This window comes from Eisenbergiella tayi, assembly GCF_001881565.1.
Lineage (GTDB): Bacteria > Bacillota > Clostridia > Lachnospirales > Lachnospiraceae > Eisenbergiella > Eisenbergiella tayi.
On the sequence record NZ_MPDJ01000007.1, the window covers coordinates 1 to 230,686 of the forward strand.

General features: G+C 47.6%; 218 protein-coding genes, 3 tRNA genes, 1 other RNA gene, 2 pseudogenes and 2 other annotated features (1 of these 226 cut by a window edge). Of the genes and pseudogenes, 88 read left to right on the forward strand and 136 right to left on the reverse strand.

Going from position 1 to position 230,686, the window contains the following annotated elements; genetic code table 11:
* On the forward strand, positions 1-873 hold an 873-nt coding region (locus tag BLA28_RS23810; protein WP_071699524.1), incomplete at its 5' end, for an alpha/beta fold hydrolase.
* A gap of 280 nt (positions 874-1,153) precedes the next feature.
* On the opposite strand, the gene BLA28_RS23815 is transcribed toward BLA28_RS23810, so the two are convergent.
* From BLA28_RS23815 to BLA28_RS23825, 3 genes are all read right to left on the reverse strand, one after another.
* Complete coding sequence (locus tag BLA28_RS23815; RefSeq protein WP_044966558.1) at positions 1,154-1,405, reverse strand: Smr/MutS family protein; 252 nt, start codon at positions 1,403-1,405, stop codon at positions 1,154-1,156.
* Between the two features lie 14 nt (positions 1,406-1,419).
* Complete coding sequence (locus BLA28_RS23820) at positions 1,420-1,962, reverse strand: DUF2812 domain-containing protein (protein ID WP_069158406.1); 543 nt, start codon at positions 1,960-1,962, stop codon at positions 1,420-1,422.
* 81 nt (positions 1,963-2,043) lie between these two features.
* Complete coding sequence (locus BLA28_RS23825; protein ID WP_044966561.1) at positions 2,044-2,397, reverse strand: PadR family transcriptional regulator; 354 nt, start codon at positions 2,395-2,397, stop codon at positions 2,044-2,046.
* 686 nt (positions 2,398-3,083) lie between these two features.
* Here BLA28_RS23825 and BLA28_RS23835 point away from each other — a divergent pair.
* From BLA28_RS23835 to BLA28_RS23845, 3 genes are all read left to right on the forward strand, one after another.
* Positions 3,084-4,721: an ABC-F family ATP-binding cassette domain-containing protein gene (locus tag BLA28_RS23835; protein WP_069158408.1), complete on the forward strand. Its 1,638-nt coding sequence runs from the start codon at positions 3,084-3,086 to the stop codon at positions 4,719-4,721.
* Positions 4,722-4,792: 71 nt separating this feature from the next.
* On the forward strand, positions 4,793-5,650 hold the full coding sequence (locus tag BLA28_RS23840; protein ID WP_069158409.1) for a PHP domain-containing protein: 858 nt from the start codon (positions 4,793-4,795) through the stop codon (positions 5,648-5,650).
* On the forward strand, positions 5,643-6,473 hold the full coding sequence (locus BLA28_RS23845) for a Cof-type HAD-IIB family hydrolase (RefSeq protein ID WP_069158410.1): 831 nt from the start codon (positions 5,643-5,645) through the stop codon (positions 6,471-6,473). The genes BLA28_RS23840 and BLA28_RS23845 overlap by 8 nt, the downstream gene beginning before the upstream one ends.
* A gap of 94 nt (positions 6,474-6,567) precedes the next feature.
* Here BLA28_RS23845 and BLA28_RS23850 read toward each other — a convergent pair whose 3' ends face one another.
* The gene (locus tag BLA28_RS23850) at positions 6,568-7,662 is read right to left on the reverse strand and encodes an acyltransferase family protein (protein ID WP_069158411.1); all 1,095 of its coding nucleotides are present in this window, start codon (positions 7,660-7,662) and stop codon (positions 6,568-6,570) included.
* 382 nt (positions 7,663-8,044) lie between these two features.
* Here BLA28_RS23850 and BLA28_RS23855 point away from each other — a divergent pair, with 382 nt between their 5' ends.
* Positions 8,045-9,310, forward strand: coding sequence for an MFS transporter (locus BLA28_RS23855; protein ID WP_069158412.1), 1,266 nt, complete (start codon positions 8,045-8,047; stop codon positions 9,308-9,310).
* Positions 9,301-10,371 (forward strand): ArsR/SmtB family transcription factor, encoded by a 1,071-nt coding sequence (locus BLA28_RS23860; RefSeq protein ID WP_069158413.1) that lies wholly within the window; start codon positions 9,301-9,303, stop codon positions 10,369-10,371. Before BLA28_RS23855 ends, BLA28_RS23860 begins: the two co-directional genes overlap by 10 nt.
* 88 nt (positions 10,372-10,459) lie before the next feature.
* On the opposite strand, the gene BLA28_RS23865 is transcribed toward BLA28_RS23860, so the two are convergent.
* Positions 10,460-10,726 (reverse strand): hypothetical protein, encoded by a 267-nt coding sequence (locus tag BLA28_RS23865; RefSeq protein ID WP_009250103.1) that lies wholly within the window; start codon positions 10,724-10,726, stop codon positions 10,460-10,462.
* Positions 10,727-11,304: 578 nt separating this feature from the next.
* Between BLA28_RS23865 and BLA28_RS23870 the strand changes: the two genes are divergently transcribed.
* A complete protein-coding gene (locus tag BLA28_RS23870; protein ID WP_069158414.1) occupies positions 11,305-12,189 on the forward strand; it encodes an RpnC/YadD family protein in 885 nt (294 codons plus the stop codon).
* A gap of 146 nt (positions 12,190-12,335) precedes the next feature.
* Here the strand turns inward: BLA28_RS23870 and BLA28_RS23875 are convergent, their stop codons facing one another.
* The 12 genes from BLA28_RS23875 to BLA28_RS23930 form a co-directional block, all read right to left on the reverse strand.
* Positions 12,336-13,139 (reverse strand): HAD family hydrolase, encoded by an 804-nt coding sequence (locus tag BLA28_RS23875; RefSeq protein WP_069158415.1) that lies wholly within the window; start codon positions 13,137-13,139, stop codon positions 12,336-12,338.
* Between the two features lie 81 nt (positions 13,140-13,220).
* The gene (locus BLA28_RS23880) at positions 13,221-13,871 is read right to left on the reverse strand and encodes an HAD family hydrolase (RefSeq protein ID WP_044971377.1); all 651 of its coding nucleotides are present in this window, start codon (positions 13,869-13,871) and stop codon (positions 13,221-13,223) included.
* A gap of 18 nt (positions 13,872-13,889) precedes the next feature.
* Complete coding sequence (locus tag BLA28_RS23885) at positions 13,890-14,495, reverse strand: Maf family protein (RefSeq protein ID WP_069158416.1); 606 nt, start codon at positions 14,493-14,495, stop codon at positions 13,890-13,892.
* Between the two features lie 23 nt (positions 14,496-14,518).
* Complete coding sequence (locus BLA28_RS23890; RefSeq protein ID WP_069158417.1) at positions 14,519-16,654, reverse strand: RNA degradosome polyphosphate kinase; 2,136 nt, start codon at positions 16,652-16,654, stop codon at positions 14,519-14,521.
* 15 nt (positions 16,655-16,669) lie between these two features.
* The gene (locus tag BLA28_RS23895; protein ID WP_044971386.1) at positions 16,670-18,163 is read right to left on the reverse strand and encodes a Ppx/GppA phosphatase family protein; all 1,494 of its coding nucleotides are present in this window, start codon (positions 18,161-18,163) and stop codon (positions 16,670-16,672) included.
* Positions 18,164-18,227: 64 nt separating this feature from the next.
* Positions 18,228-19,541, reverse strand: a complete 1,314-nt coding sequence (locus BLA28_RS23900; RefSeq protein WP_069158418.1) for an ATP-binding protein — start codon at positions 19,539-19,541, stop codon at positions 18,228-18,230.
* 23 nt (positions 19,542-19,564) lie between these two features.
* Complete coding sequence (pheA, locus tag BLA28_RS23905; protein ID WP_009250114.1) at positions 19,565-20,689, reverse strand: prephenate dehydratase; 1,125 nt, start codon at positions 20,687-20,689, stop codon at positions 19,565-19,567.
* 234 nt (positions 20,690-20,923) lie between these two features.
* Complete coding sequence (gene folK / locus BLA28_RS23910; protein WP_009250115.1) at positions 20,924-21,766, reverse strand: 2-amino-4-hydroxy-6-hydroxymethyldihydropteridine diphosphokinase; 843 nt, start codon at positions 21,764-21,766, stop codon at positions 20,924-20,926.
* A gap of 71 nt (positions 21,767-21,837) precedes the next feature.
* Complete coding sequence (folP, locus tag BLA28_RS23915) at positions 21,838-22,656, reverse strand: dihydropteroate synthase (protein WP_009250116.1); 819 nt, start codon at positions 22,654-22,656, stop codon at positions 21,838-21,840.
* A 25-nt stretch (positions 22,657-22,681) separates the two neighbouring features.
* Entirely contained in the window at positions 22,682-23,164 is a 483-nt protein-coding gene (locus BLA28_RS23920; protein WP_069158419.1) for an HD domain-containing protein, read from the reverse strand.
* 45 nt (positions 23,165-23,209) lie between these two features.
* On the reverse strand, positions 23,210-23,767 hold the full coding sequence (gene folE, locus BLA28_RS23925) for a GTP cyclohydrolase I FolE (RefSeq protein ID WP_009250118.1): 558 nt from the start codon (positions 23,765-23,767) through the stop codon (positions 23,210-23,212).
* Entirely contained in the window at positions 23,757-25,067 is a 1,311-nt protein-coding gene (locus BLA28_RS23930) for a bifunctional folylpolyglutamate synthase/dihydrofolate synthase (RefSeq protein ID WP_069158420.1), read from the reverse strand. Before BLA28_RS23930 ends, folE begins: the two co-directional genes overlap by 11 nt.
* A 481-nt stretch (positions 25,068-25,548) precedes the next feature.
* Here BLA28_RS23930 and BLA28_RS23940 point away from each other — a divergent pair, with 481 nt between their 5' ends.
* Positions 25,549-25,944: a putative ABC transporter permease gene (locus BLA28_RS23940; protein ID WP_069154434.1), complete on the forward strand. Its 396-nt coding sequence runs from the start codon at positions 25,549-25,551 to the stop codon at positions 25,942-25,944.
* A gap of 326 nt (positions 25,945-26,270) precedes the next feature.
* Here BLA28_RS23940 and BLA28_RS23945 read toward each other — a convergent pair whose 3' ends face one another.
* From BLA28_RS23945 to BLA28_RS23960, 4 genes are all read right to left on the reverse strand, one after another.
* Entirely contained in the window at positions 26,271-27,644 is a 1,374-nt protein-coding gene (locus BLA28_RS23945; RefSeq protein ID WP_044971946.1) for an MATE family efflux transporter, read from the reverse strand.
* Positions 27,645-27,785: 141 nt separating this feature from the next.
* Entirely contained in the window at positions 27,786-28,196 is a 411-nt protein-coding gene (locus BLA28_RS23950) for a PH domain-containing protein (RefSeq protein ID WP_069158422.1), read from the reverse strand.
* 175 nt (positions 28,197-28,371) lie between these two features.
* Positions 28,372-29,202 carry an Rpn family recombination-promoting nuclease/putative transposase gene (locus BLA28_RS23955; protein ID WP_044971948.1) on the reverse strand — a complete coding sequence of 277 codons (831 nt, stop codon included), beginning with the start codon at positions 29,200-29,202 and terminating at the stop codon, positions 28,372-28,374.
* A gap of 262 nt (positions 29,203-29,464) precedes the next feature.
* Positions 29,465-30,361: an AraC family transcriptional regulator gene (locus BLA28_RS23960; RefSeq protein ID WP_069158660.1), complete on the reverse strand. Its 897-nt coding sequence runs from the start codon at positions 30,359-30,361 to the stop codon at positions 29,465-29,467.
* Positions 30,362-30,597: 236 nt separating this feature from the next.
* On the opposite strand from BLA28_RS23960, the gene BLA28_RS23965 reads away from it, so the two are divergent.
* Positions 30,598-31,866 carry a uroporphyrinogen decarboxylase/cobalamine-independent methonine synthase family protein gene (locus BLA28_RS23965; RefSeq protein ID WP_069158423.1) on the forward strand — a complete coding sequence of 423 codons (1,269 nt, stop codon included), beginning with the start codon at positions 30,598-30,600 and terminating at the stop codon, positions 31,864-31,866.
* 54 nt (positions 31,867-31,920) lie between these two features.
* Here the strand turns inward: BLA28_RS23965 and BLA28_RS23970 are convergent, their stop codons facing one another.
* Positions 31,921-34,158, reverse strand: a complete 2,238-nt coding sequence (locus BLA28_RS23970; protein ID WP_169897295.1) for an ASKHA domain-containing protein — start codon at positions 34,156-34,158, stop codon at positions 31,921-31,923.
* A gap of 173 nt (positions 34,159-34,331) precedes the next feature.
* Between BLA28_RS23970 and BLA28_RS23975 the strand changes: the two genes are divergently transcribed.
* Positions 34,332-35,579 (forward strand): PocR ligand-binding domain-containing protein, encoded by a 1,248-nt coding sequence (locus BLA28_RS23975; RefSeq protein WP_069158424.1) that lies wholly within the window; start codon positions 34,332-34,334, stop codon positions 35,577-35,579.
* A gap of 40 nt (positions 35,580-35,619) precedes the next feature.
* Here BLA28_RS23975 and BLA28_RS23980 read toward each other — a convergent pair whose 3' ends face one another.
* The 17 genes from BLA28_RS23980 to BLA28_RS24065 all read right to left on the reverse strand — a co-directional run bounded on the left by BLA28_RS23980 (position 35,620) and on the right by BLA28_RS24065 (position 56,390).
* Positions 35,620-36,258: a corrinoid protein gene (locus BLA28_RS23980; protein WP_044971951.1), complete on the reverse strand. Its 639-nt coding sequence runs from the start codon at positions 36,256-36,258 to the stop codon at positions 35,620-35,622.
* Positions 36,259-36,389: 131 nt separating this feature from the next.
* Positions 36,390-37,520, reverse strand: a complete 1,131-nt coding sequence (locus BLA28_RS23985) for a sensor histidine kinase (protein WP_069158425.1) — start codon at positions 37,518-37,520, stop codon at positions 36,390-36,392.
* On the reverse strand, positions 37,517-38,182 hold the full coding sequence (locus BLA28_RS23990; protein WP_069158662.1) for a response regulator transcription factor: 666 nt from the start codon (positions 38,180-38,182) through the stop codon (positions 37,517-37,519). The genes BLA28_RS23985 and BLA28_RS23990 overlap by 4 nt, the downstream gene beginning before the upstream one ends.
* The gene (locus BLA28_RS23995) at positions 38,179-38,853 is read right to left on the reverse strand and encodes an ATP-binding cassette domain-containing protein (RefSeq protein ID WP_069158426.1); all 675 of its coding nucleotides are present in this window, start codon (positions 38,851-38,853) and stop codon (positions 38,179-38,181) included. The genes BLA28_RS23990 and BLA28_RS23995 overlap by 4 nt, the downstream gene beginning before the upstream one ends.
* Before the next feature lie 18 nt (positions 38,854-38,871).
* Positions 38,872-39,465 (reverse strand): FtsX-like permease family protein, encoded by a 594-nt coding sequence (locus tag BLA28_RS34280; RefSeq protein WP_242880626.1) that lies wholly within the window; start codon positions 39,463-39,465, stop codon positions 38,872-38,874.
* 74 nt (positions 39,466-39,539) lie between these two features.
* Positions 39,540-40,295 (reverse strand): hypothetical protein, encoded by a 756-nt coding sequence (locus tag BLA28_RS34285; protein ID WP_242880627.1) that lies wholly within the window; start codon positions 40,293-40,295, stop codon positions 39,540-39,542.
* Positions 40,296-40,379: 84 nt separating this feature from the next.
* Positions 40,380-40,796 (reverse strand): pyridoxamine 5'-phosphate oxidase family protein, encoded by a 417-nt coding sequence (locus BLA28_RS24005; protein ID WP_069158663.1) that lies wholly within the window; start codon positions 40,794-40,796, stop codon positions 40,380-40,382.
* A gap of 80 nt (positions 40,797-40,876) precedes the next feature.
* Positions 40,877-41,233 carry a winged helix-turn-helix transcriptional regulator gene (locus BLA28_RS24010; protein WP_044971955.1) on the reverse strand — a complete coding sequence of 119 codons (357 nt, stop codon included), beginning with the start codon at positions 41,231-41,233 and terminating at the stop codon, positions 40,877-40,879.
* 114 nt (positions 41,234-41,347) lie between these two features.
* Positions 41,348-42,712, reverse strand: coding sequence for an MATE family efflux transporter (locus BLA28_RS24015; RefSeq protein WP_069158664.1), 1,365 nt, complete (start codon positions 42,710-42,712; stop codon positions 41,348-41,350).
* A 473-nt stretch (positions 42,713-43,185) separates the two neighbouring features.
* The gene (locus tag BLA28_RS24025) at positions 43,186-44,778 is read right to left on the reverse strand and encodes a glycoside hydrolase family 43 protein (protein ID WP_069158428.1); all 1,593 of its coding nucleotides are present in this window, start codon (positions 44,776-44,778) and stop codon (positions 43,186-43,188) included.
* A 162-nt stretch (positions 44,779-44,940) separates the two neighbouring features.
* On the reverse strand, positions 44,941-47,382 hold the full coding sequence (locus BLA28_RS24035) for a beta-mannosidase (protein WP_069158430.1): 2,442 nt from the start codon (positions 47,380-47,382) through the stop codon (positions 44,941-44,943).
* A gap of 9 nt (positions 47,383-47,391) precedes the next feature.
* Positions 47,392-49,863, reverse strand: a complete 2,472-nt coding sequence (locus BLA28_RS24040) for a glycoside hydrolase family 2 protein (protein WP_069158431.1) — start codon at positions 49,861-49,863, stop codon at positions 47,392-47,394.
* An 18-nt stretch (positions 49,864-49,881) separates the two neighbouring features.
* Positions 49,882-50,706, reverse strand: coding sequence for a carbohydrate ABC transporter permease (locus BLA28_RS24045; protein ID WP_069158432.1), 825 nt, complete (start codon positions 50,704-50,706; stop codon positions 49,882-49,884).
* Positions 50,707-50,710: 4 nt separating this feature from the next.
* The gene (locus BLA28_RS24050; RefSeq protein WP_069158665.1) at positions 50,711-51,595 is read right to left on the reverse strand and encodes a carbohydrate ABC transporter permease; all 885 of its coding nucleotides are present in this window, start codon (positions 51,593-51,595) and stop codon (positions 50,711-50,713) included.
* 57 nt (positions 51,596-51,652) lie between these two features.
* Complete coding sequence (locus BLA28_RS24055) at positions 51,653-52,999, reverse strand: ABC transporter substrate-binding protein (protein ID WP_069158433.1); 1,347 nt, start codon at positions 52,997-52,999, stop codon at positions 51,653-51,655.
* A gap of 176 nt (positions 53,000-53,175) precedes the next feature.
* Positions 53,176-54,855 carry a sensor histidine kinase gene (locus BLA28_RS24060; RefSeq protein WP_169897296.1) on the reverse strand — a complete coding sequence of 560 codons (1,680 nt, stop codon included), beginning with the start codon at positions 54,853-54,855 and terminating at the stop codon, positions 53,176-53,178.
* A gap of 11 nt (positions 54,856-54,866) precedes the next feature.
* Positions 54,867-56,390 carry a response regulator transcription factor gene (locus BLA28_RS24065; RefSeq protein WP_069158435.1) on the reverse strand — a complete coding sequence of 508 codons (1,524 nt, stop codon included), beginning with the start codon at positions 56,388-56,390 and terminating at the stop codon, positions 54,867-54,869.
* Positions 56,391-56,880: 490 nt separating this feature from the next.
* On the opposite strand from BLA28_RS24065, the gene pyrB reads away from it, so the two are divergent.
* Positions 56,881-57,801, forward strand: a complete 921-nt coding sequence (gene pyrB, locus BLA28_RS24070) for an aspartate carbamoyltransferase (RefSeq protein WP_069158436.1) — start codon at positions 56,881-56,883, stop codon at positions 57,799-57,801.
* Positions 57,802-57,853: 52 nt separating this feature from the next.
* The gene (locus BLA28_RS24075; protein WP_009250144.1) at positions 57,854-58,288 is read left to right on the forward strand and encodes an aspartate carbamoyltransferase regulatory subunit; all 435 of its coding nucleotides are present in this window, start codon (positions 57,854-57,856) and stop codon (positions 58,286-58,288) included.
* A 117-nt stretch (positions 58,289-58,405) separates the two neighbouring features.
* On the opposite strand, the gene BLA28_RS34570 is transcribed toward BLA28_RS24075, so the two are convergent.
* The 3 genes and pseudogenes from BLA28_RS34570 to BLA28_RS24085 form a co-directional block, all read right to left on the reverse strand.
* The gene (locus tag BLA28_RS34570; RefSeq protein WP_330388887.1) at positions 58,406-58,834 is read right to left on the reverse strand and encodes a class I tRNA ligase family protein; all 429 of its coding nucleotides are present in this window, start codon (positions 58,832-58,834) and stop codon (positions 58,406-58,408) included.
* A gap of 45 nt (positions 58,835-58,879) precedes the next feature.
* A pseudogene (gene metG / locus BLA28_RS24080) lies at positions 58,880-60,091 on the reverse strand (methionine--tRNA ligase); the annotation flags it as partial.
* Positions 60,092-60,170: 79 nt separating this feature from the next.
* Positions 60,171-60,429, reverse strand: a binding site (T-box leader).
* Between the two features lie 186 nt (positions 60,430-60,615).
* Positions 60,616-61,518 (reverse strand): hypothetical protein, encoded by a 903-nt coding sequence (locus tag BLA28_RS24085; protein WP_330388867.1) that lies wholly within the window; start codon positions 61,516-61,518, stop codon positions 60,616-60,618.
* A gap of 649 nt (positions 61,519-62,167) precedes the next feature.
* Here BLA28_RS24085 and BLA28_RS24090 point away from each other — a divergent pair.
* The 3 genes from BLA28_RS24090 to BLA28_RS24100 are packed head-to-tail and all read left to right on the forward strand — an operon-like array spanning position 62,168 to position 64,508.
* Positions 62,168-62,434: a cell division protein SepF gene (locus tag BLA28_RS24090; RefSeq protein ID WP_169897297.1), complete on the forward strand. Its 267-nt coding sequence runs from the start codon at positions 62,168-62,170 to the stop codon at positions 62,432-62,434.
* Positions 62,435-62,452: 18 nt separating this feature from the next.
* Positions 62,453-63,211 carry a LytR/AlgR family response regulator transcription factor gene (locus BLA28_RS24095; protein ID WP_069158438.1) on the forward strand — a complete coding sequence of 253 codons (759 nt, stop codon included), beginning with the start codon at positions 62,453-62,455 and terminating at the stop codon, positions 63,209-63,211.
* Positions 63,201-64,508: a GHKL domain-containing protein gene (locus BLA28_RS24100; RefSeq protein ID WP_069158439.1), complete on the forward strand. Its 1,308-nt coding sequence runs from the start codon at positions 63,201-63,203 to the stop codon at positions 64,506-64,508. The genes BLA28_RS24095 and BLA28_RS24100 overlap by 11 nt, the downstream gene beginning before the upstream one ends.
* A gap of 123 nt (positions 64,509-64,631) precedes the next feature.
* On the opposite strand, the gene BLA28_RS24105 is transcribed toward BLA28_RS24100, so the two are convergent.
* The 3 genes from BLA28_RS24105 to BLA28_RS24115 all read right to left on the reverse strand — a co-directional run bounded on the left by BLA28_RS24105 (position 64,632) and on the right by BLA28_RS24115 (position 67,792).
* A complete protein-coding gene (locus BLA28_RS24105; RefSeq protein WP_069158440.1) occupies positions 64,632-65,807 on the reverse strand; it encodes a MalY/PatB family protein in 1,176 nt (391 codons plus the stop codon).
* Positions 65,808-65,833: 26 nt separating this feature from the next.
* Positions 65,834-67,318, reverse strand: a complete 1,485-nt coding sequence (gene nhaC / locus BLA28_RS24110) for a Na+/H+ antiporter NhaC (RefSeq protein ID WP_009250159.1) — start codon at positions 67,316-67,318, stop codon at positions 65,834-65,836.
* Positions 67,319-67,411: 93 nt separating this feature from the next.
* Entirely contained in the window at positions 67,412-67,792 is a 381-nt protein-coding gene (locus tag BLA28_RS24115; protein ID WP_069158441.1) for a RidA family protein, read from the reverse strand.
* Positions 67,793-68,001: 209 nt separating this feature from the next.
* Here BLA28_RS24115 and BLA28_RS24120 point away from each other — a divergent pair, with 209 nt between their 5' ends.
* The 5 genes from BLA28_RS24120 (at position 68,002) to BLA28_RS24140 (ending at position 73,780) form a co-directional block, all read left to right on the forward strand.
* Positions 68,002-68,676, forward strand: coding sequence for a helix-turn-helix transcriptional regulator (locus BLA28_RS24120; protein WP_069158442.1), 675 nt, complete (start codon positions 68,002-68,004; stop codon positions 68,674-68,676).
* A 73-nt stretch (positions 68,677-68,749) separates the two neighbouring features.
* Complete coding sequence (locus tag BLA28_RS24125) at positions 68,750-69,424, forward strand: response regulator transcription factor (RefSeq protein ID WP_069158443.1); 675 nt, start codon at positions 68,750-68,752, stop codon at positions 69,422-69,424.
* Entirely contained in the window at positions 69,412-70,569 is a 1,158-nt protein-coding gene (locus BLA28_RS24130; protein WP_069158444.1) for a HAMP domain-containing sensor histidine kinase, read from the forward strand. The genes BLA28_RS24125 and BLA28_RS24130 overlap by 13 nt, the downstream gene beginning before the upstream one ends.
* Positions 70,570-70,628: 59 nt before the next feature.
* The gene (locus tag BLA28_RS24135) at positions 70,629-71,303 is read left to right on the forward strand and encodes an ABC transporter ATP-binding protein (protein WP_069158445.1); all 675 of its coding nucleotides are present in this window, start codon (positions 70,629-70,631) and stop codon (positions 71,301-71,303) included.
* Positions 71,300-73,780: an ABC transporter permease gene (locus tag BLA28_RS24140; protein ID WP_069158446.1), complete on the forward strand. Its 2,481-nt coding sequence runs from the start codon at positions 71,300-71,302 to the stop codon at positions 73,778-73,780. The genes BLA28_RS24135 and BLA28_RS24140 overlap by 4 nt, the downstream gene beginning before the upstream one ends.
* Positions 73,781-73,787: 7 nt before the next feature.
* Here the strand turns inward: BLA28_RS24140 and BLA28_RS24145 are convergent, their stop codons facing one another.
* A complete protein-coding gene (locus BLA28_RS24145) occupies positions 73,788-75,530 on the reverse strand; it encodes a bifunctional 3'-5' exonuclease/DNA polymerase (protein WP_069158447.1) in 1,743 nt (580 codons plus the stop codon).
* Between the two features lie 215 nt (positions 75,531-75,745).
* Complete coding sequence (locus tag BLA28_RS24150; protein ID WP_069158448.1) at positions 75,746-76,522, reverse strand: GNAT family N-acetyltransferase; 777 nt, start codon at positions 76,520-76,522, stop codon at positions 75,746-75,748.
* A gap of 279 nt (positions 76,523-76,801) precedes the next feature.
* Here BLA28_RS24150 and BLA28_RS24155 point away from each other — a divergent pair, with 279 nt between their 5' ends.
* Positions 76,802-78,343: an alanine/glycine:cation symporter family protein gene (locus BLA28_RS24155; protein ID WP_069158449.1), complete on the forward strand. Its 1,542-nt coding sequence runs from the start codon at positions 76,802-76,804 to the stop codon at positions 78,341-78,343.
* A gap of 287 nt (positions 78,344-78,630) precedes the next feature.
* Positions 78,631-78,969, forward strand: a complete 339-nt coding sequence (locus BLA28_RS24165; protein ID WP_071699526.1) for a helix-turn-helix domain-containing protein — start codon at positions 78,631-78,633, stop codon at positions 78,967-78,969.
* 161 nt (positions 78,970-79,130) lie between these two features.
* On the opposite strand, the gene BLA28_RS24170 is transcribed toward BLA28_RS24165, so the two are convergent.
* The 3 genes from BLA28_RS24170 to xylB form a co-directional block, all read right to left on the reverse strand.
* Positions 79,131-80,609, reverse strand: coding sequence for an L-fucose/L-arabinose isomerase family protein (locus BLA28_RS24170; RefSeq protein WP_009250172.1), 1,479 nt, complete (start codon positions 80,607-80,609; stop codon positions 79,131-79,133).
* 127 nt (positions 80,610-80,736) lie between these two features.
* Positions 80,737-81,357: a DUF4867 family protein gene (locus tag BLA28_RS24175; protein ID WP_009250173.1), complete on the reverse strand. Its 621-nt coding sequence runs from the start codon at positions 81,355-81,357 to the stop codon at positions 80,737-80,739.
* Between the two features lie 113 nt (positions 81,358-81,470).
* Positions 81,471-82,940 carry a xylulokinase gene (xylB, locus tag BLA28_RS24180; protein ID WP_069158452.1) on the reverse strand — a complete coding sequence of 490 codons (1,470 nt, stop codon included), beginning with the start codon at positions 82,938-82,940 and terminating at the stop codon, positions 81,471-81,473.
* A gap of 363 nt (positions 82,941-83,303) precedes the next feature.
* On the opposite strand from xylB, the gene BLA28_RS24185 reads away from it, so the two are divergent.
* Complete coding sequence (locus tag BLA28_RS24185; RefSeq protein ID WP_069154463.1) at positions 83,304-84,320, forward strand: LacI family DNA-binding transcriptional regulator; 1,017 nt, start codon at positions 83,304-83,306, stop codon at positions 84,318-84,320.
* A 565-nt stretch (positions 84,321-84,885) separates the two neighbouring features.
* Here the strand turns inward: BLA28_RS24185 and BLA28_RS34830 are convergent.
* Positions 84,886-84,993 carry a recombinase family protein gene (locus tag BLA28_RS34830; protein WP_242880628.1) on the reverse strand — a complete coding sequence of 36 codons (108 nt, stop codon included), beginning with the start codon at positions 84,991-84,993 and terminating at the stop codon, positions 84,886-84,888.
* A gap of 468 nt (positions 84,994-85,461) precedes the next feature.
* Here BLA28_RS34830 and BLA28_RS24190 point away from each other — a divergent pair, with 468 nt between their 5' ends.
* Positions 85,462-87,381: an ATP-binding protein gene (locus BLA28_RS24190; RefSeq protein ID WP_069158453.1), complete on the forward strand. Its 1,920-nt coding sequence runs from the start codon at positions 85,462-85,464 to the stop codon at positions 87,379-87,381.
* A 484-nt stretch (positions 87,382-87,865) separates the two neighbouring features.
* On the opposite strand, the gene BLA28_RS24195 is transcribed toward BLA28_RS24190, so the two are convergent.
* The 19 genes and pseudogenes from BLA28_RS24195 to BLA28_RS34890 form a co-directional block, all read right to left on the reverse strand.
* Entirely contained in the window at positions 87,866-88,690 is an 825-nt protein-coding gene (locus BLA28_RS24195) for a metal ABC transporter permease (RefSeq protein ID WP_016359814.1), read from the reverse strand.
* Positions 88,683-89,393 carry a metal ABC transporter ATP-binding protein gene (locus BLA28_RS24200; protein ID WP_016359815.1) on the reverse strand — a complete coding sequence of 237 codons (711 nt, stop codon included), beginning with the start codon at positions 89,391-89,393 and terminating at the stop codon, positions 88,683-88,685. Before BLA28_RS24200 ends, BLA28_RS24195 begins: the two co-directional genes overlap by 8 nt.
* Positions 89,394-89,406: 13 nt before the next feature.
* Entirely contained in the window at positions 89,407-90,417 is a 1,011-nt protein-coding gene (locus BLA28_RS24205) for a metal ABC transporter substrate-binding protein (RefSeq protein WP_069158454.1), read from the reverse strand.
* A complete protein-coding gene (locus BLA28_RS24210) occupies positions 90,414-91,334 on the reverse strand; it encodes a putative ABC transporter permease (RefSeq protein WP_044971592.1) in 921 nt (306 codons plus the stop codon). The genes BLA28_RS24205 and BLA28_RS24210 overlap by 4 nt, the downstream gene beginning before the upstream one ends.
* 26 nt (positions 91,335-91,360) lie before the next feature.
* Positions 91,361-92,131 carry a YlmH/Sll1252 family protein gene (locus BLA28_RS24215; RefSeq protein WP_071699527.1) on the reverse strand — a complete coding sequence of 257 codons (771 nt, stop codon included), beginning with the start codon at positions 92,129-92,131 and terminating at the stop codon, positions 91,361-91,363.
* 9 nt (positions 92,132-92,140) lie between these two features.
* Positions 92,141-93,070, reverse strand: a complete 930-nt coding sequence (locus BLA28_RS24220) for a TIGR03943 family putative permease subunit (RefSeq protein WP_071699528.1) — start codon at positions 93,068-93,070, stop codon at positions 92,141-92,143.
* A 69-nt stretch (positions 93,071-93,139) separates the two neighbouring features.
* Positions 93,140-94,282, reverse strand: coding sequence for a GTP-binding protein (locus BLA28_RS24225; protein WP_071699529.1), 1,143 nt, complete (start codon positions 94,280-94,282; stop codon positions 93,140-93,142).
* 252 nt (positions 94,283-94,534) lie between these two features.
* Complete coding sequence (locus BLA28_RS24230) at positions 94,535-95,332, reverse strand: S1 family peptidase (RefSeq protein ID WP_071699530.1); 798 nt, start codon at positions 95,330-95,332, stop codon at positions 94,535-94,537.
* Between the two features lie 264 nt (positions 95,333-95,596).
* Positions 95,597-95,978, reverse strand: an RNA gene (gene rnpB, locus BLA28_RS24235) — RNase P RNA component class A.
* A 74-nt stretch (positions 95,979-96,052) separates the two neighbouring features.
* Entirely contained in the window at positions 96,053-96,934 is an 882-nt protein-coding gene (locus BLA28_RS24240; RefSeq protein ID WP_071699531.1) for an SPL family radical SAM protein, read from the reverse strand.
* Positions 96,935-97,032: 98 nt separating this feature from the next.
* Positions 97,033-98,727, reverse strand: coding sequence for a nucleoside kinase (locus BLA28_RS24245; RefSeq protein ID WP_071699532.1), 1,695 nt, complete (start codon positions 98,725-98,727; stop codon positions 97,033-97,035).
* Between the two features lie 23 nt (positions 98,728-98,750).
* Positions 98,751-99,533, reverse strand: coding sequence for a Nif3-like dinuclear metal center hexameric protein (locus BLA28_RS24250; RefSeq protein WP_071699533.1), 783 nt, complete (start codon positions 99,531-99,533; stop codon positions 98,751-98,753).
* The gene (locus BLA28_RS24255; RefSeq protein ID WP_071699534.1) at positions 99,530-100,339 is read right to left on the reverse strand and encodes a class I SAM-dependent methyltransferase; all 810 of its coding nucleotides are present in this window, start codon (positions 100,337-100,339) and stop codon (positions 99,530-99,532) included. Before BLA28_RS24255 ends, BLA28_RS24250 begins: the two co-directional genes overlap by 4 nt.
* A gap of 11 nt (positions 100,340-100,350) precedes the next feature.
* A complete protein-coding gene (rpoD, locus tag BLA28_RS24260) occupies positions 100,351-101,544 on the reverse strand; it encodes an RNA polymerase sigma factor RpoD (RefSeq protein WP_009250189.1) in 1,194 nt (397 codons plus the stop codon).
* A 40-nt stretch (positions 101,545-101,584) separates the two neighbouring features.
* Positions 101,585-103,357, reverse strand: a complete 1,773-nt coding sequence (gene dnaG / locus BLA28_RS24265; protein WP_071699535.1) for a DNA primase — start codon at positions 103,355-103,357, stop codon at positions 101,585-101,587.
* Positions 103,358-103,378: 21 nt separating this feature from the next.
* On the reverse strand, positions 103,379-104,389 hold the full coding sequence (locus tag BLA28_RS24270; protein ID WP_009250191.1) for a deoxyguanosinetriphosphate triphosphohydrolase: 1,011 nt from the start codon (positions 104,387-104,389) through the stop codon (positions 103,379-103,381).
* A gap of 216 nt (positions 104,390-104,605) precedes the next feature.
* Positions 104,606-105,598 carry a hypothetical protein gene (locus BLA28_RS24280; RefSeq protein ID WP_242955519.1) on the reverse strand — a complete coding sequence of 331 codons (993 nt, stop codon included), beginning with the start codon at positions 105,596-105,598 and terminating at the stop codon, positions 104,606-104,608.
* 180 nt (positions 105,599-105,778) lie between these two features.
* Positions 105,779-106,096 (reverse strand): WYL domain-containing protein, encoded by a 318-nt coding sequence (locus BLA28_RS24285; RefSeq protein WP_071699537.1) that lies wholly within the window; start codon positions 106,094-106,096, stop codon positions 105,779-105,781.
* Between the two features lie 90 nt (positions 106,097-106,186).
* A pseudogene (locus tag BLA28_RS34890) lies at positions 106,187-106,240 on the reverse strand (hypothetical protein); the annotation flags it as partial.
* A 193-nt stretch (positions 106,241-106,433) separates the two neighbouring features.
* On the opposite strand from BLA28_RS34890, the gene BLA28_RS24290 reads away from it, so the two are divergent.
* The 26 genes from BLA28_RS24290 (at position 106,434) to BLA28_RS24420 (ending at position 130,811) form a co-directional block, all read left to right on the forward strand.
* Positions 106,434-106,742: a DUF6050 family protein gene (locus BLA28_RS24290; protein WP_005934801.1), complete on the forward strand. Its 309-nt coding sequence runs from the start codon at positions 106,434-106,436 to the stop codon at positions 106,740-106,742.
* Between the two features lie 126 nt (positions 106,743-106,868).
* Positions 106,869-107,117 carry a hypothetical protein gene (locus tag BLA28_RS34295; protein ID WP_071699538.1) on the forward strand — a complete coding sequence of 83 codons (249 nt, stop codon included), beginning with the start codon at positions 106,869-106,871 and terminating at the stop codon, positions 107,115-107,117.
* Complete coding sequence (locus tag BLA28_RS24300; RefSeq protein ID WP_071699539.1) at positions 107,110-107,871, forward strand: phage antirepressor KilAC domain-containing protein; 762 nt, start codon at positions 107,110-107,112, stop codon at positions 107,869-107,871. The genes BLA28_RS34295 and BLA28_RS24300 overlap by 8 nt, the downstream gene beginning before the upstream one ends.
* 4 nt (positions 107,872-107,875) lie before the next feature.
* Positions 107,876-108,772 carry a DUF6017 domain-containing protein gene (locus tag BLA28_RS24305; RefSeq protein ID WP_330393297.1) on the forward strand — a complete coding sequence of 299 codons (897 nt, stop codon included), beginning with the start codon at positions 107,876-107,878 and terminating at the stop codon, positions 108,770-108,772.
* 128 nt (positions 108,773-108,900) lie between these two features.
* Entirely contained in the window at positions 108,901-109,392 is a 492-nt protein-coding gene (locus BLA28_RS24310) for a PcfB family protein (RefSeq protein ID WP_071699540.1), read from the forward strand.
* Positions 109,389-111,158 (forward strand): VirD4-like conjugal transfer protein, CD1115 family, encoded by a 1,770-nt coding sequence (locus BLA28_RS24315; protein ID WP_071699541.1) that lies wholly within the window; start codon positions 109,389-109,391, stop codon positions 111,156-111,158. Before BLA28_RS24310 ends, BLA28_RS24315 begins: the two co-directional genes overlap by 4 nt.
* A gap of 134 nt (positions 111,159-111,292) precedes the next feature.
* Complete coding sequence (locus BLA28_RS24320) at positions 111,293-111,508, forward strand: Maff2 family mobile element protein (RefSeq protein WP_005934794.1); 216 nt, start codon at positions 111,293-111,295, stop codon at positions 111,506-111,508.
* Between the two features lie 93 nt (positions 111,509-111,601).
* The gene (locus BLA28_RS24325; protein ID WP_005934794.1) at positions 111,602-111,817 is read left to right on the forward strand and encodes a Maff2 family mobile element protein; all 216 of its coding nucleotides are present in this window, start codon (positions 111,602-111,604) and stop codon (positions 111,815-111,817) included.
* Positions 111,818-111,856: 39 nt separating this feature from the next.
* The gene (locus tag BLA28_RS24330) at positions 111,857-112,726 is read left to right on the forward strand and encodes a VirB6/TrbL-like conjugal transfer protein, CD1112 family (protein WP_071699542.1); all 870 of its coding nucleotides are present in this window, start codon (positions 111,857-111,859) and stop codon (positions 112,724-112,726) included.
* A 13-nt stretch (positions 112,727-112,739) separates the two neighbouring features.
* Positions 112,740-113,309: an MT-A70 family methyltransferase gene (locus BLA28_RS24335; RefSeq protein ID WP_007593032.1), complete on the forward strand. Its 570-nt coding sequence runs from the start codon at positions 112,740-112,742 to the stop codon at positions 113,307-113,309.
* On the forward strand, positions 113,297-113,785 hold the full coding sequence (locus tag BLA28_RS24340; RefSeq protein WP_071699543.1) for an XF1762 family protein: 489 nt from the start codon (positions 113,297-113,299) through the stop codon (positions 113,783-113,785). Before BLA28_RS24335 ends, BLA28_RS24340 begins: the two co-directional genes overlap by 13 nt.
* Positions 113,754-114,134, forward strand: a complete 381-nt coding sequence (locus BLA28_RS24345; RefSeq protein ID WP_071699544.1) for a PrgI family protein — start codon at positions 113,754-113,756, stop codon at positions 114,132-114,134. Before BLA28_RS24340 ends, BLA28_RS24345 begins: the two co-directional genes overlap by 32 nt.
* 1 nt (position 114,135) lies before the next feature.
* Positions 114,136-116,535 carry a VirB4-like conjugal transfer ATPase, CD1110 family gene (locus BLA28_RS24350; RefSeq protein ID WP_071699545.1) on the forward strand — a complete coding sequence of 800 codons (2,400 nt, stop codon included), beginning with the start codon at positions 114,136-114,138 and terminating at the stop codon, positions 116,533-116,535.
* 17 nt (positions 116,536-116,552) lie between these two features.
* Positions 116,553-117,146 carry a nitrogen fixation protein gene (locus tag BLA28_RS24355; RefSeq protein WP_071699546.1) on the forward strand — a complete coding sequence of 198 codons (594 nt, stop codon included), beginning with the start codon at positions 116,553-116,555 and terminating at the stop codon, positions 117,144-117,146.
* 41 nt (positions 117,147-117,187) lie between these two features.
* Positions 117,188-118,174, forward strand: coding sequence for a DNA-methyltransferase (locus BLA28_RS24360; RefSeq protein ID WP_071699625.1), 987 nt, complete (start codon positions 117,188-117,190; stop codon positions 118,172-118,174).
* Positions 118,174-120,378, forward strand: coding sequence for a C40 family peptidase (locus tag BLA28_RS24365; RefSeq protein ID WP_071699547.1), 2,205 nt, complete (start codon positions 118,174-118,176; stop codon positions 120,376-120,378). Before BLA28_RS24360 ends, BLA28_RS24365 begins: the two co-directional genes overlap by 1 nt.
* Before the next feature lie 16 nt (positions 120,379-120,394).
* Positions 120,395-120,631, forward strand: a complete 237-nt coding sequence (locus BLA28_RS24370; RefSeq protein ID WP_071699548.1) for a DUF4315 family protein — start codon at positions 120,395-120,397, stop codon at positions 120,629-120,631.
* Positions 120,624-121,403, forward strand: coding sequence for a DUF4366 domain-containing protein (locus BLA28_RS24375; protein WP_071699549.1), 780 nt, complete (start codon positions 120,624-120,626; stop codon positions 121,401-121,403). The genes BLA28_RS24370 and BLA28_RS24375 overlap by 8 nt, the downstream gene beginning before the upstream one ends.
* The gene (locus BLA28_RS24380) at positions 121,400-123,469 is read left to right on the forward strand and encodes a DNA topoisomerase 3 (RefSeq protein ID WP_071699550.1); all 2,070 of its coding nucleotides are present in this window, start codon (positions 121,400-121,402) and stop codon (positions 123,467-123,469) included. Before BLA28_RS24375 ends, BLA28_RS24380 begins: the two co-directional genes overlap by 4 nt.
* Positions 123,466-124,224, forward strand: coding sequence for an adenine nucleotide alpha hydrolase family protein (locus tag BLA28_RS24385; protein WP_071699551.1), 759 nt, complete (start codon positions 123,466-123,468; stop codon positions 124,222-124,224). Before BLA28_RS24380 ends, BLA28_RS24385 begins: the two co-directional genes overlap by 4 nt.
* 16 nt (positions 124,225-124,240) lie before the next feature.
* A complete protein-coding gene (locus BLA28_RS24390) occupies positions 124,241-126,115 on the forward strand; it encodes a DUF3849 domain-containing protein (RefSeq protein WP_071699552.1) in 1,875 nt (624 codons plus the stop codon).
* A gap of 12 nt (positions 126,116-126,127) precedes the next feature.
* Positions 126,128-127,321 (forward strand): MutS N-terminal domain-containing protein, encoded by a 1,194-nt coding sequence (locus tag BLA28_RS24395; RefSeq protein ID WP_071699553.1) that lies wholly within the window; start codon positions 126,128-126,130, stop codon positions 127,319-127,321.
* A 1-nt stretch (position 127,322) separates the two neighbouring features.
* The gene (locus BLA28_RS24400) at positions 127,323-127,538 is read left to right on the forward strand and encodes a transposon-transfer assisting family protein (protein ID WP_008982715.1); all 216 of its coding nucleotides are present in this window, start codon (positions 127,323-127,325) and stop codon (positions 127,536-127,538) included.
* A 13-nt stretch (positions 127,539-127,551) separates the two neighbouring features.
* Positions 127,552-129,324, forward strand: a complete 1,773-nt coding sequence (locus tag BLA28_RS24405) for an antirestriction protein ArdA (protein ID WP_242955520.1) — start codon at positions 127,552-127,554, stop codon at positions 129,322-129,324.
* A gap of 495 nt (positions 129,325-129,819) precedes the next feature.
* Positions 129,820-130,155, forward strand: a complete 336-nt coding sequence (locus BLA28_RS24415; protein WP_071699556.1) for a helix-turn-helix domain-containing protein — start codon at positions 129,820-129,822, stop codon at positions 130,153-130,155.
* A gap of 140 nt (positions 130,156-130,295) precedes the next feature.
* A complete protein-coding gene (locus BLA28_RS24420; protein WP_071699557.1) occupies positions 130,296-130,811 on the forward strand; it encodes an SLOG family protein in 516 nt (171 codons plus the stop codon).
* Between the two features lie 272 nt (positions 130,812-131,083).
* On the opposite strand, the gene BLA28_RS24425 is transcribed toward BLA28_RS24420, so the two are convergent.
* Positions 131,084-132,031 carry a site-specific integrase gene (locus tag BLA28_RS24425; RefSeq protein ID WP_071699558.1) on the reverse strand — a complete coding sequence of 316 codons (948 nt, stop codon included), beginning with the start codon at positions 132,029-132,031 and terminating at the stop codon, positions 131,084-131,086.
* A 245-nt stretch (positions 132,032-132,276) separates the two neighbouring features.
* On the opposite strand from BLA28_RS24425, the gene BLA28_RS24430 reads away from it, so the two are divergent.
* Complete coding sequence (locus BLA28_RS24430) at positions 132,277-133,317, forward strand: restriction endonuclease subunit S (protein WP_278336451.1); 1,041 nt, start codon at positions 132,277-132,279, stop codon at positions 133,315-133,317.
* On the opposite strand, the gene BLA28_RS24435 is transcribed toward BLA28_RS24430, so the two are convergent.
* The gene (locus tag BLA28_RS24435; RefSeq protein WP_143131519.1) at positions 133,310-134,326 is read right to left on the reverse strand and encodes a restriction endonuclease subunit S; all 1,017 of its coding nucleotides are present in this window, start codon (positions 134,324-134,326) and stop codon (positions 133,310-133,312) included. The two genes, BLA28_RS24430 and BLA28_RS24435, sit on opposite strands and share 8 nt — an antisense overlap.
* Before the next feature lie 320 nt (positions 134,327-134,646).
* Here BLA28_RS24435 and BLA28_RS34835 point away from each other — a divergent pair, with 320 nt between their 5' ends.
* Entirely contained in the window at positions 134,647-135,240 is a 594-nt protein-coding gene (locus BLA28_RS34835) for a restriction endonuclease subunit S (RefSeq protein WP_071699560.1), read from the forward strand.
* On the opposite strand, the gene BLA28_RS24445 is transcribed toward BLA28_RS34835, so the two are convergent.
* From BLA28_RS24445 to BLA28_RS24550, 22 genes are all read right to left on the reverse strand, one after another.
* On the reverse strand, positions 135,233-136,450 hold the full coding sequence (locus BLA28_RS24445; protein WP_071699561.1) for a restriction endonuclease subunit S: 1,218 nt from the start codon (positions 136,448-136,450) through the stop codon (positions 135,233-135,235). The two genes, BLA28_RS34835 and BLA28_RS24445, sit on opposite strands and share 8 nt — an antisense overlap.
* Positions 136,451-136,452: 2 nt before the next feature.
* Positions 136,453-138,021: a type I restriction-modification system subunit M gene (locus BLA28_RS24450; protein WP_071699562.1), complete on the reverse strand. Its 1,569-nt coding sequence runs from the start codon at positions 138,019-138,021 to the stop codon at positions 136,453-136,455.
* Positions 138,022-138,033: 12 nt separating this feature from the next.
* Complete coding sequence (locus tag BLA28_RS24455; protein WP_071699563.1) at positions 138,034-140,799, reverse strand: type I restriction endonuclease subunit R; 2,766 nt, start codon at positions 140,797-140,799, stop codon at positions 138,034-138,036.
* Positions 140,800-140,887: 88 nt separating this feature from the next.
* Positions 140,888-142,306, reverse strand: coding sequence for an NYN domain-containing protein (locus BLA28_RS24460; RefSeq protein ID WP_081365657.1), 1,419 nt, complete (start codon positions 142,304-142,306; stop codon positions 140,888-140,890).
* 65 nt (positions 142,307-142,371) lie between these two features.
* On the reverse strand, positions 142,372-142,584 hold the full coding sequence (locus BLA28_RS24465) for a helix-turn-helix domain-containing protein (RefSeq protein WP_071699564.1): 213 nt from the start codon (positions 142,582-142,584) through the stop codon (positions 142,372-142,374).
* A gap of 169 nt (positions 142,585-142,753) precedes the next feature.
* Positions 142,754-144,121 (reverse strand): relaxase/mobilization nuclease domain-containing protein, encoded by a 1,368-nt coding sequence (locus tag BLA28_RS24470; RefSeq protein ID WP_143131521.1) that lies wholly within the window; start codon positions 144,119-144,121, stop codon positions 142,754-142,756.
* A complete protein-coding gene (locus BLA28_RS24475; RefSeq protein ID WP_071699565.1) occupies positions 144,082-144,411 on the reverse strand; it encodes a plasmid mobilization protein in 330 nt (109 codons plus the stop codon). The genes BLA28_RS24470 and BLA28_RS24475 overlap by 40 nt, the downstream gene beginning before the upstream one ends.
* Before the next feature lie 235 nt (positions 144,412-144,646).
* Complete coding sequence (locus BLA28_RS24480; protein ID WP_071699566.1) at positions 144,647-145,306, reverse strand: SIMPL domain-containing protein; 660 nt, start codon at positions 145,304-145,306, stop codon at positions 144,647-144,649.
* Positions 145,306-145,962 carry a vWA domain-containing protein gene (locus tag BLA28_RS24485; RefSeq protein ID WP_071699567.1) on the reverse strand — a complete coding sequence of 219 codons (657 nt, stop codon included), beginning with the start codon at positions 145,960-145,962 and terminating at the stop codon, positions 145,306-145,308. The genes BLA28_RS24480 and BLA28_RS24485 overlap by 1 nt, the downstream gene beginning before the upstream one ends.
* A 101-nt stretch (positions 145,963-146,063) precedes the next feature.
* Complete coding sequence (locus tag BLA28_RS24490; protein WP_008396798.1) at positions 146,064-146,486, reverse strand: hypothetical protein; 423 nt, start codon at positions 146,484-146,486, stop codon at positions 146,064-146,066.
* Positions 146,483-147,991 (reverse strand): Y-family DNA polymerase, encoded by a 1,509-nt coding sequence (locus BLA28_RS24495; protein WP_071699568.1) that lies wholly within the window; start codon positions 147,989-147,991, stop codon positions 146,483-146,485. The genes BLA28_RS24490 and BLA28_RS24495 overlap by 4 nt, the downstream gene beginning before the upstream one ends.
* 25 nt (positions 147,992-148,016) lie before the next feature.
* Positions 148,017-149,054, reverse strand: a complete 1,038-nt coding sequence (locus BLA28_RS24500; protein ID WP_071699569.1) for an O-acetyl-ADP-ribose deacetylase — start codon at positions 149,052-149,054, stop codon at positions 148,017-148,019.
* A gap of 20 nt (positions 149,055-149,074) precedes the next feature.
* Positions 149,075-149,596, reverse strand: a complete 522-nt coding sequence (locus BLA28_RS24505; RefSeq protein ID WP_071699570.1) for an SRPBCC family protein — start codon at positions 149,594-149,596, stop codon at positions 149,075-149,077.
* 20 nt (positions 149,597-149,616) lie between these two features.
* Positions 149,617-149,826, reverse strand: a complete 210-nt coding sequence (locus BLA28_RS24510; RefSeq protein WP_007046146.1) for a hypothetical protein — start codon at positions 149,824-149,826, stop codon at positions 149,617-149,619.
* Positions 149,827-149,870: 44 nt separating this feature from the next.
* Positions 149,871-150,290 carry a nuclear transport factor 2 family protein gene (locus tag BLA28_RS24515; RefSeq protein WP_006573504.1) on the reverse strand — a complete coding sequence of 140 codons (420 nt, stop codon included), beginning with the start codon at positions 150,288-150,290 and terminating at the stop codon, positions 149,871-149,873.
* A gap of 34 nt (positions 150,291-150,324) precedes the next feature.
* Positions 150,325-150,804, reverse strand: a complete 480-nt coding sequence (locus BLA28_RS24520; RefSeq protein WP_071699571.1) for a flavodoxin — start codon at positions 150,802-150,804, stop codon at positions 150,325-150,327.
* Entirely contained in the window at positions 150,797-151,528 is a 732-nt protein-coding gene (locus tag BLA28_RS24525; RefSeq protein WP_071699572.1) for a hypothetical protein, read from the reverse strand. The genes BLA28_RS24520 and BLA28_RS24525 overlap by 8 nt, the downstream gene beginning before the upstream one ends.
* 4 nt (positions 151,529-151,532) lie before the next feature.
* Positions 151,533-152,219 (reverse strand): AlkZ-related protein, encoded by a 687-nt coding sequence (locus tag BLA28_RS24530; protein WP_050005986.1) that lies wholly within the window; start codon positions 152,217-152,219, stop codon positions 151,533-151,535.
* Positions 152,219-152,524, reverse strand: coding sequence for a hypothetical protein (locus tag BLA28_RS24535; RefSeq protein ID WP_008816144.1), 306 nt, complete (start codon positions 152,522-152,524; stop codon positions 152,219-152,221). Before BLA28_RS24535 ends, BLA28_RS24530 begins: the two co-directional genes overlap by 1 nt.
* Positions 152,525-152,557: 33 nt before the next feature.
* Positions 152,558-153,382, reverse strand: a complete 825-nt coding sequence (locus BLA28_RS24540) for a hypothetical protein (protein ID WP_071699573.1) — start codon at positions 153,380-153,382, stop codon at positions 152,558-152,560.
* A gap of 24 nt (positions 153,383-153,406) precedes the next feature.
* The gene (locus BLA28_RS24545) at positions 153,407-153,871 is read right to left on the reverse strand and encodes an ImmA/IrrE family metallo-endopeptidase (RefSeq protein ID WP_223385148.1); all 465 of its coding nucleotides are present in this window, start codon (positions 153,869-153,871) and stop codon (positions 153,407-153,409) included.
* 140 nt (positions 153,872-154,011) lie between these two features.
* On the reverse strand, positions 154,012-154,440 hold the full coding sequence (locus BLA28_RS24550) for a helix-turn-helix domain-containing protein (RefSeq protein WP_005934745.1): 429 nt from the start codon (positions 154,438-154,440) through the stop codon (positions 154,012-154,014).
* Between the two features lie 152 nt (positions 154,441-154,592).
* On the opposite strand from BLA28_RS24550, the gene BLA28_RS24555 reads away from it, so the two are divergent.
* From BLA28_RS24555 to BLA28_RS24600, 9 genes are all read left to right on the forward strand, one after another.
* On the forward strand, positions 154,593-154,970 hold the full coding sequence (locus BLA28_RS24555; RefSeq protein WP_330393299.1) for a hypothetical protein: 378 nt from the start codon (positions 154,593-154,595) through the stop codon (positions 154,968-154,970).
* Positions 154,967-155,695 carry an ImmA/IrrE family metallo-endopeptidase gene (locus tag BLA28_RS24560; RefSeq protein WP_071699575.1) on the forward strand — a complete coding sequence of 243 codons (729 nt, stop codon included), beginning with the start codon at positions 154,967-154,969 and terminating at the stop codon, positions 155,693-155,695. The genes BLA28_RS24555 and BLA28_RS24560 overlap by 4 nt, the downstream gene beginning before the upstream one ends.
* On the forward strand, positions 155,695-155,937 hold the full coding sequence (locus BLA28_RS24565; RefSeq protein WP_005934741.1) for a hypothetical protein: 243 nt from the start codon (positions 155,695-155,697) through the stop codon (positions 155,935-155,937). The genes BLA28_RS24560 and BLA28_RS24565 overlap by 1 nt, the downstream gene beginning before the upstream one ends.
* Before the next feature lie 208 nt (positions 155,938-156,145).
* A complete protein-coding gene (locus BLA28_RS24570; RefSeq protein ID WP_005934739.1) occupies positions 156,146-156,628 on the forward strand; it encodes a hypothetical protein in 483 nt (160 codons plus the stop codon).
* A 511-nt stretch (positions 156,629-157,139) separates the two neighbouring features.
* Positions 157,140-157,382, forward strand: a complete 243-nt coding sequence (locus BLA28_RS24580) for a DUF6870 family protein (protein WP_071699577.1) — start codon at positions 157,140-157,142, stop codon at positions 157,380-157,382.
* A gap of 213 nt (positions 157,383-157,595) precedes the next feature.
* Complete coding sequence (locus BLA28_RS24585) at positions 157,596-159,230, forward strand: recombinase family protein (protein WP_071699578.1); 1,635 nt, start codon at positions 157,596-157,598, stop codon at positions 159,228-159,230.
* A 15-nt stretch (positions 159,231-159,245) separates the two neighbouring features.
* The gene (locus BLA28_RS24590) at positions 159,246-160,952 is read left to right on the forward strand and encodes a recombinase family protein (protein WP_071699579.1); all 1,707 of its coding nucleotides are present in this window, start codon (positions 159,246-159,248) and stop codon (positions 160,950-160,952) included.
* Positions 160,953-162,560, forward strand: a complete 1,608-nt coding sequence (locus tag BLA28_RS24595) for a recombinase family protein (protein WP_071699580.1) — start codon at positions 160,953-160,955, stop codon at positions 162,558-162,560.
* Entirely contained in the window at positions 162,557-162,952 is a 396-nt protein-coding gene (locus BLA28_RS24600) for a recombinase family protein (protein ID WP_071699581.1), read from the forward strand. Before BLA28_RS24595 ends, BLA28_RS24600 begins: the two co-directional genes overlap by 4 nt.
* A gap of 73 nt (positions 162,953-163,025) precedes the next feature.
* Here BLA28_RS24600 and BLA28_RS24605 read toward each other — a convergent pair whose 3' ends face one another.
* The 5 genes from BLA28_RS24605 to BLA28_RS24625 all read right to left on the reverse strand — a co-directional run bounded on the left by BLA28_RS24605 (position 163,026) and on the right by BLA28_RS24625 (position 166,113).
* Positions 163,026-163,481, reverse strand: coding sequence for a helix-turn-helix transcriptional regulator (locus tag BLA28_RS24605; RefSeq protein ID WP_081365658.1), 456 nt, complete (start codon positions 163,479-163,481; stop codon positions 163,026-163,028).
* Positions 163,478-164,002, reverse strand: coding sequence for an NAD(+) diphosphatase (locus tag BLA28_RS24610; RefSeq protein ID WP_069154476.1), 525 nt, complete (start codon positions 164,000-164,002; stop codon positions 163,478-163,480). Before BLA28_RS24610 ends, BLA28_RS24605 begins: the two co-directional genes overlap by 4 nt.
* A gap of 75 nt (positions 164,003-164,077) precedes the next feature.
* Entirely contained in the window at positions 164,078-165,109 is a 1,032-nt protein-coding gene (locus tag BLA28_RS24615) for a DUF4179 domain-containing protein (RefSeq protein WP_009250195.1), read from the reverse strand.
* A gap of 10 nt (positions 165,110-165,119) precedes the next feature.
* Positions 165,120-165,668, reverse strand: coding sequence for a sigma-70 family RNA polymerase sigma factor (locus tag BLA28_RS24620; RefSeq protein ID WP_044971624.1), 549 nt, complete (start codon positions 165,666-165,668; stop codon positions 165,120-165,122).
* 112 nt (positions 165,669-165,780) lie between these two features.
* Complete coding sequence (locus tag BLA28_RS24625; RefSeq protein ID WP_009250197.1) at positions 165,781-166,113, reverse strand: winged helix-turn-helix transcriptional regulator; 333 nt, start codon at positions 166,111-166,113, stop codon at positions 165,781-165,783.
* A 101-nt stretch (positions 166,114-166,214) separates the two neighbouring features.
* On the opposite strand from BLA28_RS24625, the gene BLA28_RS24630 reads away from it, so the two are divergent.
* Positions 166,215-166,769: a flavodoxin family protein gene (locus BLA28_RS24630; protein ID WP_071699582.1), complete on the forward strand. Its 555-nt coding sequence runs from the start codon at positions 166,215-166,217 to the stop codon at positions 166,767-166,769.
* A gap of 177 nt (positions 166,770-166,946) precedes the next feature.
* Here the strand turns inward: BLA28_RS24630 and BLA28_RS24635 are convergent, their stop codons facing one another.
* Together BLA28_RS24635 and BLA28_RS24640 are read right to left on the reverse strand one after the other, a co-directional pair.
* The gene (locus BLA28_RS24635; protein ID WP_081365659.1) at positions 166,947-167,660 is read right to left on the reverse strand and encodes a class I SAM-dependent methyltransferase; all 714 of its coding nucleotides are present in this window, start codon (positions 167,658-167,660) and stop codon (positions 166,947-166,949) included.
* 175 nt (positions 167,661-167,835) lie between these two features.
* Positions 167,836-169,818: a bifunctional diguanylate cyclase/phosphodiesterase gene (locus BLA28_RS24640; RefSeq protein WP_071699583.1), complete on the reverse strand. Its 1,983-nt coding sequence runs from the start codon at positions 169,816-169,818 to the stop codon at positions 167,836-167,838.
* Between the two features lie 216 nt (positions 169,819-170,034).
* Between BLA28_RS24640 and BLA28_RS24645 the strand changes: the two genes are divergently transcribed.
* Positions 170,035-171,510: a GntR family transcriptional regulator gene (locus BLA28_RS24645; RefSeq protein WP_071699584.1), complete on the forward strand. Its 1,476-nt coding sequence runs from the start codon at positions 170,035-170,037 to the stop codon at positions 171,508-171,510.
* 22 nt (positions 171,511-171,532) lie between these two features.
* Here BLA28_RS24645 and BLA28_RS24650 read toward each other — a convergent pair whose 3' ends face one another.
* From BLA28_RS24650 to BLA28_RS24670, 5 genes are all read right to left on the reverse strand, one after another.
* Entirely contained in the window at positions 171,533-172,117 is a 585-nt protein-coding gene (locus BLA28_RS24650) for a sugar O-acetyltransferase (protein ID WP_069154819.1), read from the reverse strand.
* A 70-nt stretch (positions 172,118-172,187) separates the two neighbouring features.
* A complete protein-coding gene (locus BLA28_RS24655) occupies positions 172,188-172,535 on the reverse strand; it encodes a VOC family protein (RefSeq protein ID WP_009250208.1) in 348 nt (115 codons plus the stop codon).
* On the reverse strand, positions 172,474-173,472 hold the full coding sequence (locus tag BLA28_RS24660) for a hypothetical protein (protein ID WP_071699585.1): 999 nt from the start codon (positions 173,470-173,472) through the stop codon (positions 172,474-172,476). The genes BLA28_RS24655 and BLA28_RS24660 overlap by 62 nt, the downstream gene beginning before the upstream one ends.
* Positions 173,447-174,874, reverse strand: a complete 1,428-nt coding sequence (locus BLA28_RS24665; protein ID WP_071699586.1) for a radical SAM/SPASM domain-containing protein — start codon at positions 174,872-174,874, stop codon at positions 173,447-173,449. The genes BLA28_RS24660 and BLA28_RS24665 overlap by 26 nt, the downstream gene beginning before the upstream one ends.
* 85 nt (positions 174,875-174,959) lie before the next feature.
* A complete protein-coding gene (locus tag BLA28_RS24670) occupies positions 174,960-175,892 on the reverse strand; it encodes an alpha/beta hydrolase (protein WP_069431534.1) in 933 nt (310 codons plus the stop codon).
* A 294-nt stretch (positions 175,893-176,186) separates the two neighbouring features.
* Here BLA28_RS24670 and BLA28_RS24675 point away from each other — a divergent pair, with 294 nt between their 5' ends.
* Positions 176,187-177,521 carry a hypothetical protein gene (locus tag BLA28_RS24675; protein WP_009250211.1) on the forward strand — a complete coding sequence of 445 codons (1,335 nt, stop codon included), beginning with the start codon at positions 176,187-176,189 and terminating at the stop codon, positions 177,519-177,521.
* A gap of 69 nt (positions 177,522-177,590) precedes the next feature.
* The gene (locus tag BLA28_RS24680; protein WP_009250212.1) at positions 177,591-178,295 is read left to right on the forward strand and encodes a DUF6320 domain-containing protein; all 705 of its coding nucleotides are present in this window, start codon (positions 177,591-177,593) and stop codon (positions 178,293-178,295) included.
* Positions 178,296-178,315: 20 nt separating this feature from the next.
* Here the strand turns inward: BLA28_RS24680 and BLA28_RS24685 are convergent, their stop codons facing one another.
* The 6 genes from BLA28_RS24685 to BLA28_RS24710 all read right to left on the reverse strand — a co-directional run bounded on the left by BLA28_RS24685 (position 178,316) and on the right by BLA28_RS24710 (position 183,663).
* Positions 178,316-178,876, reverse strand: a complete 561-nt coding sequence (locus BLA28_RS24685; protein ID WP_071699587.1) for a GerMN domain-containing protein — start codon at positions 178,874-178,876, stop codon at positions 178,316-178,318.
* A 389-nt stretch (positions 178,877-179,265) separates the two neighbouring features.
* Complete coding sequence (locus BLA28_RS24690; protein ID WP_071699588.1) at positions 179,266-179,655, reverse strand: N-acetyltransferase; 390 nt, start codon at positions 179,653-179,655, stop codon at positions 179,266-179,268.
* Between the two features lie 395 nt (positions 179,656-180,050).
* A complete protein-coding gene (locus BLA28_RS24695) occupies positions 180,051-180,707 on the reverse strand; it encodes a CatA-like O-acetyltransferase (RefSeq protein ID WP_071699589.1) in 657 nt (218 codons plus the stop codon).
* Between the two features lie 92 nt (positions 180,708-180,799).
* Positions 180,800-181,723 carry a carbon-nitrogen hydrolase family protein gene (locus BLA28_RS24700; protein WP_071699590.1) on the reverse strand — a complete coding sequence of 308 codons (924 nt, stop codon included), beginning with the start codon at positions 181,721-181,723 and terminating at the stop codon, positions 180,800-180,802.
* A 137-nt stretch (positions 181,724-181,860) separates the two neighbouring features.
* Entirely contained in the window at positions 181,861-182,742 is an 882-nt protein-coding gene (locus tag BLA28_RS24705) for a radical SAM protein (RefSeq protein WP_071699591.1), read from the reverse strand.
* Positions 182,743-182,763: 21 nt separating this feature from the next.
* Positions 182,764-183,663 carry a radical SAM protein gene (locus BLA28_RS24710; protein ID WP_071699592.1) on the reverse strand — a complete coding sequence of 300 codons (900 nt, stop codon included), beginning with the start codon at positions 183,661-183,663 and terminating at the stop codon, positions 182,764-182,766.
* A 152-nt stretch (positions 183,664-183,815) separates the two neighbouring features.
* Here BLA28_RS24710 and BLA28_RS24715 point away from each other — a divergent pair, with 152 nt between their 5' ends.
* The gene (locus BLA28_RS24715) at positions 183,816-184,148 is read left to right on the forward strand and encodes a winged helix-turn-helix transcriptional regulator (RefSeq protein ID WP_069430648.1); all 333 of its coding nucleotides are present in this window, start codon (positions 183,816-183,818) and stop codon (positions 184,146-184,148) included.
* 13 nt (positions 184,149-184,161) lie between these two features.
* Positions 184,162-184,305: an AAA family ATPase gene (locus BLA28_RS33510; protein ID WP_143131523.1), complete on the forward strand. Its 144-nt coding sequence runs from the start codon at positions 184,162-184,164 to the stop codon at positions 184,303-184,305.
* A 141-nt stretch (positions 184,306-184,446) separates the two neighbouring features.
* Here the strand turns inward: BLA28_RS33510 and BLA28_RS24720 are convergent.
* Positions 184,447-184,531: transfer RNA gene (locus BLA28_RS24720), tRNA-Leu, on the reverse strand.
* 176 nt (positions 184,532-184,707) lie between these two features.
* Between BLA28_RS24720 and BLA28_RS24725 the strand changes: the two genes are divergently transcribed.
* A tRNA-Leu gene (locus BLA28_RS24725) sits at positions 184,708-184,791 on the forward strand.
* Between the two features lie 99 nt (positions 184,792-184,890).
* On the opposite strand, the gene BLA28_RS24730 is transcribed toward BLA28_RS24725, so the two are convergent.
* The 4 genes from BLA28_RS24730 to BLA28_RS34305 all read right to left on the reverse strand — a co-directional run bounded on the left by BLA28_RS24730 (position 184,891) and on the right by BLA28_RS34305 (position 188,852).
* Complete coding sequence (locus BLA28_RS24730; protein ID WP_071699593.1) at positions 184,891-186,372, reverse strand: recombinase family protein; 1,482 nt, start codon at positions 186,370-186,372, stop codon at positions 184,891-184,893.
* Positions 186,373-186,550: 178 nt separating this feature from the next.
* Positions 186,551-186,919: a helix-turn-helix domain-containing protein gene (locus BLA28_RS24735; protein WP_071699594.1), complete on the reverse strand. Its 369-nt coding sequence runs from the start codon at positions 186,917-186,919 to the stop codon at positions 186,551-186,553.
* A gap of 167 nt (positions 186,920-187,086) precedes the next feature.
* Entirely contained in the window at positions 187,087-188,139 is a 1,053-nt protein-coding gene (locus tag BLA28_RS24740) for a hypothetical protein (RefSeq protein WP_071699595.1), read from the reverse strand.
* A gap of 17 nt (positions 188,140-188,156) precedes the next feature.
* Positions 188,157-188,852, reverse strand: a complete 696-nt coding sequence (locus BLA28_RS34305) for a hypothetical protein (RefSeq protein WP_071699596.1) — start codon at positions 188,850-188,852, stop codon at positions 188,157-188,159.
* A 150-nt stretch (positions 188,853-189,002) separates the two neighbouring features.
* Between BLA28_RS34305 and BLA28_RS24750 the strand changes: the two genes are divergently transcribed.
* Positions 189,003-189,260 carry a helix-turn-helix transcriptional regulator gene (locus BLA28_RS24750; protein WP_071699597.1) on the forward strand — a complete coding sequence of 86 codons (258 nt, stop codon included), beginning with the start codon at positions 189,003-189,005 and terminating at the stop codon, positions 189,258-189,260.
* Between the two features lie 68 nt (positions 189,261-189,328).
* Here the strand turns inward: BLA28_RS24750 and BLA28_RS24755 are convergent, their stop codons facing one another.
* Positions 189,329-189,934 (reverse strand): helix-turn-helix domain-containing protein, encoded by a 606-nt coding sequence (locus tag BLA28_RS24755; RefSeq protein WP_071699598.1) that lies wholly within the window; start codon positions 189,932-189,934, stop codon positions 189,329-189,331.
* A 229-nt stretch (positions 189,935-190,163) separates the two neighbouring features.
* On the opposite strand from BLA28_RS24755, the gene BLA28_RS24760 reads away from it, so the two are divergent.
* The 4 genes from BLA28_RS24760 (at position 190,164) to BLA28_RS24775 (ending at position 193,206) form a co-directional block, all read left to right on the forward strand.
* On the forward strand, positions 190,164-190,388 hold the full coding sequence (locus BLA28_RS24760) for a hypothetical protein (RefSeq protein ID WP_071699599.1): 225 nt from the start codon (positions 190,164-190,166) through the stop codon (positions 190,386-190,388).
* 46 nt (positions 190,389-190,434) lie between these two features.
* Positions 190,435-190,686: a hypothetical protein gene (locus tag BLA28_RS24765; protein WP_071699600.1), complete on the forward strand. Its 252-nt coding sequence runs from the start codon at positions 190,435-190,437 to the stop codon at positions 190,684-190,686.
* Positions 190,687-190,859: 173 nt separating this feature from the next.
* On the forward strand, positions 190,860-191,819 hold the full coding sequence (locus BLA28_RS24770) for a replication protein (protein WP_207650800.1): 960 nt from the start codon (positions 190,860-190,862) through the stop codon (positions 191,817-191,819).
* A complete protein-coding gene (locus BLA28_RS24775; protein ID WP_071699602.1) occupies positions 191,812-193,206 on the forward strand; it encodes an FtsK/SpoIIIE domain-containing protein in 1,395 nt (464 codons plus the stop codon). The genes BLA28_RS24770 and BLA28_RS24775 overlap by 8 nt, the downstream gene beginning before the upstream one ends.
* A gap of 256 nt (positions 193,207-193,462) precedes the next feature.
* On the opposite strand, the gene BLA28_RS24780 is transcribed toward BLA28_RS24775, so the two are convergent.
* Positions 193,463-193,546 (reverse strand) — tRNA-Leu (locus tag BLA28_RS24780).
* A 281-nt stretch (positions 193,547-193,827) separates the two neighbouring features.
* Between BLA28_RS24780 and BLA28_RS24785 the strand changes: the two genes are divergently transcribed.
* Complete coding sequence (locus BLA28_RS24785; RefSeq protein ID WP_071699603.1) at positions 193,828-196,953, forward strand: alpha-mannosidase; 3,126 nt, start codon at positions 193,828-193,830, stop codon at positions 196,951-196,953.
* A 115-nt stretch (positions 196,954-197,068) separates the two neighbouring features.
* Here the strand turns inward: BLA28_RS24785 and BLA28_RS24790 are convergent, their stop codons facing one another.
* Genes BLA28_RS24790 through BLA28_RS24800 form a run of 3 tightly spaced genes read right to left on the reverse strand, consistent with a single transcriptional unit; the run spans position 197,069 to position 200,617 of the window.
* Positions 197,069-198,343, reverse strand: a complete 1,275-nt coding sequence (locus BLA28_RS24790) for a metallophosphoesterase family protein (protein ID WP_071699604.1) — start codon at positions 198,341-198,343, stop codon at positions 197,069-197,071.
* Positions 198,340-199,629 (reverse strand): DNA polymerase Y family protein, encoded by a 1,290-nt coding sequence (locus BLA28_RS24795; RefSeq protein WP_071699605.1) that lies wholly within the window; start codon positions 199,627-199,629, stop codon positions 198,340-198,342. The genes BLA28_RS24790 and BLA28_RS24795 overlap by 4 nt, the downstream gene beginning before the upstream one ends.
* A gap of 10 nt (positions 199,630-199,639) precedes the next feature.
* Complete coding sequence (locus BLA28_RS24800; protein ID WP_081365660.1) at positions 199,640-200,617, reverse strand: alpha/beta hydrolase; 978 nt, start codon at positions 200,615-200,617, stop codon at positions 199,640-199,642.
* A 650-nt stretch (positions 200,618-201,267) separates the two neighbouring features.
* On the opposite strand from BLA28_RS24800, the gene BLA28_RS24810 reads away from it, so the two are divergent.
* Both BLA28_RS24810 and BLA28_RS24815 read left to right on the forward strand, forming a co-directional pair.
* Complete coding sequence (locus tag BLA28_RS24810; RefSeq protein WP_071699607.1) at positions 201,268-202,089, forward strand: GNAT family N-acetyltransferase; 822 nt, start codon at positions 201,268-201,270, stop codon at positions 202,087-202,089.
* The gene (locus BLA28_RS24815; RefSeq protein ID WP_071699608.1) at positions 202,086-202,649 is read left to right on the forward strand and encodes an HD domain-containing protein; all 564 of its coding nucleotides are present in this window, start codon (positions 202,086-202,088) and stop codon (positions 202,647-202,649) included. The genes BLA28_RS24810 and BLA28_RS24815 overlap by 4 nt, the downstream gene beginning before the upstream one ends.
* 146 nt (positions 202,650-202,795) lie before the next feature.
* Here the strand turns inward: BLA28_RS24815 and BLA28_RS24820 are convergent, their stop codons facing one another.
* The 3 genes from BLA28_RS24820 to BLA28_RS24830 all read right to left on the reverse strand — a co-directional run bounded on the left by BLA28_RS24820 (position 202,796) and on the right by BLA28_RS24830 (position 206,086).
* Positions 202,796-203,986: a DNA glycosylase AlkZ-like family protein gene (locus BLA28_RS24820; protein ID WP_071699609.1), complete on the reverse strand. Its 1,191-nt coding sequence runs from the start codon at positions 203,984-203,986 to the stop codon at positions 202,796-202,798.
* 321 nt (positions 203,987-204,307) lie between these two features.
* Complete coding sequence (locus BLA28_RS24825; RefSeq protein WP_069431497.1) at positions 204,308-204,847, reverse strand: 2'-5' RNA ligase family protein; 540 nt, start codon at positions 204,845-204,847, stop codon at positions 204,308-204,310.
* 207 nt (positions 204,848-205,054) lie between these two features.
* The gene (locus BLA28_RS24830) at positions 205,055-206,086 is read right to left on the reverse strand and encodes a hypothetical protein (RefSeq protein ID WP_071699610.1); all 1,032 of its coding nucleotides are present in this window, start codon (positions 206,084-206,086) and stop codon (positions 205,055-205,057) included.
* 339 nt (positions 206,087-206,425) lie between these two features.
* On the opposite strand from BLA28_RS24830, the gene BLA28_RS24835 reads away from it, so the two are divergent.
* From BLA28_RS24835 to BLA28_RS24850, 4 genes are read left to right on the forward strand one after another with little or no spacing between them, the layout of a single operon-like run.
* Positions 206,426-207,202, forward strand: coding sequence for an ABC transporter ATP-binding protein (locus BLA28_RS24835; RefSeq protein WP_071699611.1), 777 nt, complete (start codon positions 206,426-206,428; stop codon positions 207,200-207,202).
* On the forward strand, positions 207,192-209,246 hold the full coding sequence (locus tag BLA28_RS24840) for an FtsX-like permease family protein (RefSeq protein WP_071699612.1): 2,055 nt from the start codon (positions 207,192-207,194) through the stop codon (positions 209,244-209,246). Before BLA28_RS24835 ends, BLA28_RS24840 begins: the two co-directional genes overlap by 11 nt.
* Before the next feature lie 21 nt (positions 209,247-209,267).
* On the forward strand, positions 209,268-209,951 hold the full coding sequence (locus tag BLA28_RS24845; RefSeq protein ID WP_071699613.1) for a response regulator transcription factor: 684 nt from the start codon (positions 209,268-209,270) through the stop codon (positions 209,949-209,951).
* A complete protein-coding gene (locus BLA28_RS24850; RefSeq protein ID WP_242955521.1) occupies positions 209,941-210,960 on the forward strand; it encodes a sensor histidine kinase in 1,020 nt (339 codons plus the stop codon). Before BLA28_RS24845 ends, BLA28_RS24850 begins: the two co-directional genes overlap by 11 nt.
* A gap of 80 nt (positions 210,961-211,040) precedes the next feature.
* Here BLA28_RS24850 and BLA28_RS24855 read toward each other — a convergent pair whose 3' ends face one another.
* Together BLA28_RS24855 and BLA28_RS24860 are read right to left on the reverse strand one after the other, a co-directional pair.
* Complete coding sequence (locus tag BLA28_RS24855; protein WP_143131525.1) at positions 211,041-212,138, reverse strand: P-loop NTPase family protein; 1,098 nt, start codon at positions 212,136-212,138, stop codon at positions 211,041-211,043.
* 70 nt (positions 212,139-212,208) lie between these two features.
* On the reverse strand, positions 212,209-213,594 hold the full coding sequence (locus BLA28_RS24860; protein ID WP_044971652.1) for a TrpB-like pyridoxal phosphate-dependent enzyme: 1,386 nt from the start codon (positions 213,592-213,594) through the stop codon (positions 212,209-212,211).
* Between the two features lie 74 nt (positions 213,595-213,668).
* Positions 213,669-213,940 (reverse strand) — a binding site (T-box leader).
* 190 nt (positions 213,941-214,130) lie between these two features.
* Between BLA28_RS24860 and BLA28_RS24865 the strand changes: the two genes are divergently transcribed.
* The 7 genes from BLA28_RS24865 to BLA28_RS24895 are packed head-to-tail and all read left to right on the forward strand — an operon-like array spanning position 214,131 to position 218,324.
* On the forward strand, positions 214,131-214,592 hold the full coding sequence (locus BLA28_RS24865) for a Na+/H+ antiporter subunit E (RefSeq protein ID WP_069409900.1): 462 nt from the start codon (positions 214,131-214,133) through the stop codon (positions 214,590-214,592).
* Entirely contained in the window at positions 214,589-214,843 is a 255-nt protein-coding gene (locus BLA28_RS24870) for a monovalent cation/H+ antiporter complex subunit F (protein ID WP_044971654.1), read from the forward strand. The genes BLA28_RS24865 and BLA28_RS24870 overlap by 4 nt, the downstream gene beginning before the upstream one ends.
* Entirely contained in the window at positions 214,840-215,142 is a 303-nt protein-coding gene (locus tag BLA28_RS24875) for a cation:proton antiporter (protein ID WP_009250243.1), read from the forward strand. The genes BLA28_RS24870 and BLA28_RS24875 overlap by 4 nt, the downstream gene beginning before the upstream one ends.
* Complete coding sequence (locus tag BLA28_RS24880; RefSeq protein WP_050018913.1) at positions 215,132-215,692, forward strand: Na(+)/H(+) antiporter subunit B; 561 nt, start codon at positions 215,132-215,134, stop codon at positions 215,690-215,692. Before BLA28_RS24875 ends, BLA28_RS24880 begins: the two co-directional genes overlap by 11 nt.
* Positions 215,689-216,375: an MnhB domain-containing protein gene (locus BLA28_RS24885; protein WP_071699615.1), complete on the forward strand. Its 687-nt coding sequence runs from the start codon at positions 215,689-215,691 to the stop codon at positions 216,373-216,375. The genes BLA28_RS24880 and BLA28_RS24885 overlap by 4 nt, the downstream gene beginning before the upstream one ends.
* Entirely contained in the window at positions 216,372-216,725 is a 354-nt protein-coding gene (locus tag BLA28_RS24890; protein ID WP_009250246.1) for a sodium:proton antiporter, read from the forward strand. The genes BLA28_RS24885 and BLA28_RS24890 overlap by 4 nt, the downstream gene beginning before the upstream one ends.
* Before the next feature lie 3 nt (positions 216,726-216,728).
* Positions 216,729-218,324: a complex I subunit 5 family protein gene (locus tag BLA28_RS24895; RefSeq protein ID WP_071699616.1), complete on the forward strand. Its 1,596-nt coding sequence runs from the start codon at positions 216,729-216,731 to the stop codon at positions 218,322-218,324.
* On the opposite strand, the gene BLA28_RS24900 is transcribed toward BLA28_RS24895, so the two are convergent.
* The 4 genes from BLA28_RS24900 to BLA28_RS24915 form a co-directional block, all read right to left on the reverse strand.
* Positions 218,284-219,147 (reverse strand): MBL fold metallo-hydrolase, encoded by an 864-nt coding sequence (locus tag BLA28_RS24900; RefSeq protein ID WP_071699617.1) that lies wholly within the window; start codon positions 219,145-219,147, stop codon positions 218,284-218,286. The genes BLA28_RS24895 and BLA28_RS24900 overlap by 41 nt on opposite strands.
* Before the next feature lie 58 nt (positions 219,148-219,205).
* Positions 219,206-220,531 (reverse strand): sodium-dependent transporter, encoded by a 1,326-nt coding sequence (locus BLA28_RS24905; protein WP_069154823.1) that lies wholly within the window; start codon positions 220,529-220,531, stop codon positions 219,206-219,208.
* Positions 220,532-220,612: 81 nt separating this feature from the next.
* Entirely contained in the window at positions 220,613-221,179 is a 567-nt protein-coding gene (locus tag BLA28_RS24910; protein WP_044971657.1) for a TetR/AcrR family transcriptional regulator, read from the reverse strand.
* Positions 221,180-221,207: 28 nt separating this feature from the next.
* On the reverse strand, positions 221,208-221,630 hold the full coding sequence (locus BLA28_RS24915) for an RrF2 family transcriptional regulator (RefSeq protein WP_069154524.1): 423 nt from the start codon (positions 221,628-221,630) through the stop codon (positions 221,208-221,210).
* 224 nt (positions 221,631-221,854) lie between these two features.
* Here BLA28_RS24915 and BLA28_RS24920 point away from each other — a divergent pair, with 224 nt between their 5' ends.
* Positions 221,855-222,154: a DUF3892 domain-containing protein gene (locus BLA28_RS24920; RefSeq protein WP_016359822.1), complete on the forward strand. Its 300-nt coding sequence runs from the start codon at positions 221,855-221,857 to the stop codon at positions 222,152-222,154.
* Between the two features lie 80 nt (positions 222,155-222,234).
* Here BLA28_RS24920 and BLA28_RS24925 read toward each other — a convergent pair whose 3' ends face one another.
* The 5 genes from BLA28_RS24925 to BLA28_RS24945 all read right to left on the reverse strand — a co-directional run.
* A complete protein-coding gene (locus BLA28_RS24925; RefSeq protein WP_069154525.1) occupies positions 222,235-223,056 on the reverse strand; it encodes a MerR family transcriptional regulator in 822 nt (273 codons plus the stop codon).
* 114 nt (positions 223,057-223,170) lie between these two features.
* Positions 223,171-225,009, reverse strand: a complete 1,839-nt coding sequence (locus tag BLA28_RS24930) for a glycoside hydrolase family 36 protein (RefSeq protein WP_071699618.1) — start codon at positions 225,007-225,009, stop codon at positions 223,171-223,173.
* A gap of 167 nt (positions 225,010-225,176) precedes the next feature.
* Positions 225,177-225,932, reverse strand: coding sequence for a carboxymuconolactone decarboxylase family protein (locus tag BLA28_RS24935; protein WP_071699632.1), 756 nt, complete (start codon positions 225,930-225,932; stop codon positions 225,177-225,179).
* A gap of 112 nt (positions 225,933-226,044) precedes the next feature.
* Positions 226,045-228,582, reverse strand: coding sequence for a glycoside hydrolase family 38 N-terminal domain-containing protein (locus BLA28_RS24940; protein WP_071699633.1), 2,538 nt, complete (start codon positions 228,580-228,582; stop codon positions 226,045-226,047).
* 19 nt (positions 228,583-228,601) lie between these two features.
* Positions 228,602-230,686 carry the 3' portion of a glycosyl hydrolase family 95 catalytic domain-containing protein gene (locus tag BLA28_RS24945; RefSeq protein WP_071699619.1) on the reverse strand. It continues 171 nt past the right edge of the window, so the window shows 2,085 of its 2,256 coding nt (coding positions 172-2,256); its start codon lies off the right edge, out of view — the gene reads right to left on this strand; its stop codon occupies positions 228,602-228,604.

Sequence of the window (230,686 nt, forward strand, 5' to 3'; positions counted from 1 at the left end):
GCTCAATATGTATCCATCCGATCGGAAAAGGAAAACGCACCCTTACTGCTCTATCTGCACGGAGGCCCGGGGGATGCCGCGCTTCCTCTGGTTCTGAAATATAACCGGGATTTGGAAAAACATTATACGGTTGTCGTGTGGGAGCAGCGGGGCGCAGGAAAATCCTACTATAAATTCGGCCCGGAAGGCATCACTATAGCCCACTTCCTGGAGGATCTCCACACGCTGACCGAATTGCTGCTTAAACGGTTCGGCCAGGAAAAACTTTATCTCGTGGGCCATTCCTGGGGCAGTGTCCTCGGGCTTACCTATATCAGACAGCATCCGGACAAAATCCATACTTATATCGGCTGCGGTCAGGTTATCCATATGAAAAAAGCCTGTCGGGAGGCCTATGATTTCGCGCTCAGCCACGCCGTCGGAAAAGAGCTGGAAAGGCTGAAACGGACAGACTGTTCCTATACCGGGGAGGACTGGCTGCATGATCTCCTCTTTGTCACGGGACTCGTGGTCAAATATAAGGGATCTCTGTATGGAAAAAGCAGCTATAACATGCTGATAAAGCCCTTTTTGTTTTCACGCAGTTACACTCCCGTTGATTTGTACCGCCGCCAGAAAGGCAGCCTGCAGGCAATACGTTGCCTGTGGCAGGAGCTCATGCAGACAGATTTTGAAAACTGCACAAAATATGACGTTCCTGTTATTTTTATAGAGGGACGGTATGACAGCCATGTGTCGTCGGCGCTGATTAAAAAGTACTTCGATACTCTGGAATCCGACAAACAGTTCTTCTGGTTTGAAAAATCCTGCCACTTCCCCCAGTGGAGTGAAAATGAAAAATTCAACAGTATTCTGGCTTCTTTGGCAGAATAACCGTACTTAAAAGAGGAGCAGACTCTTACGCCTGCTCCTCCACATAATCCATATAATCAGCCTCGTCTGCAAAAAGCATATACTGTCCGTTTACACATCCCATGTATCCTTCTCCAACATAAAATCCTTTCATACCGCGGCTCCTTTCTGCTATTATTAAACCTAAACTGTTTACTCGCTTCTCCTGTCAGGCTCCTGTGAGCCCTTCGATGGTTTAAGAATAGCATATACAGAGTCCGATAATCAGGACTTTCCTCTTACCAAACTATGTTATCTCCGACTAATAATCTCTTAATACAAGCTCCGTAATTCCCGGATTAACCCCGCCCTGAATGCGTATGACCTTAGGCTCTCTTCCATAGCTGTACTCTTCCTGAAGCATGCTCCGGATACCCGTGCCGCCGTGAAAGCCATGGATTATCCGCAGCCTGTAGACGCTGCTGTCCGCCTTTTTCAAGGCGGCGTCCACCTCCTGCTTCGCCTGAAGGACGTTTTTTCCATGAAGATCCAGCTCCCATATACCCGCGTTCATATATCCGCCTCCCTTTATGCCCTGCCGCCGGTAACTTTTTTCCTCATCCGGCGCATTCCCCATTGAATCCAAACCAACAGCACAACATAAAATGCGACGAATATAATATTATAATATCTGCCCCCAAAAGACATAACCGTATAAATTGCGGTAAGCACAAGCAGAAGCACACTCAGTAAAATACCCAGACGTTTCCATCTGTCAAGAAGGCTTTGCAGGGATTCTGCATCCGTATATATTTCATATTCTTCTTCCGGTGTTCCCGGAACATATTTCTTCTTAAAATATATCCAGCCGTTATAGGTATTTCCCACATATTCCCATCCCTGCTCTTCGAACAGCTCCAGATACCTTCTCTTTTCCTCCGGAGAATTGACCGCGTCAGGATTATAATCGATCCTGTTGCGGTATACCACACCCGGCTGCCTGGTATAAACACTGAAAAAACAGCCTCCCTTTTTCAGCTGCCAGCCTTTTTCGGACATTTCGTCCAGATGCTCTTCTTCCTTATCATAATCCCATGCCATATATGTCCTGCATGATATTTTGGTATTCATCCTTTAATCCTCCATGTTTCGCGAAGAAAAATTGCCATCCGGCGGGCAGCAGATTTTCTTCTCGTTCTCTCTATACAAATATTAATGCAATGGCCTGCTTCCTGTCACCTTTTCCGCACTTTCAAGCAATTCCGTAAGCCGCAGGATCTCTTCCTCCAGAATCCTTCTTCCTGCACCCGTCAGAACATATTGCTTTTTCTTCACTCCCTGTCCCCGGTTCTGCAGTTCCTCCGATTCTTCGTCAGACTCCATGATCCAGCCCTTCTTTATCATGTTGCTCACAGCACCATACATCGTCCCTGAACCGATCTTCACACGCCCCCCTGACAGCCGTCCTGCTTCCTGCATTATTCCGTATCCATGGTTTGCATGGCTGTACAGACACAGAAGTATGTAAAAATAACTCTCTGTCAGCGGTTCCCTCTTTGGCTCCATACTCTCATCTCCTTTCCGAAGACTATATCGCCTCACGCTATGTCGTCATTCGATATATTATCCTTCTATATCGTATCACGACATATGTCGCATGTCAACATATACTCTTTATTTTATTTTCCCACTTTTTGCCATGCTCTATTATTCCATACTCTCCCATACATACTCTCATTCCTTTTCTCCTACAGCCCTTTTACAATTGCAGTACAGCCATATCCTGTGCCCCATGCCTTCCGCCGGCCGGGGTGTCCTTTTGCTGCAGCTTTCCGTCCCGCCGGTTCTATGTACCCTGCAAAGGCCTTCTAAAAACGCCGGTCCTTAGATTGCGTCCTGTGCAATCTTAGTACCGCTGCGTTTTTGGCAGAGTGGAAACGTGCCTGCGCAGGGTACATAGAACCGGCGGAACGGAAAGCTGCAGCAAAAGGACACCCCGGCCGGCGGAAGGCATGGGGCACAGGATATGGCTGTACTGCCACCTTTTACATAGAATTTTTCAAGAATGGCTTGCAAATTCCCTGTTTTTCTGTAAAATAGGTAAAGGCGGCAAGATACATGACATAATTACCCTCGCGGCAGCCGCCTGGTGGGCGCGTCCGTCCGGCTCGCTGCCCGCAGGAATAAACTAAGAAGAAATTGTCGGTTCATTTCAGTTATGACCGCCGCGTTTTATGGAGGAGCTATCAAACATGATTAGTGCAAGCAATGTAACCCTGCGTCTCGGGAAAAAGGCGCTTTTTGAAGATGTTAATATTAAATTTACGGAAGGCAACTGTTACGGCCTTATCGGTGCCAACGGCGCCGGCAAGTCCACCTTCCTGAAAATCCTTTCCGGTGCGCTGGAGCCTACCAACGGTGATGTCATAATCACTCCCGGACAGCGTCTTTCCGTATTGGAACAGGATCATTTCAAATATGATGATTTCACCGTACTGGATACCGTAATCATGGGCAATGCCCGCCTTTATGAAATCATGAAGGAAAAAGATGCCATCTACGCCAAGGAAGATTTCAGCGACGAAGACGGAATACGCGCCAGCGAGCTGGAAGGGGAATTCGCCGAAATGGACGGCTGGGAAGCGGAATCCAATGCCGCCAGCCTTCTGAACGGCCTGGGCGTGGATACGGAATTCCATTATTCCCTGATGAAGGATCTGAACGGAAGCCAGAAGGTTAAGGTTCTCCTCGCCAAGGCGCTTTTCGGCAATCCTGATATCCTGCTTCTGGATGAGCCTACCAACCATTTGGATCTGGATGCCATCGCATGGCTGGAAGAATTCCTTATCAACTTTGACAATACGGTTATCGTGGTTTCCCATGACCGTTATTTCCTGAACAAGGTCTGCACCCATATAGCGGACATTGACTACGGCAAAATCCAGCTTTACGCCGGCAACTATGATTTCTGGTATGAGTCCAGCCAGCTGCTTATCAAGCAGATGAAGGAGGCCAATAAAAAGAAGGAAGAAAAGATCAAGGAGCTGCAGGACTTCATTTCCCGCTTCTCCGCCAACGCTTCCAAATCCAAGCAGGCTACCTCCAGGAAAAAGGCCCTGGAAAAAATCGAACTGGATGATATCAGGCCTTCCAGCAGAAAATATCCTTATATCGATTTCCGTCCCGACAGGGAGATCGGCAATGAAGTGCTTACTGTGGAAGGGCTTTCCAAGACCATTAACGGAGAAAAGGTGCTGAACAATATTTCCTTTATTGTGGGGCATAATGATAAAATAGCATTTGTGGGAAGCAATGAGCTTGCCAAAACCACCCTCTTCCAGATACTGATGGGTGAGCTGGAGCCGGATGAAGGAAGCTTTAAATGGGGTGTTACTACTTCCCAGGCTTACTTCCCCAAGGACAGCTCCAGGGAATTTGACAACGATTATACCATTGCCGACTGGCTCATGGGATATTCTCCTGTGGATGACATCACTTATGTGCGCGGTTTCCTGGGACGTATGCTTTTTGCAGGGGAAGACGGTGTGAAGAAGGTAAAAATCCTTTCCGGTGGTGAAAAGGTGCGCTGCCTCCTTTCCAAAATGATGATTTCCGGCGCCAACTGCCTGATTCTGGACGAACCCACGAATCACCTGGATATGGAATCCATTACCGCCCTTAACAACGGGCTTATCAAGTATCCCGGCGTGACGCTTTTCGCCTGCCGCGACCATCAGTTTGTGCAGACTACGGCCAACCGTATTATGGAGATCCTTTCGGATGGAACGCTGATTGACAAAATCACCACTTACGATGAATATCTGGCGAGTGATGCCATGGCCAGAAAACGTACGGTTTATACCGCCGATAAGGAAGATGACGAAAATTAATCCAATGAGGGGAAAGCTGCCGTCCTGTACGGAATGCTTTCCCTTTTTTGACAGAATATGAGGTTATCAGCATGCATACAGTAGATTTACATGTCCATTCCACCAAATCCGACGGCAGCCTTTCCCCGTCACAGCTGGTTGATCTGGCCGGAGAAAAAGGGCTGGACGCCTTCGCGCTCACAGATCATGACACGATAGACGGCCTTGATGAAGCAATAGAATATAATTCCGGCAATTCCCTTGAAATCATACCCGGCATCGAATTTTCCACCGAATATATGGGAAAGGATATCCATATTCTCGGACTGTTCATTGATTATAAAATGCCGTCCTTCCGCCAGCAGATCCAGGCTTTTGTGGATTCCCGCATTCTCAGGAATGAAAAAATGTGCAGGAACCTTCAGGAAGCGGGAATCGATATTTCTTTTGACAAGCTGAAAGAAGCCTTCCCCGGTTCTGTCATTACCCGAGGGCATTATGCGAGATATCTTTTGGAGCATGGCTATATAAAAAGCCTCCCGGAAGCCTTCGAAAGGTATGTGGGAGATCGCTGCCGCTATTTTGTCCCCAGAGAAAAAGTAACGCCGGAGCAGGCCGTCCATCTCATTCTTGACGCGAAAGGGCTTCCCATCCTCGCCCATCCTACCCTTTACCATATGGGAAAAGATGCCCTGCAGACCCTGGTCGCCCGGCTGAAGAAGGCGGGCCTTGTGGGGATAGAGGCCGTATATTCCACCTATTCGCCCAGGGAAGAGAGGGAAATGAAACGGCTGGCCGAAAAAAACGATCTTCTGATCAGCGGCGGTTCTGATTTTCACGGGAAGAGCAAGCCCGGACTGGAAATGGCCACCGGCTATGGAAAACTTCAGATTTCCGCTGATATCCTGGAGGCACTGCGATTAAAAAGGAAGGAATTATTTGATGAATAAGGAAACTCATACGCCTAAAATATTATTTACCGACATGGATGGAACGCTTCTGTTAAGTGACAGTACGGTTTCCCCTGCCATGAAGGAAACCCTGAACCGCCTGACAGAGGCCGGCCATAAGCTGGTGCTCACCTCCGGCCGCCCCCTGGACAGCATTCTGGAGGTCATGGAGGCCGCAGACCTGTTCTATCCGGGAACCCTGATTATTTCCAATAACGGAAGCCTGATTTATGACTGCTCCGCCCGTACTCCTCTTATGGAAAAAACCGTTTCCTTCCCCATCGTTGCCGATATCATGGCCATGGCCGATGAAATGGGGATCCACTCCCAGACCTATACGGATCACGAAATCGTATGCAGGCAGGAAGATAAAGAAGTTATCCATTACCGGGAACGAATCCATATGCCCCTTATCACGGCTTCCGACATCCTTTCTGTACTGCCCCGTCCGCCGTATAAGGTCCATTGCATCCACCTCACCGATAAAGACAGACTGGAGGCCTTAAAGGAAAAGGTGGAGCGTAAATATGCCGGGCAAATCACCGCGCAGTTTTCCAATGACCAGTATCTTGAATTTTACAGCCACGAAGCCGGAAAGGGGAATGCTATCCTTGAGGTATGCCGTATATTCGGCATTCCCGAAGAAAACAGCATTGCCGCCGGTGATGCACCCAACGATATTTCCATGCTTCTGGCTGCGGGCACAGGCGTGGCAATGGCAAACGCGGATCCTGATGTAAAAGAGGCCGCCGATTTTATCACGTCTCTGGACAATGACCATAACGGCCTGATTCAGGCCATTGAAAAATTTATCCTGTGCTGACATTTCTGCAGAAGCGTTTATGGAATACCAATAAAACAGGACAAAAACAGGAAGCCGCATCCCCTTGAGATCGGCTTCCTGTTTTTGTCTGCTGTTATTCCAAATTCTCCTTCAGCGCTCTTTCCTCTTTTCCCGCTTTATCCCTCATCCTGCGTTTCAGGAAGTCGTACAGCTCTTTTCCCGCTATCGGAAGAAGGATCATTACCGCCATATACGAAAAGGTTTTTACGGCTCCCGGAAGGCTGTCCAGGAAGGTCAGCTCCGGCAGAAGCATATCAAGGATCAGAGTATGGTATAAGAAAATATACAGCGTATATCTCCCTATATACTGAATAAACTGCAGAATCCTGTTTATACCCTTTTTATTCCACAGCAGCAGGAAGGAACAGCCCGCAAACAAGAAGAGAATGATGGCAAGAGAATAAAGCATCAGGGTAATTCCGGGAGGATTCACCCGCAGCAGCCATCCGAACATGGACTCGTCCCATGCAAAGCGGTCATGCAGAAGGAAGGCCATGGACGCAGCCAAAAGCAGGCCTGCCCCAACAGATGCGATTCCCGCCGTCCTCTTTTCCCTGAAACAGATATGCAGATCGGCCGCCAGCATCCCGGCTGCAAAAACAAAGAAATAGGTGCCTCCCAGCAGATATTTCCCTCCGCCGTAGGTTTCCAGGGCAAAGCTGTGTCTCATCAGGAAGCTGGATGCCATCCAGGCCAGCGCCAGAAAAGCAATACGGAACAGGAAGCTGGCCTTTCCTCTCCTGCAGTTCATAACAAACAGATAAAGCACCGGAGCAATGGCTGTCAGCTGGAGATAAATCAGAACATAATAGAACTGGCCTTCCAGATTGAAATTCAGCGCCCACAGCACATAAGCCCCCAGATTCAGCTGAAATCCCGTTCTGGCGAACTGATAAACAGCCACCGCCGCCAGATAAGGGACAAGAATCCTCCCCAGCCTCCTGAGCACCCATTTTCCGCCCGTCTCCTCAGCTTTCCTGTCCTGCAGGGAATAATAAGCCGTCATCCCCGCCAGGAAAATGAATACGGTTACAGAATAGAAGAATATGTACTGGATCGTTTCATCCTCATACAGAATCCCCTTAACATGATCAACCAGAACCGCCAGAATTGCGAAAAATTTGGCACAGTTAATCCATCCAATCTGCTGTTTTTTCCCTTGAATCATCTAAAAACAATCTCTCCTTTTTTTCAAAACAAGGCCTGCGATTTCTTTTCACATCCTCCTAAGGGTCATCCTGTGACCGGAAGGCGGCCTAAAAGCCTGGGCAATGTCGTAATCTATAGCGGCATAGCTGCAATCCTGTTTTCTCTTTATTTCACGATCTCATAACTGAATTCAGTATACCATCTCTGTTCCCTGAAGGTCAATGCTTTTAGATCGAAAACATGGACGAAAACATAGTCACAAAACAGGGAGATAAATCAAAATTTCTATTGGCGTCTTTATATTTGATTTTCATCTAATATATAATTGACTTTTATCTTATAGTATGATAGTCTTTACGCAAACATATGTTAGAAATATTTCAAATATAAGGAGACAGGATATGAATTTCACTAATTTTAGGAAAAATACCTCTTTTGGTAAATTTTTATGTTCTTTTCTGTTGAACAGGCTGGGGGATTCCGTGGATGTGCTCACGATGAGCTGGCTTATCTATCTGCTCAGCGGTTCGGCCGCAGTTTCGGCACTGGCGATGGGGATCAATTACATACCCTCCATAGTGATTCAGCCGCTTGCCGGCGCGTGGGTGGAACGCATGCACAAGAAAAAGGTCCTGATACTGATGGATCTGGGGCGTTTTCTGCTGGTCATGCTGATTCGGGCTCTGTACCTGGGCAAGATGCTGGCGCCGTATATGCTGCTGTGCATCACCTTTGCGGTTTCCACACTGGAAGCCTTCCGCAGCCCGGCTACTAACGGGGCACTGCCCAGGCTTTTGAAGGAAGAGGAATATGAATACGGGACCTCCATGCTGCAGGGAGGCGGGCGTATTATGGAACTGGCGGGAACCGGGCTGGCTGGTGTGCTGATTGCCTGGCTGGGGATTTATGGAGCACTGCTCGTGGATGCGTCCTGTTTTCTGACAGCGGCACTTTTGATCCTGCCGCTGGGGCTGCAGGAAGAGCTTCAGAAACAGCAGGCTGAAAGCTATGGAAAAACGCTGAAGGAAGGAATTTCCTTTTTAAGAGACTCACGGAAGCTGCTGCTGCTTGTTCTGCTCTGCGGCCTTCTGAATGCGATGCTTACGCCGATGCAGGCGCTGCAGTCCGCACTGGTAAAGGATATTTATCAAAAGGGCGGGGAAACCTTATCCTTTATGGGCGCCGCCCTGTCAGGAGGGATGCTGCTTGGCGCGTTCCTCTATCCTTTTCTTGCAAAAAGGGTGGCAATTGACAAAGCTCTGCTTTTATGTGGTATACTGAATGGAGGTTTTTATCTTGTCCTGGCAGGCTGTGCGCATATTGCCCAAAATATATTTTTTTACCCCATCCTGGGCCTTTCATCACTGGTTTTCGGGGTGTCCATCGGCTTTTTAAACACGGCGCTGGCAGTCATGATCATGAAAGCGATACCGATTCATTATATGTCCAGGGAAACCGGACTGGCAAATGCCCTTTGCCTGGCGGCGGTACCGGCCACCTCCTTTCTCGTATCGGCGGCGGCCAGGCTGGTTAAGGTGCCCGCTCTCCTGACGGCATCGGGAATCCTGTTTCTCCTGATTATGGCGGTGCTGAAGGTCTCCGGGAAATTGAACGAGCTGTTGCCCGACGATTCAAAGGCGGGCAGAAATGAGGAAAAATGGAATTAATCATAAAAAAAGAATGCTGGATGATCCGGGAAGCAATGGAGCTTCTGTTTCTCGCAGCAAATAAAGAAGAGTTTTCAGAAAATAAATATCTGTGGAATCTCAGAAAATTTGAACAGGAGCTGACGGAAGAACTGGCTTTACAGAAAGAATTCCTGGCAATGGCAAAGGAAATCCCGGTAACTCCGGCTATCCGGAAATATTTTGAGCCGTTTCAGAAGGAGGGGCTGGAATGCCTGGCGAAGTGCCTTGTATGGACCTTCGGAGGGGAACAGACAGACAGTGTGGAAGAGATGAAGGCGCTGGCGCTGAACGAGTTCCGGCAGTATCCGCTGGATGATTTCCCGGCCTTTGACCGGATCGGTGAAACTTTAAACCTCAAAAAAGAGGAACGGCGCAGGTTTGCCGCCAGTGTGAAAAAACTGGATCTGGAAGAAAAATTTCAGGGCAGGCTGATCCTGGCGTTTGAATCCTATGAAGAAAGCCTTGATGAGCTGGGGGCGCTGCTGGAAGAGGCATTGCCGCTCCTGCTCCCGTACAGGACACAGATGCAGCGGCAGGCGTTACGGATGCAGCAGGAATGGCAGGCTTATTTTGCCAAAAAAAGTCTGTCGGATTTCTGCGGAATGACGGGCGTATATGTGGACGAAAGCCTGTACCGGGCGGTGGAAATTGTGCCTAACCTGGTGAACGGACCTTTCATGGTCCTAAATATGGACGACGGAGAGCCGCAGGAAGATGTGCTGGTTATCCGAATAGGCTTTTTGATGCGGGAAAAGGTACTGGAATCCTGGTACCGGAATCTTGGGCAGCATGCGTTGGAGCTGCTGGCCGACGGAACGAAAATGGAAATCCTTCTTTACATAAAGGATACGCCGCATTATGGGAAAGAAATAGCGGACAGGTTCGGGCTGACCACAGCCACCATCTCCTACCACATGAGCGAGCTTCTCCAGGAAGGGCTGATCCGGATACGGCAGCAGGGGAAACGGATTTATTACAGCCTGGATAAGGAACAGGTGGGTGAGGTTCTGCGACAGGTACAGAACAGGCTTCTTCTATAGAAACGCCCGTTTTACATACCTGTTTTAAAGGCGGCAGTACCGGCCTGCCGCCCATGTTCTTTCCTCTTGTTGTCTGCCTGTCGAAGCTTCAGCCTTCCACAATCAGATATCTTCCGTCACCCACGTCAAATACCTCATCCGCTTCAAGAATTTCGTCCAAATCAGCACCTTCCATATCAATGCCGGCTTCTTCAAAATAATCCCTGACTTCTTCAGCGGAATCCACCACAACTGCCATACACTCTTCCAGAAAAGCTTCTGCATCTTCCAAATTGGAAGCCACATCTTCTTCAGGAAAGAGCTGACCCTGGTGCTTAAGAAAACACATTACAACCGCGTCATCATAATCGTGCATCTTCTTCCCTCCTTCCTACTTGGTTCTTCTAAATAAAATATACCGTTTCCATAAGGTTTGTGCAAGACTTTTTTCAGAATCAGCATGATTCTTTGTAACGGTTCAGCCCCTCTCCGTCTTTCGGGCCTTCGTTTCCGGCCTGGGGTTCCTTCCCCTCCGCTGCCGGTTCCGTCCATGCAGAGGTCCTTATAGGGGACGCTCTCGCTCGGATAAACACGCAGCGGTACTAAGGCAGCAAAGTACGCAGCCTAAGAACCGGCGAGTTTATACGCCCCTTACAGGATCCTCTGCATGGACGGAACCGGCAGCGGAGGGGAAGGAACCCCAGGCCGGAAACAAAGGCCCGAAAGACGGAGATGAGCTAAATCGTTACAAAGAAAATTCCCGACAGGAAATGTTGAATTTACGTAAAAGTAGTGATAAAATAAACGCAAGCATAAATTTCTAACGAATCTTGGCTATATGTGCCGTCTAATTTCTATTCTCAATTCAGAAACTCTATGCTTACTATCCAACAAAGAAAGCAGGAGCGGCTGAATGAGAAGGCTGCTCCGTACACAAACAGAAAGGAGCAGCTTATGGTAGAAGAACTGCACGTAGTAAGGAATCAAAAGGATACGGTTTTCCGAATGCTATTTCGGGAAAAGAAGGAATTGCTGGAATTGTACAACGCGCTGAATGGTTCCGCGTATAACAGCCCGGACGGCCTGACAATCTGTACCCTGGACAATGCAATATATATGAATTTTAAGAACGATATCTCGTTCCTGCTGGATTCTGAGCTGAATCTGTACGAGCACCAGGCAACGTATAATCCCAATATGCCGCTGAGGGATTTGGTATACATTGCCAAACAGCTGGAAAAATATGCGCGGGATGAGACAATCTATTCTTCCACACTGGTGAAAATTCCGGTGCCCCGGTTCGTTGTATTTTACAATGGCACAGGGGAGCAGCCGGAAAGGCAAATCCTGTGTCTGTCAGATGCTTTTGAAAAAGAAACGGCGGAACCGGAGCTGGAACTGAAGGTACTCATGCTGAACATCAATTTGGGCCACAATAAAGATTTGATGGAAAAATGCAGGACATTGAAGGAATACAGCCAGTACGTAGATCGGGTCAGAAAATATGCAAAGAGCATGCGAATTGAGGAAGCGGTTGAGCGGGCAGTAACGGAATGCATCAGAGAAGGCATTCTGGCAGATTTCCTGTCGGCACAAAGAGCGGAGGTGATAGCAGTGTCAATCTTTGAATACAATGAAGAAGAGGAAATGAGAAAAATCCGTGCAAGCGAGTATAAGAACGGCATGGAAGAGGGAATTGCCCTGGGAATAGAACAAGGAATTATAGAAATCTGTAAAGAAATGAACCTGACCTTTGAACAGACGGCAGAAAAACTGAAACTTCGGTTTAACATCAGTGAACAGGAGGCTCAGGAAAGGGTACGGCATTATTGGGATTGATACTTACGTAATTGGAAGGAACCGAACCGGATATTATAGGAAAGAAAAAAGGCCATCATGGCATCTGCTGTTTATAGGGCAAACCATGATGACTTTTTTGTATTAATTAAGACAATTCTATTTTCATTCTGAGCAGGCTGAACTTGTTATGATTCTTTCCCACATCTCTCCATAATTGTCTTCCACACACCCTTTTCCAGGTAAGAAGGACAGGTAAAACGGGCGGCCGCCTTCACTTCCGGCCTGGCGTTTTCCACCGCATAGCTGAGACCGGCTGCCTGCATCAGGCCGATATCATTCGTATTGTCTCCAAATGCCATGGTTTCTTCTTTGGCAACGCCAAAAACCTGCTGTAATGTCCGCAGGGCATTTCCCTTATCCACCGAGGCGTCCATGAAATCCACCCACTCCTCACCGGCCACGCAGGTTTTAACAAGGCCGCCCCACTGGGGAATTAATACTTCTTCTCCAAGCTGCCGGATGCTTCCTCTGTGGTAAACAGCTATTTTCAGAATTACTTCCTCTTCCGCCAGTACATCCTCAACCTGGCGGAAAATATTATGATATCCATATTTCATCATGTCCAGGAAGAGCCTGTTTTTAGTTTCCAGCAGGCTTCCGTGGGGAGTTGATACGGTAAATTCATATTCGCTGCCAAGGCCGCGGAGCTGTTCCACGATCTGCCTGGCATATTCAGGCTTCATGGCGGTAAGTGCGAGATCCTTCCCCTTATAATATACATGTGCCCCGTTTTCCGCAATGTAACAGATTTGGTCTTCCACCTCGCGGAATACTCTGCGGATGCTGGCAAGCTGCCTTCCGCTCGCCCCGCAGAAAAGGATTCCCCTGTCCGTCAGTTTTTTGATTTCTTCCACCATTTCCGGATACAGGTCGGGTGTGGAATCCGGGATCAACGTTCCGTCAATATCAGAAGCAATTAACTTAATCATGTTTTTTCAGCCTTTCCTGCCGGCGGGCGGATGCTTCCGCCATCGCATGGTTATTGTCATTCTCGGTTCGGACAGCTTTTTCTACAAAAGCGAAAGAAGCTCAGCCGGCCTTTCGATAATCACGTCCGCATGGTTTTCCTCCAGTTCCTGCCTGTCACGGAAGCCCCACAGAACTCCCACGGTAAACATCCCCGCCGCCTTACCGGTCTTCATGTCCACACTGGTATCCCCCGTATAGAGAAAGGCTTCTTTCGGCAGCCCCAGCTTTTTCTGAATCTGATATACTCCGGTGGGATCCGGCTTTTTAGGGACGCCGTCCATCTGCCCCTGTATCCAGTCAAAATATCCTGCGCCAAACAGGGTTTCCACCACCTGAATGCTGTTCTCATGGGCCTTGTTGGAAAGGACTGCAATGCGGATCTGTCTTTTCTTCAGTTCCTCCAAAAGCTCCCTGATTCCTTCATAGGGCCTTACATGGTACATACAGTCCTTCTCAAACAGCCTGGAGTATTCCTCAAACACTTCCTGAAAATGGATAAGGCCGGTATCGCCGGCTTTATCCAGGGCACGGCGCACCAAAACGGCGGCTCCGTCTCCCACAAAATATTTATAATCCGCCTCTTCGAATTCAGGCAGCCCGAATTTTCTTAATGCCCTGTTTCCGCAATAGGTAAGGGACTCTATTGTGTTGGCCAGCGTGCCGTCCAAATCAAAAATTACAGCTTTTTTCATTGCCCCAATGCCTTTCTCCTAAATGAATTCTCTTTTTTTCATTTCCTGATAAAGCCTTCCCACCGGAAGGCCCACCACATTATTATAATCTCCGTCAATTCCCCGGATAAAAGCCGCAAAACGGCCCTGTATCCCATAGGCTCCCGCCTTATCCATCGGCTCCCCGGTTTCCACGTAGCCGGCAATTTCCTCTTCCTTCATGGGAAAAACCCGTACATCTGTACACTCATAGAAGGAAAAGCTCTCTGTTTTCCCCTGTTCCTGCCATACCAGGGAAACGCCGGTATAGACCTGATGAACACCTCCCTGAAGCAGGCGCAGCATCCCTGCCGCCCGTTCCTTATCTCCGGGCTTGCCCAGGATCTGCCCCTGGCAGGCTACTATCGTGTCCGCTCCTATTACCACCAGGGATTCTTCAGCAAGGCTTTCCCCTGCGCCGGCCTGCAGCCTATGATATACTTCCATGGCCTTATGGAAGGAAAGCTCCTGTACCACCTCTCCGGGAAGTTCTTTTTCCGTCTTCTCCTCCCAGTCACTGGGATGAACTTCAAAGTCCAGGCCAATCTGCGTCAGAAGCTCCTGCCTTCTGGGTGATATGGACGCCAGTATTATCTTCTTTTTCATGCCGACAAACTCCTTTTATCCTGTTATTCCATTTCCACATGCTTTTCCGGGATAAAAACCCTGCCGTCATGAGGTTCTTCCTGTGCTTTGACCGCTTCTATCGCTTCCATACAGAAGGCTTCCTGGGAATTGAAGGTTTCTTTTCCCCTGCGATCCACTTTTTCATAGCTGCCGTCCGGCTGAAGCAGATGGGCTTTTACCGTATCCCGAAGCTGTACCTCCAGAATATGCATCACCTTTTCCTTCAGCCTGGGATCCTCCACCGGGAACATGATTTCCACACGCCGTTCCAGGTTTCTGGGCATCCAGTCCGCACTGGAGCAATAGACTTCACTGTTGCCCCCATTTTCAAAATAAAAAATACGGCTGTGTTCCAGGAAGGTTCCTACGATGGAACGGACGGAAATATTTTCACTGACATCCGGAATCCCCACCTTCAGGCAGCAGATTCCGCGGACAATGAGTTCAATCTTCACTCCTGCCGCGCTGGCTTCATACAGGGCGGCTATGATGTCCCTGTCGCAGAGGGAATTCATCTTGGCTATGATATGACCCTGTTCCCCCGCCTTAGCGTTCTTTATCTCTCTGGCGATCAGATACAGGAATTTATCCTTCAGCCACAGCGGGGCCAGAGAAAGCTTATTCCAGGAAAGAGGCTCCGAATAGCCTGACAGCATGTTGAATACAGCTGTGGCATCCTCCCCAATAGCCTCGGAACAGGTCATCATACCGATATCCGTATACAGCTTAGCGGTGGCGTCATTATAGTTTCCGGTTCCCAGATGCACGTAACGGCGGATGCCGTCCTCTTCCCTGCGGACCACCAGAGTTATTTTGCTGTGGGTCTTTAAGCCCACCAGACCGTATATAACATGACAGCCGGCTTTTTCCAGCTTTTTCGCCCATACAATATTATTTTCTTCATCAAAACGGGCCTTCAGCTCCACCAGTACGGAAACCTGTTTCCCGTTTTCCGCCGCCTGGGCCAATGCCGCGATGATGGGGGAATTGCCGCTGACACGGTAAAGAGTCTGCTTAATCGCCAGCACGTCCGGATCCTTGGCGGCTTCTCTTATAAACTGCACCACAGGTTCGAAGGTCTGGAAGGGATGATGAAGCAGGATATCTCCTTCTCTCAGCTTTTCAAAGACACTTCCCTCCTCCATGAATTCCGGTACCGGCTGGGGAACGTACTTCTCTTCCTTCAGATGGGCAAAGCCTTCCATCCCGTACATTTTCATCAGGAAGGTGAGATCCAGAGGGCCGTCGATACGGTAAATATCCTCTTCCTCAATGGAAAGCTCATCCTTGATCATGCGCAGCAGGCGCTTATCCACACCGGCTTCCACCTCCAGCCGGATCGCCTGGCCCCACTGCCTCTTTTTCAGCTGCTTTTCAATTTCCTTCAGCAAATCCTCCGCTTCGTCCTCATCGATGGTCAAATCCGCATTCCTCATGATACGGAAGGGATGGGAGCATACCACGTCATAATTCAGAAACAGTCTGGAAATATTCCGTTCTATGACCTCCTCCAGAAGGATGACGGCCTTTTCACCGGCTTTTTCCGCCGGAATCGGCACAATACGGGACAGGACGCTGGGGACCTGCACCGTAGCGAATTCCAGTTCTCCCTTTTCCTTACGTTTGGAAAGAAGCGCCCCGATATTCAGGGACTTGTTACGAATCAGAGGGAAGGGCCTGGAGGAATCCACCGCCATGGGGGTCAGGACAGGATAGACATTATCATCAAAATAGGCATCCACATAGGCGGCCTGTTCTTCATTCAGATTTTCATGCTGCTCCACAACAGTCAGTCCATTTGCCTTCAGCAGAGGCAGCAGAGAACGATTGTATGTAGAATATTGCTGGGAAACCAGATCATGGGTCACCACATTCAGCTGCTCCAGCTGCTGGGCGGCAGTCAGGCCGGCAATATCCTTTTTGATATATTTGGCATTCACCATATCCTTTAAGGACGCAACACGCACCATAAAAAACTCATCCAGATTGGAAGCGGTGATGCTTAAAAATTTTAATCGTTCAAAAAGAGGGATCTGTTTATCTCTTGCTTCCGACAGCACTCTTTTGTTAAAAAGGATCCAGCTCAGTTCCCTGTTGGTATAGAGCTCAGGCTCCAGATAATCTTTTTTCTCCGCCATAATCTTTTCTCCGTTTTAAATGATTTTTTTCTGCTTAATGACAGGATGCACACTGAATACTTCTTCAAAAAATGAGGCCTTTGCCTCAAACAGCCCTCTCTCCAGAGTGATATCCTCCGCAGTGTTCACAGTGAATATCAGCTGATCCTCCCTGAGGGTGGTTTTGAAATCCTTGAATTTCTGTTTATGGCTTCGATCCAGGCCATTAGCCACGCGTATGATGGCCGTCAGCTTGGCGATAGTCAGATAGGCCTGGGGATCCAGCGTCGTTGTTGTTCCCAGCTCCTCATAGTAATCAAATTCCTGATGGTTATATTTCACCACATTGGCAACGATCTCCCTCTCCTTATGGGAAAGGCCTATGATTTCCGTTGCCATGACAATACTGTAGGAGCATTCGCCCAGATTCACCATGCTGATATATTTTCCGCAGTCGTGGAGCAGGGCGGCTATCCGAAGCAGCAGGCGCTCCCTTTTTCCAAGGCCGTGTACCTTTTTCATGCTGTCAAAGATGGTGGTGCAGATATATTCCAGCGTTTCTCCTCTTCGTCTGCTTCCCATAAATCTTTTGCTGATATTTCGGGCGCATGCCACAATATCCTGCTCGAAATCATGCTTCGGCCCGACAATCTTATTTTTTTCCGCAAACTCGTAAGCAATGCCGTCGCAAAGCGTCACTCCCGGCGCCCACAGCAGCTTCGCTTCCATAAGCAGGGCCACCCGGTAGATAAGGACAGCGGAAATAAATATCAGAGGAATGCTTTCCGTGGAAATTCCGAACCTTGCCGCAATCTCTTCCTTTGTATGTGTGCGCATGATCTGCATAAACATTTCATAGCTTGCACTGTCCACATATCCCGGCGTCTGTGAGCCGGTAAGGCGCTTCTGTATCAGGGCGGAAACATAATCATCCACAATAATGATATTATCAATGGTCCGATCCTTCAGATACATCCTTTTAAAAACGGACAGCTGGCTTTCGATAATCTCTTCCAGCAGCCCCTCATATTTGGACGGCTTCGCGTTCAGCTTGTTCAGCAGCTCCTGCAGGCGGAGTACGCCGAGACGAAGGTTCTGGGTAGCCACAAGCGTATCCTTGTCAAACAGGGACACCTGAATGCTGCCGCCCCCGATATCAACGATGGCCGTTCCTTTTTCGATGATTTTATTAAAATCCTGTCCCTTGAGGGCAATGGATTTATAATCCAGGAACCTCTGCTCGGAATTGCTCAGCACCTCAATGCGGATTCCTGTGCGCTGGCGGATCTGATCCAGCACTATCATGGTATTTTCCGTTTCCCTGATGGCGCTGGTGCCGTAAGCCTTGAAATCCTCCACCTTATAGCCCCGCATGATGTCCACAAATTCCCGGAGGACGCGGCAGAGTTCGTCCACCTTTTCATAGCTGATTTTTCCCGTGGCAAAGGTATCGTTTCCCAAATCAATCCTGTGACGGATATGGTCGATTTCCCGAATGCCGATTTTCGGTGAAAATTCAAATATTTTCATGGATAGCTCATAAGAACCTACGTCAATAGCTGCAAAAGTCTTCACTCCGCATCCCTTCCTTTCCTCACTGCTGCCCGCCGGCAGCGCTTTCGCACCCGGACAGATAATCAATGAACTGCTGCGCTGTCCTTCCGGAAAGCCCTCCGTGGAACAGTTCCCATTTATTGGCTTCTGCAAGCAGTTCTTCCTCCGGCATGGTCAGGCCATAGCGCGCAGCAAGAGCCTTTACAATATCCTGGAACTGGGATTTATCCGGGGCGCCGAAATAAATGGTCACCCCAAACCTGGACACCAGTGATAATTTCTCCTGTACTGTATCATTATTATGCAGATCATCATCCAACTCTCTTTTATCGCTGAATTTCTCACGTACCAGATGTCTTCGGTTGGAGGTCGCATAAATCAGCACATTGGCCGGCTTCTTTTCCAGCCCGCCTTCTATCACGGCCTTCAGATATTTATATTCAATCTCAAAATCCTCAAAGCTTAAATCATCCATATAAATGATAAATTTATAATTTCTGTTCTTGATTTGGGCGATTACATTATTTAAGTCCTGGAACTGATGCTTATATACCTCAATAATGCGCAGTCCCTGAGAATAATATGCATTGGCAATTGCTTTGATGCTTGAGGATTTGCCAGTTCCCGCATCTCCGTATAAAAGGCAGTTATTGGCCTTTTTCCCTTTTACAAAGGCTTCCGTATTATCTACCAGTTTTTTCTTGGCCGTCTCGTAGCCTATCAGATCCCCCAGCTGGACATGGGCGATATTCAGAATCGGCTCAATCAGCGTTTCGTCCTCCTTATGGGAGATACGGAAAGCCTTGTGCAGGCCGAATTTTCCCACGCCATATTCCTTATAAAATTCCGTCAGGGTATCCTTCATTTCCTCCGGCGTCCTGTTTTCCTTGAAACGCACGGCGAGCGTACATATCCTGTCCCGGATACGGGTATTGTATACCTTGCTCTCCTGCATATTCCCTTCATAGGAAAGGACAAGAGAAAAGGCGGGAACCTGCAGCTTCTCCATCATATCCGTAAAATCATAATCAAAAAATTCCTTAAAAATAATGATGTCATGAAGTACGGCCTCGTTGATCGTCCCTTCCACTTTTCCCCGGATTTCACACGCACGGCTGTAGCTGTTTTCGTTGTTCACCAGCAGGTTCGTGAGATAGCAGTGCCAGAGATTGCCGGAAAAGCCATGGCTGCCCGCCATTTCCAAAAGACCATGCATGCAGTCATACAAAAGGGCGCTCTCCTTCTGAACTCCTTCTTCACCGCTTCCGTAATGCTCCATCAGCCATACCATATCCATAAGGAGACTGGTGTCTAACCCAAAATCTTTATATACAATTAATTCTTTCTCTCTCATCCCATATTCCCTCTCTCATCTTATCAGTAATTACCGAGAATTTTCATATTCCTGGCCTCATCCCTCAGTCCGCGCAGGGCATTTTTGACCGCGCTGTCCGCAAGATTTCCGTCAAAATCAATGAAAAACCGGTATTCCCAGTTGCGCCCTTCTATCGGACGGCTTTCAATCTTGGTCATATTCAGGTTATTGTAGATAAAATGAGAAAGCATATGGTACAGAGAGCCGCTTTCATGGGGGATTTCAAAGCAGATGCTCACCTTCTTCGCATCTTTGCGGAAAATCTTCTGATTGGTGATAATGATAAAACGTGTGGAATTGGTGTCGGACTGGTTAACCGGCTTTTTCAGCACCTCAAGGCCGTATACCCTGCCCGCATATTCTCCGGCGATAGCCGCCTGGCTGGGATCCTTTTCTTCCGCCACCTTTCTGGCTGCAAATGCGTTGTTCGGCAGGCTGATCTGCTTCCAGTCATGCTCCGAAAGGAAACGGGCGCTCTGCATCAGGGACTGGGGATGGGAATATACCGTCCTGATATCCTCTATCCTGCCCCCCGGCACTCCCAAAAGGCAATGCTCTATTTTAATAATCTGCTCTCCCACGATATAATTTTCGAACTCCACAAGCAGATCATAGATTTCATTTACAATTCCCGCCGTGGAATTTTCAATGGGAAGCACCGCAAAATCAGCGCTTCCCTCTTCGATCGCACAGCAGGCATCCCGGAAGGTATCCACATGGAAGCTGTTAACCGCATCCCCGAAATACTGATGCATGGCTGCCTGGGAGTAAGCTCCCTCCGCACCCTGGAACACGACGCGTACCCGGTCGTCCCCTAAGGAATCCACGCCGATAAAAGGCAGGCGCCCTATCGTCCCCTTCTCCGTCAGAAGCTGATACTGCAGCTTACGGCTCATGGACATAATCTGCTCGAACAATTCCCCGATTCCGGTCTTGTTAAAATCAGTGTGGGTAAGCGATTTGACCTTGGCAATCTTTTCCTTCTCCCTATCCCGGTCAAACACCTTTTTGCCTGTCTCAATCTTCACTTCAGCCACCTGTCTGCAGATATCCATCCTTCTTTCATACAGGTCTACAATCTGTTCATCCACCGCATCGATCTGCGTTCTTAAATCTCCTAAATCCATGTTTTACTCCTATCCGTCCTCTTTTGCATGCGGCTGTTTCCGCCTGCAAATCAGGGAGGCTGAAAACCTCAGATTCTCAACCCTTCCCTAATCCGGTATATTTTATTTATAGGTAACTATCCAGCGTTCTCCACTGGCGGGGAGGGCGCTGGATAGTTACATTTATAGTACAACTGTTCCCTCTCCATATGCAACAAAATAATATGTTATTTTACATAAACTTTAAATAATTTCCTATTCCAGCACATGACGCTCTCCGCCCATCTGCAGCGTTTCCAGCAGCTGTTTTATGGTTTTCCCCGTAGACGGATGCCTCACATAAGGCGCTATCTCGCATAACGGCACGAGAACAAAATCCCTGTTTTGCATATCCGCATGGGGCACGGTCAGCTTTTCCGAATCAATGATCTGATCATCATACAGAAGCATATCCAAATCAAGAGTCCTCGGTCCCCAGTGGACTTTCCGCTCACGTCCTGCCAGGTTTTCCACCTGCTGCATTTTTTCCAGCAGTTCAAAAGGGCTCAGCAAGGTATAAAGCTCCAGCACGCCATTAAGAAAATCCTCCTGCTCCACCCCTCCGTAAGGTGAGGTGCGGTAAATGGATGACATTTTCCCCGATTTGCATAATGGATGCCTTTTCAGTTCGTCCAGCCCTTTTTCCAGATAATATTCCTTCTCTCCCATATTGGAACCAAAAGCAATGTACACTTTATGCCAGCCTCTTTCAATCTTTACCGACACATCCCCGAAAGGATACGGAATAGGGGCTTCCGGCTTATGCAGCTCCAGCTCCAGCCGCTCCACCAGGGGAAACGTCAGTAAAATTTCCTGCGCCACCCGCTCCGCCGCCCGTTCTATCAGATCATAGGTCTGTCCGGTCATCACCTGGTTTATGAGCTTACATACCTGTCCGTAGTCGGTGGCGCAGTCCAAATCATCCGTCAGGCCGGCCTTTCTGATATCCGTATAAAGAACCGCGTCCAGGAAGAAATGCTGCCCTTTTTCTTTTTCTTCGGGAAAAACTCCATGATGCGCATATACCTCAAGTCCTGTTATCCGTATTTGATCTTTCATCCTTTATCCTCCTGTCAACCCTCCTGTCTGTCTATCGCACAGACGCAAACTTAAAGATCAAAAAGTTACTGTCAGCTTTTTCCTCCCGAAAGAATAGCTTCCGCCATCTGTACCGCCCTTTTATTTTCCTTCACATCATGCACCCTGAGAAAGGAACACCCCTTTATCACACCAAACACGCTGGTAACCAGAGTTCCCTCCATCCGTTCTCCGGCAGGCAGATCCAGCGCCAGCCCGATAACCGATTTACGGGATGTTCCCAGAAGCAGAGGGCAGTTAAAAATATGCAGGCTTTCCAGACTGTTGATAATCTCCAGATTATTTTCATAAGTCTTGCCAAAACCCACGCCCGGATCCAAAATGATCCTGTCATCCCTGATTCCCGCCGCTTCCGCTATTCTCAAGGTTTCCGCCATATCAGAGGCCATGTCCTCCAGAAAATCAGTGTAGTCCGCCTCGGCCCGGTTATGCATCAGGCAGCAGGGCAGCCCGCTCTTAGCTATGGTTTCCGCCATCTTTCCGCCGTCGTATTTCAATCCCCATATATCATTAATCAAATCTGCACCCGCCTGTATTCCCGCCCGGGCCACCTGATATTTATAGGTATCCAGAGAAACCGGGACATCAAAACGGCTTTTGACCGCCTCTATTACCGGAACCACCCTTTCGGCCTCTTCATCATCGGAAATCCTGATATAACCCGGCCGGGTGGACTCCCCTCCGATATCCAGGATGTCCATGCCATCCTTTATCATAGTTTCCACATGCCTCAGCGCAGCATCCAGATGGTTGTATCTTCCCCCATCAGAAAAGGAATCCGGCGTAACGTTCAGGATTCCCATAATATATGTCTTTCCTCTGTCAGCAAACTCTTTTCCGCCTATATACATATCTTTTCCCTCTTCTTTCTTCCATTCACATCCGCAGCAGCAAGTTCTTTTTTTCCCTGCTCCAGTCGCATTCCCCCTCGGCAGGGCAGGCAAAACAGCTCCGGCTCTGTTTATCGGCACGATAGATCAGGCCTGACAGCCCCCGTTCTTCAGCCATTTCCTTATCACGATGCCGAAGTATGGCGGCTAAGATCTCTTCTTTTTCTTCCGGCGTAAAGCCGCAGGCCTCCAAAATTCCCGTAGCCAGCTCCCCGCTGGCCTGTTCATGGGGAACGGCATCCTCATACTGCCGGTAACGCCCGCAGTCATGCAGCAGGGCCGCCGCATAAACAAGCTCCCTGTCAATCCCGCTGCCGCGCTCCAGATTCTCAATCCATGCCAGCCGGGCCACATCCAGGAAATGGGCCATATCATGCCTGCAGAAAATACGCGTTTCCTCATGCGCCCTGTTTTTCTGCAGACATTCCTGATAACAGGCATTCCTGATTATCCTGTTGATTCTGTCCATATGTATCCTTCTTTATCTTTAATCTTTCCAGCGCCTGCCGGGCCTTTATCTCCCCAGCATGTGATAAAAGGTTTCCTGCAGCCCGCTGTTTTCTTCAAATGCGCCTCTTACTGCCACTGTCACGGTCTTACTGCCCGGCTTTTTGACTCCGCGCATGGTCATGCACATATGCTCTGCCTCCAGCATTATCATTACGCCCCTTGGCTGAAGATAATCCATCATGGCATCCGCCACCTGGGCTGTCAGCTTTTCCTGAAGCTGCGGCCTTCTGGCAAATATTTCCACCGTTCTTGCCAATTTGCTCAGTCCCACCACCTTACCGGCCGGAAGATAGGCAACATGGGCCTTCCCGAAAAAGGGCATCAGATGATGTTCGCAGGTGGAATAAAAAGTAATATCCTTTTCCAGGACGATTCCCGCGTTTTCCGCCTGGAACTGCTTGGACAAAGGGACGGCCGGATCCTCATCCATCCCTCCGAAAATTTCTTCATACATCCGGGCGATCCTCACAGGCGTTTCCCTGAGCCCTTCCCGATCCACATCTTCCCCGATTCCCTCCAGAAGCAGCTTCACCGCCTCTTCAATTTTAGACTTATCTACCATGCGTGTCTCTCCTGACTGCACCATTTTCTGCGATTCTAATCAGATCCCCCAGAAAAGAGAGGGAGCCGAAAGCAAGGATAACATCATCTTTCCCGGCCAGCAGCCGGGCCATTTCCACGGCCTCCTCCAGGCTGTCCGCAGCTGTCACATTTCCATGATACCGCCGGACCTCCCCTGCCAGCTCATATGCGGGAACAGCCCTGGGATTCCCCGGAGCAGCCACAGTAATGACGGCCTCCGCATACGGACAGGTACTGCGGATCATTTTTTCTGTTTCCTTATCCTTCAATATTCCCATTATATATATGATTCTTCTATTTGTAAAATAAAACTGTATGGACTCCGCCAGTTTAGCCGCGCCATCCTCATTATGAGCACCGTCTGCCACAAAAAGAGGCTTTTTCCCGATGACCTCAAATCTTCCCTGCCATTTGGCATGCAGCAGGCCCAGCCGCAGTTTTTCTTCCTTCACCGGGAAGCCCAGCTCTCCCAGCCGGTCAAGAGCCGCCACTGCCAGCGCACAGTTTTCTATCTGATAGATTCCAGCCATGGTGATTTCCAGCCCTTTGTGATTCCCATAGCTGAAGCGCTGTTTTTCCAGACCGTACTTTATAGCGGATATTTTATCCGGATCCAGGACAGAAAGAGGGGCCTCTTTCCTCTTACAGGCATCCTCGATCACCTTCATGGCTTCGGGCCGCTGCTTCACTGTCACCACACTGCTGCCCTGCTTAATGATTCCCGCCTTATGCTCCGCTATTTTTTCCAGTGTATCGCCCAGGAAAGCCATATGCTCCATACTGATGGAGGTCAGCACACAAAGAAGCGGGGCCGGAATCACATTCGTGGCATCCAGCAGGCCCCCCATCCCGGTTTCCAGGACAACGATATTACATTTCTTTTCCCGGAACCATAAAAAGGCCAGAGCAGTTTCCATTTCAAAGGCGGTGGGGTGATTTTTCCCTTCCGCCGCCATAGCTTCCGCCGCATCCCGTACCGGTTCCATGAACTTCCCCAGCTCCGCTTTGCTGATATATTTTCCGTTTATCTGAAAACGCTCCCGATATTCAAAGATGGTAGGAGAAATATACCTGCCCGTTTTATATCCGCCCTCCGTCAAAACCGTGGAAATAAAATTCATCACGGATCCTTTTCCGTTCGATCCCGCTATATGTACAAAAGCCAGCTCCTCCTGAGGATTTCCAAGCCTGCCCAGCAATTCCCGCATATTTTCAAGACCCGGAACACAGCCGTATTGTCCGCACTCCTCCGCATAAGCCAGCGCCTGCTGATAATTCATCTTCCTTCTCCTCCTTTGCCGCTGCCATCGTACCTGCCTTTCTGCGGACGCCCTTCTTTTGTTCCTCCAGCCCGTGGCTCTCCCGCCCTTTCCGTCCTGCGGCGGCTGTGTATGTGTGTTCCAATCCATGGGAAAAAACGGGGTGTTTCTAAATGTCCCGTTTCACCGGAATTCTGCCAACGCGGCAAAACTCCTCGCATGCGATTTTAAACACAATAGTCTTAGCTGCTTATGCTCGTCAGACAAGCCGCTAAGGACGGCCGAATTCCGGTGAAACGGGACATTAAGAAACATCACCGTTTTTTCCCATGGATTGGAACACACATACACAGCCGCCGCAGGACGGAAAGGGCGGGAGAGCCACGGGCTGGAGGAACAAAAGAAGGGCGTCCGCAGAAAGGCAGGTACGAAGGCAGCCCTCATTTCAAACACACTATAGCACAATTCGTATAAAAAAAGAATAAGCGGTCAAAATATTAGCATGCAAAAATTATTTAAAGATTTTATCAAATGCGGCATCCTTGGCTGGTGCCTTGAAATTACATTTACTGCGCTTCATTCTCTCCAGCAGAGGAAGATGTCTCTCCAGGGGACTACTTCCTTGTGGATGTTCCCTATTTACGGGGCGGGCTGTCTGTTAAAGCCTGTATGCTCCCTGGTAAAGGGGTGTCATTGGCTGGTGCGGGGCTGTATTTATGCCCTCTGTATTTTTACGGCGGAATATGCTTCAGGATTTTTCCTTCAAAAGAAAGAATTATGTCCCTGGAATTACGGAAGGGCCCGCTGGAATATCGGCAGGGTGATCCGGCTTGATTATGCCCCTTGTTGGATTATTACCGGTCTTCTCATGGAACATGCAATAACGGACAGGAAATGATCCTGTCCGTCTGTAACAGTTCAGCATTTCTCCCACCGTCAGGCCCATGCTTCCTGCCCGATCAAAACTTTCTTTCTCTCCGCTGTTGGCTCCGGCCAGGCAGAGGATCCTGTAAGGGGCGTATAAACTCGCCGGTCCTTAGGTTGCGTACTGTGCAACCTTAGTACCGCTGCGTGTTTATCCGAGCGAAAGCGTCCCCTTTAAGGACCTCTGCCTGGCCGGAGCCAACAGCGGAGAGAAAGAAAGTTTTGATCGGGCAGGAAGCATGGGCCTGACGGTGGGAGAAATGCTGAACTGTTGTGTCTGTCTGCCGGTGCATAGCTTCTTTATATAGAAGAAACGGGCTGCGTTTCCTCTTCGGCAAGCAGCTTATCCCGTTCCATTTTTTTCATGGTAAAACGGTAAGCGATATAAAGGAATATGCCTCCCAGGCACCATGCGCTGGCATTGGCTGCACAGACTCCCTCGTAGCTGAGGAGCTCTGCCGCTACAATTGCCAGGGCTGCACGGCTCACCAGTTCCACGACTCCGCCCATCATCGGCATCAGGGCAAATCCGCAGCTCTGCATGACATTCCTGTAAATAAAAATCATTCCCAGAGGAATAAAGAATGCCCCGCAGATGATGATGTAAGTGCGGGCATACCCAAGTACCTCCGAGCTGTCCCCTGTTACAAACAGCTGAATGATCAGCGGAAGCGCCAATACTACCACTGCGTAAATGATTACGCCGTAAATGGCGGACATCCAAAAGGCAATGCGGCTTCCTTTGCGAATTCGATCCAGATCATTGATACCTCTGTTCTGTCCGCAGTAGGTAGCCATTGTCATACCCATGGCGGCGAATACCTGGGTTACCAGCTGTTCTACCTTGCAGGCGGCGGTATATGCGGCCACTACGGTGGAACCCAGCATATTCAGCGCCACCTGTACCATAATCGTGCCGATCGCCGTAATAGAGAACTGCAGCGCCATGGGGATTCCTATGGAAATCTGGTTGCGCACACACCAGAGATCCAGACGCAGATGCTCCCTGCTCAGAGAAAGCATGGGAACCTTCTTTATCATATAGACCAAACACAGAAGCCCCGATATACCCTGTGAGGCAATCGTAGCTATCGCAGCGCCTGCCACGCCCATCTTAAAGCAGATAATCAGTATCAGGTCTCCCGCAATATTGATCCCCGCGGATAGTATAAGAAAGTACAGAGGGACCTTACTGTTCCCCACTGCCCGGAGTATACTGGAAAGGAGGTTATAAAGTACATTAAAGCCCATACCCCAGCAGATAATAAGAATATATGTTTTGGACATAGCCATGATATCCACGGGCGTTCTCATGACCCGCAGCAGCCAGTCCATGATCAGGACACTGCCCAGGGTCATGACCACGGTAACTATCAGGGAAAGCACTGCTGCGTTGCCCACACTTTTCTTCATTCCTTCCATATCCCCGGCCCCGAAACGCTGGGCCGTCAGAATCGTAAACCCGGTAGTCAGTCCCTGCAGGAAGCCAAGAATCAGAAACATGATAGTTCCTGTCGCTCCAACGGCGGCAAGTGCCTTTACTCCTACATACCTTCCCACAATAACAGTATCCACCAGGCTGTACAGCTGCTGGAATATATTTCCGATAATAATGGGAATTATAAATTTCGTAATCAGTTTAAGGGGGCTCCCCTTTGTCATATCAAGTTCCATTCCATCACTCTCCTTTTATTCCAGTCGGCATTTTTCAAAAAATAATTATATCTTCACAGAAAAAGATGCAGAAAAAATTTTTCCGCATCTTATCTTCCAATCCATTTCTATGAAAGGCGCTCCATTTTATCTCAAGCCCTCTTATACTCTGTCATTGTCAAAGTCACCGTCATCCGCGCCCTCTGCCCCAATATTGAGCATATTCATTGTGCGGCGGCGGATTCTCGCCTTTTCAGAAGCTTCCAATATGTAATTTTTAATAGCTTTTGCATTTTTTATGTGAGTCAGGTGCAGCTGCGGATCCGTTGTGTCACCGGTATAGCACTTCACTGTTCCTATGCCTGCAATACGTTCCATAAGGGACTGTATCAGTTCCACATCCTGAACCTTATACATATAACAGTCATTTTCCTTTTTGTTGAAGAAGCCTTCCGAAACTGTTATCATATCATCTTTAATTGTATATACCGTAAAGGTAAAGGGCAGGCCGAAAAACAGCCATCTTTTTCTCTCCGCAAACTGTACTTCCCCGCTCTTATTATCACTATCCATGGGTTACCTCTTTTCTTTTGCAGACTGCTTAACACCTTCGCGTAAATTATAATAGAAAATATAAAGATTTGCAAAGGTTTTCTTAAGCCGCCTTATAACCGTTTCGATTCAGTCGTTACTGTTCACTCCGTGACCAGTAACATGCAGTTTTCCTCTGATACCTGAATTACAGTCATTACTCCAGTATTTCAGCCACTTCCTCTACAGTGATTCCGCACATTTCCGCAATTTCCTCTTTTTTCTTTCCCTCGGCAGCAAGCTTCAGAACCCTTTTTGTTCTGCTTATACCTACTTTAAGGCCTTCTTCTCTGCCTTCTTCCCGTTCTTTCACTTTTTCTTCCCATGCCTGCATATACCTCACTCCCATCTCTTCACTGGCTTTCAATTTACAGATATGCTCATGGATTCTCCGGAGGACCTCACTTCCTGACTTCCTGACAGTTTCCTCATCCGTTTTCTCCGCATATTCCAGAAACCATGCCAGTTCATCGCCAACTTCTTCCCGGTTCTTTCCCCTTGTATTCAGGAAAATACGCACTGCCCCATCCGGCAAAATACATGACAATTCCTCATCACATCTGGCCCGGAAGGTATACCTGTATTTCCCAAGGCCAAAAACATCATAAGGCGTTATAATTATAATATAAGAATCATTCAGCAAATTAAACCGGATGGAGCCCGGCTCCAGCAGGGAAGAATCCAGCATTCCCTGATAATATCTGCTTCTCTTGGGCAAATCATACTTCAACTGTTTCTGCATTTCCGAATTATAGATAATCCCATCCTCATCCATTGCATACACATCCATACGGATGGAGCGCAACAGAGGACTGACCCGCAGCTCTTTCTCCGTTTCATTTTTAGTCAGAAAAGTGATTTCCTTTCCTAAAATAATCTGCAGGACACTCTTATGGAAATCCTTATCCTCCATAGCCGCATCAAACAAAAAACGATCCAAAAGGGTCAACTCGCTAAGGGGGAGCATTTTGCTTTTTCTCTCCGTCATTCCTATTCTCCTTTATTTTATCATATTTCCGGTAATTCCTTCAACCATTACAGCCAGAAATCATCCATAAGCATCCCTCCTCTTTTGTTCACTATTTCAAATCGGAATCTGTAGGCAGACCTGCCATGATATCTATCGATAAAAAGATAAAATAATTATAATACAAGAACGGAATTTTGCCAATACCAACAACGCTTTCCCATTATATAAAATATATCAGTCCGGCCATTGGCTGAACTGATATCATATAGCTTTTACCCTGTCAGAATAATTCTCTTGTTTCCATCCCATGCCGGTAATTGGTAGGTGTCATACCCGTCTGCTTTTTAAAGGCGACGCAAAAATTATTTTCACTTTGGAAACCGCAGGAAAACGCAATTTCCTTAACCGTTTTATCCCCGGAGCGCAGATAAAATCTGGCGCAGTCCAGACGCATGGACAAAAGGTACTGGTGGGGCGTGATCCCATACTGCTTTTTAAAAAGACGGATAAAATGATAGGGGCTGACAGAAACGCAGCCTGCCAGATCCTCAATAGTAATTTCCTCCATGAAATGCTGGCGCATATAAGAAACAGCCTTGCCCAGTTCCCTGGTGAACCTGTCATCCTGTGCGGCTTCGGAACCGGATACCGTCCTGGCTCCTGTCAGTCCGGACGGGAAGGTAAGAAGATCCGTCACAAAATATCCCAGCAGATTCTCAGCAATCCCCTGTTCGGAAGAAAGGGCTTCCAGCAGCATCCTGAATTTATGAAGGAATACATTAGCCTGGCTGTCCGTTAAGGTAAGCACCGTTCCGTACACCTCCGTAAGATACCGGAAATAGGCTCCTGCATTGATTCCGTCAAAATGAATCCAGTAAAATTCCATTTCACTGTCGGCCCCATACATATGCGGCGCATAGCAATCCATCAAAACCAGCTGTTTCTCCCCTATTTTCTTACGGAAGGCTTTTTCTCCCAGAGATTCCGCATATCCCTGCCCTTTTACCACAAGCATCATCAGAAAGCTGTCATAGTTATTCCGCGCCACACAATATTCTTCATCGCAATAATAATGGCCGAGGCATACCGGATAAAGGAATGTTTTTTTGGCAAGAGGGCTGGGTGTATGGAAATAGGTTTCTGAGAAAGGACCGGGTTCCTGGGTGTTTGGATTCATATAGCCTCCGTCCCGGCTGGCTGCAGCCAGTATTCGTATTCCTACATAAGCCCGCAGACACAGCGCAATTTTTATATACATCATATCAATTATTTAAAATGTAAGTCAACTGAAACTATGGTAAAATCGGATTATAAAATATATTATGCTCCGGTTCCCGTCTCTATTGTGCGGGTGCGTTCTTCTCCCCTGCACAAGGAAGACGTAAGTCGGAACGTAATCACAGGAGGATTGCCATGGAATACCTGATATCGGATAAGGATAAACAGATTCTGAGAGAAACCGCAAAAAAGCAGCTGGAGCTGGCAAATATGGATTCCAACAAAGCCAGAATACAGGAATGGTACAGGCACAATGCCCTGCAGGGAGAAAAGCCTATGATTCACCTGGAAATGGGCACCTTTTCCCAGGAAATCATTCCTCCTCTCCTGAAATGTGAAGGAACTTTTGCGCAGCAGGTGGAAACCGCTTTGTACAGTAACTTTCTGAATCAGGAATTATTTGATGATGACAGAGTGACACCGGATTATTTTCCGATAGAATATGACACTTTTTTTGAACTGTTCGGCATACAGATTCATGTTGACCATACGCAGGATGCCAGCGGTAAGGAAAGCCTGGGGCATCATTTTGAATCCATTATTGAAGATCTGGAAGAGGATTATGAAAAGTTGAAACCCAGCCGTTATGGAGTGAACCTGGAAACGACTGAACAAAAAAAAGCGGCTGTGGAAGAAGCAATTGGTGATATTCTTCCTGTAAAAATGCAGATGTCCTGTCTCTACAGCGTTCCCACTCAAATGCTGGTACATTTTATGAGTATGGAAAACATGATGTTTGCCATGTATGATTATCCGGATTTATTTAAAGAAATGATGGGGCGCATTGCGGACGATACGCTTGCCTATTATAAAATGCTGGAAGAGAAACGCCTGATCCTTCCCACCACCACCTTCGAAGGCGTGGGCCAGGGAACCTGGAGCTTCACCACGGAGCTTCCCGGCTGGGATGAGTGGGAAAGACGCCCGTTCACAACGAAGGAGGTCTGGGGTTTTATGGATTCCCAGGAAACTGTGGGGATTTCTCCTGATATGTATGAGGAATTCATCTTCCCCTGCTATGAAAAAATTGCCTCTTCCTATGGCCTTCTTTCCTATGGCTGCTGTGAACCGGTAGATCCCATATGGGACAAATGCTTAAGCAGGCTTACCAATCTGAGAAAGGTGTCCATTTCTCCCTGGTGCAATGAAGAATTTATGGGAGAAAGGCTGCGGGGCTCCAAGGTGATATACCACAGAAAACCCAGCCCGAATTTCCTTGGGGTAGATCCTGTTTTGGATGAAGACGCTTTCCGTGCCCATATCCGGAAAAGCCTTACGGCAGCAAGAGGCTGCAAAATGGAAATCACTCAAAGGGATGTGTATACCATTCACAACAACATTCCTAAGGCCAGACGTTATGTCTCGCTCATACGGGAAGAAATTGAAAATAATTGGAAAGCCTGAGTCAAATGCCCCGCGGAAAATCAACTTCTCCGCGGGGCATTTTTTATGGGTAACTCAGCTGCATTCGAAATACATATGCTGCATATACAGATCATTAAAAGCTTTATCTGATGAAAGACCTATCTCAGAAGAAATCTTCACAATATCCCCGGCCAGATCCATAGCGCCCTCTTCCCTTCCATAGCGGACGGCACCCTCCAGTGCTCCGTTTCCAATCACCCGGATCTTATCTGCGAAAACTTCCGGTATCAGGCCGATGCCCACTGCCTTTTCAACATCCATCCGATAGCCGAAGCCTCCTGCCAGATATACCTTATCTACATCCTCCGGGCTTATTTCATAACGCAGAAGCAGCGTTTCCAGCCCGGCCCGGACTGCGGATTTGGCCAGCTGAAGCTCGCGGATATCCTTCTGGTAAAAGCAAATCGGCTCTCCGTCCCTGCCTTTTGCCAGTTCAAAGCCGTCCTCCTCATAATCCTCCTCCAGCAAACCCGTTTCATCCACCAGGCCCGCCTGCAGCAGTTCATAAAGAGTCTCAATCGCTCCCGTACCGCAGATACCGGAAGGCGGCTCATTCTGAATGGTCCTTATCTGCGTCCTGCCGTCTTCCAGCTTCACATTACATATCGCTCCCGGTATACTGCCGGAGCCATGTACGATATTTCCTCCTTCAAAGGCCGGCCCTGCCGCCGTGGAGGTAACAAGAATACGCTCCCGGTTTCCGATTCCCATTTCCCCGTTGGTTCCCAGATCAATCAGCATACTTACCTTTTCTGATTCCGCCAGTCCGCAGGAAAGGATATCCGAAACGATATCCGCCCCTACAAAAGTGGAAATACCCGGAAGAATCCAAACCTTTGTCCGGTACATCTGTACCGTGCACAACCGTTCCATGCATAACTGTGCCGTGCGAAACGGTTCCGTCATATTCTCTCCCAGGATCTCTCCCAGCGTGCTTTCAATCCTCTGAATCTGATGAGGAGTAAAGGGGTAAACGCCTAACGTATCACAGGGATATCCCATCAGCAGATGAATCATTGTGGTATTTCCTGCAATTACCACTTTTTCCGGTACAATTTCTCCTCCCCTGGTAAGCTTTTCCAGGCCGGTAAAAAGGTCCTGCCGGATGCTTTCCTGCAGTTCTTCCTTTTTGCCTTCCACGGAGGCCTGGATTCTGCTGATCACATCCGCTCCATATCTTCTCTGCCTGTTAATGCACAGGTAACTGTCTATTTCCGCACCGGAATCCATATCGACGAGCTCCATGGCTATGGTTGTTGTTCCGATATCTATTCCCACCATGACCGGGCCGGAACCGTCAGCTTCCGTTCCATCCGTTTTCCTGTGGGATATGGTGCCGATTATATCCATTTTCTTCTCGGCTTCTTCCTCTGTTACCACCGTCATATCTCCGATCGGATAACAGGTACAGGCCAGACGGTATCCCTGACTCAGCTGCTGCGGAGTGAAGATTCTTTCATCCGAAGGGGTAACCGCTGCCTCTCCCTCCGCCACCCTGATCCGGCATTTCCCACAGGATCCTCTCCCGGCACAGACCGCGGGCACATAAATCCCCTGCTCCCTGAGAATTTCCAGCACGGTCTTTTCGTCTCTGCTTATTAGGATATGGGATTCCCCGTTTGTCCTTACCTCCAGCCTGATCGGGGCCACATGCCTCATTTTGCAGTCTTTGTTGGGGCACTCCCTGCAGTTATGATCCATATGGTATTCCGTGCTGTTTTCCTTCAGCAGATAAATCTGGCAGGTTGATTTTACGGGAGAAAGCATAAAGCTGCCTGTGATATCCATACCCAGAATCGGCCCTGCATCCGTCGCCTCATAGGCGGCCTTCTGTGCTTCCATCCCTATACCGGTCGGCGCTTCCAGCCGTCTGGATATTCCCAGCTGCTTCTCCTCGCAGATACTTCTAACAAGCGGCTGCAGGCTCTCTGAGGCCTGCATGAGATAATCATCTGCGAAAGCATCCGCCAGCATTCCCTCCAGGTATCTGCCCTCTCCGAAAAGTGCTGTGGACCATTCACTTATTCTTTTTCCAACTGTTACAATCAAAAAAAGCGCCCGGGTACCTTCCGGTGCCGCAGGGCTTGCCGCTTCCTTCGGTATTTTCCCGAACTCCAGCACTGCCGCAGGCTCCATTCTTTCATAAGCCTCCTGCGTCATCCTTTCATATTCCTCAAGCACTTCCTCATATATGGGAGAATCCTCATAGCAATCAATCAGGTGAAGGATATTCTCCCTGCTGAACTGTACCGCAAAATCTGTAACTTTCATATCTCTTCCCATCCGCCCGCTTGAACAGGCCGCTCTTTCTTTCTCCTTAACCTTATGTCAATTGGGAAAAACTTAAGAATGTAGGTATTTATTTTAGGTTTATGGAATTTCTTTGTATCACGTGGTATACTCAAACCAGCAGCAAAATAATCCGTTACAAAGGAGATAGCAATATGTCTCAGTCCTTATATTCCGTAGTTGATAAAGATACCCTTCATAATATAGTAGAAGCCTTTTACGGCTGCATCAAGCTCCCCATTCAGGTCATTGATGAAGACGGCAATTTTCTGGAAAGCTTTGGAGACACGGGCAAGTTCTGCTCCTTTTTCCAAAAACATCTTCCTCCGGAAGACACCTGCCAGAAAATGCATGTGGGCGCGAGCAAAAGGGCGATTTCCCTGGGAGAACCCTATATTTTTTCCTGCCATGCCCATTTAAACCACATCGTATATCCCCTGATCTGTAAGGATAAATTCCTGGGTTCCATCCTGCTCGGCCCTTTCCTTATGGACGAGCCTGACTCCACGCTCATTTCCGATATTTCCAAGAAATATCATCTCAATATTGACGACACACTCCGGCTTTTTGAAGAATCCGGATCCATTGCGCTTGTCTCTCCGGAAATGGTCAACCACATCAATAAACTGCTGTTTTTTCTCTTCTGCAACCTGATTGACGAAAGCAAGGAACAGCTCAAGCTGAATAACCGGATACTTTCCCAGCAGTCCAAAATAAGTGAAGCAATCCAGCGGTATAAAAATATGGACACGACAGTCCTGGATTATCCTTATGAAAAAGAACGGGAACTGATCACCAAGGTTAAAACCGGCAACCTTCCCCAGGCAAGGGCTATCCTGAACGATCTCCTGGGCTATGTATTATTTTCCGAAGGGAACAGCCTGGATTATATCAAGGCACGGGCCATTGAATTATGCTCCCTGCTCTCCCGTGTGGCAATAGAAGGCGGGGCGCCCACAGATAATATTCTGAAGCTGAACAACTCTTTTCTGAAAAGCCTTCAGCAGATAGACACCCTGGACCTGCTGTGCGCAAAGCTTCAGGAAATCGTGGAAGCCTTCACGGACAGTCTGTTTGATTATTCCCTGAACAAAAACCGGGAGACTATCAAAAAAGCCATGAACTATATTTCCACGAACTTCAATCATTCCATCACCCTGGAAGAAGTGGCAGATGCCGTTCATCTGCATCCGGCTTATTTCTCTTCCATCTTTAAACAATGCAGCGGTTCCTCCTTCAAGGAATACCTGAACATGGTCCGGGTTGAGGAAAGCAAAAGATTGCTCAGCAACACGGAATACAGCATTATTGACATTGCAGTCGCCTGTGGTTTTGATGACCAGAGCTATTTTTCAAAGGTATTTAAAAAATATACGGGAATGTCCCCCAAACAGTACCGCTGACTGTATCCCGGGGGACTTCCCGTCTCCTTCAAGCCGCTGCTTAATGGGTCAGCACCGCATTTCTGGCAACCTCAGCCGCCGTAGCTGCATCCGGCGTATAGTAATCGGCTCCTATCTTCTTGGCAAAGCTGTCGTTTACCGGAGCGCCGCCTACCATAACAATGTACTTGTCCCGGAGGCCTCTTTCAGTTAATTTATCAATACATTCCTGCATATTGGGCATTGTGGTTGTCAGAAGCGCCGACATACAGATGACATCCGCATGTGCCTCTTCCGCTTTGCTGATAAAGGTTTCCGCATCCACGTCAACACCTGCGTCAATCACCTCAAATCCCGCACCCTTCAGCATCATAGCCACCAGGTTCTTGCCGATATCATGAAGATCACCTTTTACGGTACCGATAACAGCCTTTCCTACCGGCTCATTTCCCACTTCCACCAGCTTGGGCTCCAGAATTCCCAGCCCTGCATTCATGGCTCTCGCAGCTACAAGAACCTCAGGTACGAATACTTCGTTGTTCTTAAATTTTGTTCCGACAATCATCATGCCTGACAGCAGTCCTTCATTGAGAATCTCTTTGGGATCCTGTCCTTCATCCAATGCCTGCTGCACCAGCTCCTTTACAATTTTAGCCTTTCCTTTTTGCAGCATTGCAGAGATTTCTGTGATTTCCACCATTTTTTTATCCTCCTCCAAAACTAATTGTTCCGTCCCTTTTGGTTTTTTACGGTTGATCTCATACTATACTTTTTTGAGTCCATCAATTAGGAAAAATTATGGATAGTATGTATTTTTTTAAGGTAACTGTCTCATATTTTATCCTTCAGTGAAATCACAAACCTCATCCCCGTCGGCTGCTCCATTGGCTGAAACGAATAGGGAAGCTCCATCTCCTTTAACAGTGTGTCAACAATATATAACCCCAGCCCATTTCCGCCGTCTTCCCGGTTACGGGCATAATCAGGCCGGTAAAAAGGTTCAAAGACATGCGGTAAGGCCTCAGCCGGAATCGGCGTGCATTCATTTTCTATAATCAGATCCGATTTTCTGAAGCAGAGCGAAATTGTGCCGCCCTCTTTCGTATAAGCGACGGCATTGGCGAGAATATTGGATACCGCTTTGCCGAACATCCGCTGCGGCAGAACGGCGCAAAAGCCAGCCGATAAATCCAGCCTGAAAATAAGTCCGCGGGCCTTTGCAATCTGTTCGTATGGCTCGCAAAACGGGAGCAGGAATAAGGATAAATCGGTTTCTACCAAAGCTTCGCTTTTCATCGGGCTTCCCAGCTTTGAGGTTTCCAGGATCTCCCGTACCATATCCGACAGCTGCTCCGTCATTTCCTTGCATTCCGGCAGATACGTCTCATAATCTCTGTATTTTCCTATGCCCAGAATCATATTTTCCAGCACGGCATTCAGGGCTGTCAATGGGGTTTTGAGCTCATGTGAAGCCGCCCGCAGGAATTCAACCCTGGAGCGTTCCGCCTCCTGAACCCGTTGTTTTTCCATTTCAAGACTTTCGATGGCTGTCAGCAGATTTTGATATAAATCGTTGATATTATCTGCCAGCACGCCGATTTCATCCTGCGCATGGATTTCGCAGACCGCAGTTTTGTCCATCCTCGCCATCCGTTCGGTGACTGTCGAAATATGTTTGACAGGAACCGTGATCTGTTTCGAAAACAGAAGGGAACACAGAATGGAAACCAGGATACAGCAGCCGAGTGAGATCGGCAGAACCTTAAAAATCATCTGCTTTATATACGGCGTCAGGTTAATGGAACCGGTGAGCATTGTTTCTACATGGCTTGTATCCGCCGACAGCTCCAGCGGTACCTGCGGGGTAAGAAAATACAGCAGCGCATGGGCCATGAATACAATAAACAGCAGAAGCCCCAGAGTATAAAAAAATGTTTTTGGATAAAGCTTTAGCTTTTTCATTTCCTCTCCTCATATTTATAGCCGATTCCTTTTACCGTAATGATGCGGTCGAACCTGCATTTTTTGCGCAGATTTTTAACATAGGTGTCAATCGTCCGGTCAATAATCGGGTTATCATCGCCCCACAGCTCATCGAGAATTTGATTTCTGGAAAGAACCAGGCCTTTATGCTCCACAAACAGCCGCAGCAAATCGATCTCCCTTGGTGTCAATTCAATTTTCCCATCCCTGTCCCAGGCCGAATATCCGGAAAAATCCACTGTGACCTCCCCAAACGTCATCGTATCCGGAATCACACCTTGCCCGCTTCGTCTGAGCAGCGCCGTGATCCTTTTTCCCAGCAGCACCATGGAAAAGGGTTTGGTAATGTAATCGTCCGCCTGCTCATCAAAGCTTTGCACCTGGGTGTCTTCCTCTTCAATCGCGGTAAGCATGAGGACTGGGAGAAGGCTTGTCCGCCGGATTTCATGTAATACGGCAAGCCCCGTTATTTTGGGAAGCATGATATCTAAAACAGCAAGGTCTATCTTTTTTTCCCTGAAAATTTGTATCGCCTCTGCTCCATCGTAAGCCGGAATCGTCTCATGACCTGCGGATTTCAGATACTCGCAGATGGCCTCGTTTGTTTTTTTATCGTCTTCGACGATCAATAGTGCCGCTATAGGAACACCTCCTGTCCCGGAACATCCGCTCTCAGGCAAGGGCTTACTCTCTGCAGGCTGCCGCCCTTCAGCTTCCATACGATATCCGCCCGCTTTGCCAGTTCTCTGGAATGAGTCACTACAATCACACATCTGTCAAGTTTATGGGCGCTTTCCATTAAAATATCTGTTATTTCGGCCGCCGTATCCTCATCCAGATTGCCTGTGGGTTCATCAGCCAGGATAAAAGGAGCACCGGAAGCCAGTGTACGGGCAATAGCCACCCGCTGCTGCTGCCCGCCGGAGAGCTTCAGCACGCTGCGCCCTGCTTCCTCAGCGGACAGCCCCAGTCTCTTCAGAACCGGCAGGGCATCCTGTCTGGCGGTCAATTTCACATTTTCCACAGGAGTCAGGTAATCGATCAGGTTATAGCTCTGAAAAATCAGAGAAACATGCTGCCGCCGGTGATATTCCAGTCCACGCTCCGCGATATCTTCTCCATCGAACAGGATTTTCCCTTTTGCCGGGGAATCCAGCCCGCCCAGCAGGGACAGAAGCGTTGTTTTGCCTGAACCGGACGGCCCGATGATCACGTGCAGCTTTCCCGTTTCAAAGACAGCGTTTATGCCTGATAAAATGATGTTTCCCTTTGTATAGGAATAAAAAACATTCCTGGTTTCTAAAACAGACATTTGATGTTTCTCCTTTCTTCAGCTCATTTTCGCCAGGATTTCCCCCGGCTTCAGCCGCATGACCGCCGCCGAGGATACCCCCACGGAAAAAGTGATGATGGCGAAACCTATGAGATATAGCTTCACCATGCTGTCAAGGCCAACAGACACGCTGAGCGGTTCCGGGAAATCCTTATTAGGTATCGGTTCCCCACCGTTTCCGTTGTCGCTAATCACAACATCCGGATCCATGTCACTCTTCCTGGAAACCTGTACCCCATTTTCGCCTTCATCCGGCTCCTGTATGGACTGTTCCCGGGTATACTGCAGCTGCAGCAGGCTGTTTCCGATCCTGCCTGCAATGAGGCTGCCGGAGAAAAAAGACAATCCAAATGCAATTGCTGCAATTAAGAGCACCTCCGTCAGATATTGGCCGATGATGGAAGCTTTCCCGAAGCCTATGGAAAGCAATACACCTGTTTCGTGAATCCTGCTTTTCGCCCACATGGTCAGGATAAGGGACAGTACGACGGCGCTGACCAGCACGATCAGGAGAAGGAAGGAGGTGATCAGTGTTTGGGATTTTTCAAGCGGGGCTGCCGCTGCCAGGTAGGTTTTATTATCAGCCTCCACCTTGTAGGCCCGCCAGTCAATGGCGTCGTTCTCTTTTAGCTGTGATACGATATCGTCAAGCTGCGCCGGATCATTTACCTCAAATATGACACTTTGAAAGCCTGGCAGGGAATGCGGCAGCCCATCCTGACAGGCCTGAATGCCTGTAAAATTTGATTTTCCAGTTTATCAAAGGAATTTACGTTAACATACGCCTGTACCTGCTTCACCACTTCAAATAATCCAATAATTTTAAGTTCTGTTTTTCCGCCGTCCTCCCTGGTCAAAGATAAGCTGTCTCCGATACCCAGGCCGTTTTTTTCAGCCAAATCACTGCTGATGACTGCCACCTGTCCGCCTCCTTCAGGCACATGGCTGCCCTCAATGAGCTTCAGCGTCCCGCTGCGGAAGAAGCTGTTGTTTTCGGTGCCAGTCACAAACCGGCTGTACACCATATCCCTGTATTTATCCTTGACGGGAACGGTGCCGGGAATCACTTCCAGATTCGTGGAAACAAGGCTTTGCGACATACCGTCATAGCTCTTAATCCCATCCGTTTCCATCACCTTATCTATTATTTCCTGCGTTACGGGACGTTCCGTATAAATTGAAAAATTGCCCTCATCATCTGTCAATCGTTTATAATACGGATTGCTTTCCGAGTAGTCGGGTACTATTTCGAATTCACCGCCCAATGCGTAACGCAAATTGTCCTGCGCAATCTGAGCCGCCTTCTCAATGGAAAGCCCCGTCAGCACAAATGTTGCCATTACCAGGAGAATAATGAACAGCAGGATACTTTTCCCTCTTTTTTTGGTGACGTATAAAAACGCCCGTTTAAGAAAACCCATAAAGAACACCTCCATATTTATTGTACGGACAGGATACCATACCAATATGGAGGCTATATGAAATGGATATGGAATAACAAAGATTTAAATTACAAAATCCTCCGAATGAAAATTACTGTAATATCTTCCTTTGACAGCCGTGAATTTCAAGACACAATAATCGGGATCTGTTACGCCTTCCTTGTAATACATGGTGTCGCCTTCCTGCCACAGCATTTCCTTAGCTTCTCTTGTTTGCAGCACTTCTACATTTCCCGCCAGACATACCCCGCGGAAGAAACGGGTATCTACAAAATAAATGCTGGCTTTTGGATTTTCCCTGTAAAATTTCACTTTGTTTGACGAGGTATTTGTATGAAACCAAAACATCTGGATCCCTTCCCGTACTCTCGGCTTCAGCATTGCCTTTGTGACCGGGAACCCTTCATCGTCAATATAACTCATAAAAACCGTGCCGCATTTATCCGCCATATTTCCTATTGTCTGCTCCGGATTTTTCATCATGATAAAAACCTCCTGTTTTTGTTTTTATTCTAACAGGAGGGGATTTGTTTGTACATTACACACTTTTTTGTGTGCACCTATATCAATCCCTTGTTTTTCAGGAATTCCTCCCTGCCATCCTCCTTCATCAGTTCAATTCCAATTTCCTGCATGGCAGCAATGATGTTTAACATTCGTTCCCCTTTCTCTGTGAGTGAATATTTCACTTTAAGGGGATAGCCCTCATACTGTTCTTTCTGCACCATTCCGAAATTCTGCAGCTCTCCAAGCTGCTGCAGCAGCATTTTCTGTCCGATTCCGACGATATCATTCTGAAGGGCCGACGGGGACGCCGCCCCTTTTCCCAACTGCCACAGAATAATGGGCTTCCATTTCCCGCGAATGATATCATGCGTCAATTCCAACGGACAGGTATAACTATTCCGCATTTTCATGTTAACTGCCTCCATTTAATAAAATAATATCCCAGCCTTTTAAATTTGACAATAGCGCGTCAAGATCTTTCCTTTAACATTGCTCCAAAGCATTCCTTTCTATACCAGTTACATTCATATATCATTACTGATTAATTTATTTGAATACCATTTTTTACCTGCAAAATAGACGAGCCCTGCAATCGCAGGCAAAACCGGAGAAATTGCCTGGCCTATGTAAATTCCTGTGAATCCTATTTGAAGGGGGAATGCCAGAAGCCAGCAGACAGGCAGCCGCACCACCACCGCATCCAAAAGAGCATTGCACATGGCGATATTCGCAGCTCCTGCCCCAATCGCAAAGGAATCGAACGTGTACATGACCGCATATACCAGGCTGTTAACGCTGCAGCAGATACGGAGATACATGACCCCTTCCCTGATAACCTCTGTCCCGGCCGGATCAAAAAGCAGGATAAGGTTTTCCGAAAAAATCTGTACCAATACAACTGCGATAACGGTAACACAAACATTAATCAGCAGGCCGATCTGTGTTGTCTTTTTCACTCTTTCTATATTTTGTGCGCCCATATTCTGCCCCACCATAGTGGTTACGGCCTGCCCGACAGCCCAGCACGGCATCCCCGCAAAGGTATTTATTTTCAGCCCAATACCGGAGGCCGCCGCCACCGAAACGCCAAAGGTATTCAGCATACCGGTGATAATCAGATAAGAAATGTTCACAACTGCCATTTGAACAGCGGTCGGCAAACCAACTTTTAAAATGATGAGCAGCTTATCTTTACGTATGACAAAGCTTTTCAGCTTAAAATCAAATAGAAACCTCTTCCGCTTTAAATGCACCACAGAAATAATGAGAGAGACACCCTGCGAAAAAATAGTTGCGTAAGCCGCCCCCTTTGTTCCCATACCCAGAGGCCCGACCAAAAGCAAATCCAAAATAATATTGACAAGCGCTGCTGCCGCCACAAAAAAGAGCGGGCTTTTGGAATCCCCGAGTCCTTTCATCAGTGAACAAACGGCGTTATAGCCAAAAACAAATATGGTTCCCATACAGATGATTTCCATATAGCTGCAGGCATCTTTCATCGCCTCCGCAGGCACATGAAGAAGGGAAAAAAGAGGGGCGTACAGAAACAGTCCGGCAGCCGTAACAAGGATTGCTGCAAGAAAGGACAGGCTGAATAAAGTACCTATCGTCTCTTTCTGCCCCTGTTCATCCTCCGCTCCCTTATATTGAGCTGCCAGAACCGTTCCGCCCATTGTCACGCCTATACAAATCGAATTGATGATAAAGCCGATCATGGAGGCATTGCTGATAGCGGCAAGACCGTTTTTTCCTACAATACGTCCCACTACCAGCATATCGATAATGCTATATAATGACTGAAGCAGGTTTGCTCCAAATAAGGGAAACGCAAAACGTATCAGCTTTTTGGGAACACTTCCCACCGTTAAATTCTGTTCTTTATTTTCCATTTTTATTTTTCCTTTCAAAATAAGAAAGCAGAGGCCCACACACCCACAGGGGAGGCCTCTGCTTTTCCACACACAATTCTGATAATATTTGTGATGAATAGACAGCAAAAGGCCATAGACAAAACATTGTCTATGGCCGCATATCCAATCTTTGAATTCATTCGAAGGGCAATACAACAAAGGCTCTTAAATCAGAAACTTCTGATCTGAATAGCCCTGCCTCTCAAATAATCCTGTTTATCTGATTGGGCTCCACACAATGTTCTGTCTTACATGCTTGTGCAGAGCCGAGATCAATACAAAACCTTCCGAATAACATTGTGTTCACCCTCTCCTGTTTGATGTCTACATTATAGGCATTTCGTTTACCGCTGTCAATAGGGCTGCCGCATGCCTGTCCTGTCTCTGCATGCCTGCCGCCGCCTGTCCGGCAGAAATGGGACACATGAGTGCTTTCCTTTCAGGTATGGAATTCAGTCCTCTCCGTGATATAAAAACCAGTCGTAATCTGCATAATTAGTAGTTTCTTTTCCGTTGGAGCTGGCATACATTCCAATATATGTACCGGTAAATCCTTCGTTTGTATTGGAGGAAAGAAGACTTCCTTTTACCGGCTTTCCTATGGGACGCCGCTCTGTTTCCTGAAAACCATAGTAAAAGCGGTAGTCTGTTTCACTGCCCTGGATGGACAGGTATATTCTTCCGTCCTCTTCAAGCTCTTTTTCATCAAGCAGTGTACGGATTCCGGATTCTGTCTGGTATAACCGCAGTAAATTGGAATTGTTTATACGGGTTTTTACAAGAGCATAATGGAATCTGTCATCCTGCACCGCCGCAATTCCCGCCTCTTCACCTTCCCCCTGAAGGGTATCACAAGGCTCAAATTCCATTGCTGCCAGTGCCTGGAACACTTTATGCTGCTGTCTTCTGCCTATAAATGCGGGCGTACAGATACTGTGAAGTACCTCTTTTTTCAGGAACAGCCTTAGAAATCCTTTTCTGGCATCTAAAGAAAAGAAGGGCTCCTTACAGGGATGGATGGTATTCCACATAAGGCCTAAAGCGGAAGACTCAAAATTATCACAGGGGATCGGCAACGGGTAGATTACTTCTTCCAGATCAGGCACTCTTTCCGTACTGTTTACCAGTCCATTCTCTGTATCCAAAAGTGGCCAGCCGTCTTCCTCCCAGTGGAAAGGAACGAGGAAGGTCTCTCTCCCCAGATTAAAATGAAAGCCTTCATAGGGGCGGATTCCTAACAGTACCATCCACCACTCTCCCTTTTGTGTCTGCACGATATCCGCATGGCCTACCACAGCGATTTCACTCATTAAGGATACATGACGATGGGAAACAATGGGATTGCGGGGACAGATCTCATAATCGCCGTCAATATTCCTGCATCTTGCCATCATTACACTGTGATTGGTAAAAGTACCTCCTTCCGCAACCAGCAGATAATACCAGCCGTCTTTCTTATAAATATGGGGCGCTTCAATCCACATGCTTCTTGTCTTGCTGCCATCCCAGATAATACTTCGATTACCTTTAAACTGAAAGGTTTCCGGTTCCAGTTCATTTAAGTAGATTCCGTGATGGCCTTCGTAAAGAGGCTCCTCACAAATGAAATTCCCTGTGTACCATATCCTCCCGTCATCATCAAAAAACAGGCTGGAATCAATCCCGTCCGCACCTTGTATAAATATCGGATCGCTCCATGGCCCTGCCGGATCCTTCGCAGTTACGATATAATTATCTCTGCGCGCCTCACGGCCCTCGGAAACAAAGGTATTGATAACATAAAATGTCCCTTCATGATATCGTATCGCAGGAGCCCAGAGTCCCAAAGATGTTTCACAGTTTTTGTAATCCAGCTGCTCCGGACGGTGAATCGCATGCCCTATCTGTTCCCAATGTACCAGATCTCTGCTGTGAAATACCGGCAGCCCCGGGAAATATACAAAGGAGGAGGTCACCATATAGTAATCTTCTCCAACGCGGCAAATGGACGGATCCGGATAAAAGCCGGATAGAATCGGATTCTTGAATGTCTTTGTATTTTTCATTGTCTGTTCCCCTCTCTGCTTTTCATGGACTTTTTACTGCTGATTCCCCATCCCGGACGGAGTGCCGGGATGGCGGTATCTGTAATTATCTTAGCGTCCTCAATATCTCCGTGCCAGTCAGAAAGTGCGGACTTTTTATCAAAAATGGCGGGGTTTAGAGCTTTAAAAATCAATCTCTGTATATTTCTCATCATAGTAAGGCTTTATTCTGATTTTTCCTTTGCTATGCATGCCCATAATCTGAATCCGCTTTTCTACACCGGGTACTAAATCAAAATAGTTATCCTCAAACAGCCAGCCAAATTCATCTCCATCCTCATTTCCAAGGAGTTCGACACAGCGTGCAAATTTTTCTGAGGAAAGAACCAGCATATTCTCCTCTACATGTGCATGAATTCCTGTATCACAGGGGAAATCCAAATGTCGTTCTATATCCACATAATCTATATTTTCTGTCAGCACTTTCCCAGCCTCATCATGAACATAGGCCAACAATATATTTTCCTTACGAAACTGCCCAAACTCATCAAGATAAGTAATCATTTTCGATTCATCCGGTTTTATTACGAATCTTCTGTTCAATTCAGCACTCTTTTTATTTTCCCCCAAAGAAAAGAGTGCTATATTGACACTGCCATTTATTTGTTCAGCCGTATCGTTTACCATCCATACAGAAATTCTGTCATCTATCTGAAAAGAAATCTGAAGAGGGCTATATGCTCTTTTCAATGCATAATATGCCATTTGCGGCTCATTAAAATAATCTATTACTCCATAGGAAATCAGATTGCAGCAGTTATTCAATTTCCATAAAAAATGTCCTTTTGTTCTGCGCTTTCCCATCAAAGAGTCATCTGCTTCCCCTCGCCGAATACGTTCCACATCATATTTTATGTATTCACTATATGAAGCACCCAGATTATGAATTAAAGCTTCCGCATCATCCGCATCATAATAATGCTCCACAGGCCCCACTTTTATCCCCTGTTCTCCACAACTGTGTTCCTCCCATGAACGCGGCCAGGGCAGTCTGTTTTTACGGGTATTCTGTCCGGTATAACCGGAAGGCCATAATTCACTTTCTTCCATCATTCGTCTCATGGTTTTCAACTGGGGAGCTGAAAAACGTGCATTCTCGCTTAAAAAAACAGGATATTTTACCCCGGGAACGTACCATTGGTGCGTATATCCATGGCTGTCCCCTTCTCTGGGATCATTTGCCCATTCTCCGCCGCTCGGACAGTTTATATGATAATATCGATCCGGATCCAGATTTTCGCAGATCTCAGGATAAATTTTTTTAAAAATTTTTTCACCATAGCAGTAAGCACCTGGATACTGAAAATCCCTGGACAATAAAACCTCATTTCCACCGCACCACATAAGGATAGAAGGATGATGTTTCAGCCTGTTCACAAGCCATACTGCTTCTTCCCGGTACAGTTCCAGCATATGCTCTTCCTCATTATACATATTATAGCCCAAATAAAAATCATGCCATAAGAGAATCCCCCTGCGATCACATTCCTCATAGAACTCATCCGGCAATACCTCGCTCTCTCCCCAGATACGCAGAGTATTGCAATTTGCCATTTCCGCTAATGATAAAAGCTGCTCCATACGCTCTTTATGATAACAGCCGCTCATTGTATCCACCTGAGTCAGGTTTGCTCCCCAAAGCTTTACCGCCATCCCATTTATATAAAAATCAAACTGCCCCTTCCTTTCCACTCGGCGAAATCCTATTTTTTTTCTGCTGATATCCAGTAAATCATCTCCCGCCATAAGCCGGATTTCCAGTTCATACAAATTCTGGCTGCCATGGGAACGCGGCCACCACAACATGGGTTCTTCCAAACATATCTCCAATATATGGCTGGCATTTTCCTCTCCCTCTAATACTACTCTTCCTGCCGGATCTTTGATTATATAATGAAGAGTTTCCTTTTCCTGGCTATCATCCCAATAGGAAATTTCCGATATCATTTTCCCCCAGCTAAGAGCAGGATCCATCTGAACTGTGGCAGTTATATCTCTGAAGCCATTTGTTTTCACTTGTTCTAACCAAATATGTCCATATATTCCTATTCTTACTAAATCCGGATGAGGACCGGAAAAATCATGGAATCCGGAACGAAATACCCTTGCTTTACAAAAATCAGGAACATATTCACCATATTTTTCCGGCAGTTCTATTTCTTTTAATACCTGCTCAGGAGCCTTAAATTCCAGACGAAGCCGGTTTTCCCCCTTTTGTACTCCGGTCAGTCCTTCTATCCTGCAGGGCATATATGCGCTCTCATTTCTTGCAACCCTTACTCCATTAAAATAAATATCCGCAAAGGTATCCAATCCTTCCAAAATCAAATTCCAGCTCCCGCTGATATCTTCAAGCGAAAAAATCTTCTCATATCTCCAGTCCGATTTTCCAATCCAACGATCATTATTGAAGCCTTTCAGATTAGGATTTTCAATAATCCCTTCCTGTATTAGCGCATCATGTACCTGACATGGAATATGCCTTAATTTGAATATTCTCCCTGACGTTTCATTCCCTTTTGTTTGGCAAAGAGTCCAGTCTTCATCTAACCGTATTCTGTTCATAACAATCTCCTATCTGCAAAATCTGATTTGCTGTACATTCTTCGAATAAGGTGCTTTTACAGATATCGTTCCATGATTCTGTTTACCAAGAATCCTGACATTTTTCGTCATTCCTGGCAGCAAATCAAAATAATTATCGTCAAACAGCCATCCGAATTCATTGCCGTCACAATTTCCTGTAATCTCCACACATCTTGCAAAATGCAAAGCTTTAATACTCAGTACATTCCCTTGAATAGCTACGGAAATCTCTGGATCCTCAAAAGGAAGATGTCTTTCAATATCTACATAATCGATACATGTATATATATCTCTTCCGGCCTTATCCATCAGACGTGCGAAAAGTATACAATCCTTGGAAAAAAATAAATAATGAGCCAGATCATTAACCAATTCACAATCTCCCTGTTCCACACATACGGGAAGGAACTCCCTGCGTTCAAATTGCTCTGTCCTCAAATTGTACAATCCTGTTTCTATCATCCCATGAAAGTCTTCTACCGAATCATTTACAGCATAAAGCCGAAGACTTTCTTCTCTTGAAAATTGAACCATTACCGGAGAAAGGACACGTTTTGTGGCATAGTAGGGGATATAGCCTTCCTGAAAATAATCAATAATAGCACAAAATACCTTTGGCCAGGTATCCAGCAGTTTACACGCCATATATCCTTTACTGCGTTTTGTAAAATCGGCTTTCTCCCGACTCCCTTTTCTTACCTGTTCACCTATCCGCTTAATTGCTGCCCCATAGGATGCCCCGAAACGATAAAGCATACTATCTGCATCTGTTACATCATAATATTCCCAGTAATTTCCGGAATATCTTTCCCCATCGGCCAGTAAATGAATCCTCTGCCTCCAGTTTTCAGGCATAATTCCCTGGCCTGGCCTGGTCACCTTACCATCATAGCCCGGCTCCCATAAGGCTCCCCGAATTATTTTTTCCAGGCTGTATCTGGCCGGAGGTGCTGTTCGGATACTTTCACTGAGAAAATTCGGGTATTCCTGATAAGGATATTCCCATATACATTCGTATGTATGGCTGTCCCCTTCTCTGGGATCGTTTGTCCATTCGCCTCCATACGGTGAATTAACATGATAATATCTCTCCGGATCCAAACGACGAAGCATTTCCGGAAATGCACTTTTTGCTATCCAATCCCCAAAAGGATACTTTCCTATCAATTCAGCTCCCATAATCGTTTCATTTCCTCCGCACCACATGAGAAGTGATGCATGATGCCGAAGCCTTCGTACCAGCACCTCTGCCTCCTTCACACATTTCATACCATATTCTTCATTGTCTGGATAAGCTCCATGCCCCATAAAAAATTCCTGCCAGATGAGTATTCCTCTTCTGTCCGCTTCTTCATAGAATTCATCCGGAAGAGGGATCCCTTCTCCCCAAATCCTCAGAGTGTTCATATTTGCATTTTCCACCATATCAAAAATACGCTCAGCACGTTCTTTCTGATAACAATGTGTATAACCTTGCATGGGATCCATGGAGCCTCCCCAAAGCCGTACTTTTTTACCATTAATAATAAACGCTAACGGTACAGGCATTTCTATCCTTCGAAATCCAACAGTTTTTTCAATTCTGTCTTCTGTCAAAATTTCCCCGGACTTTCTTACAAGCAGTTCAATTGTATAGAGTTCCTGACGGCCAAATCCTATCGGGTTCCATAGTTTTGGATTTTCTATGTAAATGCAGCCCTCTGCACGGTAACCCCCGTCCAATACCTTAGCCTCCACGCAGATATCCTTTATAATACACCCTTCCATTTTTACTAATATTTGAACCTCTGTATTATCCTCGGAGACTCCCTCCACAGCAAATGATATTTCGCCTCTGTCCCCAATAAGTTTCGCCTGAATATTCTCATCAGTGATTTCCATGTCATCCCATGTTTCCAGAATAATATCATCATATACTCCAACCGGGGTAAAGCCTGGCACCGCTCCCTGATAACTGCTTTCATCCGGCCCATTCTTCAGGGGAAAATCATGTAAAGGCTTACGCAGAAGCTTACATTTTAATACGGCATCTTCCAAATATGTCGGCAGTTCTTCATGTGCCAGCCATTCCATCACCCGATGGAATCGAATCAGCAGTGTATTTTGGTCCTGGCATAAATCTGATATTTCTATGGAATCAGGCAAGTAAAAATCATCATGAGAACCAATCTCTTTTCCATTTAAATAAATTGTTGCAAGAGTATCCAAACCTTTAAATATGAGACGGCTCCTCTTTCCTTTTGGTCTTTCGAAGCAGCACCGGTATTCCCATTCATAGTCTGAAATCCATTGAGCTTCCTGGCACCATCCAAGTTTTACCTCTTCCGTAAGGATCTCATGATCCAATAGAATATCCGCCACCTGAGAAGGCATTTTTCTTATGGCAAGCCAATCTGTTTCTGTCGTTCCCACCTGATGGAGTTCCCAGCCTTTATTGAGTTTTATTCTATCCTTTTCCATTTCTCTCTCCTTATATTTTTATCCTTTAACACTTCCTGCGACCAATCCCTGGATCAGATATTTTGATCCAAAAGAAAATAAAATCAATATAGGAATCGTCCCCATTGATAATGCAAGAATCCTGGCGGCATAATCCGTTCTGTATTCACTGCTGATTAATGCAATGGATAATGGGATCGTATATAATTTTTCCTTGCTGATCATTACAAGCGGAGTCATATAATTATTCCATGACCATAGAAAAAGCAGCAAAAAAATAGTAATTAATGCAGGCCTTATAATTGGAATAATTAATCGGAAAAAAATTCCAAACTCCCGACAACCGTCTACTCTGCCGCTTTCTATAATTTCATCCGGTACAGAACTCCCTATGTACTGACGCATCCAGAAAACACCAAATGCATTCGCCATACCAAATACAATTAAGGGAAACAATGTATTATTCAATCCCAGCCACCTCATTTCCAATACATACCCTATCAAACCCAACTGTTCCGGAATAGCAAGAGTGGCTACAATTACCGCAAACAAAAATTTCTTCCCTCTGAATTCAAACTTGGCAAATGCATATCCTGTGAGAGCGCTTATAACCAGTCCTCCGGCCACATGGCATCCCGCCACTACAATACTGTTCCAATAGTACAGAAGAAAATTCTGGCGCATAACAGTCTGAAAATTCTGAACAAAGTATTTCCCAAAAAACAGCTTTACTCCTGTATAAAGATCCTCACTATAATGAGTCCCCATAACTATCATCATATAAAAAGGCAGCAACGCACATACGGACATCATAACCATGAACAGATAAATCGGTATTTTATGAAGTAATTTTATCCTTTTCATCCTTTCACTTCTCCTTTCTTCCTCCAACCAGTCTGAACAGCACTAACGAGGCACCAGCAATTACAAGGAAAAGACAGTAAGCCAGTGCGGAACCATAGCCAAATTCGAAGCTTCTGAAAGACGCTTCATAGAATCTCATTACCACCGTCATAACTGCCCTGTCAGGGCCTCCGATCGGTTGGCTTGCCGAAGAAAACAAAAGCTGCGGCTCGTCGAAAAGTTTAAATCCATTGATCACACTTGTCGTTATTACAAACACGAAAATAGGCCTTAGCAAAGGAATTGTAATCTTTGTAAAACATCCCCACCATTTTGCCCCGTCGATCCTGGCAGCTTCATACAGTTCATCTGGAATAGAGGAAAGACCGGAAAGGAACATGATCATCATATAACCATAATTTTTCCATACAATCATTAAAATAACCACAATTCTGGACGGCCAGGCATTTCCAAGCCAATAGATACTTTCCACTCCAAACAGGTTCAAAAGGGCATTGATTATCCCGCTTTTCCAATCAAACATCAGCTGGAATATAATCCCCACAGCTACCGGAGTAGTTATGTAAGGCAGAAAATTAATCAATTGCAGACCATTCCTTGTCCTTTTAAAGAAATCTTTCAAAAAAGTTGCCATTAGTAAACCAAGAATAATTTGAATAGGCGTACTGATTACTAAAAGAATAATTGTATTCCACAACGACTTGTAGAAGAACTTATCCTGGGTGAATACTCTTTTGTAATTGGCCAGTCCTATGAAAATGACATCGCCGATCCCATCCCATGAGGTGAAACTGACCCCCAATGAAAACAGAATTGGAAAAAGTCCAAAAGCAATATATAACAAAAAATATGGAAGAATCATTAAATACGGTATTTTTTTTCTCGGCATTACGTCACTCTCCTTTTTCAAAAAGGGATCCACCTTGGCAGATCCCTTTTTATTACTCTATTCCGACAAATCAGGCTGTTTTGTAAGCAATTCATCTTTCATAGATTCCAACAGCTTATCAACTGAAACATTTCCGTCCGAAGAAGCATTTATTGTTTTTAATGCCAGGTTATAAACATCATCAATATCCTGGTCATATCTGCTTGGCAATCTTACCCCCTTAATATTAGGCAATACATCCTGCGCAATCACTTTAAGTACGTCCTGTCCTGCAAAAAACTCATCTGGACGGCTGTAAAAACTCTCATCTTCGTATGCAGGTTTATAAGATGTGAAATTTCCTACATAATCCCGATTCAATTCTCCTCCTTTTTCTGTAAGCCAGAAATACTTCAAAAATTCCACAGCCTCTTCCTTATGAACTGCATCTTTCGGTACAGCGCTTACAGTCCCGCCCCAAGGGAACGGTCCGCCGGGAGGAAGCATAAATCCCCACCTTCCTGAACCATCCTTATCATTAGATTTTATTGTAAATTCCAATGACCAATTGGCACAGGGATAAAAAATATCTTCATTGCGGGCGTAAGAAGCACCTTCCTCTGCAGAATTAAAATCTAATACGTCTATCATTCCAACCTGTTTCATCTCCACAAGTTTTTCTAAAATAGGCCTCATGGATGTGTCCAGATTCAGTTTATTATCAACGATAAACGGTTCCGTGGATTGTCCCTTCAATATTTGTCCCGCAGCACCCAAACTGGACAGCATATAGACGGTACCTCCCGATTTGTCCACTACTTCTTTTCCTTTTTCAATAAAGGAATCCCAATCTGAAAGCATTTTTTCCAATTCCTTTGGATCATCCGTTCCCAGAAATTCCTTTGCCAGTTCCCTCTTATAGGCCAGCCCTGCTACAGACGGACATTCCGGGCCAACATAAATTCCGCTTTCGGATGTCTCAAGGGGGATCAGATAATCCATAACCTGACTGGTATCAAAATTATATGGTTCTTTTGTAATATCTTCCCATATATCCAGGGAAAGAAGCTTTCCCCTGTATGTGGCTTCCAGCCATGCGATATCCGGCATTTCTCCTCCACTGGCAAGAGTCGTCTGCAGCTTTTGCGTCATATCCTTACTTTCTACTGCCACGAGATTTACTTCAATTCCTGTATCCTTTGTGAACTCCGCATACATATTTTTGTTATTATCGCTGGTATCCCAGCACCATATGGTAATTTCCCGCCCATCTTCTTTTTTTCCGCCTTCCTCGTTTTCTCCTGCCTGCGAGGAAACAGAGCTTTCCGTAACTTCACCCCCGTTTGTCTGCTGTCCGCCACACCCTGATAGTATGGAGATGCACATGGCCGCACCTAATAAATACGATAAAATCCTTTTACTCATAACTGCCTCCTTTAACTGTTGCACTTGTTTCTTGTTTATGGGTCCAGTATAGACTGTCGTACTCTTCGGAAAAACAAGAGGTTTTTCATTTTTTTTATACTTTTTTATATTATTTAAATTCAAGAAGAAAATATGGAAGCTTATCTATATAAATCTTTACATTAATTTGTTCTTTTTTATATTTTTCTATCATAAAAAGAAAATTGAATTATAGTTCCCCCACCTTCCCTGCTGTTTATAATCAGCGGTCTGCTATTTTTATATATCAGCCGAAGTCTTCCATTCACATTAAATAACCCTATATGATTTTCCACTTTTTCACTTTCCAGTCTGTTTCTTATTTCCATTAATTCTTCCTGGGTACATCCAATCCCATTATCCTCTACGGAAACAGAAATCCATCCTTCCTTTTCCTTTATGGCAATATGCAGAAAGCATGTCTTATCACTGGGCACAATACCATGGAATACACTGTTTTCAACCAGGGGATAAAGAATCATCCGGGGGATTTCCCTCTTCTCCAGTCCAGACTGTATCTGCCAGACAATATCCGGAACATTCCTATAGCACATCTGAAGAACATGCAGATAATTATCAATATATTCTTTTTCCATTTCCACAGTAGTCATCGCCTGCAAATCTGTCCGCAATAATGATTGCAGCAGTTTGATAAAAGCTTTGGTCAAATCAATGATCTCCTCATAGCTGCACTTACGGGCAAGACAAATAATCGCATTAAGCGTATTATAAATAAAATGAGGATTCAGTTGATAAGAAAGCATTTTTAATTGGGCCTCATATTGTTTTTTCTCACTGTCTACAAGCTGCTCTGTATGCTTCTCTATACTTTCCACCATTTTATTGAAAACATCAGCCGCTTCTTCACACTCATCCTGTGAATGAATCTCTATATGTTCTGTTCTGCTTCCCTGTGCCACGCTCTGCATTCCCCGAATCAATGTATCCAATGGTGATATGATACGCATAAGCACAAGCAGCATAAAAGAAAGCATTACCAATAATATCAGTCCTATTGTTACTGCAACCATTGAATTCATCCGTCTGATAACTGTTTCCAAAGCACGATTATCTATTCTATATTCAACCTTCCATCCTGTCTCTCCAATTCTGTCCATATATATTGGATCCATTGCTTCATGTCCGGTAAGACTGTCAAAGACGGTAACTCCTTCCGGCGTAGTAAGCCGCAGATAAAGTTCTTCATCAGACATCAGTGCTGCATCCATATTTTCCGTGTCTAATAAAATAACCAGCTTTCCCAATCCAACCTTAATTCCGTTTTTATCATAAATTTCATTCACATATGCAATTGTATTTTTTTCGCCAATAATTCCATGGTAATCAAAAATATACCGGGGAGTAAAACCCGATATTCTTTCATTTTTCATAAATTCTTTATAGGGTTCTTCTCCCACCAAATCCCTGTAAGTATTTACCATCTCCAATACTTTACCCTGTCCGTCAACGACAAAAATATCCTGAATTAGACCACCATAAAGCATTTGATATTCTTTCAGTTTCTTTTCCATCGTCTGGATCTGAGCAAAAAACATATAACTGTTCTCAGGTTCCTCTATCTTAAAAATATTCTGCACAGTATCATCAAAGGTAATATTCATAGCATATAATGAAATCTCTTCCAATGTATTTACCTCTTGCTCCGATAGATTCAATACCATATCCCTTCTTTTTTCAATCAGGGAGTTTTCGACCAGAGGTTTCATATAGAAATACATAAATCCGCTGGTAACAAGAACACAAAATATAATAGAAATCAGAACGATCCCCAAAATTTTCCAGAATATTCTTGTCCTTGTCCTATATCTTTCATGCATCTTATTTTTCCTCATTCAAATTCTTTGGGATTTTTTCCTGTTTCTTTTTTAAATACCTTGCTGAAATACTGAACGGTCTGATACCCAACCAAATCACTAATCTCATATATCTTCTTATCTCCTTGCCGGAGCAGTTCTTTGGCACGTTCAATCCGAAGACTGGTAACATAACCGGAAAAAGTAATTCCTGTTTCTTTTTTAAATAAATGAGAAAGATAAATAGGGCTTACATCCAATATCACTGCTGCTTCATTCAGTCCCACATCCTCATGATAATGTGCTCTCATATAGGCCATTGCCTCACGTACCTTACGGGAATACTGTTTTTCTGTACACTCCCGCAAAATTTCCAATAAATATCCAAAACGTTCTGCAGTATTGTAAATACTCTCCTGCAGCAGATTTATCTGAACTCTTTCCAACCACTCATCAAATTCAAAAAGTTTTACCTCATATCCTTTTTCCCTGAAATAATAGGATAATTTTACTGTCGCTTTTTTTAAAGTTTCTATACTCTGCGAATCCGCAATATCTTTACTATACAATTCTTCTATTTTTTTCTTTGCATCCGTATATTTTTCTTCTCTTATATCACGGCCTATAAATTCTACTTCAGTCAATATTTTGTCTTTCAACTCAGATGTACACTCATCCGGTTTCTTCTCCAATAAGCAACTGCCTTTCCTGAAAATACGGTACTGAAGAATATCCGCCCCTTCCCTTCTTGCGGCCAGAATATCCCGATTATTGCTTACCTTTCCTCCCACAGCCACTGCAATCTGTGTATTTAATAATTCTCTGAATATATCCTGAACAGACAATACAAAGTCCCTCAAATATCTCTGCTGTTCCATCTGCGAATTGCTGTCAGGAGACTTCAAAAAAATTATATATTCCCTTTCAGATATTTTCAGACAGATAAAACGATAACTTCCCATTTTTTCCGTCAGCATATCCTGTAAATTTTCTTCCCCGATATCATTTCTCATTTTAAGGCGCCAGATATCAAGCAGAATACTTGTGCCAATCCATTGAAAATATGTCCTCCGGGATACAATTTCTGAAGAAGAGGTTTCCGATGTATAAATTCCTCCGTCTCCTTCAGCCAACAGCTTACCGAGATGGGCTCTCACTGTAATATTTTTAATATCCTGTTCTTTTCTGATAGCTTCTACACATTTATTCAATTCCCGCAGCAACATCTTCCGGTCGATTTCATATTTTAATATAAAGGCCTGTGCTCCCATTTCCAAAGCGCGTTTTGCCAGTTCGAACTCTTCATATGCCGTCAACAATATAAATTTAACATCCTGCTCTCTTTTTCTGATTTCTTCAATCATATCCAAACCGGTCATAACAGGCATTTTAATATCTGTCAAAATAATATCCGGCTGGTAACGCAAAGCATACTCCAATCCTATTTTTCCATTTCTGGCAGACGGCAATAACTCAAATCCATGCTGTTCCCATTGAATAAGACCTATAATGTCTTCTCTGGTAATATCCATATCCTCCACAATCAACACCTTAACCATAACCAGACTCCTCCCTCTTACCCCTTAGAAGTTTAAAATCCCCCAGTATTCATTTTGTTTTATTATACAGGGATTGGTAATATATAAACTTATCTCTATTTTACATTTTTTATACTTTTTTGCCATCATGTTCTCTACATTTTAATAGTATGCAGAAGTACTGCTGTACTCCTTATTATCTGTCAGCTAACCTAACCACAATAGTTTTTTAACAAATTTCAAAAAAAAATTGAAACCATATTTTCAATGTGCTATAATGTCACAAACAGTAAGCAGCTGTAAAAATTGGAGAAATTATGGGATTGTTTAGTAAGCATTGCGGCAACGCTATATTTTTAAATCCATATGGTACACCAGAATATAGGTCGAAGGGAAAATTATTTATTTTCTCTTCGATTTTCTAAAATTAACGCCTGTCAACCCGGGCGTTATTGTTTGCCCAAAAGTATCCCTTTTCTCCACGTTTTCACAGAAAGGAGACCCAATTATCATGAGACATTTAATGAATCCCCTGGACTTTTCCGTAGAGGAACTGGACAGGCTTTTTGAGACAGCCAGGGATATCGAAGGCAACATGCCCAAATATGCCCATGCCTGTGAAGGTAAAAAGCTGGCCACCTGCTTTTACGAACCCAGCACCCGGACCAGGCTCAGCTTTGAAGCCGCCATGCTGAATCTCGGAGGCAGTGTACTGGGCTTTTCCGACGCCGCCAGTTCCTCCGCCTCCAAAGGGGAAAGCGTAGCCGATACCATCCGGATCATTTCCTGCTACGCGGATATCTGTGCCATGCGTCATCCCAAGGAAGGAGCTCCTATGGTAGCCGCATCCGTATCCGGTATTCCGGTTATCAACGCCGGTGACGGCGGTCATCAGCATCCCACCCAGACACTGACGGATTTAATGACTATCCGTACCCTGAAGGGACGTCTGGATCGTCTTACCATTGGTCTTTGCGGTGACCTTAAGTTCGGCCGTACCGTGCACTCCCTGATCAACGCCCTTGTCCGTTATGATAATGTTCGCTTCATCTTCATCTCTCCTGATGAGCTCCGGGTTCCTGATTATATCACTGAAATGCTGAAAGATAAGGACATCCCCTATGAAGAGGTTATGCAGCTTGAAGAAATCATGCCCCGGCTGGATATTCTTTACATGACCAGAGTACAAAAGGAGCGTTTCTTCAATGAAGAGGATTATGTACGTCTGAAAGACTACTACATTCTGGATAAAGCCAAACTGAATCTCGCTCCCAAGGATATGCTGGTACTCCATCCCCTTCCCAGGGTAAATGAAATTTCCGTTGATGTGGACGATGACCCAAGAGCCGTATACTTTAAGCAGGCCCAGTATGGGGTTTATGTGCGTATGGCTTTGATTCTCACGCTTCTGGGAATTAAGGTTGACTCATAATGCGGCATCTTTACTTGCTAAAAGCCCTCTTATCGGGCGGAAAGGTATATATATGTTAAATGTAGGAAAAATCGAAGAAGGGTTCGTACTAGACCATATAAAGGCGGGAACAAGCCTGTCCATATACCGCCATCTGCAGCTGGACAAGCTGGATTGCACAGTGGCAATCATAAAAAACGCCAGAAGCAATAAAATGGGAAAGAAGGATATCCTGAAGGTGGAATGTGATGTGGATATGATGGATCTGGATGTACTGGCATTCATCGATCACAATATCACTGTTAATATTATTAAAAACGGGGAAATTGTTGAAAAGAAAGAACTCATTCTTCCTAAAGAAATCAAAAATGTCATCCATTGTAAAAATCCCCGCTGTATAACATCTATTGAACAGGGCCTGCCTCATATCTTTGTTCTTTCAGATGAAAAGAAAGAGATTTATCGGTGTAAGTACTGCGAAGAGAAATTCGACAGGCGTTCCTTGTAAAGAATGGAATTATTAATAAAAACGGGGATGAAAATCCCCGTTTTTTATTGCTCTCTGTTTCAGTATTTGCCAGGGGCTGCTTACGTAACCCCGGTAAACTGCCCTGCCACATCTGCCTCACCCCGGACAGGCTCTTTCCAGCCTTTCATTTTCTTCCTCCACCAGCTTTTTATCCAGTCTCTGAAACAGCACCTGAATTTCGGGAAGCCGGTACCCTGGTTCCACCTGCTGCCTTTTCCATTCCGGTGACAGCTGCAGCCAGCCACATACCTTTTCGGAAGAAAAAGGAAGAAAGGGATACAACAGCACTGCCAGTCCGGCGATCAGCTGGACACAATTATGCAGGGTATCCGCACAGTCCTTCTGATCCGTATCCCGGGTAATCCAGGGCTGTCTGGAATCAAAATATTTATTCGCATTCCGTACAAACTCGAATATATCATCCAGTGCATCCTTAAACCTCCCTCTTTCAATCTGCTCTCCCACAGAAGCATACAGCCTGTCAGTTTCCGCCCTAAGCTCCTGATTTGGTATTCCTTCCGGCACCGTACCGCCCAGATATTTTTGGATAAATACCAGAGAACGGTTGATAAAATTCCCATATGCGCCCAGCAGTTCACCGTTATGGCTGTTGACAAATTCTCTCCAGGAAAAATCAGCATCCTTCTTTTCCGGCCCGTTTGCCAGCAGATAATATCTCAGGGAATCCCCGTCATATCTGTCCATGATATCTTTTACCCATACGGCATAATTCCGGCTTGTAGATATCTTCTTTCCTTCCAGAGTCAGATATTCACTGGAAATAATTTCATCCGGCAGGCGCCAGCCGTCTCCGTTCGCAATCAAAAGCGCGGGCAGGATAATCGTATGAAAGGGAATATTATCTTTTCCGTGTACATAATAATGCCTGATTTCCTTTTTTTCATCTTCCCCCTGCTTTTCCCCGTCCAATCACCACAGCTGCCTGAACGCTTCCGGATTATCTTTCAGGGCGGCTCTGCTGGAAGACAGATATCCCAGGACATTTTCTGCCCAGATATATATTTTCTTATTCTCATAGCCTGCATGCGGCACTTCGATTCCCCAGTCCAAATCTCTTGTCAGTGCCCTGTCTCTCAGCCCTTCCCTTATATATCTTTCGGAAAAGGTCTGCGCATTTTTTCTCCAGTTTTCATGGCTTTCCACCAAATTTTTCAGTTCCTGTTCCATACGGTCCAGGGCAATAAACAGATGCCTGCTGCTCCGGAAGGAAATTTCAGAACCGCATACGGCACATACGGGATTTTCCAGATTTTCCGCTTCCAGTACCATGCCGCATGCATCACATTGATCGCCCCTCGCTTCACCGCCGCATTCCGGGCAGGTTCCTGTTACAAACCGATCCGCAAGGAAGGAACCGCAGTTTTCGCAATAGGCCTGCGGGACTTCTTTTTCATAAACAAAAGGGCTTTCATACAGCTTTTTGTGGAATTCTTTCACAAACTCCTTATGCTCTTCAGATGAGGTTCGGCCGTAATAGTCATAGCTGAATCCAAGCTTTCTGAAGCATTCCGCAAATTCCCTGTGATAACGGCTGCTGATCTCCTCCGGTGTTTTCCCTTCCTGTCTGGCCCGAAGTGCTACCGGTGTCCCGTGACAATCACTTCCTGAAACATAACAGACCTTATCTCCGGCCGCCCTGTGGTAACGCGCAAGAACATCCGCAGGAAGCAGGGCCGCGATATGCCCTATATGCAGGGAGCCGTTGGCATATGGCCAGGCTCCGCCAATTAATATATCTTTCAATTTTGTTTCCTCATTTCTTAATTTATAGTGATAACGCGGAACGCCGAATCCGCTGTTTTAAGGCAAAAAAAATCCCTCCTCTCCGAAAAATTTCTTTTTCGGGGACGAGAGCATCGCTTCGTGTTACCACCCCAAATTCGCCTGTTCCTCACGGCACAGGCCTTATCAACTACGGACGAGAAATGATTCATCGATAGTCTATCACGTTAACGGGTGAATCCGTCGCAGCCTGAACCATCAGGTTTTCGGTGCGCAGCTCCAGGACCATGTTCAGCCGCCTTTCCTTCATCCGTTCTCACCACCACAGATTCTCTGTAAAAGCGCCAGCAGCCTACTCTTCCCTTCCATGCTTTTTCCTATGAAATTATGTTTCATTATATGAGCCGGTATTCCTTTTGTCAACCGTCCGGCAGAAGACTTTTTTATTTTCATGCTGCTATATGGATTTGTTATGCATCAATGAGAATCAGCCGTTGGGAAAGGAGAAGGTTTTTTATCGCCTTCTCCTTATCAGATTCCAGGAAACATATATCCTTGTTTGGTTAAAGCCAATATTTCCGCACAATTTCCCTGGCGTCTGTTTCACTGATACAGAACCGTTGTTTTATCTTTAACACAGTCTCATCAAAGCTGACCCCCAGTTCTCTGCAGGTTTCGACAATTCCCTTTTCGATTCCCCGTTCCATTCCTTTTCTGATTCCATCCTCTACCAGCATTTCTCCTAATTTAGTCATCGCTATCATCTCCTTTACTCTGCCCAACTCCGTTTCCGTTAAAAATTTATCCGCCAGAGTATACAGAACAGCCTGCATTTTATTCAATTCCAATTCAGTCAGGACTTTTCCAGCTTTTTGGATTATACTCAGGCTTTTTATAATCCGTTCTTCAATCCTCAGACTGCCTGACATAAGAGGTGTCAACAGGAGAGGAACCAGATCCGCCTTTGTCAGTTCCTCTCCCTGTTCCGCTTTTTCTTTCAGTCGTCTGAACAACCGGTCTGCGTTCTTACCCTTTAACTGAACAGTCTTCACTCGATAAAGATTAATTCCTGTTCTTAATACCGATCGGGGATGCCTGATTTTCGCCGAACAGATCACATAGGTGATTACTTCAACATGATTTGCCCGGCTGACAGCAGCCTCGTATTCCCGGAACCGTTCCAGATCTTCTTTTGTAACAGCATCGCTTTCGAATTCCAGATGTATCCAGGCGGCATCCGTCATTACATAATTAAAATCCTGGTACATTTGCCGCGCTTCAAGCATTACTGTCTCGGTAGGCGCAATATAACCGGCCACCCCCTTAATGCCGAGAAGCGGCATCAGTTCTTCACCGAAATATTGAGCAGCTGTTTTCAGAGCCAAATCTTCATGGTGAATGGAATTCTTACCTGGAGCTTTCTTCTCCGTTTGTCCTTTATTTACCTTTTTCGTGCGTTTTTTCACACAGCCTCCTGTTCCGTAAGCCATGTGTAAAATCCTGTCTTTCATATAATTATAACTGATAATCCGACACCGGGCAACCGTATCTTACATGCTGATCTGTTAATATTGACCATATTTCATTATTACACAGAAATTTATCTCTTTAGATATATGTTGAGTAATTGTCCGATTCGGACAGAAAATTGAAGTGCTGATAAAAAAGATTTACCGATTGGGACAGCTGTTTATGACAGGCAGGAGCTTACACAAAGTTCCGGCTGCCGGTGTTTTTTATTATATCAATTGCCAGAGGTAATGTAAATATTTTACAGTAGTTATTTGCTGATAAACATTCTTGAAGCTTATTGTTCATACCGCACCGTACTTTGCTGCAATTAAAGTGCAAAATCCTGTTTTATAAGTGAAATTATTGATTTTATGTCAGAAATTGCCTATAATTAAATACAAATATAACAAAATTTTATAAAATCAAGTATATTTTATACTCATTTTACAATCAAACATATTTACGGTATAATCTTTTTTATATTCCGTTTCCTTGAATCAGGATAGGTACGCAGGAAGGATGAATGATATGACCTCTCAGGAAAGTTGCTGCAAAATAGTAGATTTCCAGGAATATCTTGGAAAAAAGGAATTGGAACTTCAGATGAAACAAATAGTAAATCGGGAAATTATGGTTATTGTCCCCACCCAGTTATCGCAGATTGTATCCGTAGGGAAGAAGCTGCTGCTTGGTGAAACGGTAATCCTGAACCTGAATTATCTTGATACGGAAACAACGCAGAGATTCATGGATTTTGTATGCGGCATCTGTTATACCGTAAATGGAATTCTCACCTGTATATCTGCAGGTATTTATATTGCCAGTGTGGATGACTACATTGACACTGCCATGACAGAATCAAAAAACTAGAGGAGACAGGCTGAAAATATGATTCGAATTGCAATATGTGACGATAACAGGAACGATGCCCAAGACACAAAATCCCTGCTGATGTCCTTTATGGAGGAGAATGCGGCTGCCGCTTTCCAGGTAAAGGTATTTTCTTCCGCGGCCCAGTTGCTGGCCTCCATGTCCAGTGAGCCTCCTTACCATTTATATCTGCTTGATATCCTTATGCCGGACCGTAATGGTATTGATCTGGGGCGTGAAATACATAATTATAATCCTTCTTCACTGGTTATTTATCTTTCCTCCTCGCCGGACTTTGCCATGGATGCCTTTCATGTCTTCGCCTTCCAGTATATCGTGAAGCCAGTCACAAAGGCCAATCTCTTCCCTATCCTCTCAGAAGCTCTTCTGCATCTGAAGGATACCGACACAAGCTTCTTCCTTTTAAAAACAAAAACCGGAATCATGAGGCTGGAATGCTCCAAAATTATGTATGTGGAATACCTGAATCATATGATTGTGGTGAATATGGAGAATGAAAGCATATATAACAGCATTACCATGAGAAATAACTTTGATGAAATTGTAAAGCCTCTTACAAAGCTTCCTTTTTTTATAAAACCGCACAAGGCATTTCTGCTTAACATGAATTATGTTATCTGTCTTCAGGGCAGGGACTTTACCCTGAAAAATTCCACGCTTATTCCTATATCAAGGAATAATTATGCAGCCATCAAAAAGCTGTACATCGACTTTATGCTTAATAAGGGATATGAGGGTAAATACGATGATTTATAGAGATTTATCCATTCTGTGGTGTTTAATTAATATTCTGTTTATCTTCAGCCAGCTTTACGAATCCAGGTTTCCAGGGAAGAAAACATTCTTCCTTAACCTGATTTGTATGGGCGGGCTCATTATACTGAATATGATTCTTGTCCTGAAGATGGGTGTCATCTGGATGGGAAAATATTTTATTCTTACCTGTACAATCCCAAGCTTTTTTTATTTCTTTTATACGTCAAAGGATCGGAACGGGCGTTTCTTTTTCACGTTCTGTCTTGCAGATATCATGGGCTTCTGGATCATGGCAGTTTCCAATCTGATTTCTTATGCCTTCGGGGAAAACTTCCTGCTGATGTTCCTTCTGCGCATATTCATGTTTCTTCTGCTGGAATATTTCGTAGTGTGTTATGTAAAAAAGCCCTATCATCTGATTCTGCAGTTCGTAAAAAAGGGCTGGGGCGGTTTTGCCTTCGCATCAGGTCTGTTCTATCTTTTTTTTGCCCTTATGTCGGGATGGCCCACAAGAATAACGGAACGCCCTCAGGAGCTGCCTTCTTTTATACTGCTTCTGCTCATCATTCCTACCGTATATTTAACCATTTTCGCCCTGCTGTATTATCAGTGCAGGCTGGATACCAGGCTGCAGAATGAAGCCATCCTCCAATCCCAGCTTACCGGGTTCCGTCATCAGCTTCAGATATTCCAGGAAGCGGAAGAAAAAAATAAAATCCTGCGTCATGATCTGCGTCACTATATGAATCAGCTTTCGGTCTGCCTTAATGACGGCAATCTTCAGGCCGCCCAAAGCTATCTGCAGCATTTTGAGGAGTTGTGCAGCGTTTCTGCGGTGACTTGTTACTGCAAAAATCCCACCATGAATTCCACCCTTTCTTATTATGCTTCCAGGGCAGAGGAACTTGGCATCCGTGTAAATATTAATTTTAAAGCAGACTGTAAAAATCTTTCCGATGAAACCGAATTTTCCATCATGATGGCCAACGCTTTTGAAAACGCCATAAACGGTTGTTTAAAAATACCGGAGGACAGGAAACGTGAAATAAGGCTGACCTGCCTGGAGGAATACCAGCTGCTGTTCGCCATCACAAATACCTGTGAGGAAAAGACTGTTCTTTTTGATGAGAACCATATTCCGATATCAGGCAGTCCCGGGCATGGCATCGGAACCCGCAGCATCCTGGCTTATGCCCACAAAAATAATGCTGCCGTGGATTATCAGCTGGAAAGAGGCTTTTTCAAACTGCGTATTCTCTTCCCGCCCGCTCCTGAATCCATGAAACAGCCCGTTTAAGCCCCGGCCTGTTTTTCAGAAGGAAAAAAGGAATCTTTTACTGCTTACAGCTGCCGTAAAACGCCGCAAGCCCCTGCCGCAATGTTTTTCCGCTGCGGCAGGGGCTTGCGTATTTTATGAAATTCAGAACCTCCAGGCTGTTCTCATTCTTTCATATGCTTCTTTCAGAAGGCTTCTGGGAGATGCCAGATTCAGACGGATGTAACCACGGCCCGCTTCACCGAATATGCTTCCCATATACACGGATACGTTGGCTTCCTTAAGGAACCACTGCTCCAGTTCTTCTTCACTCATGCCGGTTCTGGTATAATCTATCCACAGCAGATAGGTACCTTCCCTTGGCAGGATATGAAACGCTTCGAAATGTCCGGCAAAATAATCTCTTGTGAATTTTTCATTTTCATCGATATATTTTTTTACCGCCTCATACCATTCATCGCATTCCGTATAGGCTTTCTCTACGGCCGTAACCGCAAAGATGGTAGGGTTATGCATGCCGATACGGTCTATTGTGGCCGCTATCTGCTCTCTCAGCTCCCGGTTGGGAATGATCATATAGGAAACAATGACGCCGGGTATATTGAAGGTTTTGGCCGGCGAGGTTGCCAGAATCAGCCTTTCATTTATGTCTTCTGTCGCGGAAAGGAAGGTATTATGCTTCACTCCTTCTGCCGTCAGGTCTCCGTGGATTTCATCGGAAAACAGAATCAGATCATTCTTTTTACAGAATTCAGCCGTCCGGATCAGTTCTTCTTTTGTCCAGGAGCGTCCGGTAGGATTATGAGGATTGCACATAATCAGCATTTTAGTCCTCTCATCCACCAGGCTCTCCATATGGTCAAAGTCCAGTTCATATCTGTCTGCGTTTCTTGACAGCGGGCTGGAAAGCATCCTTCTGTCATTTTTGATAATGGCGCTCTGGAGCGGTCCGTAGGCAGGGGTATTCATGATAACCCCGTCCCCTTTTTCCGTATAGGTGTCCACGCAGATACTGGAAGCGATATTGATTCTGGGGCAGAATACGATCCATTCTCTCGGTATCTCCAGCCCGTACTGCTTCCTGTACCAGCGCTGTATGCTTTCAAAAAATTTATCACTTAAATCAGTATAGCCTAAAACTCCCATGTCCAGGACATCACGAAGTCCGTCTAAAATCGGATCCGGCGCCTTGAAATCCATGTCAGCCACGCCGAGGTGGATCATGTCCTTCCGGCCGTATTTTTGGTCCATGGTATCCCATTTGCCGCAATTTGTATTTCTGCGGTCCGTCATGGTATCAAAATCATATTGCATTCCCATAGAAAAACCTCCTCCTGGAATGGTTCTTATGCAGCCTCGTCTTCCTTCTGAAGGGCAAGGTATTCATCGTAATATTCATCGCCGGGTTTAATCTTGGCAATTCCGAATCCGGTAAAGCCCCAGATAATGGCGAAAATCACACCTGTATAGCAAAGGATAGCCCAGGGCAGGTAGGTCAGGGTAGGCACGCCCAGTGTGGTAGCCATGTAAACGCCCGCCGCGGTCCAGGGCACGATGGGTTCCACTACAGTAGCGGAGTCTTCCAGCGTTCTGGAAAGATTTTTGGGCTGCAGTCCCTTCTTGATATATGTCTTTGCGAACATTTCGCCGGGAACCAGAATGGAAAGCTGTCCGTTGCTGGTTACGAAAACTGCGGTAATACAGGAAACGATTGTGGATACAATCAGGCCGCCCGTGCTCTTAACGGATTTCATGAGCTTGTTCAGCACGATATCCAGGGAACCGGTAACTGCCAGGGTACCCGCAAAGCCATAAGCACAGAATGCGATGAGAACGGTATTCAGCATGGAAAGCATGCCTCCGCGTTCCAGCAGTCTCGGGATATCAGGAATCAGAGCCGCCGCATCAAAGCCTGCTTTGGTTACCATGTCAAGGCTGAAGCCGCTGATGGCTGCCGTAAAGCACTGCTGAAGGGAAAATCCCTGGAATATGGTAGCGTTGAAGAATGCAACCACACTGGAAATCAGCATAACCGGAATCGTGGGTTTCTTGCGGATGGAGCCGTAAAGTACAATAACAGGAGGCAGAATTACCAGCGGATTGAACTTGAACATTCCATCAAGGGTGGCAAGTATGGTTTCTACCTTTTCAGGAGTGGCAACTGTTCCGCCGCCTGCCAGAGAAAAGCCGGCTATCGTATAGACGATGAGGCAGATAATACAGCCGGGAATCGTTGTGTAAAACATATGTCCGATATGGTCGTACAGCTTTGCGCCCGCCGCAATGGGAGCGAGGTTTGTGGTATCGGAAAGCGGAGACATTTTGTCACCAAAGTACGCACCGGAAACCACGGCGCCCGCCACCAGAGGAAGAGGCGCGCCCATGCCTGCCGCAACACCCATCAGCGCCACACCGATGGTTCCTGCGGACCCCCAGGAGGTACCGGTACACAGGGATACCACTGCCGTTACCAGGAACGAGGTCACTGCAATGTAGCGGGGGCTGATAATTTTCAGTCCGTAATATACCATCATGGGGATGGTGCCGCCAATCATCCAGGAACCGATCAGAAAACCTACAATAATCAAAATAAAAATCGCGGGCATTGTCTTGGAAAGCTTACCTACGATGGAATTCATGATATCATCCCATGTATATCCCAGAGCAACGGCGATCACAGCCGCCACGGCCGCGGAAACAAGCATCAGTACCTCAGGACTTAAGCCCATAACCGCATATCCTACACCCAGCAGCAGTATCATGGCCAGAATCGGCAGCACCGCCAGGAAAAAGGTCGGTTTCTTTTTTTCTCTTACTTTTTTTTCACCCATATTAGATCCTCCTTGTTTTGCGTAGCAAAATGCGAGACCTCTGTCGAGCAGAGGATTCTCCCCTCTTAATGCGAATTACGCATTTCCTTCCAATTACTTTTCAACCTCAGCAATAACTTCCACTTCACACAAAACATTTTTAGGGAGCGTTTTTACAGCAACACAGGAACGGGCCGGTTTCTCTGTAAAGTATTTCCCGTATACTTCATTAAATGCGGCGAAATCACCCATATCACTTAAGAAGCAGGTTGTTTTGATTACGGACACGAAATCGGTTCCCGCTTCCTTCAGTACCGCGCCCACGTTCTTCATGACCTGTTCCGCCTGAACGGTAATGTCTCCCTGGACAACCTCCCCTGTAGCCGGGTCCACCGGGATTTGTCCTGAACTGAACAAAAGTTCATTGAACAGGATAGCCTGGGAATAAGGACCAATTGCCGCAGGGGCATTTGATGTGTAAATTTTTTTCAGCATTTCTTCCACCTCTTTCTTTGTTTTCTCTTGATGATTGCATTATATCAATAAAATATATTTTAGTCAATACACTTTTGTTTATTTATATTGTATATTGAATAAAATTTTTTTCACTTATTTATTGCACATTTACCCACAGTATTTTATAATGATAAAAAAGGCATAATGAAATTTATTTCACTTGAATTCAGAAAGGTACCGGTGATTATATGGATATTCCTTATATTGAACTGACTGCTACAGACAGGCAGATACTTAACTCCTACGCCCTCATGCTGGACGGACTGGGCGCGTATCTGGGCGAGGGCTACGAGCTTGTGCTCCACAGCCTGGAAAGCCTGGATCATTCTGTTATAAAAATCATCAACGGACATTATACGGGGCGGAAAGAAGGCTCTCCCATCACCGATCTGGCCCTGAAAATGCTGGGAGAACTGGAAAGGGATCCGGCGCGCACCGTGTCTCCTTATTTTAATAAGAACAAATCTGGCGCGCTCCTGCGTTCCTGTACCATCCCGATAACCGGGGAGCATGGCAGGATCATAGGGCTGCTATGCATGAATTTCCATATGGAAAGCCCTCTCTCCACTCTTCTGCAGAACTTTATTCCTCCTCAGGAAAACATTTCCGCTTCACAGCCACCTGCGGAAAACTTTTCGGATAATATAGACGACTTGATTTTATCCGCCCTGACGGAAACCCGCGAAGCCGTTTACAGTGACTCCGCCATTTCCTCCGCCAATAAGAATAAGGAAATAGTGCTCCAGCTTTACCAGAGGGGGATTTTCAATCTGAAGGACGCGGTTATCAAGGTGGCGGAGCAGCTGAATATTTCCAAAAATACCGTTTACATGCATATCCGTAACTTTAAAAACCAATTATAAGAAAAAATATTTTTTGAGCAAATCTTGAGATCTTCACGGCATAATAAAAAGAAACGGTAAGGAAGGCAGTAATATGAGCGGTAAAATCCTGATTGCGGATGATGAAAAGGGACTTGTTTCCATGATGAAGGCTTATTTTGAATTATCCGGTTACCAGGTTCTTACGGCCTGCAGTGGGAATGAAGCATTGAAAAAGGCCGCCTGCTGCCCGGACATTATCCTTCTGGACATCAATATGCCGGATATGGACGGTTTTACTGTCTGTCAGCGCATCCGGGAGCATGTCTCCTGCCCTATCCTGTTTTTAACAGCCCGTGTGGAAACCGGCGATAAAATCAAAGGCTTTACCTCCGGCGCCGATGACTATATTGTAAAGCCTTTTGATCTGGAGGAGCTGGGAGCCAGAGTCGCTGCCCACCTGCGCAGGGAAACACGCATAAAGAAACAGAATGTCCTGCGTTTTTTCGGAGAAATGTCCATCGACTATTCAGGACATCAGCTTCAAATCGGAGAAAACCCTATTGTACTCTCCCGAACGGAATTCGCCATTGTTGAGCTTCTGTCCCTGAATGCAGGGCAGGTATTTGACCGGGAACGCATTTATGAATCCGTCTGGGGGCTGGAAGGCGCAGGAAGCAGCGACACTGTTATGGAACACATCCGCAAAATACGCGCCAAGCTCTCGGCATATACTGACCACAATTACATTGAAACCGTCTGGGGGATTGGCTATAAATGGAATGGATAAAGAAAAAGAATCTGAAACAGTCATTTTTTATTATAACCTGCTTTTTTCTCTGTGCCGGCCTTCTGATGGCCGGACTTTCCTTCTTTCTGTGTACCGGATTGGAGCATAAGTTATCCGGCTCCGGGGGTATCGCCATTTCCCTGGAGGATAACAGCAGCTTCTCTTCTGTCCCTCTGGAAGGAAATCCGTCTTCCTTCGAACGCAACGCCGCGAGTATTCTTACTGTCCTTCAGTTCGTCCTGCCCGCCTTCTGGGTCGTTTTATCCCTGCTCCTTGCGGATATCGTATTCTATAACCTGAAAATAAGACGTTCCCTTGCCCTGCTGCAGGAAGGCGCCGAGCGGATCTGCAGGCAGGATCTTGATTTTGCCATAGAACCGGTTTCCGGGGATGAGCTGGGGCTGCTCTGCCGCTCCTTCGAGGCCATGCGTTCGGAATTAAAAACCAGCAAGCTGACACTCTGGCGGCAAATGGAGGAACAAAAAAGGCTGAATGCGGCTTTTTCCCACGATTTGAAAAATCCGGTTACCGTTCTGAAGGGCTCCGTCCTGCTCCTTCAGAAGGGATTGGATCCCGCACATCCGAATCCGAAGCTGCAGCAGGATTCCCTTAACTTAATCCTGCAGTATACCGGAAGGATTGAAGACTATATCAATGCCATGAGCCACACCCGGGAAATGGAAGCGCTGGACTGCTGTCCGGTTCCTGTCGGCAGCCATGAATTGTATTCCATCCTGAAAAAAAGCCTTCCCATTCTGGCTGAGGATTCCGGAAAACAGCTGGATATAAGGCAATCCGGAGAATCCCGGGAAATGGAAATTGACCGGCAGTTTTTTTATAACACCGCAGAAAACCTTTTCTGTAACGCCCTGCGCTATGCTGATTCACAGATAACCGTGGATATTTCCGGCAGGGACGGATTTCTTTTCCTAACAGTCACGGATGACGGCCCCGGATACCCTGCTTCTGTCCTGCAAAAGGGACCTGCTTTCTTTCTCCGGGACGACACCTCCGGAAACGGGCATCTGGGAGTCGGCCTCGCCGTCTGCAGACTCCTGTGCGAAAAGCATGGCGGAAGCTTAACATTGGAAAACCTTCAGCCAGGAGCAAAGGCCACCGCGGTTTTCAAGAGCAGGAATTCTTGAGCGTTTCTTGAGAATTGTCATATATACTCTCTTTATCAATCGATAAGGAGAGTTTTTTTATGGACATTAAAGTAAATGAAATCACAAAAGTTTATGGCATGGCTGAGAACCGGGTGACAGCGCTGAAGCCTGCAAGCATGGAGATACACAAGGGAGACTTTATCTCCATCATGGGCCCGTCAGGCAGCGGGAAAAGCACTCTCCTGCACATCATAAGCGGTCTGGATTCTCCCACTGCCGGGACGGTAACCTATGACAAAACCGATATCCATCATGGATCGGATAAAGAGCTTTCCGCCTTCCGCCGCCGGAAAATCGGATTTGTATTCCAACAGTTCCACCTGCTTCCCGTTCTGACGGCAAGAGAAAATATCTTAATGCCTCTATTGCTGGACAAGGTGCACCCGGATGAAGGACACCTCATGCAGATTGCCGGATTTCTGGGGCTTCAGGACCGTCTGTCCCATCTTCCTCACGAGCTCTCCGGAGGCCAGCAGCAGCGTGTTGCCATCGCGCGAGCCCTGATCGCCGATCCGGAGGTCATTTTTGCTGATGAGCCCACAGGAAATCTGGACAGCAAAAGCGGCGGTGAAGTGATGGAAATGCTTTGCGAGATTCAGAAGAAACTGGACAAAACCCTTATCGTCATCACTCACGACAAACAGCTGGCAGGAATGGCCCAGCGCCGATTTACTATTGTTGACGGCAAACTCAGAGAGGAGGCGGAATCATGAAATCTTATCTCTCCCTTGCATGGAAACAGCTGAAGGCGGAAAAAATCACTTCGCTGCTTATTTTATCCGCCCTTATCCTTTCCACAGTCACTGCCACCGCCGCAGGAGCATCCATTGGTATATTACAGTCCATGCGGGTACGACAGGCTGAGGGCCTGAACGGAAACCGCTATGCCACCTTCCATCAGCTGACCGAAGAGCAGATGCTGTGCCTGTCTGAAGATTCCCGCCTCGCCGATGTGGGAAGCATCCTTCAGCTCGGCAATACCCGGCTTGGAAGCAGCAGCCTTACCCTCTTTTTACGGGAATACCGCGGAAATGCCCTGGCTGCCTATCCCTCCATCGGCAGAGTTAAAGAAGGGCGCCTCCCTTCCCGCGCCGGAGAAATCGCCCTTTCCGAGGATGTACTGCAGTATCTTGGAGCCGGGAAAAAGCCGGGGGACACCCTCACCCTGTCTTTATCCGTCAGTCTGAAAACAGATGATCAGCCGCCCTATAAATACACACATAACTTCACATTAACAGGCATCCTGGAAAATGATTATCTTGGCTATACAACAGGCACTATGACAGCCCTGGCCGGAGAAGGCAGCGCAGCCGCCCTTCTTCCGGAACGTTATCTTTTGTACTCCACCGACTTTAAAACCAAAAGTACCGGGGACTTCCAGTCCACCATCGATGATTTGGCATCTCAGCTTTCTTTGGATAAGGACAACATCCAGTACAACTGGGTACTACTTGATGCCCTTGGCATCGATTATGCCGAAAAAGGAAGCTCCGATACAGGAAACGGCTTTCCCTTTATGGCTGCAGCCTGCATTTTGACAGGGGGCCTTGTCCTTCTTGCCGCAGGGCTTGTGATTTATAATATCCTGAAGGTTTCCGTCGCAAAGAGGATTCAGGATTACGGAACTCTCCGGGCCATGGGAAGCGAACGGGGACAGCTTTATAGACTGGTAACCCTCCAGCTGCTGATTCTCTTTGTCATCGGGCTGCCGCCGGGAGTTCTTGCAGGTTCGCTTTCCGCAAAGGGAATCCTTATCGCAGCTTCCGGCCTTCTCAATCCCAGCCTGTTCCTGGCCGAAAGCACGCAGGAATTGAATACAGCCATTTCCGGCAGCAGTACAGGAATGCTGTTTCCTATCCTGGCAGGCGTTGGAATCACCCTCCTCTTTTCCCTCATCGCCGCTTTTCCGGCCGCCCGGTATGCTTCCCTTGTTTCTCCGGTAGAAGCTATGTCCGGTGATGCGGTAAAAGTAAGAAGGCCCCGCCGGAAGTCCGGTAAGATCCGCTGTTTTGAAGCCTTTTATGCCAGACTGAACATAACACGCAGCCGGGGACGTTCCCTGATTACCATTCTTTCCATAATAATGAGCATCACTGTATACGTCGCCCTTCAAAGCTTCAGCGGATTGCTGGATACAAGCCGGGCAGTACAGGAAATGCATACGGGAGATTACGCAGTGACGAATGAAACAGGCGGGATCCTGCCGGAAGCGGTGACGGAACTGAAAAAAAGAGACGAAGTAAAGGAATTATATACAACTAAGCTGTCCATATATACCTGGAACAAAGACGGAAGCTTTCCTCTCCCGCTTGATTTCCCCCTGCAGTCCTGGGAAACCTTTCAGATTGCAGGAATTGATGACAGCCGTCTGGAGGAATTCCTGTCCGGCCTCTCTGACCAGGCCGCGGAAGAGGTGAAAAACGGCACAGCCTGTCTGATACACAACCCGATACCGTTCTCCTTTGAAGGGCAGACCGCCGAATCAACACAATTTCAGCCCGGAGATGCACTCACCGTCAATGGAAAGAGCCTGCATGCCGCCGGCATCATAAGCTCTCCCGTCACCATCAATAACGACGGATATATAAACGGTGTACAAATCATTGTTCCCGATTCCGTTTATGATACCCTCACCGGGAAAAACCACTATTCTGAAATATACCCGGTTCTGCAGAATGAAGAAGACTTCGATACTTTTGAAGCCTGGCTGGAACAATGGTGTAGTTCCAATCCGGGAACCCATTGGCTGTCCTACCGTCAATCGGACTCCCAGCTGGCAGAAAGCTTCCAACAGCTTAACTTCCTCTGCTGGGGCCTGATTTTATTCATCGGCCTGATCGGTCTGCTGAACATCATAAATACCGTATATACGAACATCCATACCCGCACAAAGGAAATCGGGGTACAGCGGGCAATTGGGATGAGCGTCCGGAGCCTGTATCAGACCTTTCTCTGGGAAGGGGCTTACTATGGCCTGATTGCCTCCGGAATCGGAGCAATAACCGGCTGGCTGTGCACCTCTTTTGTAAATGCAGCAGCCGTCGGAGCCTGGCAGCTTTCCTCTTTTCCTCTCCTTCCTGTACTGCAGGCCGCCCTGGTTTCCGTCCTCGCCTGTCTTCTTTCCACCGCAGTTCCGCTGCGTTCCATAGCCAAAATGGATATCGTGGGTACAATTGAGGCAATTGAATAAAAGTACATTATTTAGCCGCCCAGCTGTCGGCGGCCTTGGCATCCGCTACACAGGGAACTGAGGTCAGGATATCCGCTCCCGCCCTTTCCATAACCGTTTTCAGGCACAGGGCGGCTTCCTCTCCGTCCTCGCGGGGCACCTCCAGAAGGATTTCATCATGGACAATCCCCACCAGCTTCCAGTCCTTCTCCTTTGTTTCATGATACAAAAGCCCGAGGGCCTTCTTCAGGATATCTGCCGCCGTACCCTGTACCGGAGTGTTTGCCAGCTCCGATACCCCGGAACGTGGTGAAAACAAAAATTTGCGCCCCGTCAGGGTACGGCCCTCCGTAAAATGACCGGCTTTCAGATCATGATGCCACCAGCCTATTCCCGCATAAGCCCTGAAAAAACTGTCCCTGAATTTCACAGCTTCGTCCAGTGTCATGTCCACACCATAGGACTGCGCCGCATATTGCTGTAGCCCGGCCGCACCCATTCCGAAAATCAGGCCGAAATTCACCGCTTTTGCCGCCTGTCTCTGAGAGGCGCTCACTTTTTCCGGAGCCGTATCGGAAATCAGGGAAGCTGTCAGTCTGTGCAGATCCTCCCCTTTTGAATAGGCGCTTTTCATTCTCACATCCCCTGAAATCTGGGCCGCTACCCTCAGTTCTATCTGGGAATAATCGGCAAGGACAAGAATCCGTCCTTCAGGAGCCCTGAAGCAGCTGCGGAAACGTGTTTCCCTTGGTATCTGCTGTATATTCGGGCCCCAGCAGCACATTCTTCCGCTGTATGCTCCAATCTGCCCATACTTCGGATGAAGCCTTCCCGTCACCGGATGGATCTGGGCAGGCAGGGGATGAAGGAAACCGGAAAGCAGCTTGGAGTATTTGCGGTAATCACTGAGCGCCTTTACCAAAGGGTTATTATGATAAGGCGCAAGACTGTAACGTGAAGTGGAAGACACGGAAATCCCGTTTTTCTTCAGCAGCTTCAGAACATAGGAATTACTGTCAAAGTTTACATCCAGGGCTTCCTCCCCTCCCCACAGCGTCAGCTGGTAGGAAGGTTCCCCGCTGTAAGCATACAGCGCCTGAAGTGAGCGCTCATATTGGCTCTGTATATCCGCACACAGCCTTTCCCACTGTTCCAAATCCAGAGAAATTCCGTCATATTCCGCGCGTGCCAGAGCCGGCACACAGGCGAATTCAATATCAGCGATCCTCTCCAGCCCGTTCTCTCTGAGCTGTTCCTTCAGACATTTCCAAAGCTGCAGCAAAATACGGGAATCCAGGGCTGCATAATCCAACTGGGTATCGGTTAAGGCTCCGCTCCAGTCACCCGTCTGCTCCGTTTTATCCAGCTCTGTCCCGAGATAATGGGATGACACCGCCGCAAGGCTCACCTTACGGGGCCCTCCGCAGGGCCGCAGCAATTCCGCAGCCAGCATGGTATCCAGGATATTTTCTGGAAGAATTCCTTCTTTTCTCAAAAACTGCAGATCAAATTTGGCATTATGGAATATTTTCCCCGCCTCCCCCTCCAGGATTTCCCGGAGACACTCTGTTCCCCGGGAATCCTTCAAAAAAGAAAAACAATCAATTAATAATACTGGCATTCCCTCTGCTCCGATCTGCACCAGCCGAAGCCGGTCCTTATGCGCATCAAGGCCTGTGGTTTCCGTATCTACAGCCAGAACCTTGGCTTCTTTGAGCTTTTTCAGATATGGAATAACCTGCTCCGGCGTTCGAATCACTGTATACTCCATGGCCTCCCCTTTCCTGTTTCTTATCTCTCTTCATTATAACAGCCTTGACAGATGCCGGCAACTATAATCACAAACATATGTTCTGTCATTTGTTTTTAAGAAAGGAGCAAATACCATTATATATAAATTGAGTAATTCAAACCATATCAATTTACACTTTGAAGAAAGCTTTAAAATCAGAAACACCCATATACTAAATAGAAATATCCAATAATTTACATATTTTCAGCCCAAAAATGTGCATCTACCATTTTTTTATTCATAAAGCCCAGCTTCTCGGCAAGAACAATGGATTCAGCTCTAAAAGGCCAGCATGACCACGATGGTTTTAACCCTTTCTTAAGGCACTCTAGTATAAATGAATGTGCGCATATAGTTGCCATCCCCTTGTTCCTGTAATTTTCATGAGTAAAAATATCAATTTCTGCTTCTCCTCCCCCGATAAATATCGAAACACATTGACTTATAACCGTACTGCCTTTCATAATTCTACATCCCATTTGCCTGTGAGAATAACCGGTATTTTTTAAAACATTATACTCTCTTAGCTCCTCGTCCTTCATCATTGTTAATGAAAATTCTTCAGGTAATGCACGAACTTCTAAATTGAGAAATTTTTCTTGGCTAAAATCGAAAATGAATCTTTGGATTCGGATAACCCCCTCATCAGAAAATATTTTATCTAAGCACGTTCTCGTCTGCTCGTCAAAGGAAAATAACACCATTTCTTTTTCTGTCATAGCAGGAATAAGTTCACTAAATAAAAAAGATTTCATTTCTAACATAAAATCCTCACTTGAATTTAGTGTATCATAGTATATAAAACCACCATCCGGCAATATAAATATGTTCTCTGGATTTTTCACATTATCAACAAATACTTTTCCACCATTATTTTTTTCTATTACCGAATAGATTATAGGAATACTATGATCTATATTTTTAAAATTTTTAATAGCTGTTTCATATTCATTATTTTGTAAAAGCATCATTTCTTTAATACCTCCATAATTTTTCTTCCTATCATTAGTTATAAATACAACATATCATAGAAAGATTTATTTTTCATTAACAATTTATCTCTCGACTGTATGTTTTAAAATTTCATCTCTCTTTCAGAATGGTTATACTCCTGCTCCTCAGACCAGCACAATTTACAATATAAACAGTTCTTTTTCCGTATTTAATCCGCTCTACTCTTCGTATAATAATAGAAAAGACGTTTTAATGCAGGCACAAACAATCTCAGGCATTACAAGGAGGGAGTACATATGGAACATCTGTTTCAGGCAATCAACAATATTTTCGACTTCGTCATCCCCGTTTCAGACTTCTTTTGGGATTTTCCCACCAATTTCAGCTGGTATGCATCCATTCCTATCCTGGGAAATTTTTCCCTTGCGGTGATTCTTCTTATCGGATCAGGCATTTATTTCACCCTGAAAACAGGCTTTATCCAGGTAACTCATTTCGGTAAAGGCATACGGATACTGGCACAGAAAAAAAGAGATGAGATCGGTATCTCATCCCTGGCTGCTTTTTTCCTGAGTTCCGCCATGCGAGTGGGGCCGGGAAATATTCTCGGAGTAACGGGAGCCATTGCAGTCGGCGGGCCCGGCGCGTTGTTCTGGATGTGGGTTTCCGCTTTTTTCGGAATGGCTACCGCCTATACGGAGGCCGTACTGGCCCAGATTTTTAAAGAAAGGAAAAAGGATGAATTCGTAGGCGGGCTTCCTTTTTATGGGAAGGTTCTGCTGGGCAACAAGCTTTGGGCCGGGATCGCACTTTCCCTGATGTATATCATTTATGCCATGTGCTGTCTTCCCGCCCAGGGTTTTAACGTAGTCAGCTCCATCGGACAGATGGTGGAAATCACCACCGGCGCTTCCCTGGAGGACACTTCGGTATTTTACTATGTGGTAGCCCTGCTGCTCATCGCAGTGACGGCTTATATCGCATTCGGCGGAATCCGTAAAGTTACAAAAGTCACCGATAAGGTGGTTCCTGTGATGGCCGTTGTATATGTGGCTGTCGTTTTTGTACTGATACTTCTGAATCTGCATTCCGTTCCCTATTTTCTGGGGGCTGTATTCGGGGGAGCTTTTACCCCTCAGGCCATATTCGGCGGTGTGTTCGGAACCGTTCTTGTACAGGGCGTTAAGCGCGGGCTGATGTCCAACGAAGCCGGGCAGGGTACCATTACCATGGCGGCGGGCGCGGCGAATACCAATCATCCCTGCGAACAGGGGTGCGTCCAGTCAATCGGCGTATTTCTGGATACCATGGTTATCTGTACGCTTACCGGTTTCGTGGTAGTCATGGCCCACGTTTGGACCGGCAGCGAAGCCGAAGCCTGGTTTGCTCTGGACAGACTTCCCAAATTCCTGGAGTCTGCCAAGGCGCTTACGCCGGGCACCGCCATGAATGCAGTCGTTGCATTTCTGCTCACCTTCTGCTTCTGTCTGTTCGCATTCACCTGCTTAGTGGGAATGATTTCCTTCAGTGAAATTGCAGCTAACCGCATCAGCTCCCGGAAACGTGTTATTTACACGGTACGAATCATAGGGATTATCATCATAGCCTTCGGCATCGCCTGTTCCCTTGCAGGCATTGAATTGGGGAACCTGTGGGCAATATCCGATTTGGGTAATATTTTAATCGTATTCGCCAATGTTCCGCTCCTTTATCTGGGCGCTAAATATGTATTCAAGGCAACCTCACATTATAAAAAGAATGACGGAAGCGCCTTTGATTCCTCTGTTATCGGACACAGCTGCCCTTATTGGGATGAGGAGGCCGATAAGCAGAGCTGATTATTTACTAATTCTCATAATCTATAGATTCTGAAAGCTATCCGGGAAGGAACCTCTCATGTTATAAAAAAGACATGGGAGGCTCCTTCCTGATTTTTTCTCCCTGAAAGCTTCCTGGAATCTTCAAAAACTCTGTTTTTTCTTTTTCGCTCTTCCCTGTGCAAATATTTATTGTATATAAAAGAATGAAATTAATATTTTTAATACATATTCCGAAACAATAAATATTATTAGCATATTGAAAGATAACTTCCATATTTATAGTCTTTAGTAGGGAGGGCAAAACCATGGATAATATTACAAAATTAGTAGGCACCAGGATCCGGGGATTCCGTAAAGAAAAGCGTTTAAGCCAGGAAGAGCTGGCAGAGAAATGCAGTCTTCACCCTACCTATATCGGGCAGCTGGAACGAGGCGAAAAGAACCCCACCATTGAAAGCGTCATGAAAATTGCAAATGAGCTGGAAATACCCATCGATCAGCTTTTTGTCAACATCACCAGTTCCGGCGCAAAGGCTGTGGACTATATTCCGGACCGTATCATGTATCTCGTAGCTGAATTATCTCCGAAGGAGCAGCGGATTATTTATGATTTAATTATTCAGGCGCTCAAATTACGTAATTAAACACAAAAAAACCACAGGAAGCTTTCTGCGCCACCCCACGCGAAAGCAGATCCTGTGGTTTTTTATTTAACATACGGATGGCCCGCAGAGCGCGGCATCCGCTGTTTCATACGGACACCAATGCATCCGTTTTTGTACTTCAGAACTTAAACTGCATTTTTTCAGGCAAAAGGATTTTCTGTAGGATACATCATTCCCTTAGGCTGATTGAAGTTAATTTCATCCATTTCCACACCGATATATTTAAATACTTCATACAGTGTTTTTCCGAAATGTCCGAAAGCAACAGCGCCATGGTGAGGATAATTCTTCTCAACCAGTACATGACGATAGAAACGTCCCATTTCAGGAATTGCGAATACGCCGATTCCGCCGAAGGAACGGGTTGCAACAGGAAGAACCTCACCCTGTGCGATGTAAGCGCGCAGCTTGGAATCCGCTGTGCTCTGCAGACGGTAGAAGGTGATATCTCCGGGGATAATATCTCCTTCCAGGGTACCCTGGGTTACTTCTTCCGGAAGGCTTCTTGCCATGATGAACTGATATTTCATCTCGCAGAAGGACAGCTTGCTGGAAGCGGTATTTCCACAGTGGAAGCCCATGAAGGTATCCTTCTGTGTATAGTTGTATTTTCCTTTGATATCGGATTCAAACATATCGGCAGGAACCGTATTGTTGATATCAAGCAGAGTAACCACATCATTGCTGACAACCGTTCCGATGAACTCGCTGAGCGCTCCGTAAATATCAACCTCACAGGAAACCGGGATTCCTCTCTTGGTAAGACGGCTGTTTACGTAGCAGGGAACGCAGCCAAACTGTGTCTGGAATGCAGGCCAGCATTTTCCGGCAACCGCTACGAATTCACGGCTTCCCTTATGTTCTTCAATCCAGTCAAGCAGAGTCAGTTCATACTGAGCCAGTCTTGATAAGATTTCGGGTTTCTTGTTTCCTGTACCCAGTTCTTCTTCCATATCCTTTACAACTTCCGGAATTCTTTCATCTCCGGCATGATTGTTGAAGGCTTCAAAGAGATCCAGTTCGGAGTTTTCTTCGATTTCCACACCCAGGTTAAACAGCTGCTTAATCGGAGCATTGCAGGCCATAAAATCTTTCGGGCGGGGACCGAAGGAAATAATTTTCAGGTTCTTAAGTCCAACAACCGCTCTTGCAATAGGTGCAAATTCAGCGATCATGTCAGCACATTCGGAAGCGGTTCCAACCGGGTATTCCGGAAGATATGCTTTCAGGTTACGAAGCTTCAGGTTATAGCTGGCATTCAGCACGCCGCAGTAAGCGTCGCCTCTTCCGCTCACCAGATTATCTCCGGTCTCTTCAGCAGCAGCTACCACCATAGCCGGTCCGTCAAATTCCTTGATCAGCAGGGTTTCCGGTGTCTCAGGCCCGAAGTTCCCAAGATAAACAACGATAGCGTTGCAGCCGGCTTCTTTTACGTCAGCCAGTGCTTTTCTCATATCGATTTCATTTTCGATACATACAGGGCATTCATACAGGCCATCCCCGTATTTTTCCTTATAAGCAGCAACTACGGCTTTCCTTCTGGATACAGATAAATCCATAGGGAAGCAGTCACGGCTTACCGCTACGATAGCAATTTTTTCTTTCGGCATGTTATTCATGTCTTTCCTCTCCTTCCGCGGCCACAGGCCGCACTTAAAATAAGGGGGAAGAAGCAGCGGGCTGCTTCTTCACTGGGACACGAAGTGTCCCATGCTCTCCTTCCGCGGCCAACGGCCGCGCTTAAAATTACTTCACAGAAATATTTTCTCCCTTAAGGCCAATATGGCATCCTTCAGGAAGACCGCCCTCGGCATGGCCGATGAGCCATTTGTTCTTCGCTGTGATCAGTGCATCTTCTCCGCCGGCGAAGTGGTTCTCATCAGTCGGAAGATTGGTTCCATCAGGAAGAACGATTGCACAGCGGAAACCGCCTTCCCCGCTGTTGCAGGGTGCATAATGCAGGGTTGTTGCGTACAGTTCAACCGCAACTCCCTTGGGAAGCAAAAAGGCTTCCACCTTGGAGGTGTCATAGGTATAGTCCTCCTCAACATCCGCCTGCCAGCCAAGCAGCAGAATCAGATCCGATGCAGCCACATCGATTTCAGATGTCCTGTGATATTCCAAAGCATTCAGCTTATAATTGTTTCCATTACAGAATCCAATCTGAATAGGCATCTCGCCGTAGGTCACATCCTGAAGCTCCTTATATACAGGAAGAGCTTCCAGCTCAGGAACACTGGGTTCATATACCACCTCTGCGGTGCAGGGAGTCTTTTCCAGTTCCTCCACAAGAGCCGTAAAGTCCACGTTTTTCACTACTTTTCCGTATTTACGGAATGCAGCGTCCGTTACTTTCTTAATTTCCATCCTTCTTTCCTCCTTTCCTTTTCTTCATCCATTTAACTTCCAGCCATCTGTTATCGGCATTGGAAACACTTGAAAATAGCAGCTGCCCGGTAAAGCTTCCTTACCGGTATTCCTTAAATGATTTTATCAAAAAGCTCCTTGCATGCAGGATAAATCTGCCTGAACTGCTGGTATCTCTCTTCGTATTTAGCGGTGAGCTCCGGATCGGGTTCCACCGTTCCCACAACCTTAACCAGCTTGTCCACCGCTTCCTCCACGCTTGCAAATTCTCCACATCCTACTGCTGCCAGAATAGCGCCGCCATAGCCGGGTCCTTCCTCGCTTTCAATCATATCTACCTTAATGCCAAGCACATTTGCCATGATCTTTTTCCAGAGAGGGCTCTTCGCTCCTCCGCCGCAGATTTTGGTTCTTTCAATATGAATTCCCAGGGATTTGGCGACCTCGAAGGAATCCCTCAGCGCGAAGGCAACGCCTTCCAGCACAGCCTGGGTCATGTCGGCTCTTGTCGTGTCCATGGTCATCCCGATGAAGGTTCCTCTCGCATTGGGATTATTATGAGGAGAACGCTCTCCCATCAGATAAGGAAGGAAGAATACATGGTTTTCACCAAGTCCTGTAATCTCCGCCTGTTCTTTGGCATAATCGGAGGTTCCTATGATATCATCCATCCACCATTTATTGCAGGATGCGGCGCTGAGCATGCAGCCCATCAGATGATACTTCCCATCTGCATGCGCAAAAGCATGCAGTGCATTATTGCTGTCCACACAGAAGCTTCTGGAGGATATAAAAATGGTTCCGCTGGTTCCCAGGGAGATATTGCACATGCCATCCCCTACGGTACCGGTTCCCACAGCGGCTGCCGCATTGTCACCGGCTCCGGCAATTACCTTCACATCAGCGGAAAGTCCCAGTTCTTCTGCAATTTCAGGAAGGAGGGTTCCCACCACTTCATAGCTTTCAAAGATCTGAGCCAGCTGCTCTTTACGGATTCCGCAGATTTCGCACATTTCATCAGACCAGCAGCGGTTCTTCACATCAAGCAGCAGCATGCCGGAGGCATCGGACACGTCCGTGCAGTGAACGCCGGAGAGCTTATATGCCAGATAATCCTTAGGCAGCATGATTTTTTCTATTTTTGCAAAATTCTCAGGTTCTTTGTTCTTCATCCACAGAATCTTCGGTGCCGTAAAGCCTGCAAATGCAATATTTGCCGTATATTCAGACAGCTTATCCTTCCCGATCACCTGGTTCAGATAGTCGGTTTCCTCGCCGGTTCTGCCGTCATTCCAAAGAATGGCAGGCCGGATTACCTTATCCTCCTTGTCCAGTACCACCAGTCCATGCATCTGACCGCCGAAGCTGATGCCCGCAATCGAAGCTTTGTCACAATCCGATACCAGTTCCTTTAATCCCGCCATGGTCTGCTCAAACCAATCCTCCGGTTTCTGTTCAGACCAGCCCGGATGAGGGAAAAACAAAGGATATTCCTTTGACACAATCTTCTTGATCGCTCCCTTTTCATCCATCAGCAGAAGCTTAACCGCCGATGTTCCAAGATCCACGCCTATGTATAACATTTTTGCGCCTCCCGTCCTTTCTTCTCCTGTTTGCCTGTTTTACATATCCGCAGCCGCTGTCCCCTCTTTCATTTCTTAAGAACCTGATGCCGGCCGCTCTCTATGTTCCGTCTTACGTGCCCGTGCACGTTACTTTTATGATAAATGATTTTCATCTAAAAATCAATGGGGTTTGTAAATTTCGTAAAAATTCACAATTCACCTTTGTTTTAAGGGGTTCTTCGCTTCCTTTTTTGTTGATTCTGCCGTTTCGTGTTGCACGCACACGGTTTCCGGAGTTCTCAAATTGACTTTGCCTCTTATTTATGATACGGTTAATGAGAATGATCGCAGGAATAAATCGGAAGCAGAGGTGAACAAGAGATGGCTACCATAAAGGAAATCGCCGAACTGGCCGGTGTCTCAAGAGGTACGGTGGATCGCGTCCTGAATAACCGTGGATCGGTGAATCCCCGCACCGCCAGGAAAATCCTGGAAATAGCCCAGGCCCTTGATTATAAACCAAATAAAGCAGGCATTGTCCTTGCCGCCCAGAAAAAAAATCTGAAAATCGGTGTTATCCTTTTCGATACGGGGAATCCATTTTTTGATGATGTCCTGGAGGGCGTGAACCGGAAATCCAGAGAACTTGGCGGCTATAACTGTTCCGTCCTCGTCAGCAGGGTCGGTTTTGATCTGGAGGCCCAGCTGCGTGCCATGGATGAAATGGTTTCTCAGGGAGTCAACGGCATTGTGCTCTCTCCATATAATGATCCTCTCATCTGTGATAAGATAAATGAACTGAATGCGCGGGAAATTCCGGTGATCACCACCAATACCGACATCGAGAATTCCAGCAGACTCGCCTATGTAGGCTGCAATTTCTACCGTTCCGGAGAAACGGCTGCAGGCCTTATGCACTTAATTGCGGGGGATGAGGTCTATGCCGGCATTGTCACCGGCTCTTCAAAGGTTCTCTGCCATACGGACCGTATCGCCGGCTTCCGGGACCGGATCCAGTCCCATTATCCGGGAATACGGATCGTTGACACCATCGAAAACAGTGACGATGAATTCGAAAGCTATGATCGCACGCTGCGTCTTTTAAAGGAGCATCCGGAAATCAACGGCCTCTATTTCGCCGCAGGAGGCGTCTATGGCGGCTGCCGGGCGGTACTCGCCGCAGGCAGGAAGGATATCACCATTATTTCCTGCGATAAGGTTTCCACCACGAGGGAAATGGTCCTTCAGGGAGTTATCGCCGCCACCATCTGCCAGCAGCCTCTTATCCAGGGCACCAAACCGCTGGATCTGATGTTCTCCTGCCTGACCACAGGGGAAAAGCCGGAAAAAGAATATCATTATACTACCGTTGATATCCGTATCCGCGAAAATATTTAAAAAATTGTAGTATAACCTGCCAATCGGGGCGATAGAATTTCATATAAGGAACGCTACAAATGATTTGTGTGTTCCAGCACCGATGATCTGGAAATGCCGTTTGACGCCTTTTCGACACCTGTATCCGATGGGACTTATAAAATGCAGTAAAAAAATATAAAGCTCTGCGTGAGTTAAAGGAAAATATCATTGTTTTTCCTGCCTGAGCCCTTTTCTTTTTTCGGGGCTTCTGCATCTTTTTCTGTCTGTTCTTCCTACTTCTATTTAAAATGGTTGGAAAATATTTGAAATCTGCTGTCAAATAATTTTCCGTTGGCGTTATCCTTGTAAATACGCTTAAACAATCAGTCAGTTTCTTCAATGCGGCGTTCCGTTTGTGTCCGTTGCCGCCGCTTCAAACTTTTACTCTTGCAGGACTGCTTATAGGTCTTGAAGTTTACCGTATACTCTTAATACTCCGGGCGTTCTAAAATATCGGCTACTGTTTCCGTTTTCCAACAATATGGATTATTAGGCAATTGCTTTCTGATTGCTCTGCCTGTCCGCTGAAAATGGATAGTAGGCGTTATAACTCTTTCAGAATACGGGCAATCTGAGACAGCCCGTAACCATCTAAGCAGGGTGTAAATATCCGCTTGACTACTTCTGCGGCTTCACTATCCCACTCCCCCATTGTCTATACCTTTTATTTAGCCGTGGAGTGAGTTAGTACAGAGGGGTTACCATAATTCCTTCACACTCTACACAATCAGCCATTAGTGCTTTTACTGAACTATTTTTTACTATTTGTAAAGACGGTGAAATCTGTTTATGGTATTTTTTAATGACAACATTCAAGACCATCAAAAAGTGCAGCTTATCAGAGTTATCTTCAAGTTCTGGTTTGACAGGCAACAAACAGATAGACCGCCGACGCCCTTCATTCGTTATAGAATGTTACGTAATAGGCGTTGTTTTTCTCTTTATTTATATGGTTTTGCAGACACGATACCGGCATAGGTAAGGATTTTATATTCCCACCCTTGAAAATGCCGTTCTACTGTGTAACATTCGCTAAGTGTGATTCATAATGACGACACTTTCGCTTGTATTTATAGTCACTACACATTATAATAATTTTATCAAATTGGAGGTGTTTATAGTGGGAGAAATTTTACAAGGCTCAAAATTTGAAAAAGATTTTATCGAACGCACATACGCAAGTATCGTTTCAGATATATCTATTGCTTTCTCGGAACTAGTTGCCAATTCCTGGGATGCTGGGGCAACCTCTGTTTTAATAACGCTTCCAGATAAAAAAGGTGATTTTATTGTTATTGAAGATAATGGGTCTGGAATGACTGACAAAGAATTCCAGCAAAGGTGGATGACGATTGCATATAACAGAGTAGCCCATCAAGGTGAATTTATTGAATATAATTCCTCCAAAGGCAAGGCAAAGAGATTAGCTTATGGGCGAAATGGCGTAGGCCGTCATTCTATGCTATGCTTTGACAGTAGTTATCAGGTTGAAACATGGAGAGAGGGAAAGTGCAATAAGTATGTAATAAGTGTAGATGGGGGAGATTCTGCATTCTCAGTGGTAGAACATACAACCACTGAGAAATCCGGAAGTGGTACGCGCCTAACTGTAAAAGCAGTAAAGAAAACGCCCCGCAAATCAGAAGTCATGCAGACATTAGGGTATCGGTTTTTGTTTGATCCAGAATTTTCTGTTTTCGTTAATGATGAAAAAATAGAATTTCAAAATAATATTGCTCCAGTTGTTAGTAAACAAATCCCTTTGAAATTAAGACCTTATGTTGAGGTTTCCATTTATCAAATTCCAGATGGTGAAAAAACTACCGCTACGAACGGTATTGCTTTTTGGGCAGGGACAAGACTCATTGGTAATCCATCGTGGAACATTGGAAATATTCGTGTTGAAGATGCTCGGCGGAAGTTTGCTTTACGACATTTAATTGTCGTGCAAGCCGATTGCTTAATTGATGATGTGCATTATGATTGGTCGTGTTTTAATATCACAGAGCCTGTTAGAGAAGCTTTTGCTGCTGTTACCCGCTTTGTTAGAGATTTCCGCAATGGTTATTATAAAGGAAAAGTAACAGAAGTCAAAAAAGAAGTTATTCGAAAAAACATTGACAGAATAGAAACTTTGCCGATTCCTGCTTTGTATGAATTGAAAGGATTTTTTGAAAATTATTTGGAGCAACGTCCTGAAATTGATATTGAAGAACTAAATATCATTATCAATGCTCTTGTATCTGTATTGCAATCACGCAACGGAATGTCATTACTGGAAAAATTATCAGCGATGGACCTAGAAGATATTGACACTTTAAATGAAGTTCTCAACGAATGGTCTATATCTGATATCCGGACTGTCTTAGATGAAATTGACCAAAGGCTAAAAGTTATTAGTGCAATAGAGCAACTTTGTAATGACCGAACTACTGATGAGCTTCATGTTTTACATCCACTTGTTAGTCAAGCAAGGTGGCTATTTGGAATAGAATTTGATAATCCTAACTACACTTTTAATAAGGCACTTACAACAGTCCTAAAAACGTTATTACAAAGTCAACGCAAGGAAAATATAGATATAGAGTGGGCAAAACGACCTGATTTAGCTATTGGTAGTGACTTTACTCTTAGTTCTGTTTGTGTAGAAGATGTAGATGAAAATGAGATTTTTATAGTAGATAAAATACTAATTATTGAACTTAAAAAGGGTGGTTTTACTATTGGAAGGCAGGAAATGAATCAAGCCGAAGAATATATTGATGCAATTTATAAAGGTAACAAGCTAAATTGCAAACCTAAAATAAAAGCCTTTGTTGTTGGAGATACTGTTTCTCCATCCATAAGCACTAAAAAGACACAAGAAGATTATGGAGAAGTTTATGCCTATACTTATAAGCAATTAGTGCAAACGGCAGGGAAAAGGCTTTTTAATCTGAAAGACAAATTAACTGTAAGGTATCAGGAGCTAAATGCTAAAGATTATCTGGCTGAAATTTTAGGCGAACCCCGCCAAATGAACTTGCCTATTGCAGAATAAATAATAAAAAATACGGGCGCACCACGCTTTTATCAATGGTGTGCCCGTATTTTGATCCTGCAATGGCAACTACCCTATTTTAGGTTGTTGATTAATACTGTTTTATCAGTAGCTGCCTTTAAGAACATGGTTGTATTGTCTGGAACAGGCCACTTTCCCGATGCTGGGAATATAGTCTAAACACTATTCATCCTGCATTTTGAAAAGCCGCATCAGCGGGCATAGAGTTCCAGCTTTTAACTTCTCCACGAATTACCAGACGCTTATTATCTTCGTCAAACTGGAAATCTTTTAATTTGCGTTAGCTTCCGCTCCCCAAATCAACCGTTTTATCACCATCTACACAGAGTAATAAAAACAATCCGACAAAAGATACTAATTTCACATGTCTTTCTGTCCGAAGAATATGTTCCCTGCCCGGCATCGGACTACCGACACTTTTATAATCGTATGGAAAATTCATTTTTACCGGCCGGGCGCCGCCCTATGCCAGCCTTCCCCGAATGGCCCCCGCCGCCCAGAATATAAGGTACATAGCAATATCCACAATCACGATACTCGCTCCCGCCGGGGTTGCCAGCAGAAAGGAAACCGTCATTCCCAGCACGAAGCTGATGACCGAAACCGCTACCGCACAAAGGATCACACTTCGGTAATGTTTGCAGACCCGCATAGCCGTCAGCGCCGGGAAGATAATCAGGCTGGAAATCAGGAGCGCTCCCATCATCCGCATGCCCAGCACAACCGTAACCGCCGTCAGCACAGCCAGAAGCATATTGTAGAGTCCGGTACGGATTCCCGTGGCCCTGGCAAAAACAGTATCAAAGGTCACTGCAAAGATCTTATCATAAAAAAACAAATACAGCACAAGCACAATAACCGACAGCACCGCACTCAGCACCACATCGCTTTTGCTCATGGCCAATATGGAACCGAACATATAGCTGTTCAGATCCGAATTCATGCCCGTCGTGACGGAAACCACCATCACACCGACCGCCAGCGCACCCGTGGAAATCATGGCAATAGCCGCGTCCCCCTTCAGCTTCCCGCTGTCACTCAGACGCAGCAGGATAAAAGCCGCAAGTACCACCACCGGAACGGCGACCGCCAGCGGAGCCATATGCAGCGCCGAAGCCACCGCCAAAGCCCCGAAGCCCACATGGGAAAGTCCGTCCCCTATCATGGAATAGCGCTTCAGAACCAGGCTCACCCCCAGGAGGGATGCACACAGCGACACCAGAATTCCTACCAGAAATGCCCGCTGCATAAAAGGATAAGAAAACATTCTCCCAATGTATTCAAGCATCTGTCAGACCTCCCAGAAATTTTTTTCCCAAACTGCTCTTCTCATAATCCTGTGTGGTTCCGAAATAATATCCCCCATGGGATAAATGCAGGATATGGTCCGCATGTTCCACAGCTTCCCTGATATCGTGTGAAATCATGATGACCGTAATCCCATGCTTTCCGTTCAAAGCATCCAGCACACCATAGAATTCCTCAGCCGCCACCGGATCCAGCCCTGTTACAGGCTCGTCCAGCAGAAGCAGCCGTTTCGTAGCACAAAGGGAACGGGCCAGGAGCACTCTCTGTCTCTGTCCTCCTGAAAGATCCTGGAAGCTCTTGTTTTTCAGTCCGCTGATATTCAGCAGCTCCATATTCCCAAGCGCCCTTTTTTTCTCCTCCGCACCGAAACCGGGCTTCATTCCTCTGCTGTTCAGGCATCCGGACAAAACCACCTCATACACCGAGGCCGGAAAATCCCTCTGTACCGCATCCTGCTGGGGAACATAACCAATCTCCGCGCTCTTCAGCCCGTCTCCGGTAACAATCGTCCCTCTGTAAGGCTTCTTCAAGCCCAGAAGCCCTTTCATTAAAGTGGTTTTTCCCGTACCGTTCTCTCCGATAATGCACAGATAATCCCCGGCATCCACCTGAAAGCTCAGTCCGGACACCACGATCTGATTCTCATATGCAAAAGCAACATCCTTGCAGATGATATACGACATAATCTCTATCCCTTCATTCGTTGAGAGCCTTGTCCAGCTGCTCCAGGTTTTGTCTCATCAAAGACAGGTAAGTCTCTCCCCGCTCCATCTCTTCTCTGGTCAGGGTATGGCAGGAGTGAAGCATCGCTGTTCTGGTTCCCGTCACCTCCGCAATCGCTTCGGCTACCTTTCCATTGGACATCTCCAGCCGGAATACCACTGGGATCTGTTCGTGCTCCACTTCATCTGTCAGAAAAGCTATCGTAGCCGCGCTTGGCTCCGTTTCCGAACTGCAGCCCGGAAAAGCGGCATAATAAGAAAGGCCGTAATTCTTCACAAGATAAAGGAAGGGAAAACGGTCTCCGAATACCAGTGTATGGCGTTTTGCGTTTTCCGCCATCTGACGGTAATCCTGATCAAGCTGTCTCAGTTCTGCCAGATAAGCCTCCGCATTTTTCTCAAAAACAGCTTTTCTCTCCGGATCCAGGGAGATCAGCGTGTCTCTGATTTTTTCCACAAGAAGAATGGCATTGGCAGGCGAGGTCCAGACATGCTCGTCATATTCCCCATGCTCCAGATGGACGCCCTCCTCTTCTTCATGTTCCTCGTGATCATGCCCTCTTACCTGCATTCCCTCCAGGCTTTCCTCCTCAAGAGGCTCCACCCAGGAAAGAAGGCTGTGCGAATATACATCCCCATCATTTCCGGCAAGAAGCTCCTCCACCCACACATCGGATTCGCCCCCTGCATAGAGGAACAGGTCACTTTCCGTAATCCGGATGATATCCCTGGGCGAAGGCTCATAGGAATGGGCTTCCATTCCGGGCTTCAGCAGCATATTCACTTCCACATATTCGCCGCCTATACGGCGGACAAAATCAAAGGGAGGAAAGATAGTCGTTATTACCTGTACCTTCGGCCTGCCGTCAGGAGCTGTTTCCTGCGCCGCCTCCTGCTGTCCGTTCCGGCCGCAGCCGTACAGTGTCAGTATCAGCAGGAGAAGCAGAGACGCAGAAAAAATGATTCCTGTCCGTTTCTTTTTCATTTTTTACCTTTTCTGTATTCAGAAGCCGACTTCTTCAATTCTTCCAAAGTGTCATAGAATTTATGGGAAGTCATGGTCGGATTACCCTTTAACAAATTTCTCTTGAAAAAGCTGTGGATAAAGGACTGCTGGTTTTCCTCTCCGACACGCCTGCTGCCTATAAACTTATCACGCAGCTCGACAATTTCTTCCATCTTTTCCCGAAGCAGCTCGGAACCGGGAATCGCATCCCTGAGCTGAAGGAAGGTGTCTTCGATTGCAGACGCAAGTTCTTCCATACGCTCTTCCCGTTTTTCTCTTTTTATTTCCCGATCGTTATTAGCCACCGCAATAATTACATCCAGACGCTTCTGCAGACGTTCCAGCTCCTGTCTGGCCTGCTCTGCCTTAATAAGGATATCCCGCAGATCCATGGCAGCCTGGAAGGACGTAACAAAATCCGCGATAAAAAGTACGGATATGACCGCCACAGCCAGCACCAGAACTCTTGGCGGAATCATCATGGCAAGACTTTCCACCGGTTTATGGATGAACTGGGTCATCAGAATCGTAAGAAGCCCCCAGCACAGGGAGGACTCCAGACAAATCTGGCCCCTGAAATTAAATTTCTTATGAGAGTAATCCCAATAACGTACCTTAAACAGCGCTTCCATAATCACACCGGTCACATATTCCAGCACGGTGGCACCTAAACAGCCCGCTATAAATATCCCTGCCAGGTTTCCTTTCATGGGGCTGGAAACCAGAAGCATCATAATTGCGCCGGAACCGTACAATGGAAGGAACGGCCCGCGGATAAATCCCCTGTTTACCAGTTTTTTCTGACAAATGGATACGTAGGTTGATTCAAAACACCATCCGAAGAAGCAGTAAAAATAGAAAAAGAAGATCCACTGCGATAACGTATAATGATACATCCAAAAATTCCTCCCCTGTTTTCCTTTTACCGGTATACGCCTGCGGAAACATTCAGCCTGCCCTTCCTTGTTTCCCCAAGGGCGCCATAATAAAGAAATCTTCCATAGCCTCTGGCGCTTACCCTGTCGCCGCTTTTCAGCTGGCAGCTGTTGTTTTCACACAGCCTTCCGTTGACATACACTTTTTTCGTCCGGAATAATTCAAGGCTCTGGTTCCTTGACAGCTGCCAGAGCTTTGCCAGTACGGCGTCGGCCCGTTCGCTGGAAACAATGAGCGAAATTTTCTCCGGTTCCCTCACCGGGAGCTCCATCCCCTGCTCCACGATTTCACAGCGTACATTGGTATGCCTCACCTTATTCAGATTCTCACAGATATAAGGAGCTATCCGCTGTGTACAGTAAAGCCAGGCGCTTTTCCCCTCCAGGAAAATATCTCCCACCGTACTTCTGTCGATCCCCAGATTCATCACCGCCCCCAGGAAATCCCTGTGGGTGAAATTATCCGCGAATTTCTCCAGCAAAGGACTGATTTTCAGAACCTCAACAGGAAAAGGCTCCTCATATCCCAGTTCTTCCGGAGAGCCGAATCTTGCCATCTGTCTTTCACAGCCTTCCCCTCCGCCGGAAAGGCTGAAGGTATAGCTTTTATTTTTCTGCATCGCCTCAAACAGAGCTTCCTGCTCTGCCATGGACAGGAAGCCCGTAAAGGTATATATATTCTGTGCGTATGACTTTTCCGCCAGTTCCAGAAAACGCTTCTTCAGCTGCAGCAAGTCCTTATCTGTTTCCGCCGACATTCCTATCTCCTAAACGAAACTGATGACTTTATCTTTGGGAGCCTTGGCCTTCAGTACACTGGTGGCATGCAGAACCGGCCCTTCTCCGCCGTAATCCGCCCAGAATTCCTTTTCCACCCTGGCGGTCACCTTCACCCAGTCCTGCTCCCGGAATTTTTCCGCTTCTCCGGAAACGCAGACGAAACCGAGAAATGCCATATCCTCCGCGCAGCAGGTCATAGCCATACGGCCCGGCACAAACCTGTCTTTGGGAAAACCGTCCGGCTTCATCACCATAGCTGTAAACTGCACATTTTTCCCCACATACCGATCCAGATGATCCAGGGAATCGATATACCAGATACCATAGCCCATGTCGTCCAGCACAATGGGATCGCTGTTCAAATCGAAGGGAAGATCCTCTTCAAATATCTCGTCGATTTCCCCGTTGCTGTCCTCAAAGATAATATCCGCCTGCTGGTTGATCGCCTTTACATTACGCTTATAGCTGTTCAGATCCTCAATGCCGTCGCAGCGGTTGAAAATGATCATTTCTGAAGCGCGCAGCATCTCCGCAAGCAAAGATTTCATATTGGTAAAATACATGGTAAAGGTGGAGGCGTCAATTGTGGTAATCTGCTGCTCCACGCGCCAATGCCAGGGAAGCTTCATGTTCTTAAAATTCCACATGCCGTTATATTCAATGATAATCCTCTCCGGCTTCACCTTTTTTTCAAGCTCCAAGAGCTTCTCCGGCGTAAAATCCTCTTCCTGTTCCATCAGCTCCAAACAGGCATTGCTGCGTTTCAGCAGCGCCGGATCATACTCATTCTCTCCTTCTTCGCAGAGAATGATCAGGGTTTTCCCCTTTATCTGAAAATATGGCTGATCCAGCGTATAGGTTATAAATTCCGTTTTTCCGCTTTCCAAAAAGCCATTGATAATATATACAGGTTTCATTCTTTATTCCCATCCATGCGCACAGCACGCATCCTGCCTTTCGTAAAAATAGAACCGCCAAGGGCGTATTTAATTCTTTTTAGCGAACAGCTCCGCCAGGGCGTCTTCCTTCAGTTCGGAACCGATAACACAGAACTTACCGGTCACATCCGGTTTTCCTTCCCTCACATTGCTTTCGCCGGGTACATAATCAAAGTATACCCAGGTTTCATCCCCCGCAGGCACCATTCCTTTAGCCCGGAGCACAAAACCGTATTTCTTTTCATCTTCCAGTTCTTCCAGGATCCCGGATATCTCATCCTGGGTGTAAGAAGCGGGTGTCTGCATTCCCCAGCTGGTAAACACCTCATCCGCATGATGATCATGACCGCAGCCGCAGCTGCATTCCTCTCCGTGATGATGCCCGTCATGATCGTGGTGGTCATGGCCGCAGCCGCAGTTCTCGTCATGATGGTGCTCGTGATCATGGCCGCAGCAGTCCTCGTCATGGTGATGCTCATGGTCATGACAGCCGCATTCTTCATCATGGTGATGCTCGTGGTCATGATGGTGTTCATGATCATGATGATGTTCATGCTCCTCCAGCACCTCCTCCATAAGCTCCTTCTCCAGATCCACTGCACCTTCAATGGTTTCCAGAATATCCATGCCGTTCAGCTGCTCCAGCGGAGTGGTAATAATAGTCGCCTTGCTGTTATGTTCCCGGATCAGGGCGACCGCCTGCTCAATTTTAGCCTGGGAGGCTACATCGGTCCGGCTCAGGATAATCGTTCCTGCATGCTCAATCTGGTTAATGAAGAATTCACCGAAGTTCTTGATGTAAAGCCTGCACTTGGAGGCGTCAACTACCGCAACTGCGCTGTTTAATGTGACCTCTTCCCCCATATCCACATTCTGTACCGCCCTGATAACATCGGAAAGCTTGCCTACGCCTGAAGGCTCAATAAGAATTCGCTCCGGATGGTATTTATCCATAACCTCCTTCAGTGAGGTACCGAAATCACCTACCAGGGAACAGCAGATACAGCCGGAATTCATTTCCTTAATTTCTATGCCCGATTCCTTCAGGAATCCGCCGTCGATACCGATTTCCCCGAACTCGTTTTCAATCAATACCACCTGGCTTCCTGCCAGCGCTTCTTTCAGAAGCTTCTTAATTAATGTTGTCTTTCCTGCTCCCAGAAATCCTGAGAAAATATCTATTTTTGTCATATTACACCTCTTTCTCCGTTCCGGCAGACCGGCCTGCCCAAAAAACCAATTTCCTGCTCACGGCCAAATCCGGCTCCTTTACGGCCTGTTATTATAAAAGCAATCCTCTGCCCTTTCCCTGTCCGAAGTGAAAAAGACATCCTCTATATTTTGCCCCGTTTTCCTTCACTTGTCAACCACAGCACGCCCGGCGATTCCCGTTTTAATGATAAAATTTTTATTAAGTACGGATTCCCGCTCCTGCAAAAGCCGTCATTTATAATCTTCCGTATCCCTTTTTACTCCGAATACTTCCTCATACCCCTCATTTATTGTTTCCATGGAAAAAGCGGCCGTACTGTTCCCGCTGCCGCCTTCCAGCATCCCCGCCAGATTTCCGTAACAGTCAAATATGCCTCCTCCCGACATCCCCGGCTGCGATTCGCACTCCAGAACCATGACATCCGCTCCGAACTCCTCACGGTACCAGGCTTTTTCCTTCAATGTCCCTCTTCGGAGCTGATCCCCCACGCCATTTTCCGAACAGCCAAGCGCCAGAAGACTGCTGCTGCCGTCCAGCGTATCAAAAATCCGCTGATGAAGGCTGACCACCGTTGCTTTCTGACCGGCCTCTTCCAACCAGCTTACCGGAACTGTCACGAACGCCATATCCTTCTCTCCGCAGATCCCCGCCAGTTCACCGGACGTTTCCCTTCCCCCCGGGAAAATAACACCGAGAAGCCGCCCTTCCTCAAGCAGATGCCCGCTGGTTGCTATCACAATACGTTCCTCATCTCCGTCCCAGATGATACCACTGCCAAAATAAACATTTCCATTATGTTCCGTTTCCAGCCTTACAATACTCTGTACCGCCATCTCACGCGCCTTTTCCTCATTCTCCCCCTCCAGGCTTTCCGCAAAAACGACCCACTCCCGTTCCTCCCCCTGCACCACTTCATTCAGGCTTTCTTTCTCTTCCATTGGCTCCATCCTGCTGTTTTTACAGCTTCCCAGCAGCAAAGCTGCTGCTCCCAGCAATATACATATCCCCCATTTACCTATACTTTTCATCTATACTCCCATTCGCCCGTCCAAACCGCGGCTTTATTAACCCTCACCATAGCCCATATGCTTTTCATAAGAACGAAAAAGAACAGGACACTGGCCTGTTCTTCCTGAAGGAAGCCGGATACCCACTCATATGAGATCCGGACTCAATTGAACGTCAAATATCCTGCAGCAAGCTGACCGGATCTTCAACCCTCGCGGCAATCGCCAAATGGATAATAAACCTCTGGTTCTATCCAAATACATCCCTTTGGATCATTGTCCACGGAAATAAGCAAAACTGTAAGCCGGGTTATGTCGAGAATAATCATCTATCTAGGACTGCCGTCGCCGGCAGCCTCAAGCGACCTACCTGAAAGCAGGCCGGGCAAGCCTGTCGCTCTCTGTTTGGTCTTGCTTCGGATGGGGTTTACATGTGCCCCGTCTGTTACCAGACGGGCGGTAGTCTCTTACACTGCCTTTCCACCCTTACCAGGCATTCCCCGAAGAGAAGCCCTTTCCGCCGATGGCGGGGCGGTATATTTCTATTGCACTGGCCTTGGAGTCACCTCCACCGGACGTTATCCGGCATCCTGCCCTGCGAAGCCCGGACTTTCCTCACCTGCCGCAGCCCGAAGGCATAAGCAGCCGCGATTATTCATCTTACTTATTTTCCGCGGAACTTTGTTCCATGGAACCTGGTTCCATGTTATACTATATCTTTTTTCCTCCCGCTTGACAACCCTAAAAATCAAACAGGCTCATCTGCGTTCCCGCCAGCTTATCCTCAAACCGGCTCAGATACCTGAAAATTTCATCCGCATCACAGACAATCCCCTGCTCCTTACACACCCTGCGCAGAAGCTTCATAAGCTCCGCCTGATTCGGGGAAGGAACCTCATAGGCATCCCCGTAGGTCTTCACATACCTCTCCCGAAGCCCCGGAAAATGCTCATCCAGCTTCCGGTAAAAATACTGCCTGTCCCCGTCCCGCAGAGTAACCCCCATACCAAAAGTGAGAATCCCATAAGTCTTAGCCCGGCAGCAGTACTCCAGCAGCCCTCTGATATTCTCCTCCGTATCATTGATAAAAGGAAGCACCGGCGTCATCCAGCAAACCGTAGGAATCCCCTCATCCCGCAGAATCTCAAGCACCTCCGCCCGCCTCCCGGAAGTACACACATTTGGCTCAATCACCCTGCACAAATCCTCATCATAAGTCGTCAGCGTAATCTGCACCACACACTTTGTCTTCCGGTTAATACGCTTCAGCAAATCCAAATCCCGCAATATCAAATCCGACTTCGTCTGTATAGCCACCCCAAAACCATATTCATCAATCAGCTCCAGACACCTGCGCGTAAGCCCCAGCCTCTTCTCCAGATGCAGATAAGGATCACTCATCCCACCCGTACCGATCATACACCGCTTCCGCTTCCCCCGCAAAGCCTGCTCCAACAGCTCCGCCGCATTCCGCTTAACCTCGATATCCTCAAAAGGCCTGTCCGGATGCACCTGATAACAGCTGCTCCTCGCATCACAATAAATACACCCGTGAGTACACCCTCTATAAAGATTCATCCCGTTCCCCCCGGAAAGAATCGCCTTCACCTCAACCTCAAACATACCCTTCTTCCCCTATACACCCTTGCCTGCCGCGGAAACAGGCAGGAGACGGCACCCTCTGCCGGGGCGGGACACAAGGCCCACACACCACAGCTTGTCTATACGCGGAAGCAGCTGCCTCCGACAAACTCACGGACAATCGAATTGTTCGGCAGATTTTCACTGCTCACCCCAAGGAAATACTCCAGGAATTTAAGAAGCCTTTTCGCTTCAAAATACTCCGGTTCGTCCTTTCCCACGCTGTAAAGCAGAGGCTCCGCAAACTGCTTGAGCACGGCAAGTTCGTATAAAAGGGCAGAATTGAACATGGCGTCCGCACTTTCCTGGAAAGGAAAGATATTTTCCTCTTCTCCCCTGCGCACGGAGGCCCACATACGCAGTGTATGGGTCGCAGACGCCCCTCTGGTCCTGGCATCTCTCACCATCCTGCGGATCAGCCTGCCGTCAGTCGTCGCTATCCGGTTATGGTCATCTACATTCAGGCTGGTAAGGGCGCTGATGTAAATTTTATATTTGCTCTTCAGCGGAAGGGAATGGGACAGCTGATCGTTAAGCCCGTGAATTCCTTCAATAACCAGAATATCCTCCGGCCCCAGCTGCAGATAATCCCCTTTATACTCTCTCAGCCCTGTTTTAAAATTAAATCGGGGCATTTCCACCCTTTTTCCCGCGAGCAGATCAACCATATCACTGTTGAACTGTTCCACATCTATGGCTTCCAGACATTCATAATTATAATTGCCGTCTTTGTCCCGGGGCGTATTTTTCCGATCCACAAAATAGTCATCCACCGCAATGGGATGAGGCACCAGTCCGTGTGTTTTCAGCTGAATGGACAGCCTGTGGGAAAAAGTGGTCTTTCCGGAAGAGGAAGGGCCTGCTATCATAACAAATTTCACATTGTCACGCTTTGCAATATCTCCGGCAATTTCGGCAATCCTGCGTTCCTGGAACGCTTCCTGCACCAGAATCATTTCCGCAAGATCTCCTTCGCAGATCTTGTCGTTCAAATCTGCCACTGTCTCAATCCCCATCTGTTCTCCCCAGTAATTGGAACGCTCCATGGTATGGAACAGCTTTTCCCTGGGTTCAAAGCTGCCCATCGTCTCCGGATCCCAGCGATCCGGAAGCATGAGAATCATTCCCTCCTTATAGGGAAGCAGATCGAAATACTGCAGATAGCTGGTATCCGGCACCATATAGCCGTAATTATAGTCATAATACCCGTCCAGGCAGTAAACGTTAATATAAGAGCCTCTCCGATAGCGGAACAGCCTGACCTTATCATCCATTCCCTGTGCTTCGAAAAGCGCGATCGCCTCGTCCGTGGGATAAGCCTTCTTGGTAATGGGAAGACCGGCCGCAACCATTTCTGCCATCCGTTCTTTTACCCTGTCAACGAATTCGGCCTCCATCTGCCGCTCTTCTTCTCCGTCTGCTATCACCACCCGTTCCGCCAGTCTTCCTTTAGGAACACAATAGAGCCCGCGGCCAATCGTGAATTCCACGGATACCTCACCCTCTTCAGGAGATCCCGCCACGTCACTGATGGCTTTTATGAGCAGCATCACGGCGCTGCGGACATAAGTATCATGCCCGACCCTGTCTGAAAGTGTCTGGAAAGTGACGGTTACATCCTTATCCACCTTTTTATGAAGCTCCTTGATCTTCCCTCCCGCAACGGCAAGGATGATTCTGTGTTCATATTCCTGCTGATGTTCCTGTGCCAGTGTTTCATAGGTGATTCCGTCTTCATATTCTCTGCATGTGCCATTCACCGTTACTTTAACCATATTTCAAACTCCTCTGTTCATGACTATTCATACCAAAAAGGTTCCTGCTGTCTTGCGGATAAAAGATGGATCGAGGGAAGCTCCCTGCTTAAAAATTCCTTCATGTAGGGAACAAAAATCTGCTCCACACCGAAATGTCCCGCATCAATAATGGTCAGTCCCTGTTCCAACGCGTCTGTTCCGTCATGATGCCCGATATCGCCGGTAATATATACATCAGCGCCCGCCCTTACCGCCTGGCGGATATAATCCTTACCCGCTCCGGGCACCACGGCGGCCTTTCGGACCTTCCTGTCTTCTTCCCCGAACACCTTCACCGTATCCAAGTCAAAGGTCTCTTTTACATAGGAGGCACATTCCCGCAGCGTCATGCATTCCGGCAGAATGCCCACTCTGCCGATTCCCTCCTGGGAAAGCTCATCTTCAAAGGTGATCTCCAGGACACTGCGTTCCTCCAAAGCCAGACGTTCCGCCGCTTCATCCCCCATTCCCATCACATCAAAATTGGTATGGCTGGCATAGCAGCAGATATCGTTGACTATCAGCTTGATAATCCGTTTCCCGGTAAAATCCTCCGCCGTTATCCTGTTTTGGGGCGAAAAAATCAGGGGGTGATGTGTGAGCAGCATATCCGCTCCCGCCAGCACAGCCTGATCAATAACCGCGTCCGTGGCATCCAGCGCAATCATTACGGATTCCACTTCCCGTTCCCGGCTTCCCACAAGAAGCCCCACATTATCCCAGCTTTCCGCAAAGGAAAGAGGGGACAGTTCTTCCAGTTTCGCCATTATCTCACTGCATTTCATAGGCTTTTCTCCTTATACAGCAAAAGCAGCTGTTCCAGCAGCCGCCGTTCCTCCTTCAGCTGTGCAAGCCGCTTTCCGGTCTTATCCGAATATCCTGCATCATCCTTTTGTCCGTCAATCCCCTTCAGAATGCCGGCTGTTTTGTCCAGACAATCCTCCAGATATGAAAAAAGGACCGGATTCCGGCGGATGAGCAGCCAGGAGCCGTATCTGTCACCGGCCTGTTCCCATTCTGTTTCCGAAAATACCGGCCGGTTCCTGAAAAAACTGCGGGCCTCCTCCTCAAGCCTGCCGACAGGGAAGCCTTCCGGCAGATTCCTGAGATTCACAGCCTTCATTACAGCATAATATTTTCCTTCTTCCCAAATCATATTCTCATCTGTAATGAAATATCCTAAATTTCTTAAAGATTTTCTCACCAGCCAGGGCTCTGACTGAGGCTGAAGAATGACCCAGCGCATCCCTGCCAGCTTCTCTGCACCTTCCTCCAGTATTTTCACCGTCAGCCTGCCGCCCATTCCCGCTGCCAGCAGCGTATCCGCTTCCGGCCTTCCCCCGCGGCAGGGAAGGCCGGAAAGTCCGTCGGAAAGCCTTACATCTATGTATGCGGCAAGCCCATATTCTTCCACGTGCTCTCTGGCCCGCTCCAGGGGGCCTTCGTTCACATCCATGGCAAACACATGGGGTGAGATCCCGTTTTGGATCAAATATATCGCCACATACCCATGGTCACATCCCACATCCGCCGGTATACTGCCTTTTTCTACCATAGATGCGACCATATGAAGTCTTTTTGACAATTCCATATTCTTTTTCCTTAATCCAGATAATCCTTCAGCTTACGGCTGCGGCTGGGATGACGGAGCTTGCGGAGAGCCTTGGCTTCGATCTGACGGATACGTTCACGGGTAACGTTGAATTCCTTGCCCACCTCTTCCAGGGTTCTGGCTCTTCCGTCATCCAGGCCAAAACGCAGGCGAAGCACCTTCTGTTCTCTTTCCGTCAGCGTACCCAGAACCTCGTTCAGCTGTTCCTTTAACAGGGAGAAGGCCGCCGCATCCGCAGGTACCGGCACATTGTCATCCTGGATAAAATCGCCCAGGTGGCTGTCTTCTTCTTCACCGATAGGCGTTTCCAGAGAAACCGGCTCCTGGGATATTTTCAGGATTTCCCGGACTCTTTCCACAGGCATGCTCATTTCTTCCGCAATTTCTTCCGGAGTAGGTTCACGCCCCAGCTCCTGAAGCAGCTGTCTGCTCACCCGGATAAGCTTGTTGATCGTTTCCACCATATGCACCGGGATACGGATGGTTCTCGCCTGATCGGCAATGGCTCTGGTGATCGCCTGACGGATCCACCATGTGGCATAGGTGGAGAATTTATAGCCTTTGGTATAGTCAAATTTTTCCACCGCCTTAATCAGGCCCAGGTTTCCTTCCTGTATCAGATCCAGGAACAGCATCCCTCTACCCACATATCTTTTGGCAATGCTGACCACCAGACGCAGGTTGGCTTCTGCCAGACGCTTCTTGGCTTCCTCATCTCCCACTTCCATTCTCTGCGCCAGATCAATTTCCTCTTCCGCAGAAAGCAGGGGCACCTTTCCAATTTCCTTCAGATACATACGCACCGGATCTTCAATGCTGATTCCGTCAGGAACGGTAAGGTCGATATTTTCCATATCCACCTCATCCTCTTCAGACAGAATGATTTCCTCGTCGGGAATATCATCGTCATCCTCCGTAATACGCAGTACATCCACATTACTCTGCTCCAGCAGCTCCAGCAGTTTATCAAACTGATCCTCATTCAGCTGCAGATCGGCAAAATAATCGCTGATCTCCTGGTACTCCAGAATATTCTTCTTCTTTCTGGCAACGCCGATAAGGCCTCTTACCCTTTCCAGAAACTTGGCTTCCGCCGCGGCTTTCTCTTCCGGAGTCATTTCGGTTTCATTCGGGGTATTTGTCTTCTTTGCCTCATCTGCTTTTTCCTGTGTCTTTTTGCCCATTCTTTGTCCATCCTTCCTGCGCATGTTAATATTGTTATCCTTAATTCAGGGAAATATGCGTTTTGCTAAGTTCTTCCAGCGCCTTTTTTCCTTCAATGACGCGGTTTAACGCCTCTACATCTGTTCCCAGACGGCTGGTATTGTATTCATAACTGATTCTTTTTACGGAAACCAGGATATCGTGGAAAGCTTTTTCCTTTTCCTGTAATGTTTCCGGTTCCAACAGCTTTGTATTAAAAAGGGAGGCCACCTCCCGCTGTTCCTCCTCATCGGGAAACAGGCTGATAATCGATGCGGCATTCAGTTCTCCTTTTTCCAGGCCCGCAAACAGCCTCTCCGCCACTCTTACGTAAAGCTCCTCCGTAAAGTCTTCGGCAGACAGGAAGCGGGATATCTTAGGGTATACCTGAGGCTCTTCCACCAGCCAGGTGAGCAGCAGCCGCTGTGTCCTCTTGCTGTTTTCCTCAGGCGTCGTTTTTTTCTGTATGCCGGATTTAGGGCGCTCCACCGGTTTGACCAGACCGGTTTTGGCAGCGGTGTTTCCCACAAGCCTGCGCAGATTCTCAAAGCCTATATGATATTTTTCCGCCACCGCCTCAATATAATTCTCCCGTTCCACTTCCTCGGAAAATTCACACAGCTTTCTGGCGATTTCCCTGTGGAACTTGGTCTTGTCCTCCGGATCGGACAGATTAAATTCCTTCTCCAGCATGCGGATTTCAAACAGAAAGCTGTTTTCCGCATGGTCGATTCTTTCCTGGAAGGCTTCCTTTCCCAGGTTTTTCATAAATTCATCCGGATCCTTGTATGGCTCCAGATTGATCACCTTCCCTGTAAGCCCGGCCTCCTTGAGGATGCCGATGGCCCGCAGTGCCGCCTTCACGCCCGCGCCGTCGCTGTCATAGGACAGCAGCACTTCCTTGGCATAGCGCTTCAGCAGACTGGCTTGTCCTATGGTGAACGCAGTTCCCAGAGACGCCACCGCCTGATCAAAGCCGGCCTGATGCATGGCAATGACATCCATGTAGCCCTCGCACAAAATAATGTTTCCCTTCCGGGAGGTTCTCGCAAAATTCAGTCCGTAGAGGTTCCTGCTCTTGTCAAAAACAGGAGTTTCCGGGGAATTCAGGTATTTAGGAGTCCCGTCCCCCATCACTCTGCCGCCGAACCCGATTACCCGGTGATTGATATCCTCAATGGGAAAAATCACCCGGTTCCAGAACTTGTCATACATGCCATGCTTTTCATCCACATTGCACAATCCTGCCTCATGGATGAGCTCCTGGGAATAGCCTTTGCTGCGCAGATACTGCACCAGGTCATTGCTTGTCTTATTGGCAAAGCCAAGACCAAACTTTTTGATGGTTTCATCTGTCAGCTCACGGTTTCTTAAGTAGTTATACCCAATTTCACCCTGTTTGGCCCGGAGCTGAAAATAAAAATATTTTGCCGCTTCCCTGTTGATTTCCAGCAGTTTACTCCGCTTGCTTTCCGCTTTTCTGGCCTCTTCGGAATACTCGATCTCCGGCAGGTTCACACCCGCACGGTCCGCCAGCATTTTGACGGCCTCCGGAAACGTATAGTTTTCGTATTCCTGGATAAAGGTATACACATTTCCTCCCGCGCCGCAGCCGAAGCAATAGTACATCTGCTTGCCGGGAGATACGGAAAAGGAAGGCGACTTTTCATTATGGAAGGGACACAGCCCAAAATAATTGGCCCCCTTTTTCTGGAGACGCACATAGCCTGAAATCACATCCACAATATCATTTTTCATCCTGACTTCTTCTATCAGTTCATCGGGATAATACATGCCTTCACTCACCTCGCCTGCTTATTTCACTGTCCAGCATTTGGGAATATAAATTTCCTCATACTGCGCAATGGCGAACCGATCCGTCATTGCCCCTATATAGTCACAACAAATCCTTTCCTTCGCTTCCCCTCTTTCCATTAGTTCCAAAAGTTCTGTGGATATTTTATCAATATGATGGAGATAATAATCATATAACGTTTCCACCAGCAGTTCCGCCTTGCTTTCTTCGCTTTTGGCCTGCTTATTGGTGTAAACCCGTTCAAACATAAAAGCCCGCAGTGTCTTCATAGCCTCCTCCACCGGGGGAGACATACAAATGTCATTCCTGCCGAAGCTGTTCGTCACAATATCATGGATAAAATGATCCAGCCGTTCGCCTGTGGTCCTGCCCGCCACTTCCTGCACCGAAGCCGGAATATCCTCTTCTCTCAGGATGCCGGCGCGGACAGCGTCATCACAGTCATGGTGGATATAAGCAATTTTATCCGAAAGCCTTACGATCTTTCCTTCCAGCGTGGCTGGATTTCCTTTGGTCTGATGGTTTCGGATTCCGTCCCGCACCTCAAAGGTAAGGTTCAGGCCCTGGCCGTCCTTTTCCAGGATATCCACGGTACGCACGCTTTGTTCGCTGTGTTCAAAACCAAACGGGCAGACACGGTTCAGCGCACGCTCTCCCGCATGGCCGAAGGGGGTATGCCCCAAATCATGGCCCAGGGCAATAGCCTCTACCAAATCCTCATTCAGCCGAAGCGCTTTGGCAATCGTTCTGGCATTCTGGGACACCTCCAGAGTATGGGTCAGTCTCGTCCGGTAATGATCCCCTTCCGGAGTGAGAAAGACCTGGGTTTTGTCCTTAAGCCTGCGGAATGCCTTACAGTGCAGAATCCTGTCCCGGTCCCGCTGGAAAACAGGCCTGATATCACAGGGTTCCTCCTCCTTCAGCCTTCCCAGGGAATTCCTGCTCAGAGCAGCATAGGGACTTAAATAAACCTCTTCCCACTTCTCCAGATTTTCCCGAATTGTTGTCATCCGTCCCCTTTCTGCCAATCGGCTTAATCAGAGTATGCCGGAAAGGAAACTCTAATCCGATCCCGTTTCCGGACAAAAATAAGCTCACTATCTTTTATATTCTGTGTCAATACCCGGAATCCTTTTATTTTTTTCAAAAAAAATAATTTTTCTTGACAAAAAACAAAAATCCGGCGCTTCTTTTCAGAAAATACGCCGGACTGTCCTGCTGCCATTTTATATCGGAAGGCCCATATAACGCCTTATAGGCTCCTCTCTTCCATTTATTTCATAAATGGCTTCCAAAATCTCCTTTTTTCGAGCTTCTGCCTCATTTTCCGGAAGCCGGACGCATACGTCTTCCATAATGTAGGGGCCGTATTTGAAATGTCCCAGCACCGCACCCCTGATTTTGCCGTCGATGAGCAGATACTGAAGAATATCCATTCCCTCCCTTTTGTACTCCTGCTTCAGGTGATGCTCCTCGCACCGCACCAGGCAGTCGTTCCGGTGAAGGACCAGGATCTTCCGAAAGGGCGTCCGTTCCTGCTTCTGAAGAAGTTCAAAATCCGCGGCAAGATAATAAATCCCGTCCTTCTGTACAAACTGTCCGCCGGCTGTCAGTTCTTCCGCGGCAGCCTTCAGTTCACGCTCCGGGATCCCGTAAAAATCCCTGAAATTTTTTACAGAAGCGCCCACATAGCGGAAAAGGAAACGGGGAAGCACCATTTTCAGGGCTTCTTTTCTGGTAAAATGCTGTACATCCACATCCGGGAACATCTCCTCAAAACGGTACCATTCCCGATCCCATTCCCCGTCAAACTGATCCTCAAATAACACAAAGGACTCCTGCAGCTTATGCAGGGCCGGCGTGATCTGCTTTACCAAAAGCCCGGTCATTTCTTTTATCAGGCCAATATTTAACGGGCCTTCCCTGTCTATCAGCGCGAGAATCAATTCCTGCGTATCATCCGGCTTCCAGGGTTTCCGGTAAAGGCCTGCAAAAAGCTCCATATCTTCTTCCTGAATGAAGCCGATATTCCCTTTCTGGAACCGTCCTTTTACCAGTTCACGGTTCCGCTGCCTTTCCCTGTTATATTCCAAATCGTCAAAACCTGCCCTGTAAACAAGGCAGGGCGGTTCTCCGAATCCGTGCCAGTATACATTCAGCCCCGGAGACAAATCCCGGTAAAGGACGTTATATTCCTCCAAGCCCGCCGGTTTCGTCAAATGCTGCCTTTCCATTCTGAGGCAATTACCCGTTCTTCCCAATCCTCCCGGTTATTCTCATCCCGGCTCTTCTCTGCGGCTGCCATAGCTGTCACTCCTTTTTTGCAACAGTCCGGTTATACCTGAGCTGTTCCCTTTTCTCCTATTATAACACGAGCAACCGGACAACTGTCTGTCCGGTTACTCGTTCCCATCCGGTGTTTCCCCCGGATTATCATATCTGTCAAAAATTCGGGACGCTTCCTTCCTGATATCCTGTCTGAGCTGCTCCGGCTCCAGCACCTCGATATTGCTTCCGAAGCTTAATGCCCATTCCAGAAGAACCGGGTAATTGGTAAAACCCAGATCCTCCACCAGAAGTGTTCCGTCCTCAAGGCGGGTGAAGGAGGAAGGGCCGTATTCTTCAATCAGCCTGAATTTCACACCTTCCGAGAACCGGGCGCGAAGCCTGATTTCATCCGTGAAATACCGGAAAGCATCCAGCTTTTCCTCAGGCACAGTCCGCGGGGAAAAGGTCTCCTCCAGGCACTCCGCCTCCCACAGCCGGTTCAGCTTGAACAGACGGAAGTCTTCCCTCTCCCGGCAGTAGGCGAGCAGATACCAGGAGGACCACTGAAAAACGATTCGGTATGGCTCCGCCAGCCGCCTGCCCTCCCCTTTGCGGTAATAATAAGTAAAGGATTATTGTGCGATAATAGGACTAAATCAGAAAGACCTTGAAAACCAAGGCATTCTGGCTTAGTCCCTTCTTTTTTTGACCGAAAACAAAGGACTTTCACAATAATCAAGCAAGCCGGAGTGTGCCGCTGCACACTTCCGGCAGAAGGAGGATATAGTGGGTGCTATCAAAGTCTTCTTGAAGGAGGTTCTGCTTCCAATCGCGCTTGCGTTCTGCCTCGCGTCATTTCTCAAGCCGATCTATATGCCTGACGGCGTATGTGACTACTTCCTTATGTGGATCTGCGTCGGCTTGCCATTCGGCATCCGGAGGATGTGCCTCTGGCTCGTTCCCAGCGGCTACGGTATCTCCGGCTCAGTCGGCATCTTCGCATTGAACTTAATCATAGGCGGTCTTATCGGAGGACTTGCCTTCTTCATCGGGCTGCTGCTCGGTGTCATTCATACCATCCGAGAAATCATCTGAACTACATCGTAAACGAAGAGGGTTTGTTTCTTCTCCAATTTGGAGTAAGAAGCAAACCCTCTTTTTTTGTTGCCCAAAAGCCGGAATATTTGCTGGCGATGCGGCGAAGGAAAGGAGTTTTTAAGCATGAAACGCATGACAGCCGGTGATCTGCAAGCACTGGAATTGCTGATGCAGACCACACCCGGCTTTGAGCATTTTGACAGCGGCGCGGATGGCATTCTCCCTGAGTGCCGAAGCTGCCGCTTTCACCGTCCTCACTGGAAATATCAGTCCTGCGTGTTTGCGGAGTGTCCCTACTGCTGCAATCCCGTTTCTACACTCAAAAATCAAAGTGGCACATCTGATGCCGGAAAGGAAACCTGTCATGGATAACAAAATCGAAGTCTTCAAGAATGAACAGTTCGGTGAGGTGAGGACGATCCTCGACGGAGAAACACTTCTGTTCTGCGGCTCAGATGTTGCAAGAGCATTGGGGTATGCCAGACCCGGCAAGGCAATTATTGACCATTGCAAGGGTGTCCTAAAACGGGACACCCTTACGAGCGGCGGTACGCAGTCCCTTTCCTACATTACGGAGGGTGATGTTTACAGGCTAATTGTCCATAGCAAACTCCCCTCGGCGGAAAGATTTGAACACTGGCTGTTCGATGAGGTTGTTCCCATGATCCGCAAGACCGGCTGCTACATGACGGAATCCCTGCTGGACCGCATTCAGAAGGAGCCGGCGGTCATCATAGAGCTTGCGCAGACCTTGCTCAAGGAAACGAATCGCGCCAATGCCCTTGAAGCGGAGCTGGGCATCGCAAGACCGAAAGCCGATTACTTTGACGCCTTCGTCAATCCAGATGATTGCACCAACATTCGCACCACGGCGAAGGAACTGAAAATCCCGGAGCGCAAGTTCGTCAAATTCCTGCTTAACGAAGGGTATCTGTTCCGCTCTCCCTCCGGTCAGCTTCTTCCCTACAACAAGAAGAGCAACGAAGGACTCTTCATCGTCCGGGATTTCGTGACCTTCCGCTATACCGGCTCTCAGACCTACTTCACCCCGAAGGGCAAGAACGTCATCCGCATCCGCTACTTTGGAATCTGCGGCGTTGAAGTATCTACGGAAATGGCAGGGTGATCATGTGTCAGTCTATCGCGTCAATAAAACCCGTGACTTCACGGTCATGGGCAATACCCACCTGAGAGATAAGAACCTCTCCCTCAAAGCAGTCGGTCTTCTCTCAAAGATGCTGTCCTTCAACGACGGCTGGCAGTTCTCCACCCGTGGTCTTGCGGCACTCTGCAAGGAGGGTCCCGACGCCATACTTTCGGCACTCAAGGAGCTTGAGGAAAACGGCTACCTTGTCCGTCACCGTGGCAGAGATGATAAGGGCAGAATGGTCAGCACGGAGTTCGACATCTATGAGATGCCGCAAGCCGGTTTGCCACACAGGGATAATCCACACAGGGAAAATCCCGATGTGGAGAATCCAGACGTGGAGAATCCCCATAGGGAAAATCCCGCACAAAGAAATACTATCCAAGTAATTACTCAAGAAAGAAATACTCTCTCAAAGAACTATCAATCCATCAATCTTGATGGGATGGACAGGATGGATGAGCGAAGCGAGTATGAAGAGATTATCAAAGAGAATCTTGACTACAACATTCTCTGTCAGGATCCGAAGTTCGATAAAGACCGCTTCCGGGAGATCATGGACATCATGCTGGATGCCGTCTGCTCTACCGCTCCGACCATCCGTATCAATGGCGAGGATATGCCGCAGCAAGTGGTTAAGTCCCGCTTTCTCAAGCTGAATAGCAGCCACATAGAGTACGTTCTGGAAGCAATGAACAAGAACCCGTCAGACATCCGTAATATCCGGGCGTACCTGTTGACCGCTCTGTATAACGCCTCTCTGACGATAGACAATTACTACTCCGCGCTCGTCAATCATGATTTCTACGGGCAGGACAGATCGGCAGGGTCAAAGAAGCCGAAGACCTACGATTATAGCCTTTGTGAAGACACTCTTTAATGAATACCATCGTGAGCAATGCTCGGAAAGGAGGACAGTGTAAATGAAAATCATCTATCGCCGGATTGTGCCGCCTTAGCTAAGGTAGCATCCCCTCAATCATCTCAAGGAAAGGAGGTATCACTGCAATGCAGGATGAAGTCAACACCAAAGTTGTTGCAATCATGATCAAGGGCGGCAAAATCTCTGCCGAGGTGCTGAAAAAGGCTCTGGACAAGTTCGTGCAGGAGATTGAAAAGGCGCAGAAGCAGATGAAGCAGCCCAAAACCTATCGCGGCAAGCAGTCCATCAAGCACCTAATGAGTCAGAACGCCGCCATCTCCAACATCGAAGTGACGGACGGCAACATCAAGTCCTTTGAGCGAACTGCCAGCAAATACGGTCTGGACTTTGCGCTCAAGAAGGACTTTTCCGTAGAACCGCCCAGCTATCTTGTCTTCTTCAAGGGGCGGGACGTTGATGTCATGACCGCCGCCTTCAAGGAGTTCTCCGCCAAGACGGTCAAGCAGAAGGAACAGCCGTCCATCCGGCACAAGCTGGATCAGGAGAAAGCCCAGAGCAAGGCGCAGCACAAGGAGAAGGTCAAGGTCAAAACCAAGGATCGGGGTGTGGAGCTGTGAGCAAACCCGATGTGAAGAAGCTCATTCTTCTGAACCTTCCGTATGTCTTCGCCTTCTACTTTGCGGATAAGATTGCCGCCGTGTTTCGTCTCGCTCCCGGCACGGAGTTCATCGACAAGCTGACAAACGGCTTTGCTGTATTCGGCACTGCCTTTGCAAATCCGCTTCCCAGCTTTCATCCCGTCGATCTGCTCATCGGTCTGATTGCCGGTGCGCTGCTCAAGCTGGCGGTCTACGTCAAAGGCAAGAACCGCAAGAAGTTCCGGCAGGGCGAAGAATACGGATCTGCCCGATGGGGCAAGCCGGAGGACATCAAGCCGTACACGGACCCGGAGTTCGCTAACAACGTCATTTTGACGCAGACGGAGTTCCTGACCATGAACAGCCGCCCGAAGCAGCCGAAATACGCCCGCAACAAAAATATCCTTGTCATCGGCGGTTCCGGCTCAGGTAAGACGCGCTTTTTTGTCAAGCCAAACCTGATGCAGATGCACAGCAGCTATGTTGTGACTGACCCGAAGGGTACGGTGCTGGTGGAGTGCGGAAAAATGCTCGAAAAAGGAGGCTATGTCATCAAGTCGCTGAACACCATCAACTTCCGGAAATCCATGCACTACAACCCGTTCAGCTACATCCGCAGCGAGAAGGACATCCTCAAGCTGGTCAATACGATCATCGTCAACACGAAGGGAGATGGCGATAAGTCCGGCGAAGATTTTTGGGTGAAGGCGGAGAAGCTGTACTATACAGCCCTCATCGGTTACATCTGGTACGAGGCACCTGATCACGAGAAAAACTTTACTACCCTGCTCGAAATGATCAATGCCTCGGAAGCCAGAGAGGACGATGAAACCTTCAAGAATCCCGTGGACAAGATGTTCGACGAGCTGGAAGCCCGTGACCCGGATCACTTCGCGGTCAAGCAATACCGCAAATACAAATTGGCGGCGGGAAAAACAGCCAAGTCGATCTTAATTTCCTGCGGTGCAAGGCTTGCGCCCTTCGACATCGCAGAGCTGCGGGAGCTGATGAGCTACGATGAGATGGAGCTGGACACCATCGGAGACCGAAAGACGGCGCTGTTCGTCATCATTTCCGACACCGATGACACCTTCAACTTCATTGTGGCAATCATGTATTCCCAGCTCTTCAACCTTCTCTGCGACAAGGCAGATGACGTTTACAACGGACGGCTTCCCGTCCATGTGCGCTGTCTGCTGGATGAGTTTGCGAACATCGGTCAAATCCCGAAGTTTGATAAGCTCATCGCAACCATCCGAAGCCGGGAAATTTCGGCGTCAATCATCTTGCAGTCCCAGTCTCAGCTCAAGACCATCTACAAGGATGCGGCTGACACCATCACGGGCAACTGTGACTGCACCCTTTTCCTCGGCGGCAAGGAGAAATCCACGCTCAAGGAAATCAGCGAGGTGCTGGGCAAGGAGACAATCGACCTTTACAACACCTCAGAAACCCGTTCCAACAACAACTCCTATGGCTTGAATTATCAGAAAACCGGCAAGGAACTGATGTCTCAGGATGAGATCGCCGTCATGGACGGAGCCAAGTGTATTTTGCAGCTTCGAGGCGTGAGACCTTTTCTCAGTAACAAATACGACATTACGAAGCATCCAAAGTACCGGCAGCTCTCCGACTATGACAAGCGGAACGCCTTTGACATCGAGAAATACCGGCAGCACAAGCTGGTGGTCAAGCCCGATGACACATTCGACCTCTATGATATGGGCGAGGTCGATGCAGACTAAAGCCCCGTCGCTGCACTGCGCAGTGGGTAAAGCCTGATGGCTCATCCCAAAGCAGAACAGCGACGGGGCTTCTTTTTTTATGCCCATTTTCAAAAATACACAACCAATCTTTTTCAAATCAAGGAGGAAAATCTATGGCTTTCATCAATCAGGCTGTCACGGTTCTTCAGACGCTCGTTATCGCCCTCGGTGCCGGTCTCGCAGTGTGGGGTGTTGTCAACCTCATGGAAGGCTACGGCAACGACAACCCCGGCGCCAAGTCTCAGGGCATCAAGCAGCTCATGGCTGGCGGTGGTGTGGTGCTGATCGGCACGACCCTCATCCCTCTGCTCTCCGGTCTGTTCGGTTAATCCGGCAGCCGCGCAGAAGCAACCATCGGGGCGGGTGCGGAAAAGGCACTTGCCCCTCACAATTCACCAACGATTTAAGGAGGAAATTCAAGTATGGCATTTATCAATCAGGCAGTTACGGTTCTCCAGACGCTTGTTATCGCCCTCGGCGCAGGTCTTGCGGTGTGGGGTGTTGTCAACCTCATGGAAGGCTACGGCAACGACAACCCCGGCGCTAAGTCTCAGGGCATCAAGCAGCTCATGGCTGGCGGCGGTGTGGTGCTGATCGGCACGACCCTCATCCCCCTGCTCTCCGGTTTGTTCGGCTAATCCACGGCAAGCCCAGCTTAACCGAAGGGTGGTGAAATATTGGGCAGCATTTTAGAAAAGATCGAACAGGCTCTCAAGGATATGCTGATCGGATGGATCGAGAGCAACCTGACCAATATGTTCACCGATGTCAACGAGAAGGTAGGAACGATTGCCGCCGAGGTCGGTCAAACTCCGTCCGGCTGGAACGGCGGCGTGTACCAGATGATCCGGGGACTATCCGAAAACGTGATAGTCCCCATCGCTGGTATCATCATCACCTTCGTTTTGTGCTACGAGCTGATTTCCATGATCACCGAGAAAAACAACCTTCATGACATGGACACTTGGATGTTCTTCAAGTGGTTTTTCAAGGCGGCTGTGGCGATCTACCTCGTGGCGCACACCTTTGACATCGTGATGGCAGTATTCGACATCGGGCAGAATGTAGTTTCCGGTGCAGCCGGTGTCATTCACGGCAACACGAGCATTGACATTGACGCGACGATTGCGCAGATGCGTACCGGCATGGAGAACATGGGCGTCGGAGAACTGCTCGGACTGTCGATAGAAACTCTTCTGATCAGCTTGTGCCTCAAAATCATGGCGATCCTCATTACGGTTATCCTCTACGGGCGCATGATTGAGATTTACTGCACTGTGAGCATTGCGCCTATTCCCATTGCAACCATGAGCAACCGCGAATGGGGCAGCATCGGCACGAACTATCTAAAGGGTCTGTTCGCTCTGGCATTTCAGGGCTTTCTCATCATGGTCTGCGTCGGCATCTATGCGGTGCTGATCAACGGCATGATCATCGCAGACAACATTCATTCGGCTCTGTTCTCTGTGGCAGCGTACACGGTCATTCTGTGCTTCTCGCTGTTCAAGACCGGAAGCCTCGCAAAATCCATTTTCCATGCGCACTAAGGAGGTCGGCAGCATGAAGAAGTACAGCATCATCTACGCCGATCCCCCTTGGGCGTATCGGACTTACTCCAAGAAGGGACAGGGACGGTCGGCGGAAAGCCACTACCCGACAATGTGCATTGAAGACATCAAGGCACTTCCGGTCGGTGAGCTTGCCGCTAAGGACTGCGCTCTGTTCCTCTGGATCACGTTCCCGTGCCTCTGTGAAGCACTCGAAGTGCTGACGGCATGGGGCTTTTCTTATAAGACCGTGGCTTTTGTATGGGTGAAGCAAAACCGAAGGAACGACGATCTCTTTACCGGCATGGGCTACTGGACAAGGGCGAATGCCGAAATCTGCATCCTTGCAACAAAGGGACATCCGAAGCGAGTTGACGCCGGTGTGCGTCAGGTCATCCTCAGCCACATCGAAGAGCATTCCAAAAAGCCGGATGAAGCGCGGGAGCGCATTGTTCGGCTCATGGGAGACCTTCCCCGCGTGGAGCTTTTTGCCCGTCAGTCTCCCGAAGGCTGGGACGTTTGGGGCAACGAGGTCGAATGCACGGCTCATCTTCCTATGGAGGAAACACCATGCTGCGGCTAAGACCCATCTCTCTTCGAGACGCCAACGAGTATGTCCGGCAGCATCACCGGCATCATAAGCCGGTTGCCGGTCACAAGTTTTCCATCGGCTGTGAAGCAGACGGTGAGCTGGTCGGTGTAATCATCGCCGGGCGTCCCGTCAGCCGGTATCTGGATGACGGCTTCACATTGGAGGTTACAAGGCTATGCACCAATGGAGAAAAGAACGCTTGCAGCTTTCTCTACGGTGCGGCGGCAAGAGCTGCTGCGGCTATGGGCTATAAGCGCATCATCACCTACACGCTGGAAAGCGAAAACGGTGCAAGCCTTCGGGCTTACGGCTGGATCTGTCAAGGCAAAGCGGGTGGGCTTCGCTGGACGGGCAAGCGTCAGCCGAAGGAGGATCAATATCCCGCACAAATGAAGCTGCGCTACGAGAAGCAGCTTAGAAAGGAGGAAACAGTCAATGGCATTTGTTCCGGTCCCGAAGGATCTTAACCGCGTCAAAACGAAGGTCATGTTCAACCTGACCAAGCGGCAGCTCGCTTGTTTTTCCATCGCTGCGGCAGTCGGCGTTCCGATCTTCTTTCTGGCGAAGGCACATCTCGACTTGTCTACGGCGGCAATGCTGATGGTGGTGATCATGCTCCCGTTCATCTTCTTCGCGCTTTACGAGAAGGACGGTCAGCCCGCCGAAAAGTATCTGTACCACATCGTACAGTCCATGTTCATCCGGGACAAGGTGCGTCCCTATCGCACAAACAATCTCTACGCTGAAATTCAGCAGAAAATCAAAGAACAGGAGGAATTGCAGCTTGAACAACAGCACAGCAAAGGCAAAGCCTAAGATGACCGTCAAAAACGGCGTCGTTTACGGTGATGCCCTTTCCGCTCAGGAAAAGAAGCGGATCGTCATGCAGAAGAAAAAGGACAGAAAGGCAAAGAAAGTCCGCAAGTCCGCCCAGCAGACCATTCCCTATGTGGAAATGTGCCGCGACGGTATCTGCAAGGTGAACAGCCGCCTCTACACGAAGTCCATCGCCTTTGAGGACATCAACTACCAGCTTGCGCAGAACGAGGACAAAACTGCCATCTTTGAGAACTGGTGCGACTTTCTGAACTACTTCGACAGCTCGATCTTCGTCCAGCTCTCCTTCATCAATCAGAAGGCAAGCCTCAATGAGTTCCGCAAGCGCATCAACATTCCGGCACAGGAGGACGCCTTCAACGACATCCGCTCCGAGTATTCCGGAATGCTGCAAAGCCAGCTCACCAAGGGCAACAACGGACTGGTCAAGAAGAAGTACATCACCTTCGGCGTTGAGGCGGACTCCCTCCGCACGGCAAAGCCGAAGCTCGAACGCATTGAAACCGACATTCTCAACAACTTCAAAATCCTCGGTGTGAGAACCGAGCCGCTGTCCGGCTACGAGCGGCTGAAAGTGCTTCATGACGTGTTCAACATGGACACCAATGAGCCATTCCGCTTTTCCTTTGACATGGTAGCCCGGACGGGACTCAGCACGAAGGACTTCATCGCGCCCACTTCCTTTGACTTCCGTGAAGGCAAGTGCTTCAAGATGGGCAGAACCATCGGCGCGGTGAGCTTTCTCCAAATCCTCGCGCCGGAACTCAATGACCGTATGCTTGCCGACTTCCTTGAGATGGACAGCAACATCACGGTCAATTTTCATATCCGGACGATTGACCAGGCGAAGGCAATCAAGAGCATCAAGATGAAGATCACCGACCTCGACAAGATGAAGATCGAAGAGCAGAAAAAGGCAGTCCGCTCCGGCTACGATATGGACATCATCCCGTCCGATCTCGCCACCTTCGGCGGTGAGGCAAAGCGTCTGTTGCAGGATCTCCAGACCCGCAACGAGAGACTGTTCCTTGTGACCATCCTCATCATGAACACGGCAACCAATCGCCAGAAGCTCGAAAACGCGGTGTTCCAAACCGCCGCCATTGCCCAAAAGTATAACTGTGCGCTCAAGCGTCTTGACTTCCAGCAGGAGGAAGGGCTGATGTCCTCTCTGCCTATCGGCGTCAATCAGGTGGAGATTGAGCGCGGACTGACCACTTCCAGCACGGCGGTTTTCGTGCCGTTCACCACGCAGGAGCTTTTTCAGGGCGGCGAAGCTCTCTACTACGGGCTGAACGCGCTGTCCAACAACATGATCATGGTTGACCGCAAGCAGCTCAAAAACCCCAACGGACTGATCTTGGGTACGCCCGGTTCCGGTAAGTCCTTCTCCGCAAAGCGTGAAATGACGAACGCCTTCCTCATCACGGAGGATGACATCATCGTCTGCGACCCCGAAGCCGAGTATTTTCCCCTCGTGCAGAAGCTCGGTGGTCAGGTCATCCGCATTTCGCCGGTCAGCACGGATTACATCAATCCGCTGGACATCAACACGAACTACTCCGAAGAGGAAAACCCGCTGACGCTGAAATCCGACTTCATCCTCTCCATGTGTGAGCTGATTGTCGGCGGCAAGGACGGCTTGCAGCCGGTTGAGAAGACCATCATTGACCGTAGCGTCCGCATGGTCTATCAGGAGTTTCTTGCAGACCCCAAGCCGGAGAAAATGCCGATCCTCGAAGACCTCTACAACATTCTGAGAAATCAGAAGGAGCCGGAGGCACAGCGCATTGCAACTGCCCTTGAAATCTATGTTCACGGCTCTCTGAACGTCTTCAATCACAGAACGAATGTGGATGTCAACAACCGCTTCGTCTGCTATGACATCCGCGAACTCGGCAAGCAGCTCAAAAAGCTCGGTATGCTGATCGTGCAGGATCAGGTGTGGAACAGAGTTACCATCAACCGCGCCCAGCACAAGGCAACGCGCTACTACATGGACGAGTTCCACCTTTTGCTGAAAGAGGAACAGACCGCCGCGTACAGCGTGGAAATCTGGAAGCGTTTCAGAAAATGGGGCGGCATCCCGACCGGAATCACGCAGAACGTCAAGGATCTTCTTGCCTCCCGCGAGGTGGAGAACATTTTTGAAAACTCGGATTTTGTCTACCTTCTGAATCAGGCATCCGGCGACCGGCAGATTCTCTCGAAGGCGCTGAACATCTCGCCCAGCCAGCAGAACTACATCACCAACTCCAATGCCGGTGAGGGGCTGATCTTCTACGGCTCGACCATCGTTCCCTTCAAGGACGATTTCCCGAAGGACACCCAGCTCTACCGCATCATGACCACCAAACCCGAAGAAACCGTACAGAACTGATAGGAGGATTTTTGAATATGAACAACAAGATGATTACCATTCCCTACGCGGACGCTATCGAATACGGAGAGAATACCTCTGCGCTGTTTAAGGCTCTGTGGGAGCTGACCGATCTGATCCGACTGGAAAGCGATCTCAAGAAGCATCACCGCGCCTACCTCCATGTGAGGGAGGACATCGACGAAAAGGTCAAGGAGGCGCGTCAGATTATGACCAAGGTATCTGTGGATATGATCGGTTTCTATTTCAAGGTTGATGTTCCCGAAAGCAGTAACAGCGATGAGAATACTCCTTTCGCTGACGCAGCGGATGATGAAGCCGTATCTATCCCCAAGGACAAGTATGAGCTGATGATCGACGATCTGCTCACGATGTCCGAAATCATTCAGTGCGTCGCAGTTATGCGCACGCAGGATGTGAAGGCAATCCGCGAGTTCGGCAAGTTCGTCCCTGCTTTCGCTGCCTTTGAGAAGAACCGCCTGAGCCTCTATCGTGAGGCGGCGAAGGAAGCCGAGGACATCTTCGACCGTTGGGCGGACGAGATTGACGATCTCGACGAGGACTTCACGGAAGATGAGGATTACGAGCCGGACGAGTATTACTCCGACTGATGCCCATTGAAATGTTGTCGGGTTTTACAGCCAACATTTCAATGGAAACACAAATCCAACAGAACAGGAGGTACACCACCATACAACTTGACATCATTCATACCGGCGATTGCCTTGAAATCCTGAAAACCCTGCCTGATGACAGCGTTCATTGCTGTGTGACATCCCCGCCGTACTACGCGCTCCGCGATTACGGCATGGATGCTCAGATCGGCAGAGAGACAACGCCGAAGGAATATATCTCGCGCCTGACGGAAGTGTTTACCGAAGTCAGGCGCGTTTTGCGTCCGGATGGAACGCTCTGGCTGAACATCTCGGACACCTACGCCGGGAAAGGCAATCAGGGCGATTTCGTTGACCAGAAGAACCCCAACGGCAGAAACGGTCAGGCTGTGGCTCTCAACAACAAGGTTGAGGGCTGCAAGCCGAAGGACATGATCGGTATTCCGTGGATGCTGGCTTTTGCCCTCCGCGATACCGGCTGGTATCTGCGCAACGACATCATCTGGATGAAGGATAACCCCATGCCGGAGAGCGTCAAAGACCGCTGCGCCCGCTGCTACGAGCATATTTTCCTGTTCTCCAAGTCGAAGAAGTATTTCTTTGACTACAAGGCGATCTCCGAGCCGATTGCCCCCGCAACGGCAGAACGCCTCAAGCGCGGCATGAAGGGCGGCAACAAGTACGGCAAGCCTGTTCCCGGTCAGCCTCAGCCGCAGTCCATCAACCGCCCGCGTGAGCATGGTGAGATCAAGGACGCAGACATCAATCCGCTCCGCAATAAGCGCGATGTCTGGAAGATCAACACCGTTCCCTTCAAGGGCGGTCATTACGCCGCCTACCCTCCGAAGCTGGTTGAAACCTGTCTTCTCGCCGGTTGTCCCGAAGGCGGCATTGTGCTTGACCCGTTCATGGGAAGCGGCACAACCGGCATGGTTGCCTCACAGATGGGGCGTCATTTCATCGGCATCGAGCTGAATCCGGCGTACACCGAGCTTGCCTACAAGCGGATCGGAGGTAAAATCTGATGCCCAAGGAACCGGAACTCAAAGCCCGCGACAAGGTAGTCGTGCGGATGACGCGGGAGGGCGCGGTCGTGGAAAACCTGACGGCTGGCACCGAACAGCGTGTGTCAAAACGGCTGGAAGATGCAGAGCTGGTCAAGCCGGTTGAGACAGCCGTGCCTTCCGAAGCTCTTTCTGCGGAGGAACAGAAAAAGGTGCAGATGCGCCGTCAGCAGCGTCAGTTTCAGACGGAACACGCCGAAGATAACGACACACAGCCGCCCTCGGAAACGTCCGTCACAGAAGAGAAAAGTGCAGAAAATCCACCCCAGAATGTACCCGAACCGCTGCCTTCGGAAACGCCGTTTAAGCCTCCAACTTTAGAGCAGCACAGCGTTTCTTCTCATACCGGCACGGTGATTGCCGAAACGGTTGTCACACACAAGCTGCGCAAGACCTCTGCGGTTGAAGCAGTGGATGCAGATGCCATTCTCTCCCAAGCGGCAGAGACTTCCTCCGCAAAGCCGGTCTCGGACGATGCCGTCTCGACCACGAAGCGGATGCAGAAGCTCGAAAGGAAGTCCGAGAAGGCGTATGAGCGTCTGGATGCCGCCCGTGAGAAGCTGCCCACGCACAAGGTTCTCAAGAAAGAGCGTGTCTTCGATGAAGAGACCGGCAAGGGCAAAACCCGCTTTCATTTTGAGGATGAGCTGAAAAAGCCCAAGGGCAAAGGCAAGCTGCAATTTGAAGCAGATAAAACCGTCCGTAAGGTCGGTGACACCCTCGCTTCCGGCATTCACGGCAAAATCCATGAGGTCGAGCAGGAAAACTCGGCGGTTGAGGCGGCGCATAAAACAGAGATTGCCGCTGAGACCGCTGCGAGGCATTTCCGTCATCATCGGGAAAGCAGCGTCAACAAGCCTTATGAGAAGGTCTCCAAGCTGGAACACAAGGCGGACGCTGCTGATGCGAAGCTCCAATATGAGAGAAATCAGCAGGAGCATCCTGAGATGAAGAAGCAGAACATGAACAAGCACTATCAGAAGCAGAACATCAAGAAGGAATATGCCGCCGCTCGAAATGCCGGTTCTCAGACTGCCGGGACTGCCACAAAGAATACCGGCAAGAAGCTCGGTGAAAAGGTGTCCGACAAGATCAAGGAGTTTTTTGAGAACAACAGGAAGGTCTTCATCTGGATCGGCGTCGGAATTGCCCTTCTCGTTTTGCTCGGTGCCGGAATCAGCTCGTGTTCGATGCTCACCTCTACCGGCTCGTCGGTTATCGCTTCCTCTTATCTCAGCGAGGATGACGCGATGCTCGGCGCGGAGGCGCAGTATTGCCGGATGGAGCAAGAGCTGCAACGCTATCTCGACACCTACGAAAGCACTCACAACTACGATGAATACCACTTCGATCTGGACGATATTGAGCATGACCCCTATGTGCTGATCTCCATTCTCTCGGCTCTCCATGAGGGCGAGTTCACGCTGGATGAGGTGCAGGGTACGCTCCAAATGCTGTTTGAAAAGCAGTATATCCTCACCGAAGAGGTTATCGTCGAAACCAGATACCGCACGGAAACCGACACATGGACGGACGCAGACGGCAACACGCACACGGAAACCTATCGCGTCCCGTATGACTACTACATCTGCAACGTGAAGCTCGAAAACTTCAATCTCTCCCATGTCCCGGTCTACATCATGTCTCAGGAACAGCTTTCCATGTACGCAACGTATATGTCGGTGCTGGGCAACCGCGAGGATCTGTTCGGTGACTCTCCCTATGTGGACAAGTACATCACCAATCCTCCCGCCGACTACGATGTCAACCCGGAATACCTGAACGATGAGAAGTTTGCAGCGCTGATTACCGAGGCGGAAAAGTATCTCGGCTATCCGTATGTGTGGGGCGGCTCCAATCCCGACACGTCTTTTGACTGCTCCGGCTTTGTCAGCTATGTTCTCACGAACAGCGGACTTGTGAATACCGGACGGCTGGGCGCACAGGGGCTTTACAACGTCTGTACGCCGGTTTCAAAGGCGAATGCACAGCCCGGTGATCTCATCTTTTTCGTTGGGACGTATGACACCCCCGGCGTGTCTCACGTCGGCATTTACGTTGGTGATGGGGTCATGATCCACTGCGGCGATCCCATTCAGTACACATCCATCAACTCTTCCTACTGGCAGCAGCATTTCTACGCCTTCGGAAGACCCGCCTATTAAAAGAAAGGAGTTTTTCATGAATCCCAAGTATCAGAAAGTCCTCTCAGACATCGAGAAGGCTGAAAAGAAGAAGTCCGAAATCGAAGGTCAGCTCAAGGAGCTGTACGACAAGAAGACAGAGCTGGAAAACCTTGAAATCATCAATACCGTGCGCTCTATGGTGATGGACAAGGATCAGATCATGGCGTTCCTGTCTTCCATGAAGGGCGGCACCAAGCCCGCCGGAAATACGGAGGTAATCGACAATGCGTAAGAAGTTTCGTTTTCTGACCGTCCTTGCGGTCTGCGTCATGGTTCTGTCCTGCTTCTCGGTGACGGCGTTTGCCTACGCCGATGATACCGAGCAGAACCTTCCCGTTACGGAGGCAACCCAGCCGGAACAGCAACCTGAGACTACTCCCGCGCCGGAAAAGCCGAAGGGTGAGCCGATTGACGATGAGGGCAACGCCTACACCCGCGACTTGCTCTATGACAAGGCAACCAACAAGCAGTTCATCACTGTCCAGACGAAGAATGGCAATACCTTCTTCATTGTCATCGACTACGATGCGCCGATCAACGAAGACGAGGAACAGTACCAGACGTACTTCCTCAACATGGTCGATGAAAGCGATCTGCTTGCGCTGCTGGATGATGACACTGCGGCTGCTCTGACCACCTGTAACTGCAAGGAAAAATGCGCTGCCGGTCAAGTCAATACCGACTGCCCGGTCTGCAAGACCAACATGAGCGAATGCACCGGCACAGCCCCCGTTACACCTGAGCCGGACAAGGATGCGGAAACCGATACTCCCGCCCCTAAACCCGAAAAGAAATCCAACATCGGCATGATCCTCGTCATCTTCGTTCTTGCCGGTGCTGCGGGTGCAGCTTATTGCTACATCAAGTTCGTCAAGGGCAGAAAGCCCAAGGATGAAGATATGGACTTCTTTGATGATGAAGGCTACGAGGAAGAGCCGTACATCAACGAGGATGATGAGCCGCAGATTGCGGAGGATGCTGAAACGGATGGTGATGAAGATTGATCTTAGTCATTGCTGAAAAACCCAGCGTCGCCCAGTCCATCGCAAAGGTGTTGGGCGCGACGTCCCGCAAGGACGGCTACATGGAGGGCGGCAACTACATCGTTTCGTGGTGCTTCGGTCATTTGGTGGAGCTGGCAGACGCCAGCTCCTACGATGAGCGGTATGCCAAGTGGCGGTATGACGATCTGCCCATTGTTCCGGAAAACTGGATGTTCGAGGTCACAAAGGACAAAGCACAGCAGTTCAAGGTGCTGTCCGCTCTTATGAAGGACAAGCGCGTCACCGAGCTGGTCTGCGCAACCGATGCAGGACGCGAGGGTGAGTTGATCTTCCGGCTGGTCTACAACAAAGCCGGATGCACCAAGCCCTTCAAGCGTCTGTGGATCAGCTCGTTGGAGGACTCCGCCATCCGCGAAGGCTTCAACCATCTCCGGGACGGCAAGGAATATGACCGTCTCTATGAAGCGGCACTCAGCCGCTCGAAGGCAGACTGGATTGTCGGCATCAACGGCACCCGCCTTTTCACCACGCTCTATCATAAGAAGCTGGTGGTCGGGCGCGTCCAGACGCCGACCCTTGCAATGCTGGTGGAGCGTGACGGGAAAATCTCAACCTTCCAGAAGGAGAAGTATTTCAACGTCCACGTCGGCAAGGGCGATCTGACCGCCGATCTGGAAAAGGTCAAAACCGAAGAGGAAGCAAAAAGAATTGCGGCGGCTTGCGAGAAAAAGCAAGCCGTCGTTTCTTCTCTCAAGCGGGAGACGAAAACCGTCAATCCTCCGAAGCTCTATGATCTGACCACCTTGCAGCGCGAGGCAAACCGCTACTACGGCTTCACCGCCCAGCAGACGCTCGATCTCGTACAAACACTCTACGAAAAGAAGCTCCTGACCTATCCGCGCACGGACAGCCAGTTTATTACGGATGATATGGAGGACACCGCCCGTCAGGTCATTTCTATTGTCTGCCGCAAGCTTCCGCTTTTCTCCGGCGTTTCGGTTACTCCGGACATTGCCCGCGTAACCGACAACAGCAAGGTCACAGATCACCATGCCATTCTCCCGACCGTCCAGCTCGAAAAGCAGGATGTTTCCGCGCTTCCTCAGTCGGAGCAGAAAATCCTCAATCTTGTTGGGATGCGCCTTCTGTGTGCGACCGGCGAGAAGCACACCTACGCAGAAACGCAGATCACGCTCTCCTGCGAGGGCTATGCGTTCAAAGCCAAGGGCAAAACCGTCGTTCAAAACGGATGGAAAGCCATCGAAGAGCTGTTCAAGTCCTCCCTCAAGACGAAGGAAAAGGACGATCCCATGAAGTCCCTGCCCGAAGTCCATGAGGGCGATGTTCTGGATGGTGTGTCCGCCAGCGTCACCGAACACTTCACGACGCCCCCAAAGCAGTACACGGAAGACACGCTCCTGTCTGCAATGGAGACTGCCGGAAACGATCAGTTTGACGATGACACCGAGAAGAAAGGTCTCGGAACACCCGCGACCCGCGCCGGTATCATTGAAAAGCTGGTGAAATCCGGCTTTGCAGAGCGCAAAGGCAAATCCCTCATTCCCACAAAGGACGGCTGCAACCTCGTCTGCGTCCTGCCGGAACAGATCACGTCTCCCGCAATGACGGCGGAATGGGAAAACACGCTCATGGAGATTGAACGCGGCAAGGCAGATGCGGACGCCTTCCTCAGCGGCATTGTCCGGATGACCGGCGATCTTGTAAAAGCCTATCCGTTTCTCTCCGATGCCGAAGCCCAACGTTTCGGCACGGGCAAGGAGGAAATCGGCAAGTGTCCCCGCTGCGGCTCTCTGGTCTATGTGGGCAAGGGCAACTTCTACTGCTCGAACAAGGACTGCTCCTTCTGCCTGTGGGAAGACAACAAGTTCTTTTCCAGTAAGAAAAAGAAGCTGACCAAGAGGATTGCAAAGGAGCTGCTGGACAAGGGCTGGTGCCGCGTGACCGGGCTTTACACGCCGAAGAAGCCTCAGCTCTATGATGCGGTCATTCGTTTGGATGACAGCGGCGGCAAATACGTCAGCTTCAAAATGGAGTTTGACCGATGAGCCGCCCGAAGTATGTTGCCTCTTGCAGCGGAGGCAAAGACAGCGTAGCGACGCTCCTGCTGGCTGCACAGCACAATGAGCCGCTTGACGAGGCGGTTTTCAGTGAGGTCATGTTCGACAAAGACACAAGCGGCGAAGTCCCGGAACACCGGGACTTCATCTATGACCGGCTCAAGCCCTTCTGTGAAAAGGAGCTGGGCATCAAGTTCACCATTCTCCATGCAGACAAGACCTACGATGATGTGTTCCATCATGTCATCACCCGCGGATCGCATAAGGGCGAGGTTCGCGGCTTCGCATGGGCTGGTATGTGTGCAGTCAATCGAGACTGCAAAATCCCGCCCGTCCGCAAGTACAATGCCGCGCTCTCGCCGGACACTGTGAGCTATGTCGGCATCGCGGAGGATGAGCCAAAACGCCTTGCCCGTCTGGATGGAGTAACGAAGGTCAGTCTGCTTGCCAAATACGGTATGACCGAGGCGGACGCCTACAAGCTCTGTCAGGAACACGGGCTGCTTTCCCCGATCTACGCTCACTGCCGGAGAAACGGCTGCTGGTTCTGTCCCAATGCAAGCGACGAAGAGCTGTTGCACATGATTACAAAACACCCGGAGCTGTTTGACCGGCTGATTGAATGGGAGAAGGAGGATAACATCTTTCATCGTCGGCTGACACGCAGAGAAACCCCGTCTGAGGTAAAGGCTCGTTTACTGAGCAAATCCCAGACGGGGTTTTCTTCGCCCAAAAGCAAATAAGAAATGGAGGTTTGAGATGGCTGAAAACAAAAATGCACAGCAAGTCCGCGAAATCACGGACAAGCTGGAACAGGGCATCAAGGAGCTTTTTGAATCCGAGCGGTTCAAGGAATATCTCCGCACGATGTCCAAGTTCTACAACTATTCCTTCAACAACACGCTGCTCATTGCGATGCAGAAGCCGGAGGCAACCTATGTTGCCGGTTATACCTCGTGGCAGCGCAACTTTGACCGTCAGGTCATGAAGGGCGAAAAAGGCATCAAAATTCTTGCGCCCGCGCCGTACAAGGCACAGGAAGAGCGTGAGAAGATTGACCCTTTGACGCAGAAGCCGGTGATCGGCGCAGACGGAAAGGCTGTCACGGAAACGGTCGAGGTTCTGCGTCCTGCCTTCAAGGTGGTGAGTGTCTTTGATGTTTCCCAGACGGACGGCAAGGAGCTTCCGGACATCATCGTCGATGAGCTGAAAGGCACCGTCGAGAACTACGAGGCGTTCTTCGATGCGCTCAAGCAGGAGTCTCCCGTCCCAATTTCCTTTGAGGATATTCCGGGCGGCGCAAAGGGATTCTTCTCTCCGGTTGAAAGCCGCATTGCCATTCAGGAGGGCATGAGCGAAATCCAGACGGTCAAGACCGCCATTCATGAGATCGCCCACGCAAAGCTCCATGCCTTCAAGCCTGACGAGAAAGCCGCGCCCGAAGATAAGAAGGATCGTCACACCAAAGAGGTTGAGGCGGAAAGCGTAGCCTACACTGTCTGTCAGCGGTACGGCATTGAAACCTCGGACTACTCCTTCGGGTACATCGCCGGTTGGTCATCCGGCAAGGAAACCAAGGAGTTGAAAAGCTCTCTGGACACCATCCGGAAGACGGCGGCTGAGATGATCGAGGGCATTGACGCCAAGCTCAAGGTACTGCTGGCAGAGAAAGCGCAGTCCGCAGAGAAAGATACCGAAGCGCCCGCAGAGCCGATGCCGGAAGCACCCATTTACCGTGAGACGGCAAATTACGCCTATGAAGCCGGTGAGATGGAAGCATACCGCGCCTCCCTTGCGGCAAACGAGGAATGCCGCAGGGCGATTGAAGCGGCGATCAGCTCTAACTACGGTGATAACCGTCTGGATGCGGATGCTGCCGTGAAAAGCGTCCTTGAGCAGTTCCCTCCGGAGCGCGTCCGATATGTCCTCGCAAACACCATTCAGCAGAAAGACTTTGACGGGCGCATTCCGCAGCCCCTCAAGGAGTGGGCAAAGAGTGTTGAGGTCTGCCCGGAGAATGCCTCCCGCTTCCTTGTGGATAAACCAAATCCCGGACTGACGGCACTTTTCGTGGATGCGTTCCGTCAGCAGACCGAACCACAGAAAGAAGCTACTTCCGAGAAGGCAGAGAAAAGAGACCCGGAGGTCGTTGCATGGGAGAACGGTGAGATTACCTCTATTGAGGTAAAAACAGTGGAGGTCAAGTCTCCCTTTGCCCCCTTGCCGGAGGAAGCGGCAAAAGCACCGAAAGCGCACCGTCTGACTGCGGAAGAGAAGGAAATCAAAGCCGCCATCATGGACACGCTCAAGGGGCAGATCGCCTATAACAACGACGGAATGCGGGCTTCCTACCGCGCCTCCAACCACTCCTTCAATCTGCTGGCACGGAACGGCGTCAAAATTGAGGGCAACACGGTCACGCAGAACGGTGAGCCGCTGTTCAAAATCCATCGCCGTCATGCGACGCGGAAAACGCAGGGCTGCTACCGTGAGCTGATGCCGATGCTGGAATACATTAAGCAGGAGCAGAAGCAGGAAAAGCCCTCCATCCGCGATCAGCTCAAAGCTGCCGCGAAAACACAGCCGGAGAAGAAGTCCCCGGTCAAATCCAAAACACACGACATGGAGTTGTAAGAAGGGAGACGCATGAAGAAATACACAGACGTTGACATCATTGCGGAGCTTCAAAAGCTCGTGGACAGTCATGTAGACAGCTACAAGGAAGACTTCGACATCGACAAGCGCATCATCCGCCGCGCCGCCGAAAGCCAGAATCCCGAAGACAAGACGCTGATGTGGTTCTGCCGTCCGCATGGAACGCACTGCCTCAACGAAAATCAGGTCTTCATTCAGGGAACGCGGGATCACAATACCTTCCGTTTCTATGCGGAGCAGACCTACGACGAGTGCATTGCCCGTGTCATTGTCCCGAAAGCTGTCAAGCGCGGCAAGGTGTTCGGGGATGTCTTTGAGATCAACTACCGGGAACAGGCGGCAAACGTAGCGCAGAACTCTGTTGCGCCGGATCATGACCGGCTGACCTTTGCGGATGGCTTTGTGCTGGAAGCCCCCTGCCGCAGCAGCTTCGATGCAGCAATGGCTCTGGTTAGTGAGCATGGCGGCGTACAAGCCCACCGGACGCTCCCGAAGGACGCGGAGGCTCTGACAGAAGTGTTGACCAAGCAGAAAAGCCGCCGTGACAGACTGCCGGAGGCAGAAAGGACAGAGACGCTTGCCCCTCTGCCCGTTGCAGAACTTCGGAAGTATGAGGTAGTCAAAAAGGCGCATCCGGACGCACTGGTCTGCTTTGCCCAGAATGGCTATTTTGAGCTGTACGGCAAGGACGCGGAAAAAGCTGCGCCCTTGCTCGGCACAAAGCTCCTTGTGAAGAAGGTACGCGGCAAGCCTTCTATTCCGGTCACTGGCTTTCGTGAAAGTGCGTGGGTAGCCGGTTCTCACAAGCTCTGGAAGTCCGGCATGGATGTCTTTCTCAGCAAGGACGGCGAGACCTTCAAGGAACTCAAAGGCGCAGATTACATTCCTGTCGGCGCAACGCTGAATGTGGATGGGATCAAGTGCAGAATCGACGCGGTTGATTTTGCCGCTGATGAAGTCCGGCTGACCAACATCGAGGACAAGAACCGCCCCATCCGCTTTTCTGAGAGCATCCAGTATGTCCGCGCCTATGTGGAGGATGCCGGAACTGCCATCTACGACACCATCCCGAAGAAGCCCGCTGCCCGTGAATCCATCCGTGACAAACTGAAATCCGCACAGAAGGCACAGCCGACCCACACGCCGAAACCGCAGAAATCGAAAGGAAAGGATATGGTACTCTGATATGAAAAACTTTACCGTAGAAGAACTCAACCTGATGTGCTGCTTCAACACGTCCAGCCGGAAGCGGCTGATCGACGATATGAAGAGCGTCACCCTGAACGACATGGACGGTGAGATTGCGGAGCTGATGTATAAGACCGTCCGGAAGCTCGAAGCCATGACCGACGCGGAGTTTGAGGAACTGTATATCATGCCGGACGGCATGGTAGATGACTGAAAGGAGGATGCCCATGCCCGTATTAGACGGTGATTTTGAAGCCTTCGTCACGAACCTTGGCAAGTACAACGAGGGTATGCTGGTCGGTGAGTGGGTGAAGCTGCCCACCACAGAGGAAGAGATGCAGAGGGTCTTTGAGCGCATCGGGATCGGCAAGCAGGATGATTTCGGTCAGCCCTACGAAGAGTGGTTTATCACCGACTACGAATGCCCGATCTACGGCGTCCAGAAGATGCTTGGCGAGTATGAAAGCCTTGATAAGCTCAACTACCTTGCCGCTTTGATTGACGAGCTTTCCCTGAGCGATCAGGAAAAGCTCGTTGCCATTATGGAAGCCGGTTGCGATGAGGTCAGCGACATCGACGATCTCATCAACCTGACGTTCAATCTGGACTGCTACGACATCATGCCCGGTATCAACGACGAATCCGACCTTGGCTATTATTACGCCCACGAAGCCGGTATCTACTCCGAAAAGGATCTCGGTCCTCTGGCAAATTACATCGACTATGAACGCTATGGGTGCGACATTGCGATGGATGAGCAGGGACGCTTCACCGATGAAGGCTATGTCCGCGTCGCAAGCGAGAGATGGGACAGACAGTTCGACGGCGATCTTAATGATATTCCCGACGAATACCGGATCACCGGCTCAGGGGAAGCTACCGAGCGTGACAGCACCATTGCCGTTCTCATCGTTGAGCCGGGAAAGGAACCTTATGTGAAGGAGATTGACTCCGGTCTGGAGTCCTTGCAGCATGAGGTCGGCGGCTGCATCGAGGCAATTTATCCCTACGAAGACCCTGTTGCCTTAGTCTGCAATGAGGAAGGCAAGCTGGAAGGTCTGCCCCTGAACCGCGCTCTGCGAGATGAGGACGGTGACATCTACGACGTTGTTGCCGGAACATTCATGGTAGTTGGCTTGACGGATGACAGCTTCGGCTCTCTGACCGTAGAGCAAATGCAGAAGTTCTCTGACCACTTCAAGGTGCCGGAGCAGTTTGCAAAGCTGGGCGATAAGATTGTGGCAATCCCCATGATCTCGAAGGAGCAGCAGAAGCAGGAAAGCATCGAGCAGAAGGACTTCGAGATGAACGCCGATACCTCCGGCTTGACGGTTGCCGGTCACATCGGAACGTGGCACACCATTGACCAGCACGAAATCGGCGGTCACAGCTTTTATCTGATGGAGCATGACACCTACGGCGATGAGGCGGCTTGCATCATCGTCGATGAGCGCGGTAAGCTCGTCCTTGATGATGTCTACAACGGCTTTGACGATGACACGCTCCGCCTTCTCGACCTTGAGGTCAAGGAAGTGCCGGAAATGCCCGATCCCGTGCTCTCCGTTCAGGATATGAAGGACTACGGCTACGCATGGGCTGGCGTTCTTCCCGCCGGTCAGGAGGCGGCTGAGAAGGCTTTGGAGAAGGGCTGCGAGGTTTACCGTCTCTATTCCGATAACACCGAGGGCTTGTGCGTAGATGCCAAGGAGATTGCCGACCATGCGGCAAAGGGCGGAATGCTCGGTATCAGCAAGGAAAGCTGGATGGCGGCACTTGAGAAGGAAAACTACCTCAAGGCAGCGGAGATGTCAATGGAGGATGACTACGGCATGATTGATGGGATCATCAACAACGGTCCGAAGGAGGACAAGACCCTTGATGCCAAAGCCCCCGAAAGGGGTGAAAAGTCCTCCATCATGGACAGGCTCAAGTCTGCAAAGGCTGAAAAGCAGAAGGAATGCTGCCCTCCCCAAAAGCACAAAGGAGAGATTGAGCTGTGAGCAGAAGTCAGAAATGGAGACAGGAGTGGTCGTTCTTCATCGGGGACAGCGGACGCCGGAAGTATAACCGCTTCTGCGTCCGCTGCGTCCATAGCTGCAAGCAGAGTTTCCGTGCCGATCTCATCGCCTGTCCGCACTTCTCCCGCAAGGCGTCGCAGAGTAGACAATTAGGGGTCGAAAAAGCCTGTGATTGCAAGCCTCAGAGCTACGAAAATTGACCAACCTAAGTGATTGTATTCCCTGCGCAGTTTCTTCTTTAGCGCGGAAATAAGTGTCGATTTCGGCACTTGTTTGAATGCCCGGAAAACGAACCAAGAGCCTCTGTCGATGCCCGGTTTGGGTATCGGCAGAGGCTCCTTTTTTGTGTCTTTTCCTTGAATTTTACCGTAAAATCATTCGCTAATCCATAGTAACACCATTAGCGTTTCTGTATCACTATGGTTCTAAACCATATAATATTCATGAGCGATTTAGAAAAGGAACAGGTAAACGCCCATGATTGATAAACGAATAGGAAAGCGCGTTAAGCAAGCCCGTGAGCGTCTTGGTATTACACAAGAGGATCTTGCAGAAAAGACCGGCTTAACCACAAATTATATTTCCACCGTCGAGAGAGGGATGTCATTTCCGCGTTGCGAGAAGCTGATTATTTTGCTCAATGGCTTGGAGACATCCGCTGATTCAATTTTCTGCGATGTCTTAGAGCATAGCGGAGAGGCAAAAGCCTCAGAACTCTCAAAGAAAATTGCTGATCTTCCTCCCGAAGCGCAAAAGCGTATTTTGCAAATGGTTGAGTTGATGATCCAGCAAGAGAAGGATAACATGAAGTAAGCTCATTGAAGGCTGCGTGATTTTTCACGCAGTTTTTTCTTTTGCCGACTTATTTCTACAAATTTCTTGATTTTCTATGCTATAATCTATGTATAAGCGATTTAGAAACACACGCTAATACATATAAGGAGATCAAGAATATGAAAAGTTGTGCCTTCACCGGACACCGACCTCAAAATTTACCCTTTGGCTTTCGTGAGGATGATGAACGCTGCACTGCGCTCAAAGAAACCCTAAAAAAACAAATTATCCCTTTGATTACAGATGAAAATGTCACCCACTTTATCTCTGGCATGGCTCTCGGCGTTGATATGTACGCCGCCGAGATCATACTGGAACTGAAAAAGACTTATCCTGGCATTACGCTTGAGAGTGCCATACCGTGCGAAACACAGGCAGCCAAGTGGAATGCAGCAATGCGCGAAAGGTACTATGGCATTGCTGCTCAATGTGATAAAGAAACGCTTCTTCAAACGCACTATACTCCTGACTGCATGGACAAGCGCAATCGGTACATGGTAGATCACGCTGATTACATCATTGCAGTATGGGACGGCAAGCCCAGCGGTACAGGCAAGACAGTGATGTACGCCCAAAGCAAGGGGAAGGTAATCATCAAAGTCAATCCGGCAACACTTGCGGTTGAACGGTTATAAATGCCCAAAAACGCCTCCACAAATCAATCCTTGCTTAAATCGCAAAAATCATTTCTAAAATACAAACGCAGTACACGATTCCGCGATTGTGGAATCCGTGTACTGCGTTCATTTTTTTGTGCAGCCTTTCACGGCTCAAGAAGAAGTCACTCTGTTTCGGAAAGTCGAATAGTGCCTCCTATGAACAGCACATCGAGTCAATGAATCTGAATCGCTGGAAACGGTTATTCGTTTCTGCTGCACTGTAAAAGCCAAGTCAGAACTGAATAAGATTACAGTAGATCGTTCAGTAAATTCATACACTTGACCTTCTGTTGGAGGTTTGCACTTCCGTAGACATTCAGTGTAAAGGACACATTCTTATGACCGAGGATTTCAGAGAGCGACTTTATATCAAACTCCGGAATCTCAATCGCCCTGACCGCGAATGTGTGTCGGATCTCATGGAACTTCACCTTCTCCAATCCATTCCGTTTCAGGAAACGGGTGAAGAACTGTCGATAAGTACGAGGCTCTGTCGGCTTTGTTTTGCCGGTCAAGAAGTAGTGGTTAGGGTTATCCGTGTAGAACTTCTTGATAATGTTCATCAGAAGAGACGGAACAGGGATCGTCCTTGCAGAAGTTTTCGTTTTGGGCGGTCCGATGTGAAGATAGGACTCGCCCTTCTTTTTGTCATAGATGCGCTGGACAGTCTTATTGATGCTGATGGTCTTATCTGTCAACGAGATGTCCTTCATCTGCAATCCGCAGAGTTCTCCAATGCGTACTCCGGTAAAGAGTGCAATGAGAATGCCAGCAGTCTTCCTGTTCAAGTTCATGTAGATACACTGAATCAGAGCTTGCTCCTGATCCTTTGAAAGAGAAACTACCTTCTTAATGCCAAGTTCCTTCGGGTACTCGACGAGATCCCAGTTCAGCAGTGGAATTGCCCTTTCTTTGTACGCAAACTCCATCGAAAGTCTGAGAACGAGGATCACATCCCGGATGGTCTTTACCGTTAGCCCTCCGGTCTTGTCCAACCTACCGGCATCATGGAGGTACGAAATGTAGCTCTGGATGTCCGTTTCGGTGATGCTGCCGATCTTACGCTTGCCGAAGTATGGAATTAGATGATTTTCGGCAATCAGAGTAAAGCTGGCATGGGTTGACGGCGTGATCATTGGCTGCTTTTGATTTAGCCAAGTGTTCACAAGCGTCTTGAATTGTGTATTGTTAGTCATATTGACCACCTCCACGAACATTATCCGTTGGAGGGATAATCAGGGCAGTATATTCCTCAAGTAACGGTCTTGAGAAGCGTCCGAAACTCCGGTTTCCGGGCTTCGATGAGCCGTGGAAAGAAACTACTTTATCTGCGCTTTTCTCTAAAAGTACACAGAAAAATGCTGATGGACACATCACGAATGTAATTTGCAATTCCGCAAAGCTCGGTCTTATTCCACAACGCGAGTATTTTGATAAGGACATTGCAAACAGCGATAACACAAACAGCTATTATATCATCCAGCAAAATGACTTCGTATATAATCCGCGCAAATCGTCCGATGCTCCATACGGTCCGATCAGCAGCTATAAGTATGCAGAGGATGGCATTGTTTCTCCGCTGTATCTTTGTTTTCGTGCGAAAGACGAAATTAACCCTCTGTACTACGAGTGGTACTTCCGGTCATCGGCTTGGCATAGATACATTTATATGTCGGGTGATAGTGGTGCGAGACATGACAGAGTAAGCATCAAAGACGATACTTTCTTTGCTATGCCCATCAACCTTCCGTCAGAGCAGGAACAGAGCAAAATTGCGTCCTTTCTCCAAAGTCTGGATGATAGAATTGCTGCACAAGAGAAACTTGTGGCATCCCTCAAGAAGCATAAAAGAGGATTATTGAATGCATTTTTTGCAGAAAAATCTGACTACTTTCTATTTTCTGACGCTTCCGCCTTAAAAATAGAGGAAGTATGCGATGTGCTGAGTGGAAAACGCATTCCAAAGGGAGAAACATTTTGCTCTCATCCTACGGAATACCGTTACATCACTGTATCAGATATGGGCGAGAAATATGTGTGTTCAGATAATTTGCAGTATATTTCAGAGCATACAGAAAAGCAGATTTCTCGTTATAAAGTCAAAGGTGGAGATATTATAATATCCGTTGCCGGTACTCTTGGAAAGTTGAACATTATTACCTCTGACTTGGGAGGCGTGAATTTAACCGAAAATTGTGACCGGTTTACAAACTTTAGAGGGGTTGGTTCCGAGTACCTTTACTATGTCCTTTCGTCGGATTTGATACAGTCACAAATTGAATCTTCAAAGACAAAAAATGGGCAACCCAAACTCGCCCTCGAACGGATAAGAAACTTCACCATTCCCGTACCACATCAAGAAATACAAGAACAGTTAGTTAAGGTGATGATTTCTCTTGACCAATATATTGCTTCTCAGCTTGCAATCCTTGATAGGTATTGCAAACTGAGAAGCGGGTTACTGCAACAGCTCTTTATATAAATAACTGTTGCAACATAGATGCTTTGACTTTCTCCATACGAAGTATTAGGCGCTCTTCTTTCTCTATCTTTGCATCCAATTTTAAGAGAAAGGAAGAAATCCGCTTCTGCTCTGAAACAGGAGGTCGCAAAACCTTTACCGCGCCAAGCTGAGGGCTTGTTAACTGAGGAACGCCTGTTGATTCGATGTAGATGGATGTTGCATTGATCATGTAAGCGAAAAAATCCACATCATCATCATGTTTGGGGACTAATGAGAGAAGACGAACAATCGGAACATATTTGCAGTGACGAGCTATTGCATGACCTACTTCGCCCCTTCCAGAAACAGTGATGGAATCACCTTCAATTTTGAAGTAGTTTGCATAGCCATATAATCCGCTATTTGTCAGAGCGTTGGCAAATACCGGATATGGATGGTTTGCGGAATATGAAGATGAGCTATTTTCACGATCAATATCTCCCCCGGCAGAAATATTAAATATTTCTGCCAAACTTACAGTTTCCCATTTTTTGTGGTCAGCATCAGTGAAAGTCAGCGATCCTGAAATTAGAGCCTTAACGACACCTCTTTTATGCTTCTTGAGGTTATCTACGAGAGACTGCTGTGCCTCTATTCGATGCTCTAACGCAATCATGAAGTCTGCGATTTTTCGCTGCTCCGCTAAATCCATCGGTATGTAATGCTTTGTGTCAAAGAACTCATCAGTTGGAACATTCAAAAGCCCATGATTTCTTGCTCCTTCGGCAGAGATCATGTAAATTTCACGATACCATTTGAGCGAATCGAAGTAGGCTTTTATAAAATCAGAATCGTGTTTCTTGAGTGCAAAGCAGATATAGAGTGTTGAAAGCGCGCCCATATCATAGCGGTCAAGACGCTTGACGGAGCCAAAGTCGTACCCGACTGAATAACTCTTGTTGTAGGCATATTCGCCATTCTTCAAGAGATAATAGCCACTCATGTCTTTGCTGGCAACGGTCTTATTGAAGTAGCTGATCTGATCCACAAGCCCGTCTTTGGACGAAATTGTGAGGGGAAGACTCGTTTCGTTATTGGTGTTCTTCCGTGTGACACGCTCAGCAAAATCTGAAAGTTTCTCAGCTTTCCACGGCTCATCGAAGCCCGGAAACCGGAGTTTCGGACGCTTCTCAAGACCGTTACTTGAGGACTATTTCAGCAACCGAATACTGGCTTGTAGCAAAGGTAAATCCCTTGCGGTAGCAGAGATATTCCGCTACTGCAAGGGATTTTGTCGGTCATATAGCTCCATTCTGCTTGCTTGATCAGAAGCATAAAAGAGGATTGCTACGAAAGGTTTTTGCTAAATTGAGTGATAGTTGCGAGAAGCGAAATCTTAAGGAAGTTTCCGTATTATTTGCCGATGGTGATTGGATTGAGTCTAAGGATCAAGCATTAGATGGAATCCGACTTATTCAGACGGGAAATGTCGGCTTTGGCGTTTACATAGATAAAACTCAAAATGCCAAATACATTTCAGAGACTACATTCCACCGCCTAAACTGTTTGGAAATATATGACGGTGATATTCTCATTTCCAGATTGCCAGAGCCAGCCGGGAGAGCCTGCCTATTGCCCAAAAGCACAGAAAGAAGGATTACAGCCGTTGATTGCACTGTTATCAGAACAGACTCATCTGTCATAGATAGGAATTACCTTCTCCAATTCCTATGTTCTGAGCAATATCTAAAAACAGTTAATTCCTTTCTTGCCGGTGGAACACGCCAAAGGATCAGTCGAAAAAATCTTGAGGGAATAGAAGTTCCTTATCCCTCCATCGACGAGCAACGATATTGGGGAAGTTTTTTATGCAAAGTTGATGCTCGTATTTCTAATGAAGAACAGCGTCGGAGCAGTTTAAGCAGACTGCGATGCTTTATGTTGCAGCAGCTCTTCATATAAAGAGCTGTTGCAATAATGAAGTGCGAATTCGCAGTAGTGCCACATGAGTACGACTTGCGTGATCTATACGCGAATCCAAAACAGTTAGCATATTTGCGATTTTTTGTTGTGTTCTGTAAGGCGGACAGCAGATTTCAACATTTCCTACCAATTCAGAATTAAGATTGTTTACGCAACTACCAGCAGCAAAGCGTTTATATTGAGCGATCACATTATCTGAGCCGAGATAGTAACACAAGAATCTCTTCTCAAAGACATTGTTCTCATCTCGAATGAGTAGCCACCCGTCATGGATGCATCCGTCAATTTGAAGGATGTACGGTCTTCCAAAACTCATAGAGTTTGATAAGATCAAATCCCCCTGAAAAACTCTTCTGGATTTCTTTGCACCAGAGGGAACAATTTTTTCTCTTGTCCGAGTAATGTAAAGGTCATCAGCAGAAGTATCGCCAATCTTGATCCAGTTGATGCCATCCGTATCATCAGTAATATAAGCGTCTATTGGACGAGGCGAGCCGCCTCGATGAATGCTCACATAATCACCTAAGCGGATCGTGCTGCATTCTCTTTCAATCTCCGAAAAGACTTTGCTAACGACACCTCTTTTATGCTTCTTGAGGGATGCCACAAGTTTCTCTTGTGCAGTTATCCGTTCATCAAGTTTTTTGAGGAAATCAGCAATGTGAGTTTGTTCCTTCAATGAAGGTAAGTGAAGAATTACACTCATGTAATCATCAAAAGAGATGTTCAGCAACCCGTCCATACGAACGCTTGAAGAAACAAGGCGTTTAAGCTGTCTATCTATCTTAGGATTATTCAAGGCAGTAGCAACATAGGGCGTATGCTCTGCGCCACTGACCTTGAAACAATGATAGACATACGGAATACGCGCCTCATCTTCGGTCAGCTCGTAACAGCAGCCATACTGTTTTGCTTTTGATGCACCGTGATTGTATGCCAATTCGCCTTTCTTTAGGAGAATATATTTCTTGAGACTTTGACCAGCATTGTCTCGTGAATACTTTTCGGACTGCATGATAAAGCCATTTCCTGCACTAAGCATCATAATAGGCGCATTTGAGGTGGGATCAGTACGATTAACCAATGAAGCGATTTGACCTAATGTAATTGTTCTGTACGGCTCATCGAAGTCCGGAAACCGGAGTTTCGGACGCTTCTCAAGACCGTTACTTGAGGATACATTTTCCATAATTACTTGCCCTCCACATCAAAGGGGAAATCAAGTCCCAGCTCATCGAAAAACGGTTTCAGTTGTGCGTCGATGCCTTTGATCTCAGCCTGAATATTGCGGATTTCTGCTGCAACAGCATTGAGGTCAATTTCCTCTTCCGGCTCAAAGGTATCAACATAGCGAGGAATGTTCAGATTGAATCCGTTCTCTTCAATCTCCTGCATAGTGGCAACATGGGCGTACTTATCGACATCCACACGATGCTCGTAGGTTTCGACAATCTTATCAATGTCGCACTCACGGAGGATATTCTGATTCTTTCCGGCTTCAAAGTCGTTGGACGCATCAATGAAGAGGATGTTATCAGAGTTGCCGTTGCGCTCCCTCTTGAGGACAAGAACACATACCGGAATGCCTGTGCCAAAGAAGAGGTTTGCAGGAAGACCGATAACAGCGTCCAGCACATTCAGCTTTTGAATCAGGTGCTTACGGATCACTTCTTCCGCTGCGCCACGGAACAGAACGCCGTGAGGCAGCAGAACAACAGCTCGTCCGTCTTCGTCCATGTGGTAAACCATGTGCTGCACAAAAGCAAAGTCAGCCTTGCTCTTAGGCGCAAGTTTGCCGTATTCATTGAAACGCTCGTCCTCCATGAAGTGCATATCAGCAGACCAATTTGCAGAATACGGAGGATTTGCAACCTGAACACGGAACTTCATGTCTCCGAAGTAGTCATGTTCAAGCGTATCGCCATTGTAGATATTGAAGTTACGATACGGGATGCCGCGAAGGATCATGTTCATTCGGGCAAGGTTATAGGTGGTCGAGGTCAATTCCTGACCGTAGTAGTTACGCACATTTGCATAGTTCTTGAGGCGAAGCAGCAGAGAGCCGGAACCGCAAGTCGGATCGGCTGCGTCCTTAACATCGGTTAAGCCAAGACAAGCAAGACGGCACAGCAGCTCGGCAGGACCCGAAGGCGTATAGAACTCACCGGCTTTCTTACCGGCTGTGGCAGCGAACTGACCGATCAGATACTCGTAGGCATTACCCAACACATCAATCTTCGTGTCATCCACGCTGAAATTGATCTCGTCCAGAGAAGCAATGATTTTCGCCATGACAGCACTTCTATCTTTAACGGTATGCCCCAGCTTCGTAGAATCAAGCTGCATATCGGAGAACAATCCGTCAAAGTCTTCCTGCGAATCGTTGCCGATAGTGGATTCCATCAGAGCGTTGATTGCTTTCTGCAAGAACTCAATGTCGAAGGAACGGTTCTCAACCATCTTGACCATCTTGCGGAACAAATACTCCGGTTCGATGATGTAGCCGAGGTCACGCAGAGCTTCTTCTACGATGGCAGCCTTATATTCTTCGTCATTCCAAGCATCCTCGTAGCCGATATTATCGTCTTTGAGAAGATTAACCATGTACTTCTCGGTCTTGTCGGAGAGATAGTAATAGAAGATCATGCCCAAGATATAGTTCTTGAACTCGTATGCCTCCATGTTACCTCTCAGGGCATTTGCCATCGCCCATAGTTTGTTGCAAAGCTCTTTCTGGTGAGCCTGAATAGAATTATCCATTGTTCTCTCTCCTTATTGGTATTTCTCAGTATGCTGCCGGATAAATTCGACGATCCGGTTGACCAAAGACCTCTTCTTGAGCAACGGCATGGGCTTCTCAATACGGTCACGGATGTTTCCTGCATCCATTGTGCCGGAGAACTCATACTCAGAAATGATGTCCGTCAGCATGGAGGAATCAATATCCTCAGTCTTTGCGAAAGCAACGATCTCTTCTCGTTTTGCTTCATTTTCAAAGTCGTTGTATGCAGCGTCAATCTCATCCGCACTTTCAAGTCCGACAACGACACGATCCAAGAACGCTTGAAGAATTTCAACCTTGCGAAGCAACTGCGGATTATCCGTTCTGCTCAATTCTTCCTTGATGTGCTTGATGTCGTAGTCCTTCTGCTTCTTGTCATCAAAGTGGATGTTGCGGATCAAGTTCATGATATAGGCAACATTGATGCGGTCACTCTCCATGATCTCAATGCAGAAGTCCACATCATTCAGGACAGATACGACTTCTCGATCAGTTTTTTGCCGGGAGTAAAGCATCAGATACTTGCTCTTGTAGTCCTGATACTCCTGCTCGGACATGATGAGCGCATCCTGATCAAAACTGAACTCAATGAATGTCTGCAAGGATTGGAGGTATTTTGTCAGCTCACGGAAAGTGATGACAAACTTCTTCTGGTCATCCTCGCTCTGCATGGTATCGACGGACTCAGGGTAGAGTGCCACTTCCTTGAGCCTCATAACCATTTCATTGAACTTCTCAACAAAATACTGATAGCCCGGAACAACAATGCCAGAGGTGTCCTGACTCTTGGAGAAGAGCGTCAGCGCATCATCTGTCCGTTTTTTGAGGTTGCGGTAGCAAATGATGATACCAAACGGTTTTGTTTCTTTCTCGACACGGTTCGTGCGAGAATAGGCTTGCAGCAGATCATGGTACTTCAAATCCTTGTCCACATACAACACAGAGAGCTGCTTGCTGTCAAAGCCGGTCAAAAACATATTCACGACGATGAGAATGTCCAGCGACTTTGTTTTCTTCCCTTTGACTCGATCTGAAATATCCTTGTGATACGCGGAGAAGGTGTCGGTAGAGAAATTCGTGCCGTACATCTCGTTATAGTCCTTGATGATACGCTCCAAAGCATCTCGGCTATGCTCGTCCTTACCCTCAGCATCTTCGTTCTGCCCATAGGAGAAGATACCGCTGATGTTCAGATCGTGTTTGATCTTCTTGAAGATGTCGTAATATTTGACAAGAGCTTCAATGGAGGAAACAGCAAAGATAGCCGTGTACTGACCATTTCTCGTTTTGGCTTTGTGGTTCTGGACGATGTGGTTTGCAATGAGGGACATTCTCTCATCCGACATATAGAGTTCGCCAACATCAATCGCGTCAGCCAATGTCGGATCGTCCCAGTCAAAATCGCCTTCCATCGTCTTTATGTACTCAATATGGAAACCGAGGACATTGTTATCGAAGATAGCATCCTTGATCAGATAGTTATGCAAACATTCCCCAAACAGCATTTCGGTGGTCTGTGTGATCTTGCCCTCCGTCTTTCCGTTTACTTCAAAACGGGGCGTACCGGTAAAGCCAAAGAACTGCGCTTTCTTGAAATGCCGAACAATATCCTTGTGCATATCTCCGAACTGGCTGCGGTGGCATTCATCAATGATGAAGACAACCTTTTCGTCACGGTATGCGTCCATTACCTTTTCGTATTGAGGACGCTTAACGGCATTTGCCATCTTCTGCATCGTCGTGACAATGAGCTGCCGGTTCTTATCCTTCATTTGCCGCACAAGAATGTCTGTGCGATCTGTGACATCAACAGAGCCAGCCTCAAACTTGTTAAACTCTTCGGTGGTCTGAGAGTCCAAGTCCTTACGGTCAACAAGGAAGATAACCTTCTTGATGTTCGGATTGGCTGCGAGGATTTGAGCTGTCTTAAAGGATGTCAGCGTCTTTCCTGCACCGGTGGTATGCCAGATATAGGCGTTGCGATTTGTGAGCGTAGCCTGCCTTATAAGGGCTTCTACGGCATACACCTGATAGGGGCGCATGACCATCAGAATCTTATCCGTATCGTTCAGGATGGTATAGCGTGTCAGCATCTTGATGATGTGATCCCTTGCCAGAAAAGAGATTGAGAAGTCCTTCAGGTTGGTAATACGGATGTTGTTGAAATCCGTCCAGAAGAAGGCGAGGCTATACATCAAGTCCCTGTCGGAGTTGGCAAAGTATTTGGTATCAACGCCGTTGGAGACAATGAAAAGCTGAATGAAGTGATATAGTCCGTTATAGGAGTGCTTCTTATAGCGCATGACCTGATTGACTGCTTCTCGAATGTCAATCCCCCTGCGCTTTAACTCGACCTGAATCAACGGCAAGCCATTCACAAGAATCGTTACATCATAGCGGTTGACATACTTGCCTACAACCGTTGTCTGATGTGTAACTTGGAAGATATTCTTGGTGTGATCCTGATCGAAGAAGGAAAGGTAAACCTTCGTCCCGTCCTCACGCTCAAGGACAAACTTGTCTCTCAGAATTTTTGCGCTCTGGAACACGGACTTTCCAAGCATGAGGTTAAAGATACGCTCCCACTCTTTATCGGTGATAGGCGTATCAAGTTTGGGCGCATTGAAGGCTTCAAACTGAACTTTGAAGTTCTCCACCAATGCGTCATAATCAGGAATATCGACTGTGCTGTATTCCTGCTTGTTTAGCTGCTCTATGAATTGTTGCTCAAGAGCCGCTTCGCTCTGGTATGCCATATCTTCATCTCCAATACTTGAGGATCATTTTTGGTTGCCAACCGATCCTCATTTTATTCTATCACGGCTACTGTCCGATATAACGGACTCATTTTCGTTTTATTTCCAATGTCACATCGCCATTATCCGCAATGGACATTTGCATCGTTTTCAAATACTTGTCCACAAACTGCTTCTGTTCCGAAGAACTCATTTCAATTCGAGTCGCTCTTAACGCCTCTGTGAACATCTCGTAGATATTCAGCCGCACCGCCTGATCTATGTAATGATACATCTCTTTGAACAGTGCGCCGATCTTAATATCCTCTGCATTGCCGGAGTAGAAGTCATCAATGTAGCAATAGAATATACCGGCATTGACAAGTGCGTTCTTCAAATCCGGTCCGCAGTTTTCGCGCTCTATCATGACAAGGAACCGAGCCTCCGGTAAAGAAGAAATCAGTCCCCAATAGTCGGAGTCGCTGGACACCAAAATAAAGGAATCCACATTGTTTTTGTAATGCTCCTGACAAGTTCGGGCAATCAGCATCACATCGACCAGAGACTTGTTCTGCTTTACCCGTTCGGTCATCATGTGTTCGACCGGGATGTGGGTAAAACTATCCAGAATACGCCAAGCAGATGCACTATGCACATCATCAAACAGGATGATGGATGCTATCTTCTGTGTGTACTGATAGTCCAGATTCTTGAGCGTAGCGCAGAGCTTGTACGGATCAGAGTTTTCACAATCTACCACTACGACAACCTTTTCGCTGCTACCAATAAACTCGTAGATGCTTCCTTTAATGTAACTTCCAGCATCAGAAACTTTACTGTACTCTGTAAAGTAGTCACCGTTCATTTGATAAAGCAGCGTCACGAATTTTTTATCGTTATAGAGCAGATTACCGACATCCTCCGGTTCCCAGTTTATATACATCTGGTAAGGATAAAAGAGCAAGTGAGCGTAATAAATATCTGCTGCTGCTTTTGTCCCTTCCTCTTTCAAGCCATCTGGCATGAGAAAGAGGTTTTTTACATACAGCCAATTCAGCCAAAGAGGAAATAGCTTCTTGCAATTATTGATCCGATCAGAAAGCAGCTTGTTTATCTCAACGATATGCTGACTTAGCTTCGTGCTGGACTTCTTTATAAAACTAATGCCATCCGCATTTAGTTGTTGAAGGCTATCCTGCGGCACATATTCCGGCATACTGCTGATTGAGAGATAACTAAACTTCATACGCTCGTTGATATGCTTGAAGTTTCTTTCAATCGCTGTCCTTATGATACACAAATGACGGATTATCCGTGCCGTTTTGTCTGCATCAAGTTTTTCGTATATCTCTATTTTGGGTGCTTCATGCTCATTATCAAAAATTCGTTTCGGAACACCAATCAAATATGCAACCTTAGAAACAATTTCATAGGTGCTGTCTCTGTAGGTGACTCGATCATCTGTGGGAAACGCCTCCGCTTCAACGAGGGCATTTTTCTCAGTCACAGCATTCTCAAGGACATCCATATATGCTCCTTTCGCTGAGGTATTTTTCTCTACCTATAACAAAATAGCCGCACGAAAACTCGGACCTACTTCTTGCCCGTTCGCACAGCTTCACATATATCTCCAATGTCACAATTCAAATAGTCGCAAATGCGCAGCAGAACAGAGAGAGCTACATCCTCGTTCTTATTGAGCTTACTCATCGTGCCAGGAGACAGCTCTATATCCTTGCGTAAAGTTGATTTTGGGATCTCTCTTTCGATGAGCATGACCCATAATTTCTTATAGCTTATCTTCATAAAAGCACCTCTCTCAAACGCTTATAGTGAGACTCATTATATTATACACCAAACGCTTCAAATTTTCAATACGATACTCCAAAAATTCAAAATATATTTCAAGTTCATGGAGCGCATTACGAAGAAGAAAGCCTGAGCCGATTTATTCATACGGCTCAGGCTTTGGTGGTTATTCCAACTCGCTACTTTTGGCTTTTTCATGCTCCTGTGAAAGCGCTGGACTGAGGAAATCATCGACATTTGCCTTCATGGTATCAATCACTTTAGCCTCTTTTTTGAGCCTTGCTCGTTCGTCGTAGAGACGCTGCTGCTCTTCCAAAAGGCGTTGCTGCTCGGCTTGCAGAGACTTCATACTTGGAAGTTTTTCACCATCTTGCATAGCAAGCAATGTACTCTTTGCTGCTTCAAAAACGACAAGCTCTGCCTCGTGCGCAGCTCGAAAACTCGGCTTGTTCTTCGTCTTTGAGTAGGCATCATAGACCGGCTTGAGCTTTTGATAGGTTGAGATATTCTTGATAAGCGGCTGCACCTTTCGGAGCTGCGCTTCAACGACTTTCAAGTCAGCGCCGGTACGCTCATAAGAACTATGAATGTCTTCGACTTTCTTTTCAAGATCGGCATATTGAAGCAGCTCGTTCTCAGTGAGGTAGTTTAGCGTTCTGGCGGCTTCTTTGAGGATCTTAATCTTCATAGAATGCTCAAAGCCCTTGCTGTCGATCTGCTTAATTCTGTTTTGAATATCGCTGATGAGAGAGATGTTCTTCCTACCGTTCTGCATCTGCCGTCTGCGGGCATTGCGTCCTTGAATGCGTTCCTTGATCCGGTCCTCGGTGTAGTTATCTCCGATGGTTTTTGCACGGGTGAAACGCTCTTGCCCTTCGGCACGGAAGGAGATGTATTTGCCGGTTTTGATTTCATATCCGGCGTCCTGCATCAGCTTCAAAAACTCATCGTAGTCCTTTGATGTGATCACACAGCGATCAATGGTCTGCTTGAGTTTTTGCTTCCAACTTGTACCGCGTTTGGCTTCGGTGTATTCCTTGTAGTCCATGCCTTTTCCCTGAGAGGGAGGAATAACTGACAGCCCGTGTTCAGCACATATCTCATCACTGAGATGCCGCATCTCACGATAGGTTTTCTTATTGCTTCGGTACGCATGGAAGTCTACATAGTTGACTGCGTTGAAGATAATGTGATTGTGGCAATGCCCCTTGTCGATGTGCGTTGCAATCACATACTCGTACTTTCCCTTGAGCCATTCGTCGGCAAACTGCTTACCGATTTCATGCGCTTGTTCCGGGCTGACTTCATCAACCGCAAAGGATTGAATCAGATGTCTGGCAATCACCTTTGGCATCTGCATTCCTTGTTGAACGGCAAGAGATCTTGTCCACTCAAATTCCTTCGCTGCGGCATCACTGGCAGCACATCCGTAGGAAGAGACATAGAGCTGGTCATCTGTTTTCTGCGGATCAAGAATGTATGCGAGAGCCTTGTTCACAGTTCCTCGGATTGGCTTGATTTTAGTAATCGCCATATCTCAGCCTGCCTTTCTTTCAGCTCTGCAACATCGTCCTCATAGAAGTGTCCTGTGGAGTTAATTCGGCGGCAAATGTGATTGATATTTGCCGCTGCACGAGATACTGCGGCGGCAAGTTTCTTCTGCTGCGTGTAGTCCACTTTGATGATGTAACCGTCAATCGCCATCTTGCGAAGATACGCTCCCATGTTCTTTGTACCAAGCTGTTTCATCTTTCCTTTGATAATCCGCTTCTCGTCATCTGAAACAAAGAAGAGTATCTGATTTGGTCGTGTTCTGTTTGCCATAAGCGGTTTGTCCTTTCGTAAAGATAGAGGGTTTGGGAGACATCCCAACAAGCATTTTCGGGATTAAGGGGAGGGTTTCCTTAATCCAAAGTCGCCGTGTGTATATACACCGGCTGTGCTTGCTAATCTCCCAAAATCGTATTCCCCGAAGATTCCTCCGTGAAATGTCCCTTCACTTTACAACGGACACAAAAAGGGCGTTTGTTGAGTACCGGATTTCAAAAAAGTCAAAAAATCATTGGATTTCCCATGTGAAAGCCACTGTGTCTGTCACATCAATATCAACCGGCTCAATCTCAGGTGCGGCGCACTTGCTCATCGCCATGAGAGGCTGAATGCAGTCTTCAACATCGTAGCTTGTTCTGGAAAAAACATTGAGTTCGCCCCAGTTGTAGTCGATGTTGAGCAACTGCCCAAGCGTACTGCCTGATGCTTTGCAAAGAATCTCCGCCTTTGCCCTGGCGTTCTCCGTCGCATTGATCAGCAGCTCTTCGCTGACTCTTGCCGGGTTTTTCACGGTGAACGCAATGCTGAGTTCTGGTTGCGCCCCACAATCCGCAATCGCAGAAATGACCTTTGCAAGCTGCTTGCTGTCAAAGTCAAAGGCAAGTTTCAAGCGATAGCTGCAAGCATATCCGGCAAACTCTCGCTTGTAATTTCCTTGCCGATCCTTGACATTCTCGTACCTTGTCTGGACATCAAAGCTCGTGGTCTTCACGTCTTCCTTGCGATACCCAACGCGGACTGCGGCACCTTGCAGTCTTTCGATTCTCTCGGCAGCTTCCAACATTGCGCGGTCATATGTTTCAGATAAGACTTCAATGTTCAGGGATAGGATGATGTAATCCGGTCTTGCGGAGACATTGCCTGTCCCTTTTACGGTGATTGTTCTCATTACTTTCTCCCGTCCTTTCTGGAATTGAAGTCCTCATCAATACGTTTTTTCCAATTCGTACCCAGCGGTACGCTGCATCGGACAGCGGAAACCGCTTCGCTCAGAACTTCATAGTTGAGTTGCGTTCCCTCGCGGTCAGAGTGGTAATTGACCGCTCGATCTGCTCCAATTCCAAAATGCTTTGCCGTCTCAACTGCATCAATGTTTGCACCGAGGAAAAGAAACTCCCAGCCGTACTTTTCCTTCTGTCGCTCAATCATCTTCTTGACCTTCTCGCTGTCATAACGGCGGCTTGCATTCTCCATGCCATCCGTTGTGATGACGAACAGTGTGTGTTCAGGGACATCCTCTTTTCTTGCGTACTTATGGACATTCCCAATGTGATGAATCGCTCCGCCGATAGCATCCAGAAGCGCGGTGCAGCCGCGAACGGAATAGTCCCTGTCGGTCATCGGCTCCACCTTCTGAACCGGCACACGGTCATGGATAACCTCGCTCACGTTGTCAAAGAGAACGGTAGAGATCAATGCCTCGCCATTCTCTTTTTTCTGCTTTTCAATCATGGAGTTGAATCCTCCGATGGTGTCTGTTTCCAGTCCGCTCATAGAGCCGCTGCGATCAAGGATGAATACGATCTCCGTCAAGTTCTTTCTCATGTTTTGTACCTCCGTATATAAAAATATGACTGCTTGGTGTCTCACCTTACAGTCATATTGTACTTCGGTATTCACTTCATTTGGTCGCATGGCAAGCGACATTATTCTAAGGACAAGAACAGCTCTCCGTCAATGCTTAGGATGTCATCCATCGGAATCTTCGTGCCGTCCTGCATGGTAATCAGGCGCTCAAAGTCATCAACTTTTATGACTGCGCCGGTTGCAGTTACATACGCACCGCCAGCTTTGCGCTCATCAGGTTTGAAGTAGGTTATTTCAACCTCCGGCTCTTCATCAAGGGCATCCATGAGAAGCTGATACCTCATGTTCAAAGCGGTCAAGGCTCCCTCATCAAGCTCAATCCTTTCGTCGGTCAGACGTCCGGTTTCCTTGATTGCAGAATCATAGCCGGTGAGGGCGGCAAAGGGCGCAAACTGCGCTGCACGATCTGACATCGGCATTTGTGGTCGCGTTTTGGAAACGTGGTGAGGAAGTCCCATGATCTCGTCGTATTTTCCGTTCACGCCTTATGCCCTCCAATCTGCGCATTGCGGTCTTTCGCGGTTGCACCTTCTTCAAGATTCATTGCCTTGAGGATGGCGTTCTTTCCATACTTCTTCTTGATGGCAAGCGTGGCGGCTTGTATCTTCCGCTCACGCTCCAAAGCGGCATCTTCGGCTTTCTGTTTTTCCTCTTCGGCGGCATAGTCGGTAAAGAGGTCGAGCTGGACTGCACCGTCGTTTTTCTTCGGTACATCAGCTTCCGGCAGGACATGATTTGCAACAACATACATACGGCGGACAAGCAGATTCTTATCCACGATCCGGTCGAAGAGTTCTGACACAGCACACATTATTTTGCGGGTAGATGATGTGTGACCGTCGAGGTTGATAGAGCCGTGCGCCTGTTTCGGAATCTGCCTCCCATAATGATCTGTCTCAACCGCGCCGTGATACTTTGCCCGTCGTGCAGGATCGGTCAGGTTCTCGATGTCGTAGCCAACTGTGAGAACCATTTGGTCGGTGACAAGCCCCTTGTCCACCAAGTCCAGCACAAGCAAATCTGTCATTTCCCGCACAACCAACTTCGCCTTCTGCGGCTCGTAGGGACAGTGCAATACCTGACCGGAGCTGAGGCTGTTGGAGTTGGGACGGTATGCCTTGATTGCCTCAATAGTCGTAGGCTCCCAGCCCCACGCATGGTCGATGAGCAATTCTGCATTCTTCCCGAAGAGCTTGTAAAGCAAGTCTTCGTTCCGCTCTGAACAGAGGGCAACATCGCCCATCGTGAACATCCCGTTCTGCTCAAGGTTCTTGGAAATACCTCGACCCACACGCCAGAAGTCTGTGAGGGGCTGATGCGTCCAAAGCTCGCGCCGGAACTTCATCTCATCCAGCTCTGCAATGCGGACGCCGTTTTTGTCGGCGGGGATGTGCTTCGCCACAATGTCCATTGCCACTTTGCAGAGGAAAAGATTCGTGCCGATTCCTGCGGTTGCTGTGATGCCGGTTGTTTCAAGCACATCGAGGATGATCTTCATGGCGAGATCATGGGCGGAGAGCTTGTAGGTGTTCAGGTAGTCCGTCACATCCATGAACACCTCGTCGATGGAGTAGACTACGATGTCCTCCGGCGCAATGTACTTGAGGTAGACCTGATAGATGCGGGTGCTGTATTCCATATAGTACGCCATCCGGGGTGGTGCGATGATGAAGTCAATCGCCAGAGACGAGTTTGCTTGCAGCTCTGAGAAGAAGTGTGATGTGCCGTCCAGCCTGTGTCCCGGCGCGTCGTGCTGCCGTCCGGCATTTGCTTCTTTCACACGCTGCTTGACTTCAAATAGCCGTCCGCGTCCGGAGATACCGTAGCTCTTGAGGGAGGGCGTGACGGCAAGGCAGATAGTCTTGTCTGTCCGGCTTTCATCTGCGACAACAAGATTTGTGTCCAGAGGATCTAAGCCACGCTCCCGGCATTCCACGGAGGCATAGAAGGATTTCAGGTCGATTGCGATATAGGTGTGTTGTTTCATCTTCTAAGCCTCCTTCATAGTCAGATTATGCTCCTATCAAGCTCTGGTCAAAGGCAAACAGAGCCTCGTTGATCTCAAAGACGTTATAGTTCCCATGCTCCACGAAATACTCCACGATGATGTCAAACTTGTTGGAGTGGGAGAGTGCAAAGCCCGCCTTCATGAGCATATCCTTCATTTCCACAAGCGGCAGCTCAAGGGCAATGGCAAATGCAATGACGGTGGGCTTGGAAGGCTTGTAGGACTTGTCCGAGCGGATCTTCGAGAAGAGTTTCCGGTCAATGTTCGCCTTCTTGTAGCACTGCGAGTCCGTCATGCCGCGCTCGTCAATCTTCCGCAGAAGCATCTCCGAAAAGCTCTCATCGATCTGTCCCAGTGCATCGTCAAGAGTTGCTACTTTTTCGGAGCTGACTGCCATAGGAGCTGTGAGCTTTTCGATAGCTTCATCACAAACGGATGACTCGCAGGGCATCGGCTCGTCCATCCGGAAGGCGTTCATCCTGCGCAGACGCTTGGAACGAGGATCGGTATGCTCATCCACATAGCGGTCATCTATGTATGAAGCAATGTCGGCAAATAGCTTGCCACTGATTTGATAGGCTTTGCGGTCGAAAATGACGATGTACACCGTCATTTCGTTTTCAAGAAGGAAACTGCTGATGGTGTCAATCGCCACTTTGAGAGCCTGATCCTTCGGATAGCCGAAAATGCCGGAGGAAATCAGCGGGAACGCAACCGACTCGCATCCGTATTTCTTCGCCAGCATGAGCGATGTCCGATAGCAGGAGATCAGCAGTTCGCACTCACCGTGCCGCCCGTCATACCAGCGCGGACCGACTGCGTGAATGACATATTTGCAGGGCAGCTTGTAGCCCTTCGTGATTTTTGCGCTCCCGGTTTTGCAGCCGTGGAGCGTTTCACATTCCGCCAGCAGCTCCGGTCCTGCAGCGCGATGAATGCAGCCGTCCACACCGCCGCCACCCAGCAGCGACTCGTTGGCAGCATTGACGATGGCGTCCACCTTCATTTTTGTGATGTCATTTCTGACGATTTGAAGCGGCATGATCAAGCCCTCCCATTCGGTTACTTCGCGCCGGTCAGCAGCTTGTCCATCGGGATTCTTTCCGGGTATTTTCCCTCGGTCAGAATGTCATATAAATACCTGTTATCCAGAATCATATCATCCCGGATAAGCTGCCAGTTTGCCTTTTTCCTGAAAAACACCTTGAAGATCAGAAAGTTCATGATCGCCCCAATTACCGGTGTGGTCATGCCGAAAGCCTCGGTGTGAGAGAAATGGCATCCTGTTTCAGTTCTTTTTCCTTCAAAGGTGATGAACGCTGTTTTCTTGTCGCTCCGGAATACAATGCGGAAGTGGTTCTCATCCTGTTCGCATTCCGTAATCGTGCCTGTCACATCGTAGTCCAGCCCCATAACAATCTCGCGGAAGCGGACCTTGCTTCCCGCATGATAGTTCCCGTTATAGAGATTACATTCGATGTGGTAGGGACTCCATTTCACAAACTCTTCCTCAAAGTTAGCAGTCCATGCCTTTAATTTTTCATAGGAAGCCGGAATCTCTATCTGCTCTGTAAGAACAATCATTGTCAGTTTCTCCTATTCTGTCAAAGCGGCATCGGTGTCCGGGCGATCAGAATGACCGCCAGAATCGCGCCCACAAATGCCGCAGCCCCTATGACCGCCAACAACTTTTTGCTGAGTTTCTTCTTTGCTGCCTTGCCAATCAGAGCAGTGCAAGCCATGCAGACAGCCGCAGCAACAAGCGCAATGCCCAGCGTTTCCCATAGCCAAGAAAGTTCATGTAGGATTTTCATGCGTTCATCATCTCCTGTTCGTTAAACTGGAATTTATAGTCCTCTCAAAACCAATTTGCTTTTTCTTCTCGAAATACGGGAATATCACTATCTCGATATGGATTGTAATTATGAAGATTGCAACCAAACTCTTTTAATGATTTTATTTTGTTATCCTGTGTCCATACAATTAAAGATATTCCGTCAAATTCTTCAACATTTCCATTATTCATTTTGTTTTTAAAATACCACTCCACGATTGTTTGATTGCCTTGATGAAAAAATTGCTTAATCTCCCAGACAAGAACACTTCCGCGTGTATTCCATTCGTCAAACCAGTGCTTTACCGTTTTGCGGTTTTCATATTTAGGACTCCAACTCTCAGTATATACAACATCATCTGTAAAAATATTGTCAATTCCTAAATCTGCTTTCTTAATCCACATATCAAACCATAATCGGATAATTTTTTCTCTCTCGTTCATAAAGCACCTCCACAACTTCCGATTTGTCTGCCCCTTAAAGTCCAAGTCCTTCAACCCACGCCGCAAGCTCCTGATGCCCGACGCAGCCCTTGAAAACCTTGCCGTCCATCAGCTTTGCGCCTTTGCAGCTCGGCGCAAGGCGTTCGTTCGTCTTGCCAATGTCGCTTCCTCCGGAGGTTGCAAACGGGATGATCATCTTGCCGGTCATATCATAGCTCTCAAGGAACGTATTGATAATCGTCGGCGCAACGTACCACCAGATCGGGAAGCCCACAAAAATTGTGTCGTAGTCCTTCATGTTGTCCCGCTTTATGGCAATCTCTGGACGGGAAACAGGATCGTTCATCTCAATCGTGCTGCGGGCTTTCTTGTCCATCCAGTTCAGATCGGCTTCCGTATAAGGCACTTTCGGCTCAATCTCAAAGATGTCCGCGCCGATTGCCTCTGCCAGCGTCTCGGCAACCTTTGCGGTCACGCCGGACGCAGAAAAATACGCTACAAGTTTCTTACTCATTGTGTTCTTCCTCATCAATCTTTTCATTTCCTTCATTCAGCATGAAGTATAGCAGAGCTTCCAGCAATGTTGCCATATAATGAAGCGACCAGTTTTCTTCCGGCTCTTTTGTCATCTTATCAAGCACGGCTCGAAAAGCCGTGGTACGGTCAATCCTTGTTTCATCATCAATGCGGTCAAGTATGCCCTTCATTTTCAGGGCGAGTTCTTTTTCCTCGTCAGAAAGCTCCGGTATGCCAAGTAACTCAGATAGTTTCTTGTCCTGCATAATAGCATCGTATTCGATGTATGACTTGTGTTCGGCTGACATCAATTCTTCAAAGTAGTTGATAAAAATATGAACGCGAATGCCACCTTCTTCGTCCGGGGAGAAGCAGACGGTTTGCGATTTTTCTGCAATTTCTTTCAAAAATGCAAGGTCTTCTGAGTCATCGAACTCCGCAAACGGAAGAAACATATTGATTTCCGCGTGCCAACGATGATAGTCCACGATTCCCTTGATATACCCGCGGTGTTGCTTGACAAACGCATCACAGCGTTCCAGAAGATACTCGTAGTTCTTCTTGTCCTCCGGTACAATGATCTTTGGTATCTTGTCCATTGCTTCGGAGTACGCTTTCAGCATACCACAATTAACTGCGCGGTCAAACACCTCATCGCACCATTTATCGTATTCGGCAGACTCGGTTTCCCGGTAATCCTTCTCAAAGATAATATCGTCCATTGCGTTACCCCTTTATGATTTTCTCAAGCTGCATTTCGGTCGCGTTAGGCAGACGTGATTGCAGATGTTTTAGAATGCGTTCTTTGGATTCCTGCGGGTCTCGCTGATAGGCAGATGTGATAAGGTCGTACCCGAAAAGTTCTTCCGGCGTCGCATACTCTGCGACACCCCAGCCATAAGGTCTTCCGTATCTGTCCTGCATATAGACGAAATCCGCGATGCAGACATAGCTCTGCATTTGCAGCCGCGTGATGCACGTCTCAAAACCGGTGTTGCCGCCCTTGCGGTAGTTCAGAGCCTCTTTCAGCCGTTTGGAAAGCATCCTGCCTTCACCGGCTATGGCTTCATAAAGCTCCTTGTCCTTGTAGGACGCCAAGCCGTCATCCCAACGGGCGTCAAAGTCATAGCCGTCACGCCGGAAGTTCGCAAAGTCCGGAATCCACTCCCGACTCACAAATCCAGCCTTCTTGTTGAAAAGTTTGCCGTAAAGACATTTGCCGCTCCGCGCAGCCGGTCCTTTCCATTCCCACGGACCATCTACATCATCCGCAAACCATAACTCAGGTGGGCAAAGTTCCTCGATGGAGAAGCCGTGAATCTCGTTCCGAAAGAAGGGCAGAAAGCCGTATTGTTCGACGGCGGCAATCAAACCATCTGCACTATGTAGTTGTCTGGCATATCTCTTTGACATTACTCCGCCTCTTCAATCACGCCATAATCAATCAGGATGTTCTTCTCCGCATACTGCGGGTAAACAACACCCATCATCTCATACTGATAACGTCTTACGCGGCGATGCTCCTGAATTGGTTCCGGTGCATACGCAGCGGTTTCACAGTGCGCATACTCCGGCATTTCCGCAAGATCATCCCGAACATCACGGATAAGCGCTTCTGCCACATCATCAATGTTCTTGCCGGTCTCCACGGCAACCAGTTCGTGCTTCCGGACTGCCTTGTCCAGATTACCGGGGGAGCGAAACAGCTTATATTTCATATCGTTGCCCGTCCTTTCTCTCTTTCGGTCTGCCTATTCTTCCTGAAATCTGTTCTTTAGGGACGCAATCATCGCTTGTGCGGCAATGCTCAGATACAAAACTCCAATTTCATAGATAAAGTCGCGGTCGATCACGATAAAGTATTCTCTAACGTGTGTAAAAACCAGTTCCATCAAGTCCCTGTACAGTGGATCATCAAAGGGCTTGAACCGCGTAAACTTGCTTTTGGCAACGTCCCATGTCATAGACGCTTCGCCCTCAGCACTGGTCATTGCCTCACAGAGAATCATGCTGACGCCCATTTTTCCGTTGCCGGTCAGGAGTTCTCCTTCGTAATAGCTGAGTAGGTCTTTCTTGCGTCGAAGCGGAACTACATCGCAGTTGTCATCCAGCTCAAATGCAATCAGCTCCGCAATCAGTTCCCGCCAGACCGCATAACCGGCGTTAATGGTTCCGTCCTCTTCGCGGCTGATGGTATCGTCCATGCAGTATCGCTCAAAGAAATTATCTCCGTCAATCTCGTTGCGGGTGCAGAAGATATGCGCCAGCTCATGCAGAAGAATGTGTTTCAACTCTGCCGGATGACGCGCTATGTCTGTGCGCAGAAGGATTCCGTCCGCGCCGTCTCCTGTGCCGACGAATGCAGAGGCGTGAAAGTCAAAATAGCCGTCCTCTGTATATCGGTCTTCCAGCCGGTCAGGGAAATACTGCTTGCAGAACTGCTCAAAGACTTCCTGCTGGTTTTCCGCCTGAAAGCAGCACAGCACAAGGTTGTCCTCGCTGAACTCTGCCCCCAAGCGTTCGTTAAAGATGGAAGCGGCATAGAAAAGGGCTTCTTTATAGTCGTTATCGTTCATCTAATTACTATCCTTCATCCTCATTCAACCCTCCGGTCTGACATTTTTCAGGAAGTCAGAGTGCGGTACATAAGGCAAGTTGAGCTGCCAGCCCATGCGGTTCAGCTCGTTGAGCTTGATCAGCATCAGGTTGATGTTTGTTCCCATTGCAGCCGAGAGCTGCACCACATCGTAGTCCTGCTTCATCAGGTCAATCAGCTCATCATCGTCAATGATCAGGTGTGAGGCAAACGCATTCGCCTCATATTCGTGTTTTGTGCGCATATCGAACAGCACGAACTCCGGGAGCGGTTCGTTTCCTTTGGCAAGATCACGGTGAAAGGTATCATGCCCGATCTCGTGACCGCAAACCATTTGCATGATCAGATACTCCATGTTGGAGTTCAGAAGAATATGCCGCTCTTTATGGCGGTAGGTGTACATTCCGAGCAGATCGTTCAGATTGTCAAGAAAATGGAGATGAATGCCCAGCTCACGGGCAATCTTCAAGGTATCTCTTGTTCCACAGCTTTTGACAATGCTGTTCGCCTTTTTGTATATTTCCTCGGAGCGAATTATCACGGGACCTTCACCCCTTTCATGTTGAAAACAGTCAAAGTAAATCCGTCAAGAAACCGAGACGCAGACAGTTATTCCTCTGCGTCCGTACCGGTCTTCTTGTATTTCTTCGGCGTGTATTTCTCAACATTCCGGGCTTTGGATTCCCAATATATATCCTGCAACGCCTTCATCACCGCATCCTTGTCCTGCTCAGACAGCGTACCGCCCGCAAACAAGCCGGACATCCCTTCAATCAGGTCCTTTGCCTGTTTCATGCCACGGGAGCCGTACTGCTCGGATGCCTGAACCACAAACTCTTCGTCCTCGGTCAGCAGATAGTTCACATCCACCTTGAAGTATTCCGCGATTTTTCTGTAAGCGTCCTTGGTACGGGGAAAGGAAATGCCGTTCTCGTACCGGGTAATCATACGTCTGTTGATTCCCAGTGCATCGGCTACTTCCTGCTGGGTCAGCTTCCGCTTCTCCCGTTCAGCCTTGAATTTCTCTCCAAACGTCATTTTGGTAATCACTCCTGTTCACAAAAAGTTTGCGACATTAAATTGCGCAAGTCTATTGACAAAGGCACTTGAAGTGCGTATAATAATGACTGAGCAATCCAACTACTCATAGTATATCCTGAATTGCTCATCCTGTCAAGGGGCATGAGTAGTTGTACACGAAAAAGTTACATCTTTTGAGCAGTTCAAATGGACAGGCATTTATGCTGCCGAAGATCATCCGTACTGGCATACACCGGTATAAGGGAACAGGAGTGAGAAAAACAGAAATGGCTACACAGTACAGAAAAGCATACGTCCCGGTTACGCTGGATGTGGACAAGGAGGGGGCAATCCTCCCTCGCCTTATCTGGTGGGACAACGGTGTAATCTTTCAAATCGACCAGATTCTATACAAATGCCGCGCCACATCCAAAAAGGTTGGGGGCGGAGGCATCCGTTACACAGTTCAGATTCGCGGAAAGGAGTCATTTCTTTTCCACGAAGGAGACAAGTGGTTCGTCGAAGCAAAGGAGGACAACTGCTCATGATTTTATCCCAGCGCCAACTTGAAGAAATTGCAGCCTCAACAACGAAGGACTTCAACCGGTTCTTTTTCGGGGATGAGGCGGACAAGCCCGACCGATCAGCTTTGCCAACACCCATTGATCAGTTTGCAAAGAACTATCTCGGTCTTCGCGTATCATTCGCCCGTCTCTCGCCGGACGGAAGCATCTGCGGTGTCACTGCCTATGCCGACACTGAGTACAAGATCACGGAACTTGGTATTACGCGCACACTGGCTTTGAAGCGTAATCAAATTATCTTGGACGAGAGCTTCATTCGATCCGGCAACGTGCAGCGGCTCTGCGCCAAGCGCAGATTTACCCTTGCCCACGAGTGCGCCCATCAGATTCTCTTCCAACTGGAATCGGAAGAGGTAAAGGCGTCCTGCGAAATGAAATATTCCGCACGGACAGCCTATACGCCGCGAGAACTGAAAACCCGCGAGGACTGGAACGAGTGGCAAGCAAATGTCTTGGGCGCGGCGATCCTGCTTCCTCAAAAAGAGGTTGACCTGGCAATGCGTCGGTTTGCAGAAACGCCGCTGATCAATTACGAGGGGAGGTATTCGTATGGTGATCACTTAACGCTGCGCCTTTTCTGCCGGTTGTTCGGTGTCTCCAAGACAACGGCGTCTATCCGCCTTCGTCAGCTCGGCTACATGGTAGATCGTCCATTCAGTGAGTATGTTGACCCATTGGAGGTGTGGTAATGAAGAGAGCATCCATTCGGGTTCAGGAACCGACGCCGGAGCTGATCGAAAAAATCCGCAGGGCAAGAGTTGCCATTTCCCAGCAGAAGCCCCGATACCTGAAATGTCCCTATTGTCAGCATAATGCCATTGCTGTCTACGAGGACACGAGGGGTCATGTAGAATCCAAGTGCAAGAAATGCGGGCGGATCACAGTCTTTGATGTGCTGAATATGAGAAGACTGCGACCGCGTACCAAGTAAGAACCGGAGGACAAGCCTCTGTTCTAAAATAAAATATATGTCATAGCTGAGCTGTGGAGCCGCCTGATAGGTGAAGTCATCCTAATGCCGCATGAGACAGAGTTTAATTGCTCTGTTTTATCGGCATGGGATTCAAACCTCACCGTCATGCGGCTCTTTTTCTGTCTTCACCCTTCCCGCTGCTCCCGCGCAGCGGAAAGGATGAACAATGAAAATCCCTAAGACCCCTATCGCGTTCGATTACGACCTCTGGACTACGGAGGACGGCAAGTGCATGGTGCGCGTGAAACGAACCGGCGAAGTTTCCGAGGTTGACCGCAAGGTTATGAGAATCCTTCGCGCAGAGGAAAAGCGGATCAGACGCTCGTATGGCTCTGACAACACCTCTGAGGATGAGGACGGCGCAGAGAAAATTTCTGATACCGTGCTGTCCCTTGACGCTATGCCGGAGGACGATGTGAAGTCCGCTGCATGGCTGGCAGACTCCCGCGACTGCATGGAGGAACTGATCACCGCCCTCAAAGAGAAGGAGCTTCTTTCCATTCTGACCGAGAAGCAGCGCGAATTGTATCTTGCGATGACCCGTGAAGGACTGACTCTTCGAGAGTTTGCCCGAAGGAAAGGCATCGGCATCAGAGCTGCATTTGACCTCAAAGCAGCGGTGCAGAAAAAATTTCAAAGAATTTTTTGAGCGGTACTCAACAAACGGCAAAAAGATGTCCGTTGTAAAGTGAAAGGGTCAATCAGACCACTTCACTGCTCCTTGAAAACTGAATAGTTCAGTGCTGCGGATCTTTCCGCTTCTGCGAAGCAACACAGCTTCCGACGCCAAGACCTCCCGAAAGGGAGTGAGCGACCTCCGGAGAGCTATAACAGTCGTGTGGTGCGGCTGCTTGCGACGATGCAGATGCCGGGTATAATGATACTTCCGTCTTTTCTTTGAATGGGCGGCTCGGAGCGATCCTCGGAGGGGTGAGAGTCCCATGATACCGATTGACCATTGGTAGTCCGCAGCATTCCCGGAACTGCAAAGTTCTTCTGGCAGGGGCGCGAGCTGCAAATATGCCGGACAATGAAACAAACCCAAAAGAAACTTACTATATAGTTTCAGGATGAAAACTATGTGGCAGGGTATCTTCACAAGATGCTCTGCCATATCCTTTTGTCCTGAACATTTTCACGAAACAGGAGGTGCTTAGAATATGATGGGCATTGAAACAATGAAAAATGTCAGCCCGAAAACGGTTGACCGTAACACACTCGTTCAAAGAAGCAGCATCCGGCTTGATCCTGCGGCACCGCAAGAGGTCAGGCTGAGGGAGTTCATCAAGCAGATCAGAAATCCCTACTGTTATCTGGACGGGAAGACAGTGGTGAAGATCAGCTTCGCCGAGACGGACACGACAATGGAAGATTGTCTGGAACACTATCTGAGAGGTCTTTGATTTATGAACAGTCTGAATCTTTTCACCCGGTTCTATGGACAAGCGATTGAGCCTGTGGTATAATGAAATCGGTCAAAAAAAGAAGAATACGGATTAAGCCGCTTGCCCTGATGGTCATGTGGCGTTTTCGTGTTCCTCTTCATAAGAGTTGAAGCAAGCCTTCGTCTTTCTGATTTGATGTACCACACCAAACAGAAAACGGAGGTTATTTTTATGCCAGACAAGGTTTACCGCACGGCGATCTACTGCCGTCTGTCCCGTGAGGATGGAGATAAAGTTGAAAGCAACTCCATCGCCAGTCAGAGAGCTATCTGCGAGGACTATATCGCAAGGCATGAGGATTTGGAGCTTGTCTGTGAGCCGTTTGTGGATGACGGTTACAGCGGCGTTTCCTTCAATCGTCCTCAGTTCAAAAAGCTGGAAGAGGCAATCCGCAAGGGTGCGCTTGACTGCATTGTAGTCAAGGATCTCAGCCGCTTCTCAAGAAACTACATCGACGGCGGACGCTACATTGAAAAGATATTCCCGCAGCTCGGCATTCGTTTCATCGCAATCAATGATGCGTATGACAGTCTGACCGGTGATCCGCAGTCCGACTCCTTTGTTATCCCGTTCAAAAACCTGATTAACGATTCTTACTGCAAGGACATCTCCATGAAAATCCGAAGCAGTCTGGAAGTCAAGCAGAAGAGCGGTGAGTTCGTTGGCTCGTTCGCGCCTTACGGCTACATGAAATCGCCGGAGAACAAAAACCAGCTCATCGTGGATGAAGCGGTCAGCGAATATGTGCAGATGATCTTTTCCATGTACAAGGATGGCTTCTCCATAGGACGTATTGCAAAGCGTCTGAACCAGATGGGCGTCCTGTCCCCGATGGAATACAAGCATTCCGCCGGTGTGAAGTTCGATACCGTCTTCAAAACCGGCGATACCGCAAAATGGACATACAAAGCCGTCCAGCGTATTCTCACCAACGAGGTTTATATCGGCGTTCTGGCTCAGGGCAAGCGCGGCACTCCCAACTACAAAGTCCGCGTTGTGAAGAGCAAGGATGAATCCGAGTGGGTCAAGGTTGAAAATGCGCATGAAGCTCTTGTGTCCTACGAGGACTTCATGGCAGTCAAGGTCATGATGCAGCGGGATATGCGCTGTTCACCCGATCAGGACGAAGCGCATCTGTTTTCCGGCTTCCTGTTCTGCGGAGACTGTCAGCAGCCAATGATCCGCAAGACCGTCCCGTCGAAGACGAAAAAGTATATCTACTACGTCTGCTCCACCAATAAGCACAGCCGGACGTGCAGCCCGCACAGCATCGCCGCAAAAGAGGTTGAAGAGAAGGTCTTCCGTGCTATTCATGACCAGATCGAGCTTATCATCAATCTGGAACACGCGCTTGCAATGATTGAGCGGCTTCCGTCTCAGAGCCGTAAGGCTTTCAATTACGAAGCTCAGATCGCCAAAATCGAGGAAGAGATTGAACGGTACCAAAAGCTCAAGCTGGGGCTTTACGAGAACTTCATCGGCGGCGTCATTGATAAGTCGGAATACTTTGAGTTCCGCAGCAGCTACACCAAAATCATTGAGGACAAGCAGGACGCGCTTCTGCGGGTCAAAAAAGAAATGAAGCAGACGGTGACAACCGGCACGACCGAACGAAACTGGGTAACGCTTTTCAAGCAGTATGAAAACGTCGAAGAGCTGAACCGCCGTGTGCTGATGTCGCTGGTTGACCGCATTCTGATTCACGAAAACCACGCAATCGAAATCGTCTTTAAGTACAAGGACGAATACCAGCAGACGCTTGAATACGTTCTCGGCTATGCCGACGAGCTGGATATTGCCGTATAAAGGAGGGATGAGCAAATGGCAAGAAAAAGCAGAAAGCAAATTGCAGTCGAAGAGCCGGTTATCGAATCTGTCTCTTCCGAGGTCTTCTCAACAGCCATCTATGCCCGTCTTTCCGTTGAAAACAGCGGCAAGTCCGAAAAGGTGGATGTCATCGCAAATCAGATTGAGATTTGCAAGTCCTACATTGCAGAGCGTCCCTACCTGAATCTGATAGATACCTATGTGGATAACGGACGAACGGGTACGATTTTTGATAGACCGGAGTTCAACCGCCTGATGAACGACATCCGCACCGGCAGGATCAAGTGCCTTGTGGTTCGTGATCTCAGCCGGTTCGGGCGTGACTACATCGAGGCAGGAACCTATCTGGAACGGGTCTTTCCGCAGATCGGGCTTCGGTTTATCGCCATCAAAGAGAACTACGACAACTTTGATACGGACGGCTCCGGCGAAAGCCTCATCATCCCTCTGCAAAACATGATCAACACACTCTACTCGAAGGACATCTCCCGCAAGGTTTCTACCGCGCTCAAGGCACAGATGGAAAGCGGAGAGTTCAAGAAGCGCAATCTCCCGTATGGTTATCGCTGGGATGAAGAACACAGCAATATGGTCTTCGATGAGGAAACCGCACCGATTGTCCGGAAGATTTTCCAATGGAAGATTGAAGGGCTGTCCCTTCCTGCGATTGCAGACCGGCTTGATGCAATGAACGCGCCCAATCCGGAGTTTCAGAAGTATCAGGTCGGCGTCCGCACAGGCAATGCTACGGCAAAGAAGATTTGGAACAAATCTTCACTGACTACCATTCTGGATAATCCCCATTACGTCGGAGATACCGTTCTCGGACGGACGCTGAACGCCATCTACAAGGGCGTCAAGAATCAGCACATTGACCGTGAGGAATGGATTGTTTTTCCCAATACTCACGAGGCGATTATCTCCCGTGAGGACTTCCAGAAGGTACGAGAAATGCGGAACGCTGCTGCAAGGACAAGGGTTGAGAAGATGGAGCGCACGGAAGAACTCCGCGCTACGCTGATCAATCTCTTTGAAGACAAAATCGTCTGCGCAGACTGCGGCAAAAAGCTCTACTTCCATCGCAAGCGCGTTGACAAGCGCAAGGACGGCGCATGGTACGCCTTCTATGAGTGCAGTTCATCCGTCAAGCGCGGCAATCTCTGTACGCCACACTATACGCGGCAGGACAAACTCGAAGCCGATGTGCTTGCGGCGATTCAGCTTCAAGTCAAGGCGGCTCTCAATTACGACAAGCTGCTTGCCAAACTGAGAAACAGCGAAGGTGAACGCAGCATCCGAGATCAGCAGAATGCGCTCATTACAAGCCTGAATCTGAAACTCAGCGGTATTTCCAAGAAGCGTACCCGTCTCTATGAGGACTTCACGGAAGGCGTTCTCGATGAAGAGGAATACGCCTTTGCCAAGAAAGCCTACGATGAGCAGTATGCCGACCTTTCCCGGCGGTTGGATGAAGCGGTTCAGCGGAAGGTGAAGTTTGCCGAGGCAATGTCCGAGGACAACAAGTGGCTCACGCTGATGAAATCTGTCAGCGGCGCAGCAAAACTCTCTCAGGAGTTGATTGACGAGTCCGTAGAGCTTGTAAAAGTCCATAAGGACGGCTCAATCGAGCTGGTCATGAAATACGGCGATATTTACGCTCTGACCGTTCAGAGTATCAAGGAAGTACAGGAGGCGATGTAAATGAGCAAGGAATACAACATCGGCATCTACATCCGCCTCTCAATGGCTGATGAAGATACCGGCTATGGCAGCAAGGCGGAAAGTGACAGCATCGGCAACCAGCGTATGCTCATCAACCGCTTTCTTGACAATCATCCGGAGCTGTCTCACTGTCAGCGGTCTGAGTTTGCGGATGACGGTTATACCGGCACGAATTTTCACCGTCCTCAGTTCACGCAGATGATGGAGAAGGTCAAGCGCGGCGAGATTAACCTGATCTGCGTCAAAGACTTTTCCCGCTTTTCTCGTGACTACATTGAAACGGGAAACTATCTGGAATGCACTTTTCCATTCATGGGCGTCCGCTTTATTTCCATCAACGACGGCTATGACAGTGACGATTACAAAGGCACAACGGGCGGTCTGGAAGTGGTTATGCGCAGCATCATCTACGCCGCATACAGCAAAGACCTTTCCGTAAAGACCACATCGGCAAAAATCCAGATGATGAAGCAGGGCAAGTATGTCGGTGGCTACGCCCCATACGGCTACGTCCTGCATCCCACCATTCGGAACAAACTTGCCGTAGACCCGGAGGCGGCTGATGTGATCCGACGTATTTTCCGCGAGGCGCTGGAAGGCAGCAACACCTCTCAGATCGCCCGCAGCCTGAATGATGACGGCATCCCGACGCCGGGGCAATACTTCAAGAGCAAGCATCCCGACAAGAAGAAGTTCAGTAACATGAGCGAGAAAATCAGTTGGGAAACCGTGATGGTCTATAACATCCTCAAAAACCTTGTTTACACCGGAACACTGGTCAGCCGCAAAATGAAGTCCTGCGGTGTCGGCTCAAAAAAGCGTGTTGTCAATGAGCCGATTATCGTAGAAGGTACGCATGAAGCGATTATCAGCAAGGAAGACTTTGAGCTTGCTCAGAAGGTCATTAGAGGCGGAGGACGGAATCCCATGCGCAAGCAGCATGACTATCCGCTCAAGGGACTCGTCCGCTGCGGTAACTGTAAACGTGCTATGACACGCCGAAAGAACAAGGCTGGCATTCGATACTTCCAGTGCATTCACTCGGTCAACAATGGAAACACAGACTGTCCGGTTGGCAGGAGCTTTCCGGAAATGGATATTGAGAAGGTTGTCTTCCATGCCCTTACTCAGTTTCTTGCTTTGGCACAGAAGGAATCAGTCCAAAATCGAGAGGTCGGTGATCTACGGAAATCTGCCATCAAGGAATGTGCTGAGAAAATCCGGATTCTTCAAAAGCAGAACGAGCAGCACAAGGCGTCCAAGCTGAGGCTCTACGAAAAGTACGCAGCCGGAGGTATCACGAAGGAAGCGTACCTTCAGCAAAAGGCGGCAACGGACGCGAAAATTGCTGAAAACGACGAAGCAATTCAGCACAGTCACGAACGGATGAAAGAGCTTGACTCCGAGACCTCTTGTTCGGACGAAAAGCTGGATGCTGTCTGCGATCAGTATGCCGACTGCAAAGCTCTGACTTATGAGCTGACCCACGCATTCATTTCTGCGGTCTACATTTACGATCTCGACAACATAGAAATCGTCTGGAAGTTCAAGGACTTCCTCACTACATCAGAAGGAGAAACCAAATGAAAGTATTTCTTTATATCCGCGTTGCCTGTGCAGATCAGCTTGCAGCGGCAAGCCAGCGTGAAGAGCTGGAACGCTATGCGAAGGATAAGGACTATGAGGTAGCTGCTGCGGTGGCAGCAGATGGCATCTCCGGTGTCCATACGGAAGGCATCATGAACTTCCTGCTGAATGAAGCCAAGCGTCAGGGCATCGGCACGATTCTCACCCGTGACACCTCGCGGATCAGCCGGGACACTTCCTCTTTCATGAGGTTTGAGCGAAAGTTCAGAGAGAACGGCATACGGTTCGAGTATCTGTCCAAGCCTGACAACGAGCTTCCGGTCATCCCGATGATGGAGGCATTTGAAGCGGCGTATAAGAAGCGTCGCACAAAGAACGGCACAAGAGCATAGAGAAAACGCAAGACGTTCACGGGTGGTTGTCCACCTATGAACGGCTTGTAAATTCTCAAAATTTTTTTAGTCCCTACTTGACACAAGAAGAAACAAGCCGGTGTTCCCGGATGGCCGCCTTCAGGAGATCAAGCTTGACGGTAAGGCTGTTTTTATAATAAGAAGCCAGATCGATATTAACTGTTTCCTGCGCCTGCGTGTCTTTTCCGGGAAGCATCCGCAATTTTTCCCGCAGCCCTTCGGCCAGGGGCGCCGTCATCACACTGTCAAGCCCCCGGATCCCTGTAATCAGAGCATCCCTTTCCTTTTCCGTCAGCAGGGATGCATCTATTTTAAAGCCCGGCGAAAGGGATATCCCGCCGCCATAGCCCTGTTCCGTCACCACCGGTATTCCTGCCTGGCACAGGACATCCAGATCCCGGCTGATGGTCCGGCGGGATACCTCCAGCCTGTCCGCCAGTTCCGGCGCGGTTATCTTCTCCTGCCTTAACAGAATGGTCAGGATCGCCATAAGACGGTCTATTTTCATAAGGAGCTTCCCTTCTGCCTTATACTTTCCTGTTCCTTCAGGTAGTATTCCAACAACGCATAGGATACACTTCCTCCGGGATGCACCATGTCAATCGCCCTGGAAGCATCCACCCATTCCGCCGCATCCACTTCGCCGGACAGCTTCAGTTCCCTCTTTTTCGCTTCCGCAATAAAGCCTATCATCAGCATATCTTTTTTGCCGAACCAGTAGGTTCCCACAAATCTCAGCCTTTCCACGGGCACGCCGATTTCTTCCTCCACCTCTCTCGCCGCGGTGTATTCGGCCGTTTCTCCCGGCTTCATATAGCCGGAAACCAGGTTATAGTATTGATGGGAGATGTATCCCTGCCGGAGAAGGGCCGCCTCCCCGTATTCATTGACCACAAGGGCAATAATACAGGTGGAAAACATATCAAAAAGCGGCTTCTTACAGTTTTCACAATAAGGCATCAGCCCTTCATCCCCGATTTCCTTTTGTATCAGTTTAGTGCCGCAGTCCGGACAGTAAGTAAATTTCATGGTTCTGTTTTCCTTTCTTCATGCTGACTGTTATTCAAGGTCTGTCCCCATTGTACTACGTCCGCTGCTTCCGTGTCACCTGATTTCCATCAGAAAACTGTCTCCCAGGGGCTGGAAATCATTGCTCATTTTCCCGCTTTCCTTCGGCATGGCCACCGTATAGAGCGTCATTTCCACAAGATTGACCCCGTCCGGGATCCTTGTTTCCTGGGCGCGGAGATAACCTTTTTTCCTGCTTCCGTTAAAGGAGCTTAAGTAAAAAGAATATTCCCCTCCCATTTCATCACGGGCAGTCACAAGCAAATCATATTCCACAGCTTCTTTGGCATCCGCAGTATAAAGGATCCTCTGTTCCAGATCGTTGCTGGTGAATTCCTCCAATGTAATTGAAACGCCGTTAGGAAGGGTAAAGGTTTTGTCAAGGGTGACCCTCTGTGTATCCGCCATCAGGGTGGAACCGTCCGCCGTGAAGGAAAACGTCCAGTTTCCTCTGATTTTTCCCTTGATATCCAGCTGGCTGAACTTGATTTGGTAATCATTGACTCCCGACAGATCCATGCCGTCACTGGTATAATGCATTTCCATGCCGATCGCCGTCTGTTCTTCATTCAGATAATGAATACCTCCGCCGCCCCCTCCATATATCCGCTTTCCATTGATTTTTATTTTGGCGTCCGGCGTGATCTCGTCCAGGGAAAGAGTGCTGCCGTCCTCCTTCTGTACGGACAGATTTATCCACAGCTCTTCCTCTGAGGCCACCACCTCATGCAGCGTCAGGGCATAGCCGCTGTCCATCACCGTGGTATCCACCACCTCCTTGTAATCCGCCAAATCCTTCTGCAGGCCCAGGGCATTGCTGATGGTCCATTGCAGCTGTTCTATTGCCGCATGCACTTCACCGCTCGCTGCCGTAATTCCTACTATCAGGATAAGGGCCGCCGCACAGACCGCCATTTTACCCGGCCCCGGTATGCTTCTTCCGCCCTTCCATCTTTTTCTGAAGCTGCGCTGATATTTCCCGATTTCCTTTTCAGACAGCTTCCGGCTTTCCAGCTCTGTAAAATCCGTAACGATATCGTTAGCCATATTATATATTTTTTTATCCATATCCTGCTCCTTATTCCCGGCTTCCTTCCGCCAGACTCCGCAATTTCTTCTTTCCGCGGGAGATCTTATTATATACGGCGGTTCTGGGAAGCCCCATCTCCATGCTTACGGTTTCCACATCCTGATCCTGTATGAAAATCCTTGCAAAGATTTCCCTGTCCTTTGGCTTCAGGCAGTCAAGCAGCTCCCGGGTTTCTCTGGAAATCTCCCTTTCCACAAGACGGTTCAGATTCTCATCCTCCGCCGAAAGCTCCACTTCCTCCCAGCTTTCCTGCTGCAGCTGTTTTCCGTATCTGCGCAGGTAATCGATGGCCTGAAATCTTGCCACTCCGGCAGCCCAGCTTTTAAAACTGCTTCTTTTGGGATCAAAGGAACCGATATTGTTCCAGATGCCGAAGAAAATATCATTCATACATTCTTCCACTTTGTCGGGCATGCCGTACAGCCTTTTTTTCACAATGGACTGAAGCAGACCTCCATATTCTTCCATTACATACCGGATTCCCTCTTCCCGGCGCTTCTTTATCAGGGAGATAAAATTATCTTCATTCGCTTTCATACGCCACTCCAAACCAAAGCCAGAGTCTGCAGCCTCTTTCTTTATATCCTTTGGTTGACTCCTTTCACTTATTAATTCGTAAAAAATAAGAGGGATCTATCCGTTTGATATATTAAATTCTATTTTTTTCTCCCCATATGCACAATTGGTCCAGAATTTCCATCAGGGATTTTCCTCTTTCTGATAAGCTGTACTCCACCTTCGGAGGAATCTGCGGATATTCCTTGCGGTTGATGAGCTGATCTTTTTCCAGTTCTTTCAGAGATGTGCTGAGTGTTTTGTGTGAAATTGTGCCTATGTATCGCTTTAATTCATTGTAGCGGACGATTTCAAATTCCATCAGACAGTAAAGGATTACCATCTTATATTTACCGCTTATCAGGGACAGTGTGTAGCTGAAGCCGGTCTCTTCAAAATTTGACTTATCCAGATAATCTTTAAACATTTTAACTCTCCTTTGGGTTAGTATCTAACATAAATGTGCGTACTTTTATTCAGGATTATATATCGTTATAATTATAGCATAAACTTAGGAGGTGCCATATAATGAAAAAGATAGTGATTTTAAACGGAAGTCCGAGGACAAACGGAAATACAAAGGCTTTGATTGAACACTTTACGAAAGGTGCAAAAAGCGCCGGAAATGAAGTCGCCTGCTTTGATCTGCAGAAAATGAACATCCATGGCTGCCTGGGCTGCTGTAAAGGCGGCCAGAACCCGGAAAGCCCCTGTGTACAAAAGGATGACATGCAGCAGATTTATCCGGTATACCGGGAGTCTGATGTGGTGGTACTCGCATCACCCATGTATTATTGGGGGATCAGCGGACAATTGAAATGCGCATTTGACCGCCTGTTCGCGGTGGCAGAATGCAGTCCGGACTATGAAAATCCGAAAAAAGAATGCCTCTTACTGATGGCGGCAGAAGGAAACACGGAAAGTAATTTTGCTCCGGTAAAAGCTTATTATGAGGGGCTTCTTTCACATCTGGGCTGGAAGGACGCCGGTATCGTCTACGCCGGAGGGAATATGGATCCGGGGGATATCCGGGACAGGCCGGAACAGCTTGCGCAGGCGGAGGCATTGGGAAAGGCCCTTTAAATGTCAGAATCTTTCCTGCGGCTGCGGCAGGGCCTGTCACGCAGAAGATCCTGTAACGCTGAAACAGGGGGCATGCCGAAAAAGGCATGTCCCCTGTCTGGAAATAAAAGACCGAACCGCAGAATGCGGCGTCTTTGGCTTATAATCTTATATTATAATCTACCTTCTCCGAATCCGTCATTTAGCCGCTCTGATAAAGGTAACCCCGTCTATGCTGTCAATCAATTCCACTTCCGAAAAGCCCGCTCCGCAAAGCGCCTCCCTTTCATGCTCCCATGTGAGCGGCGTATCAAAATGTACGAATACATCCTCAGGAATATGCTCTCTTTCCCTCAGGGAATCACACAGCTCCATTAACAGCGTCTCCTCCTCCTCACAACAGGCAATATAATCGGCTTCAAGGAAGGTTCCTCCCTCCTTCAGGGCTTCGTATATCCGTTTATAGAGCCCAAGCTTTTTATCCTGCTTAAAATGATGAAGGGATTCAAAGGACACTGCCATATCATAAACCGAGGCTCCGAAATCATAGCTGAAATAATCGGCCTGAATAAGCCGTACCTGCGGGTGCTTTTTGGCCAATACAGCCAGCATATCCGGTGACAGATCGATTCCGGTTATCTGAAGGGATGGCCTGGCCGCCGATATTTCATCCAGTTCCAATCCTGTCCCGCAGCCCAGATCCAACAGCTTTTCCGTCTGTTCCGGGATCATTGTCCCTATTCGTTTATATGCCGCATTCCACATAGACATATGCTCTTCATATTCACCCAGCCTGTTCCGGAAAAAGGCCGCCATTTCTTCCAGCCCTCCCTTTCCGGCATCTTCGGCCCACTCCCGGAGTTCCTGCATATATTCCGCCGTATTTTCTCTGATTGTTATCTTTTTTTCCATTCCATTTCCCCCTTGTACAGTTACGGATATTTTTTTCCTGTATGGTTATTTTATCCGTTCTTCTGCGGTGAAGAAACCTTATCTTTTTTTGATAAATAAAGAAGGGGCCTTTTTATTCCGCATTCACCACCTCTGTTATGTCCCGTTGCAGGCGCCGTCAGCAACACCTTCCTTCTTATCCCCGTCTGTCCGCCCATTCTTCAAATTCTTCCGCCCGAAGCGGCGGTGAATAGAAAAATCCCTGTACCATATCACAATGGATTTGTTTCAGGAAATCGATTTGCTCCTGAGTCTCAATCCCTTCCGCCACTGTCTTCACCTTCAGCCGCCCGGCAAGATCAATCAGGCATTCCACGACATCTTCAGCCTTTGGCTTTGACATATCCAGGAAGAAGCGTCTATCCAGCTTTATGGTATCCACGTCAAATTCCTTCAGCAGCCCAAGGGAAGAAAACCCGGAGCCAAAATCATCCAGGGAACATTTAAACCCGAGTTCATTCATTCGGTTGATACTCTCCCTGACCATGGCTATACTGTTGTCATCAAAAAATATGGATTCCGTCAGTTCCAGTTCCAGCAATCCCTCCGGGATCCGGTACTTCGCTGCCACATCAGCAAATTGGTTCAGGAAATCATTTCTCTTGAAATGCTGCCGGGACAGGTTTACGGATACCGGGAAGAGTTTTCGTCCTTCCCTTCTCCATCGGTCTATCGTTCGGCACACTTCCTCAAACACATAGCAGTCAAGCCTGCATATATTCCCGTTTTTTTCAAACAAAGGAATAAAATCACCCGGGGATATCATTCCTTCCTCAGGATGCTGCCATCTCACCAGCGCCTCCGCACCCGCGGTTTTTTCATCCTCAAGGCTGACCTTCGGCTGAAAATATACCTTAAAATCCCCGTTTTCCAGAGCGCCCCGGAACATGGCATTCAGTTCATGCTCTTGTTTCATTTTTTGAGTAAAACAGATATCATAAAACACACAGCTGTTCTCCCCGAATTCCTGCTGGTTCATGCAGGCCGTCATTACCCTGTCCTGTATGATGGTACTGTCCAGATCCGGTTCATCTATCAAATAGGCTCCCTGGCGGAAGGACAGATGATAGGGGTTCTCCAGGTTCTCATTAAAAGAGTTAATCTCCCTGACGATTTCCTGAAGCCTTGCCGCCACGATATTCCTGTTTCCTTCTTTCAGACAGAGGAAAAAATCGTCCGCATTTCCCCTGGCCGCTATTTCTCCTTCCTTCACATTTTTCCGGAGGATCTGCATGCAATAATGCAGCGTCCTGTCTCCCTCATGAGTTCCGAAGCTTTCGTTTATCATCTTAAAATTACGGATATTGATTACCGCTACCGTGTACTCATTCCTGCGGGCGTTCTTCAGTGTTTCCCGCAGCTTCAGGCAGAAGGCGGCATTGTTCATTCCTCCCGTCACAGCATCCACAAAGGCGATATACTCCAGACGCCTTCTGTTGTTCCGGTATATAAAAAGCAATATCAGCAAAAAGAACAGAAACAGGAGAATCGTTCCTGCTACAATGGCAAATGTCTGTATAACATACCTGTCAGTTTCATAGGAAATCAGATCGGCGGGCACCAGGGTAAGCAAAACCCAGTCATAGGATTTCAGTATGTTATAAGAGAGGATAAGCTCCCTGCCGTCCACCGCGACAAAGGAAAATACCCCATTCTTGCCCTCCTTCATATTTTCCTGCATCCGTTTAATATTGCGGACGGTTGTTTCCTCGGAATCCTCTTTAAATATATCATCAAGCCGCATAAAGGGGTCCAGATCCGTAGGGGAAATCACCACATTGCCTTCCGTATCAGCGATGCAGGTTAATCCCTGTCCGTCAAAGCTCACCGGCTGAATCAAACGCTGCATGCTTTCCTTGTTTCCTGTTCCTCCCAAAACGCCAATAATATTATTTTCCTGATACAGGGAAAGCCGATCGTCAATATCCAGAGCCAATTGGGCCGCCACATCACTTACATAGGCTTTCGTAGTCCTATCCACAGCCGTCTTCAGCCCTAATGCACTTTGGATGGTCACCGCTGCTATGAGCAATATCAGCACAGCCAGAACAGCTATCACGAATCCCGGTTCCGCCCGCAGTATATTATTTTCTTTTATCCTCTTATCTTCCCGAATCATAATGTAACAGAAAATCTCCTTTATCCTAATCAATTGTCACACTAAAGTCCGTTTTTTACGATTTTATTTTAGTACGAAACATTTCAGTCCACAAGATAAAATCTGAGTACATATACAAATAGGTTGATGGAAGTATTTGAGATATGATATTTTAATTTATAAGTGTAATAATCGATTTATAATAATATAAATAAGAATCGGGAAAGAGAAATACAGATGCAGCGCAAAAAAACATTGTATGATTTTTTATATACCAGCCTGAAGGAACAGATACTGACAGGGTGCTATCAATATGGCAGCCCGCTGCCCTCCGCCAGCCGGCTTTGTGAAATTTACCATGTGGGCATCCGCACGGTAAAGGATGTCCTGGCGGCGCTCAGGGAAGAGGGGCTGATACGTACCGAGGAACGAAAAACGGCTGTTGTCCTTTACCGTCCCCGCAGAACTTCCGATGAAAATTCCATCCTGAGCTATGTGCTGGAACGCAAGACCTCACTTGCGGAAACCTTTCAGACAATCGCCCTTCTGATGCCTCCCCTGTTTTCCTTTGCCGCAGTCAGCTGCACCCCGGAGCAGCTGGAACATTACGAACCTTTCCGGAAGTATATCCAAAAAGGAAGCGGCGATAAAACCCGGCGTATTCCTTCCAACCTGTTTCATGATTTGCTGCGTGAAACGGGGAGTCTTCTGCTGAACGACCTTTATGCCAGCCTGGAGGTGTACGCCCAGGTTCCCCTTGTGTTAATGTGTGAGGAAGATCCCTCCTATGTCATTCCCGAAGAAGAAAAACGGCGGCTTGCCGCTGTGGCAGAGCTTCTTCCGGGAAAACAGCAGGAGGAAATCCGGAAGGCCTTTTTTGACCTCTATGCACCGGTATCGGAGAATATCCGGGACTGTCTGCAGCAAATGTCAGTCCGTTTTCCGAATATCCGGGAGCTTCCGGACGCCGCTTTCTCCTGGACGCCCGAGCGGGGACGTGATCATTACTATACCCAGATCTCCCGGGACCTGATTGACAAAATCGGCACCGGTGTTTATGAAACCGGTACCTTTCTCCCCTCCGAAGCGAATCTTTGCCGGCAGTACCATGTTTCTGCCGCCACTGTCAGGAAAGCTCTTTCCACCCTCAATGTACTCGGATTCGCCGTAACCCAGAACGGCAGAGGGACCATAGCCATACTTCCTGACGACCAAACCACCTTCCGCTGTATGAAGGACGAAACCTATAAAAGAGATACGCTCCTCTATTTAAGCGCCCTCCAGCTTATGGCTATAGCCATCCGCCCCGCCGTACAGCTGGTTTTCCCCCTGATGGATGCCTCTGTTCAGGAACGGCTGCAGAATGAATTTTCCAGGCCCGATAATATCCCGCTCGCCTCTATTTTTGACTGCATCTCAGAGCTGCTGCCCCTGCAGCCTTTAAGGGCCATATTGGATGGGTGCAACAAGCTTCTGCTATGGGGGTACTATTTTGCCTTCTACAGCCATGGTATCAGAAGCCACACACAGCTGAAGGAATTAAGCCTGCATGCCTTCCGCTGTATGCAAAAAGGGGACAGTGCCGGTTTTTCCGACTGCCTGTCCCAGTGTTACTGCCATATTCTTTCTATCGTCCGCAGCTATATGATCCGGGGCGGACTGAATGAAGCGAAAAAGATAATCATTCCGTACGATACGGAAGAATCGGTATAGATTTTGCACGGGTGCCGTATTTCTACTTATTCTCCCGGATAACACGGCAGGGGGATCCGCAGGCAACCGAATCGGAGGGGATATCCCGTGTTACCACGCTGCCGGCGCCTATAACCACATTATCTCCGATGGTTATGCCCGGCATCAGGATCGCCCCTCCGCCAATCCACACATTATCACCGATGGTTACCGGCGCTGTCTGGGTTCTGCAAAAGGCAAAGGAACCGTCTTTTCCGGGATTTCCGAAGCGATCCTCTGCATTTGCCGGATGGAATGCCGTATAAATCTGTACATTAGGCGCAATCAGTGCATTATCTCCGATACGGATGATATTATCATCCAGGAAGGTACAGTTCATATTTACTTCGCAGTTATTCCCGAAAAAAATATGATGCCCGTAGTCAACATAAAAGGGCGCCGTAATCCACAGATTCTTTCCCCTCCCGCCAAGAAGCTCTTCCAGAATTCGGTTCTTCCTTTCCATATCCTCCGAATCAGTCAGATTATAATCTCTCATTAAATTTTTGGCCTTATGCCAGCGGGCGAGCAGCTCTTCATCACCGCAGTCATACAGCAGTCCGGCAAGCATTTTTTCTCTTTCCGTCATAATGATTCTCCTTATACAGCATTTCCCGACGGAACCGCAGTTCCTTCTTTTCCATACATCCCTCTGCTTTTTATTTGGGAAAACTCCTGATATACACCAGGTTTCCGTCCGGATCATAGAAGCTCATATTCCGTGCTCCCCAGGGCCTGCTGACAGGCTTTTCGCAGATTTCCACCCCTTTTTCCAGAAGCCTTTCATATTCCTGATCCACATTTTCTGCCGTAAACGCAAGAGTTATATTGGAGCTGTGTAAGCCATGGTCTTCTCCGTCGTTATAGATAGTCAGCATGGTTTCCTGAGCCAGGATCGTCTGATGGACCTCATCGTCACTGTCATTTTCCACATGCAGCAGCCATTTATAGAACCCGGCCAGCCTCGTTACCTGATTTGTCAGCAGACATACTTCCCCTAATGTCATCCTTCTTTTCCTCCCTTTGCTGTTCACAATGATAAAAATCCTTCCGGCTGCAGCCGGCTCTTCCCCCTCCGGCACAGGCGCAGGCACAGGCACATCCCGCACAGGCGCAGGCACATCCATGGCCTCCGGTACCTCCATGGCCGTAATACCCCCGGCCTCTTCCATACAAATGCTTTCCGCGGCCCCAGGAAGCCTTATATCCGATCCAGCCCGTTAACATCAGAATAACCGCTGCCAGGGCTTCATCTACCGAATTCTCCCCTCCCGTATTGCCCGGAGCCGGAGTCCAGTCCACCAGTTGGGGATCGGTAAAGGCGGCTTCCTCATAATACAGCTTCATCCACAGCCGCTCTCCCTTTTTCAGACTGCCTTCCCAGATATAATCGTTTCCTTCTTTTCTGTCCGCATTGGTTTCCCTGATATAAGGGCTTCCTTTCCATAAGAACCGATAATGCTCCACATCGATCTGTTCAAACCATCCCGGCGCAAAATCAAAGTAAGGCAGGGAAGCATCCGCCTTATTTCTGCACAGCATCCGTCCCTGGTGAATCTTAAATGAAAATTCAGCAATCTCTCCCTTTTGATACGCCCGATCCAGATCAAAATCAATCAGCCCGTCCGCATAATAGCCTGAATGCAGGCCGGCAATTGCGCCCTTATAGCTCATCAGCCTGCAGGCCGAATTGGGAATCCCAAGGCTGACCCAGGTCAGGGGGCCTTCCCTGCTGTCATTGAGAACCTTCCACCTATAACTGTAGGTAATTTCCAGAGAGCCGTCCTCCTGGGGATACACAACGACCTCATAATCCAGAATCTTATCTAAAGGAAGAGTCCCCCAAATAATATAGGCGGTAAATATCCCGATTCCAATTACCATTATGCTGATAAAAACCAATAGGTTTTTTCTGTTTTCAGACTTTGGATCTATGATGCCCATTTTCCGCAGCCTCCTTTCCCTCTGCTGTCTTCTCCTTTCTCAAAGGACAGTACAGGGCTTCTTCTTCACTCATTTCCCGGATAGCTTTACAGGAAGGATGGTTCCATATTTTTTTCCAGCTGTCCTTCCTCATATTGCCCAGGGCCGCGCCTTCCCCCAGCCAGCTTTGACAGGGTACCACACTTCCGTCCGGTGCGACCGCCATATTAGAAAGACAGGCGCCGCACATGGGAACGGCAATTCCCAGCTCCTCCAGCACCTTTTTGTCCGCCCGGCCGGGTGACGTAAAGCTCAGTTCCATTCCGTGCTGTGAACAAAAGGCAATCGCCTCCCGCAGAAGGCTGTTCATTTCCTCCACGGTAAGCTGGGAGTCCCCTGACTCCGCTTTGCCTGTCTCGATCAGGCCGGAGCATGTGACATAACGGACGCCCGCCCTGTTTAAAAAGGCCAGAGTCCTGATATAATCCCTATTTTCACGGCAGAGCGGAGTATTTACGCTCACATTCAGCCCGGCCTTAAGCGCGTTCTCCAGGCCTGCCGCCGTTTTTTCCCAATTTCCCGTGCTTCCCGGCAGATCCGCTCCCACCATCCGGTTATGTATCCCGGCATCTCCGGAATACAGGGTGATCTGGACGCTGTCCAGGCTGGCTTCATAAAGGGCTTCACAAAGTTCCCCTGTCAGCATGGCGCCATTGGTATTCAGTCTGGTAACAAACCAGCGGGCATGCCTCACCAGCTCCGCCAAATCGCGGCGCATGGTGGGTTCACCGCCGGTAAAGGTAAGCTGGCAAATACCCGCCCTGCGGCACCTGTCGATAATCTCATACCATTCCTGGGTCGAAAGCTCTTTTCCTCCCGCCGCAGGCTGACCGGCGGCATAGCAATTCCGGCATTTCAGGCTGCAGTTCCAGTTCCCGCCTTCATCCAGCATAGAACTGATCATGAGATCCATACGGTGAGGGGCCGTCATATTACGGGCATATTCACGAAGGGAAAGGGGTTCTATGTCTCCTGAAGGCTCCTCTCCCCTGGCAACCCCATACAGCATGGTCAGAATCTCCTGCAGATCCGCCCGCAGTTCCTCTTCCTTGACATAATATACACGCCTTGTCCTGGCAACAGCCCTGTCCATGATCTGTTCCATGTGCTTTTCATCGATGGGTTCCCCTTCAAATTTATTTACCTCACCGATGAAGCTGCCCAGCAGTATGGCCCAGGAATAACCCAGGGGCAATATGTAATAACCGTTTAATATCATGACATAAGGCGCATTTGAAAAAAGCCTCCACTTGGGAGGAATCAGATGGATCCTGACTGATCCGGGGCCTTTGGGATTCAGGGTGGTATGCACCACCCCTTCTTTATATGCCCGGTACTGGGCTGCTTTATGAAGGATTCCCATTGCTGCTTTCCTTTGTCCTTCCTTATATTTTTACTCTCCCGGCAGCTATGGATACGGCTTCCGGGGCTGACCCCCGCCGTTTTAATCAGCGGCAGATATCAAAGATAAACTCGGCGCATTGATCCATGGCCTCATATGCCGTTTTAAAAGGCGACATCTGAAATACATGCCACATTCCCTTGAATACATCCAGACGGACCGGCACATTGGCTTTTATCATTTTTTTATGAAGCATGGTGGAATCGCTGAGAAGCACCTCATTGTCCCCCACCTGGATATAGGTGGACGGAAATCCTGTCAGGTCCGCAAAAAGCGGCGAAATGAGGGGATCCTCGTAATCCTGTCCCGCGGCATAATTTTCCGTCATCTGCTTCAGATATTCTTCATCCAGGACCGGATCCAACTCCGCCCTGCTTTCATGGGTTTTTCCGGAAGCCGTAAGATCCGTCCAGGGAGATAAAAGGACGATTCCCCTGGGCATAAGGCGCTCCTGCTCCTTCAGCTTCACCACCAGGGACAGAGCCATATTCCCGCCCGCAGAATCCCCCATGACGATCACATCTCTGGAACCATAGCCCAGGAGCATGAGATAATTCCAGGCCTTCATGGCATCCTCCATGGCGGCAGGATAGGGAAATTCCGGCGCCAGGCGGTAATCAAAGCAGAAAACATCCATTGATGTGGAGGCTGCCAGTTTGGTTGTCAGGGTTCTCGCATAAATACAGCTCCCTGTGGAATAACCGCCGCCGTGACAATAGAGAATCACATATTTTTTCATATGCACCCTGTTGGTCCGCACCCATTCGCAGTGCATCCCTTCCACTTCCACAGGACAGATATCCATATCCTTGCTGCTCCCGAGCAGCGCCCCGAAATAATCCTGAGACTGCCGGTGTTTTTCTATATCCGTATTTTCCACAACGCTGTGAACCCTTTTTATCAGTTTCATCAGATTCTGGTTCTGTTCCTGCTCCTTATTTTTTTTCAGTGTATTCATTGATTTATCAAAAAGTGCCATTTTTCCTCTCATTCTCCCGGAATACGCCCATTCCCGCCGCGCTTTTTCCGGACTGTTCATTTTCCTGCCGGCAATATCGGCAGTATCTGCATAATTCTTACTTTTTCATCCTATCATAGAAAGAAAATCACGTAAAGGGGTTCAATATTTGTGATTGTCTTGCATATGTTACAGTTCACAGCCCTTTTTGCCGGGGAGGAGAGGGCCGCACCGGCAAAAAGGGCTGTGAACTGTAACTTGCATAACGGTAGGAATAATTTTATAATATCAATATCAGAGAAAGGAATAAAGCCGATGACATTTCATATGCGTACAAATAATAAAAGCAGCAAGGCGCCCGGAAATCCCCCGAAGGACTGGTACCGGCTGGATCTTTCCGCTATTGTATACCCCACACTGCAGAGACGGGACTTTTCTTCCGTTTACAGGCTTTCCGTCCTTCTGAAGGAGGACATAAAGCCTGACGTACTTCAGAAAGCGGTGGATATCGCCCTGAAGCGTTTCCCCACCTATAAGGTCTGCATCCATAAGGGGCTTTTCTGGCGTTATCTGGAGCCGAACAACCGGCCCGGCCCTTTTGTGAAGCCGGATATCCATAATCCCTGTATGCCCATGCATTTTAAATCCGGAAGCCGGTATCTGCTGCGGGTATTTTATTATGGCAGGCGCATTTCCCTGGAATGCCATCATTGCCTTGGAGACGGCTCCGGCGGCATGTGCGTGCTGCAGACAATCACCGCCGTATATCTCCGCCTTCTGGGCGCCCACATATCCAACGGCTATTTCGTGCTGAATGTGGACGAAGAACCGGATCCGGAAGAATTGGAAGACGCCTACATGCGCTATGCCAATGCCCTCGTCTGCCCTCCCCGCCCTGCGGAAAAGACTTACCGTATCCGGGGTACCAAAGAGCCGTTCCATACCTTCAATATTATAGACGGCATAATGTCCGTAAAAGAAGTTGCGGCCGTAGCCGCCAAATATAATGCGACCATTACGGAATATCTGAATTCGGTCCTTCTTTATGCCCTGCTGAACAAACAGCAGATGGATTTCCATCTGAAGCTGTATCCGGTCAGGATCGCCCTGCCGGTAAACCTGAGGCGTTTTTTCCCTTCCAAAACCCTGAGGAACTTCATTTCCATGGTTTATCCTTCCATCGATCCCAGGCTGGGGAACTATACCTTTGAAGAAATTGTTTCCCAGGTTCATAATTTCATGCGTTATTATATCAATGAAAAATTCTTAAGAGGCGATATCACTACCAATGCATCCACCACCCGGAATCCTTTTATCCGGATAGTCCCGCTGTTTCTGAAGGATATTGTGGTGAGAACCTTTTACCGCAAGGTTCAGGATAAAAATTCCACGGCAGGGCTTACAAATATGGGCGCCATGAAGGTTCCGGAGGACATGAAGCCCTATATCGACCGTTTCGATATTTATATGGGCCAGCCCTTTTCCTCTCGTACCAATTGCGCCATAATCAGCTTTGAAGATACACTGACCATAAATTTTGCCAGCTGTATCATAGAAGCGGATGTGGAACGTTATTTTTTCCGCAAGCTCGTGGAAGACGGCATTCATGTAAAAATCGAAAGCAACCGTACCTTTGATGAAGAAATATAACGCTTCCTGTTTCGTGAAAAATAAAAAAAGCTGTGAATCTCTTTCTTTCACAGCAGATTGGAGTCAATTATGTCATATTGTGTAAACTGCGGCGTAAAGCTGGATGATTCCCTGGAACGCTGCCCATTATGTAATACGCCGGTCATCAATCCCAATGAGGTATCCTGCAGCCATTCCGTCCCTCCCTTCCCCAAGGAAAACGGACAGGTGGAAACCGTAAAGAACAAAGACATGGCAATCCTTTATTCCCTGGTGCTCATCGCAACCGGCGCCTCCTGCGGCCTCTTAAACCTTCTGGCCTTCAACAGCAGCGCCTGGTCCCTGTATGTGATCGGCATCTGTATCATCCTGTGGGTGGTTGCCATCCCCGCTTTTATTTATACGAAGCTGCCCGTTTATTTTTCCCTGCTGTTTGACGGGCTTGCCATCGTCCTGTATGAATATCTGATTACCTTTAACACTCCCAGTTCCCGCTGGTTTTATGAGCTGGCGCTCCCCATTACCGGAATCGTGACCCTGCTTGCGATCATCATAGCGGCGCTGAACCGGAGAATAGCGTCATCCTTCCTCGCTACCGCCCTTTATTTATTTGCCGAGGTGGCTGTCCTCTGTGTTTCCATCGAGCTGCTTATCCGCCGTTTCTTTGCGGAGCCTTATATGCTTACCTGGTCTGCGGTAGTGCTGACTGCCTGTGCCGTTATCATTGTAGCCCTGATCACCATGCTGTCCAGAAAACGTCTGCGGGGCGCCGTAAGAAGAAGGCTGCATTTCTGACCTCCAGAAATGCAGCCCCTTTATTCCACAAAATCCACAAAAACCAGCTTGTCCTTATAAGTCCTGTTTTTCGTTTCCAGACACTCGCCGTTTATTGTCACCAGTAAATCCTGGGCATCATAGGCATCCAAAAAAGAATTGGTCAGCGCGGCCATAATCACCGCTTCGCTCCCCTCCTGCATGGTTTTCAGATAATCCCGGAACCCTGCGGAAAGATCCAGCGTGATATGCTTTCCATCCTCCGATATGCTGAAGTCATTTACCTTGGTATCCACCGACACGATATTTTTGGTGCGCAGAGCGCCTATGATGGCCTCCGGTGTTTTCCTTGGCAAATCCACCTCTTCTGTTTTCAGTTCTTTTCCTATGCTGGATCCGTAATAAATAAGAACGGTTTCCGGCTCTCCCGTCTCCGTGGCCTCAACTGTTTCCGATTCCAATGCCAGAATTGTTTCCAGACTGCCGGAAGAACCGTTGCCCGGCGTATTAAAATTCCCAGTCTCCTCCGCACTCCTTCCGCAGGCTGCCAAAATGGCCGCCAGGAAGAAAAGCCCTGCAAGGATACCTATATTCTTTTTCATACTTACTACCTCCCTGCATAATTGCATGCATAACTGCATGCATATTAGGATGAATATCCCCGTATCCTATGCCGCTGTTTTCTCCGCCTTTTTATATGAAAGGCAGAAAATATATTCCGGTAAAAACACATAATCTTGTAAAATTGTACTTGATTCCTCTCTCAGTGTCAAACAGAAATTATTACCGGATGCCGAAAACGTTTTCTGGCTTTCCGGCTGCTTCAGGCCGGAAAACCCCATATTATTCTATTATATGCATGCTTTTGGTAAATATTACCAAATATTATTAACCCGATTTATCTTTTCAGGAAACAAAAGAGCCGTTGCCGTACAGGCTATCTGCCTGCTTCTGCAACAGCTCTGCTCCCGTCAATTAATTTTCTCTGCCTTTATGTAATCAACAGTTCAATATCTGCCAGCTTCATACCGTCGTATTCTGTTTTGATTGTGAAACCATGCTTCATATAAAAATGCCTGAGCCTGTCTATATGCTCTTCATCAACTATGGATAACCACCCCACAATTTTGCAGTAATTATTTTCCGACGCATAGCTTATCAATTTTACCATCATCAATGAACCGATGCCATCATTTATTGTCTCGCATTGAATATCTACGATTTCAATTATTTTATCCTCTTCCTGGATAATACAATTGATAAAAGAATGTCCGAGGCTGATTTTACACATATAACATACATCATTATGATTTTTATATAAATGAACTGCAGCATCCTGAATTGTATCCTTTTGGGGTAAAATACTATTGACCATTTTCATATCATTCTCTCATCAATTATTATGCAGTCTCCGACTGTTATTCCATTTCATAACCGAGTGCATTTAACGTTTTACAGCCTGTGACCAGCTTTGTATCTCAACGATATTTCCTTCGCAGTCCGCTGCCTCAAGTCCTTGTTTCTCCTATACTTTCACACCGGAATACATCTTTATAAAATTTTTATCAGCTTTTTACTGTCCTCAGCAATGATATTTGTGTGTGCATATCTGAATATATAATTCTCCCGTTTAAAGTTCTCTTTGCTTTATTATACACTATCTCACACCATAAATATAGCAATGTATATTTATTTATACTGTCATACAGAAGAAACCTTCCATACAAATTTTACTCTCTGAATTTTTCGAACAAATGTCCTCGTATCCAAACACTGCTACAGCCACTCTCCGGGACAATCCATCATCCTTTGCAGCTCATCAAAAAACACCTTTAAGTGATAACCATCTGTAACCGCATGATGAACCGTAACAGACAGCGGCATATTGATCTTTCCTCCGGCGGTTTCTGCAAAGCCTCCGGCCTCAAAGCTCGGGACGTAATAATCCTTAATTCCATGATTGTGAAGAGAAAAGCTGTTAAAAGTAAACCATGGAATACAGGAAATGATATAGGTATTGGCCGGAGGCACACCCTTTGAGGAAAGGATACCATGACTCTGTCCATGCTGCTTCGTATCATTTAGATAAGCATTATAAAAATACGCAAATTTTTCATTGTATTCCGTCCACAGAAGGGATGTCGTTTTGTCATCAGCATGAAACTGCGGATAGGCCGGGGTTAGAGTATCCCAATATCCCAAAACGCCGTCTTTCACATGAATCCGCAGCTCCTGCTGGTTTGAAATGACCCTGGTTGCTAAATAAAGATAGGCCGGAAAAAACTTATATCCTCTTTTTTTCAGTTCCCTTCTAAGAATTGTCACATCCATATTTACATTGATCGTATAGCTGGTCGGTGCGATCCGGGTATAATAGTGGAATGCCTGTGCCATTGGCCATGTCTGCATATCTATTGGGTGAAACTCACTCATTTTATTCTTCCTTTCTGATAAATCTTAATCTGCTGCAATAACCAGAATCATATCCGCAGATTGAGATTTTTGCAACCGACGCTCCGTAGAGTTTAGTTTGATCCACATTCTTTTTTCCGGAATTTAGGATCCTTAAGTAAATCTTCCATCAGTTCTTTATATATATCGGGCCTGAAATCCGTGGCTCCGTTAATTAATTCATTGGGTTCAAATATTTCACGGGATGCCAGAGCCAAATCGATTACTGCAGTATACATTTTATTTTGGATTGCCCTGGGATCAGTAAAGGGATACCCGGCAAAATACTCGGCTTCCCATACGTTAGTACTTGGCCCGATTATGCTTGATCCGCCCCAGAATACATTGCAGAGGTCTTTTCCTGCAAGATTTGAGGATACAATATAAATCTGGTTAGTTATGCAGCCGGCCTCCAGAGTCGATGAACCCATGGCAATGCCATGACATTTGGCCAGTGCAGTGCAGTTAATATATAAACGGCATCCTTTTGCGGCATAGTATCTCATCAATTCCGGAAAGCTATAGGTATCATAGCAAATTCCTAATCCTATGGGGCCCCACTCCGTGTCAAAAATAAAAGGGGCTGTTCCTCTTGATGCCCAGTGCGGTTCCGGATATGGCAAGTGAATTTTATGGTAAGAGCCAACAATCCCGTCGGGGCCGCATACACAGGCGGCGTTATATATTTTGGATTCGTCATCGGGATCCCTCTCAGGCAGGCCGAACACGGCATATATACCCAGTTTTTTCGTAAGTTCCGCAATCACTTCCGATGATTTCCCGGGTACCGTTTCTGCAAGCTTATACTGCATTTTTTCCAGCTTTGGTTTATCCTCTTCATCGTCATACCCTGTCAGCCCCATTTCCGGGAATATTATAATATTGGAGCCTTCAGACGCAGCAGCCTCGATATAGCCGGTCATACGATTTAAGTTTCTTTCTTTTTCTCCCCATTTTGCATTAAAAGCGACTGTCGATACTTTAATTACATCCTTCATATTCTGCCTCCTTATGTAAATAAATTGATCGAAAAAAGCACAAGGCCTGTTTTTACACGACCTTGTGCTTATATGTGGTATTTTAGCATTTTCATTTTCAAATGCAAGCTGTCATTAAATAAATTTTATAAAATAACCTAACCTAAAGCCTTTAAATTACGTCTGTACGCAAGCATTTCTTCTTCGCTTACCGTATCCATAATATTTTGCAATTCACCAATTACCAGCTCTTTATCCCTGGGCAGATACGCTGTCATCGGATAAAAATTTGATATGCTGTCGGCAAATAAATGTACTTTTAGCCGTAGGTTCTGAATAAAAACCTGTAATTCCTCAATACGTTCCTTTTCACCGGCAGGAACGAATTCCCCACGTTCAGCCATTTCAAATAGCTCCGTATCTTCAAATAAGGTCAGCGAGTCCACAGAAATAAAACGTGGATTGACTTTACTGAAAACTTTTGCACTATTGACTGCGTTCTGATATCCATTTCCTTTTCCGGCAAGTCCCGTCATATAAACGAAATAGTATTCTATACCGGCTTCATCCAGTTTACGGCATTGGTCAATAATATCTTTTGCGGTATATCCTTTATCAGCCAGGCGAAGCGTGTAATCATCCCCCGACTCCGTGCCGATGCTAAGGCCGTTAATACCAAGGCTTCTCAACGTTCTCAGCTGCTTTACCTTTTTAGGTTTTATATCCCTGATACTTGCAAACATCGCCATAGTCTGGCATTCTTTTAAATAATCATATACAGACAAGGCTCTTGCTTTTAAGTTCTCATAGCTCATAGCAAAAGGATTCGCACCTGTCCAGAATATCCTACGGGCGTTTGGGTGGTATAAACTCAGTTCCTGCAAATCTTCTTCCCATTCACTTAACGGGGACATACGGTAGCATTCCCCTTTATAAAGACTGCAAAACCGGCATTTGTTATATGTACAGCCAGAGGCGGCCTGTATAATAAAAGAACTGGCTTCATAGGGCGGCCGCCATGTTCTTCCCGTAAAATTCATAAAATCACTTCCTTAATATAATTATAAATGCGGGAGATTTTCTCGGTAACATCTCAATTCTTCTTCCTTAACACTTTGAATAATTTTATCCAGTACGTATAAAATTTTCCCTTTATCTCGCGGAAGCGTACCTTGAATCGGTATTGCGTTTGAAGCGCCTCCCGCCGCAAACCAAACGGGAATATGCAGGTTATCCACCAGAGTTCTCAATTCTTTGTATTTCTCAATTTCTGTTTCCTCCTGCCAATTACCCTTCTGCATTTCCTGATAGAGTTCTGCATTCGGATAGATGGTAAGCATATTTGCTCCTATTATCTGAGGGTGCAGCTGATTACAGATATCAGCCGTATCCATTGCCCCCTTTTCGCCTTTTCCTTTGCCGGATATCCCGGTCAGATAAAAGAAATTGTATGCTATTCCTGCATTATCTAATCGTCTGCATTGTGCAGCAATATCTTGTGCCTCATATCCTTTATTCATAAATTTCAGCGCTTTATCATCCCCCGTCTCAATGCCAATCGTAAGACCGTCATATCCTGCTTTTCGTAATTCAAGCAGCTCTTCATCCGTTTTCCATGTAATATCAGTAACTCTTGAAAAGCATCCGATACTTTTATTGGTTGGAAAATACCGCTGAATAAGAGAAGCAATTTCCGACAGACGTGCCGCTTTCAGTACAAATGGATTGGCACCCACTAAAAAAGTCCGTGATATATGGGTATCAGTTGATAATCGGAATCGTCCTTTCGCTTCTTTTAAATCCGCCTCAATATCTTCTATCGGCGACATTCTGAACCGGAAAGGGATATCATCATATAATGTACAGAATTTGCATTTATGATGCGTACACCCTGCCGTAACCTCTAAAAGTAAGGATGATGCTTCATATGGCGGCCGCCATACTGTTCCCGTGTAGTGCATATGGTTTACTCCTTTCAAAAAGCATACACAGATTATATCATTGTACAATAATTTAGAAAGTACTGAACTTTTTTATAGTACTATACTAAAATAACGTACCTTGATTTTATTGTGTATTTTTTGTATCCTTACAGAAAAGGAGTGAAACAGTCATGAAGAAAACCGAACAAGCCATACAAAGATGTGTAACAATATCGACCGTCCAAAAAATATTAGGCGGCAAATGGAAAATAGAAATTCTTTATTATATCGGCAGACAGAACGTACATAGGTTCGGAGAACTTCGGCGTCATATCGGAGATATCACAGAGTCATCATTGACAAAACAGCTTCGGGAATTAGAAGCCGATGGCTTTATTAACCGCCATGATTTTAAGGAAGTTCCGCCCCGGGTTGAATATACACTTACCGAACTGGGCAAAAGTTTTATGTCAGTCTTAGATGTTATAAAAAATTGGGGAGATTTAAACCTGAAAAAGGATTAGTGAGGTGTGAGGTATGAAAAAACACATAATTATAGCAGGCGTGCCGCGTACCGGAAAAAGTACTGTTTCACAAATGATAGTGAAACGAATGGGCTTTCAGCATTTTAATATGGATTCCATTATTGCCGGAGGATTACATCCAGTTTATTGGAATTGAAAATCATATAACAGAGAAACTGTACTTTATGAGTTTATCTCAGATCTGGAAAGATGATATGAGGCTAAAGATATAAAAAGGTGAATTCAATACAAAAAAATAAGGAAATCCTTTAAAAAGGACTTCCCTACCATTCATCGATGCGGAAGATGGGACTTGAACCCACACGAGCGCATTGCTCACAAGATCCTTAGTCTTGCTCGTCTGCCAGTTCCGACACTTCCGCATGCCTGCACAGCTTTGTGTTCCGTGCTGCAAGAGGTATATTACCATCTGGGAACAAATAAGTCAATATACTTTTTCAGATTTTTTGATTTTTTTTGCAAGTAATTTTTTTGATTAATTTTTTTAACATTTTATATTGACATTTACCTTTAAATCATATAGAATACATTTTGTCGCGCAGGAATGGCGGAATTGGCAGACGCGCACGGTTCAGGTCCGTGTGGTAGCAATACCATGAGAGTTCAAGTCTCTTTTCCTGCACTGTACATAAGGCTTTCGGATAAGAAATATCCGAAAGCCTTATTTTTTTGTGCAGCGGAAGCTAAGTAATTAATTATACAAAAAAACACTTCAGAACAGTTATCCATTCTGAAGTGTTTTATGAAGTGCACCACCCGCACTTAAACTCGAACTTTCTATATCAGCAAAACTAATCGTTTTGCTGCCCTCTTTGTAGTTAAACATTAAAACTATCTTATCATCATAAAGATAAATCGAATTTACAAAGCTGTCAACAAGTCTTTGCCTATGGTCGGGGTCTGTGATATCTAAAGTGCGGAAACGGTGAAGCCAGAATAAAACCTGTTCTCTTGTTAAAAGCGGCTTTTGCATTTCTTCTTGTAAAATTTCGATTTCAAGTTGACTTTTGCGTTCCTCTAACTCGTCAAGCCGCTGCTTGGTGGACTGTGTGAAAATCCCCTGTTGGATAGCGTTGATTATATTTTCAATTCCTCTTGTGGTATCGGCAAGCTGCTGCTTTAACAGCGGCAAGGTGATATTCTCACGCTTTTGCAGTACCATAATACTATCGGTTATATCATTCATCAAGTTATCATCAAATAGCAGCCTTACAATATGTTCAATCACTAAATTTTCTATCCAGTCTTTTTTGACTGTTTTTTTATGGCAGGCTTTTTTATATTTGGCAGTTACACATTTATAATAATGGTGAGTTACTCCCGTATGACTTGTGCCACTCTCACCGCACATATAAGCACCGCAATTCCCGCAAAATAGCTTTGTTGTCAACAAATACATTTCTTCTTTTGCCTTTGCCCTTGCCGGGGCCTTCTTGTTTTTTTCCAACCTTTCCCCTACCCGGTCAAATAAATCCTGCGGCACAATAGCGGGCACACCGTTTGGTGTGACAATATCACGATATTTGTACTCACCGATATAGCGGCGGTTTTTCAAAAGACGTTTTACGCAATCAATTCTTAGCGGTTTTTTGCGATAGCTTTGTATCCCTTTGCTGTTGAGAAAATCCACAAGCTGCTTAATCGTTGCGCCCTTGTCATAACGTTGGAACGCTTCAACCACGATTGGAGCGGTTAAAGGGTCAATCTGTAAATATTGCTCACTGTCTACAATATAACCAATCGGCAATCCCCCTCCATTAAATTTACACTTCAAGGCGTTTTCTGTCCGTCCTCTGATTACCTTTTCCGATAGTTCGGCACTGTAAAACTCTGCATATCCCTCTAACAGACTTTCAAGCAAAATACCTGTGCTGTCCTCGGCTATGGCTTCGGTGGCTGATACCACTTTCACGCCGTTTTTCCGTAAGGTAGCTTTATAATGTGCGCTATCGTAACGGTTCCGTGCAAAGCGGTCTAATTTCCACACAAGCACTATATCAAACAATCCCTTTGCACTGTCTTTAATCATATGTTGAAATTCGGGGCGGTTGTCGGTCTTGGCAGATAACGCCCTGTCTATGTAGGTTGATAAAATTGTGATACCGTTCTTTTCAGCGTATTCCTTGCACTCCCTTAATTGTCCTTCAATACTTTCCTCCCGCTGATTATCAGAGGAATAACGGGCATAAATAACAGCTTTCATTCTCTGCACTTCCTTTCGTATTTTTATCGGTGGCTCACCTCGCCGCCACACTGGGGCTTTCCCTTGATAACCGCTAATTCCAAAATTCCCGTCAGTCAAGGTCTGATTGAAAATCAGTTCATTTTAACCTTGGCTGACGGGGATTTTGGAATATACTCCACAAGGGGAAATCCCCCTCTTACTTGCTCTGTTCTTCTAACATTTTCGCAAGCATATCCCTCAATTTTTCACTGACAGGTGAAGCGGGGTCAAAACACATATCCACAAACTGCCGAAGTTCCTTATTATCCTGCGTGATGGCTTCAATTACTTTTGGTTTATGCTCGTATAATCTGCCCTCTGGCTGCTCTGTCCTTGCAAAAATGTAATCCATAGAAACATCAAAAAAGTCTGCATACCAAAGTAATATCTTTAGCGGCGGTGTGGTCTGTCCGTTTTCATATCGGTTCACACTGGCTTGTGTTGCCCCCATCAATGCAGCTATTTTGGCTTGGGACAGGCTGACGCTTTCTCGCAAGTTCTTTAATCTCTGTGCTACCTCTTGCATATTCAACGCTCCTTTCGTATATTTAATATAATACATATTACGCATTGTTCTGTCAACTCGTTTTAAACATAAAAAATAAATCAGCCAAAACGATTGCTTTAGCTGATTTATTTTTATCTACTTAGTTTAGAATACTGATTTTATTCTACATACAATTAATGGTTATCCTAATTACTCACTTTATAAACCCCACAATTATTAACATAAACAAAGCCGTTATGATATCCGAAATCACGCCCTGGTCTGCTTTCTACTGCCTTATCTGTAATTCTTATTGGCGTATCTTCATCATATAATGAAGATTTATAAATGTAACCATCATCAGCATAATAAAGATAGTCGTTTCCTACAATCCAATAACTGTAATTGTTACCCATAAGTTCTTTCTCTTGGCGATAATCTGAACCATCTGGCATACTACTATAATGTTTACCGAAAAATTCCCAGTTGATAACCAAACCATGAGTATAACTTACAGTGTAGTGAACACGTCCATCATCAGAAAATCCCACAAGTTGTATGCTTTCGCCACTTCCTACCGTTTTATAAAAGGTTTTTGTCGCGCCAGTATGAATATTATAGCAAAAATATTCGCCATTACCACCGAAGTATAGCCATTCACCACGAGCAACAAAGTAAGTTAAAAAATTCTTATTCTCGACTGTTTTAACATCACTTCCATCTAATTTCATCGATATTAAATCGTTTTGAAATGTGATATGATTAGCCCATATTAAGTAAAGCCTGTCATCAATTACCAACATCTGTCGGATATTATAGATATAATCATTTCTATTCGGGTCTCTTTTAAAAATACAATCGGCAAATGTTCCATCCGTTTTTAAACGATAAATATTATCACATTCATCTTTGAAATACAAATATCCATCCATTAAATTAAAGGAATTAGATAATGAAACGGGTTGATTTCCTATTTTAACATCAGATGTATAAATAAATGTTTGAGTTTGTCCATCTATTGACTGTTTTACAATTTTGTCTGGTAGAAACTGTCCAGTTGCCTCACTGTATCCCCCATGACTTATATAATAAAAATACTCCCCATCTGTCACAAATGCACTTCTGCCTGCCACATCATAATTATTGGGGTCTCTCCCGTATTTTGGAGTATATTGGCTGTCTTCTGCCGCCAAAGCTGGAATTGACAATCCAAAGCACATCATTAGAACTAGCGCAAAACAAAGCATTTTTCTTTTCATTTTATTTTCTCCTGTTTTTACTGAACCCATACCCCATTAACATCTACCTGATAGCCGTCAGGTGTTGTTGTGTCAGCAAGCATATAACCAGCTTCATTGAAATAATAATATTTACCATCAATTTGTTGCCATGTTGATTTTGGATAAGAACCATCGGCGTTCTGATACCACCAACCTGTGCTGTCCTGTTTCCAACCGGATTCTGTTTCTGCTTTTGTCTCTGCTGATATTACAGGATATGAACCATCATCAAGCAAATAAACAAACCTTTGCCATGAGCCGTCTGCATCTTCAAACATTGCCATGAATACATTATCGTTTATGTCATAACCGCTAAAAGCTGGATACTGATTATCAAATTTTAAATTTTCGCCAAAAACTTCTTCTGCAAAATTCGCATTTGTAAAGCTGTCAACTCCAGTAATAAATTGTTTAGGGCAAACACGAACATAAAAATAAATCGTGTCAGGATTAGCGGTTGACCCTTCACTGGATACCCATATCTTAGCGTCAGCGGGCAGTAAAGAGATATGTGCTCCATTAAAATCGGTTTTAGGAAGTTCAGTGATTTCTCCGGCGGTAGTCATTATTTTAATATTGCTCCCATCATCTCCATATACATTTCCTGCCCATGATGTACCTGCTACTCCTAGTGCCATTGCCATAGATAACATAACGGTTAAAAATCTCCTGCTAGTATTCCTTTTTTTCATTCTTTTATCCCCTTTCATTTTCCTTAATTCTATACTATTGCAAATTCATCTTATCATCATTCAAACATAAATTCAAGCATATTTTGTGAGTTAATGCCTAACATACTTTTATATTGTTTCACAGTACAATTTTGTTAGGTGGTGGCTCATATGACAAAAAAAGTAGAACAGCTAGAATTTGATGAAAATATATATAATACAATACGGCGTAATATCAAGAAATATCGAAAGGAAAAGGGGCTGACTTCTGCCCAGCTTGCTGAAATGGTTGACTTATCCCATGATTTTATACGGCAGATTGAAAGCGAAAAGGTGGGATATAATTTTTCGGTTGAAACCTTTTATAAAATCTCGGTTGTGTTGGGGGTTAGCTTGGATAGGCTGATTGAAAAGACGAAAGATGAATAAAAAAGCACAAAAGTAGTCCTTACAGTACAATCAACATACCGCAAGGACTATTTTTGTGCCATATCATTTTATATCTTTCCAAAATTCAATTCATCTAATGCAGCTTTTGCAGCATAGTCACCCATTTGACGGCGTGCTTCAACATACGCAATATCTGAGTCCAAATTCTCACCATTTTCTATTAAAACAAATTCAATAACTTCGTCCAATTCATTTTCCCCTAATGCTTTTTGGTATTTAACCTTAACACTTTCAAGCCACGCTTTGTAGGCAGCTTCGGGCAAGTCCTTTTCTTTGCTAATTTTTTCAACTTCGTTTATTTCCAAAAAGTAATCCCGCACTACGCCTGAAAGCTGCATGGTTAAAAAAGTGGTTTCATAAGATACGGTTCTACCCTCAATTAATAAAGAACGCTGCCCTAAGCTAAAAAAAGAACGAAAATCATCTAAAACACTTGTGCTATCATCACTAGTCCGCATATAAAACCAATCTAAAGACAGTGGGTATTTTTCTGCTATTTCAAGTGCAAGTTCAATCTTTAGAGGATTTTTTCCGTTTTCAATGTTACTAATGGCGGTTTTGCTAATCCCAAACTTACTGGCAAATTCCTCTTGTGTAAGACCGAGCTTATCTCTTAGTTCTTTCAATCTGCATTTTTGTGGTTCTTTACTCATTATATTTTTCCTCCTGTTCTTTTTACAGAATATCACTTTAGTTTGTTATTGTCAATTTAAATTGAAGTATTCAAACAACTTGAATTAATTTTATTTGAAGTTATGTTAAAGCAACTTGGCAGTGACTTCATACATTGTATACGATAAAATTACAGTAACAAGAGACTCTTGCAAAAAATAATCTTGCTACCGCCTTAGCTAAGTGGAGCAAGGTAAAGGAGGTAAACAAATGAAAAAAACAGCAATCCATATTATTGCAGACCCGCAAGGGGGCAAAGACCGTTATCTTATTATCTGTATGGACGAACAAGCCTATGCCGATTTTCTTGCAGGCAAGGATAATTACCCTGTTAAGGCGTTTAATGTCCACCCTACGGAAAAAAACGGAATTGCAAGTATGCTTATCGAATTATATGATGGCGTACCTACAGTTGTAACCGCAACAGAGGAGTAATTATTGTTGATACTGAATAGCGCAGCAAAGAAAGGAAAATAGCATTATGAGAAAGAGATATTTAGTCACTGGAACCTGGTATGATAAACAGAGTGGAAAACCTGTTTCGGGAATTGCAGAAATCAGCAGCGGTGTAAATAAGGCTGGGCAGGCTTATGAAATTCTGAATACAGACAGCCGCGAAACCCCTATTGAGGGTGCATATCATGTGGGTACTATTCTGACGGCTACTGTTAGCTTGTCGCAGGAAACCCCTGCAAAAGCATCGCTCAATCTGAAAAGTAACAGCCAATCATAAATTGAGCACTATCAGAAAGGACTAGTCTACGAAACACAGAAGCCGCCGCAGGGCGGGTTTTCCCTTAGGAAAACTTGTCCTGCGGCGGAACTGCCTAAGGTCTAGTATTACCCTTAGGCACCTCTGTATTTTGTAGCAAATACAAACATATGTTCTGTAAAGGCGGTGAAAGATTGAAAGATACACAGTCACGCAAGTGGCAAATTACTTTAAATTTTCGCAATAAAAAGCAGATAGACCATGCAACAATCAAAATAGAACTATCAGCGATTAAGCCTATTCAATATTATTGCATGGCTGACGAAATCGGATTAAAAGAACAAACCCCACATATCCATATTTTTATCGCCTGTTCTTCCCCCGTTCGATTTTCAACGATAAAACGGCATTTTCCAGATGGACATATTGAGCAGGCTCGTGGAAGCTGTGAGGAAAATAAGGCTTATGTGGAGAAATCCGGTAAATGGAAAAATGATTCAAAAAGTGATACTTCAATTAAAGGTACTTTTGAGGAATGGGGTGAAATGCCTATTGAGCGGCAAGGCGCACGCTCCGACCTTGATTTTCTTTATCAACTCGTAAAAGACGGAAAAAGCAATTATGAGATTTTAGAGGAAAACCCCGAATATCTTTTGCGTCTGACAGATATTGAACGTGTACGCCAAACAGTAAAAGCAGAGGAATTTCGCACTATTTTTCGGGAGATGGAAGTCACTTATATATGGGGAAGGACAGGAACAGGAAAAACACGCTATGTAATGGAGCAACAGGGCTATGCAGCCGTTTACAGAGTGACAGAGTATGAACACCCCTTTGACGGCTATGCAGGGCAGGAAACGCTTGTGCTTGACGAATACCGCTCACAGCTAAAAATCAGCGAACTTTTAAATCTGCTTGATGGATACCCCTTAGAACTTCGGTGTCGATATGCCAACAAAACAGCCTGTTTCACAAAGGTATACATAATTAGTAATCTTTCTCTACAAGCCCAATACCCAATTATTCAGTGTGAGCAGCCCGAAACATGGCAAGCACTATTAAGGCGAATACATCACATTATCGAGTACCGACCGAAAGAAGAAATTTACGAACAATTTACATTATTTGACGGAAAGGAAATTTTTAATGAATGACGATAATCAAACTGATAAAATCAGGCGTAAACGGAACAGGTCAAGAAAAACCGCTTACTTACGCTTTACAACAGGACTTAGACAACTCACCACTATCCATAGATGGAAAAATGTCTTTCTAGCCGCTTACCTGCTTCTTGCAATAGTGGCATGGCTCAACCGTGGTAAGCTGTTGTTTGGTCTTGACAATAAGTTTATGCTGTTCCCTATATTTACAATGGCGGTTAATTGCCTTGTTGCCCTGCTTTTGCCGCTCGGCTTGCTTTGCCTTATATCCGCACTGGGAACGCCACGAAAAGCACAGAAAATACAAGACAGGCTAATTGGCGCGGGATTTACAAATCATGCTCAAGAGCCGCCTTTGCTTCTTGTAAGGTATCATCTTAGTTTAAACCCTAAAATTACAATATGGGAATTTGACGAGAACGAAACACCCCTATCTATTTGGGAAGATAAGAAAGATAAGTTGCAAGGGGCTTTGATTGACAGAATTATCAAAATAACGCAAAGTAAAAACGGGCGGCGCATTATCATACATACAGTTGCCCCACGTCTGACGATACCGTCAGTAATGCATTGGCAGGACAAATATTTAAGCAAAGAAAGTTTTATACTGATTTTGGGCGAAAGTCTGACAGGACAGGAAACGGTCAATCTTGCAAAGATACCGCATATCTTACTTGGAGGAGCCAGTGGATCGGGAAAGAGCGTTTTACTGAAACTACTCTTAATGGAGTGTTTAAAAAAGGATGCAGAAGTCTATATTGCAGATTTTAAAGGCGGCGTGGATTTTTCTTCCATATGGCACGAAAAATGTCACTTGTGTTTTGATGAAAATGAACTGCTTGAACTGTTGACAGGTTTGACAGACGAATTACAACGCCGTAAAACCGTTTTTCGTAAAACAGAGTGCGCCAATATTGACGAGTATAACGCTGCTACAAATAGCAAACTAAAACGTATGGTTTTCGCTTGTGATGAAATTGCGGAAGTCCTCGACAAAACAGGGCTTTCAAAAGAGAAAAAAGAACTTATTTCCCAGATTGAAAGTCAGCTTTCCATAATCGCCCGACAGGGTAGGGCTTTCGGTATTCATCTCATTCTTGCCACACAACGCCCCTCTGCGGACATTATCAGCGGGCAAATACGTTCTAACATGGATTGCCGCATTTGTGGACGTGCCGACAGCATACTTTCACAAATTATTCTTGACAGCACAGAAGCCGCCGACCAGATACCAAAAGACGCACAAGGACGCTTTATCACTAATACCGGGGTGGTATTCCAAAGCTATTTATTTGACGATAACGAGGTGTTCTTCAATAACGGACAGACAGGGGGTGTTCCCAATAGCGAAAGCAAAGACGCAGGGAACAGCAATCCCTAAACATGAATTAGAAGCCCTTGCTGCAACGCTTTACCCTGCCATACGGGAATTTTACGAGAGTGAACAGGGGCAAGCAGAATTTAAAGCGTGGCAGGAGCAGCAACAGCAAACGGCAGAAAAGCAAATATAACAATATTTGTAGTATAACAAATGAGGGATAACCTAATCGGCTATCCCTCGTTTTGTTTCACCTTAGAGAAAACACAAACCCGAACGCTTCACCTATAAAGATGGGGTTCGGGTTATGTGCGTTTAGTGCAGGAAAAGAGACTTGAACTCTCATGGTATTGCTACCACACGGACCTGAACCGTGCGCGTCTGCCAATTCCGCCATTCCTGCGCGACAAAATGTATTTTATATGATCTGAGAATAAATGTCAATACATAAAAACTATTTTATACGATTTTTCTTCCGGAACCGCTGTACGTCCTTCCGTTCTCCCATTATCAAAATCCATGATTTCAGGCCTCCCGATCCATGTAAAAAAAGAATGACAAAAAAGCAAAAATAATTGATTGCCAACACCACCATAACCTGCTATAACAAAAGCATACCCTTACAGTTTTTACCAATATGACAACAGGGAAAACACAAAACTATTTATGTAAAGGAGTGCCCTTATGAAAGTGATGCATTCAGAATGGAGCGGGCGGATTAAGCACTGGATCCGTACGCTGAAAGACGATTTTTATGAACCGCTGGGAGAATTCCGGTGGGAAGCAGGCAGAACCATGGAGCATCTTAGTCCGGAGGAAGCTGCAGGAATGGCTTTCACTCCGGTCCAGCCCGGATTTACATGGGGCAATACCTATGAGTATTGCTGGTTCAGAAGCCATATTGAACTGCCCCCGGAAGCGGAAGGGAAACGGATTGTCATGAATCTGAAACCCGGCGGCGAGTCCGCCCTCTTCGTAAACGGACAGGCTTTCGGAACTTTCCGGGCAGACTGGGTCAGCGAACCTCATCATTATATGGAGGATAATGTGCTGACAAGGGAAGGGAAATCCGGAAGCAGCTATGAAGTCCTGATGGAAACCTATGCCGGACATTATTATCCCGAATGTTCGGACGGAGGCTGCGCTACCGGTCCTGTTCTTCCGGGTTCCTTTACGGATCCCCTGCCGGAAGGCGCCAGAAGGACTCTGGGCTGCTGTACCTATGGAATCTGGAATGAGGATGCCTATCAGCTGTATATGGACGTAGATACCCTGAATAAGCTGCTGGAAACTCTGGATGACACTTCCCTGAGAGCCGCAAAGATCGCAAAGGCGCTGGAGGAATTCACCCTCATCGTGGATTTTGAACAGGATAAGGAAAAAAGGATTGCCGGCTACCGTGCCGCCAGGGAAACTCTGCGTCCTGCCATGGAGGCTGTAAACGGTTCCACCATGCCTGTTTTCTATGCAGTGGGCAACGCACATCTGGATCTGGCCTGGCTGTGGCCTATGGCAGAAACACACCGCAAAACAGAAAGAACCTTTGCCGCACAGCTTCGTCTGCTGGAGGAATATCCGAAATATAAATTTATCCAGAGCCAGCCCGCTTCTTATGAAATGTGCAGAACCTATTATCCTGAGCTTTTTGAACGGATCCGGGAAGCCATCCGGGGCGGCCAGTGGATTGCCGACGGAGCCATGTGGGTGGAACCGGATACCAACATGACCAGCGGTGAATCTCTTGTACGCCAGCTGATTCATGGAAAACGCTATTATAAGGAAGTGTTGGGTGTGGACAGCCAGGTGCTGTGGCTGCCGGATACGTTCGGATATACTGCCGCCCTTCCCCAGATTCTCCGGGGCTGCGGTGTAAAATACCTGGTAACACAGAAGATTTTCTGGTCTTATAATGAAGGGGATCAGTTCCCTTATCACTATTTTACCTGGGAAGGGATGGACGGCTCCCATGTTGACTCCTTCCTGCCCACCAGCTATACATACCGCACCGATCCAAAGGAAGTCAATCAGGTATGGAAAAACAGGACACAGGTACAGGATCTGGACGCTTTTCTCCTGCCCTTCGGCTACGGAGACGGCGGCGGCGGTCCGTCCAGAGATTATGTGGAATATGCTTTGCGTCAGAAAGACCTGGAAGGCGGCGTAAAGGTTAAAATGGAAGGGCCAAAGGAATTCTTTGAAGAAATGCAGGAACAGGGCGGCCCCAAACACACCTATGTGGGTGAACTGTATTTCAGCGCACACAGGGGAACCTATACCTCTCAGGCTATGGTAAAGAAAAATAACCGTAAGAGTGAGCTTGCCCTTCGGGAAATGGAAATATGGAGCTGTCTGGCCAGGACAAAGGGCTGGGAATATCCTCTTTCGGAAGCTGACGCTCTCTGGAAAAAGCTTCTGCTGCATCAGTTCCATGATATTCTGCCCGGTTCCTCCATCGCCAGAGTATATATAGAAGCGGAAAAAGCTTTTGGGGAGCTCCTTCATGATGCGGCGCAAATTACCGCGGATGCCGCAAATGCCCTGCTAACCGATCAGGGGGACAATGCCGTTACGGTATTCAACTCCTTAAGCTTTGAAAGAAAGGCTCTGATATCCCTTCCTGAAGCCTTTGCAGACGGTGCATGTACGGCAGAAGGCCTTCCGGTAGCCACGCAGGCTGCACAGGACGGCGTAAAAGCGCTTGTGGATCTCCCTTCCTGCGGCGGAGTTACTCTTCTTCCTTCTCAGGAAGCGGAAAAGCCCCTGGCAGGTGCATCCGCTGAAAAAACGGAGGACGGATTCGTTCTGGAAAACAGTGTGGTAAAGGCCGCTGTAAACCTTCGCGGTGAAGTAACCTCCTTCCGTTTAAAAGAATCCGGAAGGGAATTTGCCGCTGCTCCCATGAACCGTTTCCATCTGTATAAAGATGTTCCCCGTCTGTTCGACGCCTGGGATATTGATTCCAACTATATCGAACAGGAAGTGGAGGGCGCTCGTGATATCACAGTAGAAATGGTTTCCCAGGGCCTTGAGGCTGTGCTTCGGGTTTCCGGCCGCATAAGCGAATCTTCCTATACGCAGTATATCCGTCTGGCTGCCGACAGCAGACGTCTGGTATTTGATACCGAAGCAGACTGGAAGGAACTTCATCGTTTATGGAAGACCGCTTTCCCTGTGGATGTATATGCGGAAAACGGTATCAATGAAATGCAGTTCGGTTATGTGGAAAGGCCTGCGCATCGTTCCAAAGCCTATGACAAGGATCGTTTTGAGGTCTGCAACCACCGTTACAGCGCCCTTTGCGACGCCGCTCATGGCGCAGCTGTACTCAATGACTGCAAATACGGCATCAGCATGAATGGAAACAGCCTGGAGCTGACGCTGCTGAGAGCCCCTTCCGCACCGGAAATGCGCGCGGATAATAAAGTACATCATTTTACTTATGCTTTTACTGCCTGGGAAGGCACTTTCGCTGACTGTGATGTGGTTCGGCAGGGCTATGACCTTAATGTGCCCGCTCTCGTCATGCCGGGAAGCAGCAGCCGCTTCAGCCTTGCAGAGGTTGACAGAGAAAATATCATTCTGGATACCATGAAGCCTGCGGAAGACGGAAGTGAAGATATCATCCTGCGTCTGTATGAATCCAAAAAGGCTGCGGTAACCGCCCGTATTCATACTGCTTTTGAAGGTTATACGCCTTATGTGTGTGATATGCTGGAAAATATCCTGGAGGAAGCTCCTGTGGAAAACGGCGGCATTCTTCTTTCCTTCCGTGCCTTTGAAGTAAAGACAATCCGGCTGAAAAAGAACTGAGATATTTCGTCCGGAATCAGGTAATAAGGATAATATTTATTGAAGCATGACAATGGGGATTCGATATCGTTCCTGATATCTTATCCCCATTCTTTTTCGCATTTCTTTCCTTCTGTCAATCCGGCTGCGTATCTGCCTGTTCCTCTCCCTTAATAATCAGCAGAAGCCCCTTCCCCATATATCCCGCTTCCGCCGTATACTGCACAATGCCTTCTGTCAGGCTGTCCTGTTCTCCTATATGGATGTGGCCCGCCAGAACCGCTTTTACCGGACTGCCGCCTCCTAATACCAGATTCATATATTCCTGGGATGCCTCATTAGGGTAAATACCGCCCAGCACTCCTTTTCCCAGAAGAACCGGATTCTTCCAAAGCCCGGCCGCCGTATCCACCAGACGATCCGTAGCAAAAGGAACATGCTGCAGGATGATTACGGGCTTTCCCCTCTCCATGGCGCTTTTCACGGTATCCATGGCGGCAGGATCGATTTGGTTGCTGCTGTTATCCACTCCAAGAAATACCAGCTCTTCGTTTTCCATCACCTGAGCGGCAGGCGTTCCCCTCATCCAGGGCGACAGGGCCGCCAGGTATTCCTGCCTGCCTTTATCCGTCATATATTCCCACGGATAAGTCCAGTCATGATTTCCCGGGACATAAAGATAAGGCATTTCCAGCATTTCCAGATTCTTTTCCAGAAAAGAAAGGTTCCCCTGAGAAGGGAAATCAATCACATCACCTCCCAGAAGCAGGCCGTCCACCTGCTGCTCATTGGCATAAGCTATCCAGTCCGTGAAAACCTCCTCCGGTGTCCTTCCCAACTCATCCTTAAAAAGAGTATCCCGGCGCGGAATGGCATTTTCCAGCTGCTGCTCGCTTTCTTCCCCGTCCAGGCTGATGATATGGGTATCGGAAAGGAAAAGGTACCTGTATTCCCTCTCCAATCCCGGAATCACCAGTGTTTTCTCCTCAACCATAATCCCCCTCTGCTCTGCCGATTCATCCGGTGGTTCTGCCTGTTGCCCCGCCTGCTCTTCTGCCGGCGGAATCTCTTCCGGCAGACTTTCTTCCGGCGGTTCCGCAGACGCCTCCTCTGCCGGTTTTTCCTCTTTTTCCGGAAGTCCTTTTTCCTGGTTTTCTTCTTTAAAGGCCTGCTGCCCGGAAGCTTCCTCTCCGGCTTCAGGCTCCTGTCCGGCAGCCGGCTTTGCCGGCATACTTTCCATAACAGGCTTCTCCTGTGTTTCTAAAGGCAAATCCGTCTCCGGCAGCATTTCTTCCTGTGATTCCTGTCCCTTTGCGGGAACCGTTTCTTCCGGCCCCGGCAGGTTTTGGCAGCCTGACAAAAGCAATATGGCCGTCAGAACGACAAGCCCTATCCCCTTTCTATTTCTCAATTTTTCTCTCCTTTTCCTTTCCTCTCCCTCCCGGGATCGGAAACCGCCTCCGCTCTTTTTTCCTTATTCAGGCCTCCTCCCGTATGGGAAATACGGCTGTTCAAAAAACTGGCCCTCATTATGGAATCCTCGCCGAATCTGGCACGGATGCTGTCTATCGCTTTATCGCATTTTTCCAGCTTATCATATTTTTCCTGGTCAAACAGATTATACTGCCGGTATTCCTCATAGGTGACTCTCGAAGTGGAAACACCGATCAGGCGGAGCGGCTTTCCGTCCCACAATTCATCAAAAAGCCTACAGGCCGATACATAGATTTCCTCCGTAACATCCGTGGCGCTGCTTAACTGCATCTGTCTGTTCCTGTTTTCAAAGTCTGAGCTTCTGAGCGTGATGCTCACACAGCTGATTTTGGCCTGATCCGCCCGGAGGCGCATTCCCACGGTTTCACTCAGAGACAGAAGGATCTGTCTTGCATATTCCACATCCGTGACATTTACCGGCGTAGTCATGCTGTTTCCATAGGCCTTATTGCCTTCTTTGGCCTCTATTGTTTCCTCTTCCTCACGGCCCCATGCATAATTCCAGATAACTTCCCCATGCTTTTTCATATGAGACTTAATCGCCCCGGGATCCGTACGGGCCAAATCTCCTATCGTATATATCCCTAAGCTGTGCAGCTTATCCGCCGCCGCTTTTCCCACCAAAAACAGCCGCTCCACAGGAAGCGGCCACATTTTTTCTTCTATCTCCTCAGGAAAAAGAGTATGCACCAAATCCGGTTTTTCGAAATCCCCTGCCATCTTAGCCAGCAGACGGTTGGAAGAGACTCCGATATTCACCGTAAACTTAAGCTCCTCTTTAATCTTATCCTTCAGCTCATGGGCGAACGCCACAGGCTCGCCATACAGCATCTCATACCCGGTGAAGTCCGCCCAGGCTTCGTCAATGCTGTATTGAACCACCTTGTCGGAATACTGCTTCAGCAGCGCGATCAGGGCTTTGGATTTCTCCACATAAATATGAAAATCCGGCGGTATGATAATCAGGTTCGGACATTTCTTTCTCGCGGCCACAATCGGTTCCCCGGTCTGGATGCCATATTTTCTGGCAGGTGTGCTCTTGGCAAGCACGATCCCGTGGCGCGCCTCCTGATCCCCTCCCACAATGGAGGGCACCGTACGCAAATCCAGTTTTTCCCCGAGGACATCCGTACGGTAAGCCGCACTCCAGCTTAAAAAGGCGCTGTTTACATCAATATGGAAAATTATTGTTCTTGATTCCATTTACACCACTCTATTTTTCATACTTTTTCATAAAGGCAAGCGCTGTTTCCCGGTAACGTTCCGGTTCCGCCATATTTGAGGTGCCATGCCCCGCTTCAGGCACTATCAGCAGCTCCTTGGGTGAGGCACAGGCAGAATAATTATCCAGCGTCATCTGCGTAGGGACAAAATCATCCTTGCCTCCATGGATGAACAGCACAGGAATTTTACAGGTTTTCAGCACATCCAGGGTGGAAACAGCCTTATAATCAAAACCGGCCTTCCGCTTCACTGCCAGTTCCGTCAGGTTCATCAGAGGGAAAGACGGGAGCCTGAACTGGAGGTTAAGGACATGTCTGAAAATATCGTAAGGGCTTGTAAAGCCGCAGTCGGCGATAATTCCTCTCACATTGGAAGGGAGGTCGAGTCCGGCCGCCATGAGCACCGTGGAACTGCCCATGGAAATTCCGGACAGGTACAGGTTGCAGTCACTTCCAAATCGGCGCACCGCATAATCGGCCCACATTTTGCAGTCATATCGTTCTTTTACACCAAAACAGATATATTTTCCATCGCTTTCCGCATGGCTTCTCTGGTGGGGCACCAGCAGATGATATCCCTGATCATGATAAAACTGATAAAGGCAGGAAAAATCCGAAAAGCCGTCACAGCGGTAGCCGTGCATGAGCAAAAGGACGTTCCTGCTTTTCTTTTCCGCCGGAAGCAGATAAGCGGACAGCTTCAGGCCGTCATAGCTGGTAAGCGTTATCTTCTCCGGATCCTGTTCCTTGAACCAGCGCGTTCCTTCCTCCATCTTATCCCGGAAACAACCAAAGGTAAGGCCTTCTCCTTCCTTCGGAGCTGCCGGTGCTTTCTTCCGTTTTTTCTTTTTCTTCTTTTTCTCCATCCTCACGACCGCATAGGTGAAGAAAAACGCCACGCTGCCGGCTATTGCGGCAACGGGAAGCATAACTGCCGCTGCTATCATTCCTGCTTTTTTTCTGTTCAATTCCTTCTGCCTCCTTCTATATGCTTCTGCTCTCTGTTCTCTTTCTCTGACGCCCGGGCCTTTTCCGCCGGGAACCTGTTGACAAAGCTGCCATCATTTAAAGTCTTCCTCTGGTATTCAGTTTAACACTATGCTAAAATGCTTGCAAGACGGCGGTACAGATAAAAAAAGTTCCCCCTCTTTGTCTGCGTCCCTCTTTTTCCTGCCGTTCCCACTCCGGCCTGCCGCGCCTTTGGCGGCCCGGGGCATCCAGGGTTCCTTGCAGGGGACGCTTTCGCTCGGATAAATACGCAGCGTAAGGACCGGCGTATTTATACGCCCCTTACAGGAATCCCTAGTACAGCATTGCATTAATATTGCAGTAATGAGTGCTTGATATTCCTGTCAGCACAAGGCGGAGGAGGGAGGCGATGCGGTGGCATCGTTGATCGACGACAACGCGGTGCTGGCGGGAATAGCGAGTGCTCATTACTGTGATATTAATGCAACGCTGTACTAGATACCCCGGGCCGCCAAAGGCGCGGCAGGCCGGAGAGGGAACGGCAGGAAAAAGAGGGACGCAGACGGGAGGGGGAACTTTTTTATCTGTACCTGGGGGTATGTTAGTGAAAAATATTATAAAGGGCATAATTTAAGAAAGGAAATATGGGATGGTACGAGTTGAAAAGGGAGAGATGGGATATATTGGGCATTTGTTTGAAAACTGGGATGAAACGATGATTTGGTCTTGTCTGCAGGGGGTTATGGGGGAGGCTTGGGCGGATTCTTTGCCTGATGCGCGTAGTGCTCAGATTGTGACGGGGGATTTTTGTTTTCTGGCGGGGGCGCCGGATGGGGAATTAGTGGGGAATATTCCTGCTTCTTTTCCGTCCCGGAGTATTCTTATGGCTTCCCGGGATGAGGGTTGGGGGGAATTGATTGAAGCTTGTTATGGGGATAGGTGTGTTAAGTTCAGGCGGTATGCGCTGAAGAAGGAGAAGGGGGTTTTTGAGAGGGAGATATTGGAGAGTTATGTGGGGAGGCTGCCGGAGGGGTATGTTATACGGCCGATAGATGGGGGGCTGTATCGGCGTATTCTGTCTGAAGAGTGGTCGCATGATTTGTGTTCGCAATTCCGGGATGAAGGGCATTTTATGCAGATGGGTGTGGGGTTTGTGGCTCTTTGGGGAGAGGAAATCGCTGGAGGGGCTTCTTCTTATACTGTATATAGGGAGGGGATTGAAATCGAAATTGATGTGAAGGAGGCTCACAGGAGGAAGGGTGTGGCCAGGGCTTGTGCGGCCAGGCTTATTCTGGAGTGTCTGGATCGGGGTATTTATCCCAGCTGGGATGCCGCGAATCCGGAATCTCTGCATTTGGCGGAAACTCTTGGGTATCATTTTGATGGGTCTTATGTTACTTATGAGGTTCCTATTTGTAAGGAGATAGAAGAACGGAATCTTGGAAAGACAGAGGAGGTACAGGAGGTATGAGAACGGATATTATCCATTATCTGGAAGAAGAGATCAGAAGACGCTGTGAAAAGGAGTCCAATTTCTTTGGGATGGAAGGTTATCATCATATCCGTGCCGTTGTAAAAAATGCGGTACAGCTGGCCGGGATATATGGCGCGGATGTGGAGGTGGTAACGATAGCTGCGTGGCTGCACGATGCTGCCTCCATAACCGATTATGCGCTCTATGAGAACCATCACATCTATGGAGCGGAAATGGCAGGAGATTTTCTGAGGGAATTCGGCTACGACAAGACAAAGCTGGAATTGGTGCAGAAATGTATTCTAAATCACAGGGGCAGCAAGGTAATGGAAAAACAATCCCCGGAAGAAATCTGTGTGGCCGATGCGGATTCCATGTCCCATTTCGATGCCGTCCCTTCCCTCTTTTATCTTGCCTATGTACAACGTAAGCTGGGCATTGACGATGGAATTGACTTTGTAAAAAACAAGCTGAACCGTAGCTATCAGAAGCTGTCCGAAAGGGGGAAAGAAATATATAAAGATAAATATGAGCAGGTTATTTCCCTGTTGGTATAGCCGCCGCCCTTCTTTTACCTTCCATATCCGGCAGGATATGGAAGGATGGGGTCTTTCTGCACAAGCAATGTAATATAGTCCATCTTCAAGTTTATATAATAAGCTCTTATAAATGCTTATTGGTATCTTCACAAATAATTATATGACTACCCCTTTTCTATGATTTCTTTAGCTTCATGGAAAGACGCTAATTCCTGAATTGCAGAATCAATACCTTTATAGTTATTAAAAGCAGAATTGAATATATTTTTCTCTTTAATAATAAGTTTTTTTGTCTTCCATTCCATTTTACAATCTATATAACCTATAAATTGGTTTCCTACAAGGATTGAAAGAGGCCATTTCATCCCTTTTTTCTTAAAATACTCAAAGGAAAAGGAATAATCAAAAAATGTTTCCAGCCAATTTTTATCCCTGACAATTGTATCCATTGGTGATATAAGCCGAACTTCATCGCTGTCCTCAGTTTGCTTAGAATGCAGAAAGTGCGTTTTGGAAGAATGCATATAATAATTTTTGCGTCCAATTTTATATGGAAGCTGTAATATCTTCTTCTCCAATACCAATTCCTGAAAAACAGGTAAAAGATCAATGGTCGCAATACCGGATATGTGTGAAATATGAACCGGATCGGTTACTCCTAAGGAATCTATTAATTTTTCAACCATACAAATTATGGCCTGTTTTTCATCAATTGGTTTATCAGGCCAATCCGTAATGCCCAGATTCTCTTTTAAAATATATACCGGCTCTCTGAAAGTTCCTGGATTCCGCCCGCAGGTCACAAGCTCCCCCCTGCGTACCAATCTATAAAAAGCGCGAAATATGGGCAATTCGAAATTAGAGTCGTGTTCTCTTCTGTATTTATGCCATTCATACGATAAATTCAAATGCTCCCAAATTTGCTTCGCTGTCATTCCCTGCAATCCTGTTAAGCTCTCCTTTAATTTGACTTCTGCAGATTGAATTTGAGGATTATTTGTAGTCCTAAGCCAACTTTCATCGGAATCTCCCCATCTTACAATCCCTTTGGTTGCGGTACGGTATAATGCATATTCATCATATGGTACAAAAAACATATTCCGCTTGAATGCGAATGTTTCTATCACCTTAAATTCCTTATACGCCGCGATATCCAATTGCTCTACCGTAAAGTCTTTTTTTCTGTTCCAGAGCATCATATACTGATTTAAGTGTATAGTAGGGTTCGGGTCATATTGTAACCCACAGATATCCGACACAATATTCTCAATACTTTCAGAACTTTTATTTCTTAAATGTTGACTTTCCAAAATTATATTGCGGATAACACTTTTATCATCAACTGTATTACTCATAAACATTCCCTTTTCTTGCCTTTCACTAATAAGGTTGACATTACAGACAGGAAATTTGCTTAAACAAAGGCTTTTTCGCATATTTCTATTTATCGCTTTATATCTCCGCATAAGTTGGTTTTGTAAAGTTTGGCACCATTTTAGTACCACAAGTAAACAATATAGGGCCGTTTGGAACTGCCTTGCTTATGCCATTATGTTTTCCTTCCATTCCTTTGTTAAAAGTTCCGTGGCAAGCATATAAAAAGGGTACCCTTTCCGTAAAATGCACCGCATTTACTCTTGCCGGGAATATCCCAAACCCTTTAGCAAGTTAAGATTTTAATCATCTAATTCAATAGTATAAATTTCCTCCACAGGAAATGATATTTTTACTAACCCTACAGAAACAAACTTTCCACTCATTTTTCTAAACTCATGCAAAATTAAATCACTAGCTTTATAAAAAACCTCTTCATCATCTTCTTTTGTAAGCGCCAATGTACAATGCGGCACCCATCTATCGGGGCAGTACCATTCCCAGCCAGTTATATCAAAATCTTGTAAGTATTCATGTAATTCTCTTTGAAATTGATACATACTACCATTCATAACAGGCGACGCAAAAATCGTCCTTGTATCATTAAACATTCCAATAGAGCCAATATATGCAGGCATTGGCTTATGTGTTTTTGCAAAATTATTTAATCGCTGTATACATTTCGTTTCATTAACATCATTAAAACAAGCCAATGTAAGATGTGGTCTGGTTTTCCATTCCAAAAACTTCGTACTCAATTTTTCATCAGCTACTCGTTTTGCTAAATTAAAAAGTTTTTGTTCCGTTTCTTTATCGTAATACAACTCTATTGCATATTGCATATTATTTACCTCCACTAATTCCAGCTTATTAGTATGATATTTCCTTATATTTGCCCGTATCGTTTTATATCGCCACGAGAAATTCGGACACCACTTGGGCACCAAAGAACCAAAAAGCATTGTTATTTTGTGTGCCTTAATCTTCTGAAAAGCAACATTTGCAAGGTTTCTCACAGTTTATGACTTTTCGATGCCAAAATTCAAACACTATTTTTTATTGCCTATGAATTTATCCATAAAACCTAATAATCCAATTATATTATCTGCCAGGGCATCGTCGATACTTGTCCACCAAAAACTATACCCAGGATAGTAAGGGCATAAATTATATTTCTCATCCGCATACTGCACCGCGATTCTGGCAAATGGACGCTTCCCGGTTTTGTCGGTCTGTACGCAGTAGCGGCAGCCGTCGCAGCGCTTGATCCGTGACATTACAAAATCCTGCACATGTTCCGGCATTTCATCAAAATGTTCCAGATACAGCTTCATGCCGCCCGGTATACATACGCCTAAAATCCACGGTTCTTTACAGCAGGGTTCATACCGCATCGATATGCCCGTGTATTTGATTTTGTATTCAAAGCCACCCCGGGGTGTTTCTTCACTCCAGGCAGGGTTAGCATAGGTCAGGGAGAGCTTGCAGTCGCTGGCAGTGGTGTTGTAGATTTGAAAGGGCTTATAGCCGTGTGCTGTCATCCAGCCTTTCAGCTTGCCGAAAGCGGTATTATCAAAAGCCTTTTCAAAAATATCGGCGGCGTAAAGATACTCCTCGCGGAAACAGCAGTGAGCAAAGCGTGACGGCTGTTCAAAGCGTTCCAAATGTTCTTTTTTCGCCATCCATTCCCATGCGGACGAAAGCATCGTGAAATCTGCTATTCCCAATCCTGCGAGAATTTTCTTTTGCCGGGTGTTCAGTGTATATTCACTTCCGATACCCACCAGGTACATCTGCCAGATCAGGGTATCTACGGATTTACGGAATTTTTTCATGTTTGTCAGCGTTTCCTGTTCTGAATCCGATCTTCCGCTGAACAGCATTGGAGGGACGGCATCCTCGTGGAGTTTCGGCACAAAAAGCTGCGGTTCATCATAAGCCAGCTTATACAGCTTTTTCATAATATCGTAAAATTCCTTTTGCTCTTCGATGCTGACAGATGCAGATTCCTCGGGAATAAACAAAGGAAATACATCCAGATAACCCTGCGCAGTTCGCTGTTCCAAGCTTGTGTATGTCATTTTACTCTTCCTCCGTAAAAATCAAAATCACTCCACCTCAAAAGGTACTAACATATTTACTCAAATTATATTCCGGTTCATTAAGCTCTTTGTATTCATTTGGAATTATTTCGTTATTCTGATTGTATCATGATTCACGTTATATTTATATTAAATTTCACATCAAATAAGAGCTGTTTTCTCTGTTTATCCTGAAAACTGAGCAGGATAACTGTACTGCCAAAAATAAGCTTCCGGCTGCAAACAGTAACCCCATAAGGAAACCTTTCATTCATTGTAAGTATCCTTCCCCGTTACCTCATGCTATGATGTTGAAAGACAGGAAAGGAGATCATCGATATGAAAGAACAGCTTCTTGAAATTGAATCCCTGTGCAAGGTTTATGGGAAAGCAGACAATCTGACGAAGGCTCTGAACGGCATTACCTTTCAGGTGATGACCGGTGAATTTTTAGGAATTATGGGAAGCAGCGGCTCCGGAAAATCTACGCTGCTCAATTGTATAGCAACAGTCATCCGGCCCAGCGGAGGCAGAATCAGCATGCAGGGGACCGACATACATTCTCTGAGCGGGGCACGCCTTGCCGAGTATCGCGGTAAAAAAATCGGATATCTGTTTCAGAATTTTGAATTGCTGGACAATCTTACCGGGCGGGAAAACATTTTATTGCCGCTTTCTCTGCACAATGTTCCGGGGAAAGAAAGCAGGGAACGTCTGCAGTCACTGGCGGACTATCTGGAAATTACAGATGTGCTGGATAAATTTCCGGCACATCTGTCCGGCGGCCAGCAGCAGCGTATTGCTGCAGCGAGGGCGCTGATTCTCAGGCCGGATATTATTCTGGCGGATGAGCCCACAGGCGCTCTGGATTCCGGCAATGCAAAGGCGCTTATGGAGAAGCTGTCCGGATTGAACCGGGAACAGAATTCCACCGTTCTCATGGTCACTCATGATACCAATGCCGCGAGTTACTGCAAACGGATCCTGTTTATCCAGGACGGCGTCATTTTCCACGAACTGCGCAGGAGCCTGCCTGAGGAATCCCGGTCAGAGTTCTATGAACGTATTCTGAAGGTTATGGCACAGTTAGGAGGTGGCAGTGCAAATGTTCTTTGATTTGGTTTCCCGAAACAGCAGGCGGAGCAGAAAAGAAAACGGTCTTTTTTTTGCATCCCTGCTCATCTCCGTCATTGCCTTTTATATCATTTTATCCCTGTCTCAACAGGATGTAATAAAGTTTCTGATGAAAATGGAAAGCAACGCCGTCAAAAAACTGGTTGGGATGATTCCTTTATTTTACGGAATGACTTTGATCATCCTGTTCTTCCTGGTTTATTTTGCAAGTAAATATCAGCTGGAGCGGCGCAGGCATGAATTCGGTATGTATCTTATGCTGGGAATGCGCCGTTCCAGGCTGTTTTTACTGCTGCTGGCAGAGGATGTGCGAAGCAGCGTGTTTGTGCTTGCCATCGGCCTGCCCTCCGCGGTCCTGCTGTCTGAACTAATCAGCTTAGTTACGGCACGCCTTGCAGGCCTGGGAATTATCGGGCACCGTCTGAATATATCCCTGACAGCGATCCTATGGACCGCCATCGGTTTTGCCCTGATCAAACTGGCAGCCTTTATGATACTCAGCAGGCGCATTGCAGGGGAGGAAATTGGGGATCTGCTTACGGAACCCCCGGATGGAACGAAAAAGGAACTGCCCTCCGCCGTCTACGCACTGGCTCTCCTTACAGGAACCATACTGCTCGCGGCGGCATATGCCATGGCTATCTGTGGTTTTTCCTGGAACAGGGTTTCCCATATGGGACTCACCCTGCTGTCAGGCTTTACCGGAACCATGCTGTTTTTTTTCGGCCTCCGCTCTTCTCTGGGATTGCTTGCAGATCGTACCGGACGCAGGGAAAAGCTTCATGCCTTCACCTTCCGTCAGCTGCAGGAAAACGTAATTCATCGTTCCCATTCCCTTGCCATCAGTTCGCTGCTGATTCTGGCAGCGCTATGCTGCTTCGGCGCAGGCGTGGCAATCGCGCAGTTTTACAAGGATTCTGAACAGCATGTCCTCGATTACACGTTTCCTTGTGCGGAGGCTCCTTCCGGCATACGTGAGAAGCTGTCCGCCGCCGGATTTTCCGATGAATTTGACAGTCTTTTTGAAATGAAAGTCGGGCATATCAATCCTGCGGAGGATTATGCCGCCGCTTTTTCCATGAGCTCTGTCCTGAAAGAACTGGAAAGCCTGCCTGACTCTCAGGATAAAGCGATTCTCCTGAACAATCTCTCCTATGAACATGCGCCGTATCTGATTGCGCTGTCAGGATACAACCGGCTGCTTGCTGTCTCCGGGCTTCCTGAGATAATGCTTTCGAACGATGAAGCGGCGGTTTATATGGATACGGGGTTCACTGATTTCAATAAGCTCGCCATTCTGAACGAAATCCTTTCCGGCCGTCCGGAGGTACGGATTGCAGACAAAACCTTTCATCTGACCGGAAGCATTCATACTGTCAACCTGGTTGTCGATCGTTCCATCACCCTCTCCTTTGCGCTAATCGTACCGGATGAAGTGTTTGAGTGCATGACGGACGGCGATTATACAGTTTATCTGGATGCTGTGCTTTCCCAGGAAAGTCTGAAGGGCCAGAGTCTGCTGGAGGCCGTCTCCGAAACCAATGACAGGCTTACCCGGGCAGGCATCCCTCATGAAAGTTACCTGCAGAACATAGGAAGGCAGCTGTTTTATGTGGTGTCTGCCAGCTATATTACCATCTATCTGGCGATTATTTTCATGATTGTTGCAAACACCGTATTGGGCGTACAGTTCCTCACACAGCAGCAGAAAAACCGGAGGCGCTATAAAACACTGATTCGGTTAGGTGCCCCCTATGAGGCGCTCTGCCATTCTGCCGGGAAACAAATCCGATGGTTTTTCGGGATTCCCATTGCAATGGCGGCGGTAAGCAGTCTTTTCGGCGTAAAGTCGCTGTTTGCAGGTCTGCTTCCATCCCGGAGCCAGCCGCATATTTTTACACTGATGTGGATATCTCTGGCTATGATTTTGCTGCTTGCTATAGTAGAATACATTTATATGACTGCTGTTAAAAGGATGAGCTTCCGGTATCTGCTGACTCTCATGGTACCGGAACGGGAAGAATAAGAAAAGAAGGGGGTGGGGTGCTTGAAACGGATCGCTGTCGTAGAGGATGAAGTCTATATGAGGGAAGAAATCTCAGAAATGCTGCGGAACGCCGGTTTTGAGGTGGATGAAATCATTTCCTTTGAGGATACTGCCGGCCAACTGCTCCGGTTATCTCCTGATTTGATCCTTTTGGACATCAATCTTCCTCAGTCAAGCGGCTTTCAGATCTGCCGGGAAATAAAGCAGAAAAGTGCGATCCCGGTACTGGTGCTGACTTCCCGCGATCAGATGCGTGATGAGCTTCATGCTCTGGAACTGGGTGCGGATGAATATCTGACAAAGCCCTGCCGGAAGGAGCGTCTGCTGGCTAGAACGGCTAATGTGCTGAAACGCTATGAAGGACGCTCCCATATGCTGGAAGGCCCGGGTTTTCTGCTGGATCGCCAGACCTATGCCCTTTACATTCATAACAGATCCGTGGTACTGCCCGGAAACCAGGGAAGACTTCTGGAAGCCTTTCTCACCCATGGCGCCAATCCCGTAAAAAAAGAGGATCTGCTTACCGCCCTGTGGGGAACCACGGAGTATATCGACGAAAATGCTCTGCAGGTCAATCTGACCAGACTGAAAAAGACCATGCAGGAACTGGAAATGTGTCTGAAAATCATACCCGTCCGCGGTGTGGGCTATCAGCTGATTCCTGAGGGAAATAATGATGAATAATATCTGGAAAATATGCCGGCAGCATATGCCCTGGCTTCTGCTGCTTCTCGGTATGGACTGCGCCTTTATCCTGCTGCTTTGGCTTGCCGACATACAGGCCCTTCTGGCACTGTCCTCTGCCATTGTTCTTGGCACCATTATACTGTTTTCTGCTGTTCTTACAGCGGTATGCCTCCGGGATAACCGGAGGCAGAAGGCGTTTCTGGCTTTTCTGAATTCGCCGGAGGACTATCCGGAACAGCAGCTGCTCCGGCTCTCCGGAGCGGCAGAAAGTGATATGATCCGCCTTCTCGGCGCCGCGCTGCGCCAAAATCAGCAGGAATACCAGCTTCTGAAAGGCCGGATATACGACTATGAAGACTATGTGGAAGCCTGGGCCCACGAAATTAAGACCCCCGTTTCCCTGCTCACTATGCTGCTTGATAACCGGCGGGATGACATACCCGAACACGAACGGAGGAAGCTTGACTATATCCGAAACCGGATACAGGAATCCGTTAACCAGATGCTTTTCTATGCACGCCTGAAAAGTGCCAGGAAGGATTATCTGCTGGAAGCCGTCCTGCTGTCCGAATGTATGGAGGACGTGCTGGAGGATTACCGCCCGTTGCTGGAAGAAAAAGGATTTCTTATAAACATGGACATCTGTGATTCCGTCGTTTTTTCTGATCGGAGGAGCTTACATTTCCTGCTCAGCCAGGTTATCAGCAACTGCGTAAAATATTGCCGGGATGATATCAGGCCGGAATTATCTCTTTCCTTTATACGTGAAGGAATTTACGACTCATTAACCATCCGCGATAATGGTACCGGTGTACGCAGCAGCGATCTGCCTTATATTTTTGAAAAGGGCTTTACCGGGGATTCCGGGGCAGGCAGGAAAAAAGCCACCGGCATGGGGCTGTATCTGGCAAAAGAAATTGCCGATGATCTAAAGCTGCTGCTGGAAGCGGATTCCCGGTGGGGAAAGGGATTTGTGATGACAATCAAATTTCCTGTAATCAATTAAAGGAACAGCTCACTAAAACTGATATGCTCCCTGTCAGGCAGACAAGTTTTGCCGCATATTCCTCATCAATGACTGCTCATTTAATTCATTTTTTTATATATCATTCCCATGGCAGTCCAGCGCTCGCAGATCTGTGAACCAGAAATAATGATTCTATTCTCTTCAAATCGCAGGATAGTTGGCAGCCAATCCACATAAAACTCATTGTCTGTTTTGGGAAAAAGCGCTCTTATTTTCCCGGTCGGATCTGTTATGGAAAGGCCATCAACATTGATTACAAAACCTGCTTCTTCATTTTTATAAACACCATTTTGCGGAAAAGCTTTCGGGCCCGGCAGACGATGGATATCTAAAAATGAGAGCATCTCATCTTCAAGGCTCTCCCAGTTTCCATTCGAAATTTCTAATGATATTTTGTTTATCTGAAGGGAAGCAAATAACAAATTCGCCATATCGGCGTAATCCCGAAGGAACTGTTTAAAGCTTTCCGCTCCGGGCGGCTTATCCGCATAATATGGCTGGTCTTTGTCCCTGTTCCATATATATTCCAGGTATGATATACCTCGATCTTTCACAAGATAATCAATTGTCGCTTCGGTATTTTCCCTGTAAAAAAAGAGCAGACACGGGTTTAGCGGCCGGATTATATCTCCAATCTGCTCAATAAAGCTTTGCAGCTCCTGGTAAGGTCTGTTCTTAAACAAAAAGGTGAAAATCTGGAACTGGAAGACTGCGCTGTCTATGATATAGACTTTATCCCGATTTTCCAACGCTTTCCGGGTAAAATACTCCCACTTTTCCAAAGCAAATTTTTTGTATACATCAATGGGAAAATTCCATACATCATATTCCAATAATGCCTGATAAACCTTACCGTCGATTTTATTGCCGCAGTTCCATTGAAGTTCAGGCAGATGAATACCAACGGTACTCTTTCTGAATACAGCTATGCTATTGAGAATATCCGCTGTTTGCGGATACGTTTTTATGAATTTATCATATTCCTCATATGTCATCCCAGCCTCATCAAAAAACAACACGGGATGCGGCATAGCCACTTCATGTATCCACTCCGTTTTCATGCTGCTGCGTTCTAGCTGTATCTGTATAAACCGGGAATTCGTCGTTTTGCCCGTAGATGGCATACCCTCTAACATGATTAGCTGCGAATCAATCATAATTATTTTCCTCTTAGACTTCAAAACCGGCGCAGCCTGTGCTGCGCCGGTATCATTTTTCATCTTAAACTTAAATTTCATTTCCGGGGAATTTGGGGATTCCGTCAAACCCTGCCTGTAAGTCGGCATCGGAGGGAATGTAATCGCTCATTTCTCCGTTGTGGAACTTTTCATAGGCAACCATATCGAAATAGCCGGTTCCGGTCAGACCGAATACAATGGTCTTTTCTTCCCCTGTTTCCTTGCATTTCATAGCTTCGTCGATGGCTACGCGGATGGCATGGCTGCTTTCCGGTGCGGGAAGGATGCCTTCCACTCTTGCGAACTGCTCTGCTGCCTGGAATACGGCGGTCTGTTCCACGCTGCGGGCTTCGATGAAGCCATCATCGTAAAGCTGGGAAAGGATGGAGCTCATGCCGTGGTAGCGGAGGCCGCCTGCATGGTTTGCGGAAGGGATAAAGCCGCTTCCCAGTGTGTACATTTTGGACAGCGGGCATACTTTCCCGGTATCGCAGAAATCGTATACAAATTTTCCTCTGGTAAGGCTGGGGCAGGATGCGGGTTCCACGGCAATGAACTGGTAATTCTTTTCTCCTCTGAGGACTTCGCCCATAAACGGGGAAATCAGCCCTCCCAGGTTGGATCCGCCGCCTGCGCAGCCGATGATGACATCCGGTACGATATCGTATTTATCAAGGGCGGCCTTGGTTTCCAGTCCGATTACGGTCTGATGAAGCAGTACCTGGGAAAGAACGCTTCCTAATACATAGCGGTAGCCTTCCTGGTTTGTGGCAGCTTCCACAGCTTCAGAAATAGCGCAGCCCAGGCTTCCCGTGGTTCCAGGATGCTCTCTCAGGATCTTTTTGCCTACCTCTGTGAACTCAGAGGGAGAAGGGGTAACCTTTGCCCCATAGGTACGCATTACTTCGCGGCGGAAGGGTTTCTGTTCATAGGATACCTTTACCATATATACCTGGCAGTCCAAATCGAAATAGGAACAGGCCATGGATAATGCGGTTCCCCACTGTCCTGCGCCGGTTTCCGTGGTAACGCCCTTAAGTCCCTGCTGTTTTGCATAGTAGGCCTGGGCGATGGCGGAATTGAGCTTGTGGCTGCCGCTGGTGTTGTTGCCTTCAAATTTATAATAAATCTTCGCCGGTGTCTGCAGCTTTTCCTCCAGGCAGTAGGCTCTCACGAGGGGGGAAGGACGGTACATTTTATAAAATTTTCTGATTTCATCCGGTATATCGATGTATGCATCCGTATCATTCAATTCCTGCTTTACCAGTTCATCACAGAAAACATGCCGCAGTTCTTCAAAGGTCATGGGCTGCAGAGTGCCGGGATTCAGAAGCGGAGCCGGTTTATTTTTCATATCGGCCCTCACGTTATACCACTGCTTGGGCATCTCCGATTCTTCCAGATAGATTTTGTAGGGAATTTCTTTGTTCGCCATAACTTTCTTCTCCTTTTTTAGAATTGTATGATAACAGCATAACAAAAACCGCCTCAAGTTATCCCATTGGGAATGCTTGAGGCGGTAATAATCCTGTTATTATCGCGGTACCACTCAAATTGACGTTTCGTCCACTCTTTCCATACGGCTGGAAATAAATTCCATACCATATGCATGCACAACTATGCACGCCGGATTGATAACGGGCCCGGATTCCCGCCGACGCCTACTTCATTCAGGCCGGCCTCAAAAGTCCATTCAGCATGAGTTCCTATACCGCATTTCCACCAGCTGCGGCTCTCTGAAATATTTCCTGATGCTTACTACTCTTTCTCACAGGTTTGCTTTTTCTGTTAATATCTAACTTATAGCAAATTACAAATTATGTCAAGAGGTAAATTTAACTTATTGTCTATAACAGTGTAGATTTAGCTTATTGCCTGAAACAGCATATTTTGTTATACTGTTTTTAGTAATATAAGGACAGCGGCCGGGCAATACCGGGCGCGGCTTGAAATAATACAGGAGAATTCTATATGAAATATGCTCTGCGTCTGTCAGTCCATATGCTCATGGGCGGTATGCTGTTCTCTGTCCTGCTGGGGCGTTTGTCCCTTACAGGATTCCTCTTCGGCGCTGCTTTGGGGTTTGTACTCTGCCTTTTTCTTTTTCCGTTTTACCGTCAGGATACCGATGCTGCACGGATACCTTTCTTTCCTTATTGTGCCTATACGGCATCCCGGATTTTTCTTTCTTCCCTTACTATGCTTCGCTGGATTCTTTCCTCGCGTCCCCTGCAGGCTTCGGTCCGTAAGGAACCCGCATGTGTCGGTGACAGGCAGCGGATCATCGTTTCCGACTGTATCACTCTCACTCCCGGCACCATAACCCTGGAGGAATCCGCTTCGGAATATACCATTCTGTGTATGAATGATGACGGCGGGGATCATTCCCGCTGTTTTGAGGAGCGGCTCTCCGGAAAAGGAGGAAAAACATGATCCTTTTTTCCATAGTGTTCCTTCTGTCGGCGCTTATACTGGCTTTTATCCTGCTGCTGCGCAGCCGCACGGGCTTTGAACGCATTCTTTATGTCAGCCTGATATCCACGCTCATTGCCGCCGAAATTGTGTTATATGCCGTCTATGCAGGGGAAGAGATGTATCTTGATGTGGCGCTCGTTTTTGCCCTGCTGGGCTTTATGGATGTGCAGTTTTTTTCCGTTTATCTGCGCAGAAAGGGGAATTTATGAAAGTGATCGGGGAAATCCTCATGGGTGCCGGACTTTTTATCATGCTCTGCGGTATAGCGGGGCTTCTGAAAAATCCGGGCTTCTACAGACGTCTGCTTCTGTCTTCTCTCATTGATACCGTAGGGCTTCTGGTTCTCCTGGCGGGTGTGGCTGTCCGCCAGGGCCTGGGCTCCTTTTCCTTTAAGGTTATTCTGCTCATGGGAATCGTTATCCTGACTGCGCCGCTGTCCGCCCACAAGCTGGGCAGGGCCGCCTATCTGTCCGGACACCGGGAAGGAGGTATGGAGCATGATGAATGAAACGCTCCTCGGGGCGGTCCTTCTCCTTCTTCTGGGACTCGGGATCCTGGTGGTTGTCACTGACCGGCTTTTTACCGCCGTCGTTTATTCCGCCGCGCTTTCGGCCTGTATCGCCTTCGGTTATCTACTGCTGGGAGCCCCTGACGTGGCTCTTGCGGAAGCGATTATAGGAAGCGCCCTCACCACCGTTATCTATCTGGCCACACTGAAAAAATACCGGATATTCACCATCCGCTGTCTGCCGGGAGATACCCGGAAGGATCCTCTTTTCAGCAAGGTCCTGGAAGTGATATCACGCTCCCTGAAGGATCATGATCTGGAAGCGCATCTCATCGAATCCCGCGGAAATGCCCGGACGCTTCTGGAACGGCCGGATACGGATCTTGTCGCAGAGAAGAGGAAGGACGGCATTTATCTGTATGGAGAGGCGGACAGCCAGTACCTGGGACGTATACGGGAACAGCTCATAAAGGCCGGGCTTGACGGGGAGGTGCGTATTGTGGATACGGCTCCTACGCGTATCGCCGCTTATAAGGGGAAATCTATATGAAGCATCGGATTCATGCTTTTATTTTTATCGTGTTTATGGGAGCCTTTTTATTCACGGGCTACAGCCTGCTGGGATCTCCCGGCCCCGCACGCGTTGCGGAAGCTGTCATGGAGCGGGGGCAGATAGAAACCGGGGCAAAAAACCTGGTCACTTCCATTTATTTAAATTACCGCCTTTTCGATACGCTGCTGGAAGCGCTGCTGCTTCTTGTCTCGGTTATCGGGGTGACGCAGTTTTCCAGCCTTGCACTAACGGAAAGGCAGTTTACAAGCGCCAACCATATGCCGGACGGGGATGGGCGAAAGGCTTCCGCCATCATGGCCGGAAGTCTCGGACCTGTTTATTTCCTCATGGGCCTGTTGGGCGTCTATATCATTGTGACCGGAATGGACGGTCCGGGAGGGGGCTTCCAGGGAGGCGCAGTGCTTGCCGCGCTGCTGATTAACGCTCATTTTGCCGCCGGGCGTTTGCTGCTCTCCAGGGAAAAGGCGGAAAAAATGGAAAAACTGCTTTATGTGCTTCTGCTAGCGGCATCCATGGCCTTCTTTCTGTTTTCCGGGGGCTGGAATACCGGCGGGCACCGCTTTTATCTGACGCTGATGAATGTTTTGATAGGGCTGAAGGTCTGTTCAGGTCTGTGGCTCATCTATCTTTCCTTTTTATCGGGAGGTGACATGCAATGACATGGAACTATGTGGAAATTACCGGGCTTCTTCTTTTTCTCATCGGGTTTTACGGCCTGATCGCCCGGAGGAATATCATTAAAACCATTCTTTCCCTGGGAATTATGGATATTTCCGTTATCCTCTTTTTCCTCGGTATCCGCTTTGAGGCAGGCATGCGTCCGCCTATCGGTGAGTCGGCAGCGCCGGCGGCCGATCCGGTTCCCCAGGCGCTGATGATCACGGCTATTGTAATCGGGGCCGCCGTTACCGCAGTGGGCCTGATGATGTTCATTGCCCTGTATCACCGCTACGGCACCACCAACTGGAAAACCGCTCATGAAATACGCAGGAAGGAAAGGGAACTATAGCATATGGAACTGTATTTTCTGATCATACTTCCTATTTTTACTTCCCTGCTGCTGTATCTGCTGCCGGGTAAGGTTACTACCTGGCTCGGATCCTTTCTTTATCTTGCGGTATTCGGAGTTACCGTCCATCTGTTTTACCGCGTACGCTTCGGCGGGGAAATCGTCACCACGGGAGGCAGTTCTGATTTTCTGGGGATTTCCCTGTATTGTGATCTGACGGCCTCCGTTTTTCTCATGCTCGTGGGGTTTCTGTTTTTATGCGTCTTTTTGTATACCAATCTTCCTGTTCGGGTGAATAAGCTGTATTCCTTTCTGTTTACCGTACTGGAAGGCTTAATCATGCTCATCTTTCTTTCCCGGGATCTTTTTAACATTTATGTTGCCATCGAGGTATCCGCCATCTGCTGCGGTGTCCTGATCATGTTCAAAAGGGAGAGCCGTTCCATTTATGACGGCCTGATTTATCTGCTGACCAACATTACGGGCATGCTCTTTTTCCTGCTGGGAATAGGGCTTGTCTACAGACAGTGCGGGGTGCTGGATTTTGACGGGCTCGCAGCAGCGGCGGCTTACCGGACGCCGCAGGAGCTGCTTCTGGCCTATGTGTTCCTTATTACGGGAGTCTGCATGAAGTGCGCGCTGTTCCCTATGCATTTCTGGCTTCCCGCCGCCCATGGGACTCCCGGAGCCCCCACTGCCGTATCGGCCATTCTTTCCGGCCTCTATATCAAAAGCGGTGTTTACCTGTTTATCCGTCTGCAGGCTGTTTTTTCACCGGTCTTCGATATGGATGTCTTTTTCTTCTGGGCAGGGGTCGTCACCGCGCTGGCGGGTATCGTCATGGCGGTCTGTCAGTGCGATATCAAGCTGATTCTGGCCTACCACACCATCTCCCAGGTGGGCCTGATCATTGCGGGGCTTTCCACCTCCAATCCGGTATCCCGCTTCGGCGCCATGCTGCATATCATCAACCATGCATTATTCAAATCCCTGCTTTTCCTGGCTGCCGGGCTTCTCATCACCGCTTACGGCACCCGGAACGTATATAAAATCCGCGGTGTCATGAAAAGCATGCCTGCTGCCGGTATGGCCGTCCTTGCGGGTATCCTGGGAATTACCGGAGCACCTTTTTTCAACGGCAGCATCTCCAAATATATGCTGTCCAAAACAGATAACTCCGTCGTGGATTTCTGTTTTCTGATCATCAATTTCGGCACGATTCTGTCCTTTGTGAAGTTTGGGAATATGCTTTTTGGGGAAAAGAAGGAGCTTACCTATACCCGTAATTTCTTCTCCACGTTCGTGCTCGCTTTGTTAAGCCTGCTTTGCCTGGCTACCGGCCTGTTTGCAGGTCCCTTTTTATCCCTGTTTTTCCAAATGGACTTTTCCGTTGGGCTTTCCGGCTATCTGGTGAAATCCCTGATCTGGGCGGGAAGCTTCCTGCTCGCCATCCTTTTTTACAAAAAGATTCTGAGTAAAATAAAAAGACTGAAGTCAGGCATCGACTTCAGTCTGGATATGAATCATATTGCCCTGTGCACCGGGGCCGGTTTCCTTCTCATCCTCGGGGCCGGTTTTCTGTCTCTTCTTCCGGGATGAGAAAGCTTTTTCCGGCTTCCGCCATGAGGCAGCTTTTGCCGAAGGCCATCCTCATCCGGGCTGTCGCCAGGGTTCCCGTGCAGTGCAGGGGAATCAGAATGGAAAAACCATATTGCTTCAGGCCATTAATGACAGCATTCACCTGCTCTTCCCCGCAGCCGCGCAGATGCATACCTGCCAAAAGGAAAAAGCATTTTTCTCCGGGAAAGGATGTCCTTACCTTCTCCAGGCAGCTTAAGATCCCCGCATGGGCACAGCCTGCAAAAACAGCCAGACCGCGTGCCGTACGCAGGATCAAAAGCTGCTCATCCTCCATCCGGTCGGGTATGAACTGCCCGTCCCTGCGGATGCGGAACAGATTGTCCCGCGCGGCTTCTTCCAAAACGGTGGAGGTTATCCCGCCGAGCACATAAATATCAGGAAAAATTTCTTCCTTTTCCGCCGTAAAGGTAAGCCTTCCGGGTATCTGGCCGTCTCCTCTTTCTTCCCTCCAGGGTATGCCGATACAGCGTGCCGGGCCGCCGTTCTTTTCCAGGCACCATTTATCCTCCAGCGCCTTTTCACTCAGGAATACCGGGCAGTCCGCCGCGGCAGGGAATTCCGGAAGGCCTCCCGTATGATCATAGTGGCCGTGGCTGAGAACGATCCCGTCAAGGCCTTCCAGGCTGATCCCCAGCTTTTGGGCATTATGCAGATAAACACCGCTCTGTCCGGTATCAAATAATATCCGCCTGTTCCCGGCTTCTATCAGGACAGAAAGCCCATGCTCCGCCAGAAGCCCTCTTCTGCTCACCGTATTTTCTGTTAATATAGTAATCTTCACGGCAATCCCCTCCCCTTAATTACGATTTTTGAGTTACCGCTCAGCCATGCCCTCTTCCTTATCCGATTCCGTTATATACATATCCAAGAATCAGAACCAGGATGGTCAGCGGCACGTAAATATATTTCGCGGCAAAGCCAAATGCGGCGGAAAGCCTGCCTTTGTGCCCCTTCTCCAGTTCCTCCCGGATCCGCGGATAGCCAAGGACATAGTAGATGGATACGGCTCCCAGAACCGCTCCCAATGGCACAATGCCGATAGAAACCGCATCCAGCCATTTCCCGGTCCGGCTTTCCTCCTCCAGGAACACGCCTGCCAGGAAGGTGATTCCTCCTACGAGCAGCGCCGACATGGTGCGCGAAATGGCAAACTGTGTCTGCCAGCTCTCAATCACAGCCTCAAACATATTGATAAGAGAGGTGATACCGGCAAAGGTTACCGACAGAAAAAAGAAGACAGCAAAAAGCCTTCCCATGGGCATCTGGCTGAACACTCCGGGAAGCGTGATAAAAATCAGCGACGGGCCGCTGCCCGCATCGATACCGAAAGCAAATACCGCGGGCATGATGGCAAGTCCGGAAAGCAGGGCCGCCAGCGTATCAAACAGGGCTGTCCGGATGGAAGCGCCGGGTATATCCACCTTGTTATCCAGATATGCACCGTATACAATCATGCCGGAACCGGTAATCGACAGTGAGAAAAAAGCCTGTCCCATGGCCATCACCCAGGTATCCACCCGCAGCAGCGCTTCCCATTTCGGCACAAACAGAAATTCATAGCCCTCTGAAGCGCCGGGAAGAAAGGCCACCCTTACCGCAAGTATTATAAACAAAAGAAAAAACAGGGGCATCATTACCTTGCTCACCTTTTCAATCCCTTTTGTCACCCCTGTAAGCAGGACAAGCGTTACCGCCGCCACAATAATCAAATGCCAGGGAACGCTTCCGAAAGCCCCGGCAGCCTCCGCAAAATAAGCCGCCGCGTCCTTTTCAAACAGGCTTCCCGTAACGGCGCCCGCCAGGGAACGGAGCACCCAGCCTAAAACGATGGAATAACCGATGGCGATCCCCAGGGATCCCAACAGGGGAAACCAGCCCAGTGCTTTCCCCAGCTTTTCTTTTTTTCTCTCCGCGAAACAGTAACCATAGGAGCCTATCGTTCCCGTCCGGGCTTTCCTCCCGATGGCAAATTCAGCAGACAGCCCCACCCAGCCAAACAGGAAAATAAAGAGAAGATACGGTATCAGAAAAGCAGCTCCCCCGTATTGTCCCAGACGATAAGGGAACATCCATATATTTCCCAGCCCTACCGCCGAACCGACACAGGCGATCACGAAACCTATCGTCGATGTAAAATTCCCGTTTTTATGTTGTCCGTCACTCATAAAAACCTCCAAATATCTTTTATATTCATAAAGACATGCATATGTAAGATGCCTTTTGGATCCTTCCGCCGGCAAATCATTTTAATATATCTGATTTGATACAAATTTCCTGATCCGATCCACCTTCTGGTTTCCGCTCAGATCCTCCCGGAAAAGAACTCCCAGCTGTCCGTATACACAAAAAGCCGCCACTGTTTCCGGATCCTCCACACAGGTCAGCCTGCCCTTATCAAGATCACCTGCAATGGCGTCCCTCACAATGGGAACAAGCCTTTCCGCCACCTTCAGGGAAAGCTGCTGGTAAATTCCCTTGCTGTCCGGACCGTTCAGCATCTTATAATAATAGCTGTCATCATCTTCAATGTGATAGAAAGACGGTGTATTCAATATTTTATCCCGGAGCGCGGTCTCATCATTTCTGATTTCCTGCCCCATTTCCCCGGCCAGCCGCTCTGCATAATTATCCAGCGCCGCCGCAAATAATGCTTCCTTAGATTTAAAATATCTGTATATCAACCCCTGCGCAACTCCTATGTCCAGCGCGATATCCCTGATAGTCGCCTTTTCATAGCCCTTTAAATAAAACACCTGCATCGCCGCGTCCAATATCTCCTGCCTTCTTTCCTCCGATGCCCTAGAAACGCGCATTCCCTTCCCTCCTTATTCCTGCAGCCGGTCAGCTCTTATCCGGCCCGAAAATCTTTTCATTAATATCTTCTATGGTGATCCCCTTCAGCCTTTTATAGCATAAAGAATCCAGATCATCATAAATCCCGTCCAGCAGGCCCGCCATTCCGGATGCCACCAGACAATCCATATCCGGATTTCCGCTTTTCCAGGAGGTGGAAACAAATCTGGTCTCCAGCGCATCCGCCACCATGGAAAGATCTACCTTCTGTGCATCCTTTGAAAAAAGATAACCGCCTTCCAGCCCTTCCTTCGTATCAACCAGTCCGGCTTTCTTCAGCTTCGCCATGACCTTGCGGACCCGCGCCGGATTGGTGCAGATATTTTTTGCCAGCGCTTCACTGGAAACAATTTCCCCCTTATGGTTTAAAAAGGTCAGCGCATGAACCGCCATCCCAAACTCACTTGTCATATCAGCTCTCCCTCTTTCCGCCTTAACGGCATTTTTTCTTCTGAAAACATTATGATAACACATTTCGTCAGTTATCTGAATAACTTTTTAGCCTATGTTGGATACTATTTTATGTCGGACGGCGGTTACCGCAGGAAATGCGGTTCGAAGCCCGGCAAAAAAGGAAAAATACTTTGCGGTGAATAATATTACAGGAAATAATAAAGGAAAGGATACTTAAGATTATGGACAGAAATGATATACCTGATTCTGCATTGGCCAGAATCGCTTTGGATAGTATTCCCACACCTAAGGATGACGCCAAGGATATTGTGGGGCTTGTGAAGAGCAGCGGACGGATTACCGGTTATCAGTTATCTGATGGTTCTACGGTGTCTAAGGAAGACGGCGTGGCTCTGGCAAAGGATGGAGAAATCAAAGGGGTGGGAATCGCCCATCGGAAGGATACGGAATATCTGAAATCTCTTCCGGATGATACGGAAAGCAATAATCTGGGGACACTGCCTTCTGTTACACCGGAATAATTGCAGGCCGCACTGCTTATTCCATGCAGTGCGGCCGTCTGTGGTTATGGGCCTGTATCTGTTTCATTTGCCGGGCAGTGTTAACCTCTTTTTTTCACCGGATAGCAGACTTCTGTCACAAGGTCTTCCTGGCTGGATGCCTGTGCGGGACTCACGTGATAAATACAGAAGGACGCTCCGTCAAATTCATAACCGTTATCATTGATCCATGCCGCTACCGCCTCGTTTACCTTTGTTATCTGGTCATAGCTGCCCTGATAGGTTGCGGATGCGATCTGAACCGGCTCCACTTTCTTGAATTTTACGTTTGCGGTATCCTTATAGGTACCTGTAACCGCTATCTGGATTTCCACATCCACATCACTTTCTTTATAGCCTTCATCATGGAAGATTGCCATGCCGTAGCAGGGAGCGGCGGGCTTCACATTTTGAGGCGCCATCTCCTCATTCAGCTGCTGCCACAGTATACTTTCCTGATTGTAAGCGGGGATAATCTTCCTCAGACTTGCCACATATCTTTCCGGCAGGGTTTTTAATACTACATCATAATTCATAAGTTTTCCGTCCTTTCTCAACCAACGAAGGGTGTTTTCAAGAAGACGTATCCTTTGCTGCGTTTCCAGAGACTCCTCTTCCAGTTCCTTCTTTTTTATCAGAAGGAAGCGTTCCATTTCCTCCGGTTCCTCATATTTTTCAAGGATTTCACGGATAACGGAAAGGGCAAAGCCCATACCCTTCAGGGCCTGGATCCGCTCCGCTTCCATCAGCTGATCTTCACCGTAATAGCGGTATCCCGTCATGGGATCGATCGAAGCCGGTGTCAGCAGGCCATGTTCATCATAATGGCGAAGCATACGAATACTGATTCTTGACAGTTTTGAAAAATCACCTATTTTTAACATTTCGTTTCCCTCACATGCATGTGGTTTTGTGTTCCCTGAGCTCATTTGTAGTATAGAGTATACCATAGTGAGAGAGTCAAGAAGGAATTTCAGAAAACTTAAAAAAGAGGATAATCAATTGTCCATTTCGTAAATCCAAGCCTTTGCGCTAAAATCCTCCTCAGCGCTTCCATACTCCGCGATTATTCTGCCGTTCCTGAGGAACTCCAGGTCCGCAGCCTCCGAGTTTTCAAAACGGTGCAGAACTACCAGACAGCGGCTGCCCAGCTGCCTGATAACCAATTGCGAACCCGTGGGATGATTGTACTGTGCGGTACTATATTCACACCTTACAGTGATGCCACTGCGGATAATATCCGAAGCCATTTCATAAAACTGCATTCCCTGCTCCACAAGACTCCACTGTGCCTCCGATAAGTCATAAATATCACCGCTCAGGCACATTCTTCCCAGGAAAGTGCTGGCAATGGAATAAAAAATTCTGCTGTCGCTGTCCCCGGCATGTAAAACCGCCCATATCTGGCTTTGTTCGGGACGTATCACCCGATGCATATTGGCCGCGATAAGAGGAATCGCCAACGTTTCATGGGCATCGGAAAAGCTTGCCTGGGATACCAGCTCCATCATGGAAGGCTCTAACCTGTGGCCTCCGCTGGAACAGTTTTCTATAACGATCTCCGGTATCTCCGCTTTTATCTTCCTGAAAAATCCTTGTGTTGCCTGTACCTTTTTCCGAAGATTTTCTCCCAGGCTCTCCGGCCCGTCGCATCCCATGCCAATGGTATCATTATAATCCACCTTCAGATAACCGAACCCGCATTCCTTCAGCAGCTTAATAACCTTCTCTCCGAGATAGCTGATCACCCATTCATCTTCCATATCCCAAAAGCGGCGTTCCCCTACAGTTAACGGTACTCCGTCCTTTAGAAGCAAATGCTCCTTATCCTGATAATGCTCGGAATTGGTGCCTACGGACTCCAATTCAAACCATAGCCCGGGAATCATCCCGCAGGAACGTATATAATCCGCAATTTTTTTCAAGCCTCCGGGAAATTTGTCCTCATTCACACTCCAGTCTCCCATACTGTTCCACCAGCCCTGGCCTTTTCCATACCAGCCTGCGTCAATGACAAGATATTGGATACCTTTTCCTTTCAGCTTATCACATATCTTTTTTATGTTATCGTAACTCGGATTTCCCCATGTGGTACAATACTCATTAAAAATGATCCCCATTTTTTTATCTGTTTCTGAAATCGCCGGTTTCTGGGCCTTAACGAGCTTATCGCATACTTCATATAATGTTTTTCCCCGGGCAATCACAGCCTTTGGCGTTTCGAACCTTTCTCCGGGGCCTACTTTTTTTGTCCAGTGTCCAAAATCTCTGTCCGCAATCCCGCCGGCTATGGTAAGCGTATCATCCTCTTTACATAACAGCTCAATCTGCCAGGATGAAGGGCAATATAGCTGAATGCCTAAGAATTCCTGTCTTTTGCTGTCTTCCGCAGCAAGAAAGGGGAAATATTTACGCACCGGCATGGAACCAACATTCCCGAATTTCTCCACTCTCATCCCACAGCGGTTCCATGATGGTTCCAGATGCAGCTCTTCTATGGTTTCTGTTCTCAATTTTCCTTCCGCACTCCAAAACGACTGCAGCCTGTGTATTCTGTCCGCAGCAATCCCCCTGACGGCAAATGATGACAGCATTTCCAGCGTAACCGATTCAGGGCTGTCATTCATAAATTCCGTACTTACTTCCACAGCCTGTCCAACTGTTTTTTTATGAAGCACAATACGATGCTGTCTGTCATCGTCATACACAGCATCCTCCCCCCTGTCCTCCACTTTATGGAAAGCTGCCGCTGACTGACTCCCGCACATGGTCAGCCCATTGGAAAAGCCTCCGCCATATGCATCCCCCATTACTTTTACTTCCGCATAATATTCCATCCCCGCCTGCTCCTTCTTTTGCTTTTTCTTTCATTATAAGAAATCTTCATCTTTTTCTTTATAGAAAAAGACGACAGCTTTCTCATGAAGATGTCGTCTTAACACATATTGGATTTTTTCCACACGTTAGCAGAAAAAGAGGAATATGCTCTTTTTTCTTATACTCCCTATCTCTGCCTGGCCGCCTCATCCACACAGCGCAGCGCATTCAGGCTGCGGGGATACCCGATATAGGGCAGGCACTGGGACAGCACCTGTATGAGGAACTGCTTATCATTCCCGATTCTCATATTGGCCGCGGCATGGCTGGTCAGCTGGGGTTCACAGCCGCCCTGGGCCGCCAGGAAACAGAAGGTGATCATTTCTCTCCGGCGGTAATCCAGGCCGTTCCGGGTATAATAATCCCCAAAACAGTTATCGGCCAGCCAGCGGTTGATATGTGCGGATTCCTCCGGCCCGTTTTTCCAGAATTCCTTCATATGCTCCCCGAATATATCCACCTGTACCTGATTTCCTTTTTCCAGGCGGTCATCCATTGTGGTTTCTGCCTGCCCTTCCAGGGGAAGGCGGATTCCTCCGGAACTCAGTATTTCATTAACGATGGACAGAAAGGGAAGTACCCGGCCGATTCCCAGATAAGCCACGGCCTGATAAACGATTTCCTTCAGCTGCACAGGCGTAACGCCCATATTCAATGCAGCGGGTACCATTTCCCGGAAAGCTTCCGCCCCCTGACAGCCCAGCAGCGCGGCAAGAACAGCCATCATTCTGGTGCCGTCGTCCAAATCATCCTGGTTAACCACCTCGTCATATGCAAAGTCTGCAAAGCGTTCCGCGAATTCCGGATCGGTTTCAAGCAGCGCCGAAAGCATATCGGTTCCCATTTTTTCCTGATACTCTCTGGCTTTCTTCGTCATTCCCATGCCCATTTCTCCTTTCAGGTATCTCTTTTTATCAATCATATCACCTGAAGTGAAGTCCAGGGCAAGGGGTTTTTCAATTATTTTACATTTATTCTTTCAGATTCCCTTATTTTTATTCTCCGAAGATACCGCATTCCTCCAGCCTGCTGCCGTCGGCCGCCAGACGGAGTGACTTCACCTCGCAGGCTCCCATGGCAACGGGAAGCTCCAGCCCGAGGGCGGGAAGGCTTACTATGGCTGTCTGCTTTTTTCCTGAGGATTCATATAAACGAAGCAGATAGCAGTCATTTGCCGTTCCTTTGCGGAAAGCGCCCAAAACCACCGCCGGATTATCCACCAGAATCACGGGGGTTCCCTTTTCCCCTTCCCCGGAAGGGAAAGCCGGCACCGCCATGGGTTTTTCCTGGAACACTACAGCTTCCCGGGTTACGAATTCCCGGCGTTCCTCACTGTCTCCTCCATTGATTTCAAAGGCAAAGCTTCTTTCCCCCTGATCGATATAGGGGAGGAAACGATCCTGGACAAGCAGGGGCCTGTCTCCGATTGGGTGGGCGGAATATACGGCGGAATGCAGGAGGGATATACGCATAGCGCCTTCCATGAAGTCCACGCCATAGTTCCCCTGGTTAATCACCGTCAGGGCGCGTTTTTTGTTCTTGTCAAAGAAGCCACACCAGCGGTGGAATACCTTTTCTTCCCCGTCGCTTCTGTGCTCCATCACACCATAAGCTGTCTCTGCGAACGGTATCGCTTCCTTCAAAACGGCAGGAATTTCCCATTTCAGGAAAGCGCCTTTTTCCGCCCAGTTCACACGGATTTCCACCCGGAGCTTCGTCCCCCTTGCAGGAAGGATGTAACGGATGCATGCCTGGGAATGACCGTATTCCATGACCGCTTCCACCACTCGTTTTACCGGCCCGTCTTCCACAATGCGTACGCTGGGTATGAGGCAGCTCGCCGATCCGTGCCTTTCATTGGAGGTGCCGGAATAACGGCTTCCTTCCTCTTTTCCCATCAGACGGAATCTTCCCAGTTCTTCCCGGTAGCTGTGCCTGTTCATCCCCCATGGATCACAATCCGTCTTCATCACCACCAGGGCACCAGATCCTTCCCGGAGATATTCCTCCCCGTCCACCTCGTAAGAATCCAGAAGGCCTGTTTCCGGATTGATCCTCACACGGATCCTGTCGTTAGAATAACAGCAGGCTTCTTTTATATGCTCTTCCTCCAAATGGGCCGGATTTCCGGGCTTTTTATCCACCATTGTTATCCGTGCCGAGAAGCGGTTCATGCAGGAGGGTTCCAACACCGCGTGAAAGGATACTCTTTTGCGCCAGTCCAGATTCATGTTGCAGGCTTCTTTCTCCACCTGGCTTTCCAGAATCTGTCCGTCCCTGCTGATGACAGGCAGGGAATAGGATTCGCTCCAGTTCTGGTTGGCAAGCTGGAAATCGCAGGAAAAAATGCCTTCCACAGGAAAAGGATGAGGATTATAAATCAGAATCGGATATTCTCCTTCCTCCGCCTTCTTTTCTCCGGAAAGCAGGGCAAAAAATGCTCTGCGCTTCCAATAATTTAATATTTCCAGGCTGTGATCCAGCATCTGAAGGCTCGCTTCCTCCACAGACTGTATGGAAGAACCCGGCAGGATATCGTGGAATTCACTAAACAGCAGGGCTTCCTGGGCTTCCTTCAGTTCCTTCTCCGGATAGGGAAGGAGTCCTCTGAGGGCCGCCTGGGACAGCATTTTTTCCACGGCAGAAAGCGTACCTTCCGCCTCCCTGTGCTTTTGCTTCATCCGGATTTGCGAGGTATAGCAGCCTACCGCCCAGGAATTCAAATCCCGTTCCACTCTCGGCTCCTCTCTGCCTGCCGCCTTCGCGGCTTCACGTCTTTGCGCAAAATAAGCCTCCGGCGTGGAATGAATCAGATTCCATTCGCCGGTGCGCTCCTTCAGCGCCTTCAGTTCCTCCAGATCCACCCGGGACGGACCGCCGCCGTGGTTTCCCACACCCCAGAGCATACAGCCTGCCAGCGGCTGCTTTTCTTCAGGCTTCCGTTTCTGGGCATCCATCCACTCTTCCACCTTTTTACCGGCTTCTCCCATAAGGGTTCCGTATGTATCCGCTCTGTGGGCCATGATTTCGGAGCCGTCAAAGCCCACCCAGATGAAATCATCTGCTGGCAGGGGGCAGTCCCCTTGTCCCGGACGGCAGAAAAGATAGGAGTCAAACCCGGCTTTTGCCATGAGCTGTACCAGCCCCCTGCTGTGTCCGAAGGGGTCAAAATTAATGGCGGTTGTGGGTTGTTTCCCGAATTTTTCCCGGAAATATTCCCTTCCGGTTTCCATCTGCCGGATAAAGGACTCTCCGCCTGGCATATTGCAGTCGGGCTGCAGATACCAGCCGCCCATGATATGCCACTTTCCTTTCCTTACCAACTCCTGAATCCGGGTAAAAAGCTCCGGTTCCATCTCCTCAATCCATTTGTAAACCACCACTTCATTATGGTTGAACACAAGGCCGTCATATTCCTCGCAGAATACGGCTGCCATACGAAAGGTGGAAATGGCGGCTGAGATTCCTTCCTCCATGTCCCACAGCCACACCGGGTCAATGTGGGCATTACAAATCAAATGCAAATCCTTCATCTGAATCCTCCCTGTTTCCTTATTCAAATTCTATCACAAATTCCTCTCCCGGCAATACTTCCAGGGTGAGGGACTTTTGTCCGCAGCCTTCCATTTCCGTGCCGTTTCTCATCACCCTCTTCACCGGAGTGTCATCTTTCCATCGCAGGGTGAGCGTTTCTTCACAGCCCGCCTTCAGAAGTATGCGGCGGATCGAATAGTCTTCTCTTTCCGACGTGATCCTGTGTCCGCCTTCCACAGCCAGTTCCCGGCAGCTGCAGGCCTTCCATTCATCCGGCATTCCCATCTGCACCCAGATGGTATCCTTTGCCCGGTGGACGAACATTTCACAGAGGGCTGTCGGGATGAAGAATCCGGATTCCAGAGTGAAGGCATCGGAGCTTTCTCCTGCATTGGTATCGGAAATACGCAGGATTCCATTTTGATAAGGATCCCCGTTTACCGTGAAGGAATTCCGGGAACGGAATACCATACAGTACAGCTCCAGCATGGTCCGGGACATGTTTCCCCTTCCGCAGCGCGCCGCCATGATGCCCAGGTATGGACAGGAAAATGCGGCAAATTCCAGGAAGCCCTGGTTTATGGCCGTATCCAGGGAACGCTGTGCAAGCTCGTTATGCGCCTCTTCACACAGCGGATAAATCGGATACAGATGGCAGAAATGGCGGTGGGATGCAAATACATCCACTCCGGCATAGACCGGCAGACCTTTTTCATTCGTCTTCACAGGAACCAGCCTGTCGCTCCACGCAAGCCATGAAGCGCCGTCCAGCTGAAGCTTCTGGGCATAGCCGTTCATTTTCCGGCACAGGTAATGGAGACAGGAAAGGGTAAAGGTAGCATCATCCGCCAGTAACATATGCCCGTCCCTGTCCACCTCGGGGGAAGTGGTAAATGGGATATGCAGACAGCCGTCTTCTTTTTCTATAGCAATCCCCTGATACAGGTGGAGCACCTTTTCAATAAACGGATAAATCTTATCCCTCAGAGTGTCCTCCTCCCGGCTGTACTCATAAAACCATGTAAAATCCACCGCCACAAATAATTCCGGCCCTAAAAGGGAGTTCCAGTAGCACCACTCGGAGGCGGCTCCTGTGCCGTCCGGGGCCATCATCGTGGGGATGTGGATGGCATCCTTTATGCCGAACAGCTTATACGCCCTTTCCATAAACCGGGGCACCGCTTTGCTGTAATAATCAATATACGGCCGAACCAGCTTCACATTTCCGGTTTTATAGGCAGGCCAGTAGCAGGACTGCACATTCAGATCATTATGCAGATCCCCGAACCAGGCAGGCATCCGGTTATTGGGGTTCCATACCCCCTGCAGCGTCACAGGAGAGGAATCCTCCCTTTCGTTGCAGTAAAGCTTGTACATCTCCTGTTCAAAGGCTTCCTGAAGGCGTTCATTGGGTACTTCCACGGCGAAACCGTCCCAAAAGGTTTTCCAGTCGAAGCGATGTGCCTCCAGATAGGAATCCCTGTTATCCAGATAATCCTGCACCAGTTTTGCTCCGGCCGCCGCCATGTCGGCTTCTTCCGCCTGATCCCCTGTTTCAATGCTCACTGCCAGAAACAGGCCTTCCGCTTCCCTGGAACGCTGTGCTTCCATGGCATACTGAGCTTTCCTGGAATACTTCGTTTCCCTTCTCCCCGCGCTCAAAACAGCGCTCCGGCTGCCGCCGAAATGCTGCCTGACAGTGACCAGCCCGTTTTCTTCCGTCTGTATGCAGGGCTCGTAATGCCAGTCCTTAAGGGGCTTCAGGCGGGGGGAATCCAAATCCCATCCCAGTGCTTTCACTTCCAGTTCTCCCGCCCCTTCTCCATAAAGCGCTATCCCCAGCACATTGACACAGGAATCCAGCCAGATTTCCCCTTCGAATACTTTCCCGTCCTTCATTTCCAGGCGCAGCCCGGTTCCGGCTTCCAGCATATCCGTTTCCGCAAGGAAGGAGGCAATCTCGCCGGGCAGGCTCAATTCCACGGCAAGGGAGGGCAGTCTCGTCCTTCCGATATTATCTCCGAAAATATCGGTCCGTTCCACATAGCGGGGATCTCCCGCGATAAATTCCTTCTTGTGGGCCAGTATCTCCTGAAAATCCGC

Excerpts from the sequence above, each read along its gene's own strand:
- BLA28_RS23815 (WP_044966558.1), bottom strand. The coding sequence starts at position 1,405 with ATGAACGCGGGTATATGGGAGCTGGATCTTCATGGAAAAAACGTCCTT.
- BLA28_RS23820 (WP_069158406.1), bottom strand. The coding sequence starts at position 1,962 with ATGAATACCAAAATATCATGCAGGACATATATGGCATGGGATTATGAT.
- BLA28_RS23825 (WP_044966561.1), bottom strand. The coding sequence starts at position 2,397 with ATGGAGCCAAAGAGGGAACCGCTGACAGAGAGTTATTTTTACATACTT.
- BLA28_RS23835 (WP_069158408.1), top strand. The coding sequence starts at position 3,084 with ATGATTAGTGCAAGCAATGTAACCCTGCGTCTCGGGAAAAAGGCGCTT.
- BLA28_RS23840 (WP_069158409.1), top strand. The coding sequence starts at position 4,793 with ATGCATACAGTAGATTTACATGTCCATTCCACCAAATCCGACGGCAGC.
- BLA28_RS23845 (WP_069158410.1), top strand. The coding sequence starts at position 5,643 with ATGAATAAGGAAACTCATACGCCTAAAATATTATTTACCGACATGGAT.
- BLA28_RS23850 (WP_069158411.1), bottom strand. The coding sequence starts at position 7,662 with ATGATTCAAGGGAAAAAACAGCAGATTGGATGGATTAACTGTGCCAAA.
- BLA28_RS23855 (WP_069158412.1), top strand. The coding sequence starts at position 8,045 with ATGAATTTCACTAATTTTAGGAAAAATACCTCTTTTGGTAAATTTTTA.
- BLA28_RS23860 (WP_069158413.1), top strand. The coding sequence starts at position 9,301 with ATGGAATTAATCATAAAAAAAGAATGCTGGATGATCCGGGAAGCAATG.
- BLA28_RS23865 (WP_009250103.1), bottom strand. The coding sequence starts at position 10,726 with ATGCACGATTATGATGACGCGGTTGTAATGTGTTTTCTTAAGCACCAG.
- BLA28_RS23870 (WP_069158414.1), top strand. The coding sequence starts at position 11,305 with ATGGTAGAAGAACTGCACGTAGTAAGGAATCAAAAGGATACGGTTTTC.
- BLA28_RS23875 (WP_069158415.1), bottom strand. The coding sequence starts at position 13,139 with ATGATTAAGTTAATTGCTTCTGATATTGACGGAACGTTGATCCCGGAT.
- BLA28_RS23880 (WP_044971377.1), bottom strand. The coding sequence starts at position 13,871 with ATGAAAAAAGCTGTAATTTTTGATTTGGACGGCACGCTGGCCAACACA.
- BLA28_RS23885 (WP_069158416.1), bottom strand. The coding sequence starts at position 14,495 with ATGAAAAAGAAGATAATACTGGCGTCCATATCACCCAGAAGGCAGGAG.
- BLA28_RS23890 (WP_069158417.1), bottom strand. The coding sequence starts at position 16,654 with ATGGCGGAGAAAAAAGATTATCTGGAGCCTGAGCTCTATACCAACAGG.
- BLA28_RS23895 (WP_044971386.1), bottom strand. The coding sequence starts at position 18,163 with ATGAAAATATTTGAATTTTCACCGAAAATCGGCATTCGGGAAATCGAC.
- BLA28_RS23900 (WP_069158418.1), bottom strand. The coding sequence starts at position 19,541 with ATGAGAGAGAAAGAATTAATTGTATATAAAGATTTTGGGTTAGACACC.
- pheA (WP_009250114.1), bottom strand. The coding sequence starts at position 20,689 with ATGGATTTAGGAGATTTAAGAACGCAGATCGATGCGGTGGATGAACAG.
- folK (WP_009250115.1), bottom strand. The coding sequence starts at position 21,766 with ATGAAAGATCAAATACGGATAACAGGACTTGAGGTATATGCGCATCAT.
- folP (WP_009250116.1), bottom strand. The coding sequence starts at position 22,656 with ATGTATATAGGCGGAAAAGAGTTTGCTGACAGAGGAAAGACATATATT.
- BLA28_RS23920 (WP_069158419.1), bottom strand. The coding sequence starts at position 23,164 with ATGGACAGAATCAACAGGATAATCAGGAATGCCTGTTATCAGGAATGT.
- folE (WP_009250118.1), bottom strand. The coding sequence starts at position 23,767 with ATGGTAGATAAGTCTAAAATTGAAGAGGCGGTGAAGCTGCTTCTGGAG.
- BLA28_RS23930 (WP_069158420.1), bottom strand. The coding sequence starts at position 25,067 with ATGAATTATCAGCAGGCGCTGGCTTATGCGGAGGAGTGCGGACAATAC.
- BLA28_RS23940 (WP_069154434.1), top strand. The coding sequence starts at position 25,549 with ATGCAAAAATTATTTAAAGATTTTATCAAATGCGGCATCCTTGGCTGG.
- BLA28_RS23945 (WP_044971946.1), bottom strand. The coding sequence starts at position 27,644 with ATGGAACTTGATATGACAAAGGGGAGCCCCCTTAAACTGATTACGAAA.
- BLA28_RS23950 (WP_069158422.1), bottom strand. The coding sequence starts at position 28,196 with ATGGATAGTGATAATAAGAGCGGGGAAGTACAGTTTGCGGAGAGAAAA.
- BLA28_RS23955 (WP_044971948.1), bottom strand. The coding sequence starts at position 29,202 with ATGACGGAGAGAAAAAGCAAAATGCTCCCCCTTAGCGAGTTGACCCTT.
- BLA28_RS23960 (WP_069158660.1), bottom strand. The coding sequence starts at position 30,361 with ATGAATCCAAACACCCAGGAACCCGGTCCTTTCTCAGAAACCTATTTC.
- BLA28_RS23965 (WP_069158423.1), top strand. The coding sequence starts at position 30,598 with ATGGAATACCTGATATCGGATAAGGATAAACAGATTCTGAGAGAAACC.
- BLA28_RS23970 (WP_169897295.1), bottom strand. The coding sequence starts at position 34,158 with ATGAAAGTTACAGATTTTGCGGTACAGTTCAGCAGGGAGAATATCCTT.
- BLA28_RS23975 (WP_069158424.1), top strand. The coding sequence starts at position 34,332 with ATGTCTCAGTCCTTATATTCCGTAGTTGATAAAGATACCCTTCATAAT.
- BLA28_RS23980 (WP_044971951.1), bottom strand. The coding sequence starts at position 36,258 with ATGGTGGAAATCACAGAAATCTCTGCAATGCTGCAAAAAGGAAAGGCT.
- BLA28_RS23985 (WP_069158425.1), bottom strand. The coding sequence starts at position 37,520 with ATGAAAAAGCTAAAGCTTTATCCAAAAACATTTTTTTATACTCTGGGG.
- BLA28_RS23995 (WP_069158426.1), bottom strand. The coding sequence starts at position 38,853 with ATGTCTGTTTTAGAAACCAGGAATGTTTTTTATTCCTATACAAAGGGA.
- BLA28_RS34285 (WP_242880627.1), bottom strand. The coding sequence starts at position 40,295 with ATGGGTTTTCTTAAACGGGCGTTTTTATACGTCACCAAAAAAAGAGGG.
- BLA28_RS24005 (WP_069158663.1), bottom strand. The coding sequence starts at position 40,796 with ATGAAAAATCCGGAGCAGACAATAGGAAATATGGCGGATAAATGCGGC.
- BLA28_RS24010 (WP_044971955.1), bottom strand. The coding sequence starts at position 41,233 with ATGAAAATGCGGAATAGTTATACCTGTCCGTTGGAATTGACGCATGAT.
- BLA28_RS24015 (WP_069158664.1), bottom strand. The coding sequence starts at position 42,712 with ATGGAAAATAAAGAACAGAATTTAACGGTGGGAAGTGTTCCCAAAAAG.
- BLA28_RS24025 (WP_069158428.1), bottom strand. The coding sequence starts at position 44,778 with ATGAAAAATACAAAGACATTCAAGAATCCGATTCTATCCGGCTTTTAT.
- BLA28_RS24035 (WP_069158430.1), bottom strand. The coding sequence starts at position 47,382 with ATGAACAGAATACGGTTAGATGAAGACTGGACTCTTTGCCAAACAAAA.
- BLA28_RS24040 (WP_069158431.1), bottom strand. The coding sequence starts at position 49,863 with ATGGAAAAGGATAGAATAAAACTCAATAAAGGCTGGGAACTCCATCAG.
- BLA28_RS24045 (WP_069158432.1), bottom strand. The coding sequence starts at position 50,706 with ATGAAAAGGATAAAATTACTTCATAAAATACCGATTTATCTGTTCATG.
- BLA28_RS24050 (WP_069158665.1), bottom strand. The coding sequence starts at position 51,595 with ATGCCGAGAAAAAAAATACCGTATTTAATGATTCTTCCATATTTTTTG.
- BLA28_RS24055 (WP_069158433.1), bottom strand. The coding sequence starts at position 52,999 with ATGAGTAAAAGGATTTTATCGTATTTATTAGGTGCGGCCATGTGCATC.
- BLA28_RS24060 (WP_169897296.1), bottom strand. The coding sequence starts at position 54,855 with ATGCATGAAAGATATAGGACAAGGACAAGAATATTCTGGAAAATTTTG.
- BLA28_RS24065 (WP_069158435.1), bottom strand. The coding sequence starts at position 56,390 with ATGGTTAAGGTGTTGATTGTGGAGGATATGGATATTACCAGAGAAGAC.
- pyrB (WP_069158436.1), top strand. The coding sequence starts at position 56,881 with ATGAGACATTTAATGAATCCCCTGGACTTTTCCGTAGAGGAACTGGAC.
- BLA28_RS24075 (WP_009250144.1), top strand. The coding sequence starts at position 57,854 with ATGTTAAATGTAGGAAAAATCGAAGAAGGGTTCGTACTAGACCATATA.
- BLA28_RS24090 (WP_169897297.1), top strand. The coding sequence starts at position 62,168 with ATGAAACAAATAGTAAATCGGGAAATTATGGTTATTGTCCCCACCCAG.
- BLA28_RS24095 (WP_069158438.1), top strand. The coding sequence starts at position 62,453 with ATGATTCGAATTGCAATATGTGACGATAACAGGAACGATGCCCAAGAC.
- BLA28_RS24100 (WP_069158439.1), top strand. The coding sequence starts at position 63,201 with ATGATTTATAGAGATTTATCCATTCTGTGGTGTTTAATTAATATTCTG.
- BLA28_RS24105 (WP_069158440.1), bottom strand. The coding sequence starts at position 65,807 with ATGGGAATGCAATATGATTTTGATACCATGACGGACCGCAGAAATACA.
- nhaC (WP_009250159.1), bottom strand. The coding sequence starts at position 67,318 with ATGGGTGAAAAAAAAGTAAGAGAAAAAAAGAAACCGACCTTTTTCCTG.
- BLA28_RS24115 (WP_069158441.1), bottom strand. The coding sequence starts at position 67,792 with ATGCTGAAAAAAATTTACACATCAAATGCCCCTGCGGCAATTGGTCCT.
- BLA28_RS24120 (WP_069158442.1), top strand. The coding sequence starts at position 68,002 with ATGGATATTCCTTATATTGAACTGACTGCTACAGACAGGCAGATACTT.
- BLA28_RS24125 (WP_069158443.1), top strand. The coding sequence starts at position 68,750 with ATGAGCGGTAAAATCCTGATTGCGGATGATGAAAAGGGACTTGTTTCC.
- BLA28_RS24130 (WP_069158444.1), top strand. The coding sequence starts at position 69,412 with ATGGAATGGATAAAGAAAAAGAATCTGAAACAGTCATTTTTTATTATA.
- BLA28_RS24135 (WP_069158445.1), top strand. The coding sequence starts at position 70,629 with ATGGACATTAAAGTAAATGAAATCACAAAAGTTTATGGCATGGCTGAG.
- BLA28_RS24140 (WP_069158446.1), top strand. The coding sequence starts at position 71,300 with ATGAAATCTTATCTCTCCCTTGCATGGAAACAGCTGAAGGCGGAAAAA.
- BLA28_RS24145 (WP_069158447.1), bottom strand. The coding sequence starts at position 75,530 with ATGGAGTATACAGTGATTCGAACGCCGGAGCAGGTTATTCCATATCTG.
- BLA28_RS24150 (WP_069158448.1), bottom strand. The coding sequence starts at position 76,522 with ATGATGCTTTTACAAAATAATGAATATGAAACAGCTATTAAAAATTTT.
- BLA28_RS24155 (WP_069158449.1), top strand. The coding sequence starts at position 76,802 with ATGGAACATCTGTTTCAGGCAATCAACAATATTTTCGACTTCGTCATC.
- BLA28_RS24165 (WP_071699526.1), top strand. The coding sequence starts at position 78,631 with ATGGATAATATTACAAAATTAGTAGGCACCAGGATCCGGGGATTCCGT.
- BLA28_RS24170 (WP_009250172.1), bottom strand. The coding sequence starts at position 80,609 with ATGAATAACATGCCGAAAGAAAAAATTGCTATCGTAGCGGTAAGCCGT.
- BLA28_RS24175 (WP_009250173.1), bottom strand. The coding sequence starts at position 81,357 with ATGGAAATTAAGAAAGTAACGGACGCTGCATTCCGTAAATACGGAAAA.
- xylB (WP_069158452.1), bottom strand. The coding sequence starts at position 82,940 with ATGTTATACATAGGCGTGGATCTTGGAACATCGGCGGTTAAGCTTCTG.
- BLA28_RS24185 (WP_069154463.1), top strand. The coding sequence starts at position 83,304 with ATGGCTACCATAAAGGAAATCGCCGAACTGGCCGGTGTCTCAAGAGGT.
- BLA28_RS34830 (WP_242880628.1), bottom strand. The coding sequence starts at position 84,993 with ATGGGGGAGTGGGATAGTGAAGCCGCAGAAGTAGTCAAGCGGATATTT.
- BLA28_RS24195 (WP_016359814.1), bottom strand. The coding sequence starts at position 88,690 with ATGCTTGAATACATTGGGAGAATGTTTTCTTATCCTTTTATGCAGCGG.
- BLA28_RS24200 (WP_016359815.1), bottom strand. The coding sequence starts at position 89,393 with ATGTCGTATATCATCTGCAAGGATGTTGCTTTTGCATATGAGAATCAG.
- BLA28_RS24205 (WP_069158454.1), bottom strand. The coding sequence starts at position 90,417 with ATGAAAAAGAAACGGACAGGAATCATTTTTTCTGCGTCTCTGCTTCTC.
- BLA28_RS24210 (WP_044971592.1), bottom strand. The coding sequence starts at position 91,334 with ATGTATCATTATACGTTATCGCAGTGGATCTTCTTTTTCTATTTTTAC.
- BLA28_RS24215 (WP_071699527.1), bottom strand. The coding sequence starts at position 92,131 with ATGTCGGCGGAAACAGATAAGGACTTGCTGCAGCTGAAGAAGCGTTTT.
- BLA28_RS24220 (WP_071699528.1), bottom strand. The coding sequence starts at position 93,070 with ATGAAACCTGTATATATTATCAATGGCTTTTTGGAAAGCGGAAAAACG.
- BLA28_RS24225 (WP_071699529.1), bottom strand. The coding sequence starts at position 94,282 with ATGACAAAAATAGATATTTTCTCAGGATTTCTGGGAGCAGGAAAGACA.
- BLA28_RS24230 (WP_071699530.1), bottom strand. The coding sequence starts at position 95,332 with ATGAAAAGTATAGGTAAATGGGGGATATGTATATTGCTGGGAGCAGCA.
- BLA28_RS24240 (WP_071699531.1), bottom strand. The coding sequence starts at position 96,934 with ATGTTTGAGGTTGAGGTGAAGGCGATTCTTTCCGGGGGGAACGGGATG.
- BLA28_RS24245 (WP_071699532.1), bottom strand. The coding sequence starts at position 98,727 with ATGGTTAAAGTAACGGTGAATGGCACATGCAGAGAATATGAAGACGGA.
- BLA28_RS24250 (WP_071699533.1), bottom strand. The coding sequence starts at position 99,533 with ATGAAATGCAGTGAGATAATGGCGAAACTGGAAGAACTGTCCCCTCTT.
- BLA28_RS24255 (WP_071699534.1), bottom strand. The coding sequence starts at position 100,339 with ATGGAATTGTCAAAAAGACTTCATATGGTCGCATCTATGGTAGAAAAA.
- rpoD (WP_009250189.1), bottom strand. The coding sequence starts at position 101,544 with ATGGGCAAAAAGACACAGGAAAAAGCAGATGAGGCAAAGAAGACAAAT.
- dnaG (WP_071699535.1), bottom strand. The coding sequence starts at position 103,357 with ATGTATTATCCCGATGAACTGATAGAAGAAGTCAGGATGAAAAATGAT.
- BLA28_RS24270 (WP_009250191.1), bottom strand. The coding sequence starts at position 104,389 with ATGACAACAATTCGGGAAAATCTGGAGAAGTGGGAAGAGGTTTATTTA.
- BLA28_RS34295 (WP_071699538.1), top strand. The coding sequence starts at position 106,869 with ATGAAACGCATGACAGCCGGTGATCTGCAAGCACTGGAATTGCTGATG.
- BLA28_RS24300 (WP_071699539.1), top strand. The coding sequence starts at position 107,110 with ATGGATAACAAAATCGAAGTCTTCAAGAATGAACAGTTCGGTGAGGTG.
- BLA28_RS24310 (WP_071699540.1), top strand. The coding sequence starts at position 108,901 with ATGCAGGATGAAGTCAACACCAAAGTTGTTGCAATCATGATCAAGGGC.
- BLA28_RS24320 (WP_005934794.1), top strand. The coding sequence starts at position 111,293 with ATGGCTTTCATCAATCAGGCTGTCACGGTTCTTCAGACGCTCGTTATC.
- BLA28_RS24325 (WP_005934794.1), top strand. The coding sequence starts at position 111,602 with ATGGCATTTATCAATCAGGCAGTTACGGTTCTCCAGACGCTTGTTATC.
- BLA28_RS24335 (WP_007593032.1), top strand. The coding sequence starts at position 112,740 with ATGAAGAAGTACAGCATCATCTACGCCGATCCCCCTTGGGCGTATCGG.
- BLA28_RS24340 (WP_071699543.1), top strand. The coding sequence starts at position 113,297 with ATGCTGCGGCTAAGACCCATCTCTCTTCGAGACGCCAACGAGTATGTC.
- BLA28_RS24345 (WP_071699544.1), top strand. The coding sequence starts at position 113,754 with ATGGCATTTGTTCCGGTCCCGAAGGATCTTAACCGCGTCAAAACGAAG.
- BLA28_RS24350 (WP_071699545.1), top strand. The coding sequence starts at position 114,136 with ATGACCGTCAAAAACGGCGTCGTTTACGGTGATGCCCTTTCCGCTCAG.
- BLA28_RS24355 (WP_071699546.1), top strand. The coding sequence starts at position 116,553 with ATGAACAACAAGATGATTACCATTCCCTACGCGGACGCTATCGAATAC.
- BLA28_RS24360 (WP_071699625.1), top strand. The coding sequence starts at position 117,188 with ATGGAAACACAAATCCAACAGAACAGGAGGTACACCACCATACAACTT.
- BLA28_RS24365 (WP_071699547.1), top strand. The coding sequence starts at position 118,174 with ATGCCCAAGGAACCGGAACTCAAAGCCCGCGACAAGGTAGTCGTGCGG.
- BLA28_RS24370 (WP_071699548.1), top strand. The coding sequence starts at position 120,395 with ATGAATCCCAAGTATCAGAAAGTCCTCTCAGACATCGAGAAGGCTGAA.
- BLA28_RS24375 (WP_071699549.1), top strand. The coding sequence starts at position 120,624 with ATGCGTAAGAAGTTTCGTTTTCTGACCGTCCTTGCGGTCTGCGTCATG.
- BLA28_RS24385 (WP_071699551.1), top strand. The coding sequence starts at position 123,466 with ATGAGCCGCCCGAAGTATGTTGCCTCTTGCAGCGGAGGCAAAGACAGC.
- BLA28_RS24390 (WP_071699552.1), top strand. The coding sequence starts at position 124,241 with ATGGCTGAAAACAAAAATGCACAGCAAGTCCGCGAAATCACGGACAAG.
- BLA28_RS24395 (WP_071699553.1), top strand. The coding sequence starts at position 126,128 with ATGAAGAAATACACAGACGTTGACATCATTGCGGAGCTTCAAAAGCTC.
- BLA28_RS24400 (WP_008982715.1), top strand. The coding sequence starts at position 127,323 with ATGAAAAACTTTACCGTAGAAGAACTCAACCTGATGTGCTGCTTCAAC.
- BLA28_RS24405 (WP_242955520.1), top strand. The coding sequence starts at position 127,552 with ATGCCCGTATTAGACGGTGATTTTGAAGCCTTCGTCACGAACCTTGGC.
- BLA28_RS24415 (WP_071699556.1), top strand. The coding sequence starts at position 129,820 with ATGATTGATAAACGAATAGGAAAGCGCGTTAAGCAAGCCCGTGAGCGT.
- BLA28_RS24420 (WP_071699557.1), top strand. The coding sequence starts at position 130,296 with ATGAAAAGTTGTGCCTTCACCGGACACCGACCTCAAAATTTACCCTTT.
- BLA28_RS24425 (WP_071699558.1), bottom strand. The coding sequence starts at position 132,031 with ATGACTAACAATACACAATTCAAGACGCTTGTGAACACTTGGCTAAAT.
- BLA28_RS24445 (WP_071699561.1), bottom strand. The coding sequence starts at position 136,450 with ATGGAAAATGTATCCTCAAGTAACGGTCTTGAGAAGCGTCCGAAACTC.
- BLA28_RS24450 (WP_071699562.1), bottom strand. The coding sequence starts at position 138,021 with ATGGATAATTCTATTCAGGCTCACCAGAAAGAGCTTTGCAACAAACTA.
- BLA28_RS24455 (WP_071699563.1), bottom strand. The coding sequence starts at position 140,799 with ATGGCATACCAGAGCGAAGCGGCTCTTGAGCAACAATTCATAGAGCAG.
- BLA28_RS24460 (WP_081365657.1), bottom strand. The coding sequence starts at position 142,306 with ATGGATGTCCTTGAGAATGCTGTGACTGAGAAAAATGCCCTCGTTGAA.
- BLA28_RS24465 (WP_071699564.1), bottom strand. The coding sequence starts at position 142,584 with ATGAAGATAAGCTATAAGAAATTATGGGTCATGCTCATCGAAAGAGAG.
- BLA28_RS24470 (WP_143131521.1), bottom strand. The coding sequence starts at position 144,121 with ATGGCGATTACTAAAATCAAGCCAATCCGAGGAACTGTGAACAAGGCT.
- BLA28_RS24475 (WP_071699565.1), bottom strand. The coding sequence starts at position 144,411 with ATGGCAAACAGAACACGACCAAATCAGATACTCTTCTTTGTTTCAGAT.
- BLA28_RS24480 (WP_071699566.1), bottom strand. The coding sequence starts at position 145,306 with ATGAGAACAATCACCGTAAAAGGGACAGGCAATGTCTCCGCAAGACCG.
- BLA28_RS24485 (WP_071699567.1), bottom strand. The coding sequence starts at position 145,962 with ATGAGAAAGAACTTGACGGAGATCGTATTCATCCTTGATCGCAGCGGC.
- BLA28_RS24495 (WP_071699568.1), bottom strand. The coding sequence starts at position 147,991 with ATGAAACAACACACCTATATCGCAATCGACCTGAAATCCTTCTATGCC.
- BLA28_RS24500 (WP_071699569.1), bottom strand. The coding sequence starts at position 149,054 with ATGCCGCTTCAAATCGTCAGAAATGACATCACAAAAATGAAGGTGGAC.
- BLA28_RS24505 (WP_071699570.1), bottom strand. The coding sequence starts at position 149,596 with ATGATTGTTCTTACAGAGCAGATAGAGATTCCGGCTTCCTATGAAAAA.
- BLA28_RS24510 (WP_007046146.1), bottom strand. The coding sequence starts at position 149,826 with ATGAAAATCCTACATGAACTTTCTTGGCTATGGGAAACGCTGGGCATT.
- BLA28_RS24515 (WP_006573504.1), bottom strand. The coding sequence starts at position 150,290 with ATGAACGAGAGAGAAAAAATTATCCGATTATGGTTTGATATGTGGATT.
- BLA28_RS24520 (WP_071699571.1), bottom strand. The coding sequence starts at position 150,804 with ATGAGTAAGAAACTTGTAGCGTATTTTTCTGCGTCCGGCGTGACCGCA.
- BLA28_RS24525 (WP_071699572.1), bottom strand. The coding sequence starts at position 151,528 with ATGGACGATATTATCTTTGAGAAGGATTACCGGGAAACCGAGTCTGCC.
- BLA28_RS24530 (WP_050005986.1), bottom strand. The coding sequence starts at position 152,219 with ATGTCAAAGAGATATGCCAGACAACTACATAGTGCAGATGGTTTGATT.
- BLA28_RS24535 (WP_008816144.1), bottom strand. The coding sequence starts at position 152,524 with ATGAAATATAAGCTGTTTCGCTCCCCCGGTAATCTGGACAAGGCAGTC.
- BLA28_RS24540 (WP_071699573.1), bottom strand. The coding sequence starts at position 153,382 with ATGAACGATAACGACTATAAAGAAGCCCTTTTCTATGCCGCTTCCATC.
- BLA28_RS24550 (WP_005934745.1), bottom strand. The coding sequence starts at position 154,440 with ATGACGTTTGGAGAGAAATTCAAGGCTGAACGGGAGAAGCGGAAGCTG.
- BLA28_RS24560 (WP_071699575.1), top strand. The coding sequence starts at position 154,967 with ATGATTTTATCCCAGCGCCAACTTGAAGAAATTGCAGCCTCAACAACG.
- BLA28_RS24565 (WP_005934741.1), top strand. The coding sequence starts at position 155,695 with ATGAAGAGAGCATCCATTCGGGTTCAGGAACCGACGCCGGAGCTGATC.
- BLA28_RS24570 (WP_005934739.1), top strand. The coding sequence starts at position 156,146 with ATGAAAATCCCTAAGACCCCTATCGCGTTCGATTACGACCTCTGGACT.
- BLA28_RS24580 (WP_071699577.1), top strand. The coding sequence starts at position 157,140 with ATGATGGGCATTGAAACAATGAAAAATGTCAGCCCGAAAACGGTTGAC.
- BLA28_RS24585 (WP_071699578.1), top strand. The coding sequence starts at position 157,596 with ATGCCAGACAAGGTTTACCGCACGGCGATCTACTGCCGTCTGTCCCGT.
- BLA28_RS24590 (WP_071699579.1), top strand. The coding sequence starts at position 159,246 with ATGGCAAGAAAAAGCAGAAAGCAAATTGCAGTCGAAGAGCCGGTTATC.
- BLA28_RS24595 (WP_071699580.1), top strand. The coding sequence starts at position 160,953 with ATGAGCAAGGAATACAACATCGGCATCTACATCCGCCTCTCAATGGCT.
- BLA28_RS24600 (WP_071699581.1), top strand. The coding sequence starts at position 162,557 with ATGAAAGTATTTCTTTATATCCGCGTTGCCTGTGCAGATCAGCTTGCA.
- BLA28_RS24605 (WP_081365658.1), bottom strand. The coding sequence starts at position 163,481 with ATGAAAATAGACCGTCTTATGGCGATCCTGACCATTCTGTTAAGGCAG.
- BLA28_RS24610 (WP_069154476.1), bottom strand. The coding sequence starts at position 164,002 with ATGAAATTTACTTACTGTCCGGACTGCGGCACTAAACTGATACAAAAG.
- BLA28_RS24615 (WP_009250195.1), bottom strand. The coding sequence starts at position 165,109 with ATGGATAAAAAAATATATAATATGGCTAACGATATCGTTACGGATTTT.
- BLA28_RS24620 (WP_044971624.1), bottom strand. The coding sequence starts at position 165,668 with ATGAAAGCGAATGAAGATAATTTTATCTCCCTGATAAAGAAGCGCCGG.
- BLA28_RS24625 (WP_009250197.1), bottom strand. The coding sequence starts at position 166,113 with ATGTTTAAAGATTATCTGGATAAGTCAAATTTTGAAGAGACCGGCTTC.
- BLA28_RS24630 (WP_071699582.1), top strand. The coding sequence starts at position 166,215 with ATGAAAAAGATAGTGATTTTAAACGGAAGTCCGAGGACAAACGGAAAT.
- BLA28_RS24635 (WP_081365659.1), bottom strand. The coding sequence starts at position 167,660 with ATGGAAAAAAAGATAACAATCAGAGAAAATACGGCGGAATATATGCAG.
- BLA28_RS24640 (WP_071699583.1), bottom strand. The coding sequence starts at position 169,818 with ATGATTCGGGAAGATAAGAGGATAAAAGAAAATAATATACTGCGGGCG.
- BLA28_RS24645 (WP_071699584.1), top strand. The coding sequence starts at position 170,035 with ATGCAGCGCAAAAAAACATTGTATGATTTTTTATATACCAGCCTGAAG.
- BLA28_RS24650 (WP_069154819.1), bottom strand. The coding sequence starts at position 172,117 with ATGACGGAAAGAGAAAAAATGCTTGCCGGACTGCTGTATGACTGCGGT.
- BLA28_RS24655 (WP_009250208.1), bottom strand. The coding sequence starts at position 172,535 with ATGACATTAGGGGAAGTATGTCTGCTGACAAATCAGGTAACGAGGCTG.
- BLA28_RS24660 (WP_071699585.1), bottom strand. The coding sequence starts at position 173,472 with ATGGGCATCATAGATCCAAAGTCTGAAAACAGAAAAAACCTATTGGTT.
- BLA28_RS24665 (WP_071699586.1), bottom strand. The coding sequence starts at position 174,874 with ATGGGAATCCTTCATAAAGCAGCCCAGTACCGGGCATATAAAGAAGGG.
- BLA28_RS24670 (WP_069431534.1), bottom strand. The coding sequence starts at position 175,892 with ATGGCACTTTTTGATAAATCAATGAATACACTGAAAAAAAATAAGGAG.
- BLA28_RS24675 (WP_009250211.1), top strand. The coding sequence starts at position 176,187 with ATGACATTTCATATGCGTACAAATAATAAAAGCAGCAAGGCGCCCGGA.
- BLA28_RS24680 (WP_009250212.1), top strand. The coding sequence starts at position 177,591 with ATGTCATATTGTGTAAACTGCGGCGTAAAGCTGGATGATTCCCTGGAA.
- BLA28_RS24685 (WP_071699587.1), bottom strand. The coding sequence starts at position 178,876 with ATGAAAAAGAATATAGGTATCCTTGCAGGGCTTTTCTTCCTGGCGGCC.
- BLA28_RS24690 (WP_071699588.1), bottom strand. The coding sequence starts at position 179,655 with ATGAAAATGGTCAATAGTATTTTACCCCAAAAGGATACAATTCAGGAT.
- BLA28_RS24695 (WP_071699589.1), bottom strand. The coding sequence starts at position 180,707 with ATGAGTGAGTTTCACCCAATAGATATGCAGACATGGCCAATGGCACAG.
- BLA28_RS24700 (WP_071699590.1), bottom strand. The coding sequence starts at position 181,723 with ATGAAGGATGTAATTAAAGTATCGACAGTCGCTTTTAATGCAAAATGG.
- BLA28_RS24705 (WP_071699591.1), bottom strand. The coding sequence starts at position 182,742 with ATGAATTTTACGGGAAGAACATGGCGGCCGCCCTATGAAGCCAGTTCT.
- BLA28_RS24710 (WP_071699592.1), bottom strand. The coding sequence starts at position 183,663 with ATGCACTACACGGGAACAGTATGGCGGCCGCCATATGAAGCATCATCC.
- BLA28_RS24715 (WP_069430648.1), top strand. The coding sequence starts at position 183,816 with ATGAAGAAAACCGAACAAGCCATACAAAGATGTGTAACAATATCGACC.
- BLA28_RS33510 (WP_143131523.1), top strand. The coding sequence starts at position 184,162 with ATGAAAAAACACATAATTATAGCAGGCGTGCCGCGTACCGGAAAAAGT.
- BLA28_RS24730 (WP_071699593.1), bottom strand. The coding sequence starts at position 186,372 with ATGAAAGCTGTTATTTATGCCCGTTATTCCTCTGATAATCAGCGGGAG.
- BLA28_RS24735 (WP_071699594.1), bottom strand. The coding sequence starts at position 186,919 with ATGCAAGAGGTAGCACAGAGATTAAAGAACTTGCGAGAAAGCGTCAGC.
- BLA28_RS24740 (WP_071699595.1), bottom strand. The coding sequence starts at position 188,139 with ATGAAAAGAAAAATGCTTTGTTTTGCGCTAGTTCTAATGATGTGCTTT.
- BLA28_RS34305 (WP_071699596.1), bottom strand. The coding sequence starts at position 188,852 with ATGAAAAAAAGGAATACTAGCAGGAGATTTTTAACCGTTATGTTATCT.
- BLA28_RS24750 (WP_071699597.1), top strand. The coding sequence starts at position 189,003 with ATGACAAAAAAAGTAGAACAGCTAGAATTTGATGAAAATATATATAAT.
- BLA28_RS24755 (WP_071699598.1), bottom strand. The coding sequence starts at position 189,934 with ATGAGTAAAGAACCACAAAAATGCAGATTGAAAGAACTAAGAGATAAG.
- BLA28_RS24760 (WP_071699599.1), top strand. The coding sequence starts at position 190,164 with ATGAAAAAAACAGCAATCCATATTATTGCAGACCCGCAAGGGGGCAAA.
- BLA28_RS24765 (WP_071699600.1), top strand. The coding sequence starts at position 190,435 with ATGAGAAAGAGATATTTAGTCACTGGAACCTGGTATGATAAACAGAGT.
- BLA28_RS24775 (WP_071699602.1), top strand. The coding sequence starts at position 191,812 with ATGAATGACGATAATCAAACTGATAAAATCAGGCGTAAACGGAACAGG.
- BLA28_RS24785 (WP_071699603.1), top strand. The coding sequence starts at position 193,828 with ATGAAAGTGATGCATTCAGAATGGAGCGGGCGGATTAAGCACTGGATC.
- BLA28_RS24795 (WP_071699605.1), bottom strand. The coding sequence starts at position 199,629 with ATGGAATCAAGAACAATAATTTTCCATATTGATGTAAACAGCGCCTTT.
- BLA28_RS24810 (WP_071699607.1), top strand. The coding sequence starts at position 201,268 with ATGGTACGAGTTGAAAAGGGAGAGATGGGATATATTGGGCATTTGTTT.
- BLA28_RS24815 (WP_071699608.1), top strand. The coding sequence starts at position 202,086 with ATGAGAACGGATATTATCCATTATCTGGAAGAAGAGATCAGAAGACGC.
- BLA28_RS24820 (WP_071699609.1), bottom strand. The coding sequence starts at position 203,986 with ATGAGTAATACAGTTGATGATAAAAGTGTTATCCGCAATATAATTTTG.
- BLA28_RS24825 (WP_069431497.1), bottom strand. The coding sequence starts at position 204,847 with ATGCAATATGCAATAGAGTTGTATTACGATAAAGAAACGGAACAAAAA.
- BLA28_RS24830 (WP_071699610.1), bottom strand. The coding sequence starts at position 206,086 with ATGACATACACAAGCTTGGAACAGCGAACTGCGCAGGGTTATCTGGAT.
- BLA28_RS24835 (WP_071699611.1), top strand. The coding sequence starts at position 206,426 with ATGAAAGAACAGCTTCTTGAAATTGAATCCCTGTGCAAGGTTTATGGG.
- BLA28_RS24840 (WP_071699612.1), top strand. The coding sequence starts at position 207,192 with ATGTTCTTTGATTTGGTTTCCCGAAACAGCAGGCGGAGCAGAAAAGAA.
- BLA28_RS24850 (WP_242955521.1), top strand. The coding sequence starts at position 209,941 with ATGATGAATAATATCTGGAAAATATGCCGGCAGCATATGCCCTGGCTT.
- BLA28_RS24855 (WP_143131525.1), bottom strand. The coding sequence starts at position 212,138 with ATGATTGATTCGCAGCTAATCATGTTAGAGGGTATGCCATCTACGGGC.
- BLA28_RS24860 (WP_044971652.1), bottom strand. The coding sequence starts at position 213,594 with ATGGCGAACAAAGAAATTCCCTACAAAATCTATCTGGAAGAATCGGAG.
- BLA28_RS24865 (WP_069409900.1), top strand. The coding sequence starts at position 214,131 with ATGAAATATGCTCTGCGTCTGTCAGTCCATATGCTCATGGGCGGTATG.
- BLA28_RS24870 (WP_044971654.1), top strand. The coding sequence starts at position 214,589 with ATGATCCTTTTTTCCATAGTGTTCCTTCTGTCGGCGCTTATACTGGCT.
- BLA28_RS24875 (WP_009250243.1), top strand. The coding sequence starts at position 214,840 with ATGAAAGTGATCGGGGAAATCCTCATGGGTGCCGGACTTTTTATCATG.
- BLA28_RS24880 (WP_050018913.1), top strand. The coding sequence starts at position 215,132 with ATGATGAATGAAACGCTCCTCGGGGCGGTCCTTCTCCTTCTTCTGGGA.
- BLA28_RS24885 (WP_071699615.1), top strand. The coding sequence starts at position 215,689 with ATGAAGCATCGGATTCATGCTTTTATTTTTATCGTGTTTATGGGAGCC.
- BLA28_RS24890 (WP_009250246.1), top strand. The coding sequence starts at position 216,372 with ATGACATGGAACTATGTGGAAATTACCGGGCTTCTTCTTTTTCTCATC.
- BLA28_RS24895 (WP_071699616.1), top strand. The coding sequence starts at position 216,729 with ATGGAACTGTATTTTCTGATCATACTTCCTATTTTTACTTCCCTGCTG.
- BLA28_RS24905 (WP_069154823.1), bottom strand. The coding sequence starts at position 220,531 with ATGAGTGACGGACAACATAAAAACGGGAATTTTACATCGACGATAGGT.
- BLA28_RS24910 (WP_044971657.1), bottom strand. The coding sequence starts at position 221,179 with ATGCGCGTTTCTAGGGCATCGGAGGAAAGAAGGCAGGAGATATTGGAC.
- BLA28_RS24915 (WP_069154524.1), bottom strand. The coding sequence starts at position 221,630 with ATGACAAGTGAGTTTGGGATGGCGGTTCATGCGCTGACCTTTTTAAAC.
- BLA28_RS24920 (WP_016359822.1), top strand. The coding sequence starts at position 221,855 with ATGGACAGAAATGATATACCTGATTCTGCATTGGCCAGAATCGCTTTG.
- BLA28_RS24925 (WP_069154525.1), bottom strand. The coding sequence starts at position 223,056 with ATGTTAAAAATAGGTGATTTTTCAAAACTGTCAAGAATCAGTATTCGT.
- BLA28_RS24930 (WP_071699618.1), bottom strand. The coding sequence starts at position 225,009 with ATGGAATATTATGCGGAAGTAAAAGTAATGGGGGATGCATATGGCGGA.
- BLA28_RS24935 (WP_071699632.1), bottom strand. The coding sequence starts at position 225,932 with ATGGGAATGACGAAGAAAGCCAGAGAGTATCAGGAAAAAATGGGAACC.
- BLA28_RS24940 (WP_071699633.1), bottom strand. The coding sequence starts at position 228,582 with ATGAAGGATTTGCATTTGATTTGTAATGCCCACATTGACCCGGTGTGG.